The sequence below is a fragment of the Capnocytophaga catalasegens genome (genome assembly GCF_026005215.1).
GTDB classification, from domain to species: Bacteria; Bacteroidota; Bacteroidia; order Flavobacteriales; family Flavobacteriaceae; genus Capnocytophaga; species Capnocytophaga catalasegens.
In genome coordinates this window covers 1-230,686 of record NZ_BPMA01000012.1, presented here as the reverse complement: position 1 = coordinate 230,686, position 230,686 = coordinate 1, and the positions used below count along the sequence as shown (strand labels likewise).

Sequence of the window (230,686 nt, the reverse complement as noted above, 5' to 3'; positions counted from 1 at the left end):
GCTATTATTCCGATGGTTTGTGGTTCTTCTTTTAAGAACAAAGGAGTTCAATTTATGCTTGATGCAGTTTGTCGTTATTTGCCTTCTCCTTTGGATAAAGAAGCAATCGAAGGAACAAATCCTGATACAAATGAACCAGTATTTAGAAAACCATCTGTTGAAGAACCTTTTGCTGCGTTAGCATTTAAAATTGCTACCGACCCATATGTAGGACGTTTAGCATTTTTCCGTGCATATTCTGGGCATTTAGATGCTGGTTCTTATGTGTTGAATACGCGTTCAGGAAATAAAGAGCGTATTTCTCGTATTTATCAAATGCATGCTAATAAACAAAATCCTATCGAATATATTGAAGCAGGAGATATCGGAGCAGCTGTTGGATTTAAAGATATTAAAACAGGAGATACTTTGTGTGCGGAAAAAGCTCCTATTGTACTTGAAAGTATGGTGTTTCCCGATCCAGTAATTGGTATTGCTGTTGAGCCTAAAACAAAGGCTGATGTGGATAAAATGGGTATGGCTTTGGCAAAATTAGCAGAAGAAGACCCGACTTTTCAAGTAAAAACAGATGAAGCTTCTGGGCAAACAATTATCTCAGGGATGGGAGAGTTGCACTTGGATATCATTGTAGATAGATTGAAAAGGGAATTTAAAGTAGAAGTAAACCAAGGTGAACCACAAGTAGAATATAAAGAAGCAATTACAGCTTCAGCAGACCATAGAGAGGTTTATAAGAAACAAACGGGAGGTCGTGGTAAATTTGCTGATATTGTATTTACAATGCAACCTGCAGAAGAAGGAAAGACAGGACTTGAATTTGTTAATGAAATAAAAGGAGGAAATATTCCAAAAGAATATATACCTTCTATTGAAAAAGGTTTCAAAGAAGCAATGAAAAATGGACCTTTAGCAGGATTTGAGATGGACGCAATGAAGATTATCCTACGAGATGGTTCTTTCCACCCTGTGGATTCCGACTCTTTGTCGTTTGAATTGGCAGCTAAATTAGGTTACAAAGAAGCGGCACGTGCTGCAAAAGCTGTACTAATGGAGCCAATTATGAAACTTGAAGTGATTACTCCTGAGGAAAATATGGGGGACATCGTAGGAGATTTGAACCGTCGTCGTGGTCAAGTAAATGATATGGGAGATAGAAATGGTGCAAAAGTAATTAAAGCTAATGTGCCGCTTTCAACAATGTTTGGTTACGTAACGGCTCTTCGTACTTTGTCATCAGGTCGTGCTACTTCGACAATGGAATTTTCTCATTATGCAGAAACTCCTAGTAATATTGCAGAAGAAGTAATTAAAAATGCTAAAGGTGGTAAATAATTTTTAGAAAGATGAGTCAAAAAATAAGAATAAAATTAAAATCATACGATTATAATTTGGTTGATAAATCAGCTGATAAAATTGTAAAAACAGTAAAATCAACAGGAGCTGCGGTAACAGGACCTATTCCTTTACCTACTCACAAGAAAATATTTACTGTACTTCGTTCTCCTCATGTCAATAAAAAATCGCGCGAACAATTCGAATTATGTTCATATAAGCGTCTTTTGGATATTTATAGTTCATCTCCAAAAACGATTGATGCACTTATGAAACTTGAATTGCCAAGTGGTGTTGAGGTAGAAATCAAAGTGTGATGATTTTAAAGTAGAACGATAGTTTTACTTAACTTATCTGGCGTCTTAATTGACAAAGGAAAAACGGGAAATACTAATATTCAGGGCTAAAATATCTTTGCCCTGAATTTTATGAATTGTAAAACTTAAATAATTTAATAATAAATATGTCTGGGTTAATTGGAAAAAAAGTAGGGATGACTAGTATCTTTGATGAAAGCGGAAAAAATATTCCGTGTACCATTATTGAGGCAGGTCCTTGTGTAGTTACCCAAGTCAGAACCTTAGAGGTTGACGGGTATAAGGCTCTTCAACTCGGTTTCGATGACAAGACTGAAAAACGCTCAAATAAAGCGGAATTAGGTCATTTTGCCAAAGCAGGTGTTTCTGTTAAGAAAAAAGTCATTGAATTCAAGGAGTTTGAACAAGAGTATAAGTTGGGTGATACTATTACCGTGGATTTGTTCGTAGAAGGAGAATTTGTAGATGTAACAGGTATCTCCAAAGGAAAAGGGTTCCAAGGGGTAGTAAAAAGACACGGTTTTGGTGGAGTAGGGCAATCTACTCACGGTCAACATAACCGATTAAGAGCACCTGGTTCTGTCGGAGCATCATCGTATCCTTCACGAGTATTCAAAGGAATGCGTATGGCAGGTAGAATGGGAGCAGAAAAAGTAACAGTACAAAACCTAAAAGTGTTAAAAGTGATACCTGAAAAAAATCTTTTGATAGTAAAAGGATGTATTCCAGGTCATAAAAATGCTTATGTAACGATTCACAAATAATGGAAGTAGCAGTATTAAACATACAAGGAAAAGAAACAGGTAGAAAGATAACTCTTTCAGATGATGTTTTCGGAATCGAGCCAAACAATCATGTAATTTATTTGGATGTTAAACAATATTTGGCAAATCAACGTCAAGGAACACATAAATCCAAAGAACGTAATGAGGTTGCAGGAAGTACTCGCAAGATTAAGAAACAAAAAGGAACAGGTACAGCTCGTGCAGGTAGTGTGAAATCTCCGGTTTTTGTAGGAGGAGGACGTATTTTCGGACCAAGACCAAAAGATTATACTCAAAAATTGAATAAAAAAGTAAAACGTTTAGCTCGAAAATCAGCTTTGAGTTTGAAAGCAAAAGAAAATTCAATTATTGTAGTTGAAGATTTCAATTTTGAAACACCAAAAACCAAAGATTTTGTTAATGTTTTAAATTCTTTGGGAATTCAAAATAAAAAATCGCTTTTTGTGTTGGCAGATATAAATAAAAACGTATATTTGTCCTCGCGTAATTTAACGAGTTCAAATGTTGTAACTTTCTCAGAATTAAATACTTACGCAATAGTTAATGTGTCAAATGTAGTGATTTTGGAGAGTGCAGTAGGAGCTATTGAGTCAATTTTAACTAAATAATGAGTGATGGAAGTGTTGATAAAACCTATTATTACTGAAAAAGCAACTGCTGATAGTGAGCTAAATAATCGTTATACTTTTGCAGTTTCTGTTAAAGCTAATAAAATTCAAATAAAAGAAGCAGTAGAGGCAACCTATGGGGTAAGTGTTCAATCAGTAAAAACATTGAATTATGGACCTAAACGAGCAACTCGATATACAAAGAATGGGCTTCAAATAGCTAAAACAAATGCAATTAAAAAAGCAATTGTTAGTATAAAAGAAGGTGAAACTATAGATTTTTATAGCAATATTTAAGATTTAAGTATTTTAAGACAAACGTATGTCAGTAAGAAAATTAAAACCGATTACTCCAGGTCAGCGTTTTAGAGTGGTAAATAATTTTGACGCAATTACCACTGATAAGCCGGAAAAAAGTCTTTTAGTTCCGTTAAAAAAGACTGGGGGTAGAAACAATCAAGGGAAAATGACTATGCGCTATATAGGCGGTGGTCATAAGAAAAAGTATCGTATTATTGATTTCAAAAGAAACAAATTTGATGTAGAAGCAAAAGTTGTTTCAATTGAATATGATCCGAACAGAACAGCATTTATTGCTTTGATACAATATGCTGATGGTGAAAAACGATATATTATAGCCCCTGCTGGATTGAAAGTAGATCAAGTAATTGTTTCAGGAGAAAATGTAGCGCCAGAAATAGGAAATGCGATGCCTTTGGCTCAAATTCCATTAGGAACCGTTATTTCGTGTATTGAATTGCGTCCGGGACAAGGTGCTAATATTGCACGTTCTGCGGGAACTTTTGCTCAACTGATGGCGAAAGAAGGAAAATATGCCACTGTTAAATTACCATCGGGAGAAACCCGAATGATTTTACTTACATGTATAGCAACTATTGGTGCTGTATCTAATTCAGATCATCAGTTAGTTATTTCAGGTAAAGCAGGGCGTTCAAGATGGTTAGGTAGAAGACCTCGTACAAGAGCTGTAGTAATGAACCCTGTTGATCATCCAATGGGAGGTGGAGAAGGTCGTGCTTCGGGAGGACATCCTCGCTCAAGAAAAGGAATACCTGCCAAAGGTTATAGAACTCGTTCTAAAACCAAAGCAAGTAATAAGTATATTGTAGAACGTAGAAAGAAATAAAATAATAGAGAATGGCACGTTCATTGAAAAAAGGACCATATGTTCATTATAGTTTGGAGAAAAAAATTCTCCAAAATAAGGAATCAGGAAAGAAAGTAGTAATTAAGACTTGGTCAAGAGCCTCAATGATTACACCTGATTTTGTAGGAGAAACTATTGCAGTTCATAACGGTCGTCAGTTTATTCCTGTGTATATTACAGAGAATATGGTAGGACATAAATTAGGAGAATTTTCGCCAACACGTTCATTTAGAGGACATGCGGGAGCGAAAAATAAAGGTAAAAAATAATAGAAGGCTATGGGAGTTCGTAAAAGAGAAAAAGCATTAGAAATAAAAGAAGCTAAAAGAAATTTAGCTTTTGCTAAGTTGAATAACTGCCCTACTTCACCTCGAAAAATGCGTTTAGTAGCTGATTTAGTAAGAGGAATAGAAGTAGAAAAAGCACTTGCTATTTTAAAATTTAACCAAAAAGAAGCAGCTTCTCGTTTAGAAAAATTGATGCGTTCGGCAGTTGCTAATTGGCAAGCTAAAAATGAAGGAGCTGATATAGAAAGTGCTCAATTATTTGTTAAAGAAATTCGTGTGGATGGAGGAGCTATGCTTAAAAGACTTCGTCCAGCACCACAGGGAAGAGCACATAGAATTCGTAAACGTTCTAACCATGTAACATTGGTTTTAAGCGCAAAAAATAACACAGAAAGCTAAGATAAAAGTATGGGACAAAAGACAAATCCAATAGGAAATCGCCTTGGAATTATCAGAGGATGGGAATCAAACTGGTATGGAGGAAATGATTATGGAGATAGGTTAGCAGAAGATGATAAAATCAGAAAGTATGTTCATACACGTTTATCAAAAGCTAGTGTGTCTCGTGTAATTATTGAGCGAACTTTAAAACTTGTAACCGTTACTATCACTACGGCTCGCCCTGGTATTATTATCGGAAAAGGTGGGCAAGAGGTAGACAAGCTAAAAGAAGAGCTTAAAAAAATTACAGATAAAGATATTCAAATCAATATCTTTGAAATTAAGCGTCCTGAATTAGATGCTCCCCTGGTTGCAGCAAGTATAGCTCGACAAATAGAAAATCGTATTTCTTATAGAAGAGCAATAAAAATGGCTATTGCAGCAACGATGCGTATGAATGCAGAAGGAATAAAAGTGATGATTTCAGGTCGTTTGAATGGAGCTGAAATGGCTCGTTCTGAGAGTTATAAAGAAGGACGTATTCCACTTTCTACTTTTAGAGCAGACATAGACTATGCTATTGATGAAGCACATACTACTTATGGTAGAATGGGAATCAAAGTATGGATAATGAAAGGTGAAGTTTATGGTAAGCGAGAACTTTCTCCACTTGTAGGAATGACCAAGAAAAACACAGGAAGTTCACCATCAAGAGATGATAATCGTGGAGGAGGGGCAAAAAGAGCGCGCCGTAAAAAGTAATTATTTAAAGATTTAAAAGAATGTTACAGCCAAAAAGAACGAAATATCGTAGAGTACAAAAAGGTAGAATGAAAGGAGTTTCTCAACGAGGACACGAACTTTCTAATGGTATGTTTGGTATTAAATCCTTAGAGTCATCATTTATCACAGCACGTCAGATAGAGTCCGCTCGTGTAGCAGCAACTCGTTATATGAAACGTGAGGGACAATTGTGGATTAAGATTTTTCCAGATAAGCCAATTACGAAAAAACCTTTGGAGGTACGTATGGGTAAAGGTAAAGGTGCCGTAGAATATTGGGCAGCCGTTGTAAAACCAGGAAGAATAATGTTTGAAGTAGGTGGAGTATCTTTGGAAGTAGCAAAAGAAGCTTTGCGTCTTGCTGCACAAAAACTACCTGTGAAGACTAAATTTGTTGTAGCAAGAGATTATCAAGATTAATTTATTTAGCGATGAAACAGTCTGAAGTTAAGAAGTTGTCGGTTGCTGAGCTACAAGAAAAGCTTGGTCAATACAAAAAAACATATGCAGATATGAAAATGGCTCATGCAATTACGCCATTAGAAAATCCACTTGAACTTAGAAAAGTGAGAAGAACTGTGGCAAGATTGTCTTGTGAATTAACCAAAAGAGAATTACAATAATTCGATGCTGCCTTAATATGGAAAAGAGAAATTTAAGAAAAGAAAGAATAGGGGTTGTTAGTAGTAACAAAATGGATAAATCTATCGTAGTTTCTGTTATTAAACGAGTAAAACACCCTATGTATGGGAAGTTCGTGTTGCGCACTAAAAAATTTGTTGCACACGATGAAAAGAATGATTGTAACATTGGTGATACAGTAAGAATAATGGAAACTCGTCCATTAAGTAAAACTAAGTGTTGGAGATTAGTTGAAATCATTGAAAGAGCTAAGTAATTATGGTACAACAAGAATCAAGATTAAAAGTAGCAGATAATACGGGTGCCAAAGAAGTTTTGACAATCCGTGTGCTTGGAGGTACAAAGAGAAGATATGCCTCAGTAGGAGATAAAATAGTTGTTACAGTGAAAGAAGCTACTCCTAATGGTAACGTAAAAAAAGGACAAGTATCAACCGCCGTAGTGGTGAGAACCAAAAAAGAAGTAAGACGCCAAGATGGTTCTTATATCCGATTTGATGAAAATGCTTGTGTGCTTTTGAACGCCGCCGGAGAAATGAGAGGAACACGTGTTTTTGGTCCTGTTGCCAGAGAACTTCGTGATAAACAGTTTATGAAAATAGTATCATTAGCACCAGAAGTGCTTTAATTTAGACATTAGCAATGATAAAACTGAAAATAAAATCAGGAGATACTGTATTAGTTATCGCGGGCGAACATAAAGGGCAACAAGGAGTTGTTCTTAAAGTAGATCGCGAAAAGAATAGAGCGATAGTTGAGGGAGTAAATTTGGTTTCAAAGCATACAAAACCAAGTGCTAAAAATCCTCAAGGAGGAATCGTTAAGAAAGAAGCTCCTATTCATATCTCAAATTTGTCTTTGATTGATCCAAAAACAAAAAAGGCAACACGAGTAGGATATGAAGAGAGAAATGGTAAAAAAGTAAGATTTTCAAAAAAATCTAAAGAAGTATTGTAGTTATGGCTTATGTACCTAGACTAAAAAAAGAGTATAAAGAGCGTATTATAGCAGCTCTTAAAGAAGAATTTGGTTATAAAAATGTAATGCAAGTTCCTAAACTTGAAAAGATTGTGGTTAGCCGAGGAGTTGGCTCTGCAGTTGCAGACAAAAAACAAATTGATTATGCTGTGGAAGAATTGACTAAAATCACAGGTCAAAAAGCAGTTGCCACTACCTCTAAAAAAGACGTAGCATCTTTTAAATTACGTAAAGGAATGCCAATTGGAGCAAAAGTTACTTTACGAGGAGAAAGAATGTACGAATTTTTAGATAAGTTAATAACCGCAGCACTGCCACGTGTTAGAGATTTTCAAGGAGTTAAAGCCAATGGTTTTGATGGAAGAGGAAACTATAATTTAGGTGTTACAGAACAAATAATCTTCCCTGAAATTGATATTGATAAAATCAATAAAATTGCAGGTATGGATATTACATTTGTAACATCTGCTCAGACAGATAAAGAAGCCAAATCATTATTAAGCGAATTAGGATTACCTTTTAAAAAGAATTAGTATGGCTAAAGAATCAATGAAAGCCCGTGAGGTTAAAAGAGAAAGATTGGTAGCGAAATATGCTGCAAAGCGTAAAGCTCTTAAAGAAGCTGGTGATTATGAAGCATTACAAAAATTACCTAAAAATGCATCACCTGTACGTTTGCATAATCGTTGTAAATTGACTGGAAGACCTAAAGGGTATATGCGCACTTTTGGAATTTCTCGTGTATTGTTCAGAGAAATGGCAAATAAAGGATTAATTCCAGGTGTAAGAAAAGCAAGTTGGTAGAATTAAGATAAAAGGACAGAAAAATGTATACAGATCCTATAGCAGATTTTTTAACAAGAATTAGAAATGCTAGCAGTGCAGGGCACCGAGTAGTACAAATTCCTGCTTCAAATCTAAAAAAAGAAATCACAAAAATATTATTTGATCAGGGTTTTATATTAAGTTATAAATTTGAAGAAGAAGGAATTCAAGGAACGATTAAAATCGCTCTTAAATATGATAAAGTGACTAAAGAGCCTGTTATCAGAAAAATAGAAAGAGTAAGTACGCCTGGACTTCGTAAATATGTAAGTTCGGCAGAACTTCCACGAGTACTTAACGGACTTGGTATCGCTATTATATCTACTTCAAAAGGAGTGATGACCGATAAACAAGCACGTGAGTTAAAAGTAGGAGGAGAAGTAATTTGTAATGTTTACTAATAATAAAGACTAAAAATGTCAAGAATAGGTAAAGCACCCATCAGTATTCCTCAAGGAGTAACAATTACGATCAATGATAATATAGTTACTGTTAAAGGGAAACTCGGCGAATTAACTCAAGAAGTTAAAGACATTGCTGTAAAGCAACAAGATGGACAATTAGTGGTAGAAAATAGTGGAAATTCAAAAGAGCTTAATGCAAAACATGGATTGTATAGAGCTTTACTAAACAATATGGTTGTTGGAGTTTCTGAAGGATTCACTAAAGAATTAGAATTGGTAGGAGTAGGTTATCGTGCATCAAATCAGGGACAAAAACTTGATTTGGCACTAGGGTTTTCTCATAATATTGTTATGGAACTTCCGCAAGAAGTAAAATTAGAGACCATCAATGAAAAAGGTAAAAATCCTATTATTAAATTAACATCTCACGATAAACAACTACTTGGACAAATAGCGGCTAAAATTCGTTCTTTCCGTAAACCTGAGCCTTACAAAGGAAAAGGAGTTAAATTTGTTGGTGAAGAATTAAGAAGAAAAGCAGGTAAATCAGCTTAATAGTTAGGAAAATGGCATTATCAAAAATAGAAAGAAGACAACGTATTAAAAACAGAATTAAAAAAGTGGTATCGGGAACTATCCAAAGACCTAGATTGGCTGTTTTTAGAAGTAATAATGAAATCTATGCTCAAATTATAGATGATACCAAGGGAATAACCTTAGTAGCTGCATCTTCACGAGATAAAGAAATCAACACAACATCTGGTACTAAAACTGAGAAATCAAAATTAGTAGGAGAATTGATTGCTAAAAAAGCAATAGCAGCAGGGATTGAAACAATTTCTTTTGACAGAGGAGGATATCTATACCACGGACGTGTAAAAGCTCTGGCAGAAGGAGCAAGAGAAGCAGGACTTAAATTCTAAGAAATTATGTATCAGAATTATAAAAATGTAGAATATGTAAAACCAAGTGGTCTTGAATTAAAAGATCGTTTGGTAGGTGTTCAACGTGTAACGAAAGTTACCAAAGGAGGACGAGCATTCGGTTTTTCAGCTATTGTAGTAGTAGGTGATGAAAATGGAGTGGTAGGACATGGATTAGGAAAATCAAAAGAAGTAGCAGATGCTATAGCAAAGGCGGTAGAAGATGCTAAGAAAAATTTAGTTCGTATCCCTCTTGCTGGAAATACATTACCTCACGAACAAAAAGGTAAATATGGAGGAGCTCGTGTGTATTTGCAACCAGCTTCGGAAGGTACTGGAGTAATTGCAGGAGGTGCTGTACGTTCTGTATTAGAAGCGGTAGGAATACACAATGTACTTTCAAAATCTCAGGGATCATCAAACCCTCACAATGTGGTAAAGGCGACTATGGATGCATTGTTGAAATTACGTAGTGCAAAAACAATTGCTCAACAAAGGGGAATCTCTCTAGAAAAATTATTTAAAGGATAAAAATAAGATACAATGACAAAGATAAGAGTAAAACAAACTAGAAGTAGTATTAAGCGTACGAAAGACCAAAAACTTACGTTGGAGGCTCTTGGATTGAAAGGTATCGGAAAAGTAGTAGAACATGAAGCTACTCCAACTATCCTTGGTATGATAAATAAAGTAAAACACTTAGTTTCTGTTGAAGAAGCATAAATGACTGAAATAGATTAGTTATGAATTTAAGTAATTTGAAACCTGCACAAGGTTCAGTACATAGAGAAGGGAAGCGCGTAGGTAGAGGACAAGGATCTGGAAAAGGAGGAACGGCTACAAGAGGGCACAAAGGAGCTAAGTCTCGTTCTGGATTTTCTACTAAAATAGGTTTTGAAGGAGGACAAATGCCTCTTCAAAGACGCGTACCAAAATTCGGTTTTAAAAATTTTAACCGAAAAGAATACGTAGGTATTAACTTAGGAAAATTGCAAGAATTAGTAGATAAAGGAGTTATTACTGACACCGTTACATTAGATATTTTAGTTCAAAATCGCTTAGCCAAAAAAACAGATTTAGTAAAAATACTTGGTGGAGGCGAATTAAAAACAAAATTAAATATATCTGTTCATAAATTTACAGCAAGTGCAAAACAAGCTGTAGAAAAGATGGGAGGTCAAGCTGTAATTGTATAATAATATCGTATGAAAAAGTTTATCGAGACTTTAACTAATGTATGGAAAATAGAAGAATTACGCAATCGGATTATTCTGACTTTGGGAATTCTTTTAGTATATCGGTTTGGAGCACATGTAATTCTTCCTGGTGTAGATACAGAACATTTAACAAAATTCGCAGAAAGAACTTCTGATGGAGGATTGTTAAATCTTTTAAATGCTTTTACGGGAGGGGCTTTTGCAAATGTGTCTGTTTTTGCATTAGGGATTATGCCTTATATTTCAGCCTCTATCGTTGTTCAATTGATGGGAATTGCAATTCCATATCTTCAAAAATTACAGCAAGAAGGAGAAAGTGGTCGAAGACGTATCAACCAAATTACTCGATGGCTTACCATAGCAATATGTATCGTACAAGCGCCAGCATATCTTTATTCTATAGGTAAATTAGGAGTTCCAGACGAAGCTTTTATAATGGGTAAAAATCTTGGATTTATGATTCCAGCTGTAATTATTCTGGTAACTGGAACTATTTTTGCTATGTGGCTTGGTGAGAAAATTACTGATAAAGGTATAGGAAATGGTATTTCACTTTTGATTATGGTGGGTATTGTAGCTCGTATGCCACAGGCATTTCTCTCAGAATGGGTTTCGCGTTTAACAGGCGATAGTACTGGAGGGTTAATGTTTGTTATTATTGAAGTGGTTTTATGGTTTGTAGTTATTTTATCAAGTATTTTTCTTGTATTAGCTGTAAGACAAATTCCAGTTCAATATGCAAGAAGAACCACAGGTGGTTCTACTGAGAAAAATATTTTTGGAGCGAGACAATATATCCCATTGAAATTAAATGCTTCGGGGGTTATGCCTATTATCTTTGCGCAAGCGATCATGTTTGTTCCAGCAGCATTAGCTGGTTTATCTCAGTCAGAAACCTCTATTAGAATTCAACAAACATTTAGCGATGTTTTTGGTTTTTGGTACAATTTTGTTTTTGCTTTATTGATAATTACTTTTACATATTTTTATACAGCAATAACAGTTCCAACCAATAAAATGGCTGATGATTTAAAAAGAAGTGGTGGTTTTATACCAGGAGTAAAACCTGGAACAGAAACGGGAGATTATTTAGACAAAATAATGTCTTTAATTACCTTTCCAGGTTCAATATTTCTTGTGATAATTGCAATATTACCTGCATTTGTACATAAATTGTTAGATGTACAACAGGCTTGGGCACTGTTCTATGGAGGTACTTCGTTGTTGATATTGGTAGGTGTAGCGATGGATACTATGCAACAGATAAATTCTTATTTGTTGAATCGCCACTATGACGGTTTGATGAAAACAGGTAAAAACAGAAAAGTCTAATTATCAATGGCTAAACAAGCAGCAATAGAACAAGATGGAACTATAATTGAGGCATTATCCAATGCAATGTTTCGTGTAGAGTTAGATAATGGACATATAGTTACAGCTCATATCTCAGGTAAAATGCGAATGCACTATATAAAACTCTTACCTGGAGATAAAGTTAAGTTGGAAATGAGTCCATATGATTTAACAAAAGCAAGAATTACTTATCGATATTAAATCATAAATAAAGCGCAGATGTGTTACATTTGATGAATATAAAACAATAAACAGATGAAGGTTAGAGCATCAATTAAAAAAAGAAGTCCCGAGTGCAAAATTGTGCGACGTAAAGGGAGATTGTACGTAATTAATAAAAAGAATCCGAGATTCAAACAAAGACAAGGATAATTATGGCAAGAATTGCAGGTATAGATTTACCAAAACAAAAAAGAGGAGTTATAGGATTAACTTACATTTTTGGTATCGGAAAAAGTAGAGCTAAAGAAATTTTAGAGAGAGCTCAAGTAAATGAAGACAAAAAAGTGAACGAATGGAATGATGAAGACATCAATAAAATTCGTGAAGTAGTCGCTTCTTACAAAATTGAAGGCGAGTTACGGTCTGAAATTCAACTGAATATCAAACGTTTAATGGATATCGGTTGTTATAGAGGAATCCGACATAGATCAGGATTACCTCTTAGAGGACAGAAAACAAAAAATAACTCAAGAACAAGAAAAGGTAGAAGAAAAACTGTTGCAAATAAGAAAAAAGCAACTAAATAATAAGTAACAATATGGCAAAATCAAATACAAAAACCGCGTCAAAAAAGCGCAAAGTTGTTGTAGAATCAATGGGTGAAGCACATGTTTCAGCGACATTTAACAACATTATTATATCTCTTACTAATAAAAAAGGAGATGTTATTGCGTGGTCTTCCGCAGGAAAGATGAAATTCCGTGGTTCTAAAAAAAATACTCCTTATGCAGCACAAGTAGCTGCCGAAGATGCTGCAAAAGCTGCTTTCGATGCAGGACTTCGTAAAGTTAAAGTATTTGTAAAAGGACCAGGTAATGGTAGAGAATCTGCCATTAGAAGTATTCATAATGCAGGTATCGAAGTTACCGAAATTGTTGATGTAACTCCACTACCTCATAACGGATGTCGTCCCCCTAAAAGACGTAGAGTATAATTTAATAAAATGAAAATATAGGAAGGTTAATTATCGAAGGAAAAGCCTTAATTCATAATCCTCTCCTATTTAAAATTAAATAGAAAATGGCAAGATATACAGGTCCAAAAACTAAAATTGCTCGTAAATTTGGAGAAGCAATTTTTGGTGAAGATAAATCTTTTTCTAAAAGAAATTATCCACCAGGGCAACATGGAAGTAACCGCAGACGTGCAAAAAGGTCTGAGTATGCTATTCAGTTGCAAGAGAAACAAAAAGCAAAATATACATATGGAATTTTAGAAAAACAATTCCGTAATTTGTATGAAAAAGCTAAACGTAGTAGAGGAGTAACTGGTGAGGTTCTTCTTGAGCTTTGTGAATCGCGATTGGATAATGTAGTGTATCGTATGGGAATATCTCCTACTCGAAGTGGAGCTCGTCAACTTGTTTCACATCGTCATATTACGGTAAATGGAAATATTGTAAACATCCCATCATATACGCTAAAACCAGGTGATGTGATAGGTGTTCGTGAAAAATCAAAATCTCTTAGCGTTATCGAAAATTCGTTGGCGGCTAATAGCAATGTTTATGAATGGATTACTTGGAATACTGAAAAATTGGAAGGAACTTTTGTTTCTGTTCCTAAACGAATTCAAATTCCAGAGAATATTAAAGAACAGTTAATTGTAGAGTTGTACTCTAAATAATAATAAGACAGCAGTCAGAATTATGGCATTATTCAATTTTCAAAAACCAGATAAAGTTATAATGATTCAATCATCAGAGTTTGAGGGGATATTTGAATTTCGTCCGCTCGAGCCTGGTTATGGTTTAACCATTGGTAACGCTTTGCGAAGAGTTATGCTTTCTTCTCTTGAAGGTTTTGCTATCACTTCGGTTAAAATAGATAAAGTAGAACATGAATTTTCAACAATTTCGGGAATTGTAGAAGATGTAACAGAAATCATTTTGAATTTGAAACAAGTACGTTTCAAAAAACAAATTGAAGATATTGACACAGAAACAGTTTCTATATCTATTTCAGGAAAAAAACAATTGACTGCGGGTGATTTTCAAAAATTTATAACAGGATTCATCGTACTTAACCCTGAACTTGTTATTTGTAATATGGAAGATACTGTTGGTATTGCAATGGAAATTACTATCGAAAAAGGTCGAGGATATATCTCTGCCGAAGAAAATGCCAAACCCAATGCAGCTTTAGGAACTATAGCCGTTGATGCTATTTATACACCTATTAAAAATGTTAAATATAGCATAGAAAATTATCGTGTAGAGCAAAAAACGGACTATGAAAAATTAGTTTTTGAAATCAAAACAGATGGTTCTATCCATCCTAAAGATGCATTGACAGAAGCTGCTAAAACTTTGATACATCATTTTATGCTATTTTCTGACGAAAGAATAACACTTGAATCAGATGAAGTAGCACAAACCGAAACGTATGATGAAGAATCTCTCCATATGCGTCAGCTTTTGAAAACAAAATTAGTAGATATGGATTTATCCGTACGTGCTTTGAATTGTTTAAAAGCAGCCGAAGTAGATACTTTGGGAGACCTTGTGTCATTTAACAAAAGTGACCTTATGAAGTTTCGAAATTTCGGTAAAAAATCACTTACAGAACTTGACGAATTGGTAGAAGCAAAAGGACTTACTTTTGGAATGGATTTATCAAAGTATAAATTAGATAAAGATTAACTTGTATAACGCAAATTAAGGGAAAATGAGACACGGAAATAAAATAAATAATTTAGGAAGAAAATCCGCACATAGAAAGGCTATGTTAGCAAATATGGCTTGTTCTTTAATTGAGCATAAACGTATCAATACGACATTGGCAAAAGCAAAAGCTCTTAAAATATTTGTAGAGCCTTTGATCACTAAATCAAAAGAAGATTCAACCCACAATCGTCGTGTGGTATTTAGTAAATTACATAATAAATATGCTATTACAGAGCTTTTTAAAGAAGTTTCTGTGAAAGTAGCTGATAGACCAGGAGGATATACACGTATTATCAAATTAGGAAATCGACTTGGAGATAATGCTGAAATGGCTCTTATAGAGTTGGTAGATTATAACACAACATATTCTCCAAAAGCTACGAAAAAGAAAACAACTCGTAGAAGTCGTGCTAAAAAAGCAGAGGATATCAAACAAGAATCAACGACAGTAACAGAAACAACTGAAGAATAATAACTATTTTTGTTTCTGATAAATATCAAAGACACACTTTTAAGTGTGTCTTTTTTTATTATTTTCTGTAAAGGTTATCTTGTTTCTTTATGTTTTTTCAAAAATCGTTCAATAGGATTTACACTATTATCCATTGCTTCTTCAAAGGATTTGGCTTGTTTTTTTACTACAAAATGATCTCCAGGAACATTTACTTTTATTTCTACGATTTTATTTTCTTTAGCAGATGTATTTTCTAATTTCAGATATACATCGGCATCAATTATTCGATCGTAAAAATGCTCTAATTTGTCCATTTTTTTTTGAATAAAATCTACTAATTTTTGGTCAACTGTAAAACCAACTGCATTGTAATTTACTTTCATAACTCACTAATTTTAAAGTTATTATTTATTTATTACGCACATTACGAGGATGTGCAGATTCATATTGTTTTTTTAATTCAGCAAGGCTACTATGTGTATAAACTTGTGTAGCAGCAAGGCTTGAATGCCCTAGTAATTCTTTGACAGCATTCAAATCAGCACCATTATCAAGTAAATGTGTAGCAAATGCATGTCGTAATATATGTGGGCTTTTTTTCTCTTTACTTGTTACGGTACTAAAGTACGAATTTATTATTCGATATACAAGTTCTTGATATATTTTTTTTCCTTTTGATGTCAGAAATAAAAAAGCCTCATTATTGAAATTAACACTATCACGAATTATTAGGTATTTATTTATAGTATTAATTACGCTATCAATGAGCGGAATGATACGTTCTTTATTACGTTTTCCTAAAACTTTTACAAATTTTTGTTTTAAATCAATATCTGAAATTTTCAGGTTAATAAGTTCGCTACGTCTTATGCCTGTGGCATAAAATAATTCAATAATTGTTTTATTACGAATAAATTCAAATGTATCTTTTTCTTCTGTTTGATCAATAACTTTATCAATTTCTTTTTGAGAAAAAGGAATACTGATTTTTTTTTCCATTTTCAGTGGAATATGTTGTGAAAAAGGCAATTTCCCAATCTGAGACGTCAGAACTAGAAATTTATAAAAAGCTTTGAGCGAAGCGATTTTTCGATTGACAGAACGTGAATTTATTTTATTTTCGATAAGTTGAACAATCCAACTTCGTATTTGTGAATAATGAACTTTTGTCAAATCTGCGTTTTTTTCACTTTCCAGAAGAAAAGACTCAAATTCTTTGATATCAGCTATATATGCTTTAATAGTATGCACAGAATATTTCTTTTCCAAAGATAAATATGATGAAAAAGCAGAGATAGACATCGGTTTGTTTTTCTACAAAGTTACAATAAAAAATAAAAAGACGCAAATTATTGCGTCTTTTTTTAATTACATCCAATAGTTAGAGTTTTCTTGTTGTTCCGATGATTCTTTTAAGATTTGCTTAATTTCATCTGTTGTTTTTTGGAAATAATCAGCTAAGTCTTTTACATAGCGCTCATAATCACCATCTTCTCCTGATGAAGGTGATGTAAGAATATAAACAGGGAGAAACTGGTCAAAATCTGTTCCACTACGAGTTAACAAATCATCAGAAGGAGCATTGAAAGGGTTTGAACCTTTGTTTTTATCGTTGTTGATGTATTTTGTACCACTTTGAATATGAAGCAATCGTATGCGCATATCAAATTTAGCGTACGGAACTTTTGCTGTGAAATACCCTTTTAAACCTAATGCATCATTTGTCAATTGTGATTTTTTTGTACTATTTCTCTTGTCGATATAACTATTAACCATCACATTTTCAGGATTTGTATCGCGGTATGTGTAGTCCAACAAATCGGATGTGTCGCTCGAAGTCTGGTTTGTTTTGGTATTGAGATATTCTTTAACGGTAAAGAAATGCTGATGAATGGGAAGCATTTGAGCAGTAGTAAATTCACTGTTTATTCGTTCGCCTTTTGCGTTGTAATACACAATTTCCATAGCGTAAATTCCTCCCGAAATCATCAAAATAGGCTCTTCTCCTTTTTCTAATATTTTTCCGTCTTTGTTTTTGCGAACAATATTAGTCCCGTCAGTTTCGAAAGTAAAGACTTGTGTTGGATACAACAGATTTTCAGGATTTCCGTGAAAATTATCTCCATGCAGGTGCCCTCTTCGAATAGTAAAAGTTACTTTACTCCATTCGTCGTGTCCTTTATCTTCTTTTTCATTTGTGGGAGTTGGAGCGTCTTTTGAGCAGCTTATTATAAAAAGGCTCATAGCTGTTAATACAGCGGTCTTTAATGTTTTAAAAAATATATTATTCATCTTTTTATGTATTTAATTGATTTATTTTTTAATATTTTTTGAAAAATCTTTTGGATAGTTGAATGCTATCTCTATTCCGTATGTTTTATCTTCATAATTGAATACCATACTTACTTTGGGAGTATTTTTTGCTTTTGAACTATTATTAGCTAAAGGATTCGGATTATTATTCCATACAATCAAGCCATCAGCCTCTATATCAGGATTTTTTAATGATTGTAGAAAATCGCTATAATTATCTCGCTCAACAAAGTATGGAGATATATCTTCTTTTTTACGAGCATACTGATATGCTTTTTTAGAAGGCTGTAAAGCATTGAATCGTTTGTGAAAATAATCGAAAACTGACTTAAATTCTGTACTTGTTGCCTTTTTTCCTAAGGCATCTAAGGGAATAATTTCAAAAGAATAAACCCCGTCATAGAGTTCATACGGAAGTTTATCCAAATCTGCGATATTCTGGAAGTTAGCTTTCACTTGATATTTTACAAAAGGAGAATCTTTTGCCTCTGCTGTGAAAGTCAATTCTGTAATTTCCTCATCAGAATCTTCTTCTTCGTCTTCATTTTTTGTAAAAGGAATATTCTCTGATTTTAATTTATCAATAAATTCCTTTTTTGTTTTTCCAATATAATCATTTAGAATATTGAGTTGTAGAACATTCAATGGTTGAACGTTAGTATCAAATTGAAATTCTTCTTCTGTATCAGGCTTTTTTTCATCTGGTTTTTTAATTTCCTCAGATGATTTATCTTTGCTACAAGCTAGTATCATTAAAAATAATGATACTAAAATACTTAATTTTGCTATTTTTTTCATTTTTCTTGTAAGTTTATTAAATATATCATTCAATTACTTTTTGTCGAAATGTCCTTCGTATGAAAATACTTTTTTAGACTGGTCTGTGATAGTTACAAAAAAGTGGTAATGACCATTGGCAAGTGATGATACATCTATGTCTTTATCAAGTAAATAGGTAGTTTTTCCTACCAACTCTGTCTCCTGATATTTCTTTTCAATATCTTTCACTTTTATAGTAATACTTTCCAATTTATTAGGTGCAGAAATGTTTGCTTTTACATTCAGAACATTATTATTAAATGTCGCACTTTTTTGGCTAACTGTCGGGAGTGATGGATCTTTTTCGATGGTCAAAACATCTTCTGCGATAGTTTTATTTCCTTGTGTATCAATTACTATGATAAGTACATCATACATTCCTTCTTTTGCATTTTTAGGAATATCATAATGCTGATGTAATATACCTTCTGTATTCCCTTCAAAACCTTTTACATAGGTAATATCTACAAACCAAGAATTTCCTGAGATTTTAGGAGTAATTTGTACTCTAACACTCTTTATTTTTGCCTCAGCAAAGATATGAGCTTCCAGATGTAGATCACTCTCTGTATAAGCTTTCTTAGTGTTTTGGTAACCTATTTCAAGGTCTTCAATTGTTGGTTTTTTCAAAGGTACAGGTTCATTTTTGTTATTATCATCTTTACTACAACTTACTATACTTACCTGTAAGAACAATATTGATAATATTGTTAGTAAATGTTTTGTTTTTATAAATTTCATATAAATATTTTTTTAAATTGATAATTATTTTTCTTTATATTCTCCAAAGTAATACAATCCTTGTACTCGAAATACTGTTAGTACATCTTTATTAATAAATCCTATTTCAGAAATACCTTTATCTTTAAATCGAAAAGCACAATTATTGATAAGTTCTATTTTTCTGTTAGTTGTTAAAGTATTTAAATCAACAGCTGAACCATATTTTGTACCTGTTTCATCAAATTTATAATGTAGAATAGGCTTGTCCTCAGCTCCGAATTTGTATTCCTTTCCTACAAAAGTTTTTCCAGCTAATAGATTTTTATCAGGAATAGATAACAAAACACTTTTTGAAGGATATTCCATTTGTAAAGCACGATAATATGAAGAAATTACATTGTAATTTTCATCAAAGGTAAATTGAGCTATTCGATAGTTATTTGGGTCATCTACTTCAAATTCAAGTGTTTTATCTGTAAATTTATATTTTCCGATAAATTCTTGTGTAGAATTCATAAATATAGCTTTTTCTTTTTCTAAGAATTTAATTAAATATACTGATTTATTTTTATCTCCGAGTACGCCTGCTATAAAATGTTCTTTTATATCAAATTCTTTTTTTATTTCTGGTTGAGTAATTTTTTCCTCTGGTGTTGTTTCTTTTGAACAACTAATAAATATACTTAATACAAGTATAAAAAACATATTGCTTATTGTATTTCTCATTTTCATTATAATTTATTGAATATATTTTACTTATTTTTTATCTAAAAGTCATTATTATATAGTTTAATGATGTGTTAATTCTATAAAAATGTTATTTTTTGATAATATTTTTTATTAAAAATGCGATTATTTATCTATTTTATATTGATTTTTAAGTTGAGGAGCATCTACTCAATGTTGAGATTTATTATTTGCATATTGAATAATTACTTTTCAATGTTGAGATTTGTTTTTTTAATTATAAAAAATAGTATCTCAACTTGATTTTTTGTTTTCTCAATGTTTATTTTTATCATCTCAACGTTGATATTTTATAATTTCACCTTTCTTTTTATTTTAGATATATTTATTTGTATAAAAGTAAATAAATTATCTATCAATGCTACTTTTCTAAAAAGAATATACGAATCGAAACTGAATATTTCTACCTAAATCATGAGCATAATAGCGAAATCTATTTGTGTATTCTTTATATAATTGATTAAAAATATTTTCACAAGAAAGATGTATCGCTATACTTTGCTTTTCAAAAGGTATTTTTGCTCCTATTCCAATGTTAAACAAGTGGTAAGCATCAGGAGTGTCTTTTACTAATTCTTGCTCAGGATTATAACGAGTCTGCTTAGCAACAAATTGATGTTTAACAGAAGTATATACATTTTTTAAACTTCCTAAATGACGTAAATCAAAATAAAGTTCTTGTGAGATACGTTCTGAGGGTATAAAAGGTAGATATTTGTTAGTTTTCAATTCGTTAGCATATACTACGGAAGTTTGCAAACTATATTTCCATTTAGGTAAGAAGCGATATTCGGCTTCCAAATCAACTCCTCTGAAAAAAACATCAGCTTGTTGAAACTGAAAAATAGGATAAACACCCGAGAATAAAGTTCGAGTTTTTCCTGTTGGAGCATCAAAAATATAATTTCTAATTAGTTGTACAAAAACATCAGTATTCAGTTTCCATTTTCCTTGTCTAAATCTAACAGAACTAATCCATTTTATTCCTGTTTCAGATTGCAAATTTTCATCTCCAATATCATAAGTTCCCGCTCCGTGATGCAGACCATTACTATATAGTTCATTTACGTGCGGAGAACGCCAAGCAACACCTATATTAGATGCGAAAGACCAATAGTAACTTGGTTTGTAATTTACTCCAAGTGAATAAGTGATATTGTGAAATGTGTGATTTGTTCCATAACGTTGTGAAAACGAATTATAACCATCGGCATTGAGTGTTTTATAATCATATCGTAATCCTGCTTCTGCTTCCCATAGTTTTGCATCATATTTTTGAATAGCAAAAACTCCATAAGAAAACGATGCATAATTAGGAATAACAGGTACAACTCCTGTACCAGGTTCGTTATAATTCACTTGTTGAAAGGCACTTACCCCAAGTTGTGTTGTATGTTTTTTATACGAATTTTCCCAAGAAACATCTAAAGAATGAGTTGATAAATTCATATTCAGAGCTGGAATACGTGTTCGGTCTGCTCTGCGAAGGTTAAATTCTTGTCGAATGTCACTTTGAAAAGCATACAAAGCTGTTAATTTACCTCCAAAAGGAAGTGCTACAAATGATTTTATCTTTAACAAATGATGAATAACCTTTTGTTTAGGTGCTTCTATTTGATAAGAAAAAGGATATGAAGTTAAAGGACGTCCAATTTCAAATCGTATAAGTAAATCATCTAAATTTCCAATATGAGAACCATAAAAAATACCTGATTCATTAGCATATTGACTATAAAAGGCATCTATTCCCCATTGTTCTTTTTCAATACCAGTTGCCAAAGAGAAATTCCTTTCTTGCATAGCTGTATTGTTAAGAAGATAATCAGCTGTAGCAATATCACCAGCTCTTTTTACAGACCCTTGTACACGCCAAGCACATTGCGAAAAACCTGGTATAGCTGATTCTAACTTTACAGAAGTTGCCATCTTTCGCCCATTAGTTGAAAAAGAAGGCAATACTTCTCCATGCAAGGCATCTCCATACGGAAGTTTATTCGGTGAAAGTACAATAACTCCTCCCAAAGCATCAGAACCATATCGTACAGCTTGAGCACCTTTAATAATAGTAATTTGATTAGCTATATAAGGATCAACTTCTGGTGCATGATCTGCCCCCCATTGTTGTCCTTCTTGCCTTACTTCATTATTAAGTATCAAAATCCGATTGCTATGTAACCCATGAATAACAGGTTTAGCAATAGTTGCTCCTGTTTGTATCATTGAAATTCCAGGAGCTGTACTAAGTATTTTTGCTAGTGATTCCCCTTGTAGTTTATGTAAGTCATTCTGAATTGTTTTTGTTACAATAACTGGGTCATATATCAAAACTTTTTTCTGAACTTCTTCTCCCAATACAACAACTTCCGAAAGTTCATTAACAGCTTCCTTCATCACAATCGTATATGTATTTCCTTTTAAAGGAAGTTGAATTTTATCTTCATAATCAAGAAAACCTAAAAAAGTAACTCGCAAAGGGTATATTCCAGATTTGATACTCGTTATCAGAACTTCTCCTTGTGTATCAGAAACATAATGTTTCCCAATGATATGTACCACAGCTCCCGAAAGAGGTTGTTTTTGTTTATCTTCTATTTTCAAATGAAGTGTTTGTTGTGCATATGCTGTTAAAACACTTAGAAAAACAAAAAAACAAAATAGTTTTCGCATAAATTGTTCTGTTAAATAGATTAAATAACCTCAGATGAATTTTGTTTCATAGTTCTTTTAAATTCATCATAATCAAAGAAAAAAATCAACAGGTGGAGCGCGCCAAGGAGCAGAAATATCATAAATCAATACATATTCTGATAAGAAAAAGAAAGTGCTTTCAATTACTTTTTCTACAAATAAATAATATATCAATGGTTGATAATCAAAAAAAGAATATATCTGATATATTGTACAATATGGATTGATTTTTAAAACAGAGATATGATGTGTATGTTTACATTCTTTTCCTGAATTTTCAGCACAAACAATCTTATCCGATTTATGATGATGAAAAAATTCTCCTATGGGGAATGAAAATTTTAACATACAAATCAGAATCACAAAAGTGAAAAATAGAATATGTATTTTGTTGGATTTCAAACGTTATTGAATTGAGTCTATTGCAACTTTATAATGTTCTGAAAATCATTCAAAACTTTGTTGGTTATTTCATTATCTAAAAAAATATGTTCAATCTCAAAGAGAATTTCTTCCAATATAAGATTTTTCAAATAAAAAACATATTTTTCTTAATAAAAAAGTGTTAGGATACGTTATTACTTTTTATAATATTCAAAGAATTAGCCTCCTTCATTTTATAAATAAACTTTTTTATTGAATAGTAACAAAAATTCATTACCATCAATTCAAAGTTGTTGTTTTATTCATTAAATAAAAAAGTCAATTACTTTTCTTCTAAGTTTAATATACTTAAGAAAATAGTCAAAGTGAAATTTTACTTTTTTAATAACAAGGAGGAGCTCGAAGAGAGAAATATGCCGTATCAGGCAAAGAAGGAATGTTAATTTGAGATAATATTTTCTCTACCTTAGAAGAAATAATTATAGTAGAAAAATCAAGCTCATAAGCTTCAAACAGATGTGTATTTTGTCCAGAAACAATTGCATTACAAAAGAAACATGTTGTTTTATTTTCATCAGAATCAGAATGTGATGAATCACAATGATGATGTTCTCTTTCTGAATTAAAATGAAATAAAAAGTGTACAGGCGTTAATGCCGAAAAGTAGCAACACAACACCAGAATACTTAATATAATATGTAATTTATTGTTTTTCAAATGATTTTGATGTATTATATTTTTTTCATTTGTTCTTGTATCATTTTTATTTGGTCTTTGAGCATATTCTGTTTGTCCAATTTTTTGGCTTGTGTAAGTAATTCTTGTGCTTCACGTTTTCTGCGTTTTTGCATCATAATTCCCGACAAACTAAGTCGAGCCATTGCTTCATCAAGACTCATATTTAACCCGAAATCTAAGGCTTTCCGGAAATATTTTTCTGCTTGTGTAAGGTTAATTTGATAAAAAATAAGTCCGTACAGATAGTTATAATAACCTCGTTGTTTTTTAGTAAGTGCTGTATTAGGATTTTTGATACGGTCAAGCCATTTTTTAGTTCCTTCCATATCTTGTTTGCGAAGACGGAAAAAAGCAAGAAGCAATATTTCATTTCTGAAATAAAGTAAGATAGGAATAAGCGATAAAAGAATCAAAAAAATTCCGTTACCAATATTTCCAAGAATAAATTGTTGTATAGCCCACGCTACTAAAAGTACAGCAATTATTATTTTTAAATATCTGTGAAACATTTATTTTTTAGTTTTAAAAATATTTAAACACTTGAATAAAAGTGATTTAAAATAGTAAAGTCGGGATGACTGGACTCGAACCAGCGACCTCACGCACCCCATACGTGAACGCTACCAACTGCGCTACATCCCGATTAGGAGTTTTCACTCCATAGAAATCAAAAAAATATTTTTTAGCAATGCGACTGCAAAGATACTTTATTTTTTCAAAAAATAAAATTTATTTTCAAATTTATGTCTGAAAAAACTTATTATTTGGCTATATTTACAGCTCGTGTTTCACGAATAACAGTAATTTTAACTTGTCCTGGATAGGTCATATCGGTTTGTATTTTCTGAGAAAGATTGAATGATAATTCGGCAGCTTTATCATCAGTAACTTTTTCACTTTCTACAATTACACGAAGTTCTCTTCCTGCTTGAATAGCATATGCTTTTTTCACTCCTTGGAAAGAAAAAGCAGCTTCTTCAAGGTCTTTCAATCGTTGGATATAAGAATCTAATACTTGACGACGAGCACCTGGCCTTGCTCCGCTTATCGCATCGCACACTTGTACGATAGGCGATAGGAGCGAGGTCATTTCTATTTCGTCGTGGTGAGCCCCGATAGCATTACAAACTTCGGGTTTTTCACCATATTTTTCAGCCCATTCCATACCCAAAATAGCATGAGGGACTTCAGTTTCTACTTCGGGAACTTTACCAATATCGTGTAAAAGACCAGCACGTTTAGCAAGTTTTACATTTAGCCCAAGTTCTGCTGCCATAAGCCCACAAAGTTTGGCTACTTCACGAGAGTGTTGTAGTAAATTCTGTCCATAAGAAGAACGATATTTCATTCGACCAACACATTTTACTAATTCTGGATGAAGGCCGTGAATACCCAAATCAATAACAGTTCGTTTGCCTATTTCAATAATTTCTTCTTCAATTTGCTTTGTTGTTTTTTCAACAACTTCTTCAATTCGTGCCGGGTGAATACGTCCATCGGTTACTAATTTATGAAGAGAAAGTCGAGCAATTTCACGGCGAACTGAATCAAAACAAGATAAGATAATAGCCTCTGGTGTATCATCAACAATAATTTCTACGCCAGTAGCGGCTTCCAGAGCTCTAATATTGCGTCCCTCACGCCCAATAATACGTCCTTTTACATCATCCGACTCAAGATTGAAGACAGAAACACAATTATCAATAGCTTCTTCTGTTCCAATGCGCTGAATGGTGTTTATGATAATCTTCTTAGCTTCTTGGCGTGCGGTCAATTTAGCTTCTTCAATTGTATTTTGGATATATGCCATAGCATCAGATTTAGCTTCATTCTGCAAAGAATCAATGAGTTGTGATTTTGCTTCTTGAACAGAAAGTCCAGAGATTAACTCTAATTGTTTTATCTGATTCTTATGAAGTTTATCGACTTCTTCTTGTTTTTTGTCAAGTAATTGAATACGATGTTCGTACTCCTGATTTTTCTTTTCAAGGTCATCAGCAAGTTTTTTATTTTGAATCAATTCATTAGAAATTTGTGATTCTTTGTCTCGAATACGTTTTTCCGCTTCGGTAATCTTCTTTTCTTTACCAAGAATAATTTTTTCGTGTTCAGCTTTCAGTTCTAAGAATTTTTCTTTTGCTTGATAAATTTTTTCTTTTTTGATATTATCTGCTTCAATCTGAGCTTCTTTTAAGATAGCTTTTGTTTCATTTTTTGCATTTAAAATTATCTTTGAAGCGTTTTTTTTCTCGCGAATTTTAGCAATTATCATTCCTATGCTAAAACCAATAATTAGAGCTATTACAATACCTAATATTAAAGTTGTATCCATAAAATATTATTAAATAAAAATTATAAAAAAGCCTGCATAGATGAAGAAGTTGAATAAACTCCTAAAAACACGTTTAAGGCTACTAAATTGGTCAAGTATCCGTATCAAAAGACGGCTCGCTTTAACAATTTAACTCACCTTGCTGAAATAATTTTCTGTTGAGTTTACCAAAATTTGTATCAATGCAGGCAGTAATTTCTTGTATTCAGTAAGAACGTTGTTAACTACGAATTATTTCGTCCAATAGTTGATGAAATGCTTCTAATTTTTTTTGAGTTTCAATATTTGTATTATCTTGATTTTCATTGTTTTGTACAACTTTAAGTGCGAAAGAAATAGCACACATAGCAAGAGAATCTTGACGGTCTCCTACCTTGTAATTTTCTTCAAAAAAGCGAACCAACTTATTTACATCATCACATGCTTTCCGGTAATTTTCTTCTTGTGATGTTTTTATATTCATTGGATAAACTCGGTCAGCTATTTTTAATGTTATACGTAATTTGTCATTCATAACGTATGTTAATCAGAAAGTTGTATAATACAAGCATCTATCTCACGAATAAGAGCATTTATCTTAAATTTTGTTTCTGTTTTATTTTTATCACTGCCCAAAATTGTGTTGGCTATTTTGAGTGATTCATATTTTTTTCGCCACTTGTTAGTTTCTTCTTGGAGTTGTACTTGTTCAGCTTTTAGCTGGTTAAGTTGTTCGTTTAAAACTCGTTTGTCTTGAGCAAGTAGCTCTATTTTATCTTGTATTAAAACTATTTTTTGTTCTAATAACGTAACCAAATTATGTATATCACTCATTGAAAAATATACCCACAATTTTATTGCACAAAGTTACTACACAAACTGCTATTTTGCAATTTTTTAGACCATTTTCTTTTAAAAAAGATTTTTTAACTAAAAAATAATTTGTAAAGTACTGATTTTTAAATAATTAAAAAAAAGGCTTTCAGATAAACGAAAGCCTTTTTGTTTTACCTTTAATATAAAGAAGAAAGTAGGTTTTATCCTCGAACTTCTTTGATTCTTGCTTTTTTACCACGCAATTTTCTGAAATAGTAAATACGTGCTCTACGTACTTTACCTTTCTTATTTACCTCAATCTTTTGAAGTGCAGGCATATTGATAGGGAAAATACGCTCAACACCTACTTCACCCGACATTTTGCGAATGGTAAATGTTTCAGTAGCACCAGTTCCTCTACGTTGGATAACTACACCTCTAAAAAACTGTGTACGAGATTTGTCTCCTTCTTTAATCTCGTAATACACTGTAATTGTGTCTCCTGCTGAAAAATCAGGAAAATCTTTTTTTGCAATTAGATTGTCTTGTACGTACTTTAACAAAGATTCCATAAAAAAATAATTTTTTAGTTACTTCTAAGCAACATTCACGTCTCTCGTCAAGAGGTTACTTAAACGGCGCAAAAGTAATTCTTTTTTTTATTTCTACCAAATCTTTTTTTGAAAATTTTTAAAAATATGTAATTTACTGAAAATCAATCAAATAAATTCAAATCCTATGTCTTTTCTGAAATACATTTTTTCAAATGTAATTTTACTAATATTTTTGTATGATTTTTCCAAAGCCTGAACTAAATTATTATCCAATGAAGTAATAGCCAGCACGCGCCCACCTGAGGTTACAATTTGCTTGTTTTTTTGTGAAGTACCAGCGTGAAATACGATACTTTCTTCAATCGTTTCTAATCCTGAAATCAGAAATCCTTTTTGATAATTTTCAGGATATCCACCCGATACAAGTACGACAGTAACAGCAGTTTGTGGAGTTATTTTTAGTTCAAAATTTGCTAATTTTCCCTCAGATGTGGCTTTGAGTAATTCAACTAAATCGCTTTGAATTCGAGGTAAAACAACTTCGGTTTCAGGATCTCCCATTCGTACATTATATTCGATAACATAAGGGTCATTGCCAACTTTTATCAATCCGATGAAAATAAAACCTTTGTAATCAATTTTGTCTTGTTGCAATCCTTTGATGGTTGGCTGTACAATGCGAGTTTCTATTTTTTGTAAAAAATCTTCATCTGCAAAAGGTACCGGCGAGATAGCTCCCATTCCCCCTGTATTGAGCCCTGTATCGGCTTCCCCGATGCGTTTGTAATCTTTGGCAGTTGGTAATATTTTGTAATTTTTACCGTCGGTCAACACAAAACAACTAAGTTCTATTCCGCTTAAAAATTCTTCAACGACAACTTTGGTGCTTGCATTGCCAAATTTGGCATTGATGAGCATTTGTTCTAATTCGTCTTGTGCTTGTTGTAAATTGTTGATTATCAATACACCTTTTCCTTGTGCAAGCCCATCAGCCTTTAAAACATATGGAGGTTGCATTGTGGCAAGAAAAGCTTTTCCCTGTTCAATAGTTTCTTTTGTAAAACTCTGGTAATGAGCTGTTGGAATATTGTGCCTTGTCATAAATTCTTTGGCAAATTCCTTACTTCCTTCAAGAGTTGCCCCAAGTTTTGAAGGACCAATAATGGGAATATGTTGTAGTTGGTTGTCATTTTGGAAAAAATCATAAATTCCCTTTACAAGCAGGTCTTCTGGTCCTACAACAACCATTTGTATTGTGTTGTTTATACAAAAATCTTTTATTTTGTCAAAATCTTCAACAGAAATCGAAACATTCGTGCCGATATTACTTGTTCCTGCATTGCCAGGAGCTATGAAAAGCTGTTTGCATAGAGAACTTTCAGTTATTTTTTTTGCAAAAGCGTGTTCTCTTCCCCCAGAACCTAATATTAAAATATTCATTATCAATTATTTTGCTTAATTTCAGGGCAAAGATACGATAGTTTTGTTATTTGGAGCAATATTATTTTGGACAAATAAAAAAAATGTTTCTGAGAAAGAAACATTTTTTATAACCCATTTTAACTAAAAAGTTAGGTATATACCCTATATTTTGATAAGAATTCTGTTACTAATATTTATTTAAAAATAATATTTCCAATACCTTGAAAAGTATAAATTGTACCTGAATTAAGATGTTCTAACTCAATAAGATTATCTTTCACTACACGAATACGAAACCGTTGCAATGTCCCATCAAAAAGAAGTTCTAAGATATCTCGACTGACAGAATATGTGCTTCGATAGTCCCAATGAATAGTCGAAATAGCAATTCCGTTTCGACTTCTTGAAGCGTCGAAGTATTGATTGCCTCTCTCTGGAACAAAGCGTAAGTATGTTTCTTGGTCAAAAGGATTGGCATTGCCTCCTCGTTTTTGTATTTGTTCCCAAGCCTCAAATTCTTGTAAAAAAAGATGTAGATTATCTAAAAGAAGTTGGTCGTAATTAAATTGTGATGTTTGATATCCTTCCAAAACGTATGAAGCGGAAGAATGTTGGTCGTGCAAAACGATTTTGTTGGAACGTATTTGTTCAACTTCAAATAAATAAAAACGATTTCTGTATTGTATTTCTAAAAATATTCCCCGAGTGGTATAATCACCTATGCGAAAACCTAATCCACCACCACGATTGCCTATATCGACCAAATTCATATTGGCAAGCAAAAAACCACGATCAAAAGAAATTGTAAATGATTTTTCTAAAAAATCAATTACAGCACCACGGCTTTCAGCTTTATTTACATACCAAATATCGTACTGATGAAGTTTTTGATCTAAGCTCAAATTTTCATAAAAATCGTTATCACGAGTACAACTTCCAAAGGATGTTATCACAAACAAACTAAAAAATACGATTTTTTTCATTGAAATTAGGTTTGAATTTGTCAAAAACTCACCAAATATTATGCCAAACTTTATTTTTAACAAAAAGTACATCTTTAAGATGAAAACAATTAGTGATAAAAGTCACTTGCCCAACTATCTCCACGAGAAGCATCTAATCGAAGAAAGATAAATAAAAGCATTGTAAAACCCCAGAGACCTGAACCTCCATAACTGAAAAAAGGAAGAGGAATACCAATAGTTGGAAGAAGTCCGATAACCATTCCAATATTTACACAAAAATGAATAAATAAAATAGAAACTACACTATATCCATATATTCTGTTAAAAGCAGAGCGTTGGCGCTCTGCTAAGAACCACAAGCGTAACAGAAGTAGAGTAAATAGGATAACGACTGTTGAAGTGCCATAAAAGCCCCATTCTTCGCCCAAAGTCGTAAAAATATAATCAGTATGTTGTTCTGGAACAAATCCGCCCTTAGTGCGAGTGCCTTCAAGAAAGCCTTTACCTGTTAGTCCACCTGAGCTAATTGCTGATTCGGATTGATAGGTGTTGTATCCAGCAGTTTGTCTTAACTGAGCATTACGAGTGATGTCATTGTCAAGACGAAGCCATAAGCTAAATCGGTCGCGATGGTGGGGTTTGAATACTTGATTGTATATTATTGAGGTTGAAAGACAAATAAATAGACAAATTGTAATGAGCAAAAACATGTTTTTGAAGGGGATAAACTTAGTTTTGCGTTTCACCCAATAACCATACAAAAGTGTTAGAAAAATGAAGATAATTATTGTTTCAGATACGCCAAATTTTAATGTTGCGATAAATAATGAAGCAAAAAGTATAATGATAAACATAAAGAGCGGCTTCATTCCTTCTCTATAAAGAATAAAAATAAACGAAGCATAAACCAATACACTACCAGGATCAGGTTGCAATATGATAAGCCCACAGGGAATGGCAATGATAAGTAAAATTTTTAGCAAATCATTCAAATTGCGTATATCAATTTGTATGCTACTGAGTTGTTTTGCAAAAATTAAAGCAGTGGCAACTTTAGCAAATTCCGCTGGTTGAATAGTTATTGCTCCAAAACTATACCAAGCAGTTGCGCCATTTATTTTTTTACCAAAAACAAATAATCCTGCCAAAAGAATAAGTGATATAATAAAGAAAATACTTGAAAAACGTTCGTAGAATTTGGCTTCAATAGAAAGAATAACGATAATTAAAACGAAACTTGAAATAATGAAAAAGAATTGTTTGGTATGATATTGGTTAAAATCAAATAATTGAGTAGTTTCAGGGTCATAACCTGTTGCATAAATACAAACCCAGCCAATACAAACTAACATAAGGTATATCAGTATGCTTATCCAATCGATTTGATTTATAATATTTCTATGGCTCATATTATCGTTGATTGATTAAAAAAGGTTGTCCTGAGTAAGGTTTGGCATATTCGTCTTCTAAGCTTTTTTCAAGCATTCTTTGTTCTAATTCAGGGCGGGCAACGCTTCCGTTAAGATATTTTTCTATCAGAAGGGAAGTGATCGGACCTGCAATTCTGGCTCCAAAATATCCATTTTCGACAAATACAACTATGGCGATTTTTGGGTCTTCAACGGGAGCAAAAGCAGCAAAAATAGAGTGGTCAGTCAATTGCATCCGTTTTCCTCCTACTTTGATATAATTTTCGGCAGTTCCTGTTTTGGCAGCGATATTAACTCCTTCTATCTGAGTACCGCGAGCAGTTCCTGAAGTATAAGCCAGATTCATTCCTTGGATGATTGTTTCAAAGTGTTTTGAATCAATTGTGGTGTGTTTTGCAATCGTATATTGTGTGAAGGGAGTTTTTTTTCCGTCAATTTTGCGAACAATATGAGGTGTGTAATAGTATCCTTTGTTTGAGATAGCTGCCACGACATTGGCAAGTTGCAAGGGAGTTACCAGAATTTCTCCTTGCCCAATTCCGTTTGAAATATTGTAAGTAGCTCCCCAACGATTTTTTCCATATTGTTTATTATATAGATTAGAATCGGGAATATTTCCTTTTCTCCCAATAGGGAAATCACTTCCTAAAAATTGGCCAAGTCCAAAACTTTTCAAATGGTTACTCCAAGCATCAACTCCTTGTGCTGCGGACGGATATTTCTCAACAACACGTTTGTATTCGTGGGCAAAATATGAATTACATGAAGTAGCTATTGCGTGGAGCATATCATAAGGCGCCCCATGAGTGTGGCATTTCATTATACGAGAACCATAATGATATCCACCTGCGCAAGGTACGACCGACTCAGGGGTCATTACTCCTTCTTGCAATCCTACCAAAGCTGTCAATGTTTTGAAAGTAGAACCAGGCGGATATTCTGCCAGTAAAGCTCTGTCGTATAAAGGTTTAGCTAATGAGTCGTTATATAGTTTGGTGTAATTTTCTGAACGTTTGCGTCCAACAAGTAAGTTAGGGTCATACGAAGGAGCTGAAATAAGAGCCAATATCTCACCTGTTTTGGGTTCAATAGCTACAATACCTCCACGTTTGTTTTGCATAAGTAATTCGCCATAAGTTTGTAGAGATTCATCAATGGTAAGTTCGAGCGATTTTCCAGCAATGGGAAGTGTATCGAAAATGCCATCTTTGTAGCTACCAATAATACGATTGTGCTTGTCTTTTTGAAAATAACGAATCCCTTTTTTACCACGTAAAAATTCTTCATATTGTCGTTCAACTCCCTGTCTTCCAATGAGTTCTCCAGACAGATAATAAGGGTTTTGCTTCAATTCCCAATCATTCACCTCGCTAATATATCCCAATATATTACCTCCACTATGGGTTGTGTAGTGTCGAAGGGAGCGTTTTTGGATATAAAAACCAGCGTATTTACGTAATTTTTCTTGTAAGGGTGCGTATTCTTCTTTGGAGAGTTGGCTTACAAAAACAGAAGGTTTGATTTTAGAAAAATTTCTTGCTTTTTCGAATCGTTCTATAAAAATATTTTTATCAATACTAAGTAGATTGCAAAACTCTAAAGTATCTAATGGTTTTACCTCACGAGGAACAATCATTACATCGTAAGCAGGTTGATTAGAAACAAGTAATTTTCCATTGCGATCAAATATATTGCCTCGTTGTGGATAATCAAGCATTACCTCAATAGCTACGTCATTTGCAAGGTCATTCGCAGATTGTCTATGTGCTATGACTTGTAAATAAAGTAATCGCCCCAGTATGGAAAACGAGGCTAATAGTATGATAATTGGTAAAAAAACTTTTTGCATTTTTTAGTAGATGCCTTATAAAGATGCAAAAATAATAAAATAATTTTGTTCCTAATTCAAAAGATGGTATTTTTGTATTTATTTAACCATAGAATATTTTGTGTATTTGTAATTTATTGATTTTTAATAAATTTGTGTATTTCGTTAATAAAAAAATAAGTTTTTTCTTCTATCAATGAGTTGCCTGCGAAAAGGTCTATGGTATGCGAATAAAAAAGATTTTTATTTTGAATGATATAAGGAATTATATTTTTTTCAGCAACAAGAAAATAGGTTTGGCAAGCAACAATAAAAGGTAAATTTTCAAAAGATGATTCGTCAATGAAACTCCATATATCTATTTGATTATTAGTTGTTTTTTCTTGTTTTGACAGAATATACCAAATACCTCGTAAGGCTCTTACCAAAGCTATTTTTTCAAATGGATTATGTTGGTAAAAATCAATCAAAAAACCTATTTTGATAGCGTTGTAGGTAGAATATTTTACTATTTTTTGAAGTGTTTTTGTGATTTCTTCCAAAGAATTTTCAAAAAAATTATACTGAACAACAAGCTGATTTTTATATTGGTATGCTGGTGCGAAATCAAGTATAGTTTTAATGGTAAGTTCTTGTTTATCAATGATTTTTGGAAATTCATTTAACACATTATTTCCTCTGATAAAAGGAGGAAATCCTGCAAAATCAATAGGAGGAAGCGTATTAGGCTGTGCACAATCAATCAATTTTATTTGAAAAGGGTCGATTTTGTTCATTTTTCAAAAATTTTTGTTCGTAAAGTTCAGTAACTCGCTTGGGTAAGATGGGTTCAAGTAAGGTTTTTTGATAATTTTTTTTATGCAAAAATTCTTTTGCAAATTCTTGTAAATTAGTGTTTTGGGGACTAAAATCAGAATAAAAATCCTGATTTTTGGAGCGTGATTTTTCTTTTATTTTTCGCTGAATAATATGGTTTTTTAGTTGTGATAAAAAACCTTTGTTAGAAACAATACTTTGCCAAATTCTTAATGATTTTTGAGCCATTTGGTATGTAATAGTATCAAAGTAGAAAGAATTATTTATAGGATTTGTTGTGTTTTCCTTTATTTTTTTTCTGCAAAATTCTAAAAAATTTATATTTATAGTTGCCTCAAAAGGCTTTTGCGGTATAAAATAATTACAACCTCCCCAAATAGCACCTTGCAGAGTCCATTTGTAGCGAATTTCATTATACTCTTTTTCATCTTTTAGAAAACTTGTAAAACGTGTAGATGGATTGCTAATTATCTCTAAATCAATACTTTTGTTAATATTGAATATACTTTCAAAAAGCCAACGAAGTGCTTTTATTTTAGGGGCTTCCAAATATAAATCGGGAAGAGAGGCTATTTGTATAGTTACACGGAAAGACGTAGGAGTTTCTTCCAAAAAGGAGATATAATCGCTCAAAATAGCCAATGTATAGGCGATTTGTTGCAAGTGTGTTGCTCCGCTTTCGGCAAGAAATTGAGCATCAATAAAAAGATTTTTATCCTCATAAAATATTGATTTCCATATCTCTATGTCTTTCGATTTATTTTCAAAGAAATTCCCTGTTTTTGCCAAATTTCCAATGGGGTCAAATAGTAACTGAATATTAGGTAAAGAAAATATTTTGTCTAAGTCTTGTTTAGAAAGTTTCTGATGAATTGGTAAGAAAAAAGTTTTATTTTTTGGTAATTTATCCAAAAAAGGAATAAATTCTTTTTGCAAAGTATTATTGATTATAAATTGTTCAAAATCTGTATATTGTGCAAAAATATCGTTGATTATATTTTCCGAAATAGGAATAAGTAATTGAGTATTTCGCTCCCAAAAAAAACGCAAAGAAGCTGTGGTTTCGGCATTATAAAACGAATTGATGGCAATTTCTTCAGCAGATTGCCAAATGCAACGTTTGTTATAATCGTCTCCTTCCAGTTCAAACTGAATTTTTTGTTTCCATTGTTTAGTAGAAATTTTTGGAAATGAATCAAAAATATCAAAATCAATCATTATAAATAAATATTTTTGCAAAGAAACTCTTTTTTTGTGATTTTTCCAATAAATTTGCTATTTCAAAATTGAATTAAAATAAAAATTAGAAAAAATGAATACAAAGGAACAAAAATTACAGGCTTTTTCGCGACTTTTGGATATTATGGACGATTTGCGTGCTCAATGTCCTTGGGACAAAAAACAAACCATGCAGAGCCTTCGACATTTGACCATTGAAGAAATGTACGAACTTACCGATGCTATTTTGGAAACTAATTTGGACGAAGTCAAAAAAGAACTTGGCGATTTGTTTTTACATCTGGTTTTTTATGCCAAGATTGCAAGCGAACAAAACGTTTTTGATATTGCAGATGTAATCAATAGCCAGTGTGATAAACTTATTGAGCGACATCCACATATTTATGCCGATGCAAAAGTAGAAAATGAAGATGATGTAAAACGAAATTGGGAAAAAATAAAACTAAAAACAGGAAATAAAAGTGTTTTGAGCGGAGTTCCAAAGAGTTTGCCAGCACTTGTTAAGGCTTTTCGCATACAAGAAAAAGCATCAGGAATTGGTTTTGATTGGGATAACAAAGAAGATGTTTTTAAGAAAATTCAAGAAGAATTATTAGAACTTCAACAAGAAATACAATCTGAAAATCAGGAACTTATTGAAAAAGAATTTGGAGATGTATTGTTCAGTCTTGTCAATTATGCTCGTTTTCTGAAAGTAAATCCTGAAAATGCCTTAGAGTATACCAATAAAAAATTTATCAAAAGATTTCAATTTATTGAAAATGAAGTGTTTGAAAAAGGAAAAGATTTATCTCAATTAACGCTTTCTCAGATGGATTCTCTTTGGGAATTGGCTAAAAAGCAAGAAAAATAAATACCAGATAAAATATTTTACAAATCAAAAAAAAGTAGTATTTTTGTCGTTCTGAATTTCTTAAAATTATTTATTATGCAACGCGATGAGCAAATTTTTGAACTGATAGAAGCCGAAAGAGAGCGTCAAATCAGTGGTATAGAGTTAATTGCTTCTGAAAATTTTGTAAGTGAACAAGTGATGCAAGCTGCGGGGTCTATTCTTACTAACAAATATGCAGAGGGATATCCGGGTCGGCGTTATTATGGTGGTTGTCAGGTAGTTGATGAAATAGAGCAATTGGCAATTGATCGCGCCAAGGCTCTTTTTGGAGCTACATACGTGAATGTACAGCCTCATAGTGGTTCACAGGCGAATGCAGCTGTATATTCGGCGTGTTTAAACCCAGGTGATGTTATTTTAGGTTTTGACCTTTCGCATGGCGGGCATCTAACACATGGCTCACCTGTTAATTTCTCAGGAAAATTGTACAAACCTTATTTTTATGGGGTTGAGAAAGAAACAGGTTGTTTGAATTATGACAAAATAGAAGAAATTGCTAAAAAACAACGTCCTAAGATGATTATTTGTGGAGCATCTGCATATTCAAGAGATATAGATTTTAAGCGATTTAGAGAAATTGCTGATAGTGTAGGGGCGTTGCTATTGGCAGATATAGCTCATCCAGCGGGGCTTATCGCCAAGGGTTTGTTAAATGACCCAATTCCACATTGCCATTTTGTAACAACCACTACGCACAAAACCCTCAGAGGACCTCGTGGAGGTTTGATAATGATGGGGAAAGATTTTGAAAATCCGTATGGATTTAAGACTCCCAAGGGCGAGATTCGTATGATGTCTTCACTGATTGATGGAGCTGTTTTCCCAGGTAATCAAGGTGGTCCATTAGAACATATTATAGCGGCCAAGGCGGTTGCTTTCACAGAGGCTCTTTCAGACGGGTTCCTACATTACGTAATTCAAGTTCAGAAGAATGCGAAGAAATTAGCTTCTTGCCTAATAGAAAAAGGATACAATATTGTTTCAGGAGGGACAGACAACCACGTGATGCTGATTGATTTGCGAAATAAAAATATCAGCGGAAAAGAAGCAGAGAATGCATTGGTCAAAGCCGATATTACAGCCAATAAGAATATGGTACCATTCGATGACAAGAATCCGTTTGTAACCAGCGGTATCCGTTTTGGTACAGCAGCTATTACTACGCGCGGACTTAAAGAAGCAGATATGCAAATAGTTGCGGAGTTTATCGACCAAGCTATTGAAAATGCTACCGATGATAACGCATTGGAAGCCATTGCTGAGCGGGTGAATGAATTTATGCAAGAAAGACCTCTTTTTGTATGGTAATGAATTGATTTGTAACTTGTTTTGATGATATGTAAAAAAGCTACTTAACTTTTGTTAAGTGGCTTTTTTGCTTTTGGTTCATTCTTTTTGATGTTATTTATAACTCTAATAGGAGATGATTTCATTTTGAAAAGAAAGTTTAATCTACTTGTTAGGAAGATTGTTATTTTTGTTAGCGCTTCATTCTGAAATGGTTATGTTAAAATCGAAAAAGCAAGTTTTTTTTGAAAAAGTTATTCACATTTAATGTTGATAAATAAATAGTTCTTACAACCCTTTTATATACGTGATTTTAGTAAAAAAATAGAGTTATCAACAATTTTTTATCTTGCCTGAATCAAATATCTTTTCTATTTTTGACCTCAGAAAACAGAATAAAATTTAACAGATATGAGCATTTTTGATAAAAGAGAAAGTTACAAGCCTTTCGAATACCCAGAGATTATGGAGTTTGTCGATGCGATGAACAAATCATTTTGGGTGCATTCTGAAATAGAATTTACCGCTGATGTTCAGGACTTTAAATCGAACTTATCGTTTATTGAAAAAGAAGCTATTAAGCGTGCCTTATTAGGAATTGCACAAGTAGAAGTATCGGTTAAGACCTTTTGGGGAGACCTTTATGACCTTTTCCCAAAGCCAGAGTTTAACGGGTTGGGAGCGACTTTTGCCGAATGTGAGTTCCGACACAGTGAAGCGTATTCACGGCTTTTGGAAGTGCTAGGGTATAATGACGAATTTGAAAAATTGCTTGAAGTTCCGATATTTAAAGAACGCAACGCTGTATTGAAAGAGTATTTGGCAAAAAATCGGGAGAATGCAATGGAGCGTATCCTTTTCTTTACCTTAATTATTGAGAACGCTTCGTTATTTAGTCAGTTTGCAACCATTCTTTCCTTTACACGATTTAAAGGATATATGAAGAACATTGCCAACATTATTGCTTGGACTTCGATTGATGAGCAACTGCATGCCAATGCAGGAATTTTTATTATTAAGAAGATTTTTGAAGAATATCCGCAGATGAAGGACAAAGCCCAACAAGAGGCCGCTGCTTTTGTTCAAAACTATATGCAGTTAGAAGATAAGATGCTCGATTGGATATTTGAAGAAGGAGAAATAGGTTTTTTTACTAAAAAAGACTTGGCAAATTATATGCGTTACAGGTTAGACGACTCGCTTTCTCAGCTTGGTTTGGGCAAACCTTTCGGAATAACAACCGCACAGGCAAAGCCAATGCTTTGGTTTGAAGAAGAGGTTTTCTCCAACTCGCTTGATGACTTTTTTGCAAAGCGTCCTGTTGATTATACAAAACATGACAAGTCAATCACCGCCAATGATTTGTTTTAAAAGATAAAACCCTTTATATATTGTATAAATTTAATTTTAACCTTTTTAATAATTATGAATATTTTTGAGAGAAGAGAAAATTACAAACCCTTCGAATACCCAGAAGTGATGCAATTTGTCGATGCGATGAACAAATCATTTTGGGTACATTCTGAAATAGAATTTACCGCTGATGTTCAGGACTTTAAATCGAATTTGTCTTTTATAGAAAAAGAATCCGTAAAGCGTTCTTTGCTTGGTATTGCACAAGTAGAGGTGGCTGTCAAAACCTTTTGGGGAGACCTTTACGACCTTTTCCCAAAGCCAGAATTTAATGGACTAGGAGCGACTTTTGCTGAATGTGAATTCCGTCATAGCGAAGCCTATGCGCGACTTATAGAGGTGCTGGGTTACAATGATGATTTTGAAAAGTTATTAGAAGTTCCTATTTTTAAGGAAAGACATAATGTATTAAAAGACTTTTTGACAAAGAATCGAGATAGAACATTAGAAAAAATGTTATTCTTTACATTGGTTATTGAGAACGCTTCGTTATTTAGTCAGTTTGCGACTATTTTATCATTTTCTCGTTTTAAAGGATATATGAAGAATATTGCCAATATTGTATCTTGGACTTCGGTTGATGAACAAATACATGCTAATGCGGGGCTCTTTATTATTAAGAAAATTTTTGAAGAGAATCCACAGATAAAGCAACGGGCAAAAACAGAAGTATTCGGTGATGTACAAAAATATATTGTTTTAGAAGATAAGATGCTCGATTGGATATTTGAAGAAGGAGAAATAGGCTTTTTTACTAAAAAAGACTTGGCAAATTATATGCGTTACAGGTTAGACGACTCGCTTTCTCAGCTTGGTTTGGGCAAACCTTTCGGAATAACAACCGCACAGGCAAAGCCAATGCTTTGGTTTGAAGAAGAGGTTTTCTCCAACTCGCTTGATGACTTTTTTGCAAAGCGCCCTGTTGATTATACAAAACACGATAAGTCAATCACTGCCAATGATTTGTTTTAAAGCAAAAGATTGATTTGAAAACCATACCTTATGCTGTTCCGACTGATATAGTATCTATGAGAAAAAATATCTGAATCGCGAGGTTTTGTGTGTTTTTTCAGAAACTTTGTCATAAAAGGTAAAGATAAAATATACCAAAAATAACGACAATTCGTATGAAAGAAAACGAATGTTTTATTGAAAATTGTTTATCATCGTAACAAACGCTCTTTATCATACCAATATTAAATAAGGTTCTTTTTAAGAAAAAAACAAAGGAATTTGTTAGTATAGAATAGCTGCAATATGTGTCATAAACAAAATGTTTTAGCAACCAAAAACCCATGTAATATGAAAACCAACGCAACCATTGTTTGTATTGTTCTGTTCTGTACAAAGAGTTACTCTCAGATGGTTTTCTCAGAGAACTTGAACACGTACATAGATAGCACGAAGACTATTCAGGGAATGATTTCGCCTTTTTTTGAATTTAAAACGGAGAATAAAGATGTTAGTACGCTCAAAAATTTGGCAAACATCAATCTTCTTATCAAAAAGATAACGGGTTGTGAATCTAATCAATAAGTTCGAGTTGTCCAAATACGGAGAGCAAGTTACCCTAAGCAGTGGGTATGTTCATACCGAATATCGGCATCTGATAGGCAAAGCCACCGAAGTATATCCGTATTTCGAATCGCAGTGGGCAGAAAGTCGTGGTATACCTTTTAAGATTTCGACCGGATTACAGTCGCGATTTCGTTTGTTTCATAACCAAAATCATCTGCTATTTACCAACGTAGCCTTGTTTTTTGAATATGAAAAATGGCGTGTCGTTCCAGAGAACACTCCTGAAATTGCAGAAGAAAGCCGTAGCATCAAGCTACACATTCCCTTAGCTATAAGTACGTTCTAAACAAGAGATGGAAAACTATTCTGACGGGGATTTTCCAAACCAAACCCGATACACAATTTGTAAAACCTCGATATGCGGGCGCTATCGACTTGAAGTATTACATTACAAATCATATCGGATTTAGAGCCGGATACCGAGTTATTTACGATACCGCCCCGATTGTTCCTGTACCTAAAACGTACACAACCTTTGAAACAAGCTTAGATTTCTTGTTTTAGCTACGAAGAAAAATGACACACAAAGCTTGGTTTTGTTAGCTAATATCGAAAGAAAAAATGAGTTTGCTTAAAGCGTTGTAAATGAATGATTTGCATAAAGAGTAAAAAAGCTCTTGATGTTTTTGCAGAAAGCTCCGTATCTTTTTGTGAAAAGTTCCTGATGTTTTTGCAGAAAGCTCCGTATCTTTTTATAAAAACCTTTTGATGTTTTTCAAAAAGAGAACAATGTAGCTTTTACAAAGCATAAAATATTTTAGCAAAAAGAAGTGTATCGTTTAGGTTTTTGGTAAAGAAAAAAGAATTATTTGCAACGAAAGCTTATTTGAAGTAATGAAAAACAAAAGAGTGAAATATTTATTAAAACATTAGATGTTCTTACTTTATTTTTGTATCTTTGTCCGAAAGATAAGATTGGATACAACGCAAGTTTGTTGTATGAAAATCAGTTTGTTTAATAAAAAAATTAGTGTTTTATGCCAGTGAAAATTAAAGCAGTGCAGAAAAGAAACCCGCAGAAACCCACCGAACCTGCTAAGTGGTATCCGCAAGCTGTGGGAGATGGAGAGACAAACCTTAGCGACTTGGCGGCTTACGCTTCGGCGGTTTCAACCGTGTCCAAAGGTGATATTTTGGCAGTACTCGAAACTGTATTGACCAAAGTTAGTCAAGATTTATCAGAAGGAAAAATAGTAAGAGTAGGCGAGTACTTTACGCTTCAAATGGGTGTAACGGGCAATTCTTCCGAAAAAGAAGAAGAAGTTACCGCAGCCAAAGTAAAGTCTGCTCATATTCTCTTTCGCCCAGGCAAGATGCTTGGCGATATGGTAAAACTTGCGACCTTCAAGAAATAGTTGTTTAAACAAGACGTTTCTTAATAAAGAAATTGTCTTTTACAGAAGCAGGCTTGCATTCTTAGCCATAACATCGCAGACCTGTTTCTTTTAACCAATAGCAAAACATAACGAACAAACCACTTAATTCACTTACAAATACTTAGTGGTGTCAAATTATCTAACTCAGCACGGGTGTTTTCGTTGCTTAGCAACGACCTATTTGTAGCGAAGAATTTCGTAACAAGTTAAGAAGCTTTTATATTTTTTATCCAAATAAAAACGGACAAACAACTACTTAGGTGTGCTTGCTTGTGGTAAGCGACCCTAGTACAGGTTTGCTCCTTCGGATAAAATTTTTATCTTCAAAAGTGTTTTTCATTTGAAGAAATATAGCTCACAAACCTATGCTTTTACCATAAAGCATATCATATTTTAATAGAAAAATCAATAAAAAATATAATATAACGCATCAGTATTACTGAACTTACTAATATGAATGAAGAAGCAAACATATGGTGGCTCAATGAAGAGTCCGAACAAATTCTAAACAGAGGCTATTTGCTCAAAGGCGAAACCGTAGAAGGAGCTATCGAACGCATAACGAGTGCTGCTGCTCGCCGTCTGTACAAACCAGAGTTACAACCCGCTTTCAAAGAGATGATAACCAAAGGTTGGATTAGTTTCTCTTCGCCCATTTGGGCAAATATGGGAACAGAACGCGGGCTTCCCATCTCGTGTTTTAACGTACATGTGCCGGATAGTATTGAAGGTATTACGCATAAACTCGGTGAAGTAATTATGCAAACCAAAATAGGGGGCGGTACTTCCGGATACTTCGGTGAGCTTCGCTCGCGTGGAGCTGCCGTTACAGACAACGGAAAGTCCAGTGGCTCTGTTAGCTTTATGAAGCTCTATGACTCAGCTATGGACGTAGTCTCGCAAGGAGGCGTACGTAGAGGTGCTTTCGCTGCTTATTTGGATATTGACCACCCCGACGCCGAAGAATTCTTGCAAATACGAGATATTGGCTTCCCAATACAAAATCTTTTCTTCGGAATATGCGTTCCAGATTATTGGATGCAAGACATGATTGACGGAGATATAGCCAAGCGTAAGCTATGGGCTAAGGTGCTTGAGTCGCGCCAGCAAAAAGGAATGCCCTACATCTTCTTCTCCGACAACGTAAATCGTAATCGCCCACAAGTATATAAAGATAACAATTTGCTCATACGAGCCAGTAATCTTTGTTCAGAGATTATGTTGCCTTCTAGCGAAGATGAGTCGTTTATATGTTGCTTGTCTTCAATGAATTTGGCTTTGTTCGATGAGTGGAAAGATACCAAAGCAGTTAAATTGGCTATTTACTTCTTAGATGCTGTACTCTCGGAGTTTATTGAAAAGACCAAAGGTAATTACTATTTGCAATCTGCTCGTAATTTTGCTATCCGACACCGCGCATTGGGATTGGGAGTGCTTGGGTATCATTCGTATTTACAACAGAATATGATTCCTTTTGAAAGCTTTGAAGCAACACAATTCAACGCACGAGCGTTCCGACATATCCAAGAAGAAGCCGAAAAAGCTACCCGCGAGTTGGCGCATATCTACGGAGAACCCGAACTACTCAAAGGCTACGGCAGACGCAATGCTACGTTGCTCGCCATTGCTCCCACTACATCAAGTTCGGCAATACTTGGGCAAGTTTCACCAGGTATTGAGCCGTATGCAAGTAATTATTACAAAGCAGGCTTGGCAAAAGGGAATTTCATTCGACAAAATCGCTATTTGAAAACCTTACTTCAAGAAAAAGGAATTGACAATGAGGAAACGTGGCGTGGTATAATGCTCAATCACGGATCGGTACAACATCTAAGTGAACTTACCAAACATGAGAAAGATGTTTTCAAAACCTTTAAAGAAATTTCACCAATGGAAATTGTAACCCAAGCCGCTCAACGTCAGCAATACATTGATCAAGCACAGAGTTTGAACCTAAACATACCTTCAACTATGCCTATCAAAGATGTTAATAAAGTAATTATCGAAGCCTGGAAGCTCGGAGTCAAAACGCTCTATTACCAACGCAGTCAGTCGGTTTCCAAAGAATTGATGGTTAATTTCATAAATTGTAGTAGTTGCGAAGCGTAAAATTCGTTTGATATTTGATACAAAATAAAAAGAGCTGCTTGTGAGTAGTTCTTTTTTACTATCAATAAGCTAAGCAGTAAGAAGAACTATGAACTTGTTTTCGGGAAAAAAGGAACTTGTTTAAGAAACAAAAAGTGTTGGTTTGTGTAATCAATTTGACAAAAGAAATGTTGCAAGCCGTTGGTAACCATTAAGTTATTAGCTTTCAAAGTAAGATTGTATCGTGCTATTTGGTCGAAAACCTCTTGTGTTATTTCTACCTCAGGGGCTTTGCACTCTACAAGCAGAAATAAACGCCCATCGGGAAGATACACCACAATATCGTACCGCTTAGTCAGTCCATTTAAGGTTAATTTCTTTTCAATACTAATAAGACTTATCGGATAATTATGAGCTATCAAAAAGTGAATCACGTGTTGTCTTACCCATTCTTCAGGTTGAAGCACAACAAATTTTTTCCGAATAATATCGAAAATATATGGCTTATTTTCACTACTTTTGAACCGAAATTGATAATCAGGAAAATTTAATCTTTGCATAGGACAAATATCTGAATAAAAAAACTTTCTCCAAAGTAAAAGAATAAAAAAATAATAATTTATGAACGAAGCTCAACAAATTATAACCCAAATCCAAAAAGGAAACCTTTCATCTGTTTATTTCTTGATGGGTGATGAGCCTTTTTTTATTGATATGATAAGTAATTATATCGAAGAAAATCTCCTTTCGGAAATGGAAAAAGCTTTTAATCAAATGGTAGTTTATGGCAAAGATATAGCGGTAGATACTCTAATTAACTATGCTCGTGAGTTTCCTATGGGGGCAGAAAAGCGTGTTATCATCGTTAAAGAAGCCCAAGAGCTTAGCAGAACTATTGAACAACTCTCGGTATATGTAGAAAATCCTACCCCAACAACTATTTTGGTGATTTGTTATAAATATGGTAAAATAGACGCGCGTAAGAAACTTGCAAAAGAACTGAAAAAATATGTACTCTTTGAGAGTAAGAAACTCTATGAAAATCAAGTGGCTACTTGGATACCTTCTTATCTGAAAACCAAAGGGTATTCAATTTCGCCTGTTGCTATACAACTTTTGGTTGATTTCTTAGGAACCGATTTGAACCGAATAGCCAATGAACTTAACAAACTAAGCATTATCTTGCCCCAAAATATAGAAATTACCCCCGATGTTATTGAGAAAAATATCGGAATTAGTAAAGAATTTAATGTATTTGAACTTCAAAATGCCTTAGGAAACCGCGATGAAGTAAAAGCAGTTCGTATTGTAAAATATTTTTCTGAAAATCAGCGAGATAATCCATTACCACCAATTATAGCTAATTTATATAATTATTTTGAAAAACTTCTAATTTATCACGGAACAAACGATAAAACAGAAGCTAATTTGGCAAAAGTATTGAAAGTTAATCCGTATTTTGTAAAAGATTATCGTTTAGCTTCTCAATACTATCCGATGAAAAAAGTAAGTCAAAACATTGCATGTATCCGCCAGACTGATGTTAAAAGTAAAGGTGTAAATAGCGGAACAATCTCATATGAAGACTTGTTGAAAGAGCTAATTATACAGCTAATTCGTTAATCTTTCTTTTATAAAGATGGCTAAAATTAAAGATATAAATAAACAAAAAATATACCCAAAACAATCATAATTTTGGATGTAATGATAAAATTTTTTACAAAAACAATTATCTTTGCATCGTTTTTCATACACAAAGTAACGATTAACTTATCGAAATCAATTGATAATGAAGTATATTCAATATTTTTTATTTGTTTTTTTATCACTTACAACTTTCTTCGGTTTTGCTCAATCGGAAGTTGAATTTAAAGCCGAAGTCAGTCGAAAAACTTTGGGACAAAACGAGCGTTTGCGAGTAGAGTTCTCAATGAATAAAGATGGTGATAACTTTTCTCCGCCCAATTTTGATGGTTTTCAAGTAATTATGGGGCCTAGTCAATCAGTGTCCAATTCGTGGATTAACGGGAAGCGAAGTTTCTCAAAATCATATATTTATATACTTCAGCCACAACGAAAAGGCAAACTGACCATCGGAGTTGCTTCTGTAGAGATAGAAGGTAAGCAGCATTATACTAAATCTATTTCGGTAGAGGTGGGCGATCCAGTAAAAAATCCACAAAATCAATCTGCAAATACGAATCCTCGTTCATCAGGATTTCCATTTGGTTTTGACCCATTTTTTGAAGAAGATACCTCAACAGACCAAATACCCGAAGTAACCAAAGACCAAATTTTCGTTTCGGCAGAAATCTCAAAAACAAATCCGTATTGGAATGAACCTATTTCAATTGTTTATAAAATATATCTGTCAGATAACTTAGGAATTAGCGGATTTGAAGAAGTGTCAAGCCCAAAGTATCTGAATTTTGTAAAAGAAGATATTCCAATAAAGCGCCCTGAAATAGAAAATTGTACATACAATGGTAAAAATTATCGCTGTATTGTAGTAAAACGAGTTGTTCTTTATCCACAAAAGTCAGGACAATTAGCTCTTGAACCTCTCTCACTTTCTGTCGGTTTGCAAGTGCCAACCAATAGAGTTGATATTTTCGGTCGTAGGCAGCTTGTATCAATGACTAAAAATCTGTCCGCAGGCAACCAAATTATTAACGTAAAAGAATTGCCCGAAGAAGGAAAACCCGCTAATTTTTCGGGAGCCGTTGGTAGTTTTACGATGGAAGCTAATTTGTCTAAAAAAGAACTTAAAGCCGATGAAACATTAGGGGCTAAAATTATCATTTCAGGAAAAGGAAATTTCAAACTTTTTGAAATGCCAAAACTGAATTTTCCATCGGCCTTAGAAGTATATGATCCAGAACATAAAGAAGAAGTAACAACTTCACTTTCAGGACTTCAAGGAAAAGTAACCGATATCTATACGATTGTACCGCAATACAAAGGAAAATACCCGATTCCATCAGTATCGTTTAATTTTTTCAATCCTGAAACAGGAAAATACGTAACCCAAGAGTCTGGCGAACTTCTTATTGATGTTATTGAAGGAGCAACTTCGAATCAAGTAGCTCAAAAACAAGATGTTACGCCTGTTGAGGCATTTCGTTTTTTGAAACTGAAACCCGATTTGCTTCCAATGGAACAAAAGGCATTCTTCGGATCGGTAGCTTTTTATTTGTATTGGTTGTTGCCATTGTTGCTTATTCCATTGGGAATTTTCTATTGGAACTGGCGTGAAGTAAGACAAAATGATGCACAAGGCAATCGTATCCGTAGAGCGAACCGATTGGCTAAAAAATATTTGTCATCAGCTAAGAAAAATTTGGGACAAAAAGATGCCTTCTACGAATCGCTCGAACGAGGATTACACAATTATCTTAAAGCGAAATTACATATTGAAACATCGGAACTTAGTAAAGAGCGTATCCGAGAGCTTTTGAGTGAGAAAACAATCCATACAGAACCAATAGAAGACTTTTTACGGCTACTTGCTAATTGTGAAATGGCTCGTTATTCGCCTTATACTCAGACCGATATGCAAAACGATTACCAGAAGGCTACACAGGTTATTTCAATTTTGTAAGACATAGAAGACAGCAGAAACTTTAACAAAAAGTAATTTTAGCAAATAAATGAATATTTTAGAACGCTTTGATAAACCTTTTGAATATGCTAGTGTCTTGCAAACAGTTACTTTGGCTTTTGCATATGGATATTTGTGGTGTTTTGCTACCGATCAAGATGCTTACAGAGTATATAGTTTTGTTGTTTTGATGCTTTTTGAGTTTATAATGGTACATTCTGGAATATTTATGGTGTTTTTACCTCCGAAATATTCTATTTGGTTATTTTTTATGATATATGGCTTGTTTGCTTGGGGTTTAAATGCATCACTTCGTATAGGAGATAACACTATTTTGATAATATACCTAACAACGATTTTAACTCGTATGCGCTTTGCATTTTTCAATGTTAATAAACAGATAAAGCATAGAATAATTCTAATGTCTATATTTGCTGCAAGTATTTATTTTATATTATTGATGGGATCAGTATTTGTAAATAAAATATTACCACCATTTGCTCTGGATGAAACATTCAGTAAATCAGAGGCTTACTTGCAAGTAAAAACGGCAGAGGGACTTTTGATAGACAAACCTTATATACTCATTTTTATGGGATTTTTGTATTATAGTACGATATCAATAGTTGATTTTCGTTTGTTACAAAATAAAGAGTTGGTAAATCGTTATTTTCATAGCTCAGAAAAGAAATGTAAGAAAAAAAAATAATTAAGCATTTGAACAAATGGCTGTTTTATACAAAGCATTATTACCTATTCTTTGAAAAATATATAGTTTTTTAAAAATAAAATGATGAAAAAAATAATTTATATTCTGTTGCTAATTACAACTTTTGTCAATGCTCAAAATTCGCTATTTGAACAAGGACAAAAAGCCTATAGTGAAGGAAAATATCAACAAGCGATAGATGCTTATATGCAAATTTTGGGAGAGAAAAAGCACTCTACAGCATTGTATTACAATTTAGCAAATGCTCATTACAAAAAAGGTGATGTAGCACAAAGTATTTATTACTACGAAAAAGCACTGCAACTTTCACCTACTGATTCAGATGTACTTAATAATCTGAAATTTGCCCAACAAATGACCATTGACAACATAACTCCTTTGCCACAAACATGGTTTGCTAAGATAGCAAAACGTATTACTTCGTGGCATTCTGCTGATAATTGGGGCATACAAGCTATTGTGTGTATGGTATTGTTTGTTGTGAGTTTTTTGGCATATTATATGTTGGAAAAAGTTTGGCAAAAACGTTTATATTTTACATTGATGATTGTTTTTGTAACGATTTCAGTAGGGAGTTATTGGATTGGTAATATTGCCCAGAGAGAGCAACAGAGTAATCGTTATGGAATTTTGTTTGATAAAGTAATCCATGTGTACGCAGAGCCTAACACGTATAGCCAAGAGATTTTTACACTCCACGAAGGTACCAAAGTAGAAATTATAGACCAACTTAGCGATTGGTTCAAAATAAAAATTGCAGACGGGAAAACGGGTTGGGTAAAAAATTTGAGTGTAAAAGTTCTGTAACAAAAAAAGTTTTATGAAGACAATGCTTCATAAAACTTTTATAATTATCAGATTACAGTTTAATAGTAAGAACGGGTTTGTCAGAATGATTGACAATATCTTCACTTATACTTCCATTGAAGAAATGCGCAATACCACTTCTGCGGATAGGAAACATACAAATTAGATCACTTTGATGGTCTTCTGCAAAATTGATAATTCCATCTTCAATCCGAAAATCATTGTACCAGTGTGTGTTGTGTGATCGTATTTCTTTATGGCTTGAAGTAAATTCTTCCATAAATTCTTTTATCTCACGACTGGTTCGAAACGCATAAGGTGTATTGATATACACAAAATCAATCTTAGCACCAATCATTTTGGCAAATTCGACAGCCTTTTGAAAAGCATTCTCATATTTTTGAGAGAAATCACAGGCAAAAACAATCTTTTTTAATGTTTTTATGTCCGTTTTATCTTTGATAACCAAAACAGGTACTGATGCTGAACGTACTACTTTTTCTGCATTTGAGCCAATGAAAATTTCTTTAGCTCCCGTAGCTCCCGTAGAGCCCATTACAATAAGGTCTATAAATCCTTTTTCGATAATATTTTCAACACTATCAGCTATAGAATTAGTCTCCAATACAGGAATTACATTAACCGATTTGTTGGTAACTTGTTCTGATACTTCCGCGAGTTTTTTTTGTGCTGTTTTTATGAAAAACAAAGCCTCAGGAAGTTCTGAACTTGACCGAGTAGTATAACGTACAGGAAGTTCAACACAATGCAAAAGTGTAATTTTTGCTTTGTTTTTTTTAGCTAATTGAACAGCTACATCAAGCGCTTGGTTTGATTTTTCTGAAAAATCAACCGGTACAAGTATATTATTCATATCTATAAAAATTTAAAGGTTTGACAAAAGCTTTTTCTTGAAACCAAAGATACGAAAATATTTAAAAATAAGCAATAGTTTTATGTCTTTTTTTTAAAAATTATTCTTTATCAAGGAAAGGGTATCGATAATTTTCAGCAGGTACAAAAGTTTCTTTGATAAGCCGAGGCGAAACCCAACGAAGTAAATTTTGTGCAGACCCTGCTTTATCGTTTGTTCCAGAGGCTCTTGCCCCTCCAAAAGGTTGCTGCCCTACAACAGCTCCAGTAGGTTTATCATTGATGTAAAAGTTGCCCGCAGCATCTTCTAATTTCTCAATAGCTTGACTAAGAGCATATCTGTCTTGCGAAAATACAGCACCTGTAAGGGCGTATTCAGATGTATTATTCACCAAATCTAAGGTTTCTGTCCATTTATCATCTTCATATACATAAATTGTAACCACAGGACCAAAAAGTTCGGTTGTCATTGTTTCGTACTGAGGATTGGTCGTTACAATTAGAGTGGGTTCTATAAAGTAACCTTTGGATTTGTCGTATTTTCCTCCTGCAACTACTTGGGCTTGGTCAGAGGCTTTGGCTCTATCTATGTATGATGCCAATTTGTCAAATGATGCCTCGTGAATAACTGCCGTTATGAAATTTTCAAAATTAGAGGGAGCTCCCATTTTGAAAGAAGCAATATCTTTTTTAACCAAAGAAATAATTTCATCTGATTTTGATTTAGGCAGATACACCCGTGAGGCAGCTGAACATTTCTGTCCTTGATATTCAAATCCTCCACGAGTAATGGCTGTTGCCACTTGTTGTGCATGAGCCGAAGGGTGTGCAATGATGAAATCTTTTCCACCGGTTTCTCCTACAATGCGTGGATAGGTATTGTAAGTATGTATTTTATTTCCGATTTCTCTCCAAATATCTTGAAAAACAGATGTTGAACCTGTGAAATGAATTCCTGCAAACTCAGGTCTGTTTAAAATAGTATCAGTTATCATTTTGGCATTTCCATATACGACGTTAATTACCCCGTCAGGAAGTCCTGCTTCTTTGAAAACATCAACAATTACTTTGGCTGAATATACTTGTTTATCGCTTGGTTTCCAAACAACTACATTGCCCATCATAGCAGCACTTGCAGGTAAATTACCTGAGATAGCCGTGAAATTAAAAGGAGTAACAGCATATACGAATCCTTCCAAAGGTCGATATGAAACATAGTTCCAGATTCCTGCTGAAGATTCAGGTTGTTGGTTGTAAATATCAGCCATATATTGGACATTGAATCGAAGAAAATCAATCAATTCACAGACTGAATCAATTTCAGCCTGATGAATTGTTTTCGATTGTGCAATCATCGTTGCTGCATTGATTTTGGCTCGGTAAGACCCTGCAATAAGTTCGGCAGCTTTCAAGAAAATGCTTGCTCTTTCTTGCCAAGGAAGTTTTGACCATTTTTTACGAGCTTCCAAAGCTGTTTCAATAGCTTTGGTTACGATTGTTTCATCAGCCAAATGATATGTAGCCACTACATGCTTATGGTCGTGAGGAGGGGTTACTTTTCTCGTATTGCCCGTACGAACTTCATCAGCTCCGATATATAGAGGAATATCAATAACCGAATGAAATAATTGGTTATATTGTTCTAAAACTTCTTTGCGTTCAGGAGAACCTGTAGCATATGATTTTACAGGCTCATTGACAGCCTTTGGGATTTTGAAAAAACCTTTCATAAGAATTTATATTGAATTAAACGTTAGCAAAAATACGATTTCTTTTTTAAAAAAAGAATTTTTAAGTATTTTTCTTTTTTGTAATTATCGTTTTCGTAAAATCTTCTTATGACAGACAAAAGTTCTTTTTATTTATCCGAAAAAAAACTTGTATATTTGCCCAGAATTATGTAAAATTTTATCTTTTTATGGACAATGTAATTGCTTTTTTACCTGATTGGATTGAAAAATTATTTACAGATCATCACAGCCCAGCCTATACAGCTATTATCTATGCTTTTGTAATTGCAGCAGGGGTTGCTCTTGGTAAAGTTCGTATTTTTGGTATTTCTTTTGGAATTACTTGTGTGTTGTTTATGGGAATTTTGGCAGCTCATTTTGGTTTTGTAGTAGATGGGCATATACAGCATTTTGTTAAAGAATTCGGACTAATTTTGTTCGTATATACAATAGGTTTGCAGGTAGGGCCTGGTTTTTTTGCTTCGTTTCAGCAAGGAGGGCTTAAACTCAATAGTTTGGCCATACTCTCGGTGATAACCTGCGTAATAACAGTCATTGTTCTTCATTTTACTACGGGAACACAAATGCCAGAATTGGTAGGAATTATGTCAGGAGCAGTAACCAATACTCCTGGATTAGGAGCTGGGCAACAAACTATTATTGATGTTATGGGAACTAGAGGAATACCCCAAGAGACTATTGATGGGGTGCTTTCCAACGTTTCCAACGGATATGCAGTAGCCTATCCCTTTGGGGTTTTGGGGATTATAATAGTAATGCTTTTTCTCAAATCCGTTTTGAAAGTTAATCTTGATGCTGAAAAGCGACTTAATCAATGGAAACATAGCAAAAATATATCAAGTGTTGATAAAATTGCAATTAAAGTTGAAAATCCGATACTTTTTGACAAAAATATAATGATTATTCGTCAAACTTTGGGTATGAATTTTGTGATTTCAAGGTTATATCGAGATCAGGAAGTACTTTTGGTAGATAAAGATACGATTCTTCGAGAAAAAGATATTTTACTTTTGGTTGCTAGTCCGAAAGAATTTGAGCGACTTAGTACACTTATTGGTTCAAAAAGTGATGTTTCGTTATTCAGTGAAGAACATACCAATATTGTTTCGCGTCGAATGAATGTTACCAACAAAATGGCATATTCTAAAAAATTGGAAGAATTCGATGTACGTGAACGTTTTGGGGTTACGATTAGTCGGGTTTATCGTGCAGGAATTGAATTTATTCCTGATGGAGATACTAAACTTCAATTTGGCGATACAATTACGGTTGTGGGAGACGAGGCACACATTCGTATGATTGAAAAAGTTTTTGGAAATTCTAAAAAACGAATGGAAACACCGCATATTGCTGAACTCTTCTTCGGAATTGTTCTTGGTGTTTTATTGGGTTCTATTCCGTTTCATATACCAGGTATTCCGTTTCCTGTAAAACTCGGTTTAGCAGGCGGTCCTCTGATTATGGCAATTTTGGTAAGCCGTTATGGAGGGCGTTTTTCGGTTACACATTACGTTTCCCATAGTGCCAATTTGATGGTACGTGAAATAGGAATTGTGTTATTCTTGGCAAGTGTCGGTTTGGGAGCAGGAGCTGATTTTGTTAAGACACTTGTTGAAGGTAATGGTCTAAATTGGATGCTTATGGGTGCAGTTATTACGCTTGTTCCTTTGATTGTAGTTTCATTGGTAGCTCGTTTTTATTTACGACTGAATTTTCTTGAAATATGTGGATTACTTTCAGGTTCGCAAACAGACCCACCTGCTTTAGCTTTTGCTCACGATGTTACGGGTTCTGATGCTCCTGCTGTTACGTATGCAGCCGTGTATCCACTCACGACCTTTATGCGTATTATGATTCCGCAGTTGTTATTAGTTTTATTTTATTAAAAATAATAATTTTGGTTAGAAGGCGTGATTTTTCACGTCTTTTTCTTTTTATTACTATTGAAAATTGTATATTTGCACTTATGGAACACGAAAAATATATGCAACGCTGCTTGCAATTGGCTCAAAACGGATTGGGAACTACATATCCAAATCCGATGGTGGGTTGTGTAATTGTTCATAAGCAAACGATAATAGGTGAGGGGTGGCACTATATAGCGGGAATGCCTCATGCCGAAGTAAATGCAATTTCTTGTGTGAAAAATCAACAGATACTGCCACAAAGTACTCTATATGTAACGCTTGAACCTTGTAGTCATTTTGGGAAAACTCCACCTTGTGCCGATTTAATTATTAGTAAAAATATCAAAAATATCGTTGTTGGAACCAAAGATACTTTTTGTGAGGTTTCAGGCAAAGGGATTGAAAAATTACGAAATGCAGGTTGTAAGGTAGAGGTCGGAATTTTAGAAGAACAATGTCGTAAGATAAACAAACGATTTTTTACTTTTCATAATAAAAATCGTCCATATATTATCTTAAAATGGGCAGAAACTGCTGATGGTTTTATTGCTCCTACTGTTAGAGATACGAAAAATCCTATTTGGATAAGTGGAAGTCTTTCTCAACAAATAACTCATAAATGGCGAAGTGAAGAACAGGCTATTTTGGTTGGGAAAAATACGATTTTGGATGATAATCCTGCGCTTACTACTCGACATTGGGCAGGAAAAAATCCGCTGAGGTTAGTTATAGATGCTGACTTGGAAATTCCTTTGTCTTTTTCTGTTTTTGATGCAAAAACACCAACAGTCATTTTTTCTTCCAAAGAAAAAAAATCAGTGGATAATATAGATTTTCATCGAATTGATTTTCATCAATCAGTTCCAAAGCAGATTTGCGAATACCTTTTTGAGCAAAAAATACAAAGTGTCATAATAGAAGGAGGAGCTTTTACTTTACAACAATTCATAGATGCTAATCTTTGGGACGAAGCACGTGTTTTTATTGGGAAAAGCATTTTTGAGAAAGGAATAAAGGCGCCTATGTTGCTTGCCGTTCCACAGAAAAAAGAAGCTATTGGTGATGATTTGTTGCTTTGGTTTGAAAATCAAAAAATATGACTGAAAAAGATACATACCGAACTATAAAAAATCCTATTTCAGAAGTTGTTTTCAAGGATAAAAGTAGCAAATTTTTAGGATATGCTTTTCCTATATCATCAGAAGATGAGGCAAAACAATATTTGGAAATTGTTAAAAAAGAACATTTTTCAGCTCGTCATTGGTGTTATGCTTGGCAATTAGGCAAAGACAAAAAGCAGTACAGAGCTAATGACGATGGAGAACCTAATGGTACGGCAGGTCTCCCAATCTATGGGCAAATACTATCCTTTGACTTTACCAATGTATTAGTTATTGTTGTACGATATTTTGGAGGAATAAAACTCGGTGTTGGAGGTCTTATCAATGCGTACAAAACAACTGCTCAATTGACATTGCAAGAGGCTATTGTTGAAGAGAGAACAATTAACCAGATTTTTGAAATTAAATTTGATTATAAGAATATGAATAAGGTAATGCGTATAATTAAAGAAAGAAATCTCTCGGTAATTAGTCAGAAAATGGAATTGAATTGTTATATTTTGATTGAAGTACGCAAAGCAGAAGTGTCTCGTGTATTAGAAACTTTTAATCAAATGTATGAAGTATCAATTATAGAAAAAGAAAACTTATAAATTTTGTAAAAATGGCTGGAAATATATTTGGAAATACTTTTCGACTGGCGACTTTTGGCGAATCGCATGGTGAAGCTATTGGAGGCGTAATAGATGGCTGTCCGCCAGGAATTATACTCAATTTAGAAGCTATTCAAAATGAACTAAATCGGCGGAAACCAGGACAATCTTCTATTGTTACTCAACGAAAAGAAACCGATAAGGTTCGTTTTCTTTCAGGAATTTTTGAAGGAAAAACCACAGGAACTCCTATTGGATTTATTATTGAAAATGAAAATCAACACTCAGAGGATTATTTGCATATAAAACAAGCGTATCGTCCCAGTCATGCCGATTTTGTATATGATAAAAAATACGGATATCGCGATTATCGAGGTGGAGGACGAAGTTCTGCTCGCGAAACAGCCTGTCGGGTAGTTGCTGGAGCTATTGCCAAACAAATCATTCCACAGATACGTATTATAGCCTATGTTTCGGCGGTTGGTAATCTTTCGTTAGATAAACCATATAATCAACTTGATTTTAACAATATAGAAAAAAATGCTGTTCGTTGTCCTGACCCACAATTGGCAATGCAGATGGAACAATATATTAAGCAAATTCGCAAAGAAGGCGATACCATTGGTGGCATTGTAACCTGTGTAATTCAAAATGTTCCCATAGGATTGGGAGAACCAGTTTTTGACAAATTACAAGCAGACTTGGCAAAAGCAATGCTCTCGATAAATGCCGTAAAAGGCTTCGAATACGGAAGTGGTTTCGAGGGAACAAAACTCAAAGGTAGTCAGCACAATGATAATTTTAATTCTGATGGAAGTACTCAAACAAATTTTTCAGGAGGCATACAAGGAGGTATAAGCAACGGAATGGATATCTATTTTCGTGTGGCTTTTAAACCTGTGGCAACTATTATGCAACCGCAAAAAACCATTGATACCAACGGAAATATAGTTACTATACAAGGAAAAGGAAGGCATGACCCTTGTGTTGTACCGCGTGCCGTACCTATTGTAGAGGCGATGAGTGCCATAGTGCTTGCTGATTATCATTTGAGAATGTAATTTAGAAAGGGATTTAAAAAGTATGATGTACGAAAAATAAATATTGTTTGCCAGGCTAAACAAAATTCTCCTCCTTACTTAATATTATTTCTTGATTTTGCTCAAAATGACAAGAAGTTTAGCATTTGTTAGAAATGATACTTTTCATTTTTGATGATAAAATTAAACACGCTTTTTATAACACAATCTTAAATAGAGTGATATGAAAAAAGGTCATATAATCGTGTTAATATAAGAAGCTAAAAAACTATTAAAATTTTCACAGAGTTTTATTTATTTCGTACCTTTGCCTGATTTTAAAAACAATCTGAATGAAAAACTTGCGATGGCGAGAATATCTCGTATTATTGTATCGTATTTTGTTGGTATATGTATTTTATTTCGTTGCTCGATGTTTGTTTTTGTTTTTTCAGAAAGAAACAATGGGCGACCTTTCTTTTGCTTTGATTTCTAAGTTGTTTTACTACGGAATAGCCTTTGATACTACGGCAATTTTGTATGTAAACTTACTCTTTATCTTGTTAAGTATCTTACCTTTGTGGATAAACACACAGGCGTATTATCAGAGAATCGTTTTTTACACCTATTTTATTACCAACACATTGGCTTATGCTACCAATTTTATTGATATGGTTTATTATCCGTTTAGCAAATCAAGGCTGACAACGGCATCAATGGCAGTGGTAGAAAACGAACAAAATAAAGGAACATTCTTTCTGACATTCTTAACTATGTACTGGTATATGCTTGTTTTGTTTGCCGTACTGATATGGATATGGATTTTTCTGTATAAAAAGATAAAAATTCACCCACAGAAAGTAGAAAAAACAAGCACATATCTTATCACATCGCTAATTGGTTTTTTGATAATTGGGCTGGGTACGTTGGCAGGTATCCGTGGGGGCGATTTGGCAACGGCAACTCGCCCTATCAATATACTTGATGCAAGCCGTCATGTAACGCTTTCGGCACATGCCGACGCTATTCTCAATACGCCTTTTACTCTAATTCGTACTATCGGAAAGAACAAAGGGTTCAAAGAATATCAGTTTGTAACTCAGCAGTATATAGAAGAAAATATACACCCTATAAAAAATTATACGCGAGTGGTAGAAACCAAACCCAACGTAGTGATTTTCATCTTGGAGAGCTTCGGGAGAGAATACTGGGGAAGTATGAATACCGAACGTAAAATACCTGATTTTCTATCTTATACACCTTTTTTGGACTCGTTGGCGCAACATTCGGCTGTGTTTGACAATGCGTATGCCAATGGTCGCCAGTCCATACACGGAATGTCTTCTATCTTGGCGGGGATACCGACCTTTCAGGTAGCTTATACGTCTTCTCCTTTTGTGAAACAACCCACGCAATCAATTGTTTCTATTTGTAATGAAATGGGGTATGATACTTCTTTTTTCCATTCAGCTCCTAATGGTTCGATGGGTTTTCTGGGGTTTTCTAATATTTTGGGTTTCAATCATTACTACGGAAAAAACGAATATAACAATGAGGCTGATTATGATGGAATATGGGGCATTTGGGACGAACCCTTTTTCCAATTTATGAATAGAACAATCTGTACCAAGAAACAGCCTTTTATGGCTACGATTTTCACCCTTTCGTCTCATCATCCGTTTAAAGTTCCAAAACAATACGAAGGAAAATTTGACAAAGGACACCTAGACATACATCAGTGTATCGGATATACGGACTATGCCTTGAAGCAGTTTTTTCAGAGCGCCCAAAAAGAGGATTGGTTTACCAATACAATATTTGTTTTCACTGCCGACCACACCAATCAGGTGTATTATAATGCATATAAACAGCCTATAACTGGTACGGGCGTACCTATTATGTTTTATAGTCCGAATGCCGATTTAGTTCCAAAAGGAATTTCGCACCAGATAGCGCAACAGATTGATATTTATCCTACATTGGTTGATTTGTTGGGCTATGAAAAACCTTTTCGGTCGTGGGGAAGAAGTCTTTTTTCGGACAAAGAACCTCCACGAGCATATATTTCTAATGACAAATTTTACCAACTGATGCAAGGAAATTATATTCAGATAATGAATACCGATGGACAACTCAACGGAATTTATAGAATTGATGATGAAGCCTTGAAGAATAATTTGCTTGATAAAGAAATAAATACAGAAATAGATAAAACCACTACCGATTTAAGAGCTTTTATGCAAGATTATATGTATCGAATTATCAATAAAAAATTGCAATAAATTGCTCTCGGGGGGTACCGACGGCATAGTTAAGCCGGTAAAAAGCGCTCTCGGGGGGTACCAACAGCATAGTCAAGTGGGTAAAAAGTACTGTCGGGGGGTACCGACAACCTAAAAAATAAAAAATCAGTAGAAAAATAAGAAATAACATATAATAAATAACAATTAACAATCATTGATTATGAGATTAGAAAAATACATTGACCATACGTTGCTAAAACCTACGGCAACCAGTTTAGATATTGAAAAACTTTGTAACGAAGCTATGGAATACAAGTTTTTTTCAGTATGTGTTAATAGTTGTTATGTGCCATTGGCAGCAGAACTTTTAAGAAATTCGGACGTGAGTGTGTGTAGCGTAGTGGGCTTTCCTCTTGGAGCGATGAGTACTCGCGCTAAGCTATTTGAGGCAGAGCGAGCCCTTACCGATGGCGCTGACGAAATTGATATGGTGCTTAATATCGGTTGGCTCAAATCAAAACGGATTAACGAAGTGTTGCAAGAAATTAGTTTTATCAAAAATGAAACTGGCAAACGCATATTGAAAGTTATTCTTGAAACCTGTTATTTGGACGAAACAGAGAAAAAATTGGCTTGCAAACTATGTGTTGATGCCGGAGCCGATTTTGTCAAAACATCAACCGGCTTTGGTAGTGCAGGAGCTACCTTTGAAGATGTAAAACTTATGAAAAATGCTGTAAAAGGTGATGCCAAAGTAAAAGCATCAGGAGGTATTCGCGATAGACAAACCGCTATGGACTACATTTATTTGGGGGTAGATAGAATAGGAACTTCTAACGGAATAGCCATTGTAACAGGTGATTCTTCAGTACAATCGGGATATTAACAAAGAAAATACACAACTTTGCCCTCCCGAGTAATTAAAATAATTAGGAAAAATAAAAAAAATTCGAACAAAAAATAAAAATTGAAAATCAAAAAATAAAAAAATAATGGAAGTAGTTGTATTTATAACAGATGGAGTAGAGGAGATGGAGCTGGTAGGTGTCGTTGATATACTTCGCAGAGCTCAAATATCCGTACAAATAGCTTCAATGATAAACAGGCGTAAGATAAAAGGAGCTAATGGCATTACTGTTTTCACTGATACGCTTTTCAATCAGGTTGATTTGAATAATTGCCAAATGATTGTTCTTGCTGGTGGAGAGCAAAATGTAATGTCTCTCAAAGAAAACGAACGTTTGTTAGAAATTATCCGTCAGTTCGATGCAAAACAAAAGTATATTGCAGCTATTTGTGCCGCTCCACTGGTATTGTCGCAGGCTGATATTCTGAACAATCGTATAGTTACTTGCTATCCGACCTTTGCTGGTGCGATAGATAGTAAAGAAGTTTCGTCTGAACCGGTGGTTGTTGATGGGCATATTATCACAGGCAAGAGTGTTGCCAGCGTTTTTGAATTTGCTTTAACCTTGGTCGAGAAACTTTATGGTGTTGAAAAACGAAATGAAATCGCTCAGAGAATGATTTTTACACAGAAACCATGAAGCATTTTTCTATAACTGAGTTGGTAGAGCAAATTCGCTCGAAGCAATCATTCCTTTGTATTGGTCTTGATACCGATTTAGATAAGATACCCAAGCACTTACTTGCCGAGAAAGACCCTATTTTCGAGTTCAACAAAGCCATTATTGATGCCACACATCACTTAGTGGTCGCTTACAAACCCAATACCGCTTTCTATGAAGCTATGGGAACTAAGGGGTGGGTAGTTCTTGAAAAGACAATCGATTATATAAATAGAGCGTATCCGGATATTTTTACCATTGCCGATGCCAAGCGTGGCGATATAGGTAATACCTCGGCGATGTATGCCAAGGCTTTCTTTGACGATTTGCAATTTGATAGTGTAACGGTAGCCCCGTATATGGGCAAAGATTCAGTAGAACCTTTTCTTAGATATCCGAACAAAGTTACCATTCTGCTTGCTTTGACCTCCAATCAAGGGGCTTTTGACTTTCAAACTCAACCTGTAGCCAATCAAGCATTGTACAAAAAGGTATTGGAAACCTCTCAAAAATGGGAAGGTAGCCAACAACTGATGTATGTAGTGGGAGCAACCAAAGCCCAATATCTTAAAGAAATACGCCAGATAGTGCCTGATAATTTTCTGTTGATTCCAGGTATCGGCGCACAAGGAGGAAGCCTAACCGAAGTCTGCCAGTGGGGGCTTACACAAGAGGTTGGTCTTCTGGTCAATGCCTCTCGGTCGGTTCTTTACGCATCATCTGAGCTTGATTTTGCACAAAAAGCTACCAATGAGGCTTTGCAAATACAACAACAAATGAAAGAAATACTTATTCAACATCATCTCGTATAATCTTTTTCTTTTATATAAAGGTCAAAAATAGCGTATGTATAAAAAAAATCAACCTTGGTATAAGCGCTTACTAATATGGAGAGCCAAGCATATTTCCAATCGGCATTTTATTCTAATACTTAGTGCCGTTTCAGGAATAGCTTCGGGGGTAGCCGCTTTGGTTATGCGTTCCTTTACGCATTTTATACAATGGGTTTTAGAAGGAAATATTGTCAAGTATATTAACTATGGGTTTTATTTTATCTTCCCGATAATTGGTTTTTTTATTGTCTTTTTGGTCAAAAAGTATATTATAAGACATAGTGTAAGCCACGGAGTACCTTCTGTATTGTCGGCAGTAGCTAAGAACAAAGGCATTATGAAGCGATATCAGGCGTATGGTAGCCTTCTAACAGCTCCTATAACGGTAGGTTTCGGTGGTTCTGTTGGGCTTGAAGGCCCGATGGTAGTAACTGGTGCAGGAATAAGTTCCAATTTAGCTCGCTTCTTTCATATCAATCAGTCTGACCGAATGCTACTTTTGGCGTGTGCCTGTGCAGGAGCATTAGCGGCTATATTCAAAGTACCTTTGGCAGCGATATTATTCGCTATTGAAGTATTTGGTTTAGATCTTACTCTTTCATCATTAGTACCTTTATTCATTGCTTCGCTCTCAGGAGTTTTGACTTCGTACTTCTTTTTTGGCAATGCAGTACTAATTCCTATCAATGTACAAGGAATTTTTCAACTCAAAGATATCCCTTTTTATATCTTGTTAGGCATCATCGGGGGGTTGATGTCGGCATATGTATCATTCGTCTATGAGAAAATAGGTGCTATTTTTTCTAAAATGAAGTCAAATGCACTACGTATTGTTATCGGAGGAAGCCTTTTGGGAGTATTAGTTTTTCTAATGCCTCCTCTCTATGGAGAAGGACACGAAATTATCAACCACCTCAAAGAAGGACATCCTGAATTTTCGCTCAAAGAAAATATCTTTAATTGGGATTTGACCAATCCGTGGATAGTGATTATTCTCTTAGGAAGTTTAGTTTTTTTCAAGATTATAGCCAGTTCGCTTACCTTTGGAGCAGGTGGTGTAGGGGGAATATTTTCTCCATCGCTTTTTATGGGAGCTATAATGGGCAATTGTTTTGGACGAATTATCAATCAGTTAAACTTTTTACCCTATCAAGCCAACTTACCCAACTTCACGCTGGTTGGCATGACTGCTCTTATGACCGGTGTACTACACGCACCACTTACAGCTATCTTCTTAATTGCCGAAGTAACTGGAGGGTATAAACTCTTTGTTCCAGCAATGCTTACTGCTGCTGTGGCTTATTCGGTAGCAAAATATTTTAATACCTATTCCATCTATACCAAAGAATTAGGGCGAAAAGGAGAGTTAATAACCCAAAATAAAGACCAAGCTATATTGACATTGATGGAGATAGAGTCCGTTATAGAAAAGAATTTTGTACCTGTTTATACTGATATGAAGTTAGGCGATATTGTCAATCAAGCTATACGAGTATCTAATCGTAATATATTTCCTGTATTGGACAGAGAAAAGCAAACTTTGGAAGGAATTATCTTATTAGATGATATTCGCCATCTGATGTTTGAAACCTCATTGTATGAGAAAATTCCTGCACTTGAAATGATGCAACCCCCACCAGCTATTATACACTTAGAGAAAGATAAAATGGCTGATGTAATGGACAAATTTCAAAGAACCAGTGCTTGGAACTTGCCTGTTGTTCAACAAGGAAAGTACTTCGGATTTATTTCCAAATCGAAACTACTAACCGTTTATCGGAGAAAGCTTATTTATTTCACACAATAAATATCTCAAAATTATAATTATGTACCCAGAAATTCCTTTGGCACAGCAAATTGTTTTGGCATGCAAAGCCAAAAACATTAGGCATATTGTATTGTCACCTGGCTCGCGTAATGCTCCATTAACTATTGGCTTTACAACAGATTCTTTTTTTACGTGTTATAGTATTGTTGATGAGCGTTCGGCAGGTTTTTTCGCTCTTGGTATATCGCAACAACTTTCTAAACCTGTGGCAGTTGTGTGTACATCGGGGTCGGCAGTACTTAATTATTATCCAGCTGTAAGTGAGGCATTTTATAGCAATACCCCACTAGTGGTTATTTCTGCCGATAGACCTACGGATAAAATTGACATTGGCGATGGGCAAACTATTCGACAAGTCAATGTATTGGCAAATCATACAATATATAATGCCAATCTTTCTGAACAAACTAATTTACTAAAATATAACGAAGAAGAACTTAATAAAGCACTCAATATTGCTTTTGAAAAACAATTGCCTGTACATATCAATGTACCTTTTGAAGAACCGCTTTACAGAACAACATATACATTGTTACCTTTTGAAAATCAGACGAATGTAAGAGAAAAAGAAAAATTATCAGAGGCATATATACAGCATTTTCTTTCGGATTGGGCTACGGCAACAAAGAAAATGATATTGGTCGGTACGCTGAAACCCAATTCGTTGGCACAGAAATGGGTTGAGTTTCTCAGTCAAGACCCCTCAGTTATTGTTCTGACCGAAACGACATCTAATATGGTTCATTCGTCTCATTTTCAGATGATAGATACATTACTTGTTCCTGTTGAGGTTGATACATTTTTAAAAGAGAAATTGCGTCCCGAAATGCTAATTTCTTTTGGAGGAATGATTGTTTCTAAAAAAATAAAAGAATTTTTACGAGAGAATCGCCCCAAATCACATTATCATATTGACCCGTATGTAGGATATGATACCTATTTTTGCCTGACGCATCATTTCAAAACAGATATTGAATCTTTTTTTGAACAAATAGGAGAGGAGTTACCCATTGTTTCATCAGAATATAAACCATTTTGGCAAAATTTTATTCAGAATATTTACCAGAAAAGAGAAGCATATCTTAGCAATATTCCGTATTCGGATATGGCTGTTTATCAAGCTATTTTTCAATCCATAGGGCAAGAATACCAGGTACAGATAAGCAATAGCTCAGCCATTCGATATGCGCAGCTTTTTCCTTCGAAAAGTTCGTGGGAAGTTTTCTGTAATCGAGGGACAAGCGGTATTGATGGAAGCACATCAACAGCGATTGGAGCGTCAATAATAAACTCAAAACCCACAATTTTTATAACGGGTGATTTGAGTTTTTTCTACAATAGTAATGCACTTTGGTGTGCATATACCCCGACTAATTTTCGCTTGATTTTGATAAATAATGACGGAGGAGGAATTTTCCGAATACTGCCTACTGATAAAGAATTACCCGTTTTTGAATCTTTTTTTGAAACACCCCATGGACTTTCTGCTGAATATCTATGCCAAATGTATGGGTGGGAATATACTAAGGCAAGCGATTTACCAACAACAAAAATGGCATTAGCAGATTTTTTCAATCCTTCGCAATGCCCTAAATTGCTTGAAGTTTTCACTCCACGGAAAATAAATGATAAAATTTTACTCGAATATTTTTCATATTTAAAAAAATAGCCGTAAATTTCGCCAAATAATTTTTTAATACAATTTAGTATGAGTAAAAGAGATGAACTAATTACAAAGTACGCTGCTGATTTGAAAGAAAAATGTGGCGTAACAGCAGACCTTGATTTGCTAACCAAAGTAACTATTGGATGTGGTCCTTCAATCTACAATGCTGATGCATCGACGGTTTCTTCAACCGACCAAGCAGAGCTTGACCGTGTGAAGCAAAATTTCCTAATCAAAAAATTAGGACTAAAAGACAGCCCAGAGCTTGACAAAGGTATCGAAGCTGTTATTGAACAATATGGTAAATCGAACCGCCAAAAATATCGTGCGGTTATGTATTACTTACTAACTAAGCACTTCAAAAAAGAAAGTGTCTATAAATAAAAAAAATTGTGTTCAATACCAAAAGCCACTCTTATGGGAGTGGCTTTTTTGTACAAATCGTATCTTTATATATTCAAAATTTATATTTTTTTAATATCTTTGCAGAAAACAAAATGATATTATTCTAATTGCGTTATGAATACAAGGAAAATAATTTTCACTTACGGATTGTTTTTCGGAGGTTTGTCAGTAGGTTTGTCATTAGTGCAATTTTTTGGCGGATTTCTTTATCAAAACACGATAATATCCCGAATTATTTTTGGTATTATACCTATTTTCCTAATGCTTTTTTGCATAGGATTGGGCATTTATTTTGCTCAAAGAGCATTTCGAAAAGAAAAAATTACTTTTTCTTCACACCATCATTTTCGTTTTTCGCAGATACTCAAAATAGGTATAGGAATAACGCTTGTAGGAGCTTTGCTTATAGCTGTTTATCAGGTGGTTCTTATTACGTATTTGGATACCCAATTTTTACAGAAAACAATGGAGTTACAATTAGAACAACAACAAGCATTATATCCTGAAATGACCGAAAAGGAACTCTTACAAGTTAAGCAAAATATGCAGAAAAGTAGCACGCCTTTTATGCAATTCAATTTATCGCTTGTAAGTAATTTATTTTTTGGTTTTTTTATTTCTTTGGGAATGTCGGCACTGATGAAACTTACACAAAAAAGATTTTAATATATTTGTAAATGAAGCAATTATCTATAATTATTCCACTACTCAATGAAGAAGAATCGCTCGAAGAGCTATACTCTTGGATTGCCAATGTGGTACAAGCAAGAGGTCTCTCTTACGAAATTATTTTTGTTGATGATGGGAGCAAAGATCAATCGTGGGAAGTGATAAAAAAACTCAATGAAAAAGATAAAAATGTAAAAGCAATTCGTTTTCGGCGCAATTTTGGAAAATCACAAGCACTCAACGCTGGATTCAAACAAGCCAAAGGCGAAGTAATTATTACAATGGATGCCGATTTGCAAGATAGTCCTGATGAAATACCTACTCTGTATCAAATGATTATTGATGAAAAATGGGATTTGGTTTCAGGGTGGAAGAAAAAACGTTATGACCACAAACTCACCAAAAATCTACCTTCCAAACTTTTTAACTGGGCGGCACGAAAAACCTCAGGACTCCAACTTCACGACTTTAATTGTGGGCTCAAAGCCTATCATAGTTCGGTGATTAAGAATATAGATGTACACGGAGAGATGCACAGATACATACCAGTACTTGCCAAAAATGCTGGTTTTGAGAGAATTACAGAAAAAGTTGTACAGCATCAGGCACGCAAATATGGCAAAACCAAATTCGGATTAAATCGATTTATAAACGGATTTTTAGATTTACTAACTATCAGTTTTATTTCGCGTTTTGGCAAACAACCTATGCATTTGTTTGGAGCTTTGGGCGTATTGATGTTTTTTATTGGATTGTGTTTTGCTACATATATGGGAATTGACAAATTATTTATAAATCCGTATAATCGATTGATAACTAATCGTCCAGAGTTTTATATTGCATTGGCTACAATGATTATTGGGACGCAATTTTTCTTGGCAGGATTTTTAGGAGAAATTATTCTTCGTACCAAAGAAAAAGAAAAACGATATAAAATAAAAGAAAAAATTTAATTTTTGTAATTTGGCAAGAAATTTGTTATATAATAATAAAAAAACATATGAAACTAAAAAGAATATTCGGTATAGGACTAATTTTATGTAGTTTTACTACTTTTTCACAATCTTTGTTTGATAAGTACGCAGACAAAGAAGATGTAGAAGTAATAGAGGTTTCTAAGAAAATGTTTGAAATGTTTTCAAAAATAGAAGCCACAGATACAGAAACCCAAGAGTTTATGCAAATAGCTAAAAAACTTACAGGACTTAAAATCTATACAACACAGAATAGAAAAATTGCCGAACAGATGCGAGCAGATGTAAGTTCTTATCAAAAATCGGCTTCTCTTCAAGAGTTGGTACGAGTGAAAGACAAGACGAGCAATGTGAAGTTTTTTGTTAGAGAAGGAAAAAATGCAGACCATTTTTCAGAACTGCTAATGTATGTCAATAGTAATTCTTCGCAAGAGTCTGTATTACTTACTCTTTTGGGAGATATTAGTCTAAAAGACCTATCTGTTTTGGCTCAAAAGATGAAACTTCCGAAAGAAATAGCCGAAATAGAGTAATAGAAAAACACTTCAAACCTTCTAATTTTTGTAGGTAAATTCAAGATTTTCAATGAAATTATAATAAAAAAACTACCCAAAAAGGGTAGTTTTTTTATATTGTATTATTTGTTATTCCTGATAGAAATCAATTTCGGCAAAAGTAACTCCATTGGAAAAATCTACCGCTTTTACAAAATTTGTGAGAGTTAGGCTGCTTGCTTTGATTGGCTTTTTGAAATTGAGTGTGTAATATCTATCGCCTAGTTGATATTCTTTGTCAAAGTGTGCAGTTCCTATTTCCATACCATCTGAAAAAACTTTTAGACTTTTAGCATAGTAACGTACCTTTGGTAAAGTTTGCTGTGATTGTTTTCCCATCGATTCTTGAACCTTTGCGTGGATTATACTCGTAAGAACTCTCAATGTTGTTTCCACTCTCGGCTATGACTACACTTATACTTGCTTTGGATGTTGGCACAATCAAATCACCTTTTTGAGTGGTTAATCCCAAAGTATATATTGCCACCAAATTGCCATTGTTTAGAGCAGATGGAAGTGTGAAGGTAATTTCTTTTGAGGTTTCACCCTTAGGAATGATGATTTCAGTATCAGATAGCTGTACATCGGTTTCAGAAAATGCTTTATAACCTTTGATCGAATTTTTCTGAATATATTCTTTGGTTTTTTCAGTATCAAATTTTATAGTGGCTTTTACATCTTCTGTATAGGGAGGGTTGGGATAGCAGAATTTTAGTTGTTACTTGATCTTGTACCAGTCCCAAAACATTGTTTCCTATTTTTATAAACTCTATATCTGCATCCGAATCTTCCAAATAGAGCAATACCTTATCATAATCCTTCCCAATGCGGTTACGGATATCATCATCTTGAATTTTCTTGTCTATTTCCCAAGAAAGGTCAGTGTTTTTTTGGATTTCTATCTCGTTTTTAGAACAGGCAAACAAAAATCCTATTATGGTTATTGAATATAGTATTTTTTTCATTTTGAGTAATATTATATGTTAATATGCTTTTAAAAATCATATCCATTAAAATTTCATTTTTAATGGATATGACATTGTTTTTATTCTTCGTAGAACTCTACTTCATAAATCTCATACCAAGCAAAATGACCGCCTCTTTGTGAGAAAAATTCTCCGAGAGCTATATTTTTTACAGGAATAGACTCTTTAAAGGTAATGGTATATATCCCTCCAACTTCTGTGAAATTAGCAGTTCCTTGTTCTTTGAAATCGTCATCAGAAGATGCATACACCGCACAACTTCCTATTGTATGTGTAGGTGCTGCTTTGATTCGGATGGATTTTATGATTCTTTCTTTATCAAACCCGAAATACAAATACTGGTTAAGGGCATTAAAATAACTTGCTACTGTTTCTTTTCCATCTACCATTGCCTCTGGATGTCCTGTGTTGGTTTGCGACTTGAATTTAAAACTAATTGCAGAGAAAGGCACTCTTGTTCCCGTAGCTGCTCCATTAGACCCTACACTGTTGTTTGGATTATCAGTAAGGACTTTATCCTTTACCCCAATTGTTACCAATATAACATTATCATTCAACTCGTAAGACTTGCCCGTATTGTCATACACCAACCATTTTAGAGGCAACACATACGATGCTCTCTCAACAGGGAGCTTAGTGATATCCAAATTGAAAGACATATTTTGCATTCTGTCCTCGAAATCTACTTTTGGAAGCGTTCCTTCTACGCCAGTAGGTGCGATCTTTTCTCCATTAGGTAAAGATGCAGCATCGCGTACCAAGCCTACTTTAATCCCAGAAGGTAATTTTTGACTGCTTTTAAGTGTTACCCTAATTTCAGAATCTGCAATTGTAAGGACTCCGTTCTTAATATTAACAGCCGCTTCTATCTCTGTAGCTTCGGGGGTAACTTCTACCTTTTTAGGGAAAATTTTTACCACGAAATAATCCTTCCCTGTAACTCCTTTCACTTTTTCGTTATTAGCTTTTACTGAAAACGGAATAATAAGTTTTTTGTTTAACTTTGAATCGTTTTCTGTACTAATCTGAAAAGTTACGGATTGCATTTCCTTAGTCATCGTTTTGGTACTCTCGCTGATTTTAACCAATGATGCATCACCAAGCTCAAATCCTGTGTACTTATCTTTTATGCTTTCAAAAATAGAAGCATCATAACTAAGTGTTACTTGCAAATCTTCTTGAACAGATTTTCCAGTTTTTTGAAGTGTAATCGTTTTGGTGTTTTTTCCTACAAGTGGCACTTCACCCAAGGAGAGCATCGGTATATCAGAAATCGTTTCAGGGAAATATACATAATCAAATCGAGGGTCATAGCCAATGATATTACGAATATCATCATCTTGAATTTTCTTATCCACTTCCCAAGAAAGGTCTGTATTCTTTTGGATTTCTATTTCTTTAGAACAAGCCCATAATAGCCCTGTTGCTACTATTAAATATGTTATTTTTTTCATTTTTTTTCTATTAAATCATTAAAAAATTGTATTGAAAAACGCTCCAACTAAATCCTTTATACCTATCATTATTGAGATTTGTTTTCGTTGTTTTTCTTTCCTTTACGAGCTTTTATTTGGGCTTTATGATAGTTTAAAAGTTCCGTAAGCTCGTTAATTAGCGGGAGGTAATCTTTGTCGGGATACTCCTCCTTGCAGAATTCGATAGCGGTAAATAGCTTGGTGAGTACTTGATCTACTTCGGCACGAATGTTTTTGATATTCACATCAGGCACTTGCGAGAGTTCGGTATTACGTGTGCGAAATAACGTATCGAAATCCGTATTCGCCTTGCCTAACCGCGTAAGAAGGTCTGTCAGGTGCAGTGCATCAAAAGCATTCTGAACGGCTGTATCTTTGGCAATTGCCCCCAGCATTTTTTTAGTGTTATCGGTCTGCGAGGTGTAGTTTTCACGAATCAGATTGCGATTATATCCGTAAGAGGTAAAAAACTGTTCTAAAATTTTAGCATTTTCCGAATAGGGGGCAATCTCCAATCGTTTGAGCGATTGTATCTGTGTGAAAAGATAGCTCGTTATGCGGTCACGAAGATTGTCTAACTCGCTCAGCTCGGCAGTAAATCCGCTGACTTTGACTTGTTTTTCAATCTTAGCCAAATCGTCTTTGTAAGCTGCCAATGCCTCATAAGGGCGTTTGAGTTGTAACGACTCGGGATTATGCCGTTTCACCATTTCTATGATTCGCTCCACGATTAAGGAATATTCGCTATTCCATAACCGTTGGAAATTAAATTCTAATCGTTTATTTTTCATAATCGCCTTATTTTAGTTATTCGTTTTATTCTACTATTCCTACAAATATTTTCTACCCAATGTTTTAGACATTTTTATCTTGTATCAAAATTTTTAGCAATTGTTCCAAACATTTTCGTCCTGCTTCAAAATTTTTAGTAATTGTTCCAAACATTTTTGTACCGTCTTAAAACTTCTGAAAAATGTTCCAAACATTTTCGTCCTGCTTCAAAAATTCGGATTAGTGTTTGGTACAATAGGGTCAAAATAAAATACTACTTGCAAGATTTTGTATTCCTTCTCAACTATCAGGCTAAGAAACATTTAAAAAAGTAACACTATGCCTACTTAGCCCGATATTTGAAAAGGTATGAATAATTTAAACAATATTTTTAGTGTATTTTAGTTTTCGATTTCCAAACCTTCAGCTGGGAATTTTACATTTTCTGTCCATTGAACAGCTATATCCTTTTCTTCTAAAGGCTTCTGTTTTTTAGGGTCATGTCCTTGTTTACCAAAAGATACTTTGTTATTATATTTGGTTTGGTCTTTGAACCCTGTTTTTTTGTTCAAAGGTAGATAAACTAATAAACCTTCGCTATTAGGATCTACTGGCAAATACAAATCGGCATTGACTTCTGCCTCTGTCAAGGCTCTGTTCCATACACGCACCTCACGAATTCTATAATCGCGTGAGTCTGCATTTCCAGAGTTCCCTACGGTAATTCCCCCTCCTTCACCTTTTACAAATCTCAAGTTAGGACGAACAAATGTTTTAGCTAATTTTCCATTAACATATACCCTTAAGTTATTTTCTTTATACACAAATGAGATTTGATACCAAGTATTGAGTTTTACTTCTTGTTTGATACGCGTTGCGTCTCCGTCGGCGTCTAAATCTTTTACTTGGAAAGAGTTTTTATCTACCCGTGTATACCACCAGTTCGAGCCAGGACCACCTCTAAAATTGATAAGCGACTGATTCCAATGGTGTGAAATGTGGCTCCAATTTAAAAACATAAAGTGCCCTTGGATAGTAAATTCATCTACATTAGGTATTTCGGGGTCTAATGCTACTGAAAAATTATTACCTTGCTTTATTTCAACTACTGATGTTTTGAACGGACGATTGAAGGTAATAACCGATTTGTTATTACTTAAAATTTTAGTAGCTGAACTTGCTACGATACGAAGTGGCACCGCAAACTTAACTGCTACAGGAAACTTCTCATCATCCAAAGGTTTTACTCTTACTCCTACTTTGGCAGCTATAGACCCCTGCTTAACGGTAACAGTAATAACTCCATTGGTAGATACATTGTTCGGGTTTCCCGACTCGTATAATTCGTACATATTCGTAGGCAATATACGATATTTGGTCTTGTTTTCTTTATTGTATGCATCGAAGAAATCTTCTGTTGTAACGGTAACTTTTACATCACTATTAGGCACACTTGCCAAACGAACTTCTACTTCTGTTGCTCCTCCTTCAGTTGCCTTGTTAATATTAATGGTTCCTAATGAGGTATTCATATAAGCGGCTGCTCCAGAAGGACTATTGCTTCCTATACCTGCAATACCATCGGTAACATCTAACTTATCTTGGCAACCTACAATGCCTATACATAGGGCTAATGTAGCAAATTTAATTATCTTTTTCATTTGATTTCAAAATTAAGGTGTAATAATATAAGGTTCTTTTTCTATATATCCTGAATAATCAGGACGAGGGTCTGCAATACGGATTGCCTCACGAGTCCAAGCATAGTGGAAATACTTTCTTTTCAGATTATTATTTTGTAGATATGATTTAAACTGCTCGTTGTTTGCGTCGTTAATCTCATAATCTGTTTGCCCGTGGTAAGCTCCCAAGCCCCATATTTGTTTCGATTTCACGGCTTTTGCTTTTCCTTCCATAACTCGGAAATTACCCGCTTGGTAGTTGGCTGACGTTGAGTTATAGTTAGCCCCTCCTAAATGTTCAATATGAGTTCCTACTCCATTCACTGTGTAATCTTGTAAGAAATGTTTATCAAAATATTCTTTAAAATGATGTTCAAAAATATAAGGCACTCCACAAGGAATATCGGCACAGAAATAGTAACGTTTGGTTACGTAATCTTTAGGTAGATATGGCGTAAACTCGTCAATATACTCTTTCTCTTTGGGGTGAAATCCTGCCGTTGAAGCGTTGAATAAGGCTTTGATGTTAGCTTCTCTGTCGGCTTGTGTTTTTACCAAGTGTTGATCCCCAACTGGTCCAAAATATTTAGCCATTTCACGCACAAACTTAGCGATGTTACTATTAGGATCTTGAGGATTAATCATTAAAGAAGTACCTTCTTCTGTTACTTTTCCGTGGTCACCACACGTTTCCCAGTCCACATCGTAGCCGTCCAAGCCCATTACAATAATGTAACGTGATAGCTCACGTGCGTAGATTTCTGACCATTGTTCTTTATTTTCTTTAAAAGGATATTTCTGACGGAAAAGGTCAAACCCGCTGGTTTTTCCATCTTTAGATATAGGCAATCCCAATCCTACACTTGGAGTTTGCCAACACATAAGTACGGTACTTCCTTTTTTATGAAAAATATCTAAGTCAAATTTTTGATTCTCTGTCAAATGCTCTGGTCTTGAACCTAATCCCCCCCAAAAAGAGATACACGACACCGAATCAGGAATGGACTGTAACCAAGTTTTTGCCACTCCTTTTTGTGCTGTCCAAAAACCTCCCGAATACCAAAAATAAACCATTGGTTTTTGTCCGCCAGCCTCACCTGTATTGAGCCACGTTTTTTGTTTGTATTCGCGTAGTTGTGCCCAGTATGCCTCTAAAGCTTTTTTGTTTTCTTCGGTACGCTGTGCTTCAGCTTCCCACTTAGCTCCATCACGTTTCTCACGTAAATCAGTTAATGCTTTATCTTCTAACTTACCCGTCATATCTTCTACTTCCGTCCACTTTTGACAGCCTGTCAGCGTTGCAGAAATTGCTATTACCGTATAAATTATTCTTTTCATTGCTTTTATTTTTTATTATTATTTTGATTTTTTATCCCACCATACATTGGTAGCTGTACCGTCAGTACCGCCCAATAGTGATTTGGCAGCTGTTACGTTTTCATTGTTAAGTCTAAACTCTTGTTCTGGGAATGGGAATCGTCTCATTCCTTTGTCTTTCCCGTTAGAATTGACATTTTCTGCACCTTTGTTACTTAGGTTTACTGGAATTGGGAACATACGTGGATAACCTGTTCTTCTCCACTCACTCCACGATTCAAATCCGTTAGGATAGTTTGCTAAGTATTTTTGAGTGATGATTTGTTCCAAATGCTCTTCATCGTTAGTAGCCTGACTCCAACCTTTACCAATGGTACTAACAGCAGTGATAGAATAGTTTGATTTTTTAGGGTCATTATAATTAGCTGGTTTTTCAGTACCTGCCAAATAAGTAGTAGCCTCAGCAGCTGTAAGTCCGTTTTCAATAAATGACATCTCTACACCTTTGTTATAGTATGTTTCAGCAGAACCACTAATATAGTTTGCTAAAGTTGCCTCTGCAAGTAAAAACTGCACTTCGGAAGCTCTAAGCCAATACGTAGGTGTTGTAGTAATTACCGTAGGAACAGAAAAGTCTTTATATACATCAGCACCTGTATTTGGGTCGATTCCTGAACGTACTGCATAAAAATCAGATGAACCTCCCGCAGTTGTTTTTGTAAAATATTTCTCAGCACGTGGGTCGTTGTATCCTTTCAAGTAAGAATAAATAGTAGCTCCCATTTTAAGCTCTCCGTATCCTAACATTGTAACCAATGAATGGTGGAAAACAAAACGTCCGTTACTAACCAATTTTGCCGCTTGACTGTCATCTGTAATAAGTCCTCCCGAATTAGAAATAGCTTTGGTAACGTATTCTTTCGCCAAGGCTTCGTCAGCATATCTTACACGCATCGCCAAGCGAAGCATCAATGAGTTTGCCAAGCGAATCCATTTAGAAGTATCTCCTTGATATACTGCATCAAAGTCAGCCAACACCTTGTTGCCTGTTCCGTACTCGTTCAAGGTAGTTACAGCTTCATTCAATTCTTTTAGAAAAGATTTATATACTTGTTCTTGCGAATCGTATTTGGCTCTTTCTTTTCCTGGTTGCATATCACTGTATGGAATTGGACCAAACAAATCGGTAGCACGATGCATTCCCATTATTTTAACAATCTGAGCCAAAGAATATACCGCTCTGCTTTCCAAATCTTTGGGCGTAAAGACTAACTTCCCGTCTTTCGCTTCGACATTGTGCATCGCCACTTTAATTTTGAAATATGGGTTCATTACTTTTTCTATCAACGTGTTAAATGTTCCGTTGACACGAAAATCGCCCATATAATAACTCGTTTGGTTGGTTCCATTGTCCCAGTGATTTCTACCTGGTGAGAAATATCCTACCCAGTTGTCGGTTGTCATATTTTGAATTACCTGATAGTCATTAGCAGGATTTACTCCTGTTCCTGTAGGAATTGGACGTTCTACTAAGGCATTGAAATACGCCCCTGAAGCTAATCCATCGCGACGAGCTTCTTCATCAGTAGCTTGCAAAGGGTTGGTATTCACTTCTTGAAAATCTTTAATACAAGAAGTCAAAGCCATTGCAGATACAGCTACGTATAAGATATTTTTATTTATTATTCTCATTACTTTATTCATTTATGTTAAAACTGAACTTTTACACTTGCTCCATAAGTTCTTGTACTTGGCACCATAAAAAACTCTTTGGCAGAATATGTACCTGTTCCGTAAGTAAGTTGTGGGTCAAAAGGAGCTTTATTATAAATCATCCAAAGATTCGTTCCTATCAAACCAAACGTAACACGTTTGATTTTATCACTAATCACTTTTCCGTCAAGCGTATAGCTAAGTGAAGCCTCTTGCAAACGAACATTGGTAGCATCGTAAGCATAGTATCCAGGTAGTTTACTTATAGTAGAATAATACTTTTGTGCATCATACTGCTTACCATCTACCCATACACCTCCTGCTTGACGAGCATCAGCTGTAGCTTGTGAAACCCCGTAAAGGTCTAAGTAAGGTTGAGTTCCTGAAAGAACCACTCCTCCGAAACTACCGTTGAAAAGCACACTCAAATTGAAGTTTTTGTAATCAAATGAATGTCTCCAACCCATTTGGAAGTCAGGAGTTACACGTCCTAATTTGATTTCCTGCGTAGTGTCATATTTATATTCTGAAGCATTTTCTATTAGGTTGCCATTTACATCACGAAGTAGCACTCCTCTTACGATAACATCAGCCATACTTCCTCCTTCGCGTAGCGTATAACCATCTCTATCCACTTCTTTAATATCGAATAATTCTCCTGTAAATGGATTTCTATACCCACGAACCAATTCTTTGATTTCATTGACATTGCGAGAATAAGTAAGTGTTGTATTCCAGTTAAAATCTTTGAACAATTCTTTGTTAAAGTTTACAGATAGCTCAACCCCTCTGTTTTCCACATTACCTGCTTGTAAATAGAATTTAGAATATGCCGAAGAAGCCGATAATGTTTGCTCAAAGAATTGGTTAAATGTATTTGATTTGTAAAGTGTTAAATCAATTGACAACGCATTTTTGAAAAATTTGGCATTCAAACCAACCTCCCACGAAGCAGTACGCTCAGCTCTGAAATCAGGATAAGGATATACCGTGTTAGCCTCTATTCCTCCCGAAGTAATTTTATGTGTAATCGTACCTGGTGTAAGTCCTGTTTTGCTAATTGGAGAACCCACTTCGGTATAAGAAGCACGAACTTTTAAGTAATCAATAAAGCTTGGCAATGAAACCATTTCAGAAATTACTCCTGAAAGCCCTACTGATGGATAGAAGAACGATGGCTCAGCAGAATTTACCAATTGAGAAGACCAGTCGTTACGTCCTGTGGCTGACAGATACAACATACCTTTGTAGCCTAACTCTGCACTTGCGAATACAGCTACATTTTTGTTTCTTTCATAAGTTTGCCCTGAACCATTGGCTAATCCATAGAAGTTAGAAGTAGAAAATAAGTTAGGTACAGATACTAAGAAATTTCCAGCAGAAACCCCTCTTGTATATCGATCGTTGTAACTTGCTCCTAAGTTGGCAGTTAATGAGAAATCCTCACCAAATGATTTGTTAGCATTGAAGATAAGGTCAGCGTATGTTTGCTCATCTTTAAGCTCTTGAGTGAAGTATCTACCTTTATTGTGAGGTCCTAATTCCGTTTTCCAACCAACAAGGAAGTTTGTAGAACTTGCGTAGATTTTCTCCTCGTTGTTTCTGTAATCGTTATCCAAACGAACACGTCCTACAACATTCAACCAATCTAAAATATCATATTTCAAAGAAGCTGACATCATATAACGTTTTTTATTCATCAAGAACATTTCTCGATTAACTACCCAATACGGGTTCTCAGAGAAGAAACTTCCTACAGTTTCTGAATATGGCTGATAACGCTCATATATTCTTCGAGAAGGATTATATCTTTCATAAACCTCTACATCTCTATAATCAATACTTCTTGGCATCAAATACAAAGCTACTAATGGGTTATAATAACCTCCCCCAGAAATCATATTTCTGTTACCTTGTCGGATAAAATTCCCACTAACATCTAAATGTAGTTTGTCATTCATAAACGAAGATGTATTCCTTACTCCAACATTGTATCTGTAATATGAGTTGTTAGGAATTAGTCCTTCTGATGAAGTTTGTGCAAACGAAGCAAAAGTCTGATTTTGTTTCGTTCCTGTGGAAAGCGTTATGGAGTTATTGATATTCACTCCAGTATTGAAGAATTTTGCAGGGTCATACTCAGACGGAGTTGCTAATTTGGCTCCCCAGCTTCTATCACCATTGCTTCCGTAAATATTTTGGAATTTAGGTAATAACAATGGGTCAGACATATCAACACTACTTGATATGTTTACTTCCATTTTTCCTTCTTTACCTTTTTTGGTATTGATAAGGATTACACCATTAGCTGCCTCACTACCATAAAGAGCCGCTGCCGAAGGTCCTGTAAGAACATTGATACTCTCAATATCTTCAGAGTTGATATCTGAAATACCTTCTGCTTCACCTGGTTTTCCGAAGTTGTCCTTATTTACCCCATCAGTTTTTCGGTTAAACATAGGAACCCCATCAATTACATAAAGAACTCCGTTATTTCCATCAATAGACTTGAGTCCTCGCATTACTACTTTGGTAGCACTACCAGCTCCCCCAGCACTTTTTTGGATATTGACCCCAGCAACTTTACCATTAAGGCTATTAACCACGTTAGCGTCTTTTACACGAGTAAGTTCATCGGATTTCACTTGTTGTACGTTGTAACTCAACGCTTTTTCTTGGCGTTTGATACCCAAAGCTGTTACCACAGTGCCTTCCAATTGTTGCACTTCTTCTTTTAATGAAATATTTAGAACTCTCGTTTTTTCCCCTTCTGCAATTTTTTTATCTTGTGAGAAAAATCCAACGGAACTAAACACTAATACATCTCCCTGTTTTGCTTCAATAGAGTACTTACCATCAAAATCAGTAGCCACTCCTTTCGATGTATTTTTTATTAGAATACTAGCCCCAGGTAAAGGGATACCTTTTTCATCAGTTACTGTACCTGTAACTGTAACTTGTGCTGACAGTGAATAAACACACAATGTCATAAAGAGCACAAGTATTAACAATTTTTCTTTACACATAAACTATAATTTTTAGATGAGTTTTAAATTTGACTACAAATGTACAACATAAAAATGAAATTCTACCTATTATTTTGTATTTTTTTGTAAATAATTTTGTTCAGTGGTTTATTATTGTTGGAAGTTCAATTGGAGAAACAATCTGTTTGTTGTGTATAGTTAATAAAAAAGAGGTTCGAAAGTTCGAACCTCTTTTTTTATTAAGTTATCTAAAATCCGCAAGAAGCTATAGAAGGTGCGGGTAAAGAACATCCCGAAGTTTGGGAATAAATCTCTAATACACAATTTGTGTTTTTATAATCATTATCATATAAAAATGTTCCCTTGGGACTTCTATAATACACATCAGAGGTTGTGTTCGTATATGAACTCAAATTTGATTTTCCACAAGAATCATTCAAGCACATTTTTCTCCAATCTTCTTCTAAAAGAGGAGATTGCCCAAATACAGAAGGGTCTATAATTCTTTTTTGAACTTGTCCTGATTCATCTTTGTAAGAAACTAAAATGGATACGTGGTAACTCCAACTCACACAACAACCACCTTTATCAGGTTCTGTACCATCATAGCGTGCATTTAGCACTCCATACAGAAATTGTTTTTCACAATCATATCCGTTATTTGCTAATATTTGTCTCATTTTATGCGCTCTTGCATAACAACCATCTACTGGGTAGTTGAATGTAATGCAAGGAAAACGTTTTTCAAAAGAACACGCTTCGGTTTTAATTTTTGAAAACAAATCGGTTAAAGTTTTTAAATCAGGGATAACTTTTTCTAATGGTTTTGTTTCCAGAGGCTTTGTTTTGAATAAAGCATCAAACCTTTTAGTATCCTGTTCAGTAGCTTGTTGGACAGCTATAATTTCATTACTTTTTGCTTTCAAATAAAAAATAAGTAATTTTTCTTTTTCAATAGCTTCTTTAATTAAAGTAATGAAGGATTGAGTCTCTTTATTCATTTCTATAGTATAGAATTGATGAGAAAGCATAAAAGAAACTTTCATGTTGGTACCTTCTTCTATAAGACCAACTGGGATTTTCATTTCTGTTCTTGGTGGTCCCAAAATAAGAGAATCTTTATCCTTGTTAGAACATGAATTGAAAAATAAAATAAAAATTAATACATTTACTAATAATAAATTTTTCATGGTTAAAATGATTTATGGTTAAATAATTGTGCAAATATAAGAAAAATATATCAGAAATTACAAAAAAATCTAATTTTAATATGTGTCTCTATCACTAATAAAAGGAGTGTATTTGCTAAATTTTAAAAGTCAGAAATAAAAAATACAATTAAGAATCAAATAGTTAGATTTCATATTTTTGATAAATTATTACAGAAAAAATCATTTATTATAATAAACCAATATATAATAATTTTAGCTATTGTATATAAAATCCGCTTAATCTTAAATAAATTTTATGTCGATAAAAAATAACTGTAAAACTATCTATTTATTATCACAAAAGTATTGGCTGTAAAAACAAAAACGACAGAAATATACCTTATTTCTGTCGCTTGTTTGCCTATAATACAATATTACTTTGGTGGGAAAACATAATTATTTCCTTCATTATCATCGAATTTTGCTCCTGAAGGCATATTCAAATGAGCTTTTGTAGATGACCAGTCCCATATTTTTGTTTCATCATCAGTTATTTCACCCGTATTGTGATCATATTTTTTACCATTCATCGGATAGTAAAACAATAACCCTTCTGCTTTTTTAGGATTAAGAACTTTCCATAAATTATCTTGTAATTCTTTTGGACTTACTGCTCTTTTCCAGAAACGAACTTCTCTGATAAATTCATTTGAACCACTTATCCAAAATCCAGTAACAGAGTACGCCCAGTCCGCAATTTCTCTTGAAGCAACTTCTACTCCGTTAACAAATACTTTTGTTGTTTTTCCATCGTACCAAAAAGCAAGAGCGTACCACTTGTTTGGCTCTGCAGAAAGTTTATCGGCAGGAATGTCTATTTGTGAACCTCCTGTTTTTATTTGTAATTGATTAGGTCTGATAGTAACATCACCAAAACGGGTATAGATTTCACTTTTAGGGTGATCTACATCTTTAGTTCCACCTATTGCTCTATTGTTGGCATTATATGCAGAACGTTTCACCATCATTTCTAATGTCCATTGAGCAACTTTATGATCCACACCAAAAACATCGCCTATTTCTGTACCAGCACCATTGATTTTTAAAGCTTTTGTTGCAATTTCTTGTTCAAGAATTAGTAGAGTTTGGTCTTGTCCTGATATTGCATCATAGCCACTACCTCCTTGTATTTTTATAGGTAAAGCGAAAGTCCCTTCTTCTGGAAACTTAACATTTTTCAACTTTAAGGCAATTTGTCCTATTATATCTGTTGCTTTAAAATTTATATGCTTACTAATTTCATACATTGACCTAGGTAGTAAAGAATAATTAGTATTATTCTTTTTATTATATTCGTTCAATTGAGATTCATCACCTGCTATAATGTTTGCAGAAAACTGATGAGGCATAGGCTTAACCAATTTTACATTGATGTTGGGTACAACAACATCTTTATTTTCTTGTGTAAAAATTTGTAAAGTCTCTTTGGAGTCTATATAAATTCCTTGCTTTGTTGTGTGAGATTTCAAATCATCCTCATATAATTCATCTTGACAAGAAATAAATAAGCTAATTATACTAAGACTTAATATTATCTTTTTCATCATTAAATCATTTAAAAAAATTAATTAAAATTACCTGGAAATTTTTGATTTCCATAATAAAGGGCTTTACGCAACCATTTGTAATTTGGAGAATTTGGGTAATCGTACTCCATATGATATGTTCCTACACCTCCAATACGTTTTCCATTTGGTAAGTCAAAAACTGAATAATCCAAAATTTGTCTTCCTTCTTTAAGCGCTTGTATTTCAGGTTTTGAACTTTTATACCCGTCTATTCCTCCAGTTCGCCAAGTTCGTTCAAACTCAACTGTAATGATAGTCTTTCTTTCCCAATCGTCTAAATGTCCATTTGTTATTTTACGCATTACTAATTCTGTTGAACCTTCCCAATATGCTTGATAGATATAATGGTCTATAAGTTTTGAAGTTTCTGCTGATAATTTTTCAGGTTGTCCATCCATTACTAACATACGTCCTTTTGGTTTGAGACGAGCACTTAATGTTTCTATAAAAATTTGCATTGGATGGTCTCCTTCAATTGTTTGCCAATCAGCCAGAGAGCCACTATGTCCATAATTTGGTTCGTAATCAATGTCAAAACCATCAAAATTGTATTTTTCAATAGTATCACAAATGGCATTAGCATAGGCTTTAACACCTTCTTTAAAATCTCCTCCTCCTTTTTCTTTTACCCAAAAATCCATTGGATCTGTTTTAGGAGGGGTCAATTGATCACCCAACCCTTGAATAATCCAACAAAGTAAAACTTTTCCTCCTTTAACTTTTTGGAAAAACTCCATATCAACTTGTTGCTCCTTTGTTAATTTTCCTCTAACCCCCCAAGCAGATACAAAATCAACACTATCTGGTAAAGCTCTTAGATAGTTCTGTGGATTGTTTCCTTTACCAGACCAGTTACCAAACCAACCAAATCCTTTTACACGAGGTTTAGTTCTGTATTCTTCTCTAATTTTTTTGTAATATTCTCTGTATTCTGGGTTTAAGTCTGATTCTTTCTGAGCTTCAATTAGAGTTACCAATTTCTTTAAATTTTGATTTTCAAATATAATACGCTCAGTTTCTGTCCATTTATTGCAACCAACCAAAGTTGTTGCTATTATTAAAAATAAACTAAATTTTTTCATTTTCTGTAATTTTATTGTTGTTGTGGTCTATTAGGTCGTACCCACCATAATTGAGTACCTCCTGTATCTTCTCCCTTCAATAAATCAGGTATTTGTTTAATCAAGTTTGGATTTGTGTCATATTCTGTTTTAGAATATTTAAATCGCTCAGGGACGAAACAAGTTGGGCAGTTGATTCTTGAAGGAGCATCTTTATCCGCATATTTCATTACCAAAGGATATCCTGTTCTTCTGTACTCTGTCCAAGCTTCTACTGCGTTAGGATACATTGCCAGATACTTTTGAGTAATAATTTTCTGAAGATGTTCCTCTTGTTCATCTTTACCTGCTTTTAAGTCATCCCACTTAGGTGAGGTATTATTATGAGATATATCATAACTATATCTTACAGGATATATATAAGAACTATACCAGTAATCTGTAAAGTTTTGAGGAATACTTGTTCTGTTAAGATAGGTAGTTTCTGCACCTGAAATGCCATTTTCTTGAAAAGACATCTTAACTCCTTCTTCATAAAAAGTTTTTGCTTGTGAAGAACTAAGTCCCCCCAGGTTATATAAAGCTGCTTCTGCTTTCAAAAACAAAACTTCAGAAGTACGCATCCAAAACAGGGGTGAGTTGTCATCAATATTGGGTCTTGATGCAAATTTTGGGCCGTGAACTCTTACATTTTTTCGCCCTGTATTGGTCGGAACTATAGCATAATAACCTTGATCATCTCCTCGCTTTCCTTGTGTAAAATACTTGCTAATACGAGAGTCATTATATCCTTTCAAGTAAGCCCAAATAGTCAGTCCCATACGAGTTTCGTCATACTCATCAACAGAAGGCATCATTGAGTTTTTTAAAGGCATTTTAGCAGAATTTTGAATTTTTGCTTCATCTGAAGTAGCTTCCATAACACCTCCACTAATAGCTTTTTGAATGTAAGTAGAAGCCAAAGAAGCATCTTTGAAGTGTGTGCGTACTGCTATGCGCAACATCAAGGAATTGGCAAATTTTATCCAATTGGAAACGTTACCATCGTAAATAGCATCGTAATCTTTCATTAAAACACTTCCTCCATTAAGAGCTTCGACAGAAGCTTCAAGTTCTTCCAACATAGCTCTATAAACAGTTTCTTGACTATCTAATGGAGGATTAATATCTCCCTTACCTGCATTGGTAAAAACGATAGGGCCAAATACATCGGTAGCTCTTTGCCAAGCAGCAATCTTCAGAATATTTGCTAAAGCAAGAACACGCTTATCCTGAATGTTTTGTGAAGTTCCTACGCTTCTTTTTATAGAAAGCCACTCTCGAAATATATTTGAGTAGAAATTCTTATAAGCATAACTCATTCTATCATCTCGGAAATTCCAAGAAGCCTCTATTTGACTATTCCAATTATTGTTATTACCAAAATAACCAATGTAATTTCCCGAGGAAATTAAATCTGTATTTTGTAAATCATTTCCTGGACCTGTCGTTTGAGCGGGTGAACCTATGGGGATAACTAATTGTTGCATTCTCTGGAAGGGTGCACCGTACTCCAAACCACCTGCTTTCGTATCTTTATCTGTTGCCCCATAAATATTTGTATTTATTTCATCATAGTTAGAACAACTAACCAAATTTAATAAAATAAAGGCATTTATCAATATTTTTTTCATTTTTTTAATACTTTAAATTCTAAAATCCCATTTTTACACTCAATCCATAGCTTGTTAAACTTGGAAGCATAAAATAATCATAACCTTGTCCTAAAGTTCCTGTAGAAGCTGCCAATTCTGGATCAAAAGGAGCTTTATTGTATATCATCCAAAGATTATTTCCGATAACAGAAATACTCAAATTAGATAAATTCTTACCTAATTTCTTAGTATCAAAATTGTAAGTTAAACTCACTTCTTGTAGACGAACATTAGTTGCTGAATATGTATAATATGAGTTCAAATTGGAAATAGCATCATAATATGCTTTAGGTCCCACTCGGAAATCACCTACCTGAACATATCCTAAATCACGTGCGTCAGCAGAAGCTTTTGATACTCCATATCTGTCAAGAACTTGTTGTGTTCCTGAGATAACTTCACCTCCCAAGCGAGCTTTGAACAAGAAACTAAGAGAAATGTTTTTGTAACCTACATTTCCTTGCCAGCCTAATAACCAATCAGGATTTATTGTCCCTAATTTGTACGGCTCTGTAACTTCATCAAGAAGTACACCACCTGTAAAGTCAACGTAACCATATTGGTTTCGTTTTATTTGCTTATTGTCATACATATCTCCTATTTGCCCTCCTTCACGAAGACGAAAACGTCCCACTTGAATATCTCTCAGGTCAAAAGTTTCAGCTGGGTTAAATGGATTTTGAACACCAGATGCCAAACGAACTATTTTATTTCTGTTGGTGGTAGCTGTAAAGTTGGTAGCAAAGTTAAATGCTCCCCAATCTTGACGATATCCTAAAGCCATTTCCAGCCCTCTGTTTTCAATATTTCCTGCTTGAACGAACATAAAATCATAACCTGAAGTTTCAGGAAGCTTAGCTTCTAATAACTGGTTGTATGTGTTTGAATGGTAAAGAGTTAAGTCAAGAGATAGCTTGTTGTTAAGCCATTTTGAGTTAATTCCTACCTCATAAGAACGAGTTCTTTCTGCTTTGAAGTCTGCCAAAGGATAATATTTGAATGCTTTTACACTTCCTCCCTCAATTTCTCTTGTAGTAGTACCAGGTGTAAGTCCTGTAAAAGGAATTGGAGACCCAACTTCCGTATAAGAACCTCTTATCTTGAAGTATGAAAGGTAAGGATTCAATCTTGCCTTAGTATCTTCTGACAAAAATTCTGTAACTACAGCTGAAAGCCCAGCAGAAGGATAGAAAATCTGCTCTTCCTTGCTATTTACCAATTGTGAAGGATAATCAGTACGTCCTGTTAGAGTTAAGAATAATTTTGATTTCCATCCCAATTCAGTTGAAGCAAATATGGCAACATTTCTTTTACGGCTATTTCCTCCGCTTTCAAACGGACTTGCTTTTGTAGGATCAATATTATTGTATGTGAATTTATTAGGTAGCAACAACAATTGTCCTCCATAACCTCTTGATTTGGTGTCATATTCCTCAAAAGAAGAACCCACGTTTGCTGTGAGAGTGTAATCTGTAGCAAATGTTGTATTATAATTGGCTATGATGTCCAAATACTTCTGACGGAAAATTCCTTGAGAATATGAGTAACGTCCTTTGCTACCCGCAAATGTATTGATTGTTGAAGCATATCGTTTGTCTTCGGTTTCAGTGTAAGTGTTGTCCAAACGGAAACGAGTTGCAACATTCAAATTTCCTAAAATGTTATATTTTAATTGTCCCATAAACATATAACGATCTTTCACTTGCGGTCTGACGTTTCTGTACGCAATCCAATATGGATTTTGAATATCCATACCAAAATCACCAGGACTCCAATGTTGTCTAGCGTATCCTAAGTCTAAATCATATCTTTCAAAATATTTCTCTTGCTCGAAATTTTCACCACGAGGATATAAATAAGCACCTACTATTGGATTAAAATATGTTCCAAAAGAAACCATATTGCGTTCATACTGACGAATATAATTAGCAGATAGGTCCAATTGTAATTTGTCATCTAAGAAGGAAGAGGTATTTCGGATTGACATATTATAACGATGATAATTGTTATTAGGTACAACCCCTTCTGAAACTACTGAAGATGCAGAAGCAAAAGTTTGATTTTGTTTGTTTCCAACAGATAGATTTACAGCATTGTTATAAGTTCTTCCTGTGTTAAAAAAATCTTTAGGTTCATATGAAGAAGGAGTTGATAATTTATCTCCCCAAGACGTATAATTTCCCTTTACATTACCATAAGTATTTTGGAATTCTGGTAAAATAAGAGGGTTAAGAAATTCGACAGATGAAGAAACATTTATTTTTAGTTTTCCTTCACTTCCTTTTTTGGTATTGATTACGATAACCCCATTAGCAGCAGAAGCACCATATAGAGCAGCAGCTGCAGGTCCAGTCAAAACAGAAATACTTTCTATATCTTCGGAGTTAAAATCAGAGATACCCTCACCAGAAGTTCTTCCTCCAAATCCAGAGCCATCACCCTCTCTGTTTACTTGATTTCCAATAGGAACTCCGTCTACCACATAAAGAACATTGTTATCTCCTTTTATTGACTTTGCACCTCGCATTACCACTTTGGTAGCACCACCAACACCAGATGCACTTCTTTGGATATTCACCCCAGCGACTTTACCATTAAGGCTATTAACGAAGTTAGCGTCTTTTACACGAGTAAGTTCATCGGACTTCACTTGTTGTACGTTATAGCTCAATGCTTTTTCTTGGCGTTTGATACCCAAAGCGGTTACCACAGTGCCTTCAATCTGTTGTACCTCTTCCTTGAGTATTACTTTTAAACCGGAGCGAGATTGTGTTACACTAATTACTTGATCTTTAAAACCGATGTATGAGAACACAAGTTCTGTCTTGTCCGAAGGAACATTGATTTCAAAATTCCCATTGAAATCTGTGGTAACTCCCACCGATGTACCTTTCACAACAATGTTTACACCAGGGAGAGATTCTCCTTTCTCATCAGTTACTGTTCCTGTAACTTTTTTTGTTTGTTGTTGAGTGATATAATCACTACTTCTTCGCAAATTTTCAACTTTATCAAAAGCTGAAACTGTCCAAAATCCGTGCGAAAGCAATGCTAGTAAAATCCATTTTACTCCTTTCGTCTTTAGATTTTTCAACATACTTACCATAAATTGAAATTTTTAATTGATTTAGCTATATTTTTAGTGAATAATCAGTTTATTTTATTAAAAATTGAATTGTTTTATGCGATATTACCAATTATGAATTTATATAAATTTCAAAAAAAGAATACAAATAAAGAATACAAATGTTAATATTAAACACTCAATGGAAGTGCAAATGTATGACATTCTGAAATAATACGCAAATCTATAATGGAATATTTTTTTAAAAAAGAAAAAAAATATAATATGTTTGTTTCAAGAAAAGTATTATTTTATATATCGTAAATATTTCCTGAAATATTTCTATAAAAAAGAGTAATTTTATTTTTATATTGTCAAAAAAATAATTATTTTATTTGTTATCAAAAAGGAGAATACTTGTTTGAATTCTAAAAAATTGACTAAAAGCTTAGTATCATACTTTAAATTTGTATATATACAATATATATTTCTTTTGACAATCATACCATAAATATATTATATCAATTTCAAAAAAGACATTTTCCTTTAAAAACTAATCAAAAAAATTGTATTTTTGCCAAAGGAACAAAATATTTTATTGTTTTTAGATGAAAAAAATTCTCATTATAACTTATTATTGGGCACCAGCAGGCGGTCCAGGCGTACAACGTTGGCTGAAATTTGTAAAATATTTACGAAATTTTGGGATAGAGCCTATTGTCTACGCTCCAAAAAATCCGCATTATCCGATGATAGACTCTGAAATAGGAAATGATATTCCTTCGGATATTACAATCATAAAACGCTCAATAATAGAACCTTATGCGATAGCTGCTCTTTTTTCCAAAGAAAAAACTCAAAAAATTAGCTCAGGAATTATTCCTACCAAAAGAATGTCATGGCTCGAAAAATGTATGCTTTGGGTACGTGGGAATTTGTTTATTCCTGATGCGCGTGTGCTTTGGGTTCGTCCTTCAATTCTATTTTTAGAAAAATATATTATTGAAAATCAGATAAATACAATAATTACAACAGCACCTCCACATAGTGTTCATCTGATAGGTCTAGGTTTGAAAGAAAAAATGAAAAATATTCGCTGGATAGCTGATTTTCGCGACCCTTGGACAAATATTGGGTATCATTCTTCTTTGTTTTTAACACAAAAATCCGCTCAAAAACATTTAAAATTAGAACAAAAAGTATTACAAACAGCAGATAATATTATAGTTACAAGTTTTTCTACACAGAAAGAATTTCAGCAGAAAACCGACAAGCCTATCACTGTAATAACCAACGGATATGATGATTATCAGCAAGTTAGTATTTCTTTATCGGACAAATTTTTACTTTCACATATCGGGTCATTACTCACAGAAAGAAATCCTAAAATATTGTGGCAAGTATTGGGAGATTTAGTTACTGAAAATTATGAATTTGCTAATAATTTTCAATTATGTTTGGCAGGAAGGGTAAGTGATGAAGTTCTTGCAGATTTGAATAAAAATGGATTAACCCCATTCTTAGATATAAAAGGATATATTTCACATAATCAAGTGCTTACTTTGCAAAGACAATCACAAGTATTATTACTTTTAGAAATCAATCATCCCAATACTGAAGGAATAATTCCGGGAAAATTATTCGAATATATGATCTCGGGGCGACCTATTTTGGCGATGGGATACAAAAATTGGGACGCAGGTGAAATTATTCGGCAAACCAATACGGGCAAGGTACTTCCGTATGACGATTACAACGCAATAAAAGATTGTTTATTAGTGTATTACGATCTTTATAAAGAACGAAAATTACAAATATCGCATCCGATAGGGCTTTCGATATATCACAGACGAAATTTGACTCAAAAATTAGCTGAAATCATTAAAAAAGAAGTGTAATTTAATTTATTTTTATTTCAAAAATTGAATACAAACCGGTTTAGGAATATTCAATTCATTTTTTAGTTGTAATAATCCATCATTCTGAATTTCAAATACTTGTATCGCATCTTCATCACGAGAAGCAACTAAGAGGTATTTACCGTCTGGTGAAATTACAAAATTACGAGGGTGTTTTTTCGTAATTTGATAGTCTATTTTGTTTAATTTTCCTGATTTCTGAATAGAAAAAATAGCAATTCCGTCATTTTTCAAGCGGTTGCTTGCGTAAAGATATTTTCCATCAGGACTAATTCGAATATCGGCACCACCTTTTACATCAATAGATCCATCAGTTTCAACTTGTTGTATTTCAGATAGTTTGTTGTTTTTATAACGAAAAACATTTATTTTTCGAGAAAATTCTCCCAATACATACAGATATTTTCCGTTGGGCGAAAAAATAAGATGACGAGGTCCTGTGCCAGATGTGAGTTTTATGCTTTTATTTTCATCTTGTTGCAACACTCCATTTTTCCATTCAAATACGTAAAGCATGTCAGTTCCTAAATCGGTAGCAATAACTTGTTTTTTGTCTGGCGAAGAGACCAAGCAGTGTAAATGTGAATTCTCTGAAAAATCAATTTTTTGACGTATTTCACTTAAATCACCATCGGGATTAGCACCAAATACAGATATATTACCACCTGTATAGTTTGCAGTTATAACAATTTTATTTTCAGCGTTATACATAACAAAACAAGGAGCGCCTCCCTGTGTGTTTTTCTGACTAATAGGGCGAATTTTTTTATATTTTTTATTTAACGAAAAAGAAAAAAGTTCGCTATCGTGTTGATCATTTTCACTTACTGAGAAAAGAAATTTCTCATCAGAAGAAAGAGTAAGGTATGACGGATTTTTGATGAAAGTAGAAGTTATTTTTTCAAAATTAGAAAACTGATTATCAGTCTTGTACCAATAAATCCCTTCACTATTGGTATCGGTATAAGTTCCTACTAAGAATTGTAATTCTTTTTTGTTTTGAGCAAAAAATTTGGTCGTAGTGAGGAGTAATAATAAGACGCAAAAAGGTTTCATAATTTGTCAAATTTAGTTTGGCAAAGATACATTTTTTTCTTTGAAAGATAAAAAAAAGTCGTACTTTTGCTCGTTGAATGCAAGGGGATATAATGAAAGAAAAAACAGCTATAAAAGCAACATATTTTAGCATTGTAGGTAATTTAGGTTTAGCCTTGGTCAAGTTTTTGGCAGGATTTTTTGGAAATTCGTATGCACTTATTGCCGATGCAATAGAATCAGTTACAGATACATTTGCTTCTATTTTGGTGCTTGTAGGGCTAAAATATGCAGAAAAACCTGCTGATGAGAACCATCCGTACGGGCACGGTAAGATTGAAGCATTGGTAACTTTTGTGGTTGTTGGTTTTTTGATTACTTCGGCAATAGTTATAGCTTATCAGAGTGTTCAGAATATAAGAACACCACACACTTTACCCGAAAAATGGACACTTCTTGTATTGGCGATTATTATTCTTTGGAAAGAGATTTCATATCGTATCGTATTGAAAAATAGTAAATTAACTAATAGTACATCACTCAAAGCTGATGCGTGGCATCACCGTGCCGATGCAATTACTTCGGTAGCTGCTTTTGTGGGAATTACTATTGCTTTGCTTTTGGGAGAAGGGTATGAAACTGCTGATGATTGGGCAGCACTTCTCGCTTCGGGGATTATTCTGTACAATGCTTATGCTATTTTTCGACCTGCCCTTGGTGAAATTCTTGATGAAGATATTTATGATGAACTTTCTGCTCGAATTTATGAAATTTCCAAAGAAGTTGAAGGAATTATTGGGATAGAAAAATGCCATATTCGCAAGGTCGGAATGCGATATTGCGTAGATTTACACGTGATTGTTAATGGAGATATTTCTGTAAAAGAAGGGCACGATTTAGCACACATACTTCAACATACTTTGTATAAACGCGTAGATACATTAACTTCAGTTTTTATTCATATTGAACCCGATTACAAAGAAATATAGTATTTATGTCGATGCCTTTTTTATGATTTTATCAGAGAAACAACTTCATAATTACTTAATTTTTCTCGCCCGTGTAAGAAAGTTAATTCCATCAGAAAACTTAACTGCACGATGTTTCCTCCCAAGCGTTCTACCAATCGGCAAGTAGCAGCAGCTGTACCTCCTGTTGCTAAAACATCATCGTGAATTAAAATATTTTCACCTTTTTTAATCGCATCGGCGTGCATTTCTAATCGGTCTATGCCATATTCTAACGTATATTCCTCACTGATGGTTTGATAAGGAAGTTTTCCGGGTTTGCGAACAGGAATGAAACCAACGCCTAATTGTTGTGCAAGAAGTGTTCCGAAGAAAAAGCCTCGACTTTCCATTCCAACAACTTTATCAACTTTTAAGCCGTTGAGCGCTTTTACAAATTGGTTGATAACTTCTTGTGTAGCTTCGGGACTCAATAGCAAGGGAGTAATATCTTTAAAAATAATTCCTTTTTTAGGGAAATCAACAATATCTCTTATATAATTTTCTAAATGTATTTCTGTATTCATAGGTAATATCTCTGTTTAATACACACAAAATCTCTCCAAACAGAAATTGAAAATCAAAAATCTGTTTAGAAAGAATTTCAAATTGCAAAAGTAAAAAAAAATACTTAAATATAAATCCTTAATCAAATATTTCTCGTTTTGAAAAATAAAAAGAAGCTTCTTTTTCTGCATTTTCGTTGCTGTCAGCACCGTGTATCGCATTTTCGGTAACATCTTTCCCGTATTTTTGCCGAATTGTACCTTTTTCAGCCACTTCTGGATTGGTAGCACCTATGAATTTGCGAAAATCCTCCACAGCATTTTCTTTTTCTAAAACCATAACAACAATTGGGCTACGCGACATAAAAGAAACCAGCGTTTCAAAGAAAGGTTTCTCTTGATGAATTTCGTAAAATTTACGAGCTTCACCAGCAGAAAGATGTGTGTATTTCATTGCCAAAATTTTAAAACCACCTTCCGTAATTTGTTGAATAATAGCACCTATATGCCCATTTTCTACGGCATTGGGTTTAATCATTGTAAAAGTTCTATTGGTTTTCATTATTTTATTTTTTTATAAATTTCAATGTCAAAGATAAAAATTTTTTTTGATATAATTTGCAGAAATGTAAAATATTTGTACCTTTGCCCTCGGCAAGTCCTACACGACCAGCTCCCTTAGAATCCTCCAGGGTGGGAACACAGCAAAGGTATAAGGTTGTAGCGGTGCGATGTGGGTAGCTTGCCTTTTTTATTTGTAATAAATTGAAATACAAGGGTCTAGATATCTATAACTAAATTATCATACGCCAAAAAAACATTTGTAGGAAGTTCTTTTTGTACTTCTTGATGAAAACCCAACGCTTGGCTAATATGTGTTAAATAGCTACGTTGAGGTTTTATTTCTTTGATAATATCAACCGCTTGTGATAGGGTAAAGTGTGTCGGGTGTTCTTCTTTTCGTAAAGCATTGATAACCAGCATGTCAAGATTGTGTAGTTTTTTTAATTCTTCATCGTGAATATATTTTGCATCGGTTATATACGCTATGTTATCAATACGATAACCTAAGATAGGTAGGTTGCCATGTATTATATTTATAGGAGTTACTTTCTTACCAAAAAGCAAAAAAGGCATTTCTTCTACCTGATGAATATGGACAGAAGGAGCTCCAGGGTATCGGTTTTCTGTAGCAAAAATATAATGAAAACGTTGTTTAAGTTGCTCAATAACACGCTCTTGTGCATAAATAGGCATGTCGCCTTGCAGATATACAAAAGGGCGAATATCGTCTAATCCAGCAGTGTGGTCGGCGTGTTCGTGGGTAAAAAGAATAGCCTCTAAGTGTCGTACATTATGAGTGAGCATTTGCTGACGGAAATCAGGAGAGCAATCAATATTGATGTTGATATCTCCCCACGATAACATAGCTGAAGTCCGTAATCGCTTGTCCTTTGGGTCTGCACTTTGTCCTACAGGGTGGTCAATGCCTATCACGGGTATGCCTTGCGAGGTTCCTGTGCCTAAAAAAGTTATTTTCACAAAAAATTTTTTATTTTTAAATGGCAAAAATACGAAAAATATATAATATAGGAGGCAATTTTGTTGAAAATGAAATTGCTGTTAATAAAAAATCAATGAAAAATTTGCTATATAAAAATATTGTTATATATTTGCACCCGAATTTTTAAGTACATAATAATCATTTAAATAATATTGGAATGTATCTAACGAAAGAAGTTAAAGCAGAAATTTTCAAAAAACATGGCGGAAGTGAAACTAATACAGGTTCTGCCGAAGGGCAAATAGCGCTATTTACACATCGAATCAATCACTTAACAGAACACTTGCGTAAAAATCGTAAAGATTATAATACAGAGCGTTCTTTGGTAAGATTAGTAGGTAAACGCAGAAGTTTGCTTGATTACCTTAAAGAAAAAGATATTGAGCGTTACAGAGCTATCATTAAAGAATTGGGTATTAGAAAATAATTGCAAAAGGAGGCTTTTTTGCCTCTTTTTTTCTTTCTTGTAAAGAAAAAATTTAAATTTATTGTTTTTATGACAATTTTTAAGTAAATATGAATTTACAAAAAACCAACAAAAAAGAAGCCTGTCAGTGCTAACTGACCATTGGGAATAAACTACAACAACACAGCTTTTTGTTTAATTTTTTAAAATTTACGAATTTATGATTCCAGAAGTAAAAAAAGAAATCATTGTCCTTGATGATGGTAGAGAAATATCTATCGAAACGGGCAAATTGGCAAAACAAGCTGATGGTTCTGTTGTGGTACGTATGGGCAACGCTATGCTCCTTGCCACAGTAGTTTCCAATAAAGAAGCAGGAGAAGGGGTTGATTTTCTACCTTTGACAGTAGATTATCGTGAGAAATTTGCAGCAGCAGGGCGTTTCCCTGGCGGATTTTTCAAACGCGAAGCTCGCCCAAGTGACCAAGAAGTACTTACAATGCGCTTGGTTGATAGAGTTCTTCGCCCGTTGTTTCCAAAAGATTATTTTTGTGAGACTCAAGTGATGATTCAATTGATGTCTCACGATGAAAATGTTATGCCCGATGCCTTAGCAGGATTGGCAGCTTCGGCATGTATTGCCGTTTCTGACATTCCTTTTGATGGACCTATTTCAGAGGTTCGTGTAGGGCGTATTGACGGGAAATTTGTAATCAATCCAAGTCCTGAGCAGTTGAAACTATCAGATATGGACATTATGGTTGGGGCTTCCAAAGATTTTGTAGCAATGGTTGAAGGAGAAATGGACGAAGTCTCTGAAAAAGAAATGGCTGATGCAATTCATTTCGCTCACGAATCTATTAAAGTGCAAATTGAGGCACAGCAACGCTTAGCTACGAAAATTAGTAAAGAAATTAGAACATATCAAGTTCCCGAAGAAAACGAAGAAATCACTCAAAAAGTCTATGATTTCTGCTATGATAAGTGTTATGCCATTGCCAAAGAGAACACAACAAAACACGAACGAAGTGATAAGTTTGATGCTGTAAAAACAGCGTGTGAAGCCTTATTTAACGAAGAAGAATTAGAAGAATATGGAGCTTTAATTGCCAAATATTTTGGAAAAGCTCAAAAAGAGGCAGTTCGTAATCTGATTTTGAATGAAAATATCCGTTTAGATGGACGAAATACAACGCAAATACGTCCTATCTGGTGTGAGATTGATTATTTGCCTTCACCTCATGGGTCATCTATTTTTACACGAGGTGAAACACAGGCTTTGGCGACGGTTACCTTGGGAACATCACGTGAGGCAAATGTTATTGATCTCCCCACAGAACAAGGTGAAGAGCGGTTCTATTTACATTATAATTTTCCACCTTTTTCAACAGGAGAGGCTCGCCCTCTTCGAGGAACTTCTCGTAGAGAAATCGGACACGGAAACTTGGCACAACGTGCATTAAAACGAATGATTCCAGCTGATTGTCCTTATACAGTTCGCGTGGTTTCCGAAGTGTTAGAATCGAATGGGTCGTCTTCTATGGCAACAGTTTGCGCTGGAACATTAGCACTTATGGATGCTGGGGTTCAGATGAAAAAACCAGTTTCAGGAATTGCAATGGGGCTTATTACTGATGGCGATCGCTATGCAGTTCTTTCCGATATTTTGGGTGATGAAGACCATTTGGGTGATATGGATTTTAAAGTTACAGGAACCAAAGATGGAATTACAGCTTGTCAAATGGATATAAAAATAAAAGGATTAACATATGAAATTCTTGAAAAAGCCCTTGAACAAGCTCGTGAAGGACGTATGCACATATTGGGCAAAATAACTGATACAATAGCAAAACCAGCTTCTGAAGTGAAACCTCATGCTCCGAAAATTGTAAAAATGGAAATGCCAAAAGAATATATTGGAGCGTTCATTGGTACAGGAGGTAAAAATATCCAAGAGCTTCAAGAGTGTACCAAAACTACGATTGTCGTTGAAGAGGTTGGTGAGTTGGGTATTGTGGAAATTTTGGGAACTGATGCGCAAGGTATTGAACAAGCCATAGAAGCGGTCAAAGCGGTATCGTTTGAACCCGTAGAAGGACAAACGTATTCGGTAAAAGTTGTTCGCTTGCTTGATTTTGGAGCTATTGTAGAGTTTATGCCAGGAAAAGATTCTTTTCTTCATATTTCAGAAATGGCTTGGGAGCGGACAGAAAAAGTTACAGATATACTTAAAGAAGGAGATATCTTTGAGGTAAAATATTTGGGTATTGACCCTAAAACTAAAAAAACTCGTGTATCTCGCAAGGCTTTATTGCCTCGTCCTGAAAAGGTACATCGCCCAAAAATACAACATTCTAAAAAAGAAGAATAAAATTCGTTTTATAATAAAAAAACAGCCTTTTTAAAGGCTGTTTTTTTATTAAGTCAATAATTATATAAGTTTTCGGATTTTGTAATAGTTGGCTTGAAGTGAATGTTTTTTCTTTTGAAGATTTCATTGAGTTTAAAAAAATCGGCTAAACGAAGTTCTCTGATCATTCCAATCATTCAATTCAATAAACTCTTGTAATTTTTCCAGAATTAACAAAGGTATCACTTGCCAAATGTGTATAGTTTTCAAATTCAAAGAATTTGTGCAAAATAGTTAGAAAATTTACCATAGCGTAGAATTTTTATTGACCAAATTTTCCAAGTATAGCAATTCCTTTTTCGGTGTTTTCCGAATACTTTTTTTACATAAATTAGCTATTAAATAAATCTGAAGAAATATAGAATGGTTAGCTCTTTGATTTGCATTTGTATTGTTTCCAAATGTATTCCAATTTATTTTTATAGAAAAAATTTTTTTAGCTTAAAATTAAAAGATTATGATTTCATTTTCCAAATTTGCCTTGTCCAAGAGATAACAATTAAGTATAAACAGCTGAAAATAAAGAGTAAATTAAAATAATTGGTGGGCAAATTAAATCCAAACCATATTGCCATTCCTTTGTAAAAAATAAGAATTTCGGTTGATAAAAAAGCTATTGTATAAATCAAAATAGACCAAAAGGAAAGTATTATTTTCAATTTTTCTTTCAAAAAATATAAAATTCCAAACATAATAACACCCAAAAATGTAAAGTGTAAGTAGCTTATTATAAGGTCGGTATTAAAAAAAATTCGTTTGACAACATAAGGAAAAATTCCCAGAGAAAGAAAAATCGTTTTTACTAAAAGCATTCCTACAAAAATGGATAGTAAAACAGATTTTTTAATTTTTTGAAAATATAAATAGCTCATTATCAGTAAGCTAATAAGCCATATAACAGCAGAAATACCTCCAATCCAGTACATCCATTGGGTTTGAAAAAGTCCTGTCCAAGACAAAAATAATGTTCCTAAAATACCTACCAAAACTCCATAATAACAAGTGGTTAATTTTATATTATTACTGATTTTTTCTAATTTTTGAACCCAAAGAGCAGTCAGTGCCGTTAGTATAAATCCGTTGTATTGAAAGTGCAAAAAGAAATAAATTGAAGATTGATACATCGGGCTTTCTTTGCCCAAAGTTGCTATAATAACAGGTAATGCCCATATTCCAATACTTGAAAAAAGTAAGAAAAAAATACTTGCTCTTACAAATTTGTATGATGGATTTTTTTTCTTATCAAAAGAAATATTTTTTAGAAAAAAATAACTATAACAATATGAAGCTAATAAAAATAACGAAGAAAAAAATATTGAAAAAAAGCCATAACCTTGCCAAGGAAAGCTAAATAACATTCCTGTAAGTGTTATTTGCGTGAAAATAAATAACTTACGATATTTTCTTTGCGATTTTTCTTCTAGAAATGAATGATTCAGTAGCGCAGTAATAATTGTGTAAATCCACCCCAAAATAGCTATATGCGAATGGGTATGGAGCAAAAATTGGTAATTGAAAAAAGGAGAAATTACATACGCAGACCTTAGTAATATACCGAGTATTATCGTGATACACAAATATAAAAAAGCACAACGTATTTGAATATAAGTATTCATTTTGAAAAATTAGAAATATTCAAATGTGCCAAACTCACTTTTGATAGTTAGTTTTTTGGTTTCAAATTTTTCGACACGACCGATAATTTGTGCTTCAACTTCAAAAGATTTTGAAATATCAATGATGTTTTGAGCGATTTGCTCAGGAACGTATAATTCCATTCGATGTCCGCAGTTGAAAACTTGATACATTTCTTTCCAATCGGTTTTTGATTCTTGTTGAATGAGTTTAAATAGGGGAGGTATGTTAAACAAATTATCTTTGATGACATGCAGATTATCTACAAAATGAAGTATCTTGGTTTGAGCTCCTCCACTGCAATGTACCATTCCGTGAATATCTTTTGGAGAATAGTTTTCAAGTATTTTTTTTATAATTGGAGCGTAAGTTCGTGTTGGCGAAAGTACTAATTTTCCTGCGTTAATAGGTGAATTTTCAATAGCATCAGTTAGTTTTTTTGTACCAGAATATACCAATTCATTAGGCAAAGAAGTATCAAAACTTTCAGGGTATTTTTCTGCTAAATAGTTAGCAAAAACATCGTGTCGAGCAGAAGTAAGTCCGTTACTTCCCATTCCTCCGTTGTATTGATTTTCATAAATAGCCTTCCCGAATGAAGCCAGACCTACGATTACATCACCGTGTTTAATGTTCGCATTATCAATTACTTGACTTCGTTTCATTCGGGCAGTAACCGTAGAATCAACAATAATGGTTCTAACCAAATCACCTACGTCCGCAGTTTCACCTCCTGTAGAATGAATTGTAATGCCGTAATCTTTGAGTTCTGTTATAAGTTCTTGCATACCATTGATAATAGCCGAAATAACTTGTGCAGGAATTACATTTTTGTTTCGCCCAATGGTTGAAGAAAGCAAGATATTATTGGTGGCGCCAACGCACAGAAGGTCATCAATATTCATAATAAGGGCATCTTGTGCGATACCTTTCCAAACGGACAAATCGCCTGTTTCTTTCCAATAGGCGTATGCCAACGAAGATTTTGTTCCTGCTCCATCGGCGTGCATAATCAGGCAATATTCGTTGTCATTGGTCAAAAAATCAGGAACAATTTTACAAAAGGCTTTCGGAAAAAGTCCTTTATCAATATTTTGAATAGCACTATGTACTTCCGACTTAGAGGCAGAAACGCCTCGCTGTGCGTATCGTTTGCTTACTTCTTGGCTCATTTGATAATCTGTATTTTGCGCAAAGATAGTATTTTTTCTAAAAAAAGAAAACTAATTTTTCAAAGGTTTTTTGGTTAATTCTCTTTTTTTCTTTTAAAATTAGTATATTTGCACGAATTTATACTATATGAACGAACATCTCAATCCGAATAAAGACCGATTTTCAGCTCAAGAGTTAGATATTGAAAAAGCTTTACGTCCGCTTTCATTTGATGATTTTACAGGGCAAGAAGTTGTATTGGAAAATCTTAAAGTTTTTGTTAAAGCTGCCAATTTGCGAGGAGAAGCCCTTGATCATACACTTTTTCACGGACCTCCTGGGCTTGGGAAAACTACTTTGGCGCATATTTTGGCAAATGAGCTGGGAGTAGGGATAAAAGTAACCTCGGGACCTGTGCTTGATAAACCAGGTGATTTGGCGGGACTTTTGACCAATTTGGAAGAGCGCGATGTCCTTTTTATTGATGAAATACATCGATTAAGTCCCATTGTGGAAGAATATCTGTATTCGGCAATGGAAGATTACAAAATTGATATTATGATAGAATCTGGTCCCAATGCGCGAAGTGTTCAAATTAGTTTAAATCCATTTACTTTGGTTGGAGCAACTACGCGTTCAGGATTGCTTACAGCGCCTATGCGTGCCCGATTTGGTATTCAGTCTCGCTTGCAATATTATTCTACGGAACTTTTGGCTGATATTGTTCAACGAAGTGCTTCGATACTTCAAGTACCTATTTCAATGGAAGCTGCTATAGAACTAGCTGGTCGAAGTCGTGGCACACCGCGTATAGCCAATGCACTTTTGCGTAGAGTACGCGATTTTGCTCAGATAAAAGGCAATGGAAAAATTGATATTGAAATTACACAATTTGGACTCAAAGCACTCAATGTTGATACGCACGGGTTAGATGAAATGGATAATAAAATTTTGACTACTATTATTGATAAATTCAAAGGTGGGCCTGTGGGAATATCAACGCTAGCTACTGCTGTTTCAGAAAGTGCCGAAACGATTGAAGAGGTATATGAACCTTTTCTTATTCAACAAGGATTTATTGTACGTACTCCTCGTGGGCGCGAAGTTACTGACTTGGCATACAAGCATTTGGGCAAAACCCGACTTAATCCGTCAGGGCAGGGGAGTTTGTTCTAAGAATTAGTTTCTATTTTTGTTTTCAATGTCTTTATAGATATGAATCGTTTGTAAAGTTCCAAAAGTTTTCATTTTCATCAGCATAAATTGGGCGTGCGAAGCGGAAATATCATCAAATTGAAGTTTTCGTTTCAGGCTATCTTTCCACGTATAATACATTGAGTTGTTATTCTCCGTGCTAACCACCCCGATAGAATCGGCAATAAAATCATAATTATTGATACCAAAACGATAATTAGATGATTTTTTGAACATATTATCTCCTGAATATACATACTTTTGATTTGACAAACTCAGATGAAACAAAGTTGGGAAAATATCTTTGTGCGAAACCATTATGTTAGGGTTGAAAAAGGCAGGTTTATAAGCCTCAGGAATATAAAAAAGGATAGGAACACTACGTTTTAGAAACATATTCTCGTTATCATATTCAAAAACTTGCCGAATATTATGGTCGCCAGTGGCTACAACAATCGTATTTTTTCCCAATGGAGAATTTTTGATTTTCTGTATAAATTTGGCTAACTCAGATGCTGCGTACTGATGCGAATAAAAGTTATCAATAGCCATTTTTTTATCAACGCGAATTTCTTTTTCGACAGCATCTATTTTGATAGGATAGGGCTTGTAATGAGACGGAATTTCATAAGGTGTATGATTGCTAACGGTAAGCGAAAAAATAAATTGAGGCTTTGAGGAAGGCTCAGCAAGTTTTTGAGCGATATATTCAAAAAGGTATCCGTCATGTACGCCCCAAGCAAACGATTCGGCTGTGGGGAATTGTTGCTCAATATGCGAACTTCCTTCTATAAAATCGAAATATTGTTGTTTGATAAAATTATCTACATTACGCCACGAAACATTGGCTCCTGTGATAAATAATGTTTGATAGCCTTGTTCTTTGAAAGGTTTTGCTACCGAAGAAGAAAATGGTGTACTAAAATAAGGTGATTGCGAGATAATTCCTTTGGGAGTATTGACTAACAAATTTTCTAAGGTCGAAATCGTACCATTGAACGAAGATAACCCATTTCTAAAATAGTACAAATCGGGCAATAGGTCTTTTAAATCGCCTAATAAGTTGAGTTCTTCGTTGTGAAGTTCAAAATAATGATTGCTCATACTTTCCATCAGAAAGAAAACCACATTGGGCGGATTTTTTTTCAGAAAATCGTTGGAAGGAGTTTTAGAAAACATATCCGAATCGAAAGAATCAATAACTTGCTCTCTGTACAACTCTTCTACTTGGTTAAATGATTTAAAACCATTTGCTTGCAATTCGTTTGAAATATCTGGATTGATATAATTTTCTTTTAGTTCAGTTCTGGCAAACTCCAGAGCATAAATAGGATTATAACAAAGTGAATTGATAAAACTATTGGGACTTACATTGGTATGGTCTCTTCTGAGAGGAAAAACTCCTAAACTTCCTCGCATACCAATAAAAAATAATGGAAAAATCAAAAGGAAAGCCAAACATAAGGTTTTCGAGAGATTTTTTTGTCCAAAATTTCTTTTTATAATACGATGAATTTGAAGAAAACCTATTATAATTACAGCAAAAGTTAGTATGATTTTGACAATCGGATAATCTGTCCAAACCGACCGAAGTACTGCTGAAGTATCATCATTAAAAATTCCAAAAAATAAAACATTGATATGCGATTGGAAGAATTGATAAAAGAAAAAGTCAATAATTTGTAATGAAACAAATGCAAATAACACAAGTAATAAATAATATTTGCAGAAGGTCAGGTATATCTTTTCAAATTTTTCAGAAAAAGATTTTGAGATAAAAAGGGCTACCAACCAAAATAGCGCCACAGGAAGAAATCCGTAGCAAATAGCTGAAATATCAAATCGCATTCCCATAAGAAAAGCTCGGACAATGTCCATTTTGTGGCTTTTGAATAATAGTTCGCTACCATAAACACCTAAGAAAATCAAGCGATATGCAAAAAATAAAACAAAAAAATAGGCAAAATATTTTATCCCACTTACTACGGTTTTTCCAAAAAGAGAAAGATTCATAATACTGATTTTATAGTGTGCAAAATTACTATTTTTTAGAATATTTATAAGAAAATAAATAAAAAAATATAAATTCAAAAAGATTATTGCAATTCATTGGCTTGTTCCAAAAGAATTGAAAAAGCTTCAAAGAGTTCTTGCCGAGTAGCCTTGTCGTAAGGTTGATTTTCTAACAATTTGGCAAATACTTCCTGAGGTTTTATATCCGAGAGTTGCTGATGCAATTCAAACAAATCCGAAGAACCCGTAAGTCGGTCTTCAAAAATCATTTTTGTTTTGACTATTTCGTATTCATTTTGGTGAAAATTTGTTACCAATTGTGTAAAATCATCTTCTATTTGAGCAGAATATATTGGTTCAACTAACTGAATTTCGAGCAAACTTACAAGGGGTAATGCTTCGTGCAAATTAGCCAATTTCATTTTGATTTCGTGCAAATTGCCACGCAAGGTAATCAATTTTCGAAATGACGGAATTGTGATGCTTTCGGGCTCAAATCCCTTTTGCGTATCAAGTAGAATTATGCGTTTCAAATCGTTACGCTCGCTAAACGAAAGCGCAATAGGTGAGCCGCTATACAATATTGGTGTTTTTGATTTTATTCGTTGTGGTTTGTGTATGTGCCCCAGTGCGATATAGTCAAATTTTCCTTCAAGAGCATCAATCTCAAAGCGCGCTTGATTACCGATTTGTATGTCACGCTCACTTTCCGAAGTTGTAATCTCTCCTGATGTGTATAAGTGTCCCATTGCGATAGAAGGTATATTCGGATATTGAGTTTTACAATATGCCCAAGCGTTTATAAAAACACGCTCAATACCTTCTTGAATTGTTTGCAATCGGCTTTCGTGTGAAGTATTTTCTGAAAATTTTAAAAGTTCGCTATCTTTCAAAAAAGGAATTGCAGCCACCACAACTTCAATTGCTCCCTGAGTATTTTCTATTGGGAAAATACACTGGATAATATCATCAGGGAGATTGCCTACAACACTGATATTTAGTTCATTGAATAAATCTTTAGGAGCATTTAAAACAACCGAAGAGTCATGATTTCCGCTAGTTATAATTACCCGACAATTCAATTTGTATAATAAGACCAAAGTTTGATAAAATTGCTTGCGAGCTTGTGCAGACGGATTGCTCGAATCAAAAATATCTCCTGCAATAAGAACTACCTCAATGCCTCGCTCAATAATTAGTTTTTCAAGCCATTGAACAAACAAATCAAATTCTTCCGAGAGTTCGTATTTGTGTAATCGTTTGCCAATATGCCAATCGGCTGTATGTAGTATTTTCATTTTCTGTATGTAAAAAGCGTATTTTACTCGCTATCAGACGAAATAATTTTGAATAAAAAAATATCAAGAAAAATATGTAATATGTTTATTCTTAATTGTTTAAAAGTTAAAAAAATCCATATTAGAGAAAACTTAACTAACAAAAAAACGATTTTTTTTCCTCCAAATCCACATCAGAATAAAACCAATAAGTGCCCCGCCCACGTGAGCAAAATGAGCGATATTTCCTCCAAAAATAGAAAAACCAGTAATACCAGAGAACAAATCTAATCCGACCAAAATAGGAATAAAATATTTGGCTTTGATGGGAACGGGAAAGAAAATAAGCATCAATTCGGCATTAGGGAATAGCATACCGAAGGCGACTAAAATACCATATACAGCCCCAGAAGCTCCTACGGCAGGTGTATTGTAAGCGCTCATCATATTTTGAAAAGTTTCAGCAGGAAGCATTGTTTCCCAAGCGGTATAGTATTTGCCTTTTTCAAGTATTTCAAAGATTTCTTGTGAGCTGTATCCTTCTTTGAGTAAAAGCGAAAATCCTTCTTGAAAGTAGTAATAATTTACCCCAGAATGAATTAGCGCAGCTCCCAATCCACAGGCAAAATAGAAAAATAAAAATCGGTTGCTTCCCCATATTTGTTCTAATGGGGAACCGAATGACCACAAGGCAAACATATTGAATATCAGGTGCGTAGTGCCTCCGTGCATAAACATATGTGAGATGAATTGCCACCAATGAAAGTTAGGGTTTTCAAAAAACCAAATGGCTGTCAATCCTTGAAAATTGGGTACAAACACTGCAATAATGAAGAAAACAACGTTTGCAATAATAAGATGCTTAATAGCTGGTGTAATTTGCATAATCAATTCAATTTATTATCTATATCTGTTATCGAAATTTCTGTATATATTTTTTTCTGAAAAGGCGAAAAATAAGGTTCTTTGCACGAAAAAAGGTCTTGAATGAGTTGTTCTTGGGCTTCTTGGGGAAGCGATTGCCCGGTGCGAATAGCTAAACTTTTTGCCAAGTGTTTTGCTAATAGTTCGTGTTGTAATATGTCATTGTGCGGCAGCTCATCAAGTTCGTTGTCAATAAGAAGTTGTAATACTTCACGTGCTTGACTTTCTTTTATATGAATAGGTGTTCCTGTCAGAGATAGTGTATCCAATTTTATTTCAAAAACAAAACCAGCTCGTTCCAATACGTCTTGGAGCTTGGTTATTGTATGCATCTCAACGGGCGAAAAATGTAATTCTATCGGGAAAAGCAGTTGTTGGCTTGAACTTTTGCCCGAAGAAATCGTTTTCAGAAATTGCTCGTACAAAATTCGTTCGTGCGCTCTATTTATATGTATGAATAGGATTTTTTCTTTCAGATGCGTAACCAAGTATTTCCTTTGGAAGAGCAAAATAGTTGATGAGGTTTGCAAAGCCGTATCTTCATCAAAGAGTGTAGGTAATTTGGACGGAAACTCTATCTCCGATATTTGTTCAAAACTATTCACTCGCGAAGGAATATCGGTGTATAAACTCTCCCAAGGGCTTGTTTTTTTTTCTTTTGAAAAAGTTTTTATTGAAGCAATTTTTCCCGAAGAAGATTGCTCCATTTTGAACGGATTGAAAGATGAATCAACCTGAAATGTAGGTGTTTGCGCCTCTTTATCTTTGTAATGATAAGGTGTTTGCAAGTCTTGACTAAGCGAAAAATCAATAGAAGGAGCTACATTGAACAGTCCTAAGCTATGTTTTATTACCGAGCGCAAAACAGCGTAAATAGTATGTTCGTCTTCAAATTTTATTTCTGTTTTTGTTGGATGAATGTTAATATCAATCGTTTTTGGATCAAGGGTGAGAAACAGAAAATATTCGGGTTGTTCGCCATCTTTTAAAAGTCCTTCAAAGGCACTATTTACAGCATGATGCAAATATCTACTCTTTATAAATCGCTGATTTACAATGAAAAATTGAGCTGTTTTATTCTTTTTGGAAGAAGGTTTGCATACAAAGCCTTCTACAGAAACCATTTCAGTTTGTTCGCTAACAGGAACTAATTTTTCATTATATTTGTTTCCAAAAATATGGACAATACGTTGTCTTAGATTGGTTGCAGGCAAGTTAAACACCTCAGTATCATTGCTGAAAAAATAAAAATGGACATCGGTATGAGCCAATGCTACTCTTTGAAATTCATCTATTATATGTCGAAGTTCTACATTGTCTGATTTTAAAAAATTACGTCGAGCAGGAATGTTAAAAAACAGATTTTTCATCAAGATAGATGTACCCGTATTCGTTACGCAAGGCTCTTGCGAAATAACTTTGTTGCCTTCTATTTTTATATGTGTGCCTGTTTGTGTATCGGTCTGTTTTGTAATGAGTTCAACCTGTGCAATTGCAGCGATTGAGGCAAGCGCTTCACCTCGGAAGCCTTTTGTTCTGAGAGAAAAAAGGTCTTGCGCTGAGCGAATTTTTGACGTTGCGTGTCTTTCAAAAGCCAAGCGTGCATCGGTTGGAGACATTCCTATTCCGTTATCAATGACTTGTACTAATGTTTTCCCAGCATCTCGGACGATTAACTTTATCTCGGTAGCCTGCGCATCTATGGCGTTTTCAAGCAACTCTTTTACTGCTGATGCAGGGCGAGAAACAACCTCACCAGCAGCAATCTGATTAGCTACGTGATCAGGTAGAAGTTGTATAATATCTGACATTTATGTAATTTCGTTGTAGAAAAAATTAAAAATTATTTTTTGAAAAATATACTCAAATCAAAATCAAGTATATAAAAAGCTATCAGCAAAAGAATGAGAAAAACAATAATAAGTGTTCTGTTAATCTCTCCGTTGTCTCGATTTCGACTTTCGTTACGAATATCTTGCCATTGAGTACCGATAGTTGTATTGGTCGTGTCGCGATACTTACGGATACGTTCCTCAAACTTATACGGATTACCAGTGTCTTTGCTGTTATAATAGCGAGGAGTATAGTTAAAACGTTTGTTCTTATCTAATTTGAATCCTTTTATTTTCATAGCAAGAAATATTTGTGCAAAAGTACAAATTTTTATTCTGCTTGTGAAATTATTTTATGAACAAAAGAATTTTTATTTGTCAAAATAAAGTCGTGATATTATTAAAAATACGTATCTTTGCCCAAAATAAAAATATGTCTGCACAAACTCAAAATCCAGAGGATTTTTACAAACGACTCAAAGCGAAATTAGAAGAAAATACAATATTCCCTACTGAATATTTGTACAAATTTATTCTTCCTGCACAAGAAGAAAAAATTGCTGAACTTTACAGTGTTTTTGACGGAATTCAAACTGAAATCTCAACCAAAGATTCTTCCAGTGGAAAATATGTAAGTTTTTCGATAAAACTCTTTGTTGAAAATGCAGACCAAGTAATTGATTTTTACAAAAAAGCATCAAAAATAGAAGGAATTGTATCTCTATAACTACCCAAACGTAATATTTTAATCAATTTGTACCAAATGGAATACAATACAGAAAGAACTCCGCTAATAATTCCCGAATATGGAAGACATATTCAAAAACTGATTCAGCAAGCAACGACTATTCAGGATAGAACCGAACGTAACAACGTAGCCAGAGCGCTTATTGCAGTAATGGGTAATTTGAACCCACATTTGCGTGATGTACCCGATTTTCAACACAAACTTTGGGATCAATTATTCATAATGTCTGATTTCAAACTTGATGTTGATTCGCCTTTTGAACACCCTACGCGGGAATCTGTCAGAGTGAAGCCTGCTCGTTTGAACTATCCGCAACGACACCCGAAATATCGCTTCTACGGGAATAATATTTTGCAAATGATTGAAGTATGCAACTCGTGGGAAGAAGGTGATTTGAAAAATGCACTGAAATTTGCCATTGCCAATCATATGAAAAAATGCTTCTTAAACTGGAATAAAGAATCTGTTGAAGATGAAGTTATTTTTGAACACTTAAAAGAACTCAGCGGAGGGAAAATAAACTTGGCAAACTATGAAGAAGATTTGTCTGCACCCAAGAATTTCCAACGAACGAAGTTTCAACGCAAAAATAATAACAAGAAACAAAATAATTATTCAAATAATAATAACCGAAGAAAAAAATATTAACATAAAAATTATCCAAAAAGGCAGAGTTTTATCAGAATGACAAATTATATTGAATATATTTTTGATGTAAATCCCATTGAAGGAGCCGAAATATTGATTGCCGAACTTGGTGAAGTTGGGTTTGAAAGTTTTGTAGAAACAGAGTGTGGAGTTTCTGCTTATATCCAAAAAGATTTGTGGAATGATGATCTTTTAAGTGATATTTTCATATTGACCAATCCAGATTTTTCGATTTCCTATCAAATGAAAGAAATTGAACAAGTGAATTGGAATGAGGAATGGGAAAAGAATTTTTCTCCGATTGTTGTTGATGATATTTGCTCGGTTCGCGCTACATTTCACCCCAAGCCCAATACAAAATACGATATTATTATCGACCCCAAAATGAGTTTCGGAACAGGACATCACGAAACTACTCACATGATGCTTCAACACATTTTACGAATGAAGCTTAATGAAAAAAAAGTACTTGATATGGGCTGTGGTACCGGAATTTTAGCAATTATGGCAGCGCATAGAGGAGCTACTGATATTCAGGCAATTGATATTGATGATTGGTGTTGTCAAAACGCAACAGAAAACATATCTCACAACGGATTTGATTTTATTAGTGTAGAAAAGGGTGATGCGTCGTTACTCGCTGGACGTAGTTATGACCTTATTATTGCTAATATCAATCGAAATATTCTTTTGGAAGATATTCCTACTTATGTTAAAAGCCTTAATCCGAAAGGGACTCTTTTACTTAGTGGTTTTTTTATTGAAGACCTTATTGTCATTACGCAAAAATGCGAAGATAATGGGTTACAATTTGTTGAAAGTATTGAGCGCAATAGATGGATTTCTGCTCTATATACATTGTAGTTTTTAGCAAAAAAAATAACTTTGGGAAAAATAAAATTTCTTCCCAAAGTTGAAGACTTAAAATAGAAAAACTAAACATTGAAACGGAAGTGCATCACATCTCCGTCTTTTACGATATATTCTTTACCTTCTACACGCATTTTTCCTGCTTCCTTTACTTTTGCTTCACTTCCATAATGAACAAAATCGGTGTATGCGATAACTTCGGCACGGATAAAACCGCGTTCAAAATCAGAATGGATAACTCCTGCGGCTTGTGGAGCGGTATCTCCGATGGTTATTGTCCAAGCGCGAACTTCTTTCACTCCTGCGGTAAAATAAGTTTGCAAGTTCAATAATTTGTACGCTGCACGAATAAGTTTTGAAGCACCAGGTTCGTCTAAACCGAGGTCTTGTAGGAACATTTGTCGTTCTTCATAGCTTTCAAGTTCGGCAATATCAGCTTCGGTAGCAACAGCTAAAATGATAATTTCTGCATTTTCATTTTTGATGGCTTCTTTTACAGCATCTACATGTTTGTTGCCCGATACAGCTGATTTTTCGTCTACATTGCAAACATACAAAATAGGTTTAGCTGTCAAAAGCTGAAAACCTTTTATAATTTCTGCCTCTTCTTGAGAAACTTCCACAGCCCTTGCCGAAATTCCTTTCAAGAAAGCTTGTTGAAAACGAGTTAAAAGCTCTTGTTCTTTTTGAGCTATTTTATCACCTGATTTGGCAGCTCTATTTACTTTTTCTAAGCGTTTTTCAATTGTATCAAGATCTTTGAGTTGAAGTTCAATATCAATAGTTTCTTTATCGCGAATAGGGTCAACACTTCCATCAACATGCACAATATTATCATTGTCAAAACAACGCAATACATGTATAATCGCATGACACTCGCGGATATTTCCCAAAAACTGATTTCCTAATCCTTCACCTTTGCTAGCTCCTTTTACAAGTCCTGCAATATCTACTATTTCAACTACGGCAGGTTGTACGCGCTCTGGTTTTACAAGCTCTTCCAGTTTTTCCAATCGAAGGTCGGGTACATTAACTACGCCCAAGTTGGGTTCTATTGTACAGAATGGGAAGTTCGCGCTCTGTGCCTTAGCGTTTGATAAACAATTAAATAATGTTGATTTTCCTACATTAGGAAGCCCTACGATTCCTGCTTTCATATTTTATTATCTATTTTAGTTTGTAATAAATTTGGTCGGCAAAGATACGTTATTTTGCTATACATTAAAAAATATTTTTTAGATATATAATTTTTTGTTTTTAAATGAGATTTTTAAAAAATTTATCCTCCAACTCTTTTTACTTTAAATCCTTTATCTTTCAAGAGTTGCATAATTTTATCTCGATAATCGCCTTGTATAATAATAATATCATTTTTGAAAGAACCACCTACACCAAGTGTTGTTTTGATTTCTTTGGTCAATTTTTTAAAATCAGCTTCTGCACCTGTATAACCCTCAATGAGTGTTTGAGGTTTTCCGTTTCTTTTTTCATATTTGCACAAAAGAGGCTCGTCTTGTAGCCAAATGTCATCAACAGGGATTCTTTCTTCTTGTTGAAAATTGTGGTCAGGGAACAATTTTTTGAGTTGGTCTTGTAAATCCATTGGGTGTAAAATTTTGATTGGGCAAATTTAGCATTTTTATTATTTCTTATAACTATCGTATTTGTTATTGTATATCCGGTTAGTGTAATAAATAATTTTCATTGTGGTAATTTACCAAAAACATAAAATATAATTATCTTATTTTCAATGGTATTTTTTATTTTTGAATTCTATTTTTTGGCAAATAGATTTTTTTATTAGTGATTACGGAGATACATTATTTGTTTTATTTTTTTAAATACGAAAAACTCTTTTTAATAAAAAATTTTTGACAGATTAAATATCAAAATTATAACAAAACCTTGCTAATAATTTTATTTACAATCTAAAAATTAGTATCTTTGTCCCCAAAATATTTAGTTTTTTCTTAGAAATTAGAAGATGGATATACTACGATTTTTAACCGCTGGAAGCGTTGATGATGGAAAAAGTACACTCATTGGGCGACTTTTGTATGATAGCAAAAATATATTGATAGACCAAATGGAAGCTCTTGAACGAAGTTCCAAAAACAGAGAAGACGGAAGTGTAGATTTGGCACTTCTTACCGATGGATTACGAGCTGAGCGCGAACAAGGAATTACTATTGATGTAGCTTACAAATATTTTTCTACTCCCAAGCGAAAATTTATTATTGCAGATGCTCCAGGACATATTCAATATACACGAAACATGGTTACAGGAGCTTCAAATTCAGATTTGATAATTATTTTGATTGATGCTCGTAATGGGGTTATCGAACAAACAAAACGTCATTCAATTATTGCTTCTCTTTTGAATATTCCATATGTAGTTGTTGCTATTAACAAAATGGATTTAGTCGATTATAGCGAACATCGATATAATGAAATAGTAGCTCAATATCAAGAAGTTGCAAAATCATTGAATCTGAAAAATGTAACTTTTATTCCTATAAGTGCTTTAAATGGTGATAATATCGTAGATGTTTCTGAAAATATAAAATGGTATACTGGAAATACATTACTCAACTTGTTAGAAACCACAGAGTTACAATCTTCTACAAACTTAACCAACGGACGTTTTCCAGTACAATTAGTACTTCGTCCCCAAACAGATGACTTGCACGATTATCGCGGTTATGCAGGACAAATAGAAAGTGGTATTTTCAAAAAAGGAGATACAATAGTTGTATATCCATCTGGAGTTTCGGCAACTATTTCAGCCATTGAAGTAAATAACAAATTAGTTCAAGAGGCTTTTGCTCCTCAAAGTGCTGTTCTTCATCTGGAAGAAGATGTTGATATAAGTAGAGGAGACCTTATAGTAAAACCAGATAATCTGCTAAAAATCAATCAAGAAATAGAGGCACTTGTTTGTTGGATGGACGATAAACCAATGAATCTTCGTAATCGATATCTATTACAACATAACACCAAAGTTGTTCCGGCTATGATTAAAGGTATTGATTATAAACTTGATGTTAATACTCTTGAAAAACAAACCGATATTACTCAAGCAAGGCTCAATGAAGTGGTTAAAGTACAACTGAAAACAGCTTCGCCATTGGCTTATGATAGTTACCAACAAATAAGAACCAACGGAGGAGCAATACTTATTGATGAAACAAGTTTTGTAACCGTTGGGGCTGTGCTTTTTATTTAAATAAGAAATATTTTATTTGTTTGACTAAGAAACCAATCCAATAGTGCGGGCATGTAATTCTGCTACCTTTGTATCAGTAAGACTTGCTATGTAACAGACGATACCTAGGAGCATCTCGTAGAGTGTTTTGTCTTGACTAAAATAGCGTTGTGGTAGCGTTTTGAGCATTAGTGTATCGTATGAGGTTGCTTTACCTTCCAGATGATTCATTACGGCTGTAAAGTAAATATCTAAGATATTCTGCAAAATAGCGTATCCTGCAATTTCTTTTTCTACGACTTGCCCAGAGCGATATATTTTATCAACACTCATACTTATAATATCCTGTATTTGTGCTTTATATATACTTTTGTCAAGAAGAGAGGTATGAAACTCTCCTTGTAGAATAGCTTCTTCATTTTCTAAAAACACACGTTGTGCGTCTTGAATAAGTGTTCCGATAGACAATGCCCTTAGGTAAGCCATTCGGTCTTCGCGTGTATGTAGGTTATGATATTTGTTTGTAATGTTTTCTTTGGTTATACGACTATCTTGTATGAGTTTAGAAAGATATTCAAGGGCATATTCTTCGGCAATCCAGCCTAAATTGATACCATCTTCAAAATCAATAATGGTGTAACAAATATCGTCGGCGGCTTCTACTAAGAATGCTAATGGGTGACGAGCAAAGCGAAGCGTTTGTTGTGAATAACGTATCAGTCCCAACTCGGTTGCTACTTCTTCAAAGAAATGTTTTTCGGATTGAAAAATGTTATATTTCTTATCTGCAATGTGTAAAGTAGGTTTCACAGGAAGCGATTCTTTCGGATATTTGATAAAAGTTCCAAGGGTGGCATAACTTAGCCGAAGACCTCCTTCTACGCCTGTTCGTGATTCGGTCAGAATGCGAAATCCGTTAGCATTTCCTTCAAAATTACATAAATCTTGGTATTGAGCATCGGTTAGTTGGTTTGCCACTTCTTTTCCTTTTTTATACTTGAAGAAATCTCCGAGAGCTTTTTCTCCACTATGTCCAAACGGAGGGTTTCCTATATCGTGTGCTAAAGCTGCGGAGGCTACAATTGTACCAAAATCATTGGTATGATAGCCTAATTGTTGTAAATGAGGATATTTTTTGAGGATTTCATTGCCTACAAACCGACCCAACGATCGACCTACGACCGAGACTTCCATACTATGTGTAAGTCGCGTATGTACAAAGCCTGACTTAGATAGTGGTATAACTTGCGTTTTGTCTTGTAAGCTACGAAATGAATCTGAAAAGACAATTCGGTCATAATCTACATCAAACACTAAGCGTGTTTCGTTTTCATTTTTGCGTAGTCGCTCTTTCACATCGCCTTGTTTGCGAAGAGAGAGCAATCGTTCCCATTGCATTGTCATATTTCTAAACTGTATACTATTATATATTGATTATCAATTAGTTCTAATAATTTTTGCCCCTATTGCTCTTAGTCGTTGGTCAATATTTTCATATCCCCTATCTATTTGTTCGATGTTATGAATGGTCGATGTGCCTTTGGCAGAAAGCGCAGCGATAAGCAAGGCTATTCCTGCACGAATATCGGGAGAAGACATAGTTGTTGCTTTGAGTGCTGAGCGAAAATCATTGCCAATAACCGTTGCCCGATGCGGGTCGCAGAGTATTATTTTGGCTCCCATATCTATCAGTTTATCTACAAAGAATAGACGACTTTCAAACATCTTTTGATGAATGAGTACTTCGCCCCGCGCTTGAATTGCTACTACCAGAATAATACTTAACAAGTCTGGTGTGAAACCAGGCCAAGGTGCATCGGCAATAGTCATTATTGACCCATCAATAAATGATTGTATTTCATAACCTTTTGTATGTGCCGGTATATGAATATCATCTCCCTGGCGTTGTAAAACAATTCCCATTCGAGCAAAAATGTTTGGAATGATACCTAAGTGTTCCCACCCTACATTTTTGATAGTTAATTCGCTTCGAGTCATGGCTGCCAGTCCTATCCAGCTACCGATTTCAATCATATCGGGCAAGAGCGTGTGTGAGCAACCTCCGAGTTTCTCTACTCCGTTTATCGTGAGCAAATTAGAGCCAATACCTTGAATGTCTGCACCCATTGCATTGAGCATTCGGCAAAGTTGTTGTACGTATGGCTCACACGCAGCGTTATAAATGGTTGTTGTTCCTTCGGCAAGCACTGCTGCCATTATAATATTGGACGTTCCTGTTACGGAAGCCTCATCGAGCAGCATATTTGTTCCTTTAAGTCTTTTGGCAGTTACGTCGTAGAAGTGCTTCTCGGCATTGTATTCAAATTTGGCTCCGAGCTTGACAAAACCTTCAAAGTGGGTATCTAAACGGCGGCGTCCTATCTTGTCCCCGCCTGGTTTTGGGATATGCCCCTTTCCGAAGCGTGCTAAAAGTGGTCCTACTATGAGTATAGAGCCTCGTAGGCTTTGTCCTTCATGGTTAAATTGTGTTGATGAAAGATACTTTAAATTGATTTCATCTGCCTGAAAAGCATATGAACCTTTCCCGATTTTCTGTATCTTTACACCAAGATTTCCTAAGAGTGAAATTAGTTTATTTACGTCTAAAATATCAGGAATATTATGAATAGTTACTTTCTCTTTGGTCAAAAGTACAGCACATAATACTTGAAGAGCTTCATTTTTAGCTCCTTGTGGAGTAATTGAACCTTGTAATTGATGTCCGCCTTCTATTGTAAATGTTCCCATTCTATGATTTTTTTTAATAGTTAAACTCTAATGATAAAAAATGACTTGTTATAAATATTTTTTAGCTTCTTTAAGGCTTAATTTAGCCATTTTATGTTCATATTTCTCAATAAAATTCCTTACCCATTGCGGATTGGTCTTACTATAATCTCGCAATGCCCATCCGATGGCTTTATTGATAAAAAATTCGGTTTGTTCTAAATTATTTACGAGAATTTTTTCTAATAATTCGGTATTTGTATTCTCTTTTCTGAGGAGTTGATGGTCAATAGCTACTCGTCGAAGCCATTTGTTGGTATCAATAGACCATTGTAGAAGTATCTTGTTGGTTTGTGGATAGTCAAGAGCTATGGCTCCTACTATTCGGTCTAAACAATCTATTGTATCCCACCAAGATTTACTAAGAATAAGATTTTTCAATGCAGGTATGTCATCAAAAGTAAGTTGTTTTTGATGTATTTTTAGATATTCCAAAGCAATATACTGCATCTCTCGATATGGACTTTCCCAACATTGCTTTACGAAATCCCAATCGAGCATAGCTTTTTTTTGCTCTTTGAAAAAAGGTTTCATAAGTTCTTTCCGAATAGGCGATTGTAATCCTAAGAATGCAAACTTATGTAGCATATAAGCACTCATTTGTTTGGCTACATCGTTATTCTGATGTTTTTCCAACATATTGAAAATAGCTGTAAAGTCCATAGATTATAAAATGCGACACAATGCTTACCAATCTTTCTGTGAGCGAGCTGGACGTCCTTTCACTTTTTGTGTATTTACTTTCTCTTGAGTTTTTTTATCCTCATTATTCATTGCTTCGAGAATACGCTCAGCTTGTTGAGGAGATATCTGACCTTTTTGAGGTTTATCTCCTTGCCCTGATTCATTTCCTTTATCTTCTTTATCTTGTCCGTCTTTATTTCCTTCGTTTTGATTCGGATTTTGTTTTTTATCCTGATTTTTATTCTCTTGGTTTTGGTCTTTATTGTCTTGGTTTTGATTGTTTTTGTTATCCGGATTATTTTTATTGTCTTGATTTTGGTTTTGATTATTTTTATTGTCTTGTTTTTGATTATTTTTATCTTGATTTTGATTTTGTTTATTATCTTTATCGTCTTTGTTTTGCTGATTTTCAGGCGGATTGTTTTTCAAAAACTCTTTGGCAAGCGCAAAATTGTAGCGTGTTTGCTCATCTTCTGGATTATTTCGAAGTGCTTCTTTATACGCCATTACTGCTTTGTCATACTGTTTTTGTTGCATAAATACATTGCCCATATTATGGTATGCTTTATGCTTATCTTCCTTGCTCGCATCTTTAATCATTGATGCTTCTTTGAAAAAATGACCTGCCTCTCCATACAATTTTTGTTCATATAGCAAATCTCCCATATTGTAAGAAGCTGCGGTGTTGTTTTTGTTTTGAGAAATAGCTTTTCTATAATCAGCTTCTGCTTTCATAGATTTTTTTTCTTCATATAATTTGTTTGCTTGATATGTATATAGGGTTGATTTTTTTTCCTGTTTCTTATATTCTCGTTGCTCTGACTTAGAATTGTTTTTTTCTTGACCAAAAGCAACTGCTTGTATGATAAATATGATAAAAATTATTTTTTTCATAATAAATTGATATTCAGTTATTTTTAATTTCTTTTCATAAAGAATCGCTTACTTTTGAATTATTTTTAGTGATTTTGTTAAAAAACAATTTGTTTTTCTATTGCTCCTTGTTTGTTTTTGATTATTTTTTATTTTAGTTGCTCCTTGTTGTTTTTTAGTTGCTCCGTGTTTCTGTTGTGTTGCTTTTAATTGTTTTTTTGTTTGCTTTTAGTTGTTTTTGCCTTGCTCTTGGTTGGTTTTTGTGAAAAACAATTTAAATGTTCTTTGCTTCGAATTTCTTTGCTTTGCAGGTGGTTTTGTTTTTGTGTTATTATTGTTGTTGTTTCTCTCCAAATAGATTTAGTTTTTGAACCCACGCTGTTTTTCTGTACGAAATAAAAATATCACCTATCAAAAGAAGTAGTGCAAAACCTACAAACCATTGAAATTGATCTTTGTAGTCTGAAAACATTTGCGATTCGTATTCGTTTTTCTCAACTCCTTCTAGTGTGTTTTTAATAGCATCTACCACGTTTTGTGTATTGGTTCCGTCTAGGTATTTTCCGCCTCCCTCTTGTGCAATTTCTTCTAAAAGTCCTTTGTTTAGTTTTGTAATGACAACTTCTCCATTTAGGTCTCGTTTCAAAATCTGTATTTGTCCATTTTTTTCTGCAATAGTGCTACCTTTTTCTGTTCCTATGCCAATAGTGAATACTCGTATTCCGTTATCTTTGGCTTGTGTAGCTGTCTCTGAGGCTCCCATTTCGTGATCTTCACCATCTGAGAGAATAAAAAGTAGTCGTGCTGTGGGAGATTCCTTTTGAAAGTAATTTCCCGCTACATTGATTGCTTGTTGTATGGCTGTTCCTTGCGAAGAAAGCATATTCGTATTCATGTTTTGAAGAAACATTTTAGCTGCGGAGTAGTCCGTAGTAAGAGGTAATTGCGGATATGCTTGCCCTGCGTAAGCTACTAATCCAATTCGGTCTCCATGTAGGTTATTTATCACTTCCGAAGTGATTCTTTTGGCTTTTTCAAGTCTGTTAGGTTTTGTATCTTCGGCAAGCATGCTTTTTGATACATCAATAGCGAATACAATATCTACACCTTCTCGTTTTATGGTTTTAAGTTTTGTTCCCACCTTCGGATTGGCAAGTGCCACAACAAGGCTTATCAGTGCCAATGCAATTACTGCGAACTTTATCCACGTTTTGAATACCGAACGCTCGGGTGCTAGCTTTTGCATTGCTGTTTTGTCTGCAAATCGGGTTCTTGCTCTGCGTTTCCAAACTTGCAAACCAAAGTAAAATATCCACAAAATAGGAATTATAAATATGAGGTAAAAGTATAATTTTTCGTCTATGTGTATCATTTCTATGAAAATAAAATCAGAGGAACATTTATATTTTTGGCAAAAATACAAAATCTTTTTCAATCATTGATTATTCTTTGAAATTATCACAAATATTTTGACTGAAAGAAGAAATCTCCTTATAAATTGCTCAAAAATAAAAATATTATTTACAAATAAAGGCTATTTTTCGACAAAAATAATTAACTTTGCAAAAAAGTAATGCAATGAAACGATTTATATTGGCAATCCTTGTGATTGTTTTTTTATCTTGTAGTAAAGATAACTTAAATGGGCAGAGCAATAATGGAATTTTGCCAGAGCCAGAAACTCCTATAACTCCGCCAGAAACACCGCCTGTTAATCCGCCACAAACCACTTCTGATGTGAGTATTCCTTCGGGGTTGCTGTATTATTATCAAAGTGTAGATTTTAGTAAAAATGGTCAAGAATTGTATAATGACTTGGCACAACTTACCATTGCTAAACATACCAATATTTTGGGTTATGAGCAAAGGCATCCGTACTTACGAAAAGCCGATGCGAGTTTGTCTAACAAAAACAAAGTATTGCTTATTTATTCAGGACAAGAGGTAACTATTGGGAGTAATATTTATGATACAGAACATGTGTATCCGAAATCATTTCTTGAAGCAAAAACAAAAACAATAAGTATAGCTGACCTACATCATTTACGATATTGTGTTAGCAAAGATAATTCTACAAGAGGAAATAGAGCTTTTACCTCAGGTAATGGAGAGAAAGGAGTAGTTGGTAATTTTTGGTATCCTGGTGATGATTGGAAAGGCGATGTAGCACGTATTATTTTGTATATGAATTTGCGTTATAATGAAGCTTTTCATAAAGTAAGTACAACAACTCAAGGGGTAAATCTTTTTTTGCAATGGAATGTGGAAGACCCTGTTTCTGCGTTTGAAAATCAGCGAAATAATGAAATAGAAAAAGCACAAGGCAATAGAAATCCGTTTATAGATAATCCGTATCTGGCAACCAAAATATGGGGAGGCACAATGGCTCAGAATCTGTGGAAATAGTATTTTTTTACAAAAAATGGTTGTTAATGATTTGTGAATAATACTTTTTCTATATAATTTGCAAAAAAATATAATAAATTTTCAATATGAAAAAAATTTTGGTTGTTGTTATACTTGTTGTAGCAGTTGTTTTGGGTGTTTTTTCTTATAAAGTGTATAATGTACTTTTGGTGTCTAATACTAATTTTTCTACAGAACGTGAAGAAATTTTCATTCGGACAAACACTTCTTTTTCAGAACTTTTGCAACAATTGAACCCTTTTTTAAAAAATGAAAAAACTTTTGCAGAAGTTGCACGACAAAAAGGATATAGCACTCATGTAAAAGCTGGGCGTTATTTCTTAATCAAAGGGATGAATAATAACGAAATTGTCAATACATTACGCTCAGGAAATACTCCTGTTAAAGTAGCTTTTAATAATCAAGAACGCCTAGAAAACTTAGCAGGACGTATCTCACAACAGATAGAAGCAGATAGTATTTCTTTACTGAATGCTTTTATAGATAAAGCTTTTCTTTATCAAAACGAAATAACATTACCTAACGCTTTAAGTATTTATTTGCCAAATACTTATGAGTTTTACTGGAATACTTCGGCAGAGCAATTTCGCAATAGAATGCTCAAAGAATCTCAAAAATTTTGGAATCAGGATAGACTACAAAAAGCTCAAAAACAAGGACTTACACCTGCACAAGTAATCACTTTAGCTTCGATTGTTCAAAAAGAAACAGCCAAAGAAGAAGAACGTCCACGAGTAGCTGGAGTATATCTGAATCGATTGAAAAAAAATATGCTTTTACAAGCTGACCCAACAGTTATTTTTGGAGTAAAAGAACAAACAGGAAAGTATGATACGATTATTCGTAGAGTGTTGCATAAAACGCTAACTGTCAATTCTTTATATAATACTTACAAATATTCGGGGCTACCACCAGGGCCTATTACGATGCCTGATATTACGTCGATTGAAGCTGTTTTAAATCCAGAAATTCATGAATATTATTATTTTGTTGCTGATACAGAGAATATAGGGTATCACAAATTCTCCAGAACATTAGAGCAACATACCCAATATAGCAAACAATATCACAATTGGGTTAATTTGCAAGGGATAAAGCAGTAGAGGAAATTTTAAGGTATGGAAAAAATATCAGTAGTTATCAATACATATAACGCAGAAAAACACCTTGAAACAGTGTTAGAATCTGTCAAAGATTTTGATGAGATTGTTATTTGCGATATGTACAGTACTGACAGAACTATCGAAATTGCAAAGAAATATAATTGTAAAATTCTTTATCACGAAAATACAGGATATGCCGAGCCTGCTCGTAATTTTGCTATTCATCAGGCTTCTAATGGCTGGGTTTTTGTAATTGATGCTGATGAAACTGTTCCAAACGATTTAAAAGAATTTTTATATAAAATAACTGACAATAAAGAAATAAGTGGCGTGTATATTCCGTTTAAAAATTATTTTATAGATAAATGGATTCGAGCCGCTTATCCTGATTATAAATTACGTTTTTTCCGTAAAGAAGGAGCTTTTTGGCCTCCCGAAGTTCATTCAACTGTGAAGGTGCAAGGAAAAGTAATTCGAATACCCAAAGGGCAAATGAATTTAGCTTCGGAGCATTTGGCTAACGATTCTATAACAACCATTTTACAAAAAAATAATACATATAGTACCGCCGAAGTTGAACGAAAAAAACATAAAAAAATAACGTGGTTTTTGCTTCTAAGTTCTCCTTTGTTTTGGTTTGTAAAGTTTTATTTTATCAAGAAAGGATTTTTGGACGGAAAACGCGGTTTTATCTTTGCAGCTCTGAAATCACAATACAAATTTTCTTGTTTAGCAAAAGTATATGAATATCAGAGAAATAATAAATGAAAACAACCCTACTAATTTCCACTTATAATAAAATTGATGCACTGGAACTCTGTCTTTTAAGTGTTTTGAGGCAAAAAAAAATGCCCGATGAAATTCTCATTGCTGATGATGGCTCTCGTTCTGATACGAAAGATTTTATTGACGCTTTTCGCTCAAAATTTTCCGTTCCGTTAAAGCATATTTGGCACGAAGATAACGGATTTAGAAAAACTATTATTTTAAATCGTGCATTAAAAGTGGCACAAGGAGATTATATAATTCAGATTGATGGTGATATTATTCTTCATAAAGAATTCATCAAAGACCATATAGATTTCGCTCAAAAAGGGGGCTTTGTAAGGGGGAAACGCGTATGGCTTTCACAAGGAGAAACCGATCGACTTTTACAACAGAAAACAATAGAAGTAAATATTTTTACCCCAAAAACACGAATGCTGGAAAATGCTTTTCGAGTAAAATTTTTAATGCACTTCTTCGGAAGAAAAAACAAACCAACAGGAGATGGAGTAATGGGTGGGAATACGGCGTTTTGGCGTGAAGATGCTATAAAAATCAACGGATTTAATAATGAAATTATAAGTTGGGGAATTGAAGACTGGGAGTTTGCTCAACGCCTTGCCCATTTAGGAAATGTGCGAAGAACCTTGAGGTTCGGAGCCGTACAATATCATTTGGAGCATAATGAATATGAGCGAAAACCACCCCAAGAACATTTGGAAATCGCCCAAAAATTAAAATCTGAAAAATTTATAGAATGTACCAACGGATTGGCTCAAATTGATAATTTTACCGAAAAATTTGCTATATATGAATAGCCTAATTTCGGTCATCGTTCCTGTTTATAATGTAAAAAAACATATAAATTCTTTATTTTGCAAACCTATCTGAACCTTGAAATTATGAATGAAATACCAACCAAACCAAATTTTGGAGGAATATTCGAACGAAATTTAATAAAGAAAATACAAGAAGTTTTTCTTGAACTGGAACCAAGCCTACTTAAATTCTATTATAAGTACAATTTCGGAGTTTTATTTTATAAAGAAAGATTTTTTTTATCTTTGCAGCTCTGAAATCACAATACAAATTTTCTTGTTTAGCAAAAGTATATGAATATCAGAGAAACAATAAACAATAAGTTATGAAAATTTGTTTGATAAGTTTTGATTTTTGGGATTATGATGCTCATATAGTGGAATTTCTTAAGAAAAAAAACATTGAGGCTCAGCATATTAAAATAGGAGCAGTTAGGCACGCTCATTTTGGAGCAAGACTAAAAAACGCATTTTCAAAAATATTTTTCAGAAAAAATTTGAAACACCAAAAACGCCAACAATTTGTCATTGACCGACTTAAAGAATTAGGACATCAAGACCAAATTTTGGTACTCAATCCTAATGTTTTTGATACTGAAACACTGCAGTTTATCAAAGAAAATACGAACAAACTCATTACTTTTTTGTATGACAATTTGGAAAGGTTTCCTGTGCAAGATAAATTGCATTTTTTTGATAAAATATATTCTTTTGATGACAAAGACATAGAAAAATACGGCTTTGAACGCTTAACAAACTACAACTATCTTCCTTTTTTGTCGCAAAAGGAACAAAATCCAAAGAAAGATGTGCTGTATATCACTTCTTGCGATAAAAAAAGAATATTTCAATTAGGGGCTTTGATAGAAAAATTTAAGGCTTTTCGGTTGAGTTTTGATATTTTTGTGATTGGAAAAAAAGTTTGGAAAAATCAACTTAAAAATTGCTTTTGCAAAAGTGAAATTTCTTTCCGAAGAAAAAGAATACAACACAAGGAACTTCCTGAAATTTACAGAAATACAAAAGCAATTTTGGATTTGATGCGAAAAGACCAATATGGACTGAGTTTCAGAGTGTTTGAAGCGATGGCTTTGGAAAAAAAAATCATTACAGATAATGAAAAAATCAAAAATTACGATTTTTATAATCCGAACAACATCTTGGTTTTAAATGATGATTTTAGCAATTTAACAAAAGATTTTTTTCAGATGCCTTATCAATCGCTTCCACAAGAAGTTTACGAGAAATATACATTGGAAAAATGGGTTGAAAAAGTGTTTAATTTAAAATAGAACGATGAAGAAAAAACTACTATTCATAGCTCCTGATTACTACGGATTTAACGATGTTGTTTTCAATGGATTAAAAAAATATAGTAATTATGAAGTATTACATATCAAATCTGCTGGAAAATATTATTATAAAAATTTCATAGAACGGATACATAACTTTTTTCTTAAAAATTTTTTTGGAAAAAACTTGAAAGTACTACGACAAGGGCAAGATATTAAAAATAGACTTCTGAGAACTGATTACGATTTTTTAATAGTTACAGGAGCGTATGTTCTTAGCGAAGAAAATCTAACGATTGCTTTGGATAAAAGTAAATTTTCTGTAACCATTTTTTGGGATAGTATAGCTAAAATTCCCACACAGGAAAATGCTATAAATCAGTTTAATATATGTTATAGTTTTGATAAAGATGATTGTCTAAAATATAACCTAAAAGAAATTACTAATTTCTATTTTATAGAAGAAAAAAATAATGATAATGCGTTTGATGTTAGCTATTTAGCTACTTATGACAATCGAATAGAAGAAACTATTTCTATTTTTAACTATTTTCAAGAGAATGGTATAAAAGCAAAAGCTAAAATTTTTACATACCCATCACATCCTATAAAAGAATCATTACCCAAAAACATAGAAATTATTGATAAAATTATTCCTTTTGGTGAGTCATATCGATATTATTTAGATAGCAAAGTCATTTTAGACATTGCACATCCACACCAGAGAGGTTTATCATTTCGCCCTTTTGAAGCAATGGGAATGAATAAAAAATTAATTACCACTAATACGGATATTGTAAATTATGATTTTTACAATGAAAATAATATTTTCTTGATTGAAAATCCATCGGAATTTTCGATTCCTGAAACTTTTTTCAAAACGGATTATCAAGAAATTGATACCAAAATAAAAGAAAAATATCATATAAAAAATTGGGTTCAAAAAATATTTTCTGATTATGAATACTAAAATTTATTTCGTTTGTCCAAATAATAAACAAGCTACAGGGGGAGTAAAACAAATTTATCGCCAAGTAGAAATTCTAACAAAAAATGGTTTTAACGCGTGTGTTTTACACGAAAAAATAGGCAAAAAAGAAAGATGGTTTGATACCACAGGAATTCCTATTAAATACAGTCCTTTTTTATTCAAGAAATTGAAGTATATGCTCTATAAAAGAAAAATAGGATTCATTGAAAAACTAAAATTATTCTTTTTAAAGAAAAAAAGTAAAAAAATAGAAAAAGATGCAATTTTAGTATTTCCTGAAATATATGGAAATTGTATCCATAAAATAGAACCTGATATAAAAAAAGTTATTTTCAATCAAAATTGTTTCTATACTTTCAATGGATACCATATTGAAGAGAATTTGACTACAAACCCTTACACACATCCTAAGACATTAGCGAGTATCGTAGTTTCTGAAAATTCAAGACAATATTTAGAATACACTTTTTCGAATGCGAAGATTTTTAGACTTCATTTAGGAATAAATCATAAAGTATTTTATCTCGAGCAGAAAAAAGAGAAACAAATTTGCTTTATGCCAAGAAAATTGAGCGAAGAAGTGAATCAAGTAATCAATATTTTGAAACTTCGGAATAATTTAAATGGTTGGAAATTAGTACCCATTGATAACAAAACAGAGGCTGAAGTTGCTCATATAATGCAAAAAAGTGCTATTTCTCTCTGTTTTAACCATAAAGAAGGTTTTGGGCTTCCGCCAGTAGAGGCAATGGCTTGTGGTTGTTATGTAATTGGTTATCAAGGAAAAGCTGGGGTTGAATATTTCAATTCAGATTTTTCATCACCAATAGAAGATGGAAATATTATTCAATATGCTCAAAAAGTGGAAGAAATAATAGCTTTGTATGAACAAAATTCGGAAAATATCTTGCAAAAAGGAAAACAAGCCTCTGAATTTGTTCTATCAAATTATTCTTTTGAAAAAGAAGAAAGAGAAACAGTTGCTATTTGGAAAAAAATTATTCAAAATAAACAATAAGATGGAATTATACAAAAAAAATTGGTTAATACTTAACAATATTGGGTTCGTCGCGATAGCTTTTATTATTTCATTTTTTTATCCAGATGCTTGGCAAAACGAAATTTTTAAAAAACTATTTTTGAAAATAGGTTTAGGGCTATGCGTAATATCTACATTGGTTTGGGTATTTTTAAATTTTAAAAATTATAAAATCCCAAGAGATAAAAAACTATGGCTACGTACACTGATTGTAGTGGTCAGTTGTTGTGCTGTTTTTTTATTTACTTATAAATTATCAAAAGCATATAAAGCTATTATTATTTTATTGGTTTTATGCAGTGTATATGCTCTTTGGAAACGACAATTTATCAAACCCACACTATCTATTATACTATTAGGGATTTTTGCTCTTTTTAAAATAATAGGTGTCTTTTGGAATACATATACACCAATTTCTTTTGTCGCTTTTAATGATGGAGAAATTTTATTCTTGCTATGTGTTGTAGTACTAAGTTTGTTTTACAGAATGGAAAAATCAGAAACAATGGTATTCATAACCATTTGTTTCAAAGGTTTTTTGAGCCTTTTGATATTGAATGTTACCATTTACATACTTTACACTTCTTCTATTGAATTACCTTTTTTTAGTTTTTTAACTTTCAATAAAGGATATATGAATTATTATTCTGTTTTGGAATGGGGACCTTATCAGCATCCGAGCTACATTTCCTGGACAATGTTACTCATTGGCGGTTTGAGTTTTTTTGTTTGGAAAGAACAAAAAGAAGCTAAAATAACAACCTTTGAATTAATATGGTACGCTATTTTACTTTTTTGTTTTGCTTTTATGGTACAAGCACGTATTACAATAATTGGTTATTTTCTCACTATTTCTTTGTTAGGTTGGTTGTATTTCACAAAAAAATGGACAATGAAAACTAAAACCACAATAGTTTCTATGTTAGTTGTATTGTTAATTGCAGGAGTTGGGGTATTGGTTACACAAACAAAATTTTTTTCTGACCCTATACGGATGAGTTTTTTTAATGCAGCGAAAGAATTTCAGATGCCAAACTTATTTTTCGGAGCAGGAACAACAACACAAAGAGGTATTGCTGAAACCTTAGGTTTTATACATTTGCATAATGATTTACTCTGTATTTTTATCGATTTAGGAATTATCGGACTTCTGCTACTTTTAGGTTGGATTATTGCTACCTTTTATCAAAGTATTGTTACTAAAAACAATTATATTTTATACACATTACTTCTCGCTTTAATGTTTATAAATACAGATACATTTCTGTATATGGGCTCTTATATGAGTGTGTGGTTTATAACAATTCTTTTCGCTTTCCCTGAAAAAGAAAAAATAGTATAACTCCAACAATAAATCAAGAAATATGACAAATAAAACCATAATTTTCGGAGCTCCGATTGACTTTTTTAATCAAAAGATGGTTGATAATCTAAAATTTTTAGGATTTGAGGTTGTTGATGTATCCATTTCATTGAGATATAAATATAAATCGCTAAAAGATAGACTGATAAATACTTTTAGAAAAATAATTTTGAAAGACACTTCTTACAAGAAAAAAGTTCGTTTTGCTTTGGTTGAGCAACAAATGAATGAAAAAATAGATTCTCTGAAAGAGAAGGCAGATTATGTTTTTATAATTCGTCCGGACATCTACCCTGAACATTTTTTGCGAAAATTAAAAACCTGTTCCAAAACAATGATTGCTTATCAATGGGACGGAATAAATGTTTTTCCAGAAGTAAAAAAGATTGTAAAATATTTTGACAGATTTTTTGTATTTGACGAAAACGATGTCAAAGAAGGATTTTTGCCTATAACTAATTTTTATTTCGATATTCCAGAACAATTAGAAATAATAGAAAACAAAAACATTTTCTTTGTTGGAGTTTGGAAAAGAAACCGAATAAAACCTATTGAAAAACTAATTTTACAAATTGAAAAAACAAATTACATAGCTGATATATCGTTATTTACACTTAATAAAAATCTTTTAAAAAAATATAAAAACTCACCTATCAATGTAACTAACAAAAGAATTTCATTAGACGAAAACCACCAAAAAGTATGTGAATCAGCAGTTTTGGTTGATATACTAAACACGGTTCACAACGGGTTATCATTTCGAGTATTTGAAGCTATGAAATACAAAAAGAAACTAATTACCAATAATCTACACATCCGAAATTATGATTTTTACAACGAAAATAACATTCTCGTTTTGGAAAAAGATGCTGATTACGAGCGTATTTCATCATTTTTGGAATTACCATACATTGATTTACCTCAGATTCTATACGACAAATATGCCTTTACAAATTGGATAAAATATATATTGGATATATCTCCATATCAACCTATTGAGTTGCCTTAAAAAATCATTTTAAAACCGATTTCTTCCAGTTTTCATAAAATTCAGGAGCGTATAACGAAAGCTCTCCTGTTGAAAGTTGCGTAAATACTTGAATGGTCTCGCCTGTGCAAACTAATTCGTCTTGCTCATTGTATATTTGATACTGAAAAATTAGTTTGGCAGCCACCGAAGGTATCCAAAAAGTTTTGATAGAAATTAGTTCACCATAACGGACAGATTTTTTATATTCGCAAACTGATTTTACAATCGGAGTAGCATATCCATTTTGTTGAATATCCAAATACGAAATTCCGTGTTTTCTACCAAAATCTTCACGTCCGTCTTCAAAATACTTGATATAATTTCCGTGCCAGACAATTCCCAAAGGGTCTGTTTCACTGAATCGAACACGAACTTGCGTAATACTATACAAAGAATTAGAGATATTTTTTATTTTTTTCATAAAGTACAGAAATAAAAAGACAAATTGTTGAAAAAACAAGTAATAACCCGATTTTAGGCAATAAATCCCACAGCGAACTATTACGCAACAGAATATCATAAAAAGCCTGCAAAGCCCAGTTCATCGGCGAAATTTTGGCTATAACTTGCATCGTGCTTGGCATTGCAAAGACAGGAATCCATACCCCGCCAATAGCTGCCAAAATTACCGCAAGTGTTGCCCCCAGCGGAGCAGATTGTTCTTGTGTATTACAGAGTGTTCCGAGTAAAATTCCCAAACCAATAGCCGACAAGGCAGAACTCAATGCCACAAGCAAAAGCGCTGTAAGTTTGCCTGTAACTTCCAAGGCGGGCAAATCTATCAATGGAAAAAAATATAAACCTATAAGTAGCATCAATCCAAATTGTATAGTGCTGATAATCAAATATGTAAGTATTTTAGCACTCAGTATAAATCCGTACGAAACAGGAGCTGTGAATAGGCGTAAACCTGTACCTTGTGTTTTCTCACGGACGATATTTCCAGAAAGAGGAATGACAATAAAGAAAATGGCAAAAAGAGCCCATGCAGGTATGTTATGTTGTACAGAATTGGGAACTATTTGTGAATCAATGTCTTTTGGATTTATTTCTTGGAATGAAATAATAGAATTGTTTTGTAGCTCAACTTTTTGCTCTGGCAAGAGATATTGCTCAAAGGTTCTGTAAATAAATTGGTTCTCAATCTGATAAATCATTTTATCAATTGATGTTTTTATATTTTCCTTAAAAGAAATTTGTATCGTAGGGTCAAAATACAAGTTAATTTCTTTGGAAACAATTTTTTCAGAATGCTTGGAGATAGAATCATTACCAGCAAAAGAATTGACAATCATTTCAACATTGTGTTGTACTTTTTCTTGCAAATCAGTCGAAAGTCCTTGTGGAATAACAATAGCCAACAGATAATCTCCTTTTAGTACCAGATTTCGTGCCGTTGGCTCATCAATAGCTTGCCCATTTTGCGTGGTAATTATCTCAAAAAAATGATTCTCTGTCATTTGTTTCTGAATCATTTGAGCTATTTCTCCCTTGTCATTATCCACCACTACAAGGGCTGTTTTCTGCTCAGTAATATTCCTGTATGCTCCATCTTGAACAAGTGTAATGACCACAACAAGAACCAAAGGCATCAGAAAAAGAATAACCAATCCACCTATATCTCGTACAATAAGTAGCATTTCTTTAATTACGGAACGATATAATTTGTACATAATTATTCTGATTCTGAGGTTAAGCGAATGAAAACATCTTCTAATTGTTGAGCATTTTGCACAGAAGCAATCAGTTTTTCAGGTGTATCTTCTGTCAAAATGCTTCCTTTGTTGAGGATAGCCACTCGATGGCAAAAATCTTGTGCTTCAAGTAAGTGATGCGATGTATATATGATAGACATTCCTTGCTCGTTGAGTTCTTTCAAATACTGAATAATAATATTTTTGGAAGAAACATCGACCCCGACGGTGGGTTCGTCCAGAAAAAGAAGCTCAGGAGTGTGCAAAATACCAGCTGCCAAGTTGGCTCGGCGTTTCATTCCTCCCGAAAAATGTTGTATTTTGGTGTTGGCAACAGACAAAAGTCCTACGCGGTCAAGAATTTCGTCAATTCGTTTTTGTAAAAAACTCTTTTTAAGTCCATAAAGACTTCCAAAATAATTCAAATTTTCACGTGCTGTAAGTGTTGGATATAAGGCATATTCTTGTGGAACAATTCCGATAAGAAAGCGAATATTTCGGGCTTTATGAGCGTATGACAACCCTGCAATAGAAAAATTTCCCGTTGTGGGAAGTAATCCACCGAAAAGTATAGACATCAATGTAGTTTTTCCCGCTCCATTGGTACCTAGTATTCCATAAATTTCACCTTTTTGGACAGAGAAATTGATATTATTTAAAGCAAAATGAGTCGCTTCTTTATATTTTTTATACAAATTATGTACTTCTACTATCATATTAAATTCATTTCACACCGATTTTTTCAATTTTCTAAAAAATAATTCTTCTTTTTGTGCAATTACAGCTAATTCTTTTGAAAGTACATTATAAATATCGGGAGTATTGCTTCGATTTTTATATACACGAGCTATATTCACGGCAAATTCTCTCCATAAATCACCAATATTAGTTAATTCGTGTGAGAGTTCTCGAAGTCTTTTATTTTGCAGAATTTCAGAGGCTTCTTGCAAAAAGGCTGCGTAAATGAATCGAAATCCACCACCACCTGTGCCTATTTCTTCTTGCATACGTATAAGTTGTGCTAAGTAATAATTGGTCATTTTAGTTCCTTTTTTCGTTGCCCACTTCGGTATATCTCTACTTACTTTTTTGATGGCTTTCACACCTATTATAGGAACTGGAGAAAGCATTGCTTGACACACCTCTTTAATTGCTGATTTAATAGCCTTCTCCCATTGAATTTGAGAAGGAATATGAATTGGATAATACAAATGTCCTTTTGGGGCAAGCGTCCCTTTGGCAAAGCGTACACGTTCTAATTCTTCCTGTGAAAGTGTTGTAACAGAAGGCATTACAGGGTCACTTATAAGATAAATATCATTTTTTTTGCCATAAACACATAAGTTGTGTGCGTTGAAGTGAAAGCGGTACGCATCGGGGAAATACGTTAGGTCATATACCCCAACTTGTAATCCTACAGGGTTGCCTTTACTTAGATTTTCATCTAAGACCTTTTGTGCTTTTTCAGGTGAAGAAAATTTTTGTCTTTTCACTTTAAAACCTAATCTTTTGGCTGCTTTGCTAAAAATATAGCCTGGCATAGTGCGAAAACTAATCGCAGGAGCTTGATTGACTTTAAGTAACGGGAAATAAAAGAAAAAAAGCCCTGCTCCAATACCAAATACCATTGGCTCGCTTATTTCCATTCCGTAGAAATGCAATAAGTTTGAGGCAACTCCATTTTCGCAATGTGCCGATTGTTTATGTTCAAATTCTAATTCCATTCAAAAACAAAAATAACAAGTACAAAAATATTAGTTTTCTTCCCACTGGGGATTTTTTAATTCTTCGACTGAAATATTGAAAATCTTAGCATATTTCTGCAAAATTTTTTCCGGCAAGTGTTTAAAAACCGATATAGATGAATGGCGTTTTACGCGCCACTTCCACATTCCCATATAGTCAGCAAGTATTGCCCAATCCATTCGAGCACATTCCATATAATAAACAATAGGACTTTTACTGCCCGCTTGTACTTCCGATTTAGCTTGGGCAATACGTTCATTAACAAAATCAATAGAAGCCTTCAGAGCAATAGTTTTTGCTTCCCAACCTGAACTTTGCACGGTTACATAGTTATTGTCTTTGTCCGTAGCGTAGCATATTTCTTTGATTTCACCCAGTTCACCTTGTTCTTGTGGTACTTCATTTTCTTTCATAAAAACTAATTTTCTTTGATAATTAGATTTATCTCACCTTGTGCTATTTTTGTGTTAACAGAAAATACATCGCACAACATTGTGCATAACGTATAGTGTTCAGTTTCGTATTTTGACAAAAGTGAGGCATGTGTACGAATATACGTTAGCGACTCAGGCAAGGCAAAAATACTCATTTTTTTTATTCCACTAATATATCCGAGTATTTTTTTGTTAAAATGATTATTATGAAAGAAAAATTGTCCTACGATAATTGAACAGGTTTGAGCTACATTTTCTATAATTCCAACTTCTTGAAAGAGATTGTTTTGAACAAAAATAGTATCTTTTTTTATCAGAAAAGAAGTAATTACATCTACATCTGTTAGTTTATCAATAGTATCGACCATTAACATCGGGTAGGAGTGGGGCAGATATTGGTGTATGTCAATTAAGCTCTGTTGGGTCATTTGGCAAGTACGGTTTTCATTTCGCCCAAGGCAATACATTCATTTTGTATAGAAGATTCTAATTGAACCAATGTAACTCCCATAAATTCGTGTAAAACAGAAACTTTGGTCAAGAGTTGTTCGCCTATTTTCGGATAGCGATAAATAGTAATTTGCTTGATAGAGCCTATATACCCTGTGGGAGCAGATTGGTTTTGTAAGTAATACGAATAACCTTTGTGTAGAGCAATGCTTTGAGCCAAATGCTCAATAAGTCCTGCTTCTTGAAAAAAATTATTTTTGACAAAAAGTAAATCATTAACAATAGTAAGCCCTGATAGAAGCTCTGTTTCAGTATAATTAAGCAAAGCATCAACCATCACAAACGGAAATCTTTGTGGGATAAACTGCTCAACGATATATTTGTCTGTTATTGGTAGTTGTAGCTCCATTACACAACAGTTAAAAGAGTATATGAATAAGAAAAACGTCCGCTTTCGGGAACAGAAAGAAGTAATGTATCTCCAATGCGAAGTCGGTTTGAATTTAACAATTCTTCAATAAGTAAATATGCTGAAGCCGAACCTACATTCCCTACAAATGGGAGATTGGTAAACCATTTTTCTTTTGCAATATCAATACCCTGTTGTACAAATCCTTCATAGAGTTTATCAATAAAAAAATAAGATGATACATGAGGTACAAAATAGGTTATTTTTTCAGGAGAAAGCTGGTGTTTTTCTAAGGTTGTATGTAAACTTTCTACTCCTTTTTGTATGATATTTTCATTGAGTAATTTAACATCTTGTTTTATAGAAAAAACGGACTCTGAAAGCCATTGCTCAGTGGAGTAATCGCACCAAGGTTTTATTTCTCCGTTGGATAATTTGTCTCCACCTGCATACATACAGGTTTCTAACTGATGGGCAAACGAATAGAAATCAATCCATTCTATTTTGAGCGAACGCTTGCCACGAGGTTTATTTTCTAACAGAAAAGCCCCTGCTCCATCAGAGAGCATCCAGCGAAGAAAGTCCTTCTTAAAAGCAATAATTGGTTGTTCTTCAAGCTGTTTTAAGGCTTGTATTTCATTTTCGTATTTGTCTGAACGAAGCCACATTGAAACACGTTCTGAGCCTGTACAAACAGCATTGCGACTATTTTGTGATTTTACGGACAAAAAACCGTATTTTAAGGCATTGATTCCAGAATTACATACTCCCGAAGAAGAATTTAGTTCCATACTTTTTCCTTGTAAAAGCCCGTGTACCATTGCGGCATGTGAAGGTAATAAGCAATCTGGAGTAGACGTTCCGCACGAAAGCACTTCAATGTCTTGTACAGAAAAATCAGCATCGAACAATGTTTGTATTGCTTGACAAGTAAGAGAAGCATTGCTGTGTGTAGGAATTCCTTGACTATCAAGGGCGTAGTATCTTGTTTTTATTTTATTGTTACGTAATACAATACGGCGCGCTTTTGAAGCAGCCTTGTCAATCTTGCCTAAAAAACTCTCCATTTGTTCGTTATCAATAGGGGTATTGGGTAAGAATTTGCCCGCTCGGGTTATATAAACATCACTCATTAACTGATTTTTTTATGCGACAAAGGTACTAAAAAACTTGTGAATAACAATATTGTAAAAAATAATCTATCTATAAATTTTGAGTTTTGTATCTTGAAGTTATAGCTTATTTAGTTTTTCTAACAGAATAGGAAGTTGTTTCTGTGCAAATTGATAACCTAATGTATATGTTTTTTCAATCATACTTTTGTCAAGAGTTCCTGTTTTATCTACTCCTTCAGGAAGAAAAACAAAATGACATTGGCGAAATTTATCATAGTATGAAGCATCCATACCTACATTATAAATACGTTGTAAGAGCTTAAATGTAGAATTAATATCTTTAGCAGAAATAGTTTGCAATGGACTGACAAAGCTACCTAAGAGGATATTGCATTGATTTTCAATTGGTTCTATGGGGAAATTATTAAGTATCCCTCCGTCTGTATATATTCCTTCTCCAATATGTATCGGAGAAAAATAAGGAGGAAAGGCTGCCGAAGCAATTAAAGGACGGATAAGTTCGCCACTATCAAAATAGTGCAATTTACCTGTAATTAAATCGGTTGCTGTAATAGTCAAAGGGTATTTGAGTTCCGAAAAAGTTTGTGGAAAATATTTTGAGAAAAAAGAAATATATTTATTACTATCAATAACCCCTGGTTTTTTCATTGTGACTAATGAAAACTTGAAAATAGGTGTTTTTTGAAAAAATTCTAACATTTTTTTAGGAGAATAACCACAAGCATATAAAGCTCCTACTAGAGCTCCGCCACTGGTTCCTGTTACGATAGAAGGAATAATATTATTTTCGAGTAAAATCTCAATGAATCCAATATGAGCAAGACTTCGTACTCCACCTCCTGAAAGTGTTAAACCTATTTTTTTCATAATTTTATAGTGTTTTAATACAAAAAGCTGCCTTAAAAGGACAGCCTTTTGCATAAAATTTAAAATATAAAAAACTAAATACGACTACTTATTCAAACGTTCTTGTTGCAATTTTGCAGCTTGCAATTCTGATTGTGCTTGTAGCAGTTTAGAATTAAGTTTTAGCAATTTTCCTTTCCAATCCAATTCTTTTTCTGGAGATAATTTTCCTTTGGCTTGTGCTTTTGAGAATTTTAGATTTTCTTGGTCATATTTGGACTGCGCTTTATCTACTTTTGCTTGTGCTTTAACTACTTTTTCTGTTGCCTTACTTTTTTTAACAAGTAATTTTTGTTCTTCTTTTGCCTTTTTTTCAGCGAGTTTTTGCGCTTTTGCTTCTTCTTTTTGTTTCTTTTCAGCAAGTTTTTGAGCTCGTTGTTCATTTTTTAGCTTTTCTTTTTCGAGCTTCATTTGTTCTTTTTGTTGTTTTTCTTGCGCTTTTTGCATTTTAAGAGACTCTTTTTGTGCTTTTTTGAGTTTTAGAGCTTCTTGCTGTTGTTTTAAGTCTTGTTGTTCTTTGGCCAACTCTTCAAAAGTTTTTTGTCCTGATGTAGTAGGGGTAGTTGTTTGATTAGGAGTTTCTGTTTGAGCATAAGCAAAATAAGTTGCTATCAATGCTGCTAGTGTAAAAATTTTTTTCATCTCTAAAAATAGTTTAAGGTTTTTATTTAATACGGCGCAAAGGTAGAAAAAAAAATGATAAATAGAATATTTTTTAAAAAATATTCTAATTTGTTTAAAATATTGGGGGTGGTAATAGTTTTTTACTTTTACATTTTTTTGTAAGTTGAGTATTGAATACAAAAACTATGAGAATTTGTTTTTATAAATATAATTTAAATGATTGATGATCAGTAGTTATTTTATTTTTTATAAAAAAATGATATCAATTTGTCAGTTTTAAAAAAAAATGTCGACAAAGAAAACAAATGTTTCAAAAATGAAATTTAATTTTTTAAAAATTTTGTCAGCTTTGAAGAAAAGTATCGACAGAGTAAATGAAAATAGCAAAAATAATGGAATTATTAATTTAAATTATATATCAAAATGAACAAAGTATTATTTTTATTAGGTTTTATGGCTATGTCAATATCAGTAGCCAACGCTCAAGACAAAAAAATGACAATGCAAGAGCAAACAACAATGGAAAAAAACACAGATATGATGAATTCTGCGGATGGTTCTACGATGAAAAAAGAATGTTCTACATCAAAGAAATCTTGTTGTAGCAAACAAGAAAAAAAATCTTGCGAAAAAGAAGCAATGAAAAAAGAATGTTCCGCTTCCAAAAAATCGTGTGATAAGAAAGACAAAAAGTCTTGTGAAAAAAGAGCGATGAAAAAAGAATGTTCTGCTTCGAAAAAATCTTGTTCCAAAACAGATAAAATGGAAAATTCAAACAAAATGTAAAATATTAGAAACTTTAATTTAAATGAAAAATAAAAATTTATTCTTATCAAAAGTAATTCTTTCTGTAATTTCAATAACTGCACTTGTAGCTTCGTGTAACAAAGAAAAAACAAATTCGCTACAAGAGCTTGATAGCAATAGAACTATTATATTTGAAAATGTAACCAAAGTTAAAAAGTATGTTCAAAGCGGTGTTTTTAAAGGGATAGGAAGTATTGAAAATAATGGAAAAAAAATTGAAAATTTAATTCTTCCAGGACAGAGTGTTTCAATTGATTTTTTTGCAGGAAAAGGACAAAAATTTATGTTCGCTACAATGTTCGGAGCTTCAAAAGATTGGTTTTTTGCCTCTTTACAGCCTGGAATTAAATTGTTTGACGATAATGGAAAACCAATCACTGGGAAAGTAGATGCTTCTCAAGTAAGATTGTGGGATAATGGTTCTAAAAATGATGAAACAGGAGCTGCTGAAAGTAATAATATCACTTCTATTACAGAAATGAAGAAAGCAGGAGAGTTGATGGAACTAATGTTAAAATTTGACGAAAAAACATCGAAATTTACTCTTACAATTACCAATACTTCAAAAGATAAAAAGGATAATTCTGGAAAATCTCTTGAAACTCCTTTTTCACCTGGTGTGTGGGCAGTAGCCAATGTTTTAGGTGAGAGATTGCTTGATGAGACACCTTTCTTTATGGTTGGTAAAAAATCGAATCCTGAAATTTCGAAATTATCAGAAATGGGAGATACAACACCTTTGTACAAAAAAGTACAAATGGAAACAGGTATTATTACGGGATTTTCACCAGCTGTTGTTGTTGTTTATCAGGGAATTACAAATCCTATTTATCAGTTAGGCAAAAAAGAAAAAGGAAATGGACTTAAAGAACTTTCTCAAATGGGAATGACTGATAAATTGCAAAAAGAACTCGCAAAAATACCTGGCGTAAAAGCGGTTTATGTTGTGGGAAATTCTCCAATTGCTCCTGCAACAAAAGTATCTTCTAATGCAATAAAAATTGGGCAAGGGGATAAAATAGCTTTCGCTTCGATGTTTGGATATTCAAATGATTGGTTCTGTGCGAATGAAGATGAGATTTCAGCTAATTTTAGAGGAGATTTAACAGATAAAACTGCGTTACTTGATAGTGGGACAGGTATTGATCAGTTTACAGGAGCAGGTAACAAACAGGCTCTTTTTGGAGGTACTCCCGAAGCAGAGGATAAAAATGTTGAAAAAGTAACTCAACCGATGCTTAAAGTTTCTGATTTTCTAAAAGTTACATTACAATAATAAATTTATAAAAAAGTGCAAATTTTAATTGAAAAACTTGGCTCAAAAGGTCAAGTTTTTTGTATTTCAAATAAAATTAAAATCAGAGTTCTTCTTATGAAAGAAATTTTTTTGTATGGTTTTTACATATTATTTTTGTGAAATAAAAAAAAATTATATCTTTGCAAGAAGTTAATTTTAAAATAAAAATAAAATGGCATTTACATTACCTAAATTAAATTATAGTTACGATGCACTTGAACCATACATTGATGCGCGAACTATGGAAATTCATCACACAAAGCATCACAATGCTTATAAGACCAATTTGAATAACGCTATTGCAGGTACAGAATTGGAAGGAAAATCAATCGAATTTATTTTGAAAAATTTGGATTTGAACAACAAAGCGGTTCGTAACAATGGTGGAGGATATTACAATCATAACCTTTTTTGGGAAATATTATCTCCCAATGTAACACAACTACCACAAGGGGAATTGGCAAAAGCAATTGAAGAACAATTTGGTTCTTTTGAGGCTTTTAAAGAAGCATTTTCTAAGGCTGCAGCTACTCAATTTGGCTCTGGTTGGGCTTGGTTGTGTGTGCATAAAGGTGGAAAATTAGAAATTTGTGTTACTGCCAATCAAGACAATCCGTTAATGCCTAATGGTTGTTTAGGAACTCCTATTTTAGTATTAGATGTATGGGAGCATGCCTATTACTTGAATTATCAGAATCGGCGTGCAGATTATATTGAAGCCTTTTTCAAGATTATTAACTGGGAAAAAGTTACTCAATTATACAACGCTAACAAATAAACCTGAAAAGCTATCCAAAGTAGGATAGCTTTTCTTATTGAAAATATGTACATTTTTCATAATGTAAATCTTTAAAAATTGATATAGGTTAAGAAATTGTCAGAATAAATAATGTTTAACATTTGTTTAACTAAAAACAATTTGTCTTCTATATATCTTTGCACCCAATAAATAATAAAACATTTTTACAATGAAAAAAATCGTATTAAGTTTAGCAGTTATTACTGCTTTTTCAGTGGTAAGTTGCAAGAACAACAACAATGCTTCTGCAACCCAAGCCACAGAGCAAAATATGGTAGAAGCCTCTGCACAGGCAAGCAAATACCAGGTAGTGCCTTCTGAAACCGTTATTGAATGGGTAGGTGCTAAGCCTGCTGGGAAGCACAACGGAACACTTTCTGTTTCGCAAGGAAGTGTAACTGTTGATAATGGAAATCTGATAAATGGAGAATTCACCTTAGATATGAATTCTATAACCGTACTTGATTTGCAAGGTGATGAAAAAGGTTATCTCGAAGGGCACTTAAAGGGTACTGCAAAACCTGAGGACGCAGACCATTTCTTTAATGTAACGAAATATCCCACAGGAATTTTTGTTCTGAAATCTTTTGACGGAACAACAGCTACTGGTGACTTGACTATTAAAGGCACTACCAAAGCAGTGAGTTTCCCAGCACAAGTTTCTATAACTGATAATGAAGTTATATTAACCTCTAAAGCTTTCACAATTAACCGAGTTGATTTTGGGATAAACTATGGTTCTAAATCAGTTTTTGATAACTTGAAAGATAAGTTTATCAATGACGATATTGAACTTCTTGTGAAAGTAAAAGCAAGAAAATAAATAACTTGAAGAAGATTTCATAGGAATTGAAAACATAGAGAAATCTAATCTCGTAAAAAAGCTATCCATTTGGATAGCTTTTTTAATTGGGGTTTTATTTTATGTATCTCCGTTATTACTAATAAAAGAGTTAGTAGCTAAATTTTATAAGTCAAAAATAAAAATATACAATTGATAACCAAGTGTTTATATTTTATATTTTTAATAAATTATCTCTGAAAAAATCATTTATTACACTAAATGGACATACAATTTTATTTTTTATTTTTTTGCTGTTGGCGTTGTTGTTCTTGGGCTTGTTCCATCATTTCGCGCATTTTACGCTGAAACTTGCTCTCTTTCTTAGGTTTTTGCTTATTTTCTTGTATTTGTGCGTGAATTTTTTTCTCATCAATAATCCAATATTTGATAACTAACATTATCAAAATAGTAATTACATTTGAAATAAAATAATACAAACTCAATCCGCTGGCATAGTTATTAAAGAAAAACAACATCAGAATAGGAGAGAGGTATATCATAAATTTCATATTGGGCATACCTTCTTGCTGAGATTGTTGCATTTGTCCCGTAGTCATTAGCATATAGATAAATATAGCAACCGAAGCCAAAATAGGCAACAAACTAATATGACTTCCATAGAAAGGAATATTAAAAGGAAGTTCAGCAATCGCATCGTATGAGGCAAGGTCTTCTGCCCAAAGGAAGCTTTTTTGACGAAGTACATAAGCTGTTGGAAAGAAAGCGAATAAAGCAAAGAAAACAGGCATTTGCAACAGAGCGGGAATACAACCACTCATCGGATTTACACCTGCTTTGGAGTACAATGCCATCGTTTCTTGTTGGCGCTTCATTGGTTCTTTGTGTTTTGCATTAATTTCCTCTATTTCAGGACGTAATACTTTCATTTTGGCTTGTGATAAATATGATTTGTACTGAATAGGAGAGAGCAATATACGAACAATAATAGTAAGTACAATAATGGCTATTCCCACAGGCATATATTGGCTCAATAGGTTGAAAACAGGAATTACAAACCATTTGTTTATCCAACCAAAAATACCCCAACCCAGAGGAATTGCTTTGGCTAATTCGTAATTATCATATTTTTTTAAAGTATAATAATCGGTAGGACCAAAGTACCAGTGCATTTGCTGATTGATTTCTCCACCAGATAGTGAGATAGGTGCTGAAAAATGGAAGGCTTTAGTATTTTTTTCTTTTTCGTCTTCTTCTTTTACTAATTTTTTTGAAATTAGCTCCGCTGAAGCTAATGCTTGGTCAGAGATTAAAAACGAACTGAACAAGTGCTGTTTGAAAGCAATCCAATTTACGTTATTTACTTGTTCTTTGTCTTCTCCTGATTCGCTTAATTTTTCGATACGTTTGCCATCATATTGAGCAATGAGCTGTACATAGCGGTCTTCGTAAGTTACACTTTTTTCCATTCGACGGGCAACCAATTCCCATTTAAGAGTAGTTGATTTTTGCGAATTGATAATACCATTAAGCCCAACAGAACGAACGTTGAAATCTAACAAATATTCGTTAGGGCGAAGTGTGTAAAGATATTCAAGATATTGATTTTCAGAAACTTTCAATTTCATTGAAACAGAATTGCCTGAAACATTTGGCTCAAAAAACAAATCTTTGGTAGAAAGAGCTCTGTTATCATTGGTTGAAAATTCGAGACCAAAATCTGAATTAGCATCTTTGACAATGTAAATAGGTTCTCCTTGATATGTTTTTTGATTTTTTATTAAAAGTTCGCTAATTTGCCCTCCTTTATTGCTGATTTTTAGTTTAATAACTTCATTTTCAATTTCAGTAAAAGCATTTTTATTGGCAGAAGGAAGCCCTACCGAATAACCAAAAGCTCCTAATTGAGATTTGTAATTTGCCATTCCTACCGAATCTGTCGGAATAGAGGTCAATGATTGGGGAGTTGTAGCAGGTTGAGTAGGTTGGTTTTGTGTTTGTTCTTGTTTTTCAGGGGTTTGCTCGGGTGTAGGCTGATTGTAAAACATCCACATCATCAGAACAAACATAAGCCCGAAGGCAATCATCGTTTTTGTGTCTAATCGTCTTTCTTCCATTGGATTATCGGATTATTTCCGTTGTATTTAATTAGTATTAAAAGGTTTGTTTAATATTAAAAAGTTAAAAATTTTGGCAAAGATAGAAATTATTAAAGAAAAAGGAAAAGTATTTCGGATAAACTTTTCCTTAGTTTTTAAAATTATATTGAAAAATATTTTGCTAAAATAATTTTTATCATTTGAAATCATTATTTTTTGTTGATTTTACGCTCCAAACATGCCTTTACGAATGCTACAAACAATGGGTGCGGATTGGCAACCGTACTTTTGTACTCGGGGTGATATTGTACTCCAACAAACCAAGGGTGTGAAGGGAGTTCAATAACTTCAACCAAGCCTGTTTCAGGATTCGTTCCTGAACATAGCAAACCAGCTTCTTGCAATGGTTTTCGGAACTCATCATTAAATTCATATCGATGGCGATGGCGTTCTGAAATCATCGTTTTTCCATAAATTTCGTGTATTTTTGAGCCTTTTTCAAGTTGGCAATCCCACGCACCCAGTCGCATTGTTCCGCCTTTTTCGGTGATTTTTTTCTGATTTTCCATAAGGCTGATAACTCGATACAGAGCCTCAGGATGCATCTCTTGTGAAGAAGCATTTTCAAAACCTGCTACATGGCGGGCAAACTCAATTACAGCCATTTGCATACCTAAACAAATACCTAAGAATGGAATATTGTGAGTTCTAATATACTCAATAGCAAGTATTTTGCCTTCAATTCCGCGTTCTCCAAAACCAGGTGCAACAAGTACGCCGTCTAAGTGTTTTAATTTATCTTCGACAGAATCTTTGTCCAAATATTCCGAATGAATCATTTCAACATCTATTTTGACTTCATTTTGAGCTCCTGCGTGAATGAAAGCCTCTAAAATAGATTTGTACGCATCGGGAAGTTCTACATACTTGCCAACCAATCCTATTTTTATACGATTTTTCGGGTTTTTATGTCGTTGCAAAAAGGCGTTCCATTGTTCCAAATTAGGCTGATTATCATACGGAAGATTTAATTTTTTTAGAACAACGCGGTCTAAGCCTTCCAAAAGCATCAGATTAGGTACATCATAAATTGTCGGAACGTCAATAGACTGAATTACAGCTTCTTTTTTCACATTGCAGAAAAGAGCTAATTTTTGTCGTAAGTCATCTGGAAGATCTCTATCGGTGCGACAAACCAGTACATCAGCTTTTAAACCACTTTCCATCAGAGTTTTAACACTATGTTGTGTGGGTTTTGTTTTCAATTCGCCTGCTGCTGCTAAAAAAGGGACAAGCGTCAAATGTACTACAATGGCATTGTTATCGCCTAATTCCCATTGTAATTGCCGAACTGATTCAATATAAGGTAAAGACTCAATATCGCCAACTGTTCCTCCAATTTCGGTAATAACAATATCATATTCATTACTTTTGCCAAGAATTTGAATACGATTTTTTATTTCGTTGGTAATATGCGGGATAACCTGAACCGTTTTGCCTAAAAATTCGCCTCGGCGTTCTTTTTCAATAACACTTTGATAAATTCGTCCAGTAGTTACGTTGTTAGCTTGTGAGGTATAAACGTTTAAGAATCGTTCATAATGTCCCAAATCTAAATCGGTTTCGGCTCCATCTTCAGTTACGAAACACTCTCCATGTTCGTACGGATTGAGCGTACCTGGGTCAATATTGATATATGGGTCAAGTTTCTGAATAGTTACTCGATATCCTCTGGCTTGCAGTAATTTAGCCAGTGAAGCAGCAATTATTCCTTTTCCTAGTGAAGAAGAAACACCTCCTGTAACAAAGATATATTTGGTTTCCATTTTTGGTGTATTTATTTATACATTTGCAAAGATAGTAATATTTTCAAAAATAAGAATATAATTATGGGGTGATTTCCTCCAAAATTAAATTGTCATACTGAAAAGTTTTGTTGTAGGAATATTACGTTGTAATCGTAAATCAAAAGCCATACAAACATTGCGAACAAAAGGTTTTCCTTGGTCTGTTATTTCAATATGATTTTTAGAAATTTTAATCAGATTATCTTTTTCCATTTCAGAGAGTTTGTTTATAACTTCTTGTATTTCAGCGAATTGCATTTTGATATTTTCCCACGAAGTAGCAAAATGACACATCAGGTTCAGTATGTGTTTTCGTATAATTAAGTCTTCTTGATTTAAGATATGCCCTCGATACACAGGAATTTTGTTTTGTTCCAAAATTTCGTAATATTCTTTGATTGATTTTACATTTTGAGCAAATCCATACCAACTATCACTAATGGAGGAGATTCCAAGTCCAATCATTAGTTGCGTTTTGGAAGCAGTATATCCCATAAAATTCCGATGTAAGTTATTGTTAATAAACGAATTATACATTGTGTCGGAAGGTAAGGCAAAGTGGTCCATACCTATTTCTACGTATCCATTGTCTAAGAGTTGTTGTTTTCCAAGTTCATACAAACGGCGTTTTTGATCAGCAGAAGGTAAATCATTTTCGTCAAAACCTCGCTGTCCTGTTCCTTTTATCCAAGGAACATGTGCATAGCTATAAAATGAAATGCGATCAGGGCGTAAAAGATTTGTTTTTTCTATGGTGAAAAGCATATCTTTTTCCGTCTGAAAAGGTAATCCGAAAACCAAATCGTGACTAACGGACGTATAACCAAGCTGGCGAGCCCATTGAGTTACATTTTCTACATTTTCAAAAGGTTGTATGCGGTGGATAGCTTTCTGTACTTTGGGCGAGTAGTCTTGTACGCCAAAACTTACTCGGTCAAACCCTAATTGAGAAAGTGTTTCAAGATGTTCATACGTAGTATTGTTGGGGTGTCCTTCAAAACTGAATTCAAATTTGGAAGATTTTTTTGCTTTGACAAAAATTCCTTCAATGAGTTTTTGTAAGTGTTTAGGGCTGAAAAAAGTAGGTGTGCCTCCTCCTAAGTGTATTTCTTTGATAATAGGAGCATCAGGCAATATTTTTAGATATAAATTCCATTCATTCAGTAAGTTATCAATGTAAGGTTCTTCCAGTTCGTGCCGTTTTGTGATGTGTTTATGGCAACCACAAAAGGTACAAAGACTCTCACAGAAAGGCAAGTGAATATATAAGCTAATTCCTTCGTTTTCATTACTTTCTGTAAATGATTTTTGTACAGAAGTTTTCCATTGATCGTAAGAGAAAGTGTTTTCTTCCCAATACGGAACTGTGGGATAGCTTGTGTAACGAGGACCTGCAACATTGTATTTCTGAAATAAAGAGCTACTCATTGTTTTAATTTTCGGCAAAAATACGAATATTTTATTGTTTCAAAAAAGTATTGCTCTTATACTTGTTTTATTTCCAAACCTTTACCCAATCTACCAACATCTTTCCATTGTCAGGCTGACTTCCTTTCTTAATCCCTGTACTTAATACAACATACATTAGTTCATCTGTAATGATGTCATTTTTGAAATTTGGTCCTGGTTCTCCATCAATATACATTTGCAAAAAGCCTTTTTTTCGCATTAAGCCATAAGTATGCCACTGACCAGCGTAATCAACATTTTGAACGCCATACCATCTCTATTGCATCTGTTGATGCTCACCAGAGTTATCGCTCCAATGATAATTAAAATGCGGTTTGTATAATCCATCAGGTGTATCATCAGGTGTTAGCTCTGCAATATCAATTTCTGGGGGCCAATGGTCATCAACCGGTAAAGGAAGAAGCCAGAATGCAGGAGTTAATCCAGAATATTTTGAAAACCAGATGCGAGCCTCAATATATCCGTAAGAAAAGTGGAGCCCTTTGCCACTATGCGCCACCCCTGCACTATACGGATAGGTGGTATTACCAATCGTGATGGGTTTCTTCTCCCAGTTCAATATCAGATTTCCATCTTTCACTGACACCTGATTTTTATCAAATCCATTATCATCAATAGCTGAATTATAAGGAGCACCATACGTGTGTACTAATCCACGGTGAGGTGTCCATATTTCCTCATTAAGAGCTGTTCCATCAAAGTCATCTATAAAGACTAATTGTAAATCATAGTCAGGTAAAGGTGATTGGGGTTGGCTATCATTATCGCTTGAACAGCCCATCAAAGAGAGCGTTAATAATAGCATACCAACACTTGAAAAATATTTCTTTCTTAACATTTTTGTATTTTTTAAATAATTGTACTTATCGAACTTAATTGTCTGTATATGAGTTATTTTGACTTTTTTAAAACAAACAAAGAATTTATATTTTTATGGTGCAAAAAAGTGAAAGATAAAAAAAGTTTTTTTGCTAAATTCTTTGGAAAATAAATAAATTTTTATCCATAAACTTGCTATGCAAAAGAGTGAGCGAGCGCTCACTCTTTTTTATTTTTCTTAATTTTTTCCAGCAAAAATTTTTACGTCATCTTCGGATATTTCCTTACCTCCTAAGATAATTAGGCGTTCGACCACATTGCGAAGTTCACGTATATTTCCCGTCCAGTTTAGTTGTTGGAGTAATTTTATTGCTTTGGGCTGAAATTTCTTTACAGCGGTATTTTGTTCTTGAGCGATGGTTTCAGTAAAATATTGTATTAGTAACGGAATATCATCGCGACGCTCGTTCAGAGCAGGTACTTGCAGTAATATAACAGCTAATCTGTGGTACAAATCTTCTCGAAAGCGCCCTTCAGCTATTTCTTTTTTAAGGTCTTTGTTGGTAGCGGCAATCACGCGAACATCGACTTTTATGTCTTTATCACTACCGACCCGAGTAATTCGATTCTCTTGTAAAGCTCTCAGTACTTTGGCTTGAGCAGAGAGACTCATATCTCCAATTTCATCTAAGAAAATAGTTCCTTTATTAGCTGCTTCAAATTTCCCTTCTCGATCTTTGATGGCAGATGTAAAAGCTCCTTTTACGTGTCCAAATAGTTCACTTTCAATCAATTCTGACGGAATAGCAGCACAATTTACTTCAATCATAGGGGCGGAGGCTCGTTCGCTGTTTTGATGTAAAGCGTGTGCCACCAATTCTTTCCCTGTTCCGTTAGGACCTGTAATAAGCACGCGTGCATCGGTTTGTGATACTTTTTCAATCATCGCTTTAATCTTGCGAATAGCTTCACTTTCTCCAATCATTTGAACAGATTGTGAAGTTTTTTTCTTAGAGGCTTTAATTTCTGTTGATTTTGTAGAAATAGATTGTGTTTTAATATTTAATGCGTTACGAACCGTATTGAGTAGACGATTCAGGTCAGGTGGTTTAGAAATATAATCGAAAGCACCGAGTTTCATAGCTTGTACGGCAGTATCTAAGTCACCGTGTCCCGAAATCATAACAATAACCGATTCAGGTTTTATTTCTTTAGCTTCTAAGAGTACTTCCATGCCATCTTTTTTTGGCATTTTTATGTCACAAAGAATCAAATTAAAATCCTCTTTTTTCAAAATTTCTAAACCTTCTTCACCATCTTTTGCTTCTGAAATAATATAATTTTCATCTTCCTCAGAGAGAATTTTGGTAAGAACTCTGCGAATAGCCGCCTCGTCTTCTATGATTAGTATTTTTGACATTGTAGTTAATTTTTCGCTCCAAATATACGATTATTTTTTTAATTGGTAACAAATTCTTAAAAAACAATTAGAAAGATTTTACTGCCTGACAAAAAGACAGATTAAAAAAGATGGTATATTTTTTGTTTTTTTGGAAAAAAAGTTTAATTTAGCCGAAAATTTTAGGAGGAATATAAATGGATGATAATTTTTCACCAAGAGTTAAAAATATAATTGCTTATAGTAAAGAAGAAGCAGTACGTCTTAGCCATACTATGGTAGGCACAGAACACTTGATTCTGGGGCTACTCAGAGCAGGAGAAGGTAAAGCAATGCTTATTCTGCAAGCGCTACAAATAGATATCACCACACTCAAACGTAAGATTGAAATATTAGCTATTTCAGTCAATGTTACTTCACCTAAGCAGCAAATGGATACTGCTAAGAACTCAATTCATCTTACTCGACAAGCTGAGCGTGCATTGAATACAACTTTTTTGGAAAAGAAATTTTTCCACGACCAAATGATAAGCTCTGCCCACTTGCTTTTGTGTATTTTGCGCAATGATAATGACCCTACTACACGATTACTGAGTCAGTTACAGATTACCTATGAACGTGTAAAAGAGCAATTATTACTGATGAATGATATTGATAAAAAGCAAGATAAGCAGCAGTATACAGAAGTTTATGATGAGCTAATAGATGATTCAGAAGAAAATGAAAATTTGTTAGAAAACACTGACAATTTGTCACATCCACCTTTGCCTAAATCCATATCTAATAAAAAAACAAATACTCCTGTGTTAGACAATTTCGGAAAAGACTTGACCGAAATGGCTTTGCAAGGGAAGTTAGACCCTGTTATCGGGCGTGACAAAGAAATTGAGCGTGTTTCACAAATATTAAGTCGTCGTAAAAAGAATAATCCGCTACTTATCGGTGAACCCGGTGTTGGAAAAAGTGCCATTGCTGAAGGACTTGCACTACGCATTATTCAAAAGAAAGTATCAAGAGTACTTTTTAACAAACGTGTAGTAACCCTCGAATTGGCTTCGCTTGTAGCAGGAACAAAATATCGTGGGCAGTTTGAAGAACGAATGAAGGCTGTTATGAACGAATTGGAACGCAATAGTGATATTATTCTTTTTATTGATGAAATACATACAATTATCGGAGCAGGAGGAGCATCGGGTAGTTTAGATGCTTCTAATATGTTCAAACCAGCATTGGCTCGTGGTGAGATACAATGTATTGGGGCAACAACACTCAATGAATATCGTCAATCTATCGAAAAAGATGGAGCATTGGAAAGACGTTTCCAGAAAGTACTTGTAGAACCAACTTCTGTTGGAGAAACTATCGAAATTCTTAATAACATTAAAGAAACATACGAAAATCATCATAATGTAAAATACACACCCGAAGCCATAGAAGCGTGTGTGAGACTCACCAATCGGTACATAACAGACCGATTTCTTCCAGACAAAGCACTTGATGCCTTAGATGAAGCAGGTTCTCGAGCATATATTACTCATATTAAAGTACCAGAAAAGGTGTTACAATTAGAAGCTGAACTTGAAAATATACAAAACCTGAAAAATAAATCAGTTATTGAAGGTAAATATGAAGAAGCGGCTATGCATCGAGATAAAGAACGAAAAATCAATGATGAATTAGTACTTGAAAAAAAGAATTGGGATAAAGAATCACGTAAAAACAAACATGTAGTTACAGACGAAGATGTTGCCAATATTGTGTCTATGATGAGTGGGGTTCCTGTAACGCGTATTGCACAAACCGAAATGAACAAATTAGCTCAATTAGATGAAATTATAAAAGGAAAAGTAATAGGGCAAGACCAAGCAATTACCAAGATAATTAAAGCAATTAAACGAAACAGAACAGGGCTTAAAGACCCCGATAAGCCGATAGGTTCTTTTATTTTTATTGGACAAACGGGAGTTGGAAAAACACAACTTGCCAAGATTTTGGCTCAGGAACTTTTCGATTCGCAAGATGCTATTATTCGTATTGATATGAGTGAATATATGGAAAAATTTGCCACATCACGACTCATTGGTGCGCCTCCAGGATATGTTGGTTATGAAGAAGGTGGGCAATTGACAGAACGTGTGCGTAGAAAACCTTATTCAGTTGTCTTGTTAGATGAGATAGAAAAAGCTCACCCCGATGTATTTAATATGCTTTTGCAAGTACTCGATGATGGCTTCTTGACAGATAGTTTGGGAAGAAAAGTAGATTTTCGTAACACAATTATTATTATGACTTCTAACGTGGGAGCTCGGCAAGTGAAAGATTTTGGAAAAGGTATTGGATTTGGAACTTCTGCAAAAGAAAGTCAAGCAGAAAGTAATGAAAAATCAATCGTAGAGAATGCTCTTAAAAAAGTTTTTGCCCCCGAATTTTTGAACCGAATAGATGATATTATTATGTTTAATTCACTTGATAAAGAGCATATTTTCCAGATTATTTCTATCGAAATAGAAAAATTATATGCTCGTATCAAAGATTTGGGTTATACGCTGATCCTTACCGACAAAGCCAAAGAATTTTTGGCAGAAAAAGGTTTTGATAAACAATATGGAGCACGTCCTCTTAAAAGAGCTATTCAGCGTTATGTTGAAGATGAGTTAGCTGAGAAAATAGTTTCATCTGATATTAACGAAGGCGATGTGATTTCCGTAGATTACAAAGAAGGGGAAGAAAATTTGTTCATATCAAATGCTAAATTGGCGTCTTTAACGTTATAATTTTTATTCAAAAATAAAAAATTTGGGTATTATCTAATCGTAAAAAAGAGTTTATTTTTGAAATATTTTTAGCCTATAGGGAAATAAAATTGTTTGAAAAAATGTATTTTAACCCCTAAATTTAAACAGAGTCAATCATTATGAAAATAAAAAAACGTAATAAATACATTAACCGAGAGCTTAGTTGGCTTAAATTTAACGAACGTGTATTACAAGAGGCTGATGATAACTCTGTTCCGCTTATTGAAAGGTTACGTTTTTTGGGTATTTTTTCAAATAATTTAGACGAATTTTTTAAAGTCAGATATGCAACTATCAAACGTATTGCCGACTCAGGACAAGGAGGTAAAAAAGCTTTAGGTGTTGATGCCAACGAACTTTTGGAAGAAATTACTAACGAAGTGATTCGTTTGCAAAAAAAAAGTTTGGAGATTTTAAACGCTATTCGTGAACATTTAAAAAAAGAAAATATTTTTATCATTAACGAAAAGGAAATTCTTCCTGAACAAATTCCTTTTGTGAAAGAATATTTTTTTAATAAAATAAGTCCAGCTTTATTTACAATTATTTTAAATGACATTGATGCTTTATCAACACTCAAAGATGATGTAGCATATTTGGCAGTGAAAATGATTCTTCGTCAGGAAGAAAAAACCGAAGGAGTAAGACGATTTTTCTCTTCGGTGGCGTATAAAGAAAAAGTGCAATATGCCCTTATAGAATTACCCAAAACCGACCGATTTATAGAATTACCAAGTATTAACAATAAGAATTATATTATTTTGATTGATGATGTAATTCGATTTTGTTTACCTAAAATTTTCTCTATTTTTGATTACGAATCTATTTCAGCAAATATGATAAAAATTACCCGTGATGCTGAATTAGATATTGATACAGATTTGAGCAAAAGTTTTATCGAAAAAATATCAAGTAGTGTGGCAGGTAGGAGAGAAGGACAGCCCGTTCGATTTGTTTATGATGCTGAAATAGAGAAAGATACTCTCGATTTTCTGATGTACAAAATGGATATTCACTCCAACGATAGTATCATTCCTGGAGGAAGGTATCACAATCGTCGCGATTATATGAGTTTCCCAAGTTTGGGAAGAAAAGACCTTCAATATCAACCACAAACCTCTTTACCTGTTGATGGATTTTCTATCGAAGGAAGTATTTTGAGACAGATAGCCGAGCGTGATTATTTACAATTTGCACCTTATCACTCATTTTCATACGTTATTCGTTTCCTTAGAGAAGCAGCTCTTGACCCCAAGGTAAAGTCTATTAAAATAACCATATATCGATTAGCTAAAAATTCGCAAGTAGCCAATTCACTTATCAATGCAGTGAAAAATGGTAAAAAAGTAACAGTTCAAATAGAACTTCAAGCACGTTTTGATGAAACAGCTAATATAGAATATGCTGAACAATTCCAACGCGAAGGCGTACGACTCGTTTTTGGTATTCGAGGGCTGAAAGTACATAGTAAAATATGTGTAATAGAACGAGAAGAAGGAGGAGAAATAAAACGCTATGGATTTATCAGTACGGGTAACTTTAACGAATCAACAGCCAAAATATATACCGATTATACACTTTTTACAGCCAATCAGAAAATACTTAAAGAAGTTAACCGTGTATTCGATTTCTTTGATACACCCTATCGAATACATCGATACAATCATTTGTTGGTGTCGCCTCATTATACCAAAAAAACATTTATTAAACTTATTGATAAAGAAATTGCTTTTGCCAAAGCAGGCAAAGAAGCTTTTTTGAAACTGAAAATGAATGGTCTTACCAGTTACGAAATGGTCGATAAACTGTATGAAGCCAGTAGAGCAGGAGTGAAGATTCAAATGATTGTTCGTGGTGTGTGTTGTCTAATTCCCAATGTAGATGGAATGAGTGAAAATATTGAAGTTATTAGCATTGTTGATAAATTCTTAGAGCACCCGCGTTTGTATATTTTTGGCAATGGCAGAAATCCTAAATATTATATTTCTTCTGCTGATTGGATGACTCGCAATTTGGATAATCGTGTGGAGGTTTCTTGCCCAATTTATGACAAAAATATACAAAAAGAACTTTGGGATACCTTCGAAATAGGTTGGAAAGATAATGTAAAAGCTCGTATTATTTCCGAAAAACAAGATAATGCGTATCGAGTAAGTCAAGGAGAAAATATTCGTTCGCAAGAAGAAATTTACAAATATTATTTACAAAAAATGAATAAATAAATTTATGAAAATCCGAAAATTGGCAGGAATAGACATTGGGTCAAATGGAGTTAGACTACTTATAAGTAATGTTTTAGAAGAAGAAGGAGAATCACCTATTTTTGCAAAAAGTAGCTTAGTGCGTGTTCCTATTCGTTTAGGAGCAGATGTCTTTACAGATGGAGAAATTTCTGCTGAAAATCAACAACGATTATGTGATGCAATGCAAGCCTATCATCTACTTATGAAAATAAATAAAGTAGAGCAATTTCGAGCCTGTGCTACATCAGCAATGCGTGAGGCAAAAAATGGGCAAACTATTGTTAAAAAAATTGCCCAAAAAACAGGAATAACAATTGATATTATTGATGGAGCCGAAGAGGCTTCTATTATAGCAACAACCGATTTGCATAAAGTTATTAAACCGAACAAAAATTATATTTATATAGATGTTGGGGGAGGTAGTACCGAATTTACTATCTATTCGAATGGGAAAACAATAGCCTCTAAGTCTTTTCCGATTGGTACGGTGCGACTTTTGAACGATATGGTTAATGCCAAAACATGGAAAGATGTAGAAAATTGGATAAAACTCTATACAGATAATCTCAAAGAAATAGAAGCAGTTGGTTCAGGCGGAAACATCAATAGAATATTCAAAGATTCTGGACGAAAAAAAGGCAATCCACTGACTTTGAAATACATGAAAGATTACTTAAAATATGTGTCTTCATATAGCTATGATGAACGTGTGCGTGAGTTGGAACTTAATCCTGATCGTGCAGATGTTATTACTTATGCTACTCGTATTTATATCAACGCCATGAAGTGGTCGAGAGCCAAGCATATTCTCGTACCTCGTGTTGGTTTATCAGACGGAATTGTTCGTAAAATTTATACTTCATTACAGAAAAAATAATATCTTTGTACAAATTCTTTTAAGTATGAAAAAAGTATTTAGTTATCTATTGTTAATGGTTTCAATAATTGGTTTTTCACAAGAAGAACAACTCAATTGGAAACAATTAGAATCTTTACCTTATTATGATTTTAAGAAAGGAATTGGAATTACAACTCCTGATAGTTTGTATCAAGTACAGATGCGTTTTCGTATGCAAAATCGATTTGAAGGAGACTTGACAAATGATAATCAAGTGAAATATAGTACCGAGATACGTAGATTACGTCTGCGTTTTGATGGATATGTAGTTAATCCAAAGTTTGCCTATACGCTCCAATTATCTTTTTCCCCTGGTGATGTAGGAGGAAGTAATGTGAATATTATCCGTGATGCAATGGTATATTACCGCCCCGATAAGCATTGGAGTTTAGGGTTTGGACAAACCAAACTACCGGGAAATCGTCAACGGGTCAATTCGTCAGGAGCTTTACAACTAACCGATCGTTCTATTAGCAACGCTACTTTCAATATTGATAGAGATTTTGGAATTTTTGTTTCCTATCAGAATACACAATCATTTGGTTACAATGTAAAAACAGCTATCACTTCTGGTCAAGGGCGCAATTTTACAGGAGAAGATAAAGGTTTAGCTTACACGGGGAGAATTGAACTTTTTCCTTTTGGACGATTTAAAAAAGGAGGTGAATTCTTCGAAGGAGACTTAAAACGTGAAGAAGCCCCCAAACTATACATCGGTTCTACTTATCATTTTAATAATAGAGCAACCAAAACACAAGGACAACGAGGTGATAAATTACTCGAAGAGCGTGATTTACATTCGTTCTTTGCTGATGCTGTACTCAAATATAATGGTTGGGCATTGATGAGTTCTTATATGCAACGAACTACTTCTAATCCAATAACTTCTGATGGGGTAAATAATGTCTATGTACAGGCAGGTTATGGATTTGATGCACAAGCTAGTTATGTTTTTACTAATCAATGGGAAATAGCAGGAAGATATTCGTGTCAAGTTCCACAAAGTGAACTTCTTACATTTATCCCTAAGCAGAATGAATTAGCCTTAGGCATTACCAAATATATATGGGAACATACTTTCAAAGCTCAATTAGAAGTGGCTCGAAATGAGAAAATATTCTTAGTGGGAGCATCAACAGATGATTGGTACTTACGTTTTCAGATTGAAATAGGTATTTAGCGTATGATTACATTCAAGAGTTTGTATGCCTCTGCTCGCCTGCGATCGTTGCCTTTGTCTGTTTCAGGAATTCTGATAGGCAGTGCAATGGCGTACTGCAACGGAGCTTTCCGTATTGATATTTTTCTTTTAGCACTTTTAACTACAATTTGTTTTCAACTTCTTTCAGATTTTGCTAACGATTACGGTGATAGTCAAAAAGGAACCGATAATCAAGCAAGATTAGGTCCCAAAAGGGCTATTCAGTCGGGAGCAATGACCCTCTCCGAGATGAAAAAAATAATTGGTGTAACGATGATAATTTCGTTACTCTCAGCAATTATTCTAATTTATATAGCCTTTGGGAGGGAAAATATAATATATTCATTATCTTTTTTTGTTTTGACTATTATGGCTATTATGGCAGCAATAAAATATACAATAGGGAGAAATGCTTATGGATACAAGGGATTAGGCGATATTTTTGTTTTTATTTTTTTCGGATTGATTAGTGTTGCAGGAAGTTATTTCCTTTATACCCATCAACTTCAATGGAAAGTTTTGTTACCTGCTTCTGCTATCGGAATGCTTTGTATGGCAGTTCTGAACCTTAATAATATGCGCGATATTGACAATGACCGAGCAATGAATAAACGCACTATTCCCGTTATTCTAGGGAAAGAATTGGCACGTTATTATCACTATATACTTGTTTTGTTACCAATGCTTTTGCTAATGGCTTATTCATTACTTACATTGCAATTGGGAATGAAAACAATATACATTATTGCTTTTATACCTCTTATTTTTCATTTGATATATGTGAAAAAACATATCAATCCACAAGAACTTGATAGTCAGCTTAAAGTTGTGGCTCTTTCGACTTTTTTGATATCAATTTTATTTTTTGTTGGAATGTTTTTTTAAAGATATTTATGCTTTGTAATTTTGAATTATGCTAAATATCTAATTAAAAATTTGTATTTTTACGCTCTCAAATTAGTTGAAAAATGGAAAAAAAAATATTACTTTCAGCACAAGAGATAGATGTAATACTCAATCGGTTAGCTTGTCAACTTATTGAAAATCATTTGGACTTTTCACAAACAGTCCTTATTGGGATACAACCACGAGGCACATATTTGGCACAACGTTTAGTCAAAATACTTTCTGAAAAATATCAGATTAACTATATTGCATTAGGTTTGTTAGATATTACTTTCTTCCGAGATGATTTCCGTCGAAATGAAAAACCACTTGTTGCCAACACCACACAGATTGATTTCGTTGTCGAAAACAAAAAAGTAGTTTTCATTGATGATGTATTATATACAGGACGCAGTATTCGAGCAGCTTTAACAGCAATTCAATCGTTTGGACGACCTCAATCAGTTGAATTGCTCACATTTATAGATCGCCGTTTCAGCAGACACTTACCTATACAGCCCGATTATAGCGGACGCCAAGTAGATGCTTTCAACAATGAGCGTGTTGTGGTACATTGGAAAGAAAAAGATAATGAAGATATTGTATATTTGCTAAATAACCAAAATATATAAAAAACTTTAAAACTATGAGTGAGCTAAGTGTTAATCATCTATTGGGAATTAAGTATTTGACAGAAAAAGATATTGAACTTATTTTTGAAACGGCAGATCAGTTCAAAGAAGTTATCAATCGACCTATCAAAAAAGTTCCATCGCTTCGTGATATTACGATTGCGAATTTGTTTTTTGAAAATTCGACACGAACGAGACTTTCATTTGAACTTGCTGAAAAACGACTTTCTGCTGATGTTATCAATTTTTCTGCTGCACAATCTTCTGTTAAGAAAGGCGAAACACTCATTGATACGGTTAATAATATTCTAGCAATGAAAGTAGATATGCTAGTTATGAGACATCCTAATCCAGGAGCTTGTGTCTTTTTATCAAAACACATCAATGCTTCAATTATCAATGCAGGAGATGGGGCGCACGAACACCCTACACAGGCATTGCTTGATTCGTATTCAATTCGTGAAAAATTAGGTTCTGTAACTGGAAAAAAAGTGGTTATAGTAGGAGATATTTTACACTCACGTGTAGCACTTTCTAATATTTTTGCACTACAACTCCAAGGAGCAGAAGTTCGTGTATGCGGACCTAAAACGCTCATTCCTAAATATATAGAATCGATAGGAGTAAAAGTAGAAACTAATTTGGAAAAAGCACTCCAATGGTGCGATGTTGCTAATATGCTTCGTATCCAAAACGAACGTTTAGACGTGAGTTATTTTCCTTCAACTCGAGAATATGTGCAACAATATGGGCTTACACAAAACATTTTGAACAAGCTAAATAAAGAGATTATTATTATGCACCCAGGTCCCATTAATCGAGGTGTTGAAATTACTTCAGAAGTAGCTGATGGAAAGCACTCTATTATTCTTAATCAGGTTGAAAATGGAGTTGCAATTCGTATGGCTGTAATTTATTTATTAGCTTCAAAGATTAAAGTTTAATTTTATGAAAAAATCAGAAGAAAAAAACGCCGTTATTATTCGTTTTACTCAAAAAGAACCTGTGGAGAATTATCTTCAACGAGTAATTCATGACCCATCTTTACTAAACCATAATTTGGTTGTTGATTTGTCTTATGATGATGGTATTGCTTTGTCTGATATTCTCAAATTTACACCTATTTCAGAAGATTTTTCTGCAAAAAAACAATCATTTGTTTTGATAGCTCCTCAATTTTCATACGAAGAATTACCCGAAGAATTACGTATTGCTCCCACACTTCAAGAGGCTTTGGATATTATAGAATTAGAAGATATAGAGCGAGATTTAGGATTTTAATGTTTTTTGAAAATAACTCCTAATAAAAATTTATAACACGAGTGGAATTGTTACGGAATTTTCGTTTCCTACATTGTCTTTAACAACAAGTCTGAAAATCAATTCCTTATCGATAAATGTCATATCTGACATATCGAAAGTAAGCATTTTTTCTTTGGGTTCGTATTCCATTAGTATCCACTTGCCGTTGATGGTTGGCGTGTATTGATCTATTCCACTGAAATTATCATTTATTTTCACTTTCAAGTAAGCCAACTTACTTACATTGTTTTTTACTGAAGAAAAATTGACTGGTAAAATAGTTGGAGCAATCGAATCTTTAACAAGGACAAAATCACCCAATGACTTGGTTCTTGTCGAAAAAGTATTTCCTTTACGTACTGTACTGAGAGGAGCAAGTCGTTTATTTTTTGGATTTACAGAAGCTATCAAAACTTGCGAAAGTTCATTTTCTTTAAATTTCCCTTGATTTTCAATAGTTAAGTTATAATATTTCCGCAAAGGAACATCGTTAGGAAATACTTTTAGTGTATCGCTTTGTGTTTTTACATCTATATATAGATTTTCATAAAATGTTTGTTGAGGAAAAAACACATTTCCGTTATCAGTTTTGTAATAATTATCGCGCAAAGCCACAAGTAATGTTCCTTTTGGTTCAGGTAATGGCTCTGTAATAGGTTGTTTTTTACCTTCAATAGGAATTTGTATCTGGGTTGTATTTTTATTGAAATCTTCAAGTGTGATAACGACATTGTAAGTGAATCCTTCTTGAATATCAATCATTCCATTGCTATTTGTAGGCGAATAGAGAGATAATTTATTACTATCTTTTTTGTACATTAGCTGTATGCGCGATGAATTTTTGAAATACAAAGCGTAATCAATCAGTGTATTGATATAATTATCTTCGGCAAAATTCATTTCATCAAAAACATAACTTAATATAAATGAGCCATTTACGGAAATAGTTGCTTTGTAAATTCCGTAAATATTATTGGTAAAATTCTTTTTATCAATGGTTTGTACGCCTAATCCTATCAATCCGTCAGCATATATTTTATCAGCAACAAATTGATTGTTTCCTTGTTTGGTAAAAGGAATTTGTACAGGAAATTGTGAGCCGTTAATTGCCGACTGGTCATTTAAACTATATCCGTACAAACGATACAAAATAGGGGCTATCTGGTCAGTAATTTCATAACCAAAATGTCGTGGATTGATAGATTTTTGTGTTTTAGTATCACGAATTTCAAAGTGTAGATGTGGGGCAACGCTTCCTCCTGTATTTCCACTCAAAGCTATCAAATCGCCCTTTTTGATAGAAAAATCAGTAGCTTGTGGAAATAGTTCTACTTCATATTTTTGCTTTTGATATTGGTGTCGTTTTACATAAGCTTCTATTTCAGGAGAAAATTTCTGCAAATGAGCATAGACACTCGTATATCCGTTAGGATGTTCAATGTATATGACCTTTCCGTAACCTCGTGTACTTACTTTGATACGAGAAACAACTCCATCAGCAATAGAATAGATACGAACTCCTTGTCCACCTTGTGTTTTGATATCAATACCTGCGTGAAAGTGATTGGGACGCAATTCTCCGAAATTCCCCGCCAAAAGCAAAGGAATATCAACAGGTAATCCGAAATAATTTTTAGGATAGTTCTTTTGAGCATTTATACTCCAACAAAGTAGGCAAAAGACTAAAAAATAAAGTTTTTTTTCAAATATTTGTTTGTAATATTGCAACATAATTATCTTAAAATCAGTTTTTTATGATTAAATACTACGTTGTACTACTTCAAAAATACGTCCGTTATCGCATTTGAGTGTTTTGGCAGGAAATTTCAAAATAAGTGCGTAATCGTGGGTAGCCATCAGTATTGTCCGCCCCGAATCATTGATTTCTCGCAGTACTTTCATAATTTCAACACTGGTTTCAGGATCTAGATTTCCTGTAGGTTCATCGGCAAGTATCAGTTCTGGGTCGTTTAAGAGTGCGCGAGCTATGGCTACCCTTTGCTGCTCACCTCCAGATAGTTGATGTGGAAATTTAAAATTTTTAGTTTGCATTTTCACCTTGGTAAGCACACGATTGATGCGTTCGTCTATTGTTTTTTTGTCTGTCCAACCAGTGGCTTTTAGTACAAAAGACAAATTTTCATAAACGTTTCTATCGGGGAGCAATTTAAAATCTTGAAAAACAATACCTATTCTGCGCCGAAGATAAGGAATATCGCGCTCACGGAGTTTTGTTAAGTCAAAATCAACAACCTTTCCTTGTCCTTTTAACAGTGCTAAATCTCCATATAACAGTTTAAGTAAAGAACTTTTTCCTGTTCCTGTTTTTCCTATCAGATAGATAAATTCTCCTTTTTCTATGGTTAAATCAACCTCGCTTAGCACCAAATTTTTTTTCTGGAAAATAGATACATCAAAGAGTTGTACTACGTTTTTTATCATTAGTATAATATTTACATTTGCAAAAATAATTCTTTTCTACAAATATGAAGTATTTTTTTTATTTAAAATCAAATTCTTTTATAAAGAAAAGCCTCCATAGCGTGCAAAACTTCCTAAAATCAGTAGTATGACTCCAATAAGCGTAACGCTAATGATATGAAAAGCCATTTCTGGAAGTTTTTTCAAATTACCTTTAGCCAATTTAGGAAGGACACGTGTTTGAGCACTGATAGCAAAACTCATCGAAAGAAGCAATCCGATAAGTTTTAATGAAACTATGGTTTCGAGCGGATTAGAAAACGAAAACCAAGCATTGTATTTTATGTTAAAATCATAAGTCATCAGAAATCCTGTTGTTACAAGTAACAGTAGAGAAGGCATTCCGATAGGTTCATAGATTTTTTCAAAACGTTGAATGTATCCAAAGTCGTTGTTTTTAAGAGCTTTAGGTAAGAAACCTATTGCTAAAACTAAGTGTCCTCCTACCCAAATAGTTGCGCTAAGTAGATGAATAATAAGATAAATATGATGTAAATTCATTGTTCAATATTTTAAGAAAACTCATTACCAAATTTTTCTTTTACTTCACTCAGAAGTTCTTTGATTTCTTGCTCCTTACTTTTTGGAAAAATCATCAGTACAGAAGGTTTATCAACTACAATATAATCTTCCAAACCATCAACAATTACCATTTTTTTGGAATCGGTACGGACAATATTATTGCTTGAATTCTTAAAAAGAACTTGGGCATTGACAACCGCATTTTTCATATCGTCTTTGGAAAGTTTTTCGTACAAAGACCCCCATGTGCCTAAGTCGTTCCAATCGAAATTGGCAGGAAAAACAACAATATTAGTAGAAGATTCCATTATTGCATAATCAATAGAAATATTTTCTGCTTTTGAGTAGTTTTCTGAGATAAAAATTGATTCTTGTGGTGCGTTGTAACTATTTTCGCCTTGTTCAAAAAGGAGATACATTTGTGGTTGATATTCTTTGAAAGCCTTTATAATACTCTGAATATTCCATACGAAAATCCCTGCATTCCACAAATAATTTCCTGCCTCAATAAATTGTTTTGCCTTGAAATAATTAGGTTTTTCGGTAAATTGAACGACTCGCTTAGCAGAATTTTGTGAAGTAGTATCATATTGAATATATCCATAACCTGTATTAGGAAAAGCAGGTGTAATACCAAGAGTCATCAGTACATCTTGCTTTTTGCAGATAGAAAAGCAATGTTCTATATCTCTTTGGAAAACAACTTCTTGCTCAATCCAATGGTCAGATGGAGCTACAATAACTACCGCATCTTTATTACGTTTAGCTATTTTCATTGAAGCATACAAAATGCAAGGTGCTGTATTGCGCATAGATGGTTCAAGAACAATATTTTCTTCTGAAATTTGCGGAATTTGCTCTTTGACCAAATTGTGATATGCTTTGTTGGTAAGTATCAAAATGTTATCTTCGGGGATAAACTGAGCTAATCGAGAATAGGTTTTTTGCAGAAGAGTTTGCCCTGCTCCTAACATATCATGAAATTGCTTAGGAAAAGCCCCTGTACTTACTGGCCAAAAACGACTTCCTACGCCTCCTGCCATTATTACTGCATAGTAATTAGATTTCATAATAATTATTTTTTAAAATTAGTCAATACTTCAACCATTGCGTGCGGTTGTACCACATAACTACGTCCTGAATACACTTCGGTACATTGATAGCGTTTTACTTTTTTTATTCCTTTTTGGAAAATTTTACCATCATTTGTACGAAAGTAACTACCTATGGGCAATTCAAAAACATAATTTTTCAATCGTTCTTGTTTGTCATATTTTTTCATTGCTAGGGACAATTTTACATCAATATCGCTACTTGCAGACGGATTTTTAAAATGTTGTGCTAACAAGGGAAGCAATGATGAAGGGAAAATTTCTGGTCGTAAAAAAGGTACCATCAAACAAGTAAATGTATGTTTCCATTCCCTTCCGTGAGGTTTTACTTCCTTTCCATACTTTAATATGGTTACTAAGTGAGCTATTTCGTGAATCAAAGTCATTAGAAAACGATACTTGTTAAGGCTTGCATTGATAGTTATTTTATGCTGACCACTTGGTAAACGCTGATAATCTCCGTGTCGAGTTTGTCGTTCATTGACAATTTTTAAGTATATTTCATAATTTTTGATGAGTTCAAAACAAGGAATTACAGCTTTCTCAGGTAAATATTTGGATAAAATTTGTTGCATAAATTATTGTTTTACACACCGAAATATTTAATGCAAAAGTATATAAATTATATTGTTTGACCAAATTTTTTTAAAATGAATACTTTTAAAAGATTGATTACTATTTGTTTATTATTCAATAGATATTTTTCAATAATTCCTAATTTTGGGGATATGGATAATTATTTTGGAAGTCAAACTTATAAGAAAAATATCATATTTCTTAAAAAATTAGTACCTTTGTCCCGAGATTTTCTGTTTTAAACAGGAGATTTTAAAATTCTTTTTTAGAAATTTAAGTGCAAATTATGATGCATAACAATTATAAAACTATTAACAAACTTCACATTTTTAGTTACTTTTTTGATTGGTATTTTTTCTTTTGACTTCGTACAATAGGAAAAAGCAAACAGAATATAATAATATTTGATGACTGATAATATAGATAGTTAAAGTTAACGAAAAAGATACTGCTTTGTTCAAAATAGAATCATCAAATGAAAAAAAGTTAGTGAATTTGAGAATTTATTACACTTATTGACGATGGAAAAGACGTTGTGAAAGTTTTCAAGCAGAAGTTTTTCATCATAAAAAGACTGGAAACTATATTTTTTATACTTTCTATAATCAAAAAATAAGTGGTTACAAAACTTGGGTAGCAAAAAGATTAAATACGTACTTTTTACTCGATATAATTGTAAAACTTTTGGATGAAGGAGTTGTATTGTTGAGTTTTGACAGACACAAAATTATCATTTCGGGAATTGATTTGAAAAAAGACTTAAACGAGATACATTTACTTTATCAATTTTGATAATAAGGTATCAAAATTATAAAAAATAAAATTGGAAACAAAAAAGTGCATTTGGGTAGACTGATATTAGGGTTTAACAGACACAAATTGATGACCTGTCAGGACGATCAAAGTCGATGGAAGTAGGAAACTGAATATATGTATTGAAGTAGTTTTCGATGAGAGGAAGGCTATCTTTTCTCAGTTTTTCTTGATATGGTAGAGAAATAAAATCTTTGTTTTTAGTAAAGAAATAAATTCATTATAAAAAATTAAAATCAAGATGCAAGAAGTAGTTATTTTATTTTGTTGTTTTTTTGCTTTGCGGCTAATTTCATTGGGTATTTCATTAAGAAATGAGAAACGCATCAAAGCTTTTGGGGGAGTGCAATACGGAAGAGTAAATTCAATATTGCTGACCCTTGCCCATATTGCGTTTTATTTTTTGTGTTTATTTGAAGCTATTCACAACGATAATTTGTCGCTGGATAGCACTTCCAAATGGGGCATAGTATTGCTTGTTTTTGCCTATGTGATGCTATTTTATGTCATCTACCAATTGCGAGAGGTTTGGACACTCAAAATATATATTCTTCCAGAGCATAAAATGAATAAATCCTTCTTATTCAAATGGATAAAGCATCCGAATTACTTTTTAAACATTTTGCCAGAACTTATAGGAATGGCTCTTTTGTGCAAGGCTTCTTTGACATTTTATGTATTATTTCCGATTTATTTAGTTATTTTAGCGGTGCGTATCCGTCAGGAAGAAAACGCTATGAAACATTTGTATAAATAAATCATTAAAACAATGAATTCCGTTAAAAGGAAACTTGTCTAATATTTTTTTAAGAAAATCTTTTACGAAAGACTCTTTTGTATCACTAAAATTAATGGATATTTTTTTGTTTATAATAGGGCTAACTAAGTGAAATATTATACAAACAAGATATACTATTATATTGAACATATTCAAGTAACTTTGCCATTATGAGAAAAATTATTTTTGTAACGATGTTTTTTTTGACATTGATTGTTTCTGCCCAGCAATTTACCATAACAGGCGAAGTATATGACAAAGAAACTCAAAAGCCTATTGAAGCGGCAACTGTCTTCTTAAAATCTGTAAAAGATTCTATGTTAGTGAATTACACAATTACAGATGCCAAAGGATTTTTCAATCTAAAAGGAAAAAACCGAGAGCAAGAAATGGATTTATTTATCACTCATGTGGGAAAAACATCTTTCAAAAAAAATTCAACATTCCAAAACTATTCTTAACTTAGGGAAAATAGTGTTAGAAACACAAGCACTTGAATTAGAAGGTGTAACAGTATCTTCTGAGGCTATTCCTATCACAATTAAGAAGGATACGTTGGAGTTCAATGCCGATGCCTTTAAGCTCAGACCCGATGCGACAATAGAAGAATTACTAAAAAACTTACCTGGTGTTGAGGTAGATACACAAGGAAATATTACCATAAACGGAATATCCGTAAATGAGATTTTAATAAATGGAAAACCTTTCTTCGATAATCCAAAAATTGCTACAAAAAATCTTACCAAAGATATTGTTAAAAAAATTCAAGTAAGTGACACCAAAACCAAAGAGCAAAAATTTACTAAGGAAGAAGGCGACCCTAACAATAAATCAATAAATATCATTTTGAAAGAAGATAAAAACAAAGGTTTTTTTGGTCGAACATCGGCAGGTTATGGAACAAAAGATCGCTATGAATTCAACGGATTTGGAAATTATTTTCAAGACAAAACCCGAGTTTCTGTATTAGGTAGCTCTAACAATATCAATACATTAGGTTTTGAATTTGACGAAATATTTGGAATGATGAGCAATGTGCAAAATTTTTCTGTATCAAGAAGAAGCGTTTCTATTGATGGAATGAATTTTGGAGGTAATGATGGGTTTAACAAATCGCACATAGGAGGAATTAATTACGTGGATGAATACAGCAAAAATATGGAAATAGATGCCAATTATTTTTATTCTCAAAACGATAACGAAAATTATTCACGAAATGACCGTGAAACTACGCTACCCAATCGTCACTATTTTTCAAGAAACGAACAGTGGAATGATTCGTGGAGCAATAAGCATTCTGCACGGGCTGATTTAGAGTACAAAATTGATTCGCTCACGCAGATTTCGGTGCATCCACAACTTTCTATAAATCGAGGAAACAACCATAACAGAAGTGAAGAAACTTCGTACGACAATCTTAAATCCATTGTAAATCAAAGCATTTCAAAAAGTTATTCGCAAAATTATGGAATGTTGTTCAACAATTGGGTGTCATTTAATCGACGATTTAAAGGCACAAAAGGCTCATGGGGAGTGACGTTGGGAAATAGTAACAGTCGTTCGGAAAAAGAACAAACACTTTACAACACGCGTGAAATTTTTGGAAATAATACTTCTTTGCAAGTGCGTAACCAACAGCAAGATACCGATAGCAAAAGTGATAATTATTATTTTCGGACAAATTTGCGCTATCCCCTATACAAAGATTTATTACTGAAAACCAGTTATAAATTTTCGAAAACTGATATAAAAAGTAACATAAATACCTATGATTCAGATATAAATGGAAATTATCTGAATTTTAATAATTTGTTGAGTTCTGATTTTCTAACGGAAAACACACAACATCAACCTGAAATTGGTTTAGAATGGAGAAGAGGAAAAATTCGTTTTAATGGTGAAGTGGGAGTCATTTACACTCGACTTGAAAATCAGGATTTTTTACGTAATTTAGCTTTAGATAAAACTTTTCGAAATCCGAATTTTAGGTTTCGGATGGGATATGAAATCAAAAAAGGAATTACTTTAAATTTTAATTACAATACTCATACTCGTGTGCCGAGCGTAAATCAATTGCAACCTATTGATAATGTGAATAATCCTTTGCATACATTTACTGGAAATCCAGATTTGAAACCTACATTTAGCAATACTTTCCGTATTGATTTTAACAATTACAATTGGGAAACACGATCGGGAATTTTTACTTCGTTAAGAGCTGATTTTCAGAAAGATAAAATCACTTCTGTAACACTTACTAACAATGATCTGACACGAAAAACTACCTACACTAATATTGATGATGATTTTTCGATAGATGGAGGTGCATATTTTAACAAATCATATAAAGTAGAGAAAAACAAAATAGGGTATCGGTTAGGTACTTGGGGGAATATCAATAAAAATAATTTATTCAGTAATGGAACTCGTTATGCGATAACTCATTATAACATAGCTCCTTCTGTAGGATTGGAATATAATTATGATGAAAAAATAGATTTGAATTTGGTATATCATCCTACTTTTAGTAAAGCAAAATACAATTTAGATGTTTTTGAAAATCAGAGTTATACCCAACAACAAACTTCATTTAGAATTACTATTTATGTTCCTAAAAATGTAATTTTTGGTAACGATATTGAATTTTCGTATTTGCCATACATAAGCGATGGTTTTAGAAAAACATACTTTTATTGGAATATGAGTTTAGGTTACAAATTTTTGGATGAAAAAGCCACTTTGCAACTCAAAGCTTTCGATTTGCTTAATCAAACAGTAGACACTTGGCGAACTATCACTCAAGATTACGTACAAGATTCACAAAAATTGATACTTAAACAATACTATATGATTAGTTTTTCATACAAAATCAATAAAGTTGGCGACAAAAGAAATCATAATCGAAAAGGTAGTATACGTGTTGTTCGGTAAAGATATTGAAAAACAATATTGATTATTAAAAATGAAATTTTTACGAACAAAATATTATTTTATACTCTAATTTTAAGTAAATAGTATGTTCATTTTTGATAAAAGAATGAAATTATTTAATTCGTAGTGTCAAATTTTAATCCTTCCACCTCAGTTTTTCCGTCCAAACTCACAAAAGCAAAGTTAAAATGCCACTTTACCAAACGCACTTCGAGGGTAGAAAATTTTCCGACTGGGAGCTTTATCAGCACTTTGTTCCAACCTTTATTGAGTGTTACGGCAATCGGTGGGCGGACTTCAAAATTCTCATTGGTCAGCGGTGTTTCTTCGGATTTTTCCGTATGGGAAGACTTCCAAACGGGCGGTTGTATTTCTGTATCGTTTATCCAAATGCGACTTTCTTTGTAATCCCACTTTCCTTGTGGTGGAGGCAAATCCTTCTCGGAACGACTGTAATTCTGCGTACTTGCCCAAAGCCCAACAGTCTGCTTTTTAGGAGAATACACATACGTATAGGCATACGCTGTATGGTTTGGTTGCGGATTGTCATATAACGATTTGACGATATTTCCCCACACGTGCCGCAAATAGATCCCCGCCCCGATAGTTTTTTGCGTGTTATACGTTTTACCATTATATATATAGGTGTCGGCGAAGGATTTTTCGGGCGGAAAAGATTTTGTTAAATCACCCTCATTTGGGAAAGGTTCAGTGATGGTCCATTGCATATCGGTTTGCTTTACGTAAGCGAATGGTAAGTTATTAAAATTCTGTTTTTTATGCCATAACATTCGGTGCTCAAAATCAGCAAAAGCGACGAAATTAGGGTCGGTTTTAGAAGATAAAATCGTGCCTTTTCCGTCAAAATATTCTGTGCCACCGCCCAGCCACGAACGTTCCGCCAATGCGAGTAATGCTGGGTAGAAATTATTCTGAATGATAATCTCTTGCTCATCAGGAATATATCGGTCGTGCCACACCGCTACGATGCTTCCTGCGTGGTCGTTACTTCCTTCAGAAACATTCAAAATTCGACTGTTATACAACGCTATCACATCGCCAAAAGCATCAAAATGATTGATATAATGCAAACGACTATCAATAGCAGAAATTCCCTTTTGAGCTTTCCCGCGATAGCTCCAAAGCTGCGTCATATCGATTTCTCCTTCCTTGTAATGCCACCCTGGATTCCACGAAATTACTTTTTTGCCCCGTTCGCGAATAAATTGCCCCATTTCGGAAACAAAATTCGGGTTGGTAAATTCTACTTCGTCCGTTCCGATGTGAAAATAAGGCACATCGAAGTAAGGTAACATTTCCTCCAAAAGTTCTTTCAAAATCTGCGTTCCTTCTGCAGATTGCATATCGTATTTGAATGCTTTTCGGAATGCTAAACTATGTCCTGGCATATCTATTTCAGGAATGAGCATCACGTTATGCTGTTTGCAAAACTCGACCAATTCTTTGACTTGGTTCAAGGTGTAAAATTGTGCGTGTGAGCGTTCATAACTTGACGCTTCGTTCAATATTGGGTACTTTTTGCTTTCCAATCGCCACCCTTGATTTTCCGTCAGATGCCAATGAAAAACATTGATTTTATATTGAGAAAGTATTGCAATTTCTTTTTTTAGTTCGTCCAAAGAGATAAACGTACGCCCCACATCTTGCATAAATCCGCGAATGCGAAAAGCCGGATAATCCACAATGGTACAACCTTCAAAAGTGGTTTTCTTACCTTGTTTTACAGCCAATTGACGCAAAGTTTGCATTGCCCAGTATACGCCTTTTTCGGTAATTGCTTTGATATGTACTTTGTTTTTGGAAACGGACAAAGTGTAGGCTTCCTCCTTATTTAGTCGTGCCTGTGGAATATCTGCAACAAACTCAACTTCAATGCGTTGTTTTGCCTTATCGGAAATAGCTCCTCCCATTTCGGCGATAAAATTCTCCCATTGCATTTGTAACACGGGCGTAAGGAGTTGTACCTTTCGCAAAGAAAAATGCTCACCATTGGCCTCAACTTGCTGTGGCTTAGGAAGTAAATTATCAATTCCTGCATAAGAAAACGAAGTGAATAAAAAAAATAAATATAGAAAAAATAGTTTCATTAAAAAGGGAATTATTTTTTTACGTAAAATTTTAATAATAAAGGGGAATTTTTTTAATAATAAAGGGGAATTTCAAAATAATTCCCCTTCTGAAAAATATGAAATCTGTGAAATTATCCTTATTGATAGTCTTCTATAGGAGGGCAAGAGCATATCAGATTTCTATCTCCATAAGCATCATCAACACGGCGAACCGAAGGCCAGAATTTGTTTTCGTACAAATATGAAAGAGGGAAAGCTGCTTGCTCACGTGTATAAGGGAATTCCCACGTATTGGCGGTAAGCATAGCCAATGTATGAGGAGCATTCTTCACAGGGTTATTCTCATCGGTTATCGCATCAATTTCTTTGCGAATACTTTGCATTGCGGCGATAAATTTATCCAATTCGGTTTTACTTTCACTCTCGGTAGGTTCTACCATAAGTGTTCCAGCAACAGGGAAAGAAACCGTAGGAGCGTGATAACCGTAATCCATCAATCGCTTGGCAATATCAATCACTTCGATGTGTTTTTGTTTAAATTCACGACAATCCAAAATCATTTCGTGAGCGGCTCTTCCTTTTTCCCCTGTATAAAGAATTGGATAAAAATCTTTTAGTTTTTCTTTCAAATAGTTTGCATTCAAAATAGCATATTGTGTAGCTTTTTTAAGTCCTTCTGTACCCAACATTCGGATATATGCATATGAAATTAGACACACCATAGCACTACCATAAGGGGCTGAAGAAATCACATCTCTATTTTTTAGATTACCTGTTAAGATATTGGCAGGTAAGAAAGGAACTAAGTGCTTAGCCACACAGATAGGTCCTACACCAGGACCACCACCTCCGTGAGGTATAGCAAAGGTTTTATGCAAATTCAAATGGCAAACATCGGCACCAATAGTTCCTGGATTGGTGAATCCTACTTGGGCATTCATATTGGCTCCATCCATATAAACCTGACCACCATTGTGGTGAATAATTTGACAGATTTCTTTGATTGATGATTCAAAAACTCCGTGCGTAGAAGGATATGTAACCATCAGAGCAGAAAGATTATCTCTGTATTGTTCAGCTTTTTCACGTAAATCAGCTACATCAATGTTTCCTTGTGGGTCAGTTTTAGTAACTACAACATTCATTCCTGCCATTACTGCCGAAGCGGGATTAGTTCCGTGTGCTGAAGCGGGAATTAAACAAACATTACGATGTCCTTCGCCTTTGCTTTGTTGATATGTACGAATAACCATAAGTCCTGCATACTCTCCCGAAGCTCCCGAGTTGGGTTGTAAAGAAGTTCCTGCAAAACCTGTGATTTGAGAAAGATAAAGCTCTAAGTTAGACAATAATTCTAAATAACCTTCTGTTTGATTTTTTGGAGCAAATGGGTGAATATTCCCCCATGCAGAGGAACTCAAAGGCAACATTTCAGTAGCAGCATTGAGCTTCATCGTGCAAGATCCTAACGAAATCATCGAATGATTGAGCGATAAATCTTTGCGTTCCAACTTTTTGATATAGCGCATCATATCAGTTTCGCTATGATAGGAGTTGAATACTTTATCAGTTAAAATGGCATCGGTTCGCAGGTGTTTTTCATTTAAAACAAAATGAGTTTTTAATTCAGTTATTTTTGTATATGAAGTATTTTTTGCTTTGGCAAATACTTCTATAATTGCATTCAAATCATCTAAAGTTGTCGCTTCATTAAGCGAAATACTGATACGATTTTTATCAATATAGTAGAAATTGATTTCGGCTTTTTCAGCGATAGGTCGTATCGTTTCCTCTTCTGCTTTTATAATGAGTGTGTCAAAATATTCCTTTGACAAAATTTCATACCCCAATTTGTTTAGATTTTCAGCCAAAGTTGCAGCTGACAGATGTACTCGTTCGGCTATATTGCGTAACCCTTGTGGCCCGTGATATACAGCGTACATTCCAGCCATAACAGCCAGTAATACTTGTGCTGTACATATGTTTGAGGTAGCTTTGTCTCGCTTGATGTGTTGCTCACGTGTTTGCAAAGCCATACGAAGCGCCATATCTCCATTGGCATCTTTGGTAACTCCGATTATTCTACCAGGGATATTTCGTTTGTATTCATCTTTGGTAGCAAAATAAGCAGCGTGTGGACCTCCGAATCCTAATGGAATACCGAAACGTTGTGTTGTTCCAACAACGGCATCAACACCCCACGATGCAGGTGCTTTGAGCAGAACTAAACTTAACAAATCGGCAGCAACAACTACTTTAATTTCTTTTTGATGTGCCTTAGTAACGAAATCAGCCAAATCTTTTACTTCTCCATTTTTGTTTGGATTTTGGATAAAAGCACCAAAATATTCCGTAGAAAAATCAAATGTTTCTTCATTACCTACGACGATATCTATTCCTAATGCTTTTGCACGAGTTTTAACAACGGCTATAGTTTGAGCAAAAGCAAATTCTGAAACAAAAAATTTATTGATACCTTGTTTTTTTTGCTCACGTGAACGAAGTTCAAAAAACATAGTCATAGCCTCCGCAGTTGCTGTGCCTTCATCAAGCAAAGAAGCGTTGGCAAGTTCCATGCCTGTAAGCGAAACTAGCATTGTTTGATAGTTCAAAAGAGCTTCAAGTCGCCCTTGTGCTACTTCTGCTTGATAGGGTGTATAAGCTGTGTACCAACCAGGGTTTTCAAAAATATTACGGAGAATTACTGCAGGAGTTATTGCCTCGTTGTAACCTTGTCCTATATAGGTTTTGAATACCTTATTTTTTTGAGCAAGTTGAGCGATGTGTCGGGCAAATTCGTATTCACTCAAAGGTTGAGGAAGTTCAAAATCTTTTGTTAAGCGAATGTCAGATGGAATGGTTTCTTCAATAAGTTGTTCCAACGATTTGGCTTTGATAGTTCGTAGCATTTCAGGCAAATCTTCTGCTGAAACACCAATGTGTCTTACGGAGAATTTATTTGTATCCATATTCTTATGTGTTATATAATTATAAGTTGCACAAAATTACATTTTTAGATTGAAACAGCAAAAAATTTTATCATTATAATTTATTTTTTGCTAAAATATCGTGTTTTATCTTGGTTTTTATAGTGATAATGAGCTATTTATTTTTGTATATTAGGATAAAAATGTAACTTTGCACCTCAAATTTAGCAAAACTAATGAGTATTAAAATTATTTTTTCTGATATTGATGGAACATTACTCAATGATGAACGTCAAGTATCAGAATACACCATCGAACAAGTGAAAAAAATCAAAAATCAACTTCCTTTTATACTTGTTTCAGCAAGAATGCCTAAGCAAATGTACTATATACAAGAACGTTTAGATATTTTAAACGAACCCCTTATTGCTTACAATGGAGCTTTGGTAAAGCACAAACAAGAGGTATTACATTCGGTTGAAATTCCTCTTTCGATAATTGAAACTTTGATTCAATACAATGAACAAAAAGCAGATAATCAAGTACATATAAGCTTGTACAATGCTGATGATTGGTATGCTCCTTCGTATGATTTTTGGGCAAAAAGAGAAGAACATAATACACAAACTTCTCCCGAAATACTTTCTAATAAAGAAGTGCTTAACAAGTGGTACAATGAAGGAAAAGGAGCTCATAAAGTAATGCTTATGGGTGAGGTTTCTTACATAGAACCCATGTTTGCTTATTTGAACGAAAAATTGAATACAAATACACATATCTACAGAGCCAAAGAAACTTATATAGAAGTGGCTGATATTCAGGTTTCTAAACTTACAGGTGTTAAAATGATTTTGGATAAAATTTACCCTTTTTCATTATCGGAAGTAATGGCTTTTGGAGACAATTTTAATGATATTGAAATGCTTAAAAACGTAGGGCATGGCGTGGCTGTTGCCAATGCTCATACTTCTGTGAAAGCGGTTTGTAAAGCAATTACAAAGCATCATAAAGAGGAAGGCGTTGCTGATTATATTAGTACCTATTTCAAAAAATGACAATTTGTCAGATGCTATTTTTTGGCAAACTAATTGTTATCTCTTCAACCATATAAATTATAGTTAAACAATATGACCACTAACGAAAAAGAACAAAATATACAAGAGGAAATTACTGAAAATACCTCGGAAGTTACTGAAAATAAGTCGAGTAATACTCAAGAGTCTTCACAAGAGACATCTATTTCGCAAGAAGACGAATTAGCCAAAGAGAAAGATAAATTCTTGCGTCTTTTTGCCGAATTTGAAAATTATAAAAAACGAACAACCAAAGAACGTATCGAACTTTTCAAAACGGCAGGACAAGATGTCATAGAGTCAATGTTGCCTATTTTAGATGATTTTGATAGAGCATTGATTGAAATTTCTAAATCCGCAGACGAAAACTTGCTCAAAGGCGTAGAAATTATTTATAATAAATTGTTCAATATATTGAAATCCAAAGGATTAGAACAAATACAAGTCGCTTCTGCTGATAATTTTGATAGTGAAATACACGAGGCTATTACGCAAATTGCTGCACCAACAGAAGAACTCAAAGGAAAAATTATTGACGTAGTTGAAAAAGGTTATAAATTGGGTGATAAAATAATTAGATATCCCAAAGTAGTTGTAGGTCAGTAATTTAGCATTATAATTCAATAAGAATGAAACAAGATTTTTATGATATATTAGAAGTCGATAAAAAGGCTTCACAAGCGGAAATTAAAAAAGCCTATCGAAAAATGGCTCTAAAATATCACCCTGATAAAAATCCTGGGGATAAACAAGCCGAAGAAAAATTTAAATTGGCTGCCGAAGCATACGAAATATTGGGCGATGAACAAAAACGAGCACAATATGACCAATACGGGCATGCTGCATTTGATGGGGCTGGTATGGGAGGCAAGCATTATACCAATGTTGAAGATATTTTCCGAGATTTTGGAGATATTTTTGGAGGACATTTCAGTGGTTTTGGAGGTTTTGGAGGTTTTGGAGGAGGCAATTCGCATTCGTATCGTGTCAAAGGAAGCGATTTGCGTATTCGAGTAAAATTATCACTTGCTGATACTGTTAATGGTGTTGAGAAAAAAGTAAAAGTTCATCGAAAAGTAAAAGCCGAAGGAACTACATACAAAACTTGTGAAACCTGCCACGGCAACGGAAGTGTTGTTCGAGAAATGAATACAATTCTTGGGCGTATGCAATCTTCTACAACGTGTCCGACTTGTGGCGGAAGCGGTCAAGTAATAGATAAAAAGTCCAATGATGCCGATGCTCAGGGACTGAAATCTGTTGAAGAAACGGTTTCTATCAAAATTCCAGCAGGAGTTGTCGATGGAATGCAACTTCGGGTTGATAGAAAAGGGAACGATGCACCTGGTACCAACAGCATAGCAGGCGATTTGCTTGTTATCATTGAAGAAATCGAACACGAAACTTTAAAACGCGAAGGCGAAAACTTGCATTATGACTTGTATATTAGTTTTCCCGAAGCCGTTTTGGGAACTTCAAAAGAAATAGAAACAGCCACAGGGCGTGTTCGTATTAAGCTTGAAGAAGGAATTCAGTCAGGGAAAATTCTACGACTTAAAGGAAAAGGAATACCTGTGCTTAACGGATATGGTTCAGGTGATTTACTTGTACATGTTAATGTATGGACACCTAAAAATTTGACAAATGAACAAAAAGAATTTTTCAGAAAAATGGTAGATGATAATCATTTTACACCAAAACCTGATAAAAATGAAAAATCCTTTTTTGAAAAAGTAAAAGAAATGTTTTCATAAAAATAAAAAGCAACCTTTTATAAAAGGTTGCTTTTTATTTTTATCAATTTATTTTTTAAAACACTCCTAAATAAAATGCATCGCCAACGATTTTAAGAGTTGCTCCTTTTGTAAAGCCGTTCGCATCGGCTCTTTTTGGATCAAAAATATAGATATTTCCGTTTGCATTTAATGGAGCAATAGCTGCATAAAGTTTTCCATCTTTGCCTAATTTCATATTTTGGTTTGAAGCAAGCCACAAGTTTTCAGGCAAATTCATCTTGATAGCTGTTTTGTTCTTCAAATCTACACGAGCCACGCCCCAGTATTTGTTTTCTGACTCCCAGCTTGAATCTTTGTCTTCTACTTGTTGGTAGAAAGGCGATGTGGTGTTTTCATACTTTTTGATATTCCCATTCTGATATTCCAAATTGTATATGTACTTCCCATCGCTTAATGTGTAAAAACGGTGTGTACGAGTATCGGGAAGTCTAAATCCATTATTTTGGAAACTGATTTCCCCTTTGGTTATATCAGTGAAGGGCAATAATGTCGCTGTGGACAAATCTCCTATCCCCCCCGTACCTGTTCCATAAGCAATATGGAAAATTTCCGCATCTGTTGGCGGTGGCGTAGGTATCGGGTCGTCTCCGGTTTTGTTACAACCTACGGCGAATAAACCTGCCCCAACCATCGTCAGAGCTATTATTCTAGATGTTACATTTCTTTTTTTCATTATATTTGATTATTAAATTTGGTTCGATTTTATAAATGTTTTTCTCCTTGCCAAACAAATCTACTAATGTTTGAAATTTTTTACTCCTGCGAGAAAACATCTGCAAAATGTTTGGAACTTTTCGCCCCTGCGGGAAAACTTTAGTAAAATGTTTGGAACTTTTCGCCTCTGCGAGAAAACATCAACGAAATGTTTGAAGCTTTTTACTCCTGCGGGAAAACTTCAGTAAAATGTTTGGAACTTTTCGCCCCTACGGGAAAACATCAACGAAATGTTTGAAAATCTCTCACTAAAACACGGAATATGTTATCTTCCCAAAAATAGCTCTCCCTGGTTTTTGCAACGCATAATTATCAAACACTTGGGTATCAAAAATATTTTTTGCATTGACTGCCAAGGTCCATTTCCGATTCGGGAAAGTATACGTTACCCCCAAATCGTGCAACGCTTGGGTTGGGATAATGATTTTGTTTGCTGAGCCTAAGTTTTCCCAATCTTTAAAAAATTCGTGTGTATAGCCAAAATTATAATTCAGCGTCAGGCGTAATTTTTCCTGAAATATATTTCTGAAAATATACTCTGCATTGGCATTTCCGGTCAGATAGGGGACGTTACGCAATTGGCTTTTGTAATAAAAATATTCGACTCCGTATTCATTGTACTGCAAATTAAATCGGGCATCGAAGTACGAACCGGCTATATTTACGAACAATTTTTTGTCCCAATTGTATCGCAATTCCAAATCAACTCCCTTGCTTAGTACTTTGCCCAAATTCTCGAAACTATAAAAATCGGCTGTGTTACGCGGTGCTCCTCGCTGAATCATATCGTGAATATCTCGCACGAAAAAATTGGCTTCTGCCCCAAATTCATTTTTCCCAAAATCAAAATTTCCTATATTGAACCCAACATTCAGGTTTCGGCTATTTTCAGGTCTGAGCAAAGGACTTGGGTCGATGTTTTCGCTGGTATTTCCTAACATTTCTGTAATTCCCGGCAACCGGATAGCACGTTCGGCAGAAGCTAAGAGCAATTCATCTGCCCACTTCTTATGAGTTATACTACCTTTTATCCCCGAAGAATAATAACTATCGTGAAAACGTTTGGCAATGATATATTTTTTAATTCCCGTGCTATTGTCGGTTACATATACGTTTTCGCCCCAAACGTTATAATTATTATCGGTGTAATTATAGAAGGAAGACAGATTTGCCACGAATCCGCTTTCTTTATTGCGATAACTTGCGTTCAAATCCCATTGGTGCGTGTTAAACGAGCCGTAGGAGTATGAAGTGGTGATATTATTTTGCATATCTTTTTTCAGAACCACGTTGATTCCTCCGCCGAGGGCATCTTCGGAAAGCTCTGTGGGTAACACACCTTTGTATACTTCGATACGCTCAATCATCGATGGCGGAATGCTGCTCAGTGAAAACGAATGTCCGTAATTGCGGATAGGAATTCCGTCAATAAAAATTCGAACTCATACCTGCTGACTGATAGATTTTAATTACAGAAAAATTCTATTTTGATTTTTTTGTAAAAAATTGTACTTTTGTTTTTCGAATTTCATACTAATAAGATGATGAAAAAAATTATTATTTTTTCACTATTTATATTGATGATGGGGGCAATATCATCGTGTAGTGGGCAAAAAATAACTAAAAAAATGCCTAAGAAAACAATTGTAACTAAAAAGAAAACTATAACTTCTCAAAAAAAAGAGAAAACAGAAAAAACAAATCTGTTACCTACCACACCCTACAAAACCAGCGTGGTAGCCACCTATTATCACGACAAGTTCAACGGACGTAAAACCGCCAACGGAACTATCTTTGATAATAGTAAGCAAACAGCCGCTCACCGAACCCTACCTTTCGGAACAAAACTCAAAGTAATAAATCGTGCCAATGGCAAATGGATTTACGTAACGGTAAACGACCGAGGACCCGTAAAGACAACACGCGAGATAGACCTTACCAAACGTGCCTTTATGGACATCACCGATAACAAAAATAAAGGAGAACTTGTAGTGGATATCGAAATAGTCGAGTAACTTACTATCTGCCTTTTCACAGACTGACCGCTCACGTGAACCAATCGGTGCGTATGCGTTGGCAAAAGGGTACGTACCCATTCGGCTTCCTATTTTTATTACCTCTCTGAAGAAGTTTCAATTGCTTTATAACGAACTGACTTTCCGCAAGTTCTTTTCTTTTTATAGCTTATTTCTCCGCTCGGTACAAAATAAATTATTACTTTTGCATTTTAATTAGAAAATAATATTAACCATTTAATAAAAATCCCTTCTTTTTTACAGAGGGTCTGGAATAACTTATGAACTACAACCACAAAGACATCGAAGCCAAATGGCAAAAATATTGGGCTAAAAACCAAACTTTCAAAGCCAAAAATCCCAACTCGAAAGACGCCCTTCCTTCGGAGGGGTTGGGGGAGGCTTATTATGTATTAGATATGTTCCCGTATCCGTCGGGGGCGGGTTTGCACGTAGGGCATCCGTTGGGGTATATTGCTTCGGATATTTTCGCTCGTTACAAACGCCACAAAGGCTATAATGTGTTACACCCAATGGGCTACGACAGCTTTGGACTTCCTGCCGAGCAATACGCCATTCAGACAGGGCAACATCCCGAAAAAACTACCAAAGAAAACATCGCTCGTTACCGCGAACAGCTCGACAAAATCGGCTTTTCGTTCGATTGGAGCAGAGAAGTACGCACTTCCAATCCAGACTATTACAAATGGACGCAATGGATTTTCATTCAGCTTTTCAATTCGTGGTATAACAACGATAGCGACAAAGCCGAAGACATTTCTGAACTTGTAAAAATATTCGAAAAAGAAGGAAATACTGCCGTAAACGCCGTTTGCGACGAAGATACACCCGAGTTTTCTGCCCAAGAATGGAACGCCTTTTCCGATGAAGAAAAACAGCGAATGCTTCTCAAATATCGCCTCACTTATTTGGCGGAAACGCAGGTGAATTGGTGTCCGGCTTTGGGAACGGTTTTGGCAAATGACGAAATCGTAAATGGCGTTTCGGAGCGTGGCGGACATCCCGTTATCCGTAAGAAAATGACCCAATGGTCGATGCGAATTACCGCTTATGCCGAGCGACTTTTGCAAGGTTTGGAGCAAATCGATTGGAGCGAATCCATCAAAGAAAGCCAACGCAATTGGATAGGAAAATCGCAAGGGGCTTCTGTAATATTCCCCCTATCCCCCGAAGGGGGAACAACCGCAAAAGCGGATAAACCTTCTAAGCAAGGTTATATGACAGGAGGAAATAATGCACATATTCTAATAGAAAAGGCAAAGGAAATGCGCAATAATCCTACCCAAGCAGAATCTGTTTTGTGGGAACAACTAAGTGCTAAAAAATTAGAAGCCAAATTTAGAAGACAGCATCTTATAGGAGATTTTATTGTTGATTTTGTTTGTCTTTCAAAAAGATTAGTTATCGAAATCGACGGAGGTTATCACAATACTGAAGAACAGCAAATTTTAGATGCTGAAAGAACGAAAATACTAAATGAGTATGGCTTTGAAGTAATTCGATTTACAAATGAAGAAGTTATAAGCAATTTAGATGTTGTTATTGAAAATATTCAGAATAAATTAGCCTCGAAACCAGATGTTAGAGAATCTATTTCGCAAAGTGCATCGGTTTGTCCCCCTTCGGGGGAACGGGGGATTGTGGTTTTCACGACAAGACCCGACACTATTTTCGGAGTAACTTATTTGACGTTGGCTCCTGAACACGAATTAGTGAAGACAATCACTACGCCTGAGCAAAAAGCAGCGGTCGAAGCCTACATTGAGGCGACTTCCAAACGCTCGGAACGCGACAGAATGGCGGATACCAAAACCATTTCGGGTGTGTTTACGGGGGCGTATGCCGAGCATCCGATTACCAAACAACCGATTCCAATTTGGATTGGCGACTATGTGTTGGCAGGTTACGGAACTGGGGCTGTGATGGCAGTTCCTGCAGGTGATGAGCGTGATTATGCCTTTGCCAAACATTTCGCTGGGACGGAAGGAATGCCTGAAATTATCAATATTTTCCAACTTAATTCCCTTCCTTCGGAGGGGTCGGGGGAGGCTGGTGCATATACCGAAAAAGGCGGTTTCAAATTACAAAATTCAGACTTCCTTAACGGAATGGATTACAAAGAAGCTACCGCAAAAATTCTTTCCGAATTGGAAAAATTGGGCGTTGGAGAGGCAAAAATCAACTATCGTTTGCGTGATGCGGTGTTTTCTCGCCAAAGATATTGGGGCGAACCTTTCCCAATTTATTATGTAAATGGATTGCCTCAAACCATTGATACGCAATATTTACCCATCGAACTTCCCGAAGTAGAAAAATACCTCCCAACCGAAGACGGACAGCCACCACTGGGCAACGCCAAAGAATGGTATTGGGACGCGGATAACAATAAAGTTGTTGCTGCTCCCCTCTCTTTGAGAGAGGGGTCGGGGGAGAGGATTTTCCCTCTCGAACTCAACACGATGCCAGGTTGGGCGGGGTCGTCTTGGTATTGGTTGCGTTATATGGACGCTCATAATCAGGACGAATTTGCCACAAAAGAAAACCTCGATTATTGGCAATCGGTGGATTTGTACATCGGCGGAAGCGAACACGCTACGGGGCATTTGTTGTACAGCCGTTTTTGGAATAAATTCCTCAAAGACAAAGGTTTTATTAAAGAAGAAGAGCCGTTTAAAAAGCTCATCAATCAGGGAATGATTTTAGGAACGAGTGCCTTTGTGTATCGCATCGAGGGAACGAATACTTTTGTATCGAAAAATCAAATCGGAGACCATAAAGTACAGGCTATTCACGCCGATGTGTCGTTGGTAAATGCTTCTTCGGAATTAGATGTAGAAGGCTTCAAAAAATGGCGACCAGACTTTGCCAATGCAGAGTTTATATTAGAAAGTGGAATCCCCCTAACCCCCGAAGGGGGAACTAAGGGCGTAAATGCTACAAATAGTTCACCATCAACAGGCTCAAAAGATCCCTCTCCGAAGGAGAGGGCGGGGGGAGAGGACAAATACATCGTAGGTCACGAGGTAGAAAAAATGTCAAAATCCAAATACAACGTAGTGAATCCTGATGATATTTGTGAGCAATACGGAGCAGATACATTGCGTTTGTACGAAATGTTTCTTGGACCTTTGGAACAGGCAAAACCTTGGAACACCGCCGGAATTACGGGCGTTTCGGGCTTTTTGAAAAAGTTCTACAATCTTTATTTTGATGGCGATACGATTGCTATTTCTGATGAAAATCCGACCAAAGAAGAATACAAAATCTTGCACACGCTCATCAAAAAAGTGGAGTACGATATTGAGCATTTTTCGTTCAATACTTCGGTGTCGGCGTTTATGATTGCGGTAAACGAATTGCAAAAAATCAAGTGCAACAAACGAGCGATTTTAGAGCCTTTGGCAGTACTTATTTCGCCGTATGCACCGCACATCGCCGAGGAACTTTGGGAAGTTTTAGGACACAGCGAAAGCATTAGCCGAGTGCCGTTTCCTATTTTTGAGGAAAAACATTTGGTAGAAGATTCCAAAGAATATCCAGTGTCGTTCAACGGAAAGGTGCGTTTCAAAATCGAGTTGCCGTTGGATATGCCCACCGAAGAAATGGAAAAAATCATCTTATCAGACGAGCGTACCCAAGCCCAACTCGGTGGCAATCCTCCAAAGAAAATCATCATCGTAAAAGGAAAAATCGTGAATGTGGTGGTGTAAATGAATAGATAGGTTTATTCGTACAATAATATAAAAAAAAGAAAATGACATTTACAGAAGCTAAGCAACAATTTGATAAACAATATAAATTGGTTAATGAGTTTGATTGTTTTTTATCAGAACATTTAACTTACGGAAAGAAGACTTCTTTTAGGAATAAAAAAGGAGACTTAAACGAGCAATATTACAAATGGCAATTTTTATATGCCATTATTCATTCAGGGCTTTTTACAAAAGATTACATAGGTACTGAATTGCATTTTCCAAAAGGAAATAAATCTTCTGCACCACTTAAAATAGATGCGGCTATTTTTGATGATAAAAACTGGTTTGATAAATATAAGGATTATCATAATAATAAAAATAACGATAGTTTGGAATGGCTTAGAGATCATTTAATTGTAGCCATTGAATTTAAAAAAGAAAATAATAAAAATGTTTTGGAAGTTTGGGATAAGCAGTTAAAAGCATATCTCAAAGAGAGTAATCGTACTTTTTGTTTAGGAGTTTTGTATGATACGGAGAGATTGTATTTGTTTCGTAAGTATAATGGGAAATTTTTGCGTTATAGTGAAGAATTTAATACTAAGGGAGAAAACAGCAAAACCAAAGAACTCTCCTTACATTTGCCAGACCCATATATCAATATACCTAATTTTGACACGATAAAGGAATGGACGGAGGCCAAGAAAATTATTCGTTCAGAAAGAGGAATCCATAATCTGGATATTATTTCAGGGATACATTCTACGCAGATTAATGATGCGATGAGTAGCATTTTGCGTACAATGGATAAAGTGGGAATGGTCAATCAAAAAGGATTTGAAATTCTGATACAAATTTTATCTCTCAAAATATATGACGAAAAAAGAAATGAAAAACAACATACTCGCTTTTTAGATTTTTATATTACAGAAGAAGAAAAAAGTTTCAGAACTTTGGCAGATACTGATTTACAGAAATTCATTATCAGAATCAACAAATTAAGAGAAGATGCGTCGGGTACATATTATCGTATTTTGCACGAAAATCCATTGGATGTAAAAAATGAAAATCACATCAAGGTATTGATAGAAGTTGTCAGTCAATTTCAAGATTATTCGTTTGTAAGGTCTCACAAAACAGATTTGTATCAGTTGGTATTTTACAAATTTGCAACTCCTTTTTCAAAAGACCAAAATGCTCAGTTTGTTACGCCTCTGCCTTTAATTGATTTTTTGGTAAGCATTGTAAATCCACGAAATGGAGAAACAGTAATTGACCCAACCGTAGGAATTGCAGACTTTTTATCGGTATCTTATGTAAATTCGGATAGCAAGTTAGATGACAATAACATTTTCGGAATGGATATTGACGAGCAAATGGTGATGCTTGCTACCTTGAATATGCTTCTTAACGGAGATGGCAATGCTACCATAGAAGCCAAAGCAGGTTATGGTTCTTTGTCTCATAAATTTGATAGTACGGGAAATATTTTGGAACTCATTCCTTCGATGAATAAAAAAGGAGATTGGGATAACAGACCTGACAGAAGTCAACTTAAAAAATTTGATGTGGTACTTACCAATCCCCCTTTTGGTGATGACCGAGCCTTTGTTCCCAAAGATAACAAAGATTTAGAAATGATAGAATGCTATGAGTTATGGCATTTGTACAAAAATAAGGTTTCTCAGTTAGATTTGTTAGTAAATGATATAAAAGAAAATATCAATAATGAAATTGTGCAAACTTCTCATAAAAAAGAAGCCAAAAATAAATCTAAAATAGATTTAGGAATCGTTTTTCTTGAAAATGCATATCGTATTTTAAAAGAAGGCGGAAGAATGGGTATTGTTTTATCCAATTCCATTGCCAGTATAGATAGCCACAAGATTGCCAGAAAGTGGTTGATGGACAAAATGCGTATCGTTGCCATTTTTGACCTACCTGCCAATGTGTTTGCAGAAACAGGAGTAAATACTTCTATTATTGTGGCATATAAACCTACTCAAAGAGAGTTGGAAAAGCTAAAAGAACAAAATTATCAAGTATTTTTCAGAGGGATAGAAAAAGTGGGTTATGAGGTAAAAACCAATAAGCGTGTGAAGTTTTTTGCCCCAACATACAAAATAAACTACGAAACCTTTGAGATAGAAATAGATAACGAAGGCAAGGCGATACTTGATGAGGATTTTTCTCAAACTATTAAAGATTTTAAACAATGGTGCCAAAGCCAAGAAGAAACATTAAAAAACATTTTTATTAAAGATAAGTAGGGATGAATAGTTATGTTAAAGCCCCTGACGAAATTTCTTTGTCTTCTATTTTAGAAAAGGAATATAGCTTATCATCATCTCAATACAAAGAGCTGTGTATTTCTAATAAAAATCTTCTTTATGTAAAAGATTTTTTAGATAGAAATTTGCAAAGAAAGGATTTAGGAGAAGAAGTAGGTTCATTGAATTATATAAGTCAATCAACACATTATTTTATACGAACAAAGGCATTACAAGAGCATTCATATTTACCAGAAATAACAAATGAAACGGCTGTACCGATAATGCCGAGTAGTTTTGTAAAAATGGATTTGAAGGAAGGGGACTTAATTATTTCAAAAGATAGCAATATTGGGGAAATAGTTATCTTAGATAAAGATTATCCAAATTATATGCTTTCAGGGGCTTTGTATAAACTTCCTGTAAGTGAGCATAAGTATTATCTGTTAGCATTTACGAAACACCCTATTTTTCGAGAGCAGTTAGATTTTATAGTACCCAAAGGTGCTACGATACGGCATGCTAAAACTTTATTTTTAGATTGTAAAATACCTTTGCCAAATCATAATAAAGAAAATACTATAAAGTTTATAGAAATACTTACTCAAGCCATTATAAATAAGGAAAAACTTATCAAACAACGCCACCAAGCCATTTTAGAAAATATAGAAAAAGAACTTTTAGATAATCAATTACCTAACCAATTTGAATATTCGCTACCTACTATTTCAGAAATAGAAGAAGTAGGTAGATTGGATACTGGATTGTATTCTAAGGAGTTTAAGGAATTTGACCATATTGTCAAGAATTATAAATATGGAGTTTGTAATTTTTTAGAATTAAATAATGGTAAAGTAAACATAACAAGAGGACAAAATTTACAAGAAAGCAATATCGGAAAAAGTATCTATTCTGAAAAATATACCAAAAAGTTTTATAGGCTTTGTTTGTCAAAGCAATTCACAGAATATCATACTATAGATAGCTTTACATATGTAGGAAATTCAAACAAACTGAAAGAAATAAAAAAAGGAGAAATAGTGTTTTCTTGTAGAGGAGATATGGGGAGGTCCATCATATTTTGTGAGGAAATTAGTAGGACAATTACAAATATTGATAATGTACATATATCTTTTGAAGAACAAAGTTTGTATAAAACAATATTTATAAATGAATTTTTGTTTTTTTTAAGACATAAAGGTTATATAAAAAATATATCGATTACAGGTTCAGGAGCAGATAGTTTTACTATTTATCAATTTGAATTAATAAATATTCCCAATTTCCCTGAACAAAAGCAAAAGGAAATTGCCAAACTTTATCATAATTCTGAAATAAATTACCCTTGTAAAGAATTTACACTAGATAATTTTTTGGAAAAAGATGCTATATACAATGAACAGGCAGGTATTTATGAATTGGATAAAACCGCTAAGCAACTAAAAGATATATTAAATAAAGCCATAGAAAATATCATCAATGATAAGCAGGTAGAGATTTCTTTTAAACCACAAGGATAAAAGATTTTGTATATTTATGATATAATCTGTTACTATTAAAAATCAAATGAAAATCTTTAAAAAAAATAAAAACATTCTTTCAGATTTAAAGGAAATTCCCTTTAAGTTGGAACGCGATATACAGCGATTATTGGAGCAGAATTTGGAGCAAGTTACAGGTTTGGAGCTGGTAAAATCTGAGTTTTCGGTGCAAGAACAACGAATAGACACTTTGGCTTTTGACACCGAAAGCAAATCGTTTGTGATTATAGAGTATAAGCGGTCGCACAATTACAGTGTGTTTGACCAAGGCGTGGGCTATCTGCGTACCCTATTGCAATATAAAGCCGATTTTGTACTGGAATACAACGAAAATTTAGGAAAATCGCTCAAAAAAGACGAAGTAGATTGGTCGCAAAGTAAAGTGGTTTTTGTGTCGCCAGCCTTTAATTCCCATCAGAAAAAAGCAGTGGATTTCAAAGATTTGAACATCGAACTTTGGGAAATTAAGCAGTTTGAGGGCGATATTATCACCATCAACGGATTGAAAAAATCGGTAGCCGCTCCGAGTGTAAAATTGTCGGCACAGAAAGGAAATTCGCAGTTGGAAGAAATCACCCAAGAGCTAAAAACCTATACCGAAGAAGATTTACTGGAAGGAAAACCTGATGAAATGCTGGAACTTTACGAAGAAGTGAAACAAGCTATTTGCAACCTTTCCCCAGAAATAGAGGTCGTTCCACAGAAACATTATGTGGCGTTTAGGATTGGAAAACGAAACATTTCAGATATAGAAATTCAAAAAAGTGGGCTAAAGTTATTCATCAATAAAAAAATAGGCGATTTAGACGACCCAAAGAAGTTGATGAGAGATGTATCAAAACTTGGACATTTGGGCAACGGCGATTATCAAGCCAAAATCACTGATCTCAAAAATATAGAATATTTGATGAGCCTTGTGAAACAGGCGTTGTAGGGAAATACACACATTTTTAAGTTTTAAAACAACCGTATGAAACTCATAGAAATTTTAAAAAACACACAATAACAGTAGGGACGAATCATCATTCGCCCCTTAATAAATCAAAAAAAATTATGACACAAAAGATACAAAGCATAGAACCCAACATAGCAGATTTAGCCAATGGTTGGCTCAAAAAATATAAGCTCAATTACAAATTAGAGCAAGAGTCTCTCAATACTGAAATTGACAAAGCATTAGAATATTATTCGTCTAAAAGTGGTGGGATAGGAGGCAATCGCCCAGATGCAAAATTGCTTTTAGAAAATCAATACGGAGAAGTTTTTCCTGTATTGATTGAATACAAAGGCAAAAAAGATGCTTTGGTAAAATTAGATATAGATAACAATGTAGAAAATCGCACTGCAAAGAACGAACCCAACTACAAAAATATAAAAGACTATGCTGTAAATGGTGCGGTACATTATGCCAACGCTTTGCTTCATCATACTAGTTATACCGATATTATCGCCATTGGTATGACGGGCGAAAAAGATGAAAAGGGGAATATTCGCCATCAGATTGGGGTTTATTATGTTTCTAAAAAGAATTTAGGCGTAGGACAAAAAGTAGGTGATTTTACTGATTTTTCTTTTTTGTCAAAAGAAAACGCTGATGCCTTTATTGAGCAGGTCAAAAACTTATCACTTTCGCAAGAGGAATTGGATAAACTCAAAGAAAAACGCGAAAAAGAAATCGATGCCAGTCTTGTAAAGCTCAATAATGATATTTACCAAAATGAAAAAGGTTTGGGAGAAAACGACCGTGTCTATCTCGTAGCAGCATCCATCATAGCCACTTTAGGTGTAGCGGGTAAGGTAAAGCCTTTGGAAAAAGAAGAATTAAAATCCAGCCAAGAAGAAGGTAACAGAGATGGGGATATTATTATTCGTAAAATCAATGCCTTCTTTAACGAAAAGAAACTTCCGCAAGATAAAAAAGACCTCATTATTCGTACACTTTCCAATACGCTTCTCACTGAAAATATTAATAAAGCCGAAAATGGCGAAAGTCAATTAAAAAGAGTTTTTACCAAGATTGTAGATGATTTGGGGATTTATTACAAAATCGGTTTGACGACTGATTTCACTGGTAAATTGTTTAACGAAATGTATTCGTGGCTTGGTTTTTCCCAAGATAAACTCAACGATGTAGTTCTTACGCCCTCGTATGTAGCTACTTTACTTGTGAAGTTGGCAAGGGTCAATAAAGATAGTTACGTTTGGGATTTTGCTACAGGGTCGGCGGGGCTTTTGGTGGCAGCAATGAACGAAATGCTCAACGATGCCAAAGAAACGATTCATTCACCAGAGGAATTACATCTTAAAGAAGCCCACATTAAAGCCAAACAATTGTTAGGGCTTGAATTATTGTCCAGTGTCTATATGTTGGCAATTCTCAATATGATAATGATGGGGGACGGAAGTTCTAACATCATCAACAAAAACTCATTGACCGATTTTGATGGAAATTATGGTTTTGGGAACAAAGACGAAAAATTCCCTGCTGATGCTTTTATTCTCAATCCACCCTATTCTGCTACAGGCAACGGAATGAACTTTGTGGAAACTGCTTTGAATATGATGCACAAAGGCTACGCTGCGATTATTATTCAAAACTCGGCGGGGAGTGGAAGAGCCAAAGAAATCAATCAACGCATTTTGCAAAAACATACCCTACTGGCAAGTATCAAAATGCCTGTGGATTTGTTTATCGGTAAATCCAGCGTACAGACCAATATTTATGTGTTTAAAGTAGGTGAAAAACACAAAGAAAAAGCTATAGTCAAATTCATTGACTTCACCAACGATGGCTATACGCGTACCAATCGCAAAAAGGCAAGTAACAACCTAAAAGACACCGACAGAGCAAGAGAACGCTATCAGGAAGTAGTGGATTTGGTGGAATTTGGGAAAAACCAACTAAACATCTTTACCAAAAAAGAATATTACGAAAATACTATTGCTACAAAAATAGACACTACTAAAGAAGAAAATGCAGTTGCACAGGCTAAGATAGCTCTTGAATCTTATGAAGATAAAGAAAGTGAAGCATTTAAAAAAGTAGAAGAAAAATATTTTGCGGCTTTAGAAAAATTAGAGCCTTTATTACAACATAATAATAAAGTAGGTGCCGACTGGAATCAAACGGCACCGATTGATACTAAACCCACGCTGGAAGATTTTAAGAAAACCGTAAGCGACTATTTGGCGTGGGAAGTGTCTAACATCTTAAAACAACAAGATAAACAAGACGAACGCTTGGGAAAATAGAAGCCCACTTAACACAAGAACTCCAGCAAGTTAAGTGGGCGGAATATAAAACTGAGGATTTGTTCAGTATAGTTAGCGGGAGTAAAATTAAAAATAAAAGTGAATTACCATTAAAAGGAGAATTCCCAGTATATTCATCGGACTCTAATAATAATGGAATAGTAGGTTTTGTAGATATTCCCACTTACATTTGTGATGAAGAAAATAAATTCTTTGTAGTTTTTGGAGATCATACCAGAACTTTTAATATTGCAAACAAAAGTTTTTCAATTTTAGATAATGTAAAGGTTTTGAAGCCTGTAAAAGAATTTAATTTAAAACAATTATTGTTTGTTGTGTCTTCTTGGAAAAAAGAAATTCCTAATTTGGGATATGCGAGGCATTGGAAAATAGCAAAAGATGTAAAAATCTCCCTTCCTACCAAAAACGGCGAAATTGATTTTGATTTTATGGAAAATTTCATCTCGCAGCTCGAGGCGTATCTCTTAGTTACTGGACTAAAAGACTATACCTTAACCACCGCCGAACAACAAGCCCTCGCCGACTTCCAAAATGGAAAAATCCAGTGGGGAACGTATAGGTTTGAGGAAATTTTTGACAACATAAAACAAGGCAGAAGATTGAAAAAAGACGACCAAATTGCAGGAGATATTCCTTTTGTAATGGCTGGAGTTACTAATACAGGTGTAGTAAATTATATTTCAAATCCAGTGGCAAGTTTTACTAAAAACTCTATCACCATAGATATTTTTGGAAACGCTTTTTATAGAAATTATGATTTTGGAGCAGGAGACGATACGGGAGTATATTGGAACGCTAAAACAGAACTTTCAAAAGAAGTAATGTTATTTCTAACCAAAGCATCAGAAAAAGCATTAGAGGGTAAATTTTCGTATGGTAAAAAGTTGAGAAGCTCTCAAAGTTTAAAATTACAAATGATGCTTCCCACCCAAAACAACGCACCCAACTACGACTATATGGCGTTGCTCATCTCCGCTATACAAAAACTCGTCATCAAAGATGTGGTATTGTACGCCGATAGAAAAATAGAGGCTACTAAGAAAGTAATACAAAAATGATGGATAATAAAATCATATTCAGAATAGAAACAGACAAGCCTCTGCCCGTTGAGGATTTTACAAAGTCTTTAGAAGCGTTTAATAAAGAATATATAGCTTTTTCTGGCATAGAAGAATTACAAATTTCTGAAATACGGAAAGGTAGTTTTGAAGTAGAATTTATAAATTATGTGATTCCAACGGGGCTATTTGCAATGATGACTAATGCGAATAGCATTTTTGAATTTATCAATCATTTAAAGTAAAAATCACCATACAGAAACTCGTGATAAAATAGATAGTCTTGTACGCCAATAGAAAAATTGAGGCGACCAAGTAGGTGATAAACAAAAAAACATTTCTTATATTTGTAGGGTATTCCGACATTTGTCCGAAAGTAGCAAGTAAGTCTGTTGAGTGTTTGGACATTTGTCCGAAGGCAGAAAGTAAGTCCGTTGAGTGTTTGGACATTTGTCCGAAGGCAGAAAGTAAATCTGTTGAGTGTTTGGACATTTGTCCGAAGATAAAAAGTAAATCTGTTGAGTGTTTGGATATTTGTCTGAAGATAAAAAGTAAGTCTGTTGAGTGTTTGGATATTTATCCGAAGATAAAACATATCGACAAAAGCAAATGAAACAAAGAGTTGTAACTTCAAAAATTTTTAATATGAATAAATTACACAACAAAGTCCGCATTACCGAAATTGGCGATGTAGCCAACCGATTGGCGGTTATTTACAAAGGCACTGCTACTTTGCAAGACGATGCCTTTTTGAAAACCCTTTTTTCTGAAATTCAGACCCAAGGCGACCAAATAACCGAAGCGGTAAAGAAAGACAAAGCCGTATCGAATTTGGAAGATGCTGATGCCGAGCGTGACGAAGCCATTCGCGTGTTGGACAAGATGCTCAAAGCCTATGAGGTGTTTCCGGTGGAAAGTACCAAAGCTCACGGGCAGAAAATCGCTGCCATTTTCAAGAAATATGGCGTGAAAATCACCGAAGAAAACTATTCCAGCCAGTCCAACTTGATTGATTCATTGCTCAAAGACTTGTCGGCAAACGAGGTTCAGGTGTCTGTTACGGCACTTTCGGGGGTAGGCGAGGCGATTACACAAATTCGCACCACGCAGGAAGAATTTTCCAAAGTGCGACTGCAATACGAAGAAGCATTTACTGAAAACCTTTCAAAAGTCAGTGCCAGCAGTCTTCGCAAACCGCTTTTGGGATTGATAAACAAAAAATTGATTCCGTATTTGGTAGCGATGACCCTTGTCGATGGGGCAAAATACACCACTTTTGCCGACAAGGTTTCAAAAGTTATAAACGATATGAACGAGGTGGTCAAAGGCAGAGCCAAGAAAAAGTAACCAAAAACAAATGTTTTATGTAGGGGCGAATAAGAATTTGCCCTTACATTTTTTACATACAACACTAAGAGGAAAATAAATTTCATAAAAAATAATTGATTTAACAAACACTTAACGTATAAACCCCTTTTTTTTTCAGAACTTGCGGCGATTTTAATTTTTTGAATAAAAATATTGAAAAATGGATACAAATACAAGTATTGACATTAGTCAAATCAATGAAAAAATAGAACGTGAGAGCGTTTTTATAGACGTTCTTACACGCGAGATGAACAAAGTGATTGTAGGACAAAAACATATGGTCGATACATTGCTTATTGGTCTTTTAGGTCAAGGACATATTCTTTTGGAAGGTGTGCCAGGTCTTGCCAAAACTCTGTCTATCAATACGCTTTCTAAGGCAGTTCATGGAACGTTTAGTCGGATTCAATTTACTCCTGATTTGCTACCTGCTGATGTTATCGGAACAATGACGTATAATATCAAACAAAATGAATTTTCTATCAAAAAAGGACCTATTTTTGCCAATTTTGTCCTTGCAGATGAGATAAATCGTGCCCCTGCCAAAGTACAATCGGCACTCTTGGAAGCTATGCAAGAAAAGCAAGTAACGATTGGCGATAATACTTTTACTCTTGATAAACCTTTTATGGTAATGGCTACTCAAAATCCTGTAGAACAAGAAGGGACATACCCCCTACCAGAGGCTCAGGTCGATCGTTTTATGCTTAAAGCCGTGATTGATTATCCAAAACTTAATGAAGAGCAATTCATTATGCGAAACAATCTTTCTGGAGAGCAAATTCAAGTGAATCAGGTAGTGAGTTTGGAGCAAATTCGCAAAGCGCAACAAGTGGTTCGTGAGGTGTATATGGACGAAAAAATAGAGAAATACATCTTAGACATTGTCTTTGCAACGCGTTATCCAGAGAAATATAACTTAGCTGATTTAAAACCACTTATTAGTTTCGGAGCTTCGCCACGTGGAAGTATCAACTTGGCGACAGCAGCCAAGTGTCACGCCTTTATCAAACGCCGAGGTTATGTAATTCCAGAGGACGTTCGGGCTGTGATTTACGATGTGTTGCGTCACCGTATCGGAATTACGTATGAAGCTGAGGCTGAAAATATTACATCAGTAGAAATTATCAATAAAATCGTAAATACGGTGGAAGTGCCGTAATCATAGAGCTTTTAAACATATCAAAAATTTAGGTTATGAGACGATTAGTTACATTAGTTCTTTTCACAGCCTTCATTTTCGGGGCGTATGCTCAGGAGCGAAAGCATTCACATTTTTATGAACAGCGGTCGGACTTATTTGAGAAGTTGCCTATTACTTCTAAAGACATTATTTTCATAGGCAACAGTATTATCAACGGAGCCGAGTGGTGTGAGTTATTTCCAAATAAACCCGTGAAAAATAGAGGAATAAGTGGTGATATTACTGAGGCCGTTTACGAACGATTGGATTACATCACTAAAGCAAAACCTGCCAAAATATTCCTAATGATAGGAGTGAATGACATTGCTCGAGGTATCGAAACTTCTACCACCGTCGATTATATGAGGAAAATTATAGAGAAAATACAGCAAACAGCCCCAAAAACGAAGATTTACATTCAAAGTTTACTGCCTGTGAATGCTGATTTTGAAATGTTTAAAGGACATATGAAACCCGAATTTATAAAGGAAATAAACAATCAATTCAAAGCTTTAGCTCGGGAATACAAAATCACATTTATAGATTTATACCCGCACTTTGTTGAAAAAGGAACCGATAAATTAGCCACCAAATACACCAATGATGGCTTACACCTAATGGCTGAAGGATATTTTCTATGGAGAGATATTATTTTGCCATATTTGTAGAATAAGAAAATGGATACCAAAGAAATACTAAAAAAAGTACGAAAAATAGAAATCAAAACTCGCCGATTGAGTGATAATATTTTCGGTGGCGAATATCATTCAGCGTTTAAAGGACGAGGTATGACTTTTTCTGAAGTACGACCATACCAATATGGCGATGATATTCGTAATATTGATTGGAATGTTACAGCTCGCTACAACGAACCTTTCGTAAAAGTATTTGAGGAGGAACGCGAACTCACACTAATGCTTATGGTTGATGTCAGTGGAAGTGAACTTTTCGGAACTTTACAACAATTTAAAAACGAAATACTTACCGAAATTGCTGCTACATTAGCTTTTTCGGCTTTGCAAAACAATGATAAAACAGGATTGTTATTATTCTCTGACCAAATAGAGTTATTTATTCCTCCCAAAAAAGGGAAATCGCATATTTTGCGAATAATCCGCGAATTGATAGAGTTTCAACCCAAAAGTCGGCAAACAAACTTTACCATTGCCTTAGATTTTCTTAATCAAGTAATGAAGAAAAAAGCCATCGTATTTATGTTGTCCGATTTTATGGGAACAGATTATCAAAAATCATTGCAAATAGCCTCACGAAAACACGATCTTACAGGCATTCGTTTGTATGATGAACGAGAAATGTCACTCCCCAATATTGGGTTAATTTCTGTAAAAGATGCTGAAAAACAAAATATTATCCAAGTAGATACTTCGTCAAAAAAGGTTCGCAAAGCATACGAAAATCATTATCGAGAGCAAGTAATTTATTTTGAAAATACATTCCGCCGAAGTGGGGCAGGAGTACTTAGTTGCCGATGCGACGAGAGTTATATTACTAAGTTGTTAGGATATTTTAAACATAGAGCATAAAGTCTGAAAGTTATGAAATGTGTATTTTTTGAATATGAAAGAATAGTTTGGAAGCTATTTGTTTTTTACCTTATAGTTTATTCTGTTGAAGGATTTGCTCAAAATCAACCCAAAATTCAAACAGAAATTGATAGAAATTCGATAAAAATAGGCGAACAGATAAAATACCAAATTTCAGTAGAAACCTCAGATAATGAAGTTGTTACTTTTCCCGAAGGGCAGACTTTTTCTCCTTTGGAAATGGTTTCTTCCGCAGCAGTAGATACATTTCGCTTACAAGAAAAACAACGATTGGTTAAGAATTACTACCTTACACAATTCGATTCGGGAGTTTATACCATTGCTCGCCAACGAATTGGTATTGGAAACAATTTTTTTATGACTGATTCTTTGCAAGTACAGGTGCATAATGTAATTGTTGATACGCTCAAACAACCACTTTATGACATTAAACCAATAATTTCTGTAAAAAAACCTGCATCTAATGCTTTTTGGTGGTGGATTTTGATAATCGTTGTATTGATTCTTACTATTTTGGGATGTTATTTTCTTTTTTTCCGAAAGAAAAAACTATCCGAATCGGAAAAAATAGCGCTTTTACCAGCTTTTGACCGTGCTATTTTAGGACTTAAAAATTTGCAAAATTCAAAATATTTATTAGAATCCAAACATAAGGAATATTATTCGGAACTGACCGATATTGTTCGTCGATATTTGGAAGAAGAAGTACATATTTCTGCAACTGAAAGTACCACAGATGAGCTAATTACAAAACTCGAACTGCTTTTGGATAGTGAGCGATTGAATCTTTCTAAGGAAACCATATCTGATTTTAGACAAGTACTTCAAAAAGCCGATTTGGTAAAATTTGCCAAATCGCAACCTGCTGATTTCGAAGCTGAAACAGACAGAAGAACAATTGAAAATGTAGTTGTTAAAACCAAAGAAGCACTACCAGAGCCTACACAAGAAGAGAAAATGCAAGATGAACTGTATCGGCAAGAAATGCAGAAAAGACAACAGAAAACACGTCGAACAATTTTCATTACCATTAGTTCGTGTATTGTTTTTATTGTATTATGTATAGTTGGTGGTTGGTATTTTTATAAAAAGAATTTTATAGAAGGAACATCGGTTGAATATTTAGCAAAAAAAGAGTGGGTAACAAGTTCTTATGATTTTCCTCCTGTCAAAATAACAACTCCGTTAGTTTTAGAACGAAAAAAAGCTTCCAAAGCCTTTTTCTTTGCAAAAAAAGAATTCGTAATGGGAGATATTGAAAAAGGTTTTGTTATGAAACTAATACCGTTCAATCTTGGAGAAACAGCACAAAACCAAAACGAAGACATGTATTCGCAAGAAAATGTTGAAGCTGTTGTCAAAATGATAGAACATACTATTGAAAATCAGTTTAAAGCAAAAAACATCTTTACCAAACACGAAGAATACAGGTCTGTACAAGGCATACAAGGTATAAAAATTGCAGGAACTTTTGATAGAGAAGTTTCCTCAGGGAAATTTGTGAAAATAGGATATCAGAACTACGTTTTTGCACAAGGAGAAACCTTTGTACTGATAGCTTTTTATTATCCGAAGAAAACGGAACCGATTGATCAAGCGCTTATTGAGCGGATACTTTATTCGTTACGATTGGGTGAAGAATAGAAGGATTCCTAAAATGATTTTCGATTCAGTTAAAAATAAAAAAACGAAACTGCCTGCTTAGATAGTTTCGTTTTTATAATATATATCAAGTTTAAATTTTTTTACTTTTATAGAAGTTCAATGTTATCAATTAGGCGAACTCCTTGCAAATGAACAACGATAAATGCATGGTATTTTTCTCCTTGTTTTTTTTGTAAAACAGGTTGAAGCGTGTCGGAATGAGCAATGTTAAAATACTCTAAATGAAATTCGCTATGGGTATCATACAGCATTTTTATCCATTTTTGAATGGAAGCGATTTCTTCGGTTTGAAATAGTTTCTGAACCTCTTGCAATGATTGATAAATGAAACTTGCTTTTTGTTTCATCTCATCACTAAGTCGTTGATTACGAGAACTCATTGCAAGTCCGTTAGCCTCGCGTACAATAGGGCAAGGAACGATATTGACAGGGAGTTTTGTGGTTCGAACCATGCTTTTTATAATCAAAATTTGTTGATAATCTTTCTCTCCGAAATAGGCATTGGTTGGAGTTACAATCTCAAAAAGTTTTTTGACAATTGTACCAACTCCATCAAAATGACCAGGACGTGAAGCCCCTTCCATAACAAGATCAAGTCCTTCAAAATCAAATGAATCAGAAGAAATGTTGCCATTGTAAATATCTTCTGCCTCAGGTGTATAAATGAGAATATTGGTAGAAACAGATTCCAATTTGTCAATATCAGCTTGCAAAGTGCGTGGATATTTTTCCAAATCTTCAGCATTGTTAAACTGAGTTGGATTGACAAAAATACTTACCACAACCAAATCATTTTCACTCAAAGCTCGTTGAACAAGCGATAAATGCCCTTGATGTAGAGCCCCCATAGTTGGTACAAAGCCTATGGTTTGTTTAGTAGTAATAGCGGGTGCTAAATACGCTTTCACATCATTTTTTTTCTGAAAAATTTTCATTATAAAAATATTAAATTGTTGCAAAATTAAAAATAAATATGGATTTTTGAGGAATTTTTCGTAAATTTGTGCCGTGTAAATTTCTAAAAAGAAACGTAACTTTATGAATGGAAAGAAAATATTGTACGTTTGCTCAGAGGCGATGCCTTACGTTCCTGAAACTACGGTTTCTAAAATGGCACTTGAAGTAGCCAAAGCACTAAATACAACAGGAGCAGAAATCCGTTTATTTATGCCTCGTTACGGAAATATCAACGAACGAAGACATCAATTACACGAGGTTATTCGCCTCTCGGGGTTGAACTTGGTAGTCAATGATATTGATATGCCCTTGGTTATCAAAGTGGCTTCAATACCCAAAGAACGTATTCAGGTGTATTTTATTGATAATGATGAATACTTCCAACGCAAAACCGTTTCTTCTGATGAAAATGGGAAATTATTCCCTGACAATGATGAACGTTGTATTTTCTTTGCTAAAGGGATTGTTGAAACTATCAAAAAACTTAATTGGACTCCCGATATTATTCATATACAAGGTTGGCTTGGTGCATTGCTTCCGCTTTATTTGCGTACGTATTACAAAGATGAACCTATCTTTTCAACTTGTAAGATAATTACTTCGGTATTCAATGAAGAGTTTGCAGGAATGTTTGATAAAACAATGATAAAAAAAGTAGAATTTGATCAAATAGATAGCCAAGAAATAATTGGACTTGCCAAACCCAATTACGAAAACTTAATGCGTATTGCTGTACAACATTCTGATGCAATTATTGTTGTAGGAGATATGTTGAGTAAAAAAATTACAGATTTTATCAAAAAAGGAAAAAAACCAGTTTTGTATAATTCAGATACTGAAACATTTCAAGAAGCATATTTTAATTTTTATAATAAAATTTACTAATAAATAACATTGATATAAATGATAAAAATATATAAAAAAATTGTCCTACCAACAGCTTTTATCTTGCTATGGGCGTGTAATACCGATGATGATACCAAAATTTTGGAAAGTTCTATATTGGGAGCACATAATTATTCTACTCAAACGACTGATATTCCGATAGAAATTGAGAATATAAAAGTACAAAATATTCAAACCAATGCGCTTAATACCTATCAGTTAGGACAATTAACACAAGGCGATTTTGGAACTACATTGTCTTCAATTGTAACACAAGTTTCATTGAGTACACTTAATCCTACTTTTGGAAAGATAACACAAGAAAATGAAGGAAAAGCAGAGTATTATAATGAGAAAGAAACTGTTGAAAGTGCATATTTGTACTTACCTTTTTATAGTACAGCAAGCCAAACTACGGTTAATAATGAACAGGTAACTACCTACAAGTTAGATTCTATTTTCGGTAACAAGTCAGCAACTTTCAATTTGAATGTGAGTGAAATTGATTACTATTTGAGTGATACAGATACAAATTTGGGCAAAAAAGCTTATTTTTCTAACCAAAATATACCAACAAGCACCTCACTTGCTACTAATGTCTCTACTTCTATAAGTAGTTCACAAATTATTCGTTATCAGTTTGATGACCCAACAACAACTGATGATGAGTCTAAAAAAGAACGTGATAGATTAGCACCAGGAATTCGTATTGCGATAGACCCTGCTATTTTTCAAACTTATTTGCTTGATAAAGAAGGAGATAATGTTTTGAATAATAATGCAACATTTACTCAACTTCTTAAAGGAGTTATGATTTCACCGACTAATTTCTCTGATGATGTATTGGCGTTAATCAATCTTGCTAATGCGAAAATAGAGGTTGTTTATACCTATGTTCATAAGAAAGATGGACAAGAATATACCCAAAAAGGTCTTTATGAATTAAATTTGTTACGTGTAGTTACCTCACAAAATGCTACCATACAATATAGTATCGCTTTTAACAAGTATCAAGTAACCAATGATAATATAACAACTTCCACAGATAATATTTATCTTAAAGGCGGACAAGGTTATGTGGCAGAAGTGACCATTCCTGAAGCTAATATTCAGGAATTAAAAAATAAAAAAGCGCTAATTATCCAAGCTGATTTAATTTTTTATGTAGACCAAAACAAACAGAATTTGGCTAATATAAAGAAACAACCTTTGTATATGGTGGCATACAAAGCCAATTCGGGAGCTGTTTTAGAAGACTTTAAAACAGATGTTTCTTATAATAATAACGTGATAAGTTCGCTGGCAACTTTAAAATCAGATGCCGGTGGAAAATACTACAAATTGCGTATAACTGACCACGTAACAGAACTTATCAAAGGAGGAAAAAATGTAAAAATAGGAGTCGCTACATCAACTAATATTATTAGTAACTCAATGAATGCTAAGCTATACAATGATACAAATTCCACTGAAAGGTATACAGTAGTAGGAAATGCTGAAAGTCCCTTATGTACTATACTTTTTGGCAATAGTACCAATGTGAATGAATCGGTACGCTTTAAACTTCAAGTGCGTTATGCAACTCCAAAGTAAAATAAATATAAAGACGTTTTAATAGATATCAAAAAACGTCTTTTATTTTTTTAAATGAATATGAAAATGATTTTAGCAGTAAATATAGGAAATACAAACATTCGATTTGCTATTGTACAAGAGATGAAGGTTAAATTTTCTTGGACTATCAACACCAAACCTTATAAAACAGCAGGAGAATTCTTTATGCTTTTTCAAAGTTTTAAACAACAATATGTTACAGATATTGAAAAAATACATGCTATTGTAATTGGTTCGGTTGTACCTCTCCAAACACAGATTATAGCAAGAGTTTTAGGTAAAGCATTTAAACTTAATCCATTGATTGTCAGTAGAAATACACCTAGTGAAGTAACTCACCAATCAAACCAAATGGGAACAGATTTGTATGCAAATGCTGTGGCAGCTCATTATTTGTATGAAAAACGTAAGAAAATTATTGTGGATTTTGGCACAGCGCTTACTTTGACTGCTGTTGATGAGCAAGGGAAATTACTCGGGGTAATTATAGCCCCAGGGGTGATAACTTCACTTAATGCACTTGTTGGAAATACAGCGCAACTCCCTGATATAGAGCTTATAAAGCCAAAAGCTATCTTAGGAAAAGATACTGAAACTTGTATGCAAAGTGGGATAATTTACGGCTATTCTTCTATGGTTGAAGGACTTATAAAACGTATCAATGATTATTTGCAAGAAGATTGTTATGTAATATCAACAGGAGGATTGGGACATCTCTACAAGCCGTTTGTTCCTTCTATTCATATTGATGACAAATTACATACAATCAAAGGATTATGCAAACTATACGAGTTGAATAAGTAATTAAAAATTGGCTCTTTGTCTAACAATTTCGTACAGAAAAACACCACAGGCAACCGATACGTTCAATGAACTTATTTCGCCAAACATAGGAAGTTTTGCTCGCTCATCAATCACTCGAAGTACTGCTTGCGAAATGCCCGTATCTTCGGCTCCCATAACAATAGCTAAAGGTTCTTTGTACGAAATATCATAAATGAGTTGGGCTGTTTTTTCTGTTGCTCCCACTACTTTTATACCGCTTCCTTGCAAATAATATATGGCATCAACCAGATTATCAACTTTACAAATAGGTATGTTGAATATAGCGCCTGCTGAAGTTTTAACCATATCGGCAGAAATAGAAATTCCCTTATAAGGAATAATAATACCCGAAACGCCCGTGCATTCAGCAGTGCGGATAATTGCCCCGATATTTCTAACATCAGAAAGATGATCAAGAATGATAAATAGTGGATTTTTCCCACTTTCGGTAACAGACAAAATCAGTTCTTCTAATGGATAAAAATCAATAGGAGAAATCATAGCTACTACACCCTGATGATTTTTACGAGTAAGCCGATTGAGTTTTTCAATGGGTACAAACGAGTAAGCAATCTTCTCTTTCTCTAAAATAGTACGAAGTTCGCCAAACAAATCGCCTCGAAGTCCTTTTTGAACAAAGACTTTATCAATTGTTTTTCCCGATTTGACAGCTTCAATGATAGTGCGTATTCCAAAGATTTGATTATTTTCCATAAATAACTAATTTTCAACTATTTTTCTCAATATTTAGATAAAAATCTTTTGTAAGATTTATATATTCTGGTGTGTACTTATGACGAGAGATTTCGATACACAACTCCTTGTACTGAATTTTCTTTTTTTCAGTAGAAAAAATGAGCAAGCTCCGTTTGAAATCAATTTCAGCACGCCCTTTTATATGAGTTATTTGTTTGGGATATAAAGTGTTTTTACTTGCCAATTCTACGAATGATTTTTCTTCTTTGTAAGGAATAATAACAGCAAAATATCCGTCAGAAGCAATCAGCTTAGCTACACTATCAAGTAGTTTTTCAAAAGATAATGATTGAGTAGATCGAGCAATTTTTCGTTTTTGATTTGTCGAAATATAATCTTCGGTATAAAAAGGCGGATTAGAAATGATGATGTCATATTTTGAAAAACAATTCTCAGTAAAATTCTCAATATCAGTGTGATAACAATTTATTCGGTTTGCCCAAATACTTTTTTGTATATTGTAAAGGCATTCTTGATAGGTATCTTGATCTATTTCAACGGCATCAATTTCAGGGGTAGACATACGTTGAGCAATCATCAGTGAGAGTATTCCCGTGCCAGCACCAATATCTAAAACTTTGCTACAATCTACAATCGGTACGGAAGCACCGAGTAAGACACTATCTGTGCTTACTTTCATTGCGCTTTGTTCTTGTTTTATGGAAAATTGTTTGAAATAAAACATTATTACAAATACAAATCAATCAATCCTTCGGGAGTTTTCACTATAATTTTTTTTGATTTTCTATCAATTTTTATTAAAAATTCATCAATGGCAGGAATCAAAATTTCTTTTTCTTCGTTTTCAATTTCAAAAATAGCCTGTGGTGTAGTATCGTTTATCCCGATGATAGTTCCTATTTTTCCGTAATTAACATCTTCCATTGTAAAACCAATTACTTCGTGGAAGTAAAATTTATTTCCAGAGAGTTGTGGCAAAACCTCTAATGGCAAGTATAAATTGTGTTTCAGCAATGCTTCGGCATCAGCTTCTGAAATTACGTCTTCAAATTTAATTCGTAATAAATTAGATTTATGTAAAGAGCAATTTTCAATAAAAAATGGAACCAAGTTTTTGCCCATTTCGACAAAAATTGATTCCATATTTTCGTACATTTGCGGGTCGTCAGAGTCTAATTTTACTAAAACTTCCCCTTTAAAGCTGAATTTTGAGACAATTGTTCCTACATAGAAGCAATTTTCTTTCTTCATAAAATAGTATTATGCTTCAACTTGATTTGTTTCTTCACCTGTTTGTGTTTCTGCATCTTCTGCTGAAGTACTTGCTTTGGCAATAGCATCAGCTTTACGTTTTTCATTATAAGCTTTTTCAGCTTCTAATGCTTTGGTTTTAGCTTCGTGTTTTCCTTTTGCCAATGAATCTTTTTTGGCAACGATTTTATTTTCTTTCTCTTGAAGCCATGCTTGGAATTTAGCATCGGCTTGCTCTTGTGTTAGCGCACCTTTTTTGACACCACCCTCTAAGTGATGTTTTAGCAGTACTCCTTTGTAAGAAAGAATTCGACGAGCTGTTTCAGTTGGTTGGGCACCATTGTGCAACCATTTAACAGCGGCATCAACATTTAGCTCTATTTGAGCTGGATTAGTAATAGGGTTGTAAGTTCCTAATTTTTCAAGGAATTTACCATCTCTTTTTGCACGAGCATCGGCAGCAACTACCCAATAGAAAGGTTTTCCTTTCTTCCCGTGTCTTTGTAATCTAATTTTTACTGGCATAAATGATTAATTTGTTGAGGTTCACGACCTCTGGTTATTAATTTAGGGCGCAAAGTTACAATTTTTTCTGAATTAAACAAATTTTTTTACTGAATATAGAAAAATATTTTATTCAGACTATAATTTTTTTATAAAAAATTTGTAGTTTAAAAAAAAAAATATATATATTTGCAACAATATAATAACAAACAAAAAGTTACTTTTGTTACCTAAATCCAAGTATTGTTATGATTTTAGATTATCTTAAATACTTAATTTTGTATTATTGGCCAGCATTGAATATTTTTTTGCTATTTGTTATCATTGCAACACCCATTTATTTTTTGTATAAAATATATAAGATTTTAAGAGAACGAAACCAATAGCGTTGACATTGATTAAGAAAAGTATTAAAAGCCAGTTTTTACTGGCTTTTTTTATAAAACAAAAATTATTAAGAAATAGTTTAAATAAAAATATTTTTATATCTTTGCCCCAAATTTTGATTTATATTTGATGTAAAATACTGATGTTCATCATGATAAAAATATAGTTTTTTAATAAAATTTAATAATCAATAATAAATGAAAAAAATATCTTTGTTAATTGTTTTTATGATTGGTAGTATGGTTTTTGGACAAGTCAAAAATACGCTTTTGGAGAGAAGTTTTTGGAAAAAAGATACTGATATTGCCAAAGTAAAAACAGAAATTGAAAAAGGAAATAACCCATCACAGTTAGATACTAATGCTTTTGATCCCGTAACAATGGCTATTATGGCAGGAACTCCCGACGAAACTATTAAATTTTTGTTAGAACAAAAAGGAAATGAAATAGATAAACGAACTCACGATAGCCGAACTTACTTACATTGGGCGGCTTTTTCGGGAAATCTTAACATGGTTAATTATTTGATTTCTAAAGGATTTGATATAAATATAACAGATAGCCGAGGTATGTCGCCACTTGCTTTTGCTGCCGAACGATCGCAAATTGACGCCAATCTTTGTGAGGCTTTTTTTAAAGCAGGAGTTGATCCGAAACAAAAATATAAAAATGGAGAGACACTTCTTTTTATCGCAATATCTAATGATAAGGCTGATTTGGAATTAACTAATTATTTGATTTTTAAAGGAATGTCTTTATACGATACGGATAAAAATGGAAATTCTGTTTTTGATTATGCCACTAAAAAAGGAAATATTCCTCTACTAGAGAATTTAATAAAAAAAGGAGTTAAACCAACTCCTAACGCTATTATTTTTGCAGCTCAAGGAGCCAGACGTTTTGCCAATAGCCTTAATGTCTATGAATATTTGGTTAACGACCTGAAACTCAAAGCAAATTTTGTAAATAATGAGGGAAAAAATGCACTTCATTATATTGTTACCAAAGAAAATCAACAAGAGGTTATAAAATTCTTTTTATCTAAAAAAATAGCTGTAAATCAGGTAGATAAAGAAGGAAATACTCCTTTTATGATAGCAGCTTCGACCAAATATTTGGCATATTTGCAATTATTGCTTCCACAGCTAAAAAATATCAATTTGACTAATAATGAAGGAAAATCTGCATTGACCAATGCTATTGAATTTTCAGACGCCGAAGTTGTTACTTTTCTTTTAAAAAATAAAGCAAATGTGTTAATTAAAGATAAAAATGAAAATACATTGGCATATTATTTGATAGCGTCATACCAAGCACAAAATGAAGCAGCTTTTGACAAAAAACGAAACTTACTTGCTGAAAAAAATGTGGATTTTACAGCTCCTCAAAAAGATAAAAATACGCTTTTGCATATAGTAGCTTCGCAAAATAATTTGGCTTTACTTCAAAAAATTAGTGATTTTAAAATAGATGTAAATGCTAAGAATAATGTATCAGAAACGGCATTGCATAAGGCAGCAATGGTAGCCAAAAATGATGCTATTTTGAAATATTTGCTATCACAAGGAGCAAACAAAAGCGAAATTACTGAGCTGGGAGAAACAGCCTACGATTTGGCAAAAGAAAATGAAATTTTACAAAGAGAAAATATAGATATTGAATTTTTAAAATAAATGAAGATGCGTATATTGTACAAATTATTATTTATTATAGCTATTTGTTTTTCTTTGAGCCAAATTGTTGCTCAAAATAAATACAAATGTATGGTACAAATGACCAATTATGATGGAGAAGCGGCATATATTGTTGTTTCGTTGATAAATCTGCAAGGACAATACGAAAAGACCTTGTATATGATGGGCGATGATAGTGAATGGTACGATTCGCTCAAAGAATGGTTTAGTTTTTTCAAGAAAAAATCAACGAATATTGATGCGATTACAGGAGCTTCTATCACAGGAGGAAATCGGCAAACAATAATGCTTAATTTAGATGATAAACTTCTTGATAAAGGGTACAAAATCCGTTTTGAATCGGTAGTAGAAGACCAAAAATACTACACTACCGATGCGGAAGTTCCTTTCTCATCGCAAGAGATTACAGCCAAAACCGAAGGGAAAGGTTATATCCGTTATGTGAAATTTAGCAAAGCAAAATAATGACTTTATCTCTTTGGCGGTACACTCACTTGGGGCTGGCTATTGTTTGCTCTATTTTTTTGTTTATTACTTCTGTTACAGGCGGTATTTTAGCAGTACATTCAATAGACGAGCAAGTACCTTCGTATCGTTCCGAAAATTTTTCAAACATAACGCTCTCGCAATTAGTACCTGTTTTGCGAGAGCGTTATGTTGATATAACAGCCTTGACAATAGACCATCGAGGATTTGCATCAATAGAAGCTACAGATGACAATGGCGATGACATAAAAGGATATATTGATGTGAAAACAGGCGAAATTATTGGAAAGATAGAGAAAAAGAGTACGTTTATTCAATGGGTTACTTCACTGCATCGCTCTTTGTTTTTGCACGAATTGGGACGCATTTTTGTTGGGATAATTTCCTTTTTATTATTTTTGATAGCTTTCTCAGGGTTTATTTTGGTGATACGCCGACAGGAAAAATTTTGGTATTTTTTTTCAAAAATAGTAAAAGAAAATTTTGCACAATACTATCATATTATTTTGGGCAAATGGATGCTAATACCTATTTTAATTATCGCATTGACAGGAACTTATCTTTCTGTAAATCGATTTTTGATTTCGGAGAAAAAAATAATACATTCCATAGATTTTGAGCAAGTTTCTTTAATGGAAAATTCAATTGAAGTTGAAAATTTTGAAATTTTCAAAACGACTTTCTTATCTGATGTAAAGAGTGTTGAGTTCCCTTTTTCAAAAGATAAAGAAGATTATTTTTTGGTGAAACTTACAAATAAAGAAATCGTAATTCATCAGTATTCGGGAGATATTTTGAGTGAAATATTCTATCCAACTACTTCGGTATTAGCTACTTTAAGTTTAGATTTGCATACAGGGAGGACTCAGGTTTTTTGGGCTGTAATTTTACTAATAGCATGTGTTAGTATTTTATTTTTTATATTTTCAGGTTTTACAATTACTTTCTCAAGAAAAACATTGTCAATACAAAATCCGTTCAACCCCCATACAGCAGAAATAATTATATTATTTGGTTCAGAGGGTGGTAGCACATTGCATTTTGCTAATCAGGTGCATCAACAATTTCTCAAATTAGGGAAGAAATCTTTTCTGGAAGAATTAAATAACTACAAAAAATATCCTAAATCACATACGTTATTGATTTTTACAAGCACATACGGGATAGGAGAAGCTCCTTCTAATGCTAGAAAATTTGTTCGTTTGTTAGAAAAAAATCCTCAAAATCACGATATAAACTATGCTATTGTTGGTTTTGGTTCTACTTCATATCCTAGTTTTTGCCAATTTGCTTATAAAATAGAATCTGAATTAGAAAAAAAACGATGGGCAAAACCTCTTTTGAATATCCATACAATAGATAACAAATCGGCTACACAATGGATAGAATGGACAAAAAAATGGAATGAGACAACACATGTTCTACTGAGTGAAGAAAACTCGTTTTATCTGCCGAAATCTAAGCAAAAATATAAAATGAAGGTGGTTGAAAAAACATTTTTGACAGAGCGAGAGTCTGTTTTTTCGGTACAACTTAAAACGAAAAAAAAATTTACTTCGGGTGATTTGTTGGCAATTTATGTAGGTGAGCAGGAACGACTTTATTCCATTGGAAAAATAAATAAAAATATACACCTGATTGTAAAGTTATATTCGCATGGAATAGGTTCGAATTTTCTTTATAATCTCAAAAAAGGAGATAGAATAGAAGCACGAATAATAAAAAATTCGTATTTTCATCTTCCTAAAAAGGAAAAAGAAATTCTTTTCGTTGCTAATGGAACAGGAATTGCACCTTTCTTAGGAATGATTGAGCAAAATGAAAAGAAAAAATGCTATCTTTACGCAGGTTTTCGTTATTATACTCCAATAATTGGTAAATATGAGACTTTTTTTCAAGCTCAAAAGACTAAAAATAAGTTGGAAAACTATCAGTTTGCATTTTCAAAAGAAAATAATTATTGTTATGTAAATCAATTATTGGAAAAAGATGCTATATTTGTCGCACAATTCTTGCAAAGAGGAGGTGTTATAATGATTTGTGGCTCGTTAGCAATGTACAAAGATGTAGAGGCAATTTTGGACAGAATATGTATGCAATATACAGATAATCAATGGGAATATTATAAACAAAATGGACAATTTTTAGTTGATTGTTACTGATTTTATAAACTTTTATATTCTATAATTCTTATGAAAATATTACTTATTGAAGACGAAAAAGAATTACAAAAAGTAATAAAAACCTATCTTAAACAAGAAAAATATCTTGTAGAGACAGCAGATACTTATCGTTTGGGATTAGATAAAATAATTTCGTATGATTATGATTGTATTTTGCTTGATATAATGTTGCCAGGAGGTAGTGGAATACAACTTTTGGAGGAATTAAAAAAGATGGGTAAAAAAGATTCTGTCATTATTATTTCTGCCAAAGATTCAGTAGAAGATAAAGTTACAGGATTAGAATTAGGGGCAGATGATTATCTGGCAAAACCTTTTCATTTGGCAGAATTATTGGCAAGAATTAAATCTATCATACGTAGAAAAAATCAGCAAGGGATTGATTATGTAGAGTTTAATAATGTGAAAATTTTTCCTGATCAGCGCAAAGTAATTGTTGGAGTAAGTGAAATGTCTTTGAATCGTAAAGAATATGATTTGTTGTATTATTTTTTACTTCGTCCAGACAAATTGGTTCAAAAAACAACACTTGCCGAGGCAATTTGGGGAGATGATGCCGACCAAGCAGATAGTTTAGATTTTATTTATTCACAAATTAAAAATTTGCGTAAAAAATTAAAATTGAACAATGCAACTATTGATTTTCAAGCGGTTTATGGTATTGGATATAAACTCATAGCAACAGACGAACAATAGTTTACATAGGTTTTGTGATGAAAATTTCGTTAAAAACATACATATTACGTCATCTTTTTATTGCTTTCCTTATCATAATGGCGATATGGGCTGTTTTGTTCTACGCATATATGTTGGACGAAGTATATGATAATGTTGATGATGGATTGAAAAATCAGAAAATAGCTATTATTCGTGAGGCGTATAAAAATCCATCTTTATTGGAAATTAACGAATATGAAATTAACCAATTTCGAATTCTGCCAGCCAAGGAAATTTTTAATGAACGCAATCAGTTTTCCAACGAGTTTTATTATATGCCGTATGACGAAGAAATGGAGCCTTATCGGGTTCTTAAAACAGGGTTTTATGCTTCTGACGGGCAACCATATACGCTCGAAATACGTACTTCAACAGTTGAAGAAGATGACCTCTTGCTTGACTTTGCGGTAGCACTTGTAGTTTTGTACATTGTGTTGGTGTTGAGTGTATTTTTTATCAATCGATTTGTTATTAAGAAAGTATGGAAACCTTTCAATACGATTCTGGGAAATCTGAACCATTACGAATTTGGAAACGAATCTGATTTGCAACCTGTGAAAACGAATGTAATTGAGTTCTATCGGCTTGACAGAAGTATTCACCAAATGTGGCAACGCAATGAACAGATTTTCGAAGAGCAAAAAACATTTATCGAAAATGCTTCACACGAATTACAAACCCCTTTGGCAATTGTAATTAACAAAATGGAATTATTATTAGAAGATGAAACTCTCTCAGAGCAACATTTGCAACAATTGGCTACAATAAAGATTGATTTGTCTCGACTTGTAGGTCTAAATAAAGCGCTTCTGACACTTTCTCGCATTGAAAATAAACAATATAAAGAAGTAGAATCGGTCAATTTCGTTCATTTGGCTCAAAATATAATTGATAATTTTGCAGAATTGTTAGAATATAAAGAAATTAAATTTAATATCAATAGTAAGAAAGATTTTGTTTGTCAGATAAATAAAAATTTGGCTATGATATTGATTTCTAACTTGATACGTAATGCGATAAAGTATAATTTGCATGGAGGAATTATCGAAATAGAAAGCAATATGACTTCTTTTTCTATTAAAAATACAGGAAAAAATACTTCATTGAATTCTGATATAATTTTTACTCGCTTTTATAAAGATATGGAAAGCAATACATCCAATGGTTTGGGCTTGGCTATTGTCAAATCAATTATCAATACATATCCATATCTATCAATTGCCTACTTTTTCCAAGAAGGAAAACATTGTTTCTGCATCAAAAAAGAAAAAAGTTTTTAAAAAATATTTTATTCCCATTTCTTTCCCAAATTGAGGTCTAATTTTGCACTATAAATAATTCAAAAAAAGAAAAAGATGAGAAATTTTACCAAATTAGTAGGAGTTTGTATTGCTATTTTTATGACTAATTGTGCTGTAGCACAAGATAAAGTGATAACTTTTGCAGAGCTTCCTGCCAAAGCACAAACATTTATCAAAACACACTTTGACCAAAAAGAAGTAGCAAGTGTGTATGAAGATACAGAATATATGGTGCAAAAAGAATATTCTGTATATTTGAATGATGGAACCGAATTAGAATTTTTTTCTAATGGAGATTGGGAAGAAGTGAAAACAAGAACAGGACAAGTACCTGATAAAATTATCCCTTCTGCCATAACACAACATATACAGAAACAATTTCCAAGTACGTTTGTAAAAGAAATTAAAAAGAAACGATATGGATATGAAGTAGAAATTTCTAATGGATTAGATTTGGAATTCAACAAAAACGGGAAATTTTTACGAATAGATGACTAATCTACCATTAACTAAAAACAAAAATTAGTATTAACAAATTTAATTATTATATCAATGAGAAATTTTATTAAAAATCTGGCGATTATTATTTTTGGTACGTCGCTAATGGCATTTTCTTGTAGTAAAGATAATGATGTAACAATTCCTTTTACAAATTTACCAAATCAAACGCAATCATTTGTAAATGAGTATTTTAAAGGAATGTCAGTTATTAAAGCTGAAAATGAAGCAAACGGAGGATACTCTGTTGATTTGTCTAATGGAGTTGAAATAGACTTTGACAAAGATGGAAATTGGAAAAAAGTTGATGCTCGTGATGGGCAAGCTCTTTCTAACACGGCATTTATTCCTCAAAACATTGTAGAATATATAGCTCAAAATTATCCAAAAAATGCGATAAATGGAATTGAGAAAAAAACAACAGGATATGAAGTAGAACTAGTGGGAATTCAGAAAGATATTTATTTCGATGTGAATGGATTACCTACAGATACTAAACCTTCTGATGATGCAGGGAATGCTAATTCAAATACAAACCAATTACCTCAGCAAGCAAGTACATTTTTGAATACATATTTCAAAAATGTTCAAATATCAAATACTAAATTTGAAAAAGATGACATAGAGATTTTGTTATCAAATGGAGTTAAAATTGATTTTGACTTGAAAGGAAATTGGAAAGAAGTTGATGCTCGTGATGGACAAGCTCTTTCTAATACTGCATTTATTCCTCAAAACATTGTAGAATATGTAGTTCAAAATTATACAAACAATGCCATAAATGGAATTGAGAAAAAAGCAAATGGTGATTATGAAGTAGAATTTGTAGGTTTCGATTATGAAGTTGTTTTTGACCAAAATGGAACTTATAAATACATAAAAGATTAAGAAGTTTTGATTTAGTATAAAAGGGAATTGTTTTAGATAAGCAATTCCCTTTTTTATAGATATAATTTTATTTAATTGGGATAATTCGGTAAGAATACGAATAGGGTCTATGTAAGTATAATAAATATTTTTCCATAGGAAAATTTCCCCAACTGTTATCGCCTCCAAGCCCTAATTGACGTAGGTCTATATCCAAATGAATGTATTGGTCTTTTATAAGTTCTGCTGAATGGGTTTGTCCTTTTTGCTCGCCAGGATAAAGAGATGCAGGGCTGTATGGTAATACGTTTATATTGAGTAAATTAGATTCGGATTGAATTAAAAATCCACTACCATCTTTGCGAAGTAATTTTGCAAAACGAACTTGGGTTTTATTACCTGATTCTTGTGGGCGTACATATTGATGATATTGTTCATCAATAGTTCCTTTGTAAAGCCCTACAAATGATGCTGTTTTTCGGTCTTCGTAATTTTCCCAAGGACCTCGTCCATACCATTCTATGTAGACAAAATCATTGGAAAGAGTTAAGTGATTTCCTATCTTGAATGTTAGCTCTTGGCTTTCTTTTAAAGGAGTGAGTGAATTATTTATCAATACACTTCCTTTTCCGTCGAAGGTAAGAGTTTGTACAAATGAAATACTTTCATTTAATAATTTTTTAGAGATGAGAATTTGTTTTTGTCCATCATTCAGATTCGTAATTTCAATGTTTTCTATTTTTGCATTTTGGTCAACATAGCGTAAGTTTTTCAGTTTTTCAGGTAATCCTGCTCCAAAATCATTATCTGTAGCAGGTCGCCATAAATTTAAGAATAATCCATCGCTTTCTAATATATTTTTGGAAGTTTTATATGTGATGAGTCTTCCTTTTTCTTTTGAAAAGGTCGCCAAAAAATTTTTATTTTTTAATATAATCTCTTTGTCAGAATTTTGAACCATAATCGGCGTTGTATCAACTTCATATAAAGGTTTTTGATAAGAATTTAACTGAAATTCAGCAAAGGCAAGAGGTGTATTGGCGGGTAATAAACCTTCTTTTTCTTTTAGAGATGCTTCGATTTGTAAAAAGTATTCGTTTTTGTTATCTAATAAAGAAGAAATAGGTAGCGAATAATAGTTTTTATTACGAGCCAATATAGTTACATTCTTGATAATTCCTTGCTTGAATGAAACACCATTTTTCAGAAGTTTCCAGCTAAAAGTAAAATTTGATAAATCACGAAAGAAGTATTTATTCTCAATCAGTAATTTGTCTTCTTTGAAGTCAAAACCAATTTCTTGATAAACTTTGCGAACTTCGAAAGAATGCGGGTGCAAACTTCTATCCGAGGCAACTACTCCGTTTATGAGAAAGTTATTATCGCTTGGTATATTTTTATCACCGAAATCTCCTCCGTAGGCTAAAATTGTTTGCCCAGAGCTTGTTTTTTTGAAAATACCTTGGTCAGCCCAATCCCAGATGTATCCACCTTGCAGACCAGGATAATTTTCAAAAACGTCCCAATATTCTTGAAGATTTCCGATACTATTTCCCATTGCGTGTGCGTATTCACAAAGTAAAAAAGGTTTTTTAGGGTGAGATAATCCATAATTTATTAAGAAAGGAATTCTACGATACATACGAGATTCAATGTCAGTATTCCAGTCATAATGAGCTAATTCATAATGAATAGGGCGTATAGGGTCTAAACCTTTTAATTGTTTGTACGCTTGATAAAAGTTCCAACCATTACCCGCTTCATTCCCTAAGCTCCATATAATGATACTTGGAAAGTTTTTATCTCGTTCATACATACGTCGAACACGTGAGGTATGTGCTTCTTCCCAGATAGGGTCTGTGGCAAGAGTCCGGTCGGGGTGATATCCCATTGCGTGAGTTTCTACATTTGCTTCGTCCATAACATATAAACCGTATTGATCACAAAGCTCATAAAAATAAGGGTCATTAGGATAGTGTGAAGTACGTACGCTATTTAGGTTTAGAGTTTTCATTAAACGAACATCTTGCTCCATACTTTTTTTACTTATAACTTGTCCTGTATATGGGTCGGTTTCGTGCCGATTAACTCCTTTAATAAAAATACGTTTTCCATTAACTAACAAATCACTTCCTTTAATCTCAATACTACGAAATCCAATTTTAAGATTTACAACTTCGGTAATTTGTTGTTTATTATCTTTGAGTATAATTTCTAATCGATACAGATTAGGAATTTCGGCACTCCATTGTTTTATAAAAGGGATAATAGCTTGAAAATGAAGTTCAGTTTTGCCTTTTTTTCGTTGTAATTGTACAATATTTTGTTCTTGTTGCCATATACTTTGGTTCAAATTGTCAAATAAATGTGCTTGAAGTGTATAATCTTTCTTATTTTCATTAGTTTCATTCCAAATTTGAACAAATAGATTAAGATTTCCGTCGGAATAACCATTAGTAAGACTTGGTTGAGCTTTAATATCATACAAATGTACCTGTGGGCGAGCATAAATGTAACAATCGCGTGTAATTCCAGATAAGCGCCACATATCTTGAGCTTCTAAAAAACTTCCATCAGACCAACGTCTCACTTCCATAGCAATCTGATTTTTTCCTATTGTAACGTAACTTGTAATATCAAATTCAGAAGGGAGCTTACTATCTTTCCCAACACCCACAAATTTTCCATTTATATAGAGTTTAAATGCAGATTTAACAGCTCCCAAGTGTAGATATATTTTTTCATTTTGCCATTGGGAAGGAATTGTAAATTCTTTTCGATATAATCCACCAGGTTGTGCAATACTATCAGGAATATCTGGCGGATTCGGATTTTTCATTGCAAATTCGTAGAAAGGATTTACATAAATAGGTACGCCATAACCATTTACTTCCCAAATAGCAGGAACTTCTATATCTCCCCATTCAGTATCATTATACGTTGTATTGAAAAAATTTTGGGGTAGTTGTTTGTAATCTTCTTTCCAGAGAAATTTCCACTTGCCGTTCAAATCAATATATCGATTTGATGATTTGTAATCTTTACTCTGGGCTTTTTCACTATTTTCAAAAGGAAAATAATGACTACGCATAGGTAAACGATTGATTTCTTGTACCGAAGGATTTTCGAAAATGCTGTCTAAAAAAGATTTAGTTTGTGCATAAAATTTAGAAGAAACTAAAAAAAAACTACCAAAACTAAAAAATAAAGCTCTTATTATATTTTTCATAACGATTTTTTTATGATTATATGATGATAAAATTTTATAAAGAATACAATAAAAAAAACAATTTTTTCTCATTTTATTTCATAATAAATAAAATATAGTATAAAAAATAAATGTTTTACTCAATATTTGTTGATTATTGAATTGTTTTGATATGAAATTAGCATACTTTATTGTTCCATTGCGGAATAAAAATCGGCTTTAAAGTAATTTGACAACATCTTTTGCAAAATAACTTGCAATAAGGTCTGCACCAGCACGTTTTATGGCATATATTTGTTCGAGCATCACAGCGTCATGGTCAAGCCAACCTTTTTCTGAGGCCGCTTTTATCATAGCATATTCTCCCGAAACTTGATATACAGATACAGGTACATTTACACAATTTTTGACCTCTCGAACAATATCTAGATAGCATAAACCAGGTTTTACCATTACAATATCGGCTCCTTCTTCGATATCAGACTCGACTTCCCGAAGGACTTCTATTCGGTTGGCATAATCCATCTGATATGTTTTTTTATCTTTTGGAATATTCTGAACATCAACGGGAGCGCTATCCAGAGCATCACGGAACGGACCATAGAAAGCCGAAGCATATTTGGCACTATATGCCATGATCCCAATATTGGTTAAATTGTTATTATCCAGTGTGTTACGTATAGATAAAATACGTCCGTCCATCATATCACTTGGTGCTACAAAATCAGCACCAGCTTGTGCGTGCGAAAGAGCCATTTGTGAAAGCACTTCGACAGTTGGGTCGTTTATTATTTGTCCGTTTTCGATAATTCCGTCATGACCAAAAATCGAATATGGGTCAAGAGCCACATCGGTCATAACAAGTATTTGCGGTACAGCATTTTTTATACAATCAATAGCTCGTTGCATAAGTCCATTCGGATTGAGTGCTTCAGTTCCTTTGTTATCTTTCAGATTGTCAGGAACTTTCACGAAAAGCAAAACGGATTTTAGTCCCAATAGACATAATTCTTTGATTTCCTTTTCTAACAAATCTAAGCTATATCGAAAATAATTGGGCATTGAAGGGATTTCTTCCTTAATACCTTTGCCTTCAACAATGAATAAAGGTACAATAAAATCATTGGGAGTAATTACAGTTTCTCGTACTAAACTTCGGATAACTTCGTTAGTTCTCAAACGTCTGTTTCTTCTTAAAATATTCATTTTGAAAAAAATAATGACAAAATTACAATTTTTTCAAGAAAAAAAATAAAAAATCGTAAAAGATTTTACTTTTACGATTTTTAAAACAAACAAATCTAAAAAAAATCAATTTAATTTATAAGTAATTCCCATAAAATATGTACGAGGACGTTGTGGGCCATATATATAATCGGCATCACGGCTTTTGCCAGAGTCGAAATCTTTTTGATAATTGTTAAATATATTTTGAACTCCCATAGACAATTCTATTTTTGAATTATTTTTCAAGTTGAAATTATAAGCACCTCGTATATTTTGTTCATAAAATGAAGGAGATTTTGTAATGACTTGAAAACCAGATTCTTCAACAACGTGTGGAACGTACATTTGTCCTGTGAAAATACCTGAATAAGAAAGACTTACATTAGAAATTGGAGTATATGTAAAATTAGTAAATCCGTAAATATTAGGCGTTTTCATTACATATTTAGATAGAACTTCGCGTTTGTCATTAGGGTCATCTTCATTTGTCCATAATGATTGTGGCTCGGAGTACTGAGATGATTGTATTGTAATGCCTGTCTGCCAAATAATTTTGTTGCCAAAAGCAAAGTTAACTTCTGCATTTATACCTAAAACGCCCAAATTGTCTGTGGCATTTTTTTTCAATTTTCGAATAATATTGTCTGAGGAAGAAATATTTTGTTTTTCATCAAAAAAAGCATCTTTAATCTGTGTATAAAACCCTTCTAAGATAATATTCGTTTGTGTATTGCCTTCTTTTTGTGTATAATTGACAGAGGCAGTAAAACTATCAGAATATTCAGGTTTTAAGTCTTTGTCCAATTCTACAAAAATGACATTTCCTTCCAAAACATCAGTATGTAAATCTTCGTCAAAAGCCTGTGGAGCTCGGTATCCTTGTGCATAAGTAGCTCGTAGTTTCCAGTTATCGCCCAAAGCATACATTGCAGTAAATCGAGGAACAAATTTAGAAAGTGTTTTATCTGCATTTTGAGCGATGGTTCGGTAGGTATAAGTTCCTTTTATATCAATATAATCGTAACGAGTTCCTGCAAGAAAGGTGAGAGCGTCAGTTGGTTTCCATTCCAATTGTGCATAATTCCCGTAAGTTTTCACATTTTGATTGATGCTTCTTCCGTGTCCATTGGCTTGATCATCAACTTTATCGTATTTATATTCTGTTCCCAGTGACAAATTCCATTGCGGATTGATAGCATAATTATATTGTACCCCTCCTACACCGACAAGTCCTTCAGATTTTCCATAAGAAGCTAATGCCCCAAAGAAGGTTTCTTTGTCTTCGTTTGAGAGAGAGTTAAATTGGTCTTGGTCAATGGATTTTCCTAAACCACCACCATAAAAACTATTTCGGTTTGTATGTTGTGCAGAAACGTAATAAGATAATTTGTGTGAAAAATCTGCTGAAAGATGTTCAAAAGATAAATCACCTCCAATTATTCTATGTTCAAGCTGTTCTGTAATGTCTGATTCGTGAGCAAGAAGGTCAAATTTGTTTCCACCTCGTCGAAATTCTTGTATAGAATTCAAATTGAATTTTATTTTATTTCTGTCTGAAATATTCCAGAAAGCATCTGCTCCAAAAGTTGTATTTTTGAGTTTGGTAATTTCTGAATATTCATCTTGATTAGCATCAAAAGGAGCTCTATTTCGTTGATATACAAAAATATTCATACCTTTATCTAATTTATCACTTACAACAGAGGCATTCGTAAATAATGTATTGTCGGGAGTTTCTCCTTTATATAAGGATAAATTATTTCCGATAGAAAACGTATTGTCTATGGGGTCTTTGGTCAAAATATTAACAGTACCACCTATGGCATTTCCTCCGTAAATTGCTGAACCACTACCTCTTACAACTTCAATGCGGTCAATCATATTTGCAGGTATCATTTCAAGTCCATATACACCTGCTAAGGACGAAAATACAGCTCTTCCGTTGATTAAGATTTGTGAATAAGTCCCTTGTAATCCGTTGATACGTAGTTGATTAAAGCCACAATTTTGACAATTGGTCTCCGTGCGAAGTCCTGGAGTAAATCGTAATCCTTCTGAGAGACTAAGTGATTGTGTCGTTTCGAAAACTTTTCCTGAAATCTTACTGACAACTATCGGCGCAATGAAGTGTGGAATTGACTGATTTGTCCCTGTAACAACCACTTGGTCAAGCCCAAGTATATCTTCTTTCATTGTATAATTGCGAATTTCGGTCTGATTAGCAATGAGGGTAACTTGGTCAGAAATAGTTTGTAAAGCCAACCCCGAAATGATTATTTGATAAGTTCCTTCGGGAAGATTGATTTCATAATTTCCTGATTTTGAGGAGCTGACTCCTGTTTTTCGATATTGATTTTGGATAATTACATTAACTCCTTGTATGGGGTTTCCATTTGATGTAATAGTTCCTTTCAAAATGGCATTTTGTGCAAAAAGATTGCCCATAAAAAGAATAAAAACGGTTGTAAAAAGTATTTTCATTTTTTGATAAATATTAGTTAGTAAAAAATTTAGGCAAATCTAAAAATAATTTTAGAAATACAAAAATATTTTTTAAACTTTCTTTTTTTTGATGAAAAAGTTGAAATATATTATAGTAAATGAGTGTTTTTTGAGTGTTTTTTTTGTAAAAAAAATATTTTTACAGAAATTAAAAAATATTTTTAAATGAATTTGAAAATAATTTCAGAGGATTTTTATACAAAAAAAGGAAAGTTAGTTCTTCGGAGGGTGATTTTTATACAAAAATGAAGTATTTATAATAAAAAAATGTTTGAAATAAAATTATTTTATTTCAAACATTTAATTTGTAAAAAGTAAATCTAAATTTATTCATTGGCAGGGATTGCTAAATCATCAGGGCGAATAATTTCCAAAGCATCATATACTTCACACATTCCTGCTATTGTATCAGAAATAACAATCAGAATATCATTGGGTTTTATTTTGGTAGAGCCATTCGGAGTTATGTATTTGTCAGCACGTTTTATCATAGCGATAATAGCATTTTTTGGAAAAGGAAGTTCAACAACCATTTTACTTATAGTTGTACTATCTTGTCCGATGGCAATCTCTCGCATTATTGTTCTGGGATATTCTGCCATAATGGCATCGGCTGGATTTTCAATGTTTTCGGTTGTTTCAAACTCGGCAACTCCAAACCATTTAGCAACAGGAGAGAGTGTTGTTCCTTGTATCAGAACCGATGTAACCGAAATGAAAAATACCAAGTTGAAAATAATATTTGCCTTGTCTATACCTGCTAAAAGTGGATAGGTAGCAAAAACGATAGGTACAGCACCACGAAGCCCAACCCACGAAATATAACTTCGGCGAGCAAAACTCATTTTAAAAGGTATCGTACTTAAAAAAACACTTAATGGGCGAGCAATCACCATTAAAAAAACTGAGATAAACAACCCAATTCCTATAAGAGGTATAATTTGGCTTGGAGTTACAAGAAGTCCTAAGGTTAAGAATAAAACAATTTGCATCAGCCATGCCAATCCGTCAAACATTTTTAGAACGCTTCCTTTGTGAATAAAATTTTGATTGCCTAGATACACAGCACAGACATATATGGCTAAAAATCCATTGCCTCCCAACATGTCAGTTGCTGAAAAAGTGATAAACATTAGCACGATTACAAGCACAGGATATAGTCCTTCAAAACTAAGGTGTATTTTGTTAATAATCCGATGGCTGATTTTTCCAAAAGCAAATCCAAAAGCACCTCCCAGTACGATTTGTTGAAGGAACATTAGTATAAGCCCACCCAAAGGTTGGTCAGGTATTTGTACCAAAGTTAAAAATGTGATTGTTAGAACATTAGCCATTGGGTCATTACTTCCACTTTCGAGCTCTAAGGTTGGGCGCAAATTGTCTTTTAAGTCTAAACTTTTGGAACGTAAAATAGAAAAAACTGCGGCAGCATCTGTTGAGGAAACAATAGAACCAAGTAACAAACTCTCAAAGAGCGAGAATTTGTATTCGAAAAAATTATTAGTGATATACCAAACGAATAATCCTAATGAAATTGCAGTTAAAAAAACGCCCAATGTTGAAAGAACTATTCCTTGTGATAGTACAGGCTTAATCGATTTCCAACGAGTTTCTAAACCTCCTGAAAAAAGAATGAAGTTCAACGATACAATACCAATAAATTGAGCTAATTTTGGATTGTCAAAATGTATTTTGAAGAAAAATCCCTCCGAGCCAGCCATTATCCCAACTCCTAAGAATAAAATAAGTGTTGGAACACCAAATTTGTATGAGGTTTTTCCAGCAATAATACTTAAAAATAGAAGTAATGAGCCTATGAGCAATATATTTTCGGAAGTAATATTCATTTGTTAAATAATTTGAGTGCGAAAATATATAAAAAAAAATAAATAGCAAAAACTTAGGACACAAAAAGTTCTTTTTTCTTTATTTTAGATGAAATAAAAGAAAAATAAAATATAGTTGTTACGAGCAAAATCCAAATATAGTAAGATTGTGCAACAATATCAAGGTATGTGATATCGGTTTGTATTAGTTTGAGAAGTAGTAACATTTGTGCTCCAAAAGGAGCAAATCCCTGTACGATACACGAGCTAATATCAAGTATAGAAGCTGTATAAGCAGGTGAAATACCAAATTTATTACTGATTTCTCGTGCTATGGGAGCTGATGTAATAATGGCAATTGTATTATTAGCAATCGCAAAATCAATAGTTCCAACTAAGAAAGCAATTCCTGTTTTGGCTCGTAGTTTAGAAGTCATAAACCGCGACATACTATCCATCAAAAATTGAATACCACCTTCTTTTTCAATCATATACGTAAGTCCCCCCATAAGCAAGAATACTAAGAAAATTTCATTCATTTGAGTAAAACCAGCATAAATATTTTGAGAAAACGAAAGTAAATTCATTGTATTTTCCCAAAAAGCAATAGCTCCCGAAGCTAAAATCCCTAAGAAAAGCGTAACAAAAACATTAGTTCCTGTCGATGCCAGTATAATGACTAACAAATAAGGTACAATTTTTATCCATTCGATAGAAATATTTTCTGCTGAGAATGAATTAGTTGATTGATGAAGAGATATTCCAATGAAAGTAAGTACTCCGATAGTTAGCAATGATGCAGGAAGTGCTATACGTACATTGATACGAAATTTATCTTTCATATGACAGCCTTGTGTTTGTGTGGCAGCGATAGTTGTGTCAGATATGAAAGAAAGATTGTCCCCAAACATAGCACCTCCCAAAAGTGATGCAGCAATAAGTGAGGCATTTATTTCAGGAAAAATAACAAAACCCGAAGCAACAGGAGCAAGAGCAGTGATTGTTCCAGTAGAAGTTCCTGACGAAAATGATAAGAAAGAAGCCAGAATAAATACGCCTGCGTATAGAAATTGTATGGACAGATATTTTTGTGCAATGTGAACAATTGCATTGACAGCTCCTATTTCTTTGGTCATTACTGCAAAAGCTCCTGCAAGCAAAGTAATCAAACACATCGTTAATATATTGTTATTTCCACAACCTTTTATAAAAACTTTGATATTATCACTAATGGAAATATTGTAGGAAAATAAAATAAAGGCTGCTATAATTCCACATAGAACGGCAATAGGAGCAGGTAGTGAATAGAAATCGTCTGTGATAAGTCCTGCACTCAGGAAAATACTAATAAATATGATAAGAGGAAGTAATGCTAATCCATTTCCAAAATTAATTTTACGCTTCATAACCTAGATTAAATTTTTTAAATTAAAGCGCAAAAGTAGTTTAATTTTTTGAAATAATCTAATAATTTAAATAAATTTACTGATAAATTAGTTTTTTACATCTAAAATATCACGTAGTTTATTTCCTAAAAGCATAAATGAAAGAACCAAAAGGAGAATAGCAATACCAGGAATAATTGCTAAAAAAGGCTTACCTAAGATAATATAATTATAATGATCTTTAATCATTCCTCCCCAACTTGGTGTTGGTGGTTGTGCGCCAATTCCTAGGAAACTAAGACCACTTTCTATAAGAATAGCCGAGGCAAAATTTGATGCTGAAATAATTATCAAAGGAGCGATAATATTGGGTAGAATATGTCGAATAATAATCCGAAAATTAGAAAAACCAAGTATGCGAGCAGCTTCTACATATTGTTGCTGCTTGATACTCAGTATTTGTCCACGAACAACTCGAGCTACTTCAACCCACATTGTAAGTCCCACGGCTACAAATACTTGCCAGTAACCTTTGCCTAAAGCCAATGATAAAGCAATTACTAATAAAAGAGTAGGAATAGACCAAACCACATTGATTACCCACAGGATACATTGGTCTATTTTACCTCCATAAAAACCTGCTAAAGCCCCCATAAAAATGCCTAAGAACAAAGAAATGATAACGGCAATAAAACCAATTACGAATGAAATACGAGCACCTATAAGCATACGGCTTAGCATATCGCGCCCATATTTGTCTGTTCCTAACCAAAATGTTCGTTTTTGAATGTATTTTTGGAGAATATTTGATGAATTTTCTTCTGGGAATTTGCCAAAAGATATGAATTGTTGCTCTCCACCGCTTCCGTTAGGCTGATAAATTGTGTAAATGATACCTTTTTCGTTTGTAGAATAGCTTTTCAGAGGAATTTCTGTATGCATCGTTTGACTTCCTATCCAATAATCTTGCCAATGAGGAATATGATTCGTAGGAAGACAAAGCATTTCGACTGAAAACAGAGGAGGCTTAGAATGTATAGATACGTGCATTGTATTAGCATTCCGAGAATTATCAGGTGCCAAAATATAAGCAAAAATAGATGCGATTCCGCATAAAATAATATAACTAAAACTAAAAATATTCCAAAAACTTCTCATTCAAAATAAAAAGCCAAAGATTTAAACTCTTTGGCAAAGGTATTAAAATTAAAAGTATGATACTAAATTATTTTAATAAATCGTTCAGTACATTGACAGCCTCATCTATATAAAGGTCTTTTTGTAAGGTTTCAAACCAACGATCGCGTCTTAGTTTTAGGTCTTCGTTTGTTTTAACCAATTCTTCTTCACTTGGTAAAGAAATAAAAACTAAGTTTGATTTGTAATCAAGTTCTGTTTTTAGTTGTTTGGAGTATTCCTCATCACTTTCTATTTGTTTTTTGTATTCAATATAGTTTAAAGGATAGGTTTTCTGTTGGCGTTGTTTTTCAATCCATTGTGCATTTTGGTCAATAATTTTGAATTTAGGATTATCGGCAATACGTTTTTTGCTATTTTCGATAGCTTTTGCAAAATTTGTATTGTTTGTCCATTGAGAATATTGAGCAGATTTTATTTTATCCCAAGGTAGTGGATTGTTCATATCTCGTTCGCCTACTTTAATATAGGCGTATTTGTCGGGGATAATTATATCACTTTCTACACCTTGGAGTTGTGTAGAACCTCCATTTATTCTATAAAATTTTTGCATTGTAAGCTTGAGTGCTCCCAAATCGAAAGAACTATTACGAACATATTTGTTCAAATCAAGCATTGTTTGTACGGTTCCTTTTCCAAACGTTTGCTTACTGCCAATAACAATAGCTCGTTGATAATCTTGCATGGCTGCTGCTAAAATTTCAGAAGCTGATGCCGAAAGTTCATTAACTAAAATAACAAGTGGTTTGTCCCAATGTATGTTTTTATCCTTATCTTTTAGAACTTCAATCGCTCCATTAGCTGCACGAACTTGTACAATAGGTCCTTCTTTGATGAAAAGTCCAGCTATATCAACTACTGTTTTAAGAGAACCGCCTCCGTTATTGCGAAGGTCGAGGATAATTCCATCAACATTTGATTTTTTAAGATTGGCTATTTCAAGAGCCATATCTGAGGCAGCATTTCTTTCTTTGTAATCATCAAAGTTAATATAAAATTTTGGTAAGTTGATAATTCCGTATGTGTGGTTCGCTTCTTTTATTAAAGCTGATTTGGCATAAGTTTCTTCTATTTCGACCACGTCACGAATTATAGACACTACTTCAATAGCCCCATCAACACGTTTAACAGTTAGACGAACTTCGGTACCTTTTGGTCCTTTAATTAACTTTACAGCGTCGTCTAAGCGCATACCTATTATATCAACAGGAGCTTTGTCTCCTTCGCCTACTTTGAGAATAAGGTCTCCAACTTCAAGAAGTTTTCCTTTCCAAACCGGACCTCCCATAATGATGTCAGAAATACGTATACCTTCTGTCTTTTTTTGAAGTTGAGCTCCGATGCCTTCAAATTTTCCTGACATATCACGATCAAAGCGTTCTTTTAAGTCAGGAGCCATATAACCCGAATGAGGATCTAATGCTTCTGCAAAAGTATTTAAGTAAATACCAAACCAATCATCACGAAGCAAGTCTTTGTAAGAAGTGAATATCTCATCAAAAGTTTTTTGAGTAAGCTCTTCGGCTTCTTTTTTCAGTTCATTGTCAGGCTTAGATTTATAATTGGGGTCTTTTTCCTTTTTGTTTTGTTCTTCTTTTAGTTTGGTTTCATAATTAGCTAAGGTAGAAAATTTAGCAATTTTACGCCAACGTTCTTTTAAGGCATTTTTATCCTTAGCATAAGCAAGATTTTCATAATCAACATCAATAGATTCTATTTTGGAAAAATCAAAAGATTTTTTGAAAATAGTTTTGTTAGTAGATTCAACTTCTTGCATTCGTTGCAAAAGTCGATTATAAGTCAGGTCGAAGAAGGAGACATCTAATTTCTTCAAGTCATCATCAAGTTGAGTTTCATATTTCTTGAACTCATTATAATCTGATTGTAAGAAATAACGTTTTTGTCCATCTAATTGATTTAAATACTCTTTGAAAACTTTTTTAGAATACTCGTCATTAAGTTCTTTTGGTTCATAATGTCCGTTAGTTACTATGTACAAGAAAGTTTCCAAAAGAAGCTTGTCTTTGTTAGGATTTTCAAATTTTTTATTAGTAAAACTGCATGAAGCAAACAATATAAAAAAAAGCAAAGGAAGTAAAAGAATATTTTTTCTCATCAGTAAATTATGTTTTTTAAAAGAAAATTTCATTGTGCAAAGATAGGTGTTTTTTTTTAAAACGAAGTTTTCATTAAAATATTTTTTTCATTCAAAAAAAAAATGTAATTTTACCCTCATAATTTTAAAAATCAATTTTTATGTTAGATCCAGTTACTATTGTATTTATTGTGATAGGAGCTTTTCTTCTATTCTCATTATTTTTTACAGTGAAACAGCAAACAGCAGTTTCTATTGAACGTTTTGGCAAGTTTCAAAGCATACGTCATTCGGGCTTGCAACTAAAAATACCTATTATTGACAAAGTGGCAGCTCGTATCAGTCTGAAAATTCAGCAATTAGATGTTATTGTTGAGACTAAAACACTTGATGATGTGTTTGTCAAAATTAAAGTTTCGGTACAATACGTAGTTATCAAAGATAAAGTGTATGATGCTATTTATCGATTAGAATATCCACACGACCAGATAACAAGTTACGTATTTGATGTTGTACGTGCCGAAGTTCCTAAAATGCGTTTGGATGATGTTTTTGTTAAAAAAGATGATATCGCGATAGCTGTAAAACGCGAAGTACAAGAAGCAATGGAAACTTATGGATATGATATTATCAAAACACTTGTTACTGATATTGACCCCGATTCGCAAGTGAAGTCGGCGATGAATCGTATCAATGCTGCCGAAAGAGAGAAAGTTGCTGCTCAATACGAGGGAGATGCTCAACGTATTTTGATAGTTGAGAAAGCGAAAGCAGAAGCCGAAAGTAAGCGACTACAAGGACAAGGTATTGCAGACCAACGGCGTGAAATTGCTCGCGGACTTGTAGAAAGTGTTGATGTACTTAATAAAGTTGGTATTAGCTCACAAGAAGCCTCTGCATTGATTGTAGTTACTCAGCATTATGATACGTTACAATCTATCGGGCAAGATAATAATAGTAATCTAATTTTACTTCCTAATTCTCCACAAGTAGGTACTGAAATGCTTAATAATATGATAACTTCATTTGCTGCTTCAAATCAAATTGCAGAAATGGTTAAGAAAAACAACGAGAAAGAATAACTAAGTTTTAAATATCAATAATTTCTAAAAAAACTTTGTCAAGGTATTACTTTGGCAAAGTTCTTTTGTATAGTTTAGATAAGTAATAGTTTTACAGGTTTATGAAAATTTTAAAAATTTCATTTAAGAATATACATTCTTTGGAAGGCAAACATACAATTGATTTTGAAGATAAACGTTTCACTCAAACGAATCTATTTGCCATAACCGGAGCCACAGGAAGTGGAAAAAGCACAATTTTAGATGTTATTTCGCTGGCTCTATATAATCAAATGCCTCGAATGTTTAAAATAAGTCCGAATGAAATTCAAAAAAATGGTGCAATCATAACTCACGGAAAAACAGATGCATATGCAAGAGTCATGTATCATTGTCCCAAAGGAGTTTTTATATCAGAATGGTCAATTCGTATTAAACGAACAGGTACGATTGATAATATACAAATGCAACTTTATGATATTCACGGGACTCCACTAGGTCAAAATAGGCAAGATATTCCTAAAGCCAATGCCGAAAATATAGGGCTCTCATACGAACAATTTATCAAATCCGTTATGTTAGCACAGGGTGATTTTGCTCTTTTTTTAAAGGTAAGCAAAAAAGAAAGAAGTGCTCTTTTGGAACAAATAACTGGAACCGAAATCTATCGAATATTAGGAAAAATGGCTTTTGAGAAAAACAAAGAATCCAAAATTCGTTTGAAATCTCTGGAAGATTCAAAACTATTATTTCAACAAAAAATACTTCCGAAGGAGTTGTATCTGTCTAAAAAACAAGAACTTATACATAATGATACTGCTCTTATAGAACTACAAAAAGAATTATCAATACTTGAAAATCAACGTGCTGTAAAAGAAAAGTTAACTAAAATTCTTCAAAAAATAGCTGATATTGAGGTAGAAATAAATCAAAAAATAGAAAAATTAAATATTTTTCAACAAAAAAAAGGGGAGAGATTAGAATTACACAAGAAAACTGAATCATTTTCAGAAGATTTACTACAATGGAAGAATATTACAGAACTTTTAGAACAAAATAATAACAAATTATTGCAAAAAAAATCAGAAAAAGATGATTTTTTTGTGAAGAAAACAAATTTTTTAATTGAAGTGCAAAGTTTTATTCAAAAAAAGTGTAACGAAACTCAATTAAGTGAAGAAATGGAAGCTTTCAGACAAGAAATTCTTACTCTACAAGCTCAAAAATCAGAAAAACAACTCGATTTTCGCAATCAAACTTTACTACTTTCGTCTTTACTTAAACCTTTGTATATTGAGATTGATGGGAAAACAAATTTCACAGAATTGAAACGTTCTTTAGTTGAAAAAATTGAAATATATCACAATGAAAAAACGACGTTCAAAACACAATTATATGGATATAATCTACAAGAAATTGAACAAGAGATAACTCTTTTACAAGAGCAAATCAAATCAATACAAAAAGCAGAAAAAATAGCAGTTGATATTTTACAGAAACATCAATTTGTTATAGAAAAACAGCAAAAAATAGCACAATTGGAAGCTGATATTTTTTCTTTTCCAACAGAAATAAACACGCTCAAAATCCAACAAGAAGCTCAAAGTAAAGCTTTAAAATATCTCCGTATTGAAAAGGAAAATGCAGATTTGAAAAAATCGCTAGAAGCACATCGCTCACAACTAATAGAAGGTAAGCCTTGTCCTTTGTGTGGTTCGGTACACCATCCTTGGAGTAATATGCCTGATAATGAAAAAGATACACTATCTGAACAGATTTTTAATCAAGAAAAAGAATTAGAAAACCTGCAAAAAAAATTAGTGGTCAAAGAAAGTGAATTGTCAATAACAAATACTACAATTAAAACATTAAATTCGGAAATATTTATACTTAATGAAGAAATTTTAGAAAAAGAGAAAAAATTTTCAAACGATTATTTGACTTATCAATTAACGGATAATTGGGAAAAATTACAAAGTGCAAATGAAGAAAAAATACAATTATTAAAAAAATATGAGCAGTTAGATACACAATTTAAATCGTTGCAAAATAGTTTACCTATTGTTAATAATATTTTGAAAATCATACAAATAGGAATTGAAATAGGAGCGAAGTTAGAAAAAAAGATTGGAAAATACAATGTAAATGAAAAAATAAGCACGTATCAATCTTTTTGGAATAATTTACAAGCTAAAATAAGTATAAATCGGCAGCAAATAAAAGACTTGGAAGTCAATCAAGCCATATATAAAAATCAGAAAAAACAACTTGATGATGAGCTAAATAGTAAAGTGTTTGTTCAAAATTTTGCATCAATAACTGAGGCTCTTTCTGCACGTCTTCCTTTTGAAGAAGCTAATCAGTTAATGAAAGAAAAACAAGAGTTAGAAGGCGCTATTAAAACTTTACAAACACAAAAGGAAATACTTGATACTGATTTTCAAGAAGTTAAAAATCAGGATATTGTAGAATCAATGGAGAATTTAGTGCAAAATATAGAACAAAAATATATAAAAAATAAAGAAATCAACAAAAATATTGAAGAAATAAGGTTTATTTTACGAAATAATGACCAAAATCAGCAAGAAATAGATGAATTAGAGCAAAAAATAAAGCAAGAAATTGAAAAAAATCGTTCTTGGCGTTTGTTAGATATGTTAATTGGTGATGCTACAGGAGCAAAATTCAATCAGTTTGCACAAGATTTAACACTTCAACAGTTAATTCAACTTGCAAATCGAAGACTAGTACGGCTTTCCCCTCGATATATTCTTTCACAACCTTTTGAAAATGAAGATGATAGCTTAGTGATTATTGATAAAGATATGGGGCAAAAACGACGTTCAGTCAAAACTTTGTCGGGTGGAGAAACTTTTATATTAAGTCTTTCTTTGGCTCTTGCTTTGTCTGATTTAGCTTCTAATAATGTGAAAATCAGTAGTTTATTTATAGACGAAGGTTTTGGAACACTTGACCCAGAAACCCTTGATCAAACCTTAGACACGTTGGAACGTTTGCAACAAGAAAGTGATAAAATGATAGGAGTTATCAGCCATGTAGAGGCGCTCAAAGAGCGTATTTCTACACAAATTCAGCTAAAACAGAAAGGTTCAGGATTTAGTACGTTGTCTATTATTCCTCACTGAATATCAATATGAAATTTTCAAAAACAGAGTGGTTTTTGAAAAATTTAATTATTTTAAATATTTTTTTGCAAGATAAATAAAAACATCTATCTTTGCCCCAGTTTTTAGACAAGTTTAACAATGAAAAAATTTTTAACGTTAGCTTTAATAGCTGGCATAGCATTGGTTTCGTGTAGTAAAAGTGATGGAGATACACAAGATGTCCAAAATGACATTAACCAACTTATAGGCGAATGGAAGTTACAATCTGAAACAGAAAATGGTAATAATTTACTTAATGATTGTAATAAACAGGATAGTTATGTTTTTAAATCAGATAAAACATACACAAGAATACATTATTCTGTTTATGGAACGGGGTGTAAAAAAGAGGAAGGATATGGAGTTTTTTCTATCAAAGGAAATCAACTCACATTTATCAATGGAAAGACAGGAACAGAGGAAACAGGGAATTTTTCTGTTAAAGAAAATATTCTAACCCTTTCAAATGGTGGATATATAGTTGTATATGATAAAGTTCAAAATCCTCTAATCGGAATATGGGATATTCAAACTAAAACGATAAATGGCTCTATTCAAGCCCTTTCGGATTGCAAAAAGAAAGAAACATTGGTTTTTACTGAAAAAACTATTAACCGAATTGAATCAGAAATGCAAAATGGAGTTTGTACATCTTTGGGTGATGATATTGCTACATACGTCATTTCAGACAATAAACTTATCGAAACGGATGAAGGAGAAAGTGAGGAGTTTACCTTTTATCTAAATCATAATATACTTACGATGACCTTAGTGGAGCAAGATAATAATGTAACAATTACTACAATTACCACATACCAAAAAAGATAATAAAAATAATAAATTTTCAAAGTAATTCCTTAGTAGAGAACCACTCTGCTGAGGATTTTTTGTTTGATATTCTTAAATTCCATTAAAGATGCGATTTTGTGAGATAATTATTTTTGAACTTATCTTGACTTTTTGAAAACAAATAAAGTATTTATATTTTTATGATACAAAATATTAAAATAAACCCTTGTAATAATAATATACGGCAAAAAATAAATTAAAATTAGACCCTTCGAGTTGTGTTTTGACGGACGTCAAACTCCTACAAAAAAAGTAAAGAGGGGGAATATCCAGCACGGAAAAGAGTAAAGACCACAAATAGCTTATATCTATCTAAATCGACAAGGTGTAATACGACGGTATTCTATATGAAAGGATAGTTTTCATTTGATTTAAAATCACTTTGATACAAATGTAAGTAGCTGGGTTGGTTTTAATTATCTCATTTTTATAGTTTTGGGTTTGAGAAAATTTAAGAATAATAAAAAAATCAAGATGAATTCATTTTTAAGTCTATTGATTTTATTTCAAAAAAATTCATTTTTTCAGTAATTTTAGATGTATTTTTTTTATCTTTGCCAAACTATAAATTATCTATGAAAAAAAATATCTCAAAAATAGACGAATTACTCCATAGAATTGAGGCTCTTTCTGAAAAGCAACGATTGCTTAATGAAGAGTTACAACATATTTCAGAAGATGTTAAGCAATTAGCAAACTTGCAAAAAGGAGCAGTTCTAGAAGCTAATTCACTACGGACTACCGAAAATTCGGCAGAAGGAATTTCATTGACTTCACCAGAAATAATTGATAAAGCAAAAAATGTCGTTTTGGTTGAAAATGAACAATTTACAGAAGAACCGCACCTTGTTTCATCAATCAATGATTTCCGTAATCAAACAGATGATACGTCTTCCAAACTCGCTACTCCAAAGCAAAAATCAGATTTAGAAAAAATCATTGGAGAGAGTTGGATAAACAAAATCGGGATTTTGATTTTGATTATCGGGGTTTTCTATGGGATTACGTATTCCATTGAAAATAACTTGATTAGCCCTTCAATGCGAATTGTTTTAGGATATGTAACCAGTGGCGGATTGTTGTTTTTAGGCTATCGTTTACGGGCTAAATATGAAGGATATAGCTCGGTTTTGGTCAGTGGAGCTATGGCAATTGCCTATTTCATTACCTTTTTCGCTTATGACCTTTATGGATTGATTCCATTTTTCTTAGCCTTTCTATTGATGGTCTTTTTTACAGCATATACTGTTTTCGCAGCGTTTTCGTATAATAGGTCGGTGATTGCGGTTATTGGACTTGTGGGAGCGTATGCAATTCCGTTTTTGTTGTCATCAGGTGTGGGAAATATTTTGGCTTTACTGATTTATATAGGACTAATCAACGGAGGAATTCTTTGGGTTTCAATCAAAAAAGATTGGAAATCACCTTTTTATATGGCCTTTGGATTTACGTGGCTCATTTTATTATTTTTAGTGTTTGAATATAAAACACAAACTTGGGTGTTAATAACGATGGCTACATTGTTTTTCAAACAATTTTATGCCGTTGCTATTATCAATCGTATTTTCCAAAACAAAAAAGTTCTTTTTGAAGAAACGGGATTCCTGTTTTTGAATTCATTTTTATACTTTGGTGCAGGAGCTATCATACTAATGGAGAACAATGATAATCTATTGAGTACCTTTACTTTATGGAATGCTGTTGTGCATTTTGGGGTAAATTATCTTATAAAAATTCGTCATCAAGCTAATACAATAATATATGCCGTAACCTTAGGTTTGTCGATTATGTTTGTAGCCATTGCCATTCCGATAGAGTTTGAAGGAAAATGGATTCCGTTGTTGTGGGCAGTACAAGCTGCTGTGCTTTTTTGGATTGGAAGAACGAAAAACATTTCTTTTTTTGATTATTTTTCGGTTATGTTGAGTATTTTGTCTTTCATAACGCTGTTTATTGACAATAATCATATCGAAAAACCTTTTTTGAATATCTATTTTTGGGCAAAACTCGCTGTTGCAGGAACATATCTTGCAATTTTGTACTTTTCAGTGAAATATATTACCGAAAAAACTGAAAAACAATGGAATTTAACGCTTCAATATATCTTTTCTGTCCTTTTGATTATCGTTACTTATCTTACTTTCTATAAAGAAATTGCGTTAATATTTTATCATTGGTTTGAAAATTCGGTTATTAAAGTTACTTCCGAAGACATACAAAATGAGGTCTATAATCCAGTTGTTAATTTGTTTAAAACCATCGTTTTAATTATGTATTCAGTGTTATTTGTGGTGATGATGGCTGTGGTAAATATATTCAAAGTGAAAAACAAAATATTGGGAATCAGTAACTTGGTTTTGTTTGGGTGGGCATTCCTATTTTCGCTTACAGCAGGGTTGGTAGTTTTGGGCGAACTTCGAGATGAGTACATAACTCCCAGTCATATAGACTATTTTCCTCCTTCGTGGGGATATGTGGGTATTCGTTATATCTTTTTTGCAATGATTGCCTTAGCAATTTTGATGCTTTGGAAATATATCAAACAAGATTTTATGATGCCTATCTACCGCAGAATCAAAGAAGTAATATTACTGACTACCTATGGAATTGTGCTAATTTTTCTCAGTAATGAACTGATTACGTGGTTAGCATTACAAGGAAATCAGTCGGTTTTCAAATTAGGATTGAGCATACTTTGGGGGCTTTACTCATTGGCACTCATTTGCATCGGAATTTTCAAACATCAAAAGCACTTGCGTATAGCCTCAATTGTGTTGTTTGGCGTTACACTCGTGAAACTATTCTTCTATGATATTTCGCATCTGAATACGATTTCAAAGATTATTGTATTCATCAGTTTAGGCGTATTGTTATTGCTGATTTCATTCTTGTATAACAAATTTAAGGACAAAATTTCAGCAGAAAACCAATTAGAAGAGAAAAAACCGTCAGAATAGTACAGATTACATATAAATATTTATTTTTGCAAAAAAAAGTAAACTATGTTTAGAACACATACTTGTGGCGAGCTTCGCCTTTCAGACGTAAATAAAGAAATTACCCTCAGCGGGTGGGTGCAACGTTCTCGTAACAAAGGATTTATGGTTTGGGTCGATATCCGTGATAGATACGGAATCACACAATTGATTTTTGACGAAGAACGTACTCAGAAGAGTGTTTTTGAAAAAGCGCAGACCCTTTCGCGGGAAGATGTTATCCAAATAAAAGGAAAAGTCATCGAGCGAGAATCCAAAAATAACAACATCCCAACGGGAGAAGTGGAAATCTTGGTATTGGAATTGGTTATCCTAAACAAATCGGAGTTACCTCCATTCACCATAGAAGACAATACTGACGGTGGCGAGGACATCCGTATGAAGTACAGATACTTAGACATTCGTCGTACTCCTGTCCGCAACAATCTGATTTTCCGTCACCAAGTAGCAATGCAGGTTCGTAATTACCTTTCTGGCGAAGGCTTTATAGAAGTTGAGACCCCCGTACTGATAAAATCAACCCCCGAAGGAGCCAGAGACTTCGTAGTACCATCGCGTATGAATGAGGGCGAATTTTATGCACTGCCACAATCTCCCCAAACCTTCAAGCAACTTTTAATGGTTGGTGGGCTTGACAAGTATTTCCAAATCGTAAAATGTTTTCGTGATGAGGATTTACGTGCTGACCGTCAGCCTGAATTTACGCAAATCGACTGCGAAATGGCATTCGTAGAGCAAGAAGATATTATTCGGACGTTCGAAGGACTTACGAAGCACCTTCTGAAAGAAACAAAGGGCGTTCATATTGATACGTTTCCTCGTATGACGTACGCCGAAGCGATGAAGACATATGGTAATGACAAGCCCGACATTCGTTTTGGTATGAAGTTCGGTGAGCTGAATGACATCGCTCAGCATCGTGATTTCAAGGTGTTTAATGATGCTGAACTGGTCGTAGGAATTGCTGTACCTGGAGCAAACACCTATACACGCAAGGAAATAGATGCTCTTATTGAGTGGGTCAAACGTCCGCAGGTAGGAGCAAGCGGAATGGTGTATGTTAAATGCAATGAAGACGGGTCGTTCAAATCTTCTGTGGATAAATTTTACACCGAAGAAGACCTTAAAAAATGGGCAGAACGCACCGAATCAGCCCCTGGCGACCTGATTTGCATTCTTTCAGGCAAAGCTACTAAGGTACGCGGACAGCTTTCGGCATTGCGTATGGAACTCGCCGAACGGTTGGGGTTACGTAATCCGAATGAATTCGCACCGCTATGGGTAGTTGATTTCCCCTTATTGGAATGGGACGAAGAGTCGCAACGTTACCGCGCGATGCACCATCCGTTTACATCGCCAAAACCTGAGGATATTCCCTTGTTAAAAACTAATCCAGCCCAAGTACGAGCCAATGCTTACGACTTAGTACTTAATGGGAACGAAATTGGAGGGGGTTCTATCCGTATTTTTGACAAAGAGCTTCAAGCTACAATGTTTGGCTTGTTAGGATTTACTCCCGAGCAGGCAGAAGCACAGTTTGGCTTCCTGATGAACGCCTTTAAGTACGGAGCTCCTCCTCACGGCGGATTGGCATTTGGTTTTGACCGCTTGGTAGCTATATTAGGCGGACAGGAAACAATTCGTGATTTCATCGCCTTCCCTAAGAATAACAGTGGCCGAGATGTTATGATAGATGCTCCATCACCTATTGACAGTACCCAATTAGATGAATTACATATAAAATTTAAATAAAAGTTGGTATTTTCTTGAAATTACAAAAATACTAAAAAAAACAGGATGAATAATTTGTATAATTCATTAAAAATCAGTAATACTTTAGTGCTATTCATTTGACAACGCAATGTGTGTTTTTTAAATAATTATAAAAATTTAATTATATATTATTATAATAAGGAATAACTCCATATGGTTTGGAAATTTTTCCAATCAAATGGAGTTTTTTGTTTTTCAGTAAAAAATGTAGGTGTAAAATATCCTTTTCCCTAAATTGTAGAAGCAAAGTCAGCGAAAACTTGGAACTGAATATGTAAGCTTTGCGTCTTAACAAGAACTAAGAAACAAAATCGTAGGGAACAACAAAAAGCAACCAATGATTTTGCCTCAATGATTATTATGAGTTAAAAGATAATCTTATGATAGGGGATT

214 protein-coding genes, 1 tRNA gene and 2 other RNA genes (1 of these 217 cut by a window edge) are annotated in these 230,686 nt (G+C 33.8%); 121 read left to right on the top strand and 96 right to left on the bottom strand.

Going from position 1 to position 230,686, the window contains the following annotated elements:
* From fusA to rplQ, 30 genes are all read left to right on the top strand, one after another.
* Positions 1-1,332 carry the 3' portion of an elongation factor G gene (gene fusA / locus OO775_RS03525; protein WP_264845626.1) on the top strand. Its footprint begins 792 nt before the window's first position, so the window shows 1,332 of its 2,124 coding nt (coding positions 793-2,124); its start codon lies beyond the left edge, outside the window; it ends in the stop codon at positions 1,330-1,332.
* An 11-nt stretch (positions 1,333-1,343) separates the two neighbouring features.
* Entirely contained in the window at positions 1,344-1,649 is a 306-nt protein-coding gene (gene rpsJ, locus OO775_RS03520) for a 30S ribosomal protein S10 (protein ID WP_264845625.1), read from the top strand.
* Between the two features lie 146 nt (positions 1,650-1,795).
* The gene (gene rplC / locus OO775_RS03515; protein WP_264845624.1) at positions 1,796-2,413 is read left to right on the top strand and encodes a 50S ribosomal protein L3; all 618 of its coding nucleotides are present in this window, start codon (positions 1,796-1,798) and stop codon (positions 2,411-2,413) included.
* Entirely contained in the window at positions 2,413-3,042 is a 630-nt protein-coding gene (gene rplD, locus OO775_RS03510) for a 50S ribosomal protein L4 (RefSeq protein ID WP_264845623.1), read from the top strand. Before rplC ends, rplD begins: the two co-directional genes overlap by 1 nt.
* Positions 3,043-3,048: 6 nt before the next feature.
* Complete coding sequence (gene rplW, locus OO775_RS03505) at positions 3,049-3,339, top strand: 50S ribosomal protein L23 (RefSeq protein WP_264845622.1); 291 nt, start codon at positions 3,049-3,051, stop codon at positions 3,337-3,339.
* A gap of 25 nt (positions 3,340-3,364) precedes the next feature.
* On the top strand, positions 3,365-4,189 hold the full coding sequence (gene rplB / locus OO775_RS03500) for a 50S ribosomal protein L2 (protein WP_264845621.1): 825 nt from the start codon (positions 3,365-3,367) through the stop codon (positions 4,187-4,189).
* A gap of 11 nt (positions 4,190-4,200) precedes the next feature.
* On the top strand, positions 4,201-4,479 hold the full coding sequence (gene rpsS / locus OO775_RS03495; protein ID WP_264845620.1) for a 30S ribosomal protein S19: 279 nt from the start codon (positions 4,201-4,203) through the stop codon (positions 4,477-4,479).
* Positions 4,480-4,488: 9 nt separating this feature from the next.
* The gene (gene rplV / locus OO775_RS03490; protein ID WP_264845619.1) at positions 4,489-4,896 is read left to right on the top strand and encodes a 50S ribosomal protein L22; all 408 of its coding nucleotides are present in this window, start codon (positions 4,489-4,491) and stop codon (positions 4,894-4,896) included.
* Between the two features lie 9 nt (positions 4,897-4,905).
* Positions 4,906-5,640: a 30S ribosomal protein S3 gene (rpsC, locus tag OO775_RS03485; RefSeq protein ID WP_264845618.1), complete on the top strand. Its 735-nt coding sequence runs from the start codon at positions 4,906-4,908 to the stop codon at positions 5,638-5,640.
* 20 nt (positions 5,641-5,660) lie between these two features.
* Positions 5,661-6,080 carry a 50S ribosomal protein L16 gene (gene rplP / locus OO775_RS03480; protein ID WP_264845617.1) on the top strand — a complete coding sequence of 140 codons (420 nt, stop codon included), beginning with the start codon at positions 5,661-5,663 and terminating at the stop codon, positions 6,078-6,080.
* Between the two features lie 11 nt (positions 6,081-6,091).
* On the top strand, positions 6,092-6,283 hold the full coding sequence (gene rpmC / locus OO775_RS03475; protein WP_264845616.1) for a 50S ribosomal protein L29: 192 nt from the start codon (positions 6,092-6,094) through the stop codon (positions 6,281-6,283).
* Between the two features lie 17 nt (positions 6,284-6,300).
* Positions 6,301-6,558: a 30S ribosomal protein S17 gene (gene rpsQ, locus OO775_RS03470; RefSeq protein ID WP_264845615.1), complete on the top strand. Its 258-nt coding sequence runs from the start codon at positions 6,301-6,303 to the stop codon at positions 6,556-6,558.
* Positions 6,559-6,560: 2 nt separating this feature from the next.
* On the top strand, positions 6,561-6,929 hold the full coding sequence (rplN, locus tag OO775_RS03465) for a 50S ribosomal protein L14 (RefSeq protein ID WP_264845614.1): 369 nt from the start codon (positions 6,561-6,563) through the stop codon (positions 6,927-6,929).
* 14 nt (positions 6,930-6,943) lie between these two features.
* Complete coding sequence (gene rplX / locus OO775_RS03460; RefSeq protein ID WP_264845613.1) at positions 6,944-7,258, top strand: 50S ribosomal protein L24; 315 nt, start codon at positions 6,944-6,946, stop codon at positions 7,256-7,258.
* Between the two features lie 2 nt (positions 7,259-7,260).
* Positions 7,261-7,812 carry a 50S ribosomal protein L5 gene (gene rplE, locus OO775_RS03455; protein WP_264845612.1) on the top strand — a complete coding sequence of 184 codons (552 nt, stop codon included), beginning with the start codon at positions 7,261-7,263 and terminating at the stop codon, positions 7,810-7,812.
* 1 nt (position 7,813) lies between these two features.
* Complete coding sequence (gene rpsN / locus OO775_RS03450) at positions 7,814-8,083, top strand: 30S ribosomal protein S14 (protein WP_264845611.1); 270 nt, start codon at positions 7,814-7,816, stop codon at positions 8,081-8,083.
* Positions 8,084-8,106: 23 nt separating this feature from the next.
* Positions 8,107-8,505 (top strand): 30S ribosomal protein S8, encoded by a 399-nt coding sequence (rpsH, locus tag OO775_RS03445; RefSeq protein WP_264845610.1) that lies wholly within the window; start codon positions 8,107-8,109, stop codon positions 8,503-8,505.
* 15 nt (positions 8,506-8,520) lie between these two features.
* A complete protein-coding gene (gene rplF, locus OO775_RS03440; RefSeq protein ID WP_264845609.1) occupies positions 8,521-9,063 on the top strand; it encodes a 50S ribosomal protein L6 in 543 nt (180 codons plus the stop codon).
* Between the two features lie 11 nt (positions 9,064-9,074).
* Positions 9,075-9,431 carry a 50S ribosomal protein L18 gene (gene rplR / locus OO775_RS03435; RefSeq protein WP_264845608.1) on the top strand — a complete coding sequence of 119 codons (357 nt, stop codon included), beginning with the start codon at positions 9,075-9,077 and terminating at the stop codon, positions 9,429-9,431.
* 6 nt (positions 9,432-9,437) lie between these two features.
* Complete coding sequence (gene rpsE, locus OO775_RS03430; RefSeq protein ID WP_264845607.1) at positions 9,438-9,962, top strand: 30S ribosomal protein S5; 525 nt, start codon at positions 9,438-9,440, stop codon at positions 9,960-9,962.
* A 12-nt stretch (positions 9,963-9,974) separates the two neighbouring features.
* Positions 9,975-10,154 carry a 50S ribosomal protein L30 gene (gene rpmD / locus OO775_RS03425; protein ID WP_264845606.1) on the top strand — a complete coding sequence of 60 codons (180 nt, stop codon included), beginning with the start codon at positions 9,975-9,977 and terminating at the stop codon, positions 10,152-10,154.
* Between the two features lie 20 nt (positions 10,155-10,174).
* Positions 10,175-10,627 (top strand): 50S ribosomal protein L15, encoded by a 453-nt coding sequence (gene rplO, locus OO775_RS03420; protein WP_264845605.1) that lies wholly within the window; start codon positions 10,175-10,177, stop codon positions 10,625-10,627.
* Positions 10,628-10,636: 9 nt separating this feature from the next.
* Positions 10,637-11,980: a preprotein translocase subunit SecY gene (secY, locus tag OO775_RS03415; RefSeq protein ID WP_264845604.1), complete on the top strand. Its 1,344-nt coding sequence runs from the start codon at positions 10,637-10,639 to the stop codon at positions 11,978-11,980.
* 6 nt (positions 11,981-11,986) lie between these two features.
* Positions 11,987-12,202 carry a translation initiation factor IF-1 gene (gene infA / locus OO775_RS03410; protein WP_264845603.1) on the top strand — a complete coding sequence of 72 codons (216 nt, stop codon included), beginning with the start codon at positions 11,987-11,989 and terminating at the stop codon, positions 12,200-12,202.
* 54 nt (positions 12,203-12,256) lie between these two features.
* Positions 12,257-12,373: a type B 50S ribosomal protein L36 gene (gene ykgO, locus OO775_RS03405; RefSeq protein ID WP_007094966.1), complete on the top strand. Its 117-nt coding sequence runs from the start codon at positions 12,257-12,259 to the stop codon at positions 12,371-12,373.
* Positions 12,374-12,375: 2 nt separating this feature from the next.
* Complete coding sequence (gene rpsM, locus OO775_RS03400) at positions 12,376-12,750, top strand: 30S ribosomal protein S13 (RefSeq protein WP_264845602.1); 375 nt, start codon at positions 12,376-12,378, stop codon at positions 12,748-12,750.
* Between the two features lie 11 nt (positions 12,751-12,761).
* Complete coding sequence (gene rpsK / locus OO775_RS03395; RefSeq protein WP_264845601.1) at positions 12,762-13,157, top strand: 30S ribosomal protein S11; 396 nt, start codon at positions 12,762-12,764, stop codon at positions 13,155-13,157.
* A gap of 86 nt (positions 13,158-13,243) precedes the next feature.
* Positions 13,244-13,849, top strand: a complete 606-nt coding sequence (rpsD, locus tag OO775_RS03390) for a 30S ribosomal protein S4 (RefSeq protein WP_264845600.1) — start codon at positions 13,244-13,246, stop codon at positions 13,847-13,849.
* A 22-nt stretch (positions 13,850-13,871) separates the two neighbouring features.
* Positions 13,872-14,864 carry a DNA-directed RNA polymerase subunit alpha gene (locus tag OO775_RS03385; protein ID WP_264845599.1) on the top strand — a complete coding sequence of 331 codons (993 nt, stop codon included), beginning with the start codon at positions 13,872-13,874 and terminating at the stop codon, positions 14,862-14,864.
* A 25-nt stretch (positions 14,865-14,889) separates the two neighbouring features.
* Positions 14,890-15,360, top strand: coding sequence for a 50S ribosomal protein L17 (gene rplQ, locus OO775_RS03380; protein ID WP_264845598.1), 471 nt, complete (start codon positions 14,890-14,892; stop codon positions 15,358-15,360).
* A 74-nt stretch (positions 15,361-15,434) separates the two neighbouring features.
* Here rplQ and hpf read toward each other — a convergent pair whose 3' ends face one another.
* The 22 genes from hpf to OO775_RS03270 form a co-directional block, all read right to left on the bottom strand.
* Positions 15,435-15,725 (bottom strand): ribosome hibernation-promoting factor, HPF/YfiA family, encoded by a 291-nt coding sequence (hpf, locus tag OO775_RS03375; RefSeq protein WP_264845597.1) that lies wholly within the window; start codon positions 15,723-15,725, stop codon positions 15,435-15,437.
* A 25-nt stretch (positions 15,726-15,750) separates the two neighbouring features.
* Positions 15,751-16,644 (bottom strand): tyrosine-type recombinase/integrase, encoded by an 894-nt coding sequence (locus tag OO775_RS03370; protein WP_264845596.1) that lies wholly within the window; start codon positions 16,642-16,644, stop codon positions 15,751-15,753.
* A 66-nt stretch (positions 16,645-16,710) separates the two neighbouring features.
* The gene (locus OO775_RS03365; RefSeq protein ID WP_264845595.1) at positions 16,711-17,634 is read right to left on the bottom strand and encodes a hypothetical protein; all 924 of its coding nucleotides are present in this window, start codon (positions 17,632-17,634) and stop codon (positions 16,711-16,713) included.
* 21 nt (positions 17,635-17,655) lie between these two features.
* Positions 17,656-18,453: a hypothetical protein gene (locus OO775_RS03360; RefSeq protein ID WP_264845594.1), complete on the bottom strand. Its 798-nt coding sequence runs from the start codon at positions 18,451-18,453 to the stop codon at positions 17,656-17,658.
* 33 nt (positions 18,454-18,486) lie between these two features.
* Positions 18,487-19,215 (bottom strand): DUF4625 domain-containing protein, encoded by a 729-nt coding sequence (locus OO775_RS03355; RefSeq protein ID WP_264845593.1) that lies wholly within the window; start codon positions 19,213-19,215, stop codon positions 18,487-18,489.
* Between the two features lie 24 nt (positions 19,216-19,239).
* Positions 19,240-19,923: a hypothetical protein gene (locus OO775_RS03350; RefSeq protein ID WP_264845592.1), complete on the bottom strand. Its 684-nt coding sequence runs from the start codon at positions 19,921-19,923 to the stop codon at positions 19,240-19,242.
* Between the two features lie 390 nt (positions 19,924-20,313).
* Entirely contained in the window at positions 20,314-22,611 is a 2,298-nt protein-coding gene (locus OO775_RS03345; RefSeq protein WP_264845591.1) for a TonB-dependent receptor, read from the bottom strand.
* A 72-nt stretch (positions 22,612-22,683) separates the two neighbouring features.
* Positions 22,684-22,980, bottom strand: a complete 297-nt coding sequence (locus OO775_RS03340) for a hypothetical protein (RefSeq protein WP_264845590.1) — start codon at positions 22,978-22,980, stop codon at positions 22,684-22,686.
* 417 nt (positions 22,981-23,397) lie between these two features.
* Positions 23,398-23,733 (bottom strand): hypothetical protein, encoded by a 336-nt coding sequence (locus OO775_RS03335; protein ID WP_264845589.1) that lies wholly within the window; start codon positions 23,731-23,733, stop codon positions 23,398-23,400.
* A gap of 14 nt (positions 23,734-23,747) precedes the next feature.
* Entirely contained in the window at positions 23,748-24,263 is a 516-nt protein-coding gene (locus OO775_RS03330; protein WP_264845588.1) for a DUF2892 domain-containing protein, read from the bottom strand.
* Between the two features lie 60 nt (positions 24,264-24,323).
* Positions 24,324-24,396: transfer RNA gene (locus OO775_RS03325), tRNA-Pro, on the bottom strand.
* 118 nt (positions 24,397-24,514) lie between these two features.
* Positions 24,515-26,086 carry a ribonuclease Y gene (gene rny / locus OO775_RS03320; RefSeq protein WP_264845587.1) on the bottom strand — a complete coding sequence of 524 codons (1,572 nt, stop codon included), beginning with the start codon at positions 26,084-26,086 and terminating at the stop codon, positions 24,515-24,517.
* A gap of 55 nt (positions 26,087-26,141) precedes the next feature.
* A non-coding RNA gene (gene ssrS / locus OO775_RS03315) (6S RNA) lies at positions 26,142-26,250 on the bottom strand.
* Between the two features lie 56 nt (positions 26,251-26,306).
* A complete protein-coding gene (locus OO775_RS03310; RefSeq protein WP_264845586.1) occupies positions 26,307-26,600 on the bottom strand; it encodes a cell division protein ZapA in 294 nt (97 codons plus the stop codon).
* An 8-nt stretch (positions 26,601-26,608) separates the two neighbouring features.
* Positions 26,609-26,917, bottom strand: coding sequence for a cell division protein ZapB (locus OO775_RS03305; protein WP_264845585.1), 309 nt, complete (start codon positions 26,915-26,917; stop codon positions 26,609-26,611).
* 185 nt (positions 26,918-27,102) lie between these two features.
* Entirely contained in the window at positions 27,103-27,453 is a 351-nt protein-coding gene (gene rplS, locus OO775_RS03300; protein WP_264845584.1) for a 50S ribosomal protein L19, read from the bottom strand.
* Positions 27,454-27,600: 147 nt separating this feature from the next.
* Complete coding sequence (gene purD / locus OO775_RS03295) at positions 27,601-28,875, bottom strand: phosphoribosylamine--glycine ligase (RefSeq protein ID WP_264845583.1); 1,275 nt, start codon at positions 28,873-28,875, stop codon at positions 27,601-27,603.
* Between the two features lie 176 nt (positions 28,876-29,051).
* On the bottom strand, positions 29,052-29,840 hold the full coding sequence (locus tag OO775_RS03290; RefSeq protein ID WP_264845582.1) for a hypothetical protein: 789 nt from the start codon (positions 29,838-29,840) through the stop codon (positions 29,052-29,054).
* An 89-nt stretch (positions 29,841-29,929) separates the two neighbouring features.
* The gene (rodA, locus tag OO775_RS03285; RefSeq protein WP_264845581.1) at positions 29,930-31,231 is read right to left on the bottom strand and encodes a rod shape-determining protein RodA; all 1,302 of its coding nucleotides are present in this window, start codon (positions 31,229-31,231) and stop codon (positions 29,930-29,932) included.
* Position 31,232: 1 nt separating this feature from the next.
* Positions 31,233-33,101 (bottom strand): penicillin-binding protein 2, encoded by a 1,869-nt coding sequence (mrdA, locus tag OO775_RS03280; protein ID WP_264845580.1) that lies wholly within the window; start codon positions 33,099-33,101, stop codon positions 31,233-31,235.
* A gap of 113 nt (positions 33,102-33,214) precedes the next feature.
* Complete coding sequence (locus OO775_RS03275) at positions 33,215-33,856, bottom strand: hypothetical protein (RefSeq protein WP_264845579.1); 642 nt, start codon at positions 33,854-33,856, stop codon at positions 33,215-33,217.
* Positions 33,819-35,135, bottom strand: a complete 1,317-nt coding sequence (locus tag OO775_RS03270; RefSeq protein WP_264845578.1) for a methylmalonyl-CoA mutase family protein — start codon at positions 35,133-35,135, stop codon at positions 33,819-33,821. The genes OO775_RS03275 and OO775_RS03270 overlap by 38 nt, the downstream gene beginning before the upstream one ends.
* A 73-nt stretch (positions 35,136-35,208) precedes the next feature.
* Here OO775_RS03270 and mazG point away from each other — a divergent pair, with 73 nt between their 5' ends.
* The 8 genes from mazG (at position 35,209) to OO775_RS03235 (ending at position 43,793) form a co-directional block, all read left to right on the top strand.
* A complete protein-coding gene (gene mazG / locus OO775_RS03265) occupies positions 35,209-35,988 on the top strand; it encodes a nucleoside triphosphate pyrophosphohydrolase (RefSeq protein ID WP_264845577.1) in 780 nt (259 codons plus the stop codon).
* A gap of 75 nt (positions 35,989-36,063) precedes the next feature.
* Positions 36,064-37,338 carry a serine hydroxymethyltransferase gene (glyA, locus tag OO775_RS03260; protein ID WP_264845576.1) on the top strand — a complete coding sequence of 425 codons (1,275 nt, stop codon included), beginning with the start codon at positions 36,064-36,066 and terminating at the stop codon, positions 37,336-37,338.
* Positions 37,339-37,728: 390 nt separating this feature from the next.
* Positions 37,729-38,688, top strand: a complete 960-nt coding sequence (locus OO775_RS03255; protein ID WP_264845575.1) for a ribonucleotide-diphosphate reductase subunit beta — start codon at positions 37,729-37,731, stop codon at positions 38,686-38,688.
* 54 nt (positions 38,689-38,742) lie between these two features.
* A complete protein-coding gene (locus OO775_RS03250) occupies positions 38,743-39,702 on the top strand; it encodes a ribonucleotide-diphosphate reductase subunit beta (RefSeq protein ID WP_264845574.1) in 960 nt (319 codons plus the stop codon).
* Positions 39,703-40,032: 330 nt separating this feature from the next.
* Positions 40,033-40,266, top strand: a complete 234-nt coding sequence (locus OO775_RS14060) for a hypothetical protein (RefSeq protein WP_309297237.1) — start codon at positions 40,033-40,035, stop codon at positions 40,264-40,266.
* Positions 40,250-40,594 carry a hypothetical protein gene (locus tag OO775_RS14055; RefSeq protein WP_309297236.1) on the top strand — a complete coding sequence of 115 codons (345 nt, stop codon included), beginning with the start codon at positions 40,250-40,252 and terminating at the stop codon, positions 40,592-40,594. Before OO775_RS14060 ends, OO775_RS14055 begins: the two co-directional genes overlap by 17 nt.
* A 691-nt stretch (positions 40,595-41,285) precedes the next feature.
* Positions 41,286-41,663, top strand: coding sequence for an HU family DNA-binding protein (locus OO775_RS03240; RefSeq protein ID WP_264845573.1), 378 nt, complete (start codon positions 41,286-41,288; stop codon positions 41,661-41,663).
* 474 nt (positions 41,664-42,137) lie between these two features.
* Positions 42,138-43,793 carry a ribonucleoside-diphosphate reductase subunit alpha gene (locus OO775_RS03235; protein ID WP_264845572.1) on the top strand — a complete coding sequence of 552 codons (1,656 nt, stop codon included), beginning with the start codon at positions 42,138-42,140 and terminating at the stop codon, positions 43,791-43,793.
* Between the two features lie 86 nt (positions 43,794-43,879).
* Here the strand turns inward: OO775_RS03235 and OO775_RS03230 are convergent, their stop codons facing one another.
* Positions 43,880-44,332 (bottom strand): type I restriction enzyme HsdR N-terminal domain-containing protein, encoded by a 453-nt coding sequence (locus OO775_RS03230; RefSeq protein ID WP_264845571.1) that lies wholly within the window; start codon positions 44,330-44,332, stop codon positions 43,880-43,882.
* Between the two features lie 61 nt (positions 44,333-44,393).
* On the opposite strand from OO775_RS03230, the gene holA reads away from it, so the two are divergent.
* The 4 genes from holA to OO775_RS03210 all read left to right on the top strand — a co-directional run bounded on the left by holA (position 44,394) and on the right by OO775_RS03210 (position 48,910).
* Positions 44,394-45,395, top strand: coding sequence for a DNA polymerase III subunit delta (holA, locus tag OO775_RS03225; protein ID WP_264845570.1), 1,002 nt, complete (start codon positions 44,394-44,396; stop codon positions 45,393-45,395).
* Positions 45,396-45,561: 166 nt separating this feature from the next.
* Positions 45,562-47,373 (top strand): BatD family protein, encoded by a 1,812-nt coding sequence (locus tag OO775_RS03220; RefSeq protein ID WP_264845569.1) that lies wholly within the window; start codon positions 45,562-45,564, stop codon positions 47,371-47,373.
* Positions 47,374-47,422: 49 nt separating this feature from the next.
* On the top strand, positions 47,423-48,082 hold the full coding sequence (locus tag OO775_RS03215) for a hypothetical protein (protein ID WP_264845568.1): 660 nt from the start codon (positions 47,423-47,425) through the stop codon (positions 48,080-48,082).
* 84 nt (positions 48,083-48,166) lie between these two features.
* Positions 48,167-48,910, top strand: coding sequence for a tetratricopeptide repeat protein (locus OO775_RS03210; protein WP_264845567.1), 744 nt, complete (start codon positions 48,167-48,169; stop codon positions 48,908-48,910).
* Positions 48,911-48,962: 52 nt separating this feature from the next.
* Here OO775_RS03210 and OO775_RS03205 read toward each other — a convergent pair whose 3' ends face one another.
* Together OO775_RS03205 and pruA are read right to left on the bottom strand one after the other, a co-directional pair.
* Entirely contained in the window at positions 48,963-49,784 is an 822-nt protein-coding gene (locus tag OO775_RS03205; protein ID WP_264845566.1) for a universal stress protein, read from the bottom strand.
* 100 nt (positions 49,785-49,884) lie between these two features.
* A complete protein-coding gene (pruA, locus tag OO775_RS03200; protein WP_264845565.1) occupies positions 49,885-51,513 on the bottom strand; it encodes an L-glutamate gamma-semialdehyde dehydrogenase in 1,629 nt (542 codons plus the stop codon).
* Between the two features lie 188 nt (positions 51,514-51,701).
* On the opposite strand from pruA, the gene OO775_RS03195 reads away from it, so the two are divergent.
* The 14 genes from OO775_RS03195 to OO775_RS03130 all read left to right on the top strand — a co-directional run bounded on the left by OO775_RS03195 (position 51,702) and on the right by OO775_RS03130 (position 66,893).
* Positions 51,702-53,420: a putative transporter gene (locus tag OO775_RS03195; RefSeq protein ID WP_264845564.1), complete on the top strand. Its 1,719-nt coding sequence runs from the start codon at positions 51,702-51,704 to the stop codon at positions 53,418-53,420.
* Positions 53,421-53,500: 80 nt separating this feature from the next.
* Positions 53,501-54,541 carry a bifunctional diaminohydroxyphosphoribosylaminopyrimidine deaminase/5-amino-6-(5-phosphoribosylamino)uracil reductase RibD gene (gene ribD, locus OO775_RS03190; RefSeq protein WP_264845563.1) on the top strand — a complete coding sequence of 347 codons (1,041 nt, stop codon included), beginning with the start codon at positions 53,501-53,503 and terminating at the stop codon, positions 54,539-54,541.
* On the top strand, positions 54,538-55,155 hold the full coding sequence (locus OO775_RS03185) for an IMPACT family protein (protein WP_264845562.1): 618 nt from the start codon (positions 54,538-54,540) through the stop codon (positions 55,153-55,155). The genes ribD and OO775_RS03185 overlap by 4 nt, the downstream gene beginning before the upstream one ends.
* Positions 55,156-55,166: 11 nt before the next feature.
* A complete protein-coding gene (gene aroC / locus OO775_RS03180) occupies positions 55,167-56,216 on the top strand; it encodes a chorismate synthase (RefSeq protein ID WP_264845561.1) in 1,050 nt (349 codons plus the stop codon).
* 311 nt (positions 56,217-56,527) lie between these two features.
* A complete protein-coding gene (locus tag OO775_RS03175; RefSeq protein WP_264845560.1) occupies positions 56,528-58,456 on the top strand; it encodes an LTA synthase family protein in 1,929 nt (642 codons plus the stop codon).
* 181 nt (positions 58,457-58,637) lie between these two features.
* Positions 58,638-59,303 carry a deoxyribose-phosphate aldolase gene (gene deoC, locus OO775_RS03170; RefSeq protein WP_264845559.1) on the top strand — a complete coding sequence of 222 codons (666 nt, stop codon included), beginning with the start codon at positions 58,638-58,640 and terminating at the stop codon, positions 59,301-59,303.
* A 106-nt stretch (positions 59,304-59,409) separates the two neighbouring features.
* Positions 59,410-59,964 (top strand): DJ-1 family glyoxalase III, encoded by a 555-nt coding sequence (locus OO775_RS03165; protein WP_264845558.1) that lies wholly within the window; start codon positions 59,410-59,412, stop codon positions 59,962-59,964.
* The gene (gene pyrF, locus OO775_RS03160; RefSeq protein ID WP_264845557.1) at positions 59,961-60,797 is read left to right on the top strand and encodes an orotidine-5'-phosphate decarboxylase; all 837 of its coding nucleotides are present in this window, start codon (positions 59,961-59,963) and stop codon (positions 60,795-60,797) included. The genes OO775_RS03165 and pyrF overlap by 4 nt, the downstream gene beginning before the upstream one ends.
* 34 nt (positions 60,798-60,831) lie before the next feature.
* Complete coding sequence (locus OO775_RS03155) at positions 60,832-62,625, top strand: chloride channel protein (protein ID WP_264845556.1); 1,794 nt, start codon at positions 60,832-60,834, stop codon at positions 62,623-62,625.
* A 16-nt stretch (positions 62,626-62,641) separates the two neighbouring features.
* On the top strand, positions 62,642-64,315 hold the full coding sequence (gene menD / locus OO775_RS03150) for a 2-succinyl-5-enolpyruvyl-6-hydroxy-3-cyclohexene-1-carboxylic-acid synthase (RefSeq protein WP_264845639.1): 1,674 nt from the start codon (positions 62,642-62,644) through the stop codon (positions 64,313-64,315).
* Positions 64,316-64,354: 39 nt separating this feature from the next.
* Positions 64,355-64,696 (top strand): DUF2853 family protein, encoded by a 342-nt coding sequence (locus tag OO775_RS03145; RefSeq protein WP_264845555.1) that lies wholly within the window; start codon positions 64,355-64,357, stop codon positions 64,694-64,696.
* Positions 64,697-64,831: 135 nt separating this feature from the next.
* Entirely contained in the window at positions 64,832-65,383 is a 552-nt protein-coding gene (locus tag OO775_RS03140) for a DUF4199 domain-containing protein (RefSeq protein WP_264845554.1), read from the top strand.
* Positions 65,384-65,394: 11 nt separating this feature from the next.
* Entirely contained in the window at positions 65,395-66,339 is a 945-nt protein-coding gene (locus OO775_RS03135; protein ID WP_264845553.1) for a glycosyltransferase family 2 protein, read from the top strand.
* Between the two features lie 47 nt (positions 66,340-66,386).
* Entirely contained in the window at positions 66,387-66,893 is a 507-nt protein-coding gene (locus OO775_RS03130; RefSeq protein ID WP_264845552.1) for a GFO_1090 family protein, read from the top strand.
* Positions 66,894-67,004: 111 nt separating this feature from the next.
* Here the strand turns inward: OO775_RS03130 and OO775_RS03125 are convergent, their stop codons facing one another.
* The 14 genes from OO775_RS03125 to OO775_RS03060 form a co-directional block, all read right to left on the bottom strand.
* Entirely contained in the window at positions 67,005-67,253 is a 249-nt protein-coding gene (locus OO775_RS03125; protein WP_264845551.1) for a hypothetical protein, read from the bottom strand.
* The gene (locus OO775_RS14205; RefSeq protein WP_507762578.1) at positions 67,204-67,545 is read right to left on the bottom strand and encodes a hypothetical protein; all 342 of its coding nucleotides are present in this window, start codon (positions 67,543-67,545) and stop codon (positions 67,204-67,206) included. The genes OO775_RS03125 and OO775_RS14205 overlap by 50 nt, the downstream gene beginning before the upstream one ends.
* A 22-nt stretch (positions 67,546-67,567) precedes the next feature.
* Complete coding sequence (locus OO775_RS03115; protein WP_264845549.1) at positions 67,568-67,879, bottom strand: hypothetical protein; 312 nt, start codon at positions 67,877-67,879, stop codon at positions 67,568-67,570.
* An 80-nt stretch (positions 67,880-67,959) separates the two neighbouring features.
* The gene (locus tag OO775_RS03110; protein WP_264845548.1) at positions 67,960-69,354 is read right to left on the bottom strand and encodes a hypothetical protein; all 1,395 of its coding nucleotides are present in this window, start codon (positions 69,352-69,354) and stop codon (positions 67,960-67,962) included.
* Positions 69,355-69,422: 68 nt separating this feature from the next.
* Positions 69,423-70,166, bottom strand: a complete 744-nt coding sequence (locus tag OO775_RS03105) for a DUF6261 family protein (protein ID WP_264845547.1) — start codon at positions 70,164-70,166, stop codon at positions 69,423-69,425.
* A 381-nt stretch (positions 70,167-70,547) separates the two neighbouring features.
* Positions 70,548-71,807: a DUF1735 and LamG domain-containing protein gene (locus OO775_RS03100; RefSeq protein ID WP_264845546.1), complete on the bottom strand. Its 1,260-nt coding sequence runs from the start codon at positions 71,805-71,807 to the stop codon at positions 70,548-70,550.
* A gap of 12 nt (positions 71,808-71,819) precedes the next feature.
* Positions 71,820-73,166, bottom strand: a complete 1,347-nt coding sequence (locus OO775_RS03095) for a glycoside hydrolase family 18 protein (protein WP_264845545.1) — start codon at positions 73,164-73,166, stop codon at positions 71,820-71,822.
* Between the two features lie 18 nt (positions 73,167-73,184).
* The gene (locus OO775_RS03090; protein WP_264845544.1) at positions 73,185-74,837 is read right to left on the bottom strand and encodes a SusD/RagB family nutrient-binding outer membrane lipoprotein; all 1,653 of its coding nucleotides are present in this window, start codon (positions 74,835-74,837) and stop codon (positions 73,185-73,187) included.
* Positions 74,838-74,854: 17 nt separating this feature from the next.
* A complete protein-coding gene (locus tag OO775_RS03085; protein ID WP_264845543.1) occupies positions 74,855-77,884 on the bottom strand; it encodes a SusC/RagA family TonB-linked outer membrane protein in 3,030 nt (1,009 codons plus the stop codon).
* Between the two features lie 209 nt (positions 77,885-78,093).
* Complete coding sequence (locus OO775_RS03080) at positions 78,094-79,035, bottom strand: protein-glutamine glutaminase (RefSeq protein ID WP_264845542.1); 942 nt, start codon at positions 79,033-79,035, stop codon at positions 78,094-78,096.
* A gap of 395 nt (positions 79,036-79,430) precedes the next feature.
* Positions 79,431-80,600, bottom strand: coding sequence for a DUF1735 and LamG domain-containing protein (locus tag OO775_RS03075; RefSeq protein ID WP_264845541.1), 1,170 nt, complete (start codon positions 80,598-80,600; stop codon positions 79,431-79,433).
* Between the two features lie 20 nt (positions 80,601-80,620).
* On the bottom strand, positions 80,621-81,706 hold the full coding sequence (locus tag OO775_RS03070; protein WP_264845540.1) for an endo-beta-N-acetylglucosaminidase: 1,086 nt from the start codon (positions 81,704-81,706) through the stop codon (positions 80,621-80,623).
* Positions 81,707-81,717: 11 nt separating this feature from the next.
* Entirely contained in the window at positions 81,718-83,358 is a 1,641-nt protein-coding gene (locus tag OO775_RS03065; RefSeq protein WP_264845539.1) for a SusD/RagB family nutrient-binding outer membrane lipoprotein, read from the bottom strand.
* A gap of 19 nt (positions 83,359-83,377) precedes the next feature.
* Entirely contained in the window at positions 83,378-86,485 is a 3,108-nt protein-coding gene (locus OO775_RS03060) for a SusC/RagA family TonB-linked outer membrane protein (RefSeq protein ID WP_373874542.1), read from the bottom strand.
* Positions 86,486-87,051: 566 nt separating this feature from the next.
* Between OO775_RS03060 and OO775_RS03055 the strand changes: the two genes are divergently transcribed.
* Positions 87,052-88,341 (top strand): glycosyltransferase, encoded by a 1,290-nt coding sequence (locus OO775_RS03055; protein ID WP_264845537.1) that lies wholly within the window; start codon positions 87,052-87,054, stop codon positions 88,339-88,341.
* Between the two features lie 12 nt (positions 88,342-88,353).
* Here OO775_RS03055 and OO775_RS03050 read toward each other — a convergent pair whose 3' ends face one another.
* A complete protein-coding gene (locus OO775_RS03050) occupies positions 88,354-89,418 on the bottom strand; it encodes a lactonase family protein (RefSeq protein WP_264845536.1) in 1,065 nt (354 codons plus the stop codon).
* A 92-nt stretch (positions 89,419-89,510) separates the two neighbouring features.
* Here OO775_RS03050 and OO775_RS03045 point away from each other — a divergent pair, with 92 nt between their 5' ends.
* The gene (locus OO775_RS03045; RefSeq protein ID WP_264845535.1) at positions 89,511-90,386 is read left to right on the top strand and encodes a cation diffusion facilitator family transporter; all 876 of its coding nucleotides are present in this window, start codon (positions 89,511-89,513) and stop codon (positions 90,384-90,386) included.
* Between the two features lie 20 nt (positions 90,387-90,406).
* Here the strand turns inward: OO775_RS03045 and OO775_RS03040 are convergent, their stop codons facing one another.
* Both OO775_RS03040 and OO775_RS03035 read right to left on the bottom strand, forming a co-directional pair.
* On the bottom strand, positions 90,407-90,931 hold the full coding sequence (locus OO775_RS03040; protein WP_264845534.1) for an adenine phosphoribosyltransferase: 525 nt from the start codon (positions 90,929-90,931) through the stop codon (positions 90,407-90,409).
* 118 nt (positions 90,932-91,049) lie between these two features.
* Positions 91,050-91,472, bottom strand: a complete 423-nt coding sequence (locus tag OO775_RS03035) for a nucleoside-diphosphate kinase (RefSeq protein WP_264845533.1) — start codon at positions 91,470-91,472, stop codon at positions 91,050-91,052.
* Between the two features lie 90 nt (positions 91,473-91,562).
* Here OO775_RS03035 and ffs point away from each other — a divergent pair.
* Positions 91,563-91,661: signal recognition particle sRNA small type (gene ffs / locus OO775_RS03030), an RNA gene on the top strand.
* Between the two features lie 29 nt (positions 91,662-91,690).
* Here ffs and OO775_RS03025 read toward each other — a convergent pair.
* On the bottom strand, positions 91,691-92,452 hold the full coding sequence (locus tag OO775_RS03025; RefSeq protein ID WP_264845532.1) for an MBL fold metallo-hydrolase: 762 nt from the start codon (positions 92,450-92,452) through the stop codon (positions 91,691-91,693).
* A gap of 179 nt (positions 92,453-92,631) precedes the next feature.
* Between OO775_RS03025 and rpsO the strand changes: the two genes are divergently transcribed.
* Positions 92,632-92,901 (top strand): 30S ribosomal protein S15, encoded by a 270-nt coding sequence (gene rpsO, locus OO775_RS03020; RefSeq protein ID WP_264845531.1) that lies wholly within the window; start codon positions 92,632-92,634, stop codon positions 92,899-92,901.
* 199 nt (positions 92,902-93,100) lie between these two features.
* Complete coding sequence (locus OO775_RS03015) at positions 93,101-95,251, top strand: polyribonucleotide nucleotidyltransferase (protein WP_264845530.1); 2,151 nt, start codon at positions 93,101-93,103, stop codon at positions 95,249-95,251.
* 494 nt (positions 95,252-95,745) lie between these two features.
* On the opposite strand, the gene OO775_RS03010 is transcribed toward OO775_RS03015, so the two are convergent.
* Entirely contained in the window at positions 95,746-96,906 is a 1,161-nt protein-coding gene (locus OO775_RS03010; protein WP_264845529.1) for a hypothetical protein, read from the bottom strand.
* Between the two features lie 9 nt (positions 96,907-96,915).
* Complete coding sequence (locus OO775_RS03005; protein ID WP_264845528.1) at positions 96,916-98,097, bottom strand: AIR synthase related protein; 1,182 nt, start codon at positions 98,095-98,097, stop codon at positions 96,916-96,918.
* A 127-nt stretch (positions 98,098-98,224) separates the two neighbouring features.
* On the opposite strand from OO775_RS03005, the gene ruvB reads away from it, so the two are divergent.
* A complete protein-coding gene (gene ruvB / locus OO775_RS03000; RefSeq protein WP_264845527.1) occupies positions 98,225-99,253 on the top strand; it encodes a Holliday junction branch migration DNA helicase RuvB in 1,029 nt (342 codons plus the stop codon).
* A gap of 3 nt (positions 99,254-99,256) precedes the next feature.
* Here the strand turns inward: ruvB and OO775_RS02995 are convergent, their stop codons facing one another.
* From OO775_RS02995 to OO775_RS02975, 5 genes are all read right to left on the bottom strand, one after another.
* The gene (locus OO775_RS02995) at positions 99,257-101,284 is read right to left on the bottom strand and encodes an LTA synthase family protein (protein WP_264845526.1); all 2,028 of its coding nucleotides are present in this window, start codon (positions 101,282-101,284) and stop codon (positions 99,257-99,259) included.
* Between the two features lie 83 nt (positions 101,285-101,367).
* Positions 101,368-102,582, bottom strand: coding sequence for a metallophosphoesterase family protein (locus OO775_RS02990; RefSeq protein ID WP_264845525.1), 1,215 nt, complete (start codon positions 102,580-102,582; stop codon positions 101,368-101,370).
* Between the two features lie 132 nt (positions 102,583-102,714).
* The gene (locus tag OO775_RS02985) at positions 102,715-103,449 is read right to left on the bottom strand and encodes a rhomboid family intramembrane serine protease (RefSeq protein WP_264845638.1); all 735 of its coding nucleotides are present in this window, start codon (positions 103,447-103,449) and stop codon (positions 102,715-102,717) included.
* Positions 103,449-105,296 (bottom strand): DNA mismatch repair endonuclease MutL, encoded by a 1,848-nt coding sequence (mutL, locus tag OO775_RS02980; protein ID WP_264845524.1) that lies wholly within the window; start codon positions 105,294-105,296, stop codon positions 103,449-103,451. The genes OO775_RS02985 and mutL overlap by 1 nt, the downstream gene beginning before the upstream one ends.
* A 32-nt stretch (positions 105,297-105,328) precedes the next feature.
* Entirely contained in the window at positions 105,329-105,616 is a 288-nt protein-coding gene (locus OO775_RS02975; RefSeq protein WP_264845523.1) for a hypothetical protein, read from the bottom strand.
* Between the two features lie 134 nt (positions 105,617-105,750).
* Between OO775_RS02975 and OO775_RS02970 the strand changes: the two genes are divergently transcribed.
* From OO775_RS02970 to prmA, 3 genes are read left to right on the top strand one after another with little or no spacing between them, the layout of a single operon-like run.
* Positions 105,751-106,044, top strand: a complete 294-nt coding sequence (locus OO775_RS02970) for a DUF493 domain-containing protein (RefSeq protein WP_264845522.1) — start codon at positions 105,751-105,753, stop codon at positions 106,042-106,044.
* 36 nt (positions 106,045-106,080) lie between these two features.
* Positions 106,081-106,713 (top strand): DUF4290 domain-containing protein, encoded by a 633-nt coding sequence (locus tag OO775_RS02965; protein WP_264845521.1) that lies wholly within the window; start codon positions 106,081-106,083, stop codon positions 106,711-106,713.
* Between the two features lie 36 nt (positions 106,714-106,749).
* Positions 106,750-107,577, top strand: coding sequence for a 50S ribosomal protein L11 methyltransferase (prmA, locus tag OO775_RS02960; RefSeq protein ID WP_264845520.1), 828 nt, complete (start codon positions 106,750-106,752; stop codon positions 107,575-107,577).
* Between the two features lie 71 nt (positions 107,578-107,648).
* On the opposite strand, the gene ychF is transcribed toward prmA, so the two are convergent.
* Together ychF and OO775_RS02950 are read right to left on the bottom strand one after the other, a co-directional pair.
* Entirely contained in the window at positions 107,649-108,740 is a 1,092-nt protein-coding gene (gene ychF / locus OO775_RS02955) for a redox-regulated ATPase YchF (protein WP_264845519.1), read from the bottom strand.
* A gap of 122 nt (positions 108,741-108,862) precedes the next feature.
* Positions 108,863-109,186 carry a translation initiation factor gene (locus tag OO775_RS02950; protein ID WP_264845518.1) on the bottom strand — a complete coding sequence of 108 codons (324 nt, stop codon included), beginning with the start codon at positions 109,184-109,186 and terminating at the stop codon, positions 108,863-108,865.
* 381 nt (positions 109,187-109,567) lie between these two features.
* Here OO775_RS02950 and OO775_RS02945 point away from each other — a divergent pair, with 381 nt between their 5' ends.
* Positions 109,568-110,809: a sulfate adenylyltransferase subunit 1 gene (locus OO775_RS02945; RefSeq protein WP_264845517.1), complete on the top strand. Its 1,242-nt coding sequence runs from the start codon at positions 109,568-109,570 to the stop codon at positions 110,807-110,809.
* Between the two features lie 24 nt (positions 110,810-110,833).
* On the opposite strand, the gene dgt is transcribed toward OO775_RS02945, so the two are convergent.
* The 5 genes from dgt to OO775_RS02920 form a co-directional block, all read right to left on the bottom strand.
* Positions 110,834-112,186, bottom strand: a complete 1,353-nt coding sequence (gene dgt / locus OO775_RS02940) for a dGTP triphosphohydrolase (RefSeq protein ID WP_264845637.1) — start codon at positions 112,184-112,186, stop codon at positions 110,834-110,836.
* Positions 112,187-112,225: 39 nt separating this feature from the next.
* Positions 112,226-113,536 carry a UDP-N-acetylglucosamine 1-carboxyvinyltransferase gene (gene murA, locus OO775_RS02935; RefSeq protein ID WP_264845516.1) on the bottom strand — a complete coding sequence of 437 codons (1,311 nt, stop codon included), beginning with the start codon at positions 113,534-113,536 and terminating at the stop codon, positions 112,226-112,228.
* 48 nt (positions 113,537-113,584) lie between these two features.
* Positions 113,585-114,238, bottom strand: a complete 654-nt coding sequence (locus OO775_RS02930; protein ID WP_264845515.1) for a DNA alkylation repair protein — start codon at positions 114,236-114,238, stop codon at positions 113,585-113,587.
* 24 nt (positions 114,239-114,262) lie between these two features.
* On the bottom strand, positions 114,263-115,153 hold the full coding sequence (locus OO775_RS02925; protein WP_264845514.1) for a tetratricopeptide repeat protein: 891 nt from the start codon (positions 115,151-115,153) through the stop codon (positions 114,263-114,265).
* A gap of 310 nt (positions 115,154-115,463) precedes the next feature.
* The gene (locus tag OO775_RS02920; protein WP_264845513.1) at positions 115,464-116,504 is read right to left on the bottom strand and encodes a vWA domain-containing protein; all 1,041 of its coding nucleotides are present in this window, start codon (positions 116,502-116,504) and stop codon (positions 115,464-115,466) included.
* Positions 116,505-116,710: 206 nt separating this feature from the next.
* On the opposite strand from OO775_RS02920, the gene OO775_RS02915 reads away from it, so the two are divergent.
* On the top strand, positions 116,711-117,538 hold the full coding sequence (locus OO775_RS02915) for an endonuclease I family protein (protein ID WP_264845512.1): 828 nt from the start codon (positions 116,711-116,713) through the stop codon (positions 117,536-117,538).
* Positions 117,539-117,561: 23 nt separating this feature from the next.
* On the opposite strand, the gene OO775_RS14200 is transcribed toward OO775_RS02915, so the two are convergent.
* The gene (locus tag OO775_RS14200) at positions 117,562-117,687 is read right to left on the bottom strand and encodes a hypothetical protein (protein ID WP_507762577.1); all 126 of its coding nucleotides are present in this window, start codon (positions 117,685-117,687) and stop codon (positions 117,562-117,564) included.
* Between OO775_RS14200 and mltG the strand changes: the two genes are divergently transcribed.
* The 8 genes from mltG to OO775_RS02875 all read left to right on the top strand — a co-directional run bounded on the left by mltG (position 117,634) and on the right by OO775_RS02875 (position 125,939).
* A complete protein-coding gene (gene mltG / locus OO775_RS02910) occupies positions 117,634-118,662 on the top strand; it encodes an endolytic transglycosylase MltG (RefSeq protein WP_507762576.1) in 1,029 nt (342 codons plus the stop codon). The genes OO775_RS14200 and mltG overlap by 54 nt on opposite strands.
* Before the next feature lie 15 nt (positions 118,663-118,677).
* Positions 118,678-119,430: a glycosyltransferase family 2 protein gene (locus tag OO775_RS02905; RefSeq protein ID WP_264845510.1), complete on the top strand. Its 753-nt coding sequence runs from the start codon at positions 118,678-118,680 to the stop codon at positions 119,428-119,430.
* The gene (locus tag OO775_RS02900; RefSeq protein WP_264845509.1) at positions 119,427-120,245 is read left to right on the top strand and encodes a glycosyltransferase family 2 protein; all 819 of its coding nucleotides are present in this window, start codon (positions 119,427-119,429) and stop codon (positions 120,243-120,245) included. The genes OO775_RS02905 and OO775_RS02900 overlap by 4 nt, the downstream gene beginning before the upstream one ends.
* A gap of 326 nt (positions 120,246-120,571) precedes the next feature.
* Positions 120,572-121,537 carry a WaaS/CpsH family glycosyltransferase gene (locus tag OO775_RS02895; protein WP_264845508.1) on the top strand — a complete coding sequence of 322 codons (966 nt, stop codon included), beginning with the start codon at positions 120,572-120,574 and terminating at the stop codon, positions 121,535-121,537.
* Positions 121,538-121,541: 4 nt separating this feature from the next.
* Positions 121,542-122,507, top strand: a complete 966-nt coding sequence (locus tag OO775_RS02890; RefSeq protein WP_264845507.1) for a WaaS/CpsH family glycosyltransferase — start codon at positions 121,542-121,544, stop codon at positions 122,505-122,507.
* Positions 122,497-123,546 (top strand): glycosyltransferase, encoded by a 1,050-nt coding sequence (locus OO775_RS02885; RefSeq protein ID WP_264845506.1) that lies wholly within the window; start codon positions 122,497-122,499, stop codon positions 123,544-123,546. Before OO775_RS02890 ends, OO775_RS02885 begins: the two co-directional genes overlap by 11 nt.
* 1 nt (position 123,547) lies before the next feature.
* On the top strand, positions 123,548-124,909 hold the full coding sequence (locus OO775_RS02880) for an O-antigen ligase family protein (protein ID WP_264845505.1): 1,362 nt from the start codon (positions 123,548-123,550) through the stop codon (positions 124,907-124,909).
* A 22-nt stretch (positions 124,910-124,931) separates the two neighbouring features.
* Positions 124,932-125,939: a WaaS/CpsH family glycosyltransferase gene (locus OO775_RS02875; RefSeq protein ID WP_264845504.1), complete on the top strand. Its 1,008-nt coding sequence runs from the start codon at positions 124,932-124,934 to the stop codon at positions 125,937-125,939.
* A 4-nt stretch (positions 125,940-125,943) separates the two neighbouring features.
* Here OO775_RS02875 and OO775_RS02870 read toward each other — a convergent pair whose 3' ends face one another.
* The 10 genes from OO775_RS02870 to OO775_RS02825 form a co-directional block, all read right to left on the bottom strand.
* A complete protein-coding gene (locus OO775_RS02870) occupies positions 125,944-126,381 on the bottom strand; it encodes an acyl-CoA thioesterase (RefSeq protein ID WP_264845503.1) in 438 nt (145 codons plus the stop codon).
* A complete protein-coding gene (locus OO775_RS02865; protein ID WP_264845502.1) occupies positions 126,356-127,633 on the bottom strand; it encodes an ABC transporter permease in 1,278 nt (425 codons plus the stop codon). Before OO775_RS02865 ends, OO775_RS02870 begins: the two co-directional genes overlap by 26 nt.
* Before the next feature lie 2 nt (positions 127,634-127,635).
* The gene (locus OO775_RS02860; protein WP_264845501.1) at positions 127,636-128,370 is read right to left on the bottom strand and encodes an ABC transporter ATP-binding protein; all 735 of its coding nucleotides are present in this window, start codon (positions 128,368-128,370) and stop codon (positions 127,636-127,638) included.
* 12 nt (positions 128,371-128,382) lie between these two features.
* Positions 128,383-129,378, bottom strand: a complete 996-nt coding sequence (darH, locus tag OO775_RS02855; RefSeq protein WP_264845500.1) for a BtrH-related acyltransferase DarH — start codon at positions 129,376-129,378, stop codon at positions 128,383-128,385.
* Positions 129,379-129,408: 30 nt separating this feature from the next.
* Positions 129,409-129,813, bottom strand: coding sequence for a flexirubin biosynthesis protein DarG (gene DarG / locus OO775_RS02850; RefSeq protein WP_264845499.1), 405 nt, complete (start codon positions 129,811-129,813; stop codon positions 129,409-129,411).
* Positions 129,814-129,818: 5 nt separating this feature from the next.
* Positions 129,819-130,262: a hotdog family protein gene (locus OO775_RS02845; protein WP_264845498.1), complete on the bottom strand. Its 444-nt coding sequence runs from the start codon at positions 130,260-130,262 to the stop codon at positions 129,819-129,821.
* Positions 130,259-130,693 carry a hotdog family protein gene (locus OO775_RS02840; RefSeq protein ID WP_264845497.1) on the bottom strand — a complete coding sequence of 145 codons (435 nt, stop codon included), beginning with the start codon at positions 130,691-130,693 and terminating at the stop codon, positions 130,259-130,261. The genes OO775_RS02845 and OO775_RS02840 overlap by 4 nt, the downstream gene beginning before the upstream one ends.
* The gene (gene darB / locus OO775_RS02835) at positions 130,693-131,826 is read right to left on the bottom strand and encodes a dialkylresorcinol biosynthesis protein DarB (protein ID WP_264845496.1); all 1,134 of its coding nucleotides are present in this window, start codon (positions 131,824-131,826) and stop codon (positions 130,693-130,695) included. Before darB ends, OO775_RS02840 begins: the two co-directional genes overlap by 1 nt.
* Positions 131,827-131,925: 99 nt before the next feature.
* Positions 131,926-132,696: a patatin-like phospholipase family protein gene (locus OO775_RS02830; protein ID WP_264845495.1), complete on the bottom strand. Its 771-nt coding sequence runs from the start codon at positions 132,694-132,696 to the stop codon at positions 131,926-131,928.
* Between the two features lie 84 nt (positions 132,697-132,780).
* The gene (locus OO775_RS02825; protein WP_264845494.1) at positions 132,781-133,377 is read right to left on the bottom strand and encodes a hypothetical protein; all 597 of its coding nucleotides are present in this window, start codon (positions 133,375-133,377) and stop codon (positions 132,781-132,783) included.
* Positions 133,378-133,782: 405 nt separating this feature from the next.
* Between OO775_RS02825 and OO775_RS02820 the strand changes: the two genes are divergently transcribed.
* The 4 genes from OO775_RS02820 to OO775_RS02805 all read left to right on the top strand — a co-directional run bounded on the left by OO775_RS02820 (position 133,783) and on the right by OO775_RS02805 (position 137,085).
* Positions 133,783-134,145: a hypothetical protein gene (locus tag OO775_RS02820; RefSeq protein ID WP_264845493.1), complete on the top strand. Its 363-nt coding sequence runs from the start codon at positions 133,783-133,785 to the stop codon at positions 134,143-134,145.
* A 22-nt stretch (positions 134,146-134,167) separates the two neighbouring features.
* Positions 134,168-135,442, top strand: a complete 1,275-nt coding sequence (locus OO775_RS02815; protein WP_264845492.1) for a spondin domain-containing protein — start codon at positions 134,168-134,170, stop codon at positions 135,440-135,442.
* A 193-nt stretch (positions 135,443-135,635) separates the two neighbouring features.
* Entirely contained in the window at positions 135,636-136,241 is a 606-nt protein-coding gene (locus OO775_RS02810; protein WP_264845491.1) for a superoxide dismutase, read from the top strand.
* 190 nt (positions 136,242-136,431) lie between these two features.
* Positions 136,432-137,085 (top strand): YceI family protein, encoded by a 654-nt coding sequence (locus tag OO775_RS02805; protein WP_264845490.1) that lies wholly within the window; start codon positions 136,432-136,434, stop codon positions 137,083-137,085.
* Positions 137,086-137,339: 254 nt separating this feature from the next.
* Here the strand turns inward: OO775_RS02805 and yidC are convergent, their stop codons facing one another.
* From yidC to OO775_RS02775, 6 genes are all read right to left on the bottom strand, one after another.
* Positions 137,340-139,181, bottom strand: coding sequence for a membrane protein insertase YidC (yidC, locus tag OO775_RS02800; protein ID WP_264845489.1), 1,842 nt, complete (start codon positions 139,179-139,181; stop codon positions 137,340-137,342).
* A 191-nt stretch (positions 139,182-139,372) separates the two neighbouring features.
* Positions 139,373-140,989, bottom strand: coding sequence for a CTP synthase (gene pyrG, locus OO775_RS02795; RefSeq protein WP_264845488.1), 1,617 nt, complete (start codon positions 140,987-140,989; stop codon positions 139,373-139,375).
* An 84-nt stretch (positions 140,990-141,073) separates the two neighbouring features.
* Positions 141,074-142,438 (bottom strand): oxygen-independent coproporphyrinogen III oxidase, encoded by a 1,365-nt coding sequence (hemN, locus tag OO775_RS02790; protein ID WP_264845487.1) that lies wholly within the window; start codon positions 142,436-142,438, stop codon positions 141,074-141,076.
* Between the two features lie 67 nt (positions 142,439-142,505).
* Positions 142,506-142,679, bottom strand: a complete 174-nt coding sequence (locus OO775_RS02785; RefSeq protein WP_264845486.1) for a LamG domain-containing protein — start codon at positions 142,677-142,679, stop codon at positions 142,506-142,508.
* A 57-nt stretch (positions 142,680-142,736) separates the two neighbouring features.
* The gene (locus OO775_RS02780) at positions 142,737-143,318 is read right to left on the bottom strand and encodes a glycoside hydrolase family 16 protein (protein WP_264845485.1); all 582 of its coding nucleotides are present in this window, start codon (positions 143,316-143,318) and stop codon (positions 142,737-142,739) included.
* A gap of 219 nt (positions 143,319-143,537) precedes the next feature.
* Positions 143,538-144,719 carry a sigma-54-dependent transcriptional regulator gene (locus OO775_RS02775; RefSeq protein ID WP_264845484.1) on the bottom strand — a complete coding sequence of 394 codons (1,182 nt, stop codon included), beginning with the start codon at positions 144,717-144,719 and terminating at the stop codon, positions 143,538-143,540.
* Between the two features lie 176 nt (positions 144,720-144,895).
* Between OO775_RS02775 and OO775_RS02770 the strand changes: the two genes are divergently transcribed.
* From OO775_RS02770 to OO775_RS02735, 8 genes are all read left to right on the top strand, one after another.
* On the top strand, positions 144,896-147,472 hold the full coding sequence (locus tag OO775_RS02770) for an ATP-dependent Clp protease ATP-binding subunit (RefSeq protein WP_264845483.1): 2,577 nt from the start codon (positions 144,896-144,898) through the stop codon (positions 147,470-147,472).
* Positions 147,473-147,618: 146 nt separating this feature from the next.
* Positions 147,619-149,715, top strand: coding sequence for a polyphosphate kinase 1 (ppk1, locus tag OO775_RS02765; protein WP_373874543.1), 2,097 nt, complete (start codon positions 147,619-147,621; stop codon positions 149,713-149,715).
* A 4-nt stretch (positions 149,716-149,719) separates the two neighbouring features.
* Positions 149,720-150,613 carry a Ppx/GppA phosphatase family protein gene (locus tag OO775_RS02760; RefSeq protein ID WP_264845481.1) on the top strand — a complete coding sequence of 298 codons (894 nt, stop codon included), beginning with the start codon at positions 149,720-149,722 and terminating at the stop codon, positions 150,611-150,613.
* A 25-nt stretch (positions 150,614-150,638) separates the two neighbouring features.
* Positions 150,639-151,814 (top strand): porin, encoded by a 1,176-nt coding sequence (locus tag OO775_RS02755; RefSeq protein WP_264845480.1) that lies wholly within the window; start codon positions 150,639-150,641, stop codon positions 151,812-151,814.
* Between the two features lie 3 nt (positions 151,815-151,817).
* Positions 151,818-152,720 (top strand): 1,4-dihydroxy-2-naphthoate octaprenyltransferase, encoded by a 903-nt coding sequence (menA, locus tag OO775_RS02750; RefSeq protein WP_264845479.1) that lies wholly within the window; start codon positions 151,818-151,820, stop codon positions 152,718-152,720.
* A gap of 83 nt (positions 152,721-152,803) precedes the next feature.
* Positions 152,804-153,352 (top strand): bifunctional pyr operon transcriptional regulator/uracil phosphoribosyltransferase PyrR, encoded by a 549-nt coding sequence (pyrR, locus tag OO775_RS02745; RefSeq protein WP_264845478.1) that lies wholly within the window; start codon positions 152,804-152,806, stop codon positions 153,350-153,352.
* A gap of 14 nt (positions 153,353-153,366) precedes the next feature.
* Positions 153,367-154,296 (top strand): aspartate carbamoyltransferase catalytic subunit, encoded by a 930-nt coding sequence (locus tag OO775_RS02740; RefSeq protein WP_264845477.1) that lies wholly within the window; start codon positions 153,367-153,369, stop codon positions 154,294-154,296.
* A 4-nt stretch (positions 154,297-154,300) separates the two neighbouring features.
* On the top strand, positions 154,301-154,633 hold the full coding sequence (locus OO775_RS02735) for a ribonuclease Z (protein WP_264845476.1): 333 nt from the start codon (positions 154,301-154,303) through the stop codon (positions 154,631-154,633).
* Between the two features lie 30 nt (positions 154,634-154,663).
* Here the strand turns inward: OO775_RS02735 and OO775_RS02730 are convergent, their stop codons facing one another.
* The 5 genes from OO775_RS02730 to OO775_RS02710 form a co-directional block, all read right to left on the bottom strand.
* Positions 154,664-156,385, bottom strand: coding sequence for a M23 family metallopeptidase (locus tag OO775_RS02730; protein WP_264845475.1), 1,722 nt, complete (start codon positions 156,383-156,385; stop codon positions 154,664-154,666).
* A gap of 27 nt (positions 156,386-156,412) precedes the next feature.
* A complete protein-coding gene (locus OO775_RS02725; RefSeq protein ID WP_264845474.1) occupies positions 156,413-157,096 on the bottom strand; it encodes a cell division ATP-binding protein FtsE in 684 nt (227 codons plus the stop codon).
* A gap of 78 nt (positions 157,097-157,174) precedes the next feature.
* The gene (locus tag OO775_RS02720) at positions 157,175-157,636 is read right to left on the bottom strand and encodes a copper resistance protein CopD (RefSeq protein WP_264845473.1); all 462 of its coding nucleotides are present in this window, start codon (positions 157,634-157,636) and stop codon (positions 157,175-157,177) included.
* 11 nt (positions 157,637-157,647) lie between these two features.
* A complete protein-coding gene (locus OO775_RS02715; RefSeq protein ID WP_264845472.1) occupies positions 157,648-158,727 on the bottom strand; it encodes a mannose-1-phosphate guanylyltransferase in 1,080 nt (359 codons plus the stop codon).
* A gap of 5 nt (positions 158,728-158,732) precedes the next feature.
* A complete protein-coding gene (locus tag OO775_RS02710; protein ID WP_264845471.1) occupies positions 158,733-159,344 on the bottom strand; it encodes a SprT-like domain-containing protein in 612 nt (203 codons plus the stop codon).
* Positions 159,345-160,399: 1,055 nt separating this feature from the next.
* Here OO775_RS02710 and OO775_RS02705 point away from each other — a divergent pair.
* From OO775_RS02705 to OO775_RS02695, 3 genes are all read left to right on the top strand, one after another.
* The gene (locus tag OO775_RS02705) at positions 160,400-160,915 is read left to right on the top strand and encodes an isoprenylcysteine carboxyl methyltransferase family protein (protein WP_264845470.1); all 516 of its coding nucleotides are present in this window, start codon (positions 160,400-160,402) and stop codon (positions 160,913-160,915) included.
* Between the two features lie 191 nt (positions 160,916-161,106).
* Positions 161,107-161,397: a carboxypeptidase-like regulatory domain-containing protein gene (locus tag OO775_RS02700; protein WP_264845469.1), complete on the top strand. Its 291-nt coding sequence runs from the start codon at positions 161,107-161,109 to the stop codon at positions 161,395-161,397.
* Positions 161,398-161,410: 13 nt separating this feature from the next.
* Complete coding sequence (locus OO775_RS02695; protein WP_264845468.1) at positions 161,411-163,867, top strand: TonB-dependent receptor; 2,457 nt, start codon at positions 161,411-161,413, stop codon at positions 163,865-163,867.
* Positions 163,868-163,983: 116 nt separating this feature from the next.
* On the opposite strand, the gene OO775_RS02690 is transcribed toward OO775_RS02695, so the two are convergent.
* Together OO775_RS02690 and gcvP are read right to left on the bottom strand one after the other, a co-directional pair.
* Complete coding sequence (locus tag OO775_RS02690) at positions 163,984-165,975, bottom strand: family 20 glycosylhydrolase (RefSeq protein WP_264845467.1); 1,992 nt, start codon at positions 165,973-165,975, stop codon at positions 163,984-163,986.
* Positions 165,976-166,094: 119 nt separating this feature from the next.
* Positions 166,095-168,926: an aminomethyl-transferring glycine dehydrogenase gene (gcvP, locus tag OO775_RS02685; RefSeq protein WP_264845466.1), complete on the bottom strand. Its 2,832-nt coding sequence runs from the start codon at positions 168,924-168,926 to the stop codon at positions 166,095-166,097.
* A gap of 194 nt (positions 168,927-169,120) precedes the next feature.
* Here gcvP and OO775_RS02680 point away from each other — a divergent pair, with 194 nt between their 5' ends.
* The 3 genes from OO775_RS02680 to dnaJ all read left to right on the top strand — a co-directional run bounded on the left by OO775_RS02680 (position 169,121) and on the right by dnaJ (position 171,711).
* Positions 169,121-169,939 (top strand): HAD family hydrolase, encoded by an 819-nt coding sequence (locus OO775_RS02680; protein WP_264845465.1) that lies wholly within the window; start codon positions 169,121-169,123, stop codon positions 169,937-169,939.
* Positions 169,940-170,011: 72 nt separating this feature from the next.
* Positions 170,012-170,563 (top strand): nucleotide exchange factor GrpE, encoded by a 552-nt coding sequence (locus OO775_RS02675; protein WP_264845464.1) that lies wholly within the window; start codon positions 170,012-170,014, stop codon positions 170,561-170,563.
* 23 nt (positions 170,564-170,586) lie between these two features.
* The gene (dnaJ, locus tag OO775_RS02670; RefSeq protein WP_264845463.1) at positions 170,587-171,711 is read left to right on the top strand and encodes a molecular chaperone DnaJ; all 1,125 of its coding nucleotides are present in this window, start codon (positions 170,587-170,589) and stop codon (positions 171,709-171,711) included.
* Between the two features lie 55 nt (positions 171,712-171,766).
* Here dnaJ and OO775_RS02665 read toward each other — a convergent pair whose 3' ends face one another.
* Positions 171,767-172,426, bottom strand: a complete 660-nt coding sequence (locus tag OO775_RS02665) for a hypothetical protein (RefSeq protein ID WP_264845462.1) — start codon at positions 172,424-172,426, stop codon at positions 171,767-171,769.
* Between the two features lie 289 nt (positions 172,427-172,715).
* Complete coding sequence (locus OO775_RS02660) at positions 172,716-173,897, bottom strand: TonB-dependent receptor domain-containing protein (protein WP_264845636.1); 1,182 nt, start codon at positions 173,895-173,897, stop codon at positions 172,716-172,718.
* Between the two features lie 114 nt (positions 173,898-174,011).
* On the opposite strand from OO775_RS02660, the gene OO775_RS02655 reads away from it, so the two are divergent.
* From OO775_RS02655 to OO775_RS02620, 8 genes are all read left to right on the top strand, one after another.
* Positions 174,012-174,482, top strand: coding sequence for a septal ring lytic transglycosylase RlpA family protein (locus OO775_RS02655; protein ID WP_264845461.1), 471 nt, complete (start codon positions 174,012-174,014; stop codon positions 174,480-174,482).
* A gap of 281 nt (positions 174,483-174,763) precedes the next feature.
* Entirely contained in the window at positions 174,764-178,213 is a 3,450-nt protein-coding gene (locus tag OO775_RS02650) for a leucine--tRNA ligase (protein WP_264845460.1), read from the top strand.
* A 44-nt stretch (positions 178,214-178,257) separates the two neighbouring features.
* Positions 178,258-180,468 carry an HsdM family class I SAM-dependent methyltransferase gene (locus OO775_RS02645; protein ID WP_264845459.1) on the top strand — a complete coding sequence of 737 codons (2,211 nt, stop codon included), beginning with the start codon at positions 178,258-178,260 and terminating at the stop codon, positions 180,466-180,468.
* A gap of 2 nt (positions 180,469-180,470) precedes the next feature.
* Entirely contained in the window at positions 180,471-181,988 is a 1,518-nt protein-coding gene (locus tag OO775_RS02640) for a restriction endonuclease subunit S domain-containing protein (protein ID WP_264845458.1), read from the top strand.
* A gap of 46 nt (positions 181,989-182,034) precedes the next feature.
* Entirely contained in the window at positions 182,035-182,943 is a 909-nt protein-coding gene (locus OO775_RS02635; protein ID WP_264845457.1) for a DUF5655 domain-containing protein, read from the top strand.
* A 119-nt stretch (positions 182,944-183,062) separates the two neighbouring features.
* Complete coding sequence (locus tag OO775_RS02630) at positions 183,063-185,261, top strand: HsdM family class I SAM-dependent methyltransferase (RefSeq protein WP_264845456.1); 2,199 nt, start codon at positions 183,063-183,065, stop codon at positions 185,259-185,261.
* Positions 185,258-186,340, top strand: coding sequence for a restriction endonuclease subunit S (locus OO775_RS02625; RefSeq protein WP_264845635.1), 1,083 nt, complete (start codon positions 185,258-185,260; stop codon positions 186,338-186,340). The genes OO775_RS02630 and OO775_RS02625 overlap by 4 nt, the downstream gene beginning before the upstream one ends.
* Positions 186,337-186,585, top strand: coding sequence for a hypothetical protein (locus OO775_RS02620; protein ID WP_264845455.1), 249 nt, complete (start codon positions 186,337-186,339; stop codon positions 186,583-186,585). The genes OO775_RS02625 and OO775_RS02620 overlap by 4 nt, the downstream gene beginning before the upstream one ends.
* On the opposite strand, the gene OO775_RS02615 is transcribed toward OO775_RS02620, so the two are convergent.
* Complete coding sequence (locus OO775_RS02615) at positions 186,569-186,832, bottom strand: hypothetical protein (protein ID WP_264845454.1); 264 nt, start codon at positions 186,830-186,832, stop codon at positions 186,569-186,571. The two genes, OO775_RS02620 and OO775_RS02615, sit on opposite strands and share 17 nt — an antisense overlap.
* A gap of 153 nt (positions 186,833-186,985) precedes the next feature.
* Between OO775_RS02615 and OO775_RS02610 the strand changes: the two genes are divergently transcribed.
* The 5 genes from OO775_RS02610 to OO775_RS02590 all read left to right on the top strand — a co-directional run bounded on the left by OO775_RS02610 (position 186,986) and on the right by OO775_RS02590 (position 192,100).
* The gene (locus OO775_RS02610; protein WP_264845453.1) at positions 186,986-187,687 is read left to right on the top strand and encodes a DUF6261 family protein; all 702 of its coding nucleotides are present in this window, start codon (positions 186,986-186,988) and stop codon (positions 187,685-187,687) included.
* A 181-nt stretch (positions 187,688-187,868) separates the two neighbouring features.
* Complete coding sequence (locus OO775_RS02605) at positions 187,869-188,870, top strand: AAA family ATPase (protein WP_264845452.1); 1,002 nt, start codon at positions 187,869-187,871, stop codon at positions 188,868-188,870.
* A gap of 35 nt (positions 188,871-188,905) precedes the next feature.
* Positions 188,906-189,559, top strand: coding sequence for a GDSL-type esterase/lipase family protein (locus tag OO775_RS02600; protein WP_264845451.1), 654 nt, complete (start codon positions 188,906-188,908; stop codon positions 189,557-189,559).
* Between the two features lie 9 nt (positions 189,560-189,568).
* Positions 189,569-190,435 (top strand): DUF58 domain-containing protein, encoded by an 867-nt coding sequence (locus OO775_RS02595; protein ID WP_264845450.1) that lies wholly within the window; start codon positions 189,569-189,571, stop codon positions 190,433-190,435.
* A gap of 12 nt (positions 190,436-190,447) precedes the next feature.
* The gene (locus OO775_RS02590; protein WP_264845449.1) at positions 190,448-192,100 is read left to right on the top strand and encodes a BatD family protein; all 1,653 of its coding nucleotides are present in this window, start codon (positions 190,448-190,450) and stop codon (positions 192,098-192,100) included.
* A 107-nt stretch (positions 192,101-192,207) separates the two neighbouring features.
* Here the strand turns inward: OO775_RS02590 and panC are convergent, their stop codons facing one another.
* Positions 192,208-193,056: a pantoate--beta-alanine ligase gene (gene panC / locus OO775_RS02585; RefSeq protein ID WP_264845448.1), complete on the bottom strand. Its 849-nt coding sequence runs from the start codon at positions 193,054-193,056 to the stop codon at positions 192,208-192,210.
* A 103-nt stretch (positions 193,057-193,159) separates the two neighbouring features.
* Between panC and OO775_RS02580 the strand changes: the two genes are divergently transcribed.
* From OO775_RS02580 to OO775_RS02570, 3 genes are all read left to right on the top strand, one after another.
* Positions 193,160-193,963, top strand: a complete 804-nt coding sequence (locus OO775_RS02580) for a glycogen/starch synthase (protein WP_264845447.1) — start codon at positions 193,160-193,162, stop codon at positions 193,961-193,963.
* An 18-nt stretch (positions 193,964-193,981) separates the two neighbouring features.
* Positions 193,982-195,556 (top strand): DUF4270 domain-containing protein, encoded by a 1,575-nt coding sequence (locus OO775_RS02575; RefSeq protein ID WP_264845446.1) that lies wholly within the window; start codon positions 193,982-193,984, stop codon positions 195,554-195,556.
* A 66-nt stretch (positions 195,557-195,622) separates the two neighbouring features.
* On the top strand, positions 195,623-196,381 hold the full coding sequence (locus OO775_RS02570; RefSeq protein WP_264845445.1) for a type III pantothenate kinase: 759 nt from the start codon (positions 195,623-195,625) through the stop codon (positions 196,379-196,381).
* Here the strand turns inward: OO775_RS02570 and rlmB are convergent, their stop codons facing one another.
* From rlmB to OO775_RS02550, 4 genes are read right to left on the bottom strand one after another with little or no spacing between them, the layout of a single operon-like run.
* Positions 196,382-197,116, bottom strand: coding sequence for a 23S rRNA (guanosine(2251)-2'-O)-methyltransferase RlmB (rlmB, locus tag OO775_RS02565; protein WP_264845444.1), 735 nt, complete (start codon positions 197,114-197,116; stop codon positions 196,382-196,384).
* Positions 197,117-197,129: 13 nt separating this feature from the next.
* Positions 197,130-197,843 (bottom strand): tRNA1(Val) (adenine(37)-N6)-methyltransferase, encoded by a 714-nt coding sequence (locus OO775_RS02560; protein ID WP_264845443.1) that lies wholly within the window; start codon positions 197,841-197,843, stop codon positions 197,130-197,132.
* 2 nt (positions 197,844-197,845) lie between these two features.
* The gene (gene rimM / locus OO775_RS02555) at positions 197,846-198,370 is read right to left on the bottom strand and encodes a ribosome maturation factor RimM (protein ID WP_264845442.1); all 525 of its coding nucleotides are present in this window, start codon (positions 198,368-198,370) and stop codon (positions 197,846-197,848) included.
* Positions 198,371-198,379: 9 nt separating this feature from the next.
* Positions 198,380-198,895, bottom strand: coding sequence for a 30S ribosomal protein S16 (locus OO775_RS02550; protein WP_264845441.1), 516 nt, complete (start codon positions 198,893-198,895; stop codon positions 198,380-198,382).
* A gap of 563 nt (positions 198,896-199,458) precedes the next feature.
* Here OO775_RS02550 and OO775_RS02545 point away from each other — a divergent pair.
* The 7 genes from OO775_RS02545 to OO775_RS02515 all read left to right on the top strand — a co-directional run bounded on the left by OO775_RS02545 (position 199,459) and on the right by OO775_RS02515 (position 207,028).
* Positions 199,459-200,934, top strand: a complete 1,476-nt coding sequence (locus tag OO775_RS02545; RefSeq protein ID WP_264845440.1) for an ankyrin repeat domain-containing protein — start codon at positions 199,459-199,461, stop codon at positions 200,932-200,934.
* Positions 200,935-201,420 (top strand): DUF2271 domain-containing protein, encoded by a 486-nt coding sequence (locus OO775_RS02540; protein ID WP_373874541.1) that lies wholly within the window; start codon positions 200,935-200,937, stop codon positions 201,418-201,420.
* Positions 201,420-203,603, top strand: coding sequence for a PepSY domain-containing protein (locus tag OO775_RS02535; RefSeq protein ID WP_264845439.1), 2,184 nt, complete (start codon positions 201,420-201,422; stop codon positions 203,601-203,603). The genes OO775_RS02540 and OO775_RS02535 overlap by 1 nt, the downstream gene beginning before the upstream one ends.
* 30 nt (positions 203,604-203,633) lie before the next feature.
* Positions 203,634-204,320, top strand: a complete 687-nt coding sequence (locus tag OO775_RS02530; RefSeq protein ID WP_264845438.1) for a response regulator transcription factor — start codon at positions 203,634-203,636, stop codon at positions 204,318-204,320.
* Positions 204,321-204,337: 17 nt separating this feature from the next.
* Positions 204,338-205,621, top strand: coding sequence for a sensor histidine kinase (locus OO775_RS02525; RefSeq protein ID WP_264845437.1), 1,284 nt, complete (start codon positions 204,338-204,340; stop codon positions 205,619-205,621).
* 75 nt (positions 205,622-205,696) lie between these two features.
* Complete coding sequence (locus OO775_RS02520) at positions 205,697-206,140, top strand: PepSY-like domain-containing protein (RefSeq protein ID WP_264845436.1); 444 nt, start codon at positions 205,697-205,699, stop codon at positions 206,138-206,140.
* A gap of 54 nt (positions 206,141-206,194) precedes the next feature.
* Positions 206,195-207,028, top strand: coding sequence for a PepSY-like domain-containing protein (locus OO775_RS02515; RefSeq protein ID WP_264845435.1), 834 nt, complete (start codon positions 206,195-206,197; stop codon positions 207,026-207,028).
* A 67-nt stretch (positions 207,029-207,095) separates the two neighbouring features.
* On the opposite strand, the gene OO775_RS02510 is transcribed toward OO775_RS02515, so the two are convergent.
* The 7 genes from OO775_RS02510 to OO775_RS02480 form a co-directional block, all read right to left on the bottom strand.
* Complete coding sequence (locus tag OO775_RS02510) at positions 207,096-210,236, bottom strand: glycoside hydrolase family 2 TIM barrel-domain containing protein (protein WP_264845434.1); 3,141 nt, start codon at positions 210,234-210,236, stop codon at positions 207,096-207,098.
* A gap of 198 nt (positions 210,237-210,434) precedes the next feature.
* Positions 210,435-211,421, bottom strand: coding sequence for a porphobilinogen synthase (gene hemB / locus OO775_RS02505; protein ID WP_264845433.1), 987 nt, complete (start codon positions 211,419-211,421; stop codon positions 210,435-210,437).
* Positions 211,422-211,526: 105 nt separating this feature from the next.
* Positions 211,527-213,923, bottom strand: a complete 2,397-nt coding sequence (locus OO775_RS02500; protein WP_264845432.1) for a TonB-dependent receptor — start codon at positions 213,921-213,923, stop codon at positions 211,527-211,529.
* Positions 213,924-214,270: 347 nt separating this feature from the next.
* Complete coding sequence (locus tag OO775_RS02495) at positions 214,271-215,791, bottom strand: potassium/proton antiporter (RefSeq protein ID WP_264845431.1); 1,521 nt, start codon at positions 215,789-215,791, stop codon at positions 214,271-214,273.
* A 53-nt stretch (positions 215,792-215,844) separates the two neighbouring features.
* Positions 215,845-217,176, bottom strand: a complete 1,332-nt coding sequence (locus OO775_RS02490; RefSeq protein WP_264845430.1) for a Na+/H+ antiporter NhaC family protein — start codon at positions 217,174-217,176, stop codon at positions 215,845-215,847.
* 87 nt (positions 217,177-217,263) lie between these two features.
* On the bottom strand, positions 217,264-218,313 hold the full coding sequence (locus tag OO775_RS02485; protein ID WP_264845429.1) for an ABC transporter permease: 1,050 nt from the start codon (positions 218,311-218,313) through the stop codon (positions 217,264-217,266).
* Between the two features lie 67 nt (positions 218,314-218,380).
* Positions 218,381-220,468: a carboxy terminal-processing peptidase gene (locus OO775_RS02480; RefSeq protein WP_264845428.1), complete on the bottom strand. Its 2,088-nt coding sequence runs from the start codon at positions 220,466-220,468 to the stop codon at positions 218,381-218,383.
* 140 nt (positions 220,469-220,608) lie between these two features.
* Here OO775_RS02480 and OO775_RS02475 point away from each other — a divergent pair, with 140 nt between their 5' ends.
* The 5 genes from OO775_RS02475 (at position 220,609) to aspS (ending at position 230,272) form a co-directional block, all read left to right on the top strand.
* Complete coding sequence (locus tag OO775_RS02475) at positions 220,609-221,529, top strand: SPFH domain-containing protein (protein WP_264845427.1); 921 nt, start codon at positions 220,609-220,611, stop codon at positions 221,527-221,529.
* Positions 221,530-221,630: 101 nt separating this feature from the next.
* Positions 221,631-224,654: an SbcC/MukB-like Walker B domain-containing protein gene (locus OO775_RS02470; RefSeq protein ID WP_264845426.1), complete on the top strand. Its 3,024-nt coding sequence runs from the start codon at positions 221,631-221,633 to the stop codon at positions 224,652-224,654.
* 120 nt (positions 224,655-224,774) lie between these two features.
* A complete protein-coding gene (locus OO775_RS02465; protein ID WP_264845425.1) occupies positions 224,775-225,503 on the top strand; it encodes a lipocalin-like domain-containing protein in 729 nt (242 codons plus the stop codon).
* A gap of 596 nt (positions 225,504-226,099) precedes the next feature.
* Positions 226,100-228,481, top strand: coding sequence for a DUF2339 domain-containing protein (locus OO775_RS02460; RefSeq protein WP_264845424.1), 2,382 nt, complete (start codon positions 226,100-226,102; stop codon positions 228,479-228,481).
* A gap of 45 nt (positions 228,482-228,526) precedes the next feature.
* Positions 228,527-230,272, top strand: coding sequence for an aspartate--tRNA ligase (aspS, locus tag OO775_RS02455; protein WP_264845423.1), 1,746 nt, complete (start codon positions 228,527-228,529; stop codon positions 230,270-230,272).
* The last annotated feature ends 414 nt before the right edge of the window (positions 230,273-230,686 follow it).

Coding starts and splice junctions, on each gene's coding strand:
- rpsJ (WP_264845625.1), top strand. CDS start 1,344: ATGAGTCAAAAAATAAGAATAAAATTAAAATCATACGATTATAATTTG.
- rplC (WP_264845624.1), top strand. CDS start 1,796: ATGTCTGGGTTAATTGGAAAAAAAGTAGGGATGACTAGTATCTTTGAT.
- rplD (WP_264845623.1), top strand. CDS start 2,413: ATGGAAGTAGCAGTATTAAACATACAAGGAAAAGAAACAGGTAGAAAG.
- rplW (WP_264845622.1), top strand. CDS start 3,049: ATGGAAGTGTTGATAAAACCTATTATTACTGAAAAAGCAACTGCTGAT.
- rplB (WP_264845621.1), top strand. CDS start 3,365: ATGTCAGTAAGAAAATTAAAACCGATTACTCCAGGTCAGCGTTTTAGA.
- rpsS (WP_264845620.1), top strand. CDS start 4,201: ATGGCACGTTCATTGAAAAAAGGACCATATGTTCATTATAGTTTGGAG.
- rplV (WP_264845619.1), top strand. CDS start 4,489: ATGGGAGTTCGTAAAAGAGAAAAAGCATTAGAAATAAAAGAAGCTAAA.
- rpsC (WP_264845618.1), top strand. CDS start 4,906: ATGGGACAAAAGACAAATCCAATAGGAAATCGCCTTGGAATTATCAGA.
- rplP (WP_264845617.1), top strand. CDS start 5,661: ATGTTACAGCCAAAAAGAACGAAATATCGTAGAGTACAAAAAGGTAGA.
- rpmC (WP_264845616.1), top strand. CDS start 6,092: ATGAAACAGTCTGAAGTTAAGAAGTTGTCGGTTGCTGAGCTACAAGAA.
- rpsQ (WP_264845615.1), top strand. CDS start 6,301: ATGGAAAAGAGAAATTTAAGAAAAGAAAGAATAGGGGTTGTTAGTAGT.
- rplN (WP_264845614.1), top strand. CDS start 6,561: ATGGTACAACAAGAATCAAGATTAAAAGTAGCAGATAATACGGGTGCC.
- rplX (WP_264845613.1), top strand. CDS start 6,944: ATGATAAAACTGAAAATAAAATCAGGAGATACTGTATTAGTTATCGCG.
- rplE (WP_264845612.1), top strand. CDS start 7,261: ATGGCTTATGTACCTAGACTAAAAAAAGAGTATAAAGAGCGTATTATA.
- rpsN (WP_264845611.1), top strand. CDS start 7,814: ATGGCTAAAGAATCAATGAAAGCCCGTGAGGTTAAAAGAGAAAGATTG.
- rpsH (WP_264845610.1), top strand. CDS start 8,107: ATGTATACAGATCCTATAGCAGATTTTTTAACAAGAATTAGAAATGCT.
- rplF (WP_264845609.1), top strand. CDS start 8,521: ATGTCAAGAATAGGTAAAGCACCCATCAGTATTCCTCAAGGAGTAACA.
- rplR (WP_264845608.1), top strand. CDS start 9,075: ATGGCATTATCAAAAATAGAAAGAAGACAACGTATTAAAAACAGAATT.
- rpsE (WP_264845607.1), top strand. CDS start 9,438: ATGTATCAGAATTATAAAAATGTAGAATATGTAAAACCAAGTGGTCTT.
- rpmD (WP_264845606.1), top strand. CDS start 9,975: ATGACAAAGATAAGAGTAAAACAAACTAGAAGTAGTATTAAGCGTACG.
- rplO (WP_264845605.1), top strand. CDS start 10,175: ATGAATTTAAGTAATTTGAAACCTGCACAAGGTTCAGTACATAGAGAA.
- secY (WP_264845604.1), top strand. CDS start 10,637: ATGAAAAAGTTTATCGAGACTTTAACTAATGTATGGAAAATAGAAGAA.
- infA (WP_264845603.1), top strand. CDS start 11,987: ATGGCTAAACAAGCAGCAATAGAACAAGATGGAACTATAATTGAGGCA.
- ykgO (WP_007094966.1), top strand. CDS start 12,257: ATGAAGGTTAGAGCATCAATTAAAAAAAGAAGTCCCGAGTGCAAAATT.
- rpsM (WP_264845602.1), top strand. CDS start 12,376: ATGGCAAGAATTGCAGGTATAGATTTACCAAAACAAAAAAGAGGAGTT.
- rpsK (WP_264845601.1), top strand. CDS start 12,762: ATGGCAAAATCAAATACAAAAACCGCGTCAAAAAAGCGCAAAGTTGTT.
- rpsD (WP_264845600.1), top strand. CDS start 13,244: ATGGCAAGATATACAGGTCCAAAAACTAAAATTGCTCGTAAATTTGGA.
- OO775_RS03385 (WP_264845599.1), top strand. CDS start 13,872: ATGGCATTATTCAATTTTCAAAAACCAGATAAAGTTATAATGATTCAA.
- rplQ (WP_264845598.1), top strand. CDS start 14,890: ATGAGACACGGAAATAAAATAAATAATTTAGGAAGAAAATCCGCACAT.
- hpf (WP_264845597.1), bottom strand. CDS start 15,725: ATGAAAGTAAATTACAATGCAGTTGGTTTTACAGTTGACCAAAAATTA.
- OO775_RS03370 (WP_264845596.1), bottom strand. CDS start 16,644: ATGTCTATCTCTGCTTTTTCATCATATTTATCTTTGGAAAAGAAATAT.
- OO775_RS03365 (WP_264845595.1), bottom strand. CDS start 17,634: ATGAATAATATATTTTTTAAAACATTAAAGACCGCTGTATTAACAGCT.
- OO775_RS03360 (WP_264845594.1), bottom strand. CDS start 18,453: ATGAAAAAAATAGCAAAATTAAGTATTTTAGTATCATTATTTTTAATG.
- OO775_RS03355 (WP_264845593.1), bottom strand. CDS start 19,215: ATGAAATTTATAAAAACAAAACATTTACTAACAATATTATCAATATTG.
- OO775_RS03350 (WP_264845592.1), bottom strand. CDS start 19,923: ATGAGAAATACAATAAGCAATATGTTTTTTATACTTGTATTAAGTATA.
- OO775_RS03345 (WP_264845591.1), bottom strand. CDS start 22,611: ATGCGAAAACTATTTTGTTTTTTTGTTTTTCTAAGTGTTTTAACAGCA.
- OO775_RS03340 (WP_264845590.1), bottom strand. CDS start 22,980: ATGTTAAAATTTTCATTCCCCATAGGAGAATTTTTTCATCATCATAAA.
- OO775_RS03330 (WP_264845588.1), bottom strand. CDS start 24,263: ATGTTTCACAGATATTTAAAAATAATAATTGCTGTACTTTTAGTAGCG.
- rny (WP_264845587.1), bottom strand. CDS start 26,086: ATGGATACAACTTTAATATTAGGTATTGTAATAGCTCTAATTATTGGT.
- OO775_RS03310 (WP_264845586.1), bottom strand. CDS start 26,600: ATGAATGACAAATTACGTATAACATTAAAAATAGCTGACCGAGTTTAT.
- rplS (WP_264845584.1), bottom strand. CDS start 27,453: ATGGAATCTTTGTTAAAGTACGTACAAGACAATCTAATTGCAAAAAAA.
- purD (WP_264845583.1), bottom strand. CDS start 28,875: ATGAATATTTTAATATTAGGTTCTGGGGGAAGAGAACACGCTTTTGCA.
- OO775_RS03290 (WP_264845582.1), bottom strand. CDS start 29,840: ATGAAAAAAATCGTATTTTTTAGTTTGTTTGTGATAACATCCTTTGGA.
- rodA (WP_264845581.1), bottom strand. CDS start 31,231: ATGAGCCATAGAAATATTATAAATCAAATCGATTGGATAAGCATACTG.
- mrdA (WP_264845580.1), bottom strand. CDS start 33,101: ATGCAAAAAGTTTTTTTACCAATTATCATACTATTAGCCTCGTTTTCC.
- OO775_RS03275 (WP_264845579.1), bottom strand. CDS start 33,856: ATGAACAAAATCGACCCTTTTCAAATAAAATTGATTGATTGTGCACAG.
- mazG (WP_264845577.1), top strand. CDS start 35,209: ATGAATACAAAGGAACAAAAATTACAGGCTTTTTCGCGACTTTTGGAT.
- glyA (WP_264845576.1), top strand. CDS start 36,064: ATGCAACGCGATGAGCAAATTTTTGAACTGATAGAAGCCGAAAGAGAG.
- OO775_RS03255 (WP_264845575.1), top strand. CDS start 37,729: ATGAGCATTTTTGATAAAAGAGAAAGTTACAAGCCTTTCGAATACCCA.
- OO775_RS03250 (WP_264845574.1), top strand. CDS start 38,743: ATGAATATTTTTGAGAGAAGAGAAAATTACAAACCCTTCGAATACCCA.
- OO775_RS14060 (WP_309297237.1), top strand. CDS start 40,033: ATGAAAACCAACGCAACCATTGTTTGTATTGTTCTGTTCTGTACAAAG.
- OO775_RS03240 (WP_264845573.1), top strand. CDS start 41,286: ATGCCAGTGAAAATTAAAGCAGTGCAGAAAAGAAACCCGCAGAAACCC.
- OO775_RS03235 (WP_264845572.1), top strand. CDS start 42,138: ATGAATGAAGAAGCAAACATATGGTGGCTCAATGAAGAGTCCGAACAA.
- OO775_RS03230 (WP_264845571.1), bottom strand. CDS start 44,332: ATGCAAAGATTAAATTTTCCTGATTATCAATTTCGGTTCAAAAGTAGT.
- holA (WP_264845570.1), top strand. CDS start 44,394: ATGAACGAAGCTCAACAAATTATAACCCAAATCCAAAAAGGAAACCTT.
- OO775_RS03220 (WP_264845569.1), top strand. CDS start 45,562: ATGAAGTATATTCAATATTTTTTATTTGTTTTTTTATCACTTACAACT.
- OO775_RS03215 (WP_264845568.1), top strand. CDS start 47,423: ATGAATATTTTAGAACGCTTTGATAAACCTTTTGAATATGCTAGTGTC.
- OO775_RS03210 (WP_264845567.1), top strand. CDS start 48,167: ATGAAAAAAATAATTTATATTCTGTTGCTAATTACAACTTTTGTCAAT.
- OO775_RS03205 (WP_264845566.1), bottom strand. CDS start 49,784: ATGAATAATATACTTGTACCGGTTGATTTTTCAGAAAAATCAAACCAA.
- pruA (WP_264845565.1), bottom strand. CDS start 51,513: ATGAAAGGTTTTTTCAAAATCCCAAAGGCTGTCAATGAGCCTGTAAAA.
- OO775_RS03195 (WP_264845564.1), top strand. CDS start 51,702: ATGGACAATGTAATTGCTTTTTTACCTGATTGGATTGAAAAATTATTT.
- ribD (WP_264845563.1), top strand. CDS start 53,501: ATGGAACACGAAAAATATATGCAACGCTGCTTGCAATTGGCTCAAAAC.
- OO775_RS03185 (WP_264845562.1), top strand. CDS start 54,538: ATGACTGAAAAAGATACATACCGAACTATAAAAAATCCTATTTCAGAA.
- aroC (WP_264845561.1), top strand. CDS start 55,167: ATGGCTGGAAATATATTTGGAAATACTTTTCGACTGGCGACTTTTGGC.
- OO775_RS03175 (WP_264845560.1), top strand. CDS start 56,528: ATGAAAAACTTGCGATGGCGAGAATATCTCGTATTATTGTATCGTATT.
- deoC (WP_264845559.1), top strand. CDS start 58,638: ATGAGATTAGAAAAATACATTGACCATACGTTGCTAAAACCTACGGCA.
- OO775_RS03165 (WP_264845558.1), top strand. CDS start 59,410: ATGGAAGTAGTTGTATTTATAACAGATGGAGTAGAGGAGATGGAGCTG.
- pyrF (WP_264845557.1), top strand. CDS start 59,961: ATGAAGCATTTTTCTATAACTGAGTTGGTAGAGCAAATTCGCTCGAAG.
- OO775_RS03155 (WP_264845556.1), top strand. CDS start 60,832: ATGTATAAAAAAAATCAACCTTGGTATAAGCGCTTACTAATATGGAGA.
- OO775_RS03145 (WP_264845555.1), top strand. CDS start 64,355: ATGAGTAAAAGAGATGAACTAATTACAAAGTACGCTGCTGATTTGAAA.
- OO775_RS03140 (WP_264845554.1), top strand. CDS start 64,832: ATGAATACAAGGAAAATAATTTTCACTTACGGATTGTTTTTCGGAGGT.
- OO775_RS03135 (WP_264845553.1), top strand. CDS start 65,395: ATGAAGCAATTATCTATAATTATTCCACTACTCAATGAAGAAGAATCG.
- OO775_RS03130 (WP_264845552.1), top strand. CDS start 66,387: ATGAAACTAAAAAGAATATTCGGTATAGGACTAATTTTATGTAGTTTT.
- OO775_RS03125 (WP_264845551.1), bottom strand. CDS start 67,253: ATGGGAAAACAATCACAGCAAACTTTACCAAAGGTACGTTACTATGCT.
- OO775_RS03115 (WP_264845549.1), bottom strand. CDS start 67,879: ATGAAAAAAATACTATATTCAATAACCATAATAGGATTTTTGTTTGCC.
- OO775_RS03110 (WP_264845548.1), bottom strand. CDS start 69,354: ATGAAAAAAATAACATATTTAATAGTAGCAACAGGGCTATTATGGGCT.
- OO775_RS03105 (WP_264845547.1), bottom strand. CDS start 70,166: ATGAAAAATAAACGATTAGAATTTAATTTCCAACGGTTATGGAATAGC.
- OO775_RS03100 (WP_264845546.1), bottom strand. CDS start 71,807: ATGAAAAAGATAATTAAATTTGCTACATTAGCCCTATGTATAGGCATT.
- OO775_RS03095 (WP_264845545.1), bottom strand. CDS start 73,166: ATGAAAAGAATAATTTATACGGTAATAGCAATTTCTGCAACGCTGACA.
- OO775_RS03090 (WP_264845544.1), bottom strand. CDS start 74,837: ATGAGAATAATAAATAAAAATATCTTATACGTAGCTGTATCTGCAATG.
- OO775_RS03085 (WP_264845543.1), bottom strand. CDS start 77,884: ATGTGTAAAGAAAAATTGTTAATACTTGTGCTCTTTATGACATTGTGT.
- OO775_RS03080 (WP_264845542.1), bottom strand. CDS start 79,035: ATGAAAAATTTATTATTAGTAAATGTATTAATTTTTATTTTATTTTTC.
- OO775_RS03075 (WP_264845541.1), bottom strand. CDS start 80,600: ATGAAAAAGATAATATTAAGTCTTAGTATAATTAGCTTATTTATTTCT.
- OO775_RS03070 (WP_264845540.1), bottom strand. CDS start 81,706: ATGAAAAAATTTAGTTTATTTTTAATAATAGCAACAACTTTGGTTGGT.
- OO775_RS03065 (WP_264845539.1), bottom strand. CDS start 83,358: ATGAAAAAAATATTGATAAATGCCTTTATTTTATTAAATTTGGTTAGT.
- OO775_RS03060 (WP_373874542.1), bottom strand. CDS start 86,485: ATGGTAAGTATGTTGAAAAATCTAAAGACGAAAGGAGTAAAATGGATT.
- OO775_RS03055 (WP_264845537.1), top strand. CDS start 87,052: ATGAAAAAAATTCTCATTATAACTTATTATTGGGCACCAGCAGGCGGT.
- OO775_RS03050 (WP_264845536.1), bottom strand. CDS start 89,418: ATGAAACCTTTTTGCGTCTTATTATTACTCCTCACTACGACCAAATTT.
- OO775_RS03045 (WP_264845535.1), top strand. CDS start 89,511: ATGAAAGAAAAAACAGCTATAAAAGCAACATATTTTAGCATTGTAGGT.
- OO775_RS03040 (WP_264845534.1), bottom strand. CDS start 90,931: ATGAATACAGAAATACATTTAGAAAATTATATAAGAGATATTGTTGAT.
- OO775_RS03035 (WP_264845533.1), bottom strand. CDS start 91,472: ATGAAAACCAATAGAACTTTTACAATGATTAAACCCAATGCCGTAGAA.
- rpsO (WP_264845531.1), top strand. CDS start 92,632: ATGTATCTAACGAAAGAAGTTAAAGCAGAAATTTTCAAAAAACATGGC.
- OO775_RS03015 (WP_264845530.1), top strand. CDS start 93,101: ATGATTCCAGAAGTAAAAAAAGAAATCATTGTCCTTGATGATGGTAGA.
- OO775_RS03010 (WP_264845529.1), bottom strand. CDS start 96,906: ATGAATACTTATATTCAAATACGTTGTGCTTTTTTATATTTGTGTATC.
- OO775_RS03005 (WP_264845528.1), bottom strand. CDS start 98,097: ATGAGCCAAGAAGTAAGCAAACGATACGCACAGCGAGGCGTTTCTGCC.
- ruvB (WP_264845527.1), top strand. CDS start 98,225: ATGAACGAACATCTCAATCCGAATAAAGACCGATTTTCAGCTCAAGAG.
- OO775_RS02995 (WP_264845526.1), bottom strand. CDS start 101,284: ATGAATCTTTCTCTTTTTGGAAAAACCGTAGTAAGTGGGATAAAATAT.
- OO775_RS02990 (WP_264845525.1), bottom strand. CDS start 102,582: ATGAAAATACTACATACAGCCGATTGGCATATTGGCAAACGATTACAC.
- mutL (WP_264845524.1), bottom strand. CDS start 105,296: ATGTCAGATATTATACAACTTCTACCTGATCACGTAGCTAATCAGATT.
- OO775_RS02975 (WP_264845523.1), bottom strand. CDS start 105,616: ATGAAAATAAAAGGATTCAAATTAGATAAGAACAAACGTTTTAACTAT.
- OO775_RS02970 (WP_264845522.1), top strand. CDS start 105,751: ATGTCTGCACAAACTCAAAATCCAGAGGATTTTTACAAACGACTCAAA.
- OO775_RS02965 (WP_264845521.1), top strand. CDS start 106,081: ATGGAATACAATACAGAAAGAACTCCGCTAATAATTCCCGAATATGGA.
- prmA (WP_264845520.1), top strand. CDS start 106,750: ATGACAAATTATATTGAATATATTTTTGATGTAAATCCCATTGAAGGA.
- ychF (WP_264845519.1), bottom strand. CDS start 108,740: ATGAAAGCAGGAATCGTAGGGCTTCCTAATGTAGGAAAATCAACATTA.
- OO775_RS02950 (WP_264845518.1), bottom strand. CDS start 109,186: ATGGATTTACAAGACCAACTCAAAAAATTGTTCCCTGACCACAATTTT.
- OO775_RS02945 (WP_264845517.1), top strand. CDS start 109,568: ATGGATATACTACGATTTTTAACCGCTGGAAGCGTTGATGATGGAAAA.
- dgt (WP_264845637.1), bottom strand. CDS start 112,186: ATGCAATGGGAACGATTGCTCTCTCTTCGCAAACAAGGCGATGTGAAA.
- murA (WP_264845516.1), bottom strand. CDS start 113,536: ATGGGAACATTTACAATAGAAGGCGGACATCAATTACAAGGTTCAATT.
- OO775_RS02930 (WP_264845515.1), bottom strand. CDS start 114,238: ATGGACTTTACAGCTATTTTCAATATGTTGGAAAAACATCAGAATAAC.
- OO775_RS02925 (WP_264845514.1), bottom strand. CDS start 115,153: ATGAAAAAAATAATTTTTATCATATTTATCATACAAGCAGTTGCTTTT.
- OO775_RS02920 (WP_264845513.1), bottom strand. CDS start 116,504: ATGATACACATAGACGAAAAATTATACTTTTACCTCATATTTATAATT.
- OO775_RS02915 (WP_264845512.1), top strand. CDS start 116,711: ATGAAACGATTTATATTGGCAATCCTTGTGATTGTTTTTTTATCTTGT.
- OO775_RS02905 (WP_264845510.1), top strand. CDS start 118,678: ATGGAAAAAATATCAGTAGTTATCAATACATATAACGCAGAAAAACAC.
- OO775_RS02900 (WP_264845509.1), top strand. CDS start 119,427: ATGAAAACAACCCTACTAATTTCCACTTATAATAAAATTGATGCACTG.
- OO775_RS02895 (WP_264845508.1), top strand. CDS start 120,572: ATGAAAATTTGTTTGATAAGTTTTGATTTTTGGGATTATGATGCTCAT.
- OO775_RS02890 (WP_264845507.1), top strand. CDS start 121,542: ATGAAGAAAAAACTACTATTCATAGCTCCTGATTACTACGGATTTAAC.
- OO775_RS02885 (WP_264845506.1), top strand. CDS start 122,497: ATGAATACTAAAATTTATTTCGTTTGTCCAAATAATAAACAAGCTACA.
- OO775_RS02880 (WP_264845505.1), top strand. CDS start 123,548: ATGGAATTATACAAAAAAAATTGGTTAATACTTAACAATATTGGGTTC.
- OO775_RS02875 (WP_264845504.1), top strand. CDS start 124,932: ATGACAAATAAAACCATAATTTTCGGAGCTCCGATTGACTTTTTTAAT.
- OO775_RS02870 (WP_264845503.1), bottom strand. CDS start 126,381: ATGAAAAAAATAAAAAATATCTCTAATTCTTTGTATAGTATTACGCAA.
- OO775_RS02865 (WP_264845502.1), bottom strand. CDS start 127,633: ATGTACAAATTATATCGTTCCGTAATTAAAGAAATGCTACTTATTGTA.
- OO775_RS02860 (WP_264845501.1), bottom strand. CDS start 128,370: ATGATAGTAGAAGTACATAATTTGTATAAAAAATATAAAGAAGCGACT.
- darH (WP_264845500.1), bottom strand. CDS start 129,378: ATGGAATTAGAATTTGAACATAAACAATCGGCACATTGCGAAAATGGA.
- DarG (WP_264845499.1), bottom strand. CDS start 129,813: ATGAAAGAAAATGAAGTACCACAAGAACAAGGTGAACTGGGTGAAATC.
- OO775_RS02845 (WP_264845498.1), bottom strand. CDS start 130,262: ATGACCCAACAGAGCTTAATTGACATACACCAATATCTGCCCCACTCC.
- OO775_RS02840 (WP_264845497.1), bottom strand. CDS start 130,693: ATGGAGCTACAACTACCAATAACAGACAAATATATCGTTGAGCAGTTT.
- darB (WP_264845496.1), bottom strand. CDS start 131,826: ATGAGTGATGTTTATATAACCCGAGCGGGCAAATTCTTACCCAATACC.
- OO775_RS02830 (WP_264845495.1), bottom strand. CDS start 132,696: ATGAAAAAAATAGGTTTAACACTTTCAGGAGGTGGAGTACGAAGTCTT.
- OO775_RS02825 (WP_264845494.1), bottom strand. CDS start 133,377: ATGAAAAAAATTTTTACACTAGCAGCATTGATAGCAACTTATTTTGCT.
- OO775_RS02820 (WP_264845493.1), top strand. CDS start 133,783: ATGAACAAAGTATTATTTTTATTAGGTTTTATGGCTATGTCAATATCA.
- OO775_RS02815 (WP_264845492.1), top strand. CDS start 134,168: ATGAAAAATAAAAATTTATTCTTATCAAAAGTAATTCTTTCTGTAATT.
- OO775_RS02810 (WP_264845491.1), top strand. CDS start 135,636: ATGGCATTTACATTACCTAAATTAAATTATAGTTACGATGCACTTGAA.
- OO775_RS02805 (WP_264845490.1), top strand. CDS start 136,432: ATGAAAAAAATCGTATTAAGTTTAGCAGTTATTACTGCTTTTTCAGTG.
- yidC (WP_264845489.1), bottom strand. CDS start 139,181: ATGGAAGAAAGACGATTAGACACAAAAACGATGATTGCCTTCGGGCTT.
- pyrG (WP_264845488.1), bottom strand. CDS start 140,989: ATGGAAACCAAATATATCTTTGTTACAGGAGGTGTTTCTTCTTCACTA.
- hemN (WP_264845487.1), bottom strand. CDS start 142,438: ATGAGTAGCTCTTTATTTCAGAAATACAATGTTGCAGGTCCTCGTTAC.
- OO775_RS02785 (WP_264845486.1), bottom strand. CDS start 142,679: ATGCGAAAAAAAGGCTTTTTGCAAATGTATATTGATGGAGAACCAGGA.
- OO775_RS02780 (WP_264845485.1), bottom strand. CDS start 143,318: ATGTTAAGAAAGAAATATTTTTCAAGTGTTGGTATGCTATTATTAACG.
- OO775_RS02775 (WP_264845484.1), bottom strand. CDS start 144,719: ATGTCAAAAATACTAATCATAGAAGACGAGGCGGCTATTCGCAGAGTT.
- OO775_RS02770 (WP_264845483.1), top strand. CDS start 144,896: ATGGATGATAATTTTTCACCAAGAGTTAAAAATATAATTGCTTATAGT.
- OO775_RS02760 (WP_264845481.1), top strand. CDS start 149,720: ATGAAAATCCGAAAATTGGCAGGAATAGACATTGGGTCAAATGGAGTT.
- OO775_RS02755 (WP_264845480.1), top strand. CDS start 150,639: ATGAAAAAAGTATTTAGTTATCTATTGTTAATGGTTTCAATAATTGGT.
- menA (WP_264845479.1), top strand. CDS start 151,818: ATGATTACATTCAAGAGTTTGTATGCCTCTGCTCGCCTGCGATCGTTG.
- pyrR (WP_264845478.1), top strand. CDS start 152,804: ATGGAAAAAAAAATATTACTTTCAGCACAAGAGATAGATGTAATACTC.
- OO775_RS02740 (WP_264845477.1), top strand. CDS start 153,367: ATGAGTGAGCTAAGTGTTAATCATCTATTGGGAATTAAGTATTTGACA.
- OO775_RS02735 (WP_264845476.1), top strand. CDS start 154,301: ATGAAAAAATCAGAAGAAAAAAACGCCGTTATTATTCGTTTTACTCAA.
- OO775_RS02730 (WP_264845475.1), bottom strand. CDS start 156,385: ATGTTGCAATATTACAAACAAATATTTGAAAAAAAACTTTATTTTTTA.
- OO775_RS02725 (WP_264845474.1), bottom strand. CDS start 157,096: ATGATAAAAAACGTAGTACAACTCTTTGATGTATCTATTTTCCAGAAA.
- OO775_RS02720 (WP_264845473.1), bottom strand. CDS start 157,636: ATGAATTTACATCATATTTATCTTATTATTCATCTACTTAGCGCAACT.
- OO775_RS02715 (WP_264845472.1), bottom strand. CDS start 158,727: ATGAAATCTAATTACTATGCAGTAATAATGGCAGGAGGCGTAGGAAGT.
- OO775_RS02710 (WP_264845471.1), bottom strand. CDS start 159,344: ATGCAACAAATTTTATCCAAATATTTACCTGAGAAAGCTGTAATTCCT.
- OO775_RS02705 (WP_264845470.1), top strand. CDS start 160,400: ATGCAAGAAGTAGTTATTTTATTTTGTTGTTTTTTTGCTTTGCGGCTA.
- OO775_RS02700 (WP_264845469.1), top strand. CDS start 161,107: ATGAGAAAAATTATTTTTGTAACGATGTTTTTTTTGACATTGATTGTT.
- OO775_RS02690 (WP_264845467.1), bottom strand. CDS start 165,975: ATGAAACTATTTTTTCTATATTTATTTTTTTTATTCACTTCGTTTTCT.
- gcvP (WP_264845466.1), bottom strand. CDS start 168,926: ATGGATACAAATAAATTCTCCGTAAGACACATTGGTGTTTCAGCAGAA.
- OO775_RS02680 (WP_264845465.1), top strand. CDS start 169,121: ATGAGTATTAAAATTATTTTTTCTGATATTGATGGAACATTACTCAAT.
- OO775_RS02675 (WP_264845464.1), top strand. CDS start 170,012: ATGACCACTAACGAAAAAGAACAAAATATACAAGAGGAAATTACTGAA.
- dnaJ (WP_264845463.1), top strand. CDS start 170,587: ATGAAACAAGATTTTTATGATATATTAGAAGTCGATAAAAAGGCTTCA.
- OO775_RS02665 (WP_264845462.1), bottom strand. CDS start 172,426: ATGAAAAAAAGAAATGTAACATCTAGAATAATAGCTCTGACGATGGTT.
- OO775_RS02655 (WP_264845461.1), top strand. CDS start 174,012: ATGAAAAAAATTATTATTTTTTCACTATTTATATTGATGATGGGGGCA.
- OO775_RS02650 (WP_264845460.1), top strand. CDS start 174,764: ATGAACTACAACCACAAAGACATCGAAGCCAAATGGCAAAAATATTGG.
- OO775_RS02645 (WP_264845459.1), top strand. CDS start 178,258: ATGACATTTACAGAAGCTAAGCAACAATTTGATAAACAATATAAATTG.
- OO775_RS02640 (WP_264845458.1), top strand. CDS start 180,471: ATGAATAGTTATGTTAAAGCCCCTGACGAAATTTCTTTGTCTTCTATT.
- OO775_RS02635 (WP_264845457.1), top strand. CDS start 182,035: ATGAAAATCTTTAAAAAAAATAAAAACATTCTTTCAGATTTAAAGGAA.
- OO775_RS02630 (WP_264845456.1), top strand. CDS start 183,063: ATGACACAAAAGATACAAAGCATAGAACCCAACATAGCAGATTTAGCC.
- OO775_RS02620 (WP_264845455.1), top strand. CDS start 186,337: ATGATGGATAATAAAATCATATTCAGAATAGAAACAGACAAGCCTCTG.
- OO775_RS02615 (WP_264845454.1), bottom strand. CDS start 186,832: ATGTCCAAACACTCAACAGATTTACTTTCTGCCTTCGGACAAATGTCC.
- OO775_RS02610 (WP_264845453.1), top strand. CDS start 186,986: ATGAATAAATTACACAACAAAGTCCGCATTACCGAAATTGGCGATGTA.
- OO775_RS02605 (WP_264845452.1), top strand. CDS start 187,869: ATGGATACAAATACAAGTATTGACATTAGTCAAATCAATGAAAAAATA.
- OO775_RS02600 (WP_264845451.1), top strand. CDS start 188,906: ATGAGACGATTAGTTACATTAGTTCTTTTCACAGCCTTCATTTTCGGG.
- OO775_RS02595 (WP_264845450.1), top strand. CDS start 189,569: ATGGATACCAAAGAAATACTAAAAAAAGTACGAAAAATAGAAATCAAA.
- OO775_RS02590 (WP_264845449.1), top strand. CDS start 190,448: ATGAAATGTGTATTTTTTGAATATGAAAGAATAGTTTGGAAGCTATTT.
- panC (WP_264845448.1), bottom strand. CDS start 193,056: ATGAAAATTTTTCAGAAAAAAAATGATGTGAAAGCGTATTTAGCACCC.
- OO775_RS02580 (WP_264845447.1), top strand. CDS start 193,160: ATGAATGGAAAGAAAATATTGTACGTTTGCTCAGAGGCGATGCCTTAC.
- OO775_RS02575 (WP_264845446.1), top strand. CDS start 193,982: ATGATAAAAATATATAAAAAAATTGTCCTACCAACAGCTTTTATCTTG.
- OO775_RS02570 (WP_264845445.1), top strand. CDS start 195,623: ATGATTTTAGCAGTAAATATAGGAAATACAAACATTCGATTTGCTATT.
- rlmB (WP_264845444.1), bottom strand. CDS start 197,116: ATGGAAAATAATCAAATCTTTGGAATACGCACTATCATTGAAGCTGTC.
- OO775_RS02560 (WP_264845443.1), bottom strand. CDS start 197,843: ATGTTTTATTTCAAACAATTTTCCATAAAACAAGAACAAAGCGCAATG.
- rimM (WP_264845442.1), bottom strand. CDS start 198,370: ATGAAGAAAGAAAATTGCTTCTATGTAGGAACAATTGTCTCAAAATTC.
- OO775_RS02550 (WP_264845441.1), bottom strand. CDS start 198,895: ATGCCAGTAAAAATTAGATTACAAAGACACGGGAAGAAAGGAAAACCT.
- OO775_RS02545 (WP_264845440.1), top strand. CDS start 199,459: ATGAAAAAAATATCTTTGTTAATTGTTTTTATGATTGGTAGTATGGTT.
- OO775_RS02540 (WP_373874541.1), top strand. CDS start 200,935: ATGAAGATGCGTATATTGTACAAATTATTATTTATTATAGCTATTTGT.
- OO775_RS02535 (WP_264845439.1), top strand. CDS start 201,420: ATGACTTTATCTCTTTGGCGGTACACTCACTTGGGGCTGGCTATTGTT.
- OO775_RS02530 (WP_264845438.1), top strand. CDS start 203,634: ATGAAAATATTACTTATTGAAGACGAAAAAGAATTACAAAAAGTAATA.
- OO775_RS02525 (WP_264845437.1), top strand. CDS start 204,338: ATGAAAATTTCGTTAAAAACATACATATTACGTCATCTTTTTATTGCT.
- OO775_RS02520 (WP_264845436.1), top strand. CDS start 205,697: ATGAGAAATTTTACCAAATTAGTAGGAGTTTGTATTGCTATTTTTATG.
- OO775_RS02515 (WP_264845435.1), top strand. CDS start 206,195: ATGAGAAATTTTATTAAAAATCTGGCGATTATTATTTTTGGTACGTCG.
- OO775_RS02510 (WP_264845434.1), bottom strand. CDS start 210,236: ATGAAAAATATAATAAGAGCTTTATTTTTTAGTTTTGGTAGTTTTTTT.
- hemB (WP_264845433.1), bottom strand. CDS start 211,421: ATGAATATTTTAAGAAGAAACAGACGTTTGAGAACTAACGAAGTTATC.
- OO775_RS02500 (WP_264845432.1), bottom strand. CDS start 213,923: ATGAAAATACTTTTTACAACCGTTTTTATTCTTTTTATGGGCAATCTT.
- OO775_RS02495 (WP_264845431.1), bottom strand. CDS start 215,791: ATGAATATTACTTCCGAAAATATATTGCTCATAGGCTCATTACTTCTA.
- OO775_RS02490 (WP_264845430.1), bottom strand. CDS start 217,176: ATGAAGCGTAAAATTAATTTTGGAAATGGATTAGCATTACTTCCTCTT.
- OO775_RS02485 (WP_264845429.1), bottom strand. CDS start 218,313: ATGAGAAGTTTTTGGAATATTTTTAGTTTTAGTTATATTATTTTATGC.
- OO775_RS02480 (WP_264845428.1), bottom strand. CDS start 220,468: ATGAGAAAAAATATTCTTTTACTTCCTTTGCTTTTTTTTATATTGTTT.
- OO775_RS02475 (WP_264845427.1), top strand. CDS start 220,609: ATGTTAGATCCAGTTACTATTGTATTTATTGTGATAGGAGCTTTTCTT.
- OO775_RS02470 (WP_264845426.1), top strand. CDS start 221,631: ATGAAAATTTTAAAAATTTCATTTAAGAATATACATTCTTTGGAAGGC.
- OO775_RS02465 (WP_264845425.1), top strand. CDS start 224,775: ATGAAAAAATTTTTAACGTTAGCTTTAATAGCTGGCATAGCATTGGTT.
- OO775_RS02460 (WP_264845424.1), top strand. CDS start 226,100: ATGAAAAAAAATATCTCAAAAATAGACGAATTACTCCATAGAATTGAG.
- aspS (WP_264845423.1), top strand. CDS start 228,527: ATGTTTAGAACACATACTTGTGGCGAGCTTCGCCTTTCAGACGTAAAT.